Source organism: Streptomyces viridosporus T7A (assembly GCF_008704515.1).
Lineage (GTDB): Bacteria > Actinomycetota > Actinomycetes > Streptomycetales > Streptomycetaceae > Streptomyces > Streptomyces viridosporus.
Map to the genome: position 1 here is coordinate 978,218 of NZ_CP023700.1, position 227,442 is coordinate 1,205,659.

At 74.4% G+C, this 227,442-nt stretch carries 203 protein-coding genes and 4 pseudogenes (2 of these 207 only partly in view); 111 read left to right on the plus strand and 96 right to left on the minus strand.

Features of this window, described 5'->3' with window-relative positions; all coding sequences use genetic code 11:
- Positions 1-805 carry the 3' portion of a cytochrome P450 gene (locus CP969_RS04670; RefSeq protein ID WP_016827689.1) on the plus strand. The gene continues 461 nt to the left of window position 1, outside the view, so only the last 805 of its 1,266 coding nucleotides appear in the window; its start codon lies beyond the left edge, outside the window; the stop codon is at positions 803-805.
- Positions 802-1,599, plus strand: coding sequence for an enoyl-CoA hydratase/isomerase family protein (locus CP969_RS04675; RefSeq protein WP_004992247.1), 798 nt, complete (start codon positions 802-804; stop codon positions 1,597-1,599). Before CP969_RS04670 ends, CP969_RS04675 begins: the two co-directional genes overlap by 4 nt.
- Before the next feature lie 141 nt (positions 1,600-1,740).
- On the opposite strand, the gene CP969_RS04680 is transcribed toward CP969_RS04675, so the two are convergent.
- Genes CP969_RS04680 through CP969_RS04690 form a run of 3 tightly spaced genes read right to left on the minus strand, consistent with a single transcriptional unit; the run spans position 1,741 to position 4,379 of the window.
- Positions 1,741-2,004 (minus strand): DUF1990 family protein, encoded by a 264-nt coding sequence (locus tag CP969_RS04680; RefSeq protein WP_016827688.1) that lies wholly within the window; start codon positions 2,002-2,004, stop codon positions 1,741-1,743.
- Positions 2,001-3,209 carry a cysteine desulfurase-like protein gene (locus CP969_RS04685; RefSeq protein WP_016827687.1) on the minus strand — a complete coding sequence of 403 codons (1,209 nt, stop codon included), beginning with the start codon at positions 3,207-3,209 and terminating at the stop codon, positions 2,001-2,003. Before CP969_RS04685 ends, CP969_RS04680 begins: the two co-directional genes overlap by 4 nt.
- 54 nt (positions 3,210-3,263) lie before the next feature.
- Positions 3,264-4,379, minus strand: coding sequence for an AI-2E family transporter (locus tag CP969_RS04690; protein ID WP_016827686.1), 1,116 nt, complete (start codon positions 4,377-4,379; stop codon positions 3,264-3,266).
- Positions 4,380-4,587: 208 nt separating this feature from the next.
- Between CP969_RS04690 and lanKC the strand changes: the two genes are divergently transcribed.
- The 4 genes from lanKC (at position 4,588) to CP969_RS04710 (ending at position 11,182) form a co-directional block, all read left to right on the plus strand.
- Positions 4,588-7,239 (plus strand): class III lanthionine synthetase LanKC, encoded by a 2,652-nt coding sequence (gene lanKC / locus CP969_RS04695; RefSeq protein WP_016827685.1) that lies wholly within the window; start codon positions 4,588-4,590, stop codon positions 7,237-7,239.
- Positions 7,236-7,364: a mycelium formation morphogenetic lantipeptide SapB gene (gene ramS, locus CP969_RS04700; RefSeq protein ID WP_016827684.1), complete on the plus strand. Its 129-nt coding sequence runs from the start codon at positions 7,236-7,238 to the stop codon at positions 7,362-7,364. The genes lanKC and ramS overlap by 4 nt, the downstream gene beginning before the upstream one ends.
- Positions 7,365-7,520: 156 nt before the next feature.
- Positions 7,521-9,287 carry an ABC transporter ATP-binding protein gene (locus CP969_RS04705; protein ID WP_016827683.1) on the plus strand — a complete coding sequence of 589 codons (1,767 nt, stop codon included), beginning with the start codon at positions 7,521-7,523 and terminating at the stop codon, positions 9,285-9,287.
- Positions 9,284-11,182: an ATP-binding cassette domain-containing protein gene (locus CP969_RS04710; protein WP_016827682.1), complete on the plus strand. Its 1,899-nt coding sequence runs from the start codon at positions 9,284-9,286 to the stop codon at positions 11,180-11,182. The genes CP969_RS04705 and CP969_RS04710 overlap by 4 nt, the downstream gene beginning before the upstream one ends.
- 49 nt (positions 11,183-11,231) lie before the next feature.
- Here CP969_RS04710 and CP969_RS04715 read toward each other — a convergent pair whose 3' ends face one another.
- The gene (locus CP969_RS04715; RefSeq protein ID WP_026085422.1) at positions 11,232-11,828 is read right to left on the minus strand and encodes a response regulator transcription factor; all 597 of its coding nucleotides are present in this window, start codon (positions 11,826-11,828) and stop codon (positions 11,232-11,234) included.
- Positions 11,829-12,281: 453 nt separating this feature from the next.
- Positions 12,282-12,524, minus strand: a complete 243-nt coding sequence (locus CP969_RS04720; protein ID WP_004992224.1) for a hypothetical protein — start codon at positions 12,522-12,524, stop codon at positions 12,282-12,284.
- A gap of 605 nt (positions 12,525-13,129) precedes the next feature.
- Between CP969_RS04720 and CP969_RS04725 the strand changes: the two genes are divergently transcribed.
- Together CP969_RS04725 and CP969_RS04730 are read left to right on the plus strand one after the other, a co-directional pair.
- Positions 13,130-13,984, plus strand: coding sequence for an endonuclease/exonuclease/phosphatase family protein (locus CP969_RS04725; protein ID WP_451636899.1), 855 nt, complete (start codon positions 13,130-13,132; stop codon positions 13,982-13,984).
- Positions 13,985-14,203: 219 nt separating this feature from the next.
- Complete coding sequence (locus CP969_RS04730; protein ID WP_039831769.1) at positions 14,204-14,788, plus strand: GNAT family N-acetyltransferase; 585 nt, start codon at positions 14,204-14,206, stop codon at positions 14,786-14,788.
- Positions 14,789-14,881: 93 nt separating this feature from the next.
- Here CP969_RS04730 and CP969_RS04735 read toward each other — a convergent pair whose 3' ends face one another.
- Together CP969_RS04735 and CP969_RS04740 are read right to left on the minus strand one after the other, a co-directional pair.
- Complete coding sequence (locus CP969_RS04735; protein WP_004992215.1) at positions 14,882-15,190, minus strand: hypothetical protein; 309 nt, start codon at positions 15,188-15,190, stop codon at positions 14,882-14,884.
- A 19-nt stretch (positions 15,191-15,209) separates the two neighbouring features.
- Complete coding sequence (locus CP969_RS04740; RefSeq protein ID WP_004992214.1) at positions 15,210-15,623, minus strand: SRPBCC family protein; 414 nt, start codon at positions 15,621-15,623, stop codon at positions 15,210-15,212.
- A 385-nt stretch (positions 15,624-16,008) separates the two neighbouring features.
- Between CP969_RS04740 and CP969_RS04745 the strand changes: the two genes are divergently transcribed.
- The 13 genes and pseudogenes from CP969_RS04745 to CP969_RS04805 all read left to right on the plus strand — a co-directional run bounded on the left by CP969_RS04745 (position 16,009) and on the right by CP969_RS04805 (position 30,493).
- Positions 16,009-16,461 carry an SRPBCC family protein gene (locus CP969_RS04745; protein WP_016827677.1) on the plus strand — a complete coding sequence of 151 codons (453 nt, stop codon included), beginning with the start codon at positions 16,009-16,011 and terminating at the stop codon, positions 16,459-16,461.
- Positions 16,462-16,623: 162 nt separating this feature from the next.
- A complete protein-coding gene (locus tag CP969_RS04750; RefSeq protein WP_004992212.1) occupies positions 16,624-18,102 on the plus strand; it encodes a glutamate-cysteine ligase family protein in 1,479 nt (492 codons plus the stop codon).
- Positions 18,103-18,353: 251 nt separating this feature from the next.
- Positions 18,354-20,021, plus strand: coding sequence for a hydrogenase maturation protein (locus CP969_RS04755; RefSeq protein WP_016827676.1), 1,668 nt, complete (start codon positions 18,354-18,356; stop codon positions 20,019-20,021).
- A gap of 17 nt (positions 20,022-20,038) precedes the next feature.
- Positions 20,039-20,539 (plus strand): annotated as a pseudogene (locus CP969_RS34740) (hydrogenase maturation protease); the annotation flags it as partial.
- Between the two features lie 162 nt (positions 20,540-20,701).
- Positions 20,702-21,091, plus strand: coding sequence for a hydrogenase maturation nickel metallochaperone HypA/HybF (locus tag CP969_RS34745; protein WP_451636902.1), 390 nt, complete (start codon positions 20,702-20,704; stop codon positions 21,089-21,091).
- Positions 21,091-21,786, plus strand: coding sequence for a hydrogenase nickel incorporation protein HypB (hypB, locus tag CP969_RS04770; RefSeq protein ID WP_016827674.1), 696 nt, complete (start codon positions 21,091-21,093; stop codon positions 21,784-21,786). Before CP969_RS34745 ends, hypB begins: the two co-directional genes overlap by 1 nt.
- Positions 21,783-24,212: a carbamoyltransferase HypF gene (gene hypF, locus CP969_RS04775; RefSeq protein WP_051044451.1), complete on the plus strand. Its 2,430-nt coding sequence runs from the start codon at positions 21,783-21,785 to the stop codon at positions 24,210-24,212. Before hypB ends, hypF begins: the two co-directional genes overlap by 4 nt.
- 10 nt (positions 24,213-24,222) lie before the next feature.
- Positions 24,223-24,519, plus strand: coding sequence for a HypC/HybG/HupF family hydrogenase formation chaperone (locus CP969_RS04780; RefSeq protein WP_004992194.1), 297 nt, complete (start codon positions 24,223-24,225; stop codon positions 24,517-24,519).
- Positions 24,519-25,715, plus strand: coding sequence for a hydrogenase formation protein HypD (gene hypD / locus CP969_RS04785; protein WP_004992192.1), 1,197 nt, complete (start codon positions 24,519-24,521; stop codon positions 25,713-25,715). Before CP969_RS04780 ends, hypD begins: the two co-directional genes overlap by 1 nt.
- Positions 25,708-26,784 (plus strand): hydrogenase expression/formation protein HypE, encoded by a 1,077-nt coding sequence (gene hypE, locus CP969_RS04790; RefSeq protein WP_016827672.1) that lies wholly within the window; start codon positions 25,708-25,710, stop codon positions 26,782-26,784. The genes hypD and hypE overlap by 8 nt, the downstream gene beginning before the upstream one ends.
- Before the next feature lie 105 nt (positions 26,785-26,889).
- Positions 26,890-28,032: an amidinotransferase gene (locus tag CP969_RS04795; RefSeq protein ID WP_016827671.1), complete on the plus strand. Its 1,143-nt coding sequence runs from the start codon at positions 26,890-26,892 to the stop codon at positions 28,030-28,032.
- 377 nt (positions 28,033-28,409) lie between these two features.
- A complete protein-coding gene (ctaD, locus tag CP969_RS04800; RefSeq protein ID WP_026085421.1) occupies positions 28,410-30,122 on the plus strand; it encodes an aa3-type cytochrome oxidase subunit I in 1,713 nt (570 codons plus the stop codon).
- 71 nt (positions 30,123-30,193) lie between these two features.
- Entirely contained in the window at positions 30,194-30,493 is a 300-nt protein-coding gene (locus CP969_RS04805; protein ID WP_016827669.1) for a hypothetical protein, read from the plus strand.
- A gap of 21 nt (positions 30,494-30,514) precedes the next feature.
- On the opposite strand, the gene CP969_RS04810 is transcribed toward CP969_RS04805, so the two are convergent.
- Entirely contained in the window at positions 30,515-31,237 is a 723-nt protein-coding gene (locus CP969_RS04810; RefSeq protein WP_004992184.1) for an FAD binding domain-containing protein, read from the minus strand.
- 235 nt (positions 31,238-31,472) lie between these two features.
- Between CP969_RS04810 and CP969_RS04815 the strand changes: the two genes are divergently transcribed.
- Positions 31,473-32,210: a D-Ala-D-Ala carboxypeptidase family metallohydrolase gene (locus tag CP969_RS04815; RefSeq protein WP_004992180.1), complete on the plus strand. Its 738-nt coding sequence runs from the start codon at positions 31,473-31,475 to the stop codon at positions 32,208-32,210.
- Positions 32,211-32,365: 155 nt separating this feature from the next.
- Here CP969_RS04815 and CP969_RS04820 read toward each other — a convergent pair whose 3' ends face one another.
- The 4 genes from CP969_RS04820 to CP969_RS04835 form a co-directional block, all read right to left on the minus strand.
- Positions 32,366-32,896 (minus strand): tellurite resistance TerB family protein, encoded by a 531-nt coding sequence (locus CP969_RS04820; protein ID WP_016827667.1) that lies wholly within the window; start codon positions 32,894-32,896, stop codon positions 32,366-32,368.
- 374 nt (positions 32,897-33,270) lie between these two features.
- Entirely contained in the window at positions 33,271-33,684 is a 414-nt protein-coding gene (locus tag CP969_RS04825; RefSeq protein ID WP_016827666.1) for a hypothetical protein, read from the minus strand.
- A gap of 92 nt (positions 33,685-33,776) precedes the next feature.
- Positions 33,777-35,009: an RICIN domain-containing protein gene (locus CP969_RS04830; protein WP_016827665.1), complete on the minus strand. Its 1,233-nt coding sequence runs from the start codon at positions 35,007-35,009 to the stop codon at positions 33,777-33,779.
- A gap of 171 nt (positions 35,010-35,180) precedes the next feature.
- Positions 35,181-35,537, minus strand: coding sequence for a hypothetical protein (locus CP969_RS04835; RefSeq protein WP_016827664.1), 357 nt, complete (start codon positions 35,535-35,537; stop codon positions 35,181-35,183).
- Positions 35,538-35,851: 314 nt separating this feature from the next.
- Here CP969_RS04835 and CP969_RS04840 point away from each other — a divergent pair, with 314 nt between their 5' ends.
- Positions 35,852-36,274 (plus strand): DUF350 domain-containing protein, encoded by a 423-nt coding sequence (locus CP969_RS04840; protein WP_004992165.1) that lies wholly within the window; start codon positions 35,852-35,854, stop codon positions 36,272-36,274.
- Between the two features lie 41 nt (positions 36,275-36,315).
- On the opposite strand, the gene CP969_RS04845 is transcribed toward CP969_RS04840, so the two are convergent.
- The 7 genes and pseudogenes from CP969_RS04845 to CP969_RS04875 all read right to left on the minus strand — a co-directional run bounded on the left by CP969_RS04845 (position 36,316) and on the right by CP969_RS04875 (position 44,321).
- Entirely contained in the window at positions 36,316-36,900 is a 585-nt protein-coding gene (locus CP969_RS04845) for a hypothetical protein (protein WP_223887055.1), read from the minus strand.
- 152 nt (positions 36,901-37,052) lie between these two features.
- On the minus strand, positions 37,053-37,430 hold the full coding sequence (locus tag CP969_RS33730) for a cellulose binding domain-containing protein (RefSeq protein WP_216087561.1): 378 nt from the start codon (positions 37,428-37,430) through the stop codon (positions 37,053-37,055).
- Between the two features lie 557 nt (positions 37,431-37,987).
- Positions 37,988-38,512: a hypothetical protein gene (locus CP969_RS04855; RefSeq protein ID WP_016827660.1), complete on the minus strand. Its 525-nt coding sequence runs from the start codon at positions 38,510-38,512 to the stop codon at positions 37,988-37,990.
- 238 nt (positions 38,513-38,750) lie between these two features.
- Positions 38,751-40,973 (minus strand): catalase/peroxidase HPI, encoded by a 2,223-nt coding sequence (gene katG, locus CP969_RS04860; RefSeq protein ID WP_016827659.1) that lies wholly within the window; start codon positions 40,971-40,973, stop codon positions 38,751-38,753.
- Between the two features lie 39 nt (positions 40,974-41,012).
- Positions 41,013-41,443 (minus strand): annotated as a pseudogene (locus tag CP969_RS04865) (Fur family transcriptional regulator); the annotation flags it as partial.
- 348 nt (positions 41,444-41,791) lie between these two features.
- Positions 41,792-42,673, minus strand: coding sequence for a YegS/Rv2252/BmrU family lipid kinase (locus tag CP969_RS04870; protein ID WP_016827658.1), 882 nt, complete (start codon positions 42,671-42,673; stop codon positions 41,792-41,794).
- A gap of 58 nt (positions 42,674-42,731) precedes the next feature.
- Positions 42,732-44,321, minus strand: a complete 1,590-nt coding sequence (locus tag CP969_RS04875; RefSeq protein WP_016827657.1) for an FAD-binding oxidoreductase — start codon at positions 44,319-44,321, stop codon at positions 42,732-42,734.
- 88 nt (positions 44,322-44,409) lie between these two features.
- On the opposite strand from CP969_RS04875, the gene CP969_RS04880 reads away from it, so the two are divergent.
- Positions 44,410-45,009, plus strand: coding sequence for a TetR/AcrR family transcriptional regulator (locus CP969_RS04880; RefSeq protein ID WP_078495460.1), 600 nt, complete (start codon positions 44,410-44,412; stop codon positions 45,007-45,009).
- Complete coding sequence (locus tag CP969_RS04885; protein WP_016827655.1) at positions 45,006-46,589, plus strand: glycerol-3-phosphate dehydrogenase/oxidase; 1,584 nt, start codon at positions 45,006-45,008, stop codon at positions 46,587-46,589. Before CP969_RS04880 ends, CP969_RS04885 begins: the two co-directional genes overlap by 4 nt.
- A 71-nt stretch (positions 46,590-46,660) precedes the next feature.
- Here the strand turns inward: CP969_RS04885 and CP969_RS04890 are convergent, their stop codons facing one another.
- From CP969_RS04890 to CP969_RS04900, 3 genes are all read right to left on the minus strand, one after another.
- A complete protein-coding gene (locus CP969_RS04890; protein ID WP_016827654.1) occupies positions 46,661-48,712 on the minus strand; it encodes a galactose-binding domain-containing protein in 2,052 nt (683 codons plus the stop codon).
- Positions 48,713-48,981: 269 nt separating this feature from the next.
- A complete protein-coding gene (locus CP969_RS04895; protein ID WP_016827653.1) occupies positions 48,982-51,669 on the minus strand; it encodes an NPCBM/NEW2 domain-containing protein in 2,688 nt (895 codons plus the stop codon).
- A 137-nt stretch (positions 51,670-51,806) separates the two neighbouring features.
- Positions 51,807-52,157 (minus strand): hypothetical protein, encoded by a 351-nt coding sequence (locus CP969_RS04900; protein ID WP_016827652.1) that lies wholly within the window; start codon positions 52,155-52,157, stop codon positions 51,807-51,809.
- A gap of 105 nt (positions 52,158-52,262) precedes the next feature.
- Between CP969_RS04900 and CP969_RS04905 the strand changes: the two genes are divergently transcribed.
- The gene (locus CP969_RS04905) at positions 52,263-52,667 is read left to right on the plus strand and encodes an MASE1 domain-containing protein (protein ID WP_171817541.1); all 405 of its coding nucleotides are present in this window, start codon (positions 52,263-52,265) and stop codon (positions 52,665-52,667) included.
- 106 nt (positions 52,668-52,773) lie between these two features.
- Here CP969_RS04905 and CP969_RS04910 read toward each other — a convergent pair whose 3' ends face one another.
- Positions 52,774-53,613, minus strand: a complete 840-nt coding sequence (locus CP969_RS04910) for a L,D-transpeptidase family protein (RefSeq protein ID WP_026085417.1) — start codon at positions 53,611-53,613, stop codon at positions 52,774-52,776.
- Positions 53,614-53,784: 171 nt separating this feature from the next.
- Between CP969_RS04910 and CP969_RS04915 the strand changes: the two genes are divergently transcribed.
- Positions 53,785-54,579: a hypothetical protein gene (locus CP969_RS04915; RefSeq protein ID WP_016827649.1), complete on the plus strand. Its 795-nt coding sequence runs from the start codon at positions 53,785-53,787 to the stop codon at positions 54,577-54,579.
- A 170-nt stretch (positions 54,580-54,749) separates the two neighbouring features.
- Here the strand turns inward: CP969_RS04915 and CP969_RS04920 are convergent.
- From CP969_RS04920 to CP969_RS04940, 5 genes and pseudogenes are all read right to left on the minus strand, one after another.
- Positions 54,750-55,298, minus strand: a pseudogene (locus tag CP969_RS04920) (DUF2264 domain-containing protein); the annotation flags it as partial.
- A 132-nt stretch (positions 55,299-55,430) separates the two neighbouring features.
- Entirely contained in the window at positions 55,431-56,462 is a 1,032-nt protein-coding gene (locus tag CP969_RS04925) for a hydroxyacid dehydrogenase (RefSeq protein WP_016827648.1), read from the minus strand.
- A 211-nt stretch (positions 56,463-56,673) separates the two neighbouring features.
- On the minus strand, positions 56,674-57,489 hold the full coding sequence (locus CP969_RS04930; RefSeq protein WP_016827647.1) for a hypothetical protein: 816 nt from the start codon (positions 57,487-57,489) through the stop codon (positions 56,674-56,676).
- Positions 57,486-58,751: a glycosyltransferase family 4 protein gene (locus tag CP969_RS04935; protein ID WP_004992129.1), complete on the minus strand. Its 1,266-nt coding sequence runs from the start codon at positions 58,749-58,751 to the stop codon at positions 57,486-57,488. Before CP969_RS04935 ends, CP969_RS04930 begins: the two co-directional genes overlap by 4 nt.
- 64 nt (positions 58,752-58,815) lie before the next feature.
- Entirely contained in the window at positions 58,816-59,235 is a 420-nt protein-coding gene (locus tag CP969_RS04940) for a hypothetical protein (protein ID WP_016827646.1), read from the minus strand.
- Between the two features lie 831 nt (positions 59,236-60,066).
- On the opposite strand from CP969_RS04940, the gene CP969_RS04945 reads away from it, so the two are divergent.
- Positions 60,067-60,582 (plus strand): hypothetical protein, encoded by a 516-nt coding sequence (locus CP969_RS04945; RefSeq protein ID WP_004992126.1) that lies wholly within the window; start codon positions 60,067-60,069, stop codon positions 60,580-60,582.
- A gap of 61 nt (positions 60,583-60,643) precedes the next feature.
- Here CP969_RS04945 and pgm read toward each other — a convergent pair whose 3' ends face one another.
- The 8 genes from pgm to CP969_RS04985 all read right to left on the minus strand — a co-directional run bounded on the left by pgm (position 60,644) and on the right by CP969_RS04985 (position 69,159).
- Positions 60,644-62,284: a phosphoglucomutase (alpha-D-glucose-1,6-bisphosphate-dependent) gene (pgm, locus tag CP969_RS04950; protein ID WP_016827645.1), complete on the minus strand. Its 1,641-nt coding sequence runs from the start codon at positions 62,282-62,284 to the stop codon at positions 60,644-60,646.
- Positions 62,285-62,389: 105 nt separating this feature from the next.
- Positions 62,390-62,818, minus strand: a complete 429-nt coding sequence (locus CP969_RS04955) for a hypothetical protein (RefSeq protein ID WP_016827644.1) — start codon at positions 62,816-62,818, stop codon at positions 62,390-62,392.
- 57 nt (positions 62,819-62,875) lie between these two features.
- The gene (locus tag CP969_RS04960; RefSeq protein ID WP_039831762.1) at positions 62,876-63,724 is read right to left on the minus strand and encodes an STM4011 family radical SAM protein; all 849 of its coding nucleotides are present in this window, start codon (positions 63,722-63,724) and stop codon (positions 62,876-62,878) included.
- Positions 63,725-63,744: 20 nt separating this feature from the next.
- Positions 63,745-65,112 carry an STM4012 family radical SAM protein gene (locus tag CP969_RS04965; RefSeq protein WP_004992121.1) on the minus strand — a complete coding sequence of 456 codons (1,368 nt, stop codon included), beginning with the start codon at positions 65,110-65,112 and terminating at the stop codon, positions 63,745-63,747.
- Complete coding sequence (locus CP969_RS04970) at positions 65,109-65,930, minus strand: STM4013/SEN3800 family hydrolase (protein WP_016827642.1); 822 nt, start codon at positions 65,928-65,930, stop codon at positions 65,109-65,111. Before CP969_RS04970 ends, CP969_RS04965 begins: the two co-directional genes overlap by 4 nt.
- A 61-nt stretch (positions 65,931-65,991) precedes the next feature.
- The gene (locus CP969_RS04975) at positions 65,992-67,248 is read right to left on the minus strand and encodes an STM4014 family protein (RefSeq protein WP_016827641.1); all 1,257 of its coding nucleotides are present in this window, start codon (positions 67,246-67,248) and stop codon (positions 65,992-65,994) included.
- On the minus strand, positions 67,229-68,206 hold the full coding sequence (locus tag CP969_RS04980; protein ID WP_016827640.1) for an STM4015 family protein: 978 nt from the start codon (positions 68,204-68,206) through the stop codon (positions 67,229-67,231). The genes CP969_RS04975 and CP969_RS04980 overlap by 20 nt, the downstream gene beginning before the upstream one ends.
- Positions 68,203-69,159, minus strand: coding sequence for an STM4015 family protein (locus CP969_RS04985; protein ID WP_016827639.1), 957 nt, complete (start codon positions 69,157-69,159; stop codon positions 68,203-68,205). The genes CP969_RS04980 and CP969_RS04985 overlap by 4 nt, the downstream gene beginning before the upstream one ends.
- Before the next feature lie 224 nt (positions 69,160-69,383).
- Here CP969_RS04985 and CP969_RS04990 point away from each other — a divergent pair, with 224 nt between their 5' ends.
- The 8 genes from CP969_RS04990 (at position 69,384) to CP969_RS05020 (ending at position 75,736) form a co-directional block, all read left to right on the plus strand.
- On the plus strand, positions 69,384-69,710 hold the full coding sequence (locus CP969_RS04990; RefSeq protein ID WP_016827638.1) for a hypothetical protein: 327 nt from the start codon (positions 69,384-69,386) through the stop codon (positions 69,708-69,710).
- Positions 69,711-69,765: 55 nt separating this feature from the next.
- A complete protein-coding gene (locus tag CP969_RS04995; protein ID WP_016827637.1) occupies positions 69,766-70,833 on the plus strand; it encodes a DUF6745 domain-containing protein in 1,068 nt (355 codons plus the stop codon).
- Between the two features lie 94 nt (positions 70,834-70,927).
- Positions 70,928-71,077, plus strand: a complete 150-nt coding sequence (locus CP969_RS33160; protein ID WP_004992114.1) for a hypothetical protein — start codon at positions 70,928-70,930, stop codon at positions 71,075-71,077.
- 74 nt (positions 71,078-71,151) lie between these two features.
- A complete protein-coding gene (locus CP969_RS05000) occupies positions 71,152-71,574 on the plus strand; it encodes an ATP-binding protein (protein WP_026085413.1) in 423 nt (140 codons plus the stop codon).
- Positions 71,575-71,660: 86 nt separating this feature from the next.
- On the plus strand, positions 71,661-72,353 hold the full coding sequence (locus CP969_RS05005) for an adenosylcobinamide amidohydrolase (RefSeq protein WP_004992110.1): 693 nt from the start codon (positions 71,661-71,663) through the stop codon (positions 72,351-72,353).
- Positions 72,354-72,645: 292 nt separating this feature from the next.
- Positions 72,646-74,259 carry a PP2C family protein-serine/threonine phosphatase gene (locus CP969_RS05010; protein ID WP_016827635.1) on the plus strand — a complete coding sequence of 538 codons (1,614 nt, stop codon included), beginning with the start codon at positions 72,646-72,648 and terminating at the stop codon, positions 74,257-74,259.
- Positions 74,256-75,341: a cobalamin B12-binding domain-containing protein gene (locus tag CP969_RS05015; RefSeq protein ID WP_016827634.1), complete on the plus strand. Its 1,086-nt coding sequence runs from the start codon at positions 74,256-74,258 to the stop codon at positions 75,339-75,341. The genes CP969_RS05010 and CP969_RS05015 overlap by 4 nt, the downstream gene beginning before the upstream one ends.
- The gene (locus CP969_RS05020) at positions 75,338-75,736 is read left to right on the plus strand and encodes an STAS domain-containing protein (RefSeq protein ID WP_109539403.1); all 399 of its coding nucleotides are present in this window, start codon (positions 75,338-75,340) and stop codon (positions 75,734-75,736) included. The genes CP969_RS05015 and CP969_RS05020 overlap by 4 nt, the downstream gene beginning before the upstream one ends.
- Before the next feature lie 188 nt (positions 75,737-75,924).
- On the opposite strand, the gene CP969_RS05025 is transcribed toward CP969_RS05020, so the two are convergent.
- The 3 genes from CP969_RS05025 to CP969_RS05035 are packed head-to-tail and all read right to left on the minus strand — an operon-like array spanning position 75,925 to position 79,467.
- Positions 75,925-77,490 (minus strand): FAD-dependent oxidoreductase, encoded by a 1,566-nt coding sequence (locus tag CP969_RS05025; protein WP_150474893.1) that lies wholly within the window; start codon positions 77,488-77,490, stop codon positions 75,925-75,927.
- Positions 77,487-78,218, minus strand: a complete 732-nt coding sequence (locus CP969_RS05030) for a class I SAM-dependent methyltransferase (RefSeq protein ID WP_016827631.1) — start codon at positions 78,216-78,218, stop codon at positions 77,487-77,489. Before CP969_RS05030 ends, CP969_RS05025 begins: the two co-directional genes overlap by 4 nt.
- A 49-nt stretch (positions 78,219-78,267) precedes the next feature.
- Positions 78,268-79,467, minus strand: coding sequence for a lycopene cyclase family protein (locus CP969_RS05035; RefSeq protein ID WP_016827630.1), 1,200 nt, complete (start codon positions 79,465-79,467; stop codon positions 78,268-78,270).
- Positions 79,468-79,708: 241 nt separating this feature from the next.
- Between CP969_RS05035 and CP969_RS05040 the strand changes: the two genes are divergently transcribed.
- From CP969_RS05040 to CP969_RS05055, 4 genes are read left to right on the plus strand one after another with little or no spacing between them, the layout of a single operon-like run.
- Positions 79,709-81,100, plus strand: coding sequence for a polyprenyl synthetase family protein (locus CP969_RS05040; protein ID WP_016827629.1), 1,392 nt, complete (start codon positions 79,709-79,711; stop codon positions 81,098-81,100).
- On the plus strand, positions 81,097-82,626 hold the full coding sequence (locus CP969_RS05045) for a phytoene desaturase (protein ID WP_016827628.1): 1,530 nt from the start codon (positions 81,097-81,099) through the stop codon (positions 82,624-82,626). Before CP969_RS05040 ends, CP969_RS05045 begins: the two co-directional genes overlap by 4 nt.
- Positions 82,623-83,636, plus strand: a complete 1,014-nt coding sequence (locus CP969_RS05050) for a phytoene/squalene synthase family protein (RefSeq protein WP_016827627.1) — start codon at positions 82,623-82,625, stop codon at positions 83,634-83,636. The genes CP969_RS05045 and CP969_RS05050 overlap by 4 nt, the downstream gene beginning before the upstream one ends.
- Entirely contained in the window at positions 83,633-84,646 is a 1,014-nt protein-coding gene (locus CP969_RS05055) for a DUF5914 domain-containing protein (RefSeq protein ID WP_016827626.1), read from the plus strand. Before CP969_RS05050 ends, CP969_RS05055 begins: the two co-directional genes overlap by 4 nt.
- Before the next feature lie 32 nt (positions 84,647-84,678).
- Here the strand turns inward: CP969_RS05055 and CP969_RS05060 are convergent, their stop codons facing one another.
- From CP969_RS05060 to CP969_RS05095, 8 genes are all read right to left on the minus strand, one after another.
- Positions 84,679-85,560 carry an SDR family oxidoreductase gene (locus tag CP969_RS05060; RefSeq protein WP_026085411.1) on the minus strand — a complete coding sequence of 294 codons (882 nt, stop codon included), beginning with the start codon at positions 85,558-85,560 and terminating at the stop codon, positions 84,679-84,681.
- 18 nt (positions 85,561-85,578) lie between these two features.
- Entirely contained in the window at positions 85,579-86,073 is a 495-nt protein-coding gene (locus CP969_RS05065; protein WP_004992092.1) for a hypothetical protein, read from the minus strand.
- 101 nt (positions 86,074-86,174) lie between these two features.
- Positions 86,175-87,824 (minus strand): phytoene desaturase family protein, encoded by a 1,650-nt coding sequence (locus CP969_RS05070; protein ID WP_150474894.1) that lies wholly within the window; start codon positions 87,822-87,824, stop codon positions 86,175-86,177.
- Entirely contained in the window at positions 87,817-88,323 is a 507-nt protein-coding gene (locus CP969_RS05075) for an SRPBCC family protein (RefSeq protein ID WP_016827623.1), read from the minus strand. Before CP969_RS05075 ends, CP969_RS05070 begins: the two co-directional genes overlap by 8 nt.
- Positions 88,324-88,445: 122 nt before the next feature.
- On the minus strand, positions 88,446-89,318 hold the full coding sequence (locus CP969_RS05080) for an oxygenase MpaB family protein (RefSeq protein WP_016827622.1): 873 nt from the start codon (positions 89,316-89,318) through the stop codon (positions 88,446-88,448).
- 136 nt (positions 89,319-89,454) lie between these two features.
- Positions 89,455-89,721, minus strand: a complete 267-nt coding sequence (locus CP969_RS05085) for a hypothetical protein (protein WP_016827621.1) — start codon at positions 89,719-89,721, stop codon at positions 89,455-89,457.
- A 40-nt stretch (positions 89,722-89,761) separates the two neighbouring features.
- On the minus strand, positions 89,762-90,577 hold the full coding sequence (locus CP969_RS05090; protein WP_016827620.1) for a restriction endonuclease: 816 nt from the start codon (positions 90,575-90,577) through the stop codon (positions 89,762-89,764).
- 193 nt (positions 90,578-90,770) lie between these two features.
- The gene (locus CP969_RS05095; protein WP_016827619.1) at positions 90,771-90,944 is read right to left on the minus strand and encodes a CsbD family protein; all 174 of its coding nucleotides are present in this window, start codon (positions 90,942-90,944) and stop codon (positions 90,771-90,773) included.
- Positions 90,945-91,066: 122 nt separating this feature from the next.
- Here CP969_RS05095 and CP969_RS05100 point away from each other — a divergent pair, with 122 nt between their 5' ends.
- A complete protein-coding gene (locus tag CP969_RS05100) occupies positions 91,067-91,792 on the plus strand; it encodes a GAF and ANTAR domain-containing protein (RefSeq protein ID WP_016827618.1) in 726 nt (241 codons plus the stop codon).
- 66 nt (positions 91,793-91,858) lie between these two features.
- Here the strand turns inward: CP969_RS05100 and CP969_RS05105 are convergent, their stop codons facing one another.
- A complete protein-coding gene (locus tag CP969_RS05105; protein ID WP_171817513.1) occupies positions 91,859-92,434 on the minus strand; it encodes an AMIN-like domain-containing (lipo)protein in 576 nt (191 codons plus the stop codon).
- Positions 92,435-92,651: 217 nt separating this feature from the next.
- Here CP969_RS05105 and CP969_RS05110 point away from each other — a divergent pair, with 217 nt between their 5' ends.
- Complete coding sequence (locus tag CP969_RS05110; protein WP_223887056.1) at positions 92,652-95,222, plus strand: SpoIIE family protein phosphatase; 2,571 nt, start codon at positions 92,652-92,654, stop codon at positions 95,220-95,222.
- A gap of 42 nt (positions 95,223-95,264) precedes the next feature.
- Here the strand turns inward: CP969_RS05110 and CP969_RS05115 are convergent, their stop codons facing one another.
- Positions 95,265-97,436, minus strand: a complete 2,172-nt coding sequence (locus CP969_RS05115; protein WP_016827616.1) for a PP2C family protein-serine/threonine phosphatase — start codon at positions 97,434-97,436, stop codon at positions 95,265-95,267.
- 326 nt (positions 97,437-97,762) lie between these two features.
- Here CP969_RS05115 and CP969_RS05120 point away from each other — a divergent pair, with 326 nt between their 5' ends.
- Both CP969_RS05120 and CP969_RS05125 read left to right on the plus strand, forming a co-directional pair.
- A complete protein-coding gene (locus CP969_RS05120; protein ID WP_016827615.1) occupies positions 97,763-98,749 on the plus strand; it encodes an EamA family transporter in 987 nt (328 codons plus the stop codon).
- Between the two features lie 43 nt (positions 98,750-98,792).
- Positions 98,793-99,371, plus strand: a pseudogene (locus tag CP969_RS05125) (MMPL family transporter); the annotation flags it as partial.
- Between the two features lie 96 nt (positions 99,372-99,467).
- On the opposite strand, the gene CP969_RS05130 reads toward CP969_RS05125, so the two are convergent.
- The 3 genes from CP969_RS05130 to CP969_RS05140 all read right to left on the minus strand — a co-directional run bounded on the left by CP969_RS05130 (position 99,468) and on the right by CP969_RS05140 (position 103,274).
- Positions 99,468-101,453 carry a DUF1996 domain-containing protein gene (locus tag CP969_RS05130; protein ID WP_016827613.1) on the minus strand — a complete coding sequence of 662 codons (1,986 nt, stop codon included), beginning with the start codon at positions 101,451-101,453 and terminating at the stop codon, positions 99,468-99,470.
- Between the two features lie 281 nt (positions 101,454-101,734).
- Entirely contained in the window at positions 101,735-102,409 is a 675-nt protein-coding gene (locus CP969_RS05135) for a lytic polysaccharide monooxygenase auxiliary activity family 9 protein (protein ID WP_016827612.1), read from the minus strand.
- Positions 102,410-102,641: 232 nt separating this feature from the next.
- Positions 102,642-103,274, minus strand: a complete 633-nt coding sequence (locus CP969_RS05140) for a GNAT family N-acetyltransferase (protein ID WP_016827611.1) — start codon at positions 103,272-103,274, stop codon at positions 102,642-102,644.
- Between the two features lie 104 nt (positions 103,275-103,378).
- Between CP969_RS05140 and CP969_RS05145 the strand changes: the two genes are divergently transcribed.
- Positions 103,379-104,458 carry a YihY/virulence factor BrkB family protein gene (locus CP969_RS05145; protein WP_004992074.1) on the plus strand — a complete coding sequence of 360 codons (1,080 nt, stop codon included), beginning with the start codon at positions 103,379-103,381 and terminating at the stop codon, positions 104,456-104,458.
- A 16-nt stretch (positions 104,459-104,474) separates the two neighbouring features.
- On the opposite strand, the gene CP969_RS05150 is transcribed toward CP969_RS05145, so the two are convergent.
- Positions 104,475-104,927 carry a flavodoxin family protein gene (locus tag CP969_RS05150; protein WP_026085407.1) on the minus strand — a complete coding sequence of 151 codons (453 nt, stop codon included), beginning with the start codon at positions 104,925-104,927 and terminating at the stop codon, positions 104,475-104,477.
- Positions 104,928-105,000: 73 nt separating this feature from the next.
- Here CP969_RS05150 and CP969_RS05155 point away from each other — a divergent pair, with 73 nt between their 5' ends.
- The gene (locus CP969_RS05155; protein ID WP_004992072.1) at positions 105,001-105,699 is read left to right on the plus strand and encodes a class I SAM-dependent methyltransferase; all 699 of its coding nucleotides are present in this window, start codon (positions 105,001-105,003) and stop codon (positions 105,697-105,699) included.
- A gap of 105 nt (positions 105,700-105,804) precedes the next feature.
- Positions 105,805-106,254, plus strand: a complete 450-nt coding sequence (locus CP969_RS05160; RefSeq protein ID WP_016827608.1) for an SRPBCC family protein — start codon at positions 105,805-105,807, stop codon at positions 106,252-106,254.
- Positions 106,255-106,326: 72 nt separating this feature from the next.
- Here CP969_RS05160 and CP969_RS05165 read toward each other — a convergent pair whose 3' ends face one another.
- From CP969_RS05165 to CP969_RS05195, 7 genes are all read right to left on the minus strand, one after another.
- Positions 106,327-106,677, minus strand: coding sequence for an ArsR/SmtB family transcription factor (locus CP969_RS05165; RefSeq protein WP_004992071.1), 351 nt, complete (start codon positions 106,675-106,677; stop codon positions 106,327-106,329).
- Between the two features lie 147 nt (positions 106,678-106,824).
- Positions 106,825-107,241: an ATP-binding protein gene (locus CP969_RS05170; protein WP_016827606.1), complete on the minus strand. Its 417-nt coding sequence runs from the start codon at positions 107,239-107,241 to the stop codon at positions 106,825-106,827.
- A 79-nt stretch (positions 107,242-107,320) separates the two neighbouring features.
- Positions 107,321-109,033: a SulP family inorganic anion transporter gene (locus CP969_RS05175; RefSeq protein WP_016827604.1), complete on the minus strand. Its 1,713-nt coding sequence runs from the start codon at positions 109,031-109,033 to the stop codon at positions 107,321-107,323.
- Positions 109,034-109,263: 230 nt separating this feature from the next.
- Complete coding sequence (locus CP969_RS05180) at positions 109,264-109,872, minus strand: Rv1733c family protein (RefSeq protein ID WP_004992067.1); 609 nt, start codon at positions 109,870-109,872, stop codon at positions 109,264-109,266.
- Between the two features lie 179 nt (positions 109,873-110,051).
- On the minus strand, positions 110,052-111,134 hold the full coding sequence (locus CP969_RS05185; protein ID WP_016827602.1) for an alcohol dehydrogenase catalytic domain-containing protein: 1,083 nt from the start codon (positions 111,132-111,134) through the stop codon (positions 110,052-110,054).
- 474 nt (positions 111,135-111,608) lie between these two features.
- Complete coding sequence (locus CP969_RS05190) at positions 111,609-115,949, minus strand: cation-translocating P-type ATPase (RefSeq protein WP_150474896.1); 4,341 nt, start codon at positions 115,947-115,949, stop codon at positions 111,609-111,611.
- 24 nt (positions 115,950-115,973) lie between these two features.
- On the minus strand, positions 115,974-116,567 hold the full coding sequence (locus CP969_RS05195) for a hypothetical protein (protein ID WP_039831752.1): 594 nt from the start codon (positions 116,565-116,567) through the stop codon (positions 115,974-115,976).
- A 280-nt stretch (positions 116,568-116,847) separates the two neighbouring features.
- Here CP969_RS05195 and CP969_RS05200 point away from each other — a divergent pair, with 280 nt between their 5' ends.
- The 4 genes from CP969_RS05200 to CP969_RS05215 all read left to right on the plus strand — a co-directional run bounded on the left by CP969_RS05200 (position 116,848) and on the right by CP969_RS05215 (position 120,960).
- Positions 116,848-117,543 carry a nucleotidyltransferase family protein gene (locus CP969_RS05200; RefSeq protein ID WP_016827598.1) on the plus strand — a complete coding sequence of 232 codons (696 nt, stop codon included), beginning with the start codon at positions 116,848-116,850 and terminating at the stop codon, positions 117,541-117,543.
- A 22-nt stretch (positions 117,544-117,565) separates the two neighbouring features.
- The gene (locus CP969_RS05205) at positions 117,566-117,853 is read left to right on the plus strand and encodes a hypothetical protein (RefSeq protein ID WP_016827596.1); all 288 of its coding nucleotides are present in this window, start codon (positions 117,566-117,568) and stop codon (positions 117,851-117,853) included.
- Positions 117,850-118,617: a metallophosphoesterase family protein gene (locus CP969_RS05210; protein ID WP_016827594.1), complete on the plus strand. Its 768-nt coding sequence runs from the start codon at positions 117,850-117,852 to the stop codon at positions 118,615-118,617. Before CP969_RS05205 ends, CP969_RS05210 begins: the two co-directional genes overlap by 4 nt.
- 966 nt (positions 118,618-119,583) lie before the next feature.
- The gene (locus tag CP969_RS05215) at positions 119,584-120,960 is read left to right on the plus strand and encodes an alpha-lytic protease prodomain-containing protein (RefSeq protein ID WP_016827592.1); all 1,377 of its coding nucleotides are present in this window, start codon (positions 119,584-119,586) and stop codon (positions 120,958-120,960) included.
- A gap of 180 nt (positions 120,961-121,140) precedes the next feature.
- Here the strand turns inward: CP969_RS05215 and CP969_RS05220 are convergent, their stop codons facing one another.
- A complete protein-coding gene (locus CP969_RS05220; RefSeq protein ID WP_016827589.1) occupies positions 121,141-122,430 on the minus strand; it encodes a cytochrome P450 in 1,290 nt (429 codons plus the stop codon).
- 174 nt (positions 122,431-122,604) lie between these two features.
- On the opposite strand from CP969_RS05220, the gene CP969_RS05225 reads away from it, so the two are divergent.
- From CP969_RS05225 to rfaE2, 7 genes are all read left to right on the plus strand, one after another.
- Positions 122,605-123,129 (plus strand): hypothetical protein, encoded by a 525-nt coding sequence (locus CP969_RS05225; RefSeq protein ID WP_004992053.1) that lies wholly within the window; start codon positions 122,605-122,607, stop codon positions 123,127-123,129.
- 287 nt (positions 123,130-123,416) lie between these two features.
- Complete coding sequence (locus CP969_RS05230) at positions 123,417-124,379, plus strand: NAD-dependent epimerase/dehydratase family protein (protein ID WP_004992051.1); 963 nt, start codon at positions 123,417-123,419, stop codon at positions 124,377-124,379.
- 73 nt (positions 124,380-124,452) lie between these two features.
- Positions 124,453-126,117 carry a carbamoyltransferase family protein gene (locus CP969_RS05235; protein WP_016827587.1) on the plus strand — a complete coding sequence of 555 codons (1,665 nt, stop codon included), beginning with the start codon at positions 124,453-124,455 and terminating at the stop codon, positions 126,115-126,117.
- Positions 126,114-127,181: a glycosyltransferase gene (locus tag CP969_RS05240; RefSeq protein WP_150474897.1), complete on the plus strand. Its 1,068-nt coding sequence runs from the start codon at positions 126,114-126,116 to the stop codon at positions 127,179-127,181. The genes CP969_RS05235 and CP969_RS05240 overlap by 4 nt, the downstream gene beginning before the upstream one ends.
- Before the next feature lie 109 nt (positions 127,182-127,290).
- Positions 127,291-128,532, plus strand: coding sequence for a glycosyltransferase (locus CP969_RS05245; RefSeq protein WP_026085405.1), 1,242 nt, complete (start codon positions 127,291-127,293; stop codon positions 128,530-128,532).
- A 132-nt stretch (positions 128,533-128,664) separates the two neighbouring features.
- Positions 128,665-129,297 (plus strand): D-sedoheptulose-7-phosphate isomerase, encoded by a 633-nt coding sequence (locus tag CP969_RS05250; protein WP_016827584.1) that lies wholly within the window; start codon positions 128,665-128,667, stop codon positions 129,295-129,297.
- On the plus strand, positions 129,294-130,700 hold the full coding sequence (gene rfaE2 / locus CP969_RS05255; protein WP_109539431.1) for a D-glycero-beta-D-manno-heptose 1-phosphate adenylyltransferase: 1,407 nt from the start codon (positions 129,294-129,296) through the stop codon (positions 130,698-130,700). Before CP969_RS05250 ends, rfaE2 begins: the two co-directional genes overlap by 4 nt.
- A 191-nt stretch (positions 130,701-130,891) precedes the next feature.
- On the opposite strand, the gene CP969_RS05260 is transcribed toward rfaE2, so the two are convergent.
- From CP969_RS05260 to CP969_RS05275, 4 genes are all read right to left on the minus strand, one after another.
- The gene (locus tag CP969_RS05260; protein ID WP_016827582.1) at positions 130,892-132,133 is read right to left on the minus strand and encodes an MFS transporter; all 1,242 of its coding nucleotides are present in this window, start codon (positions 132,131-132,133) and stop codon (positions 130,892-130,894) included.
- A gap of 454 nt (positions 132,134-132,587) precedes the next feature.
- A complete protein-coding gene (locus CP969_RS05265; RefSeq protein WP_026085404.1) occupies positions 132,588-133,151 on the minus strand; it encodes a hemerythrin domain-containing protein in 564 nt (187 codons plus the stop codon).
- A 92-nt stretch (positions 133,152-133,243) separates the two neighbouring features.
- Positions 133,244-133,777 carry a DoxX family protein gene (locus CP969_RS05270; RefSeq protein ID WP_026085403.1) on the minus strand — a complete coding sequence of 178 codons (534 nt, stop codon included), beginning with the start codon at positions 133,775-133,777 and terminating at the stop codon, positions 133,244-133,246.
- A gap of 232 nt (positions 133,778-134,009) precedes the next feature.
- Positions 134,010-134,333, minus strand: coding sequence for a hypothetical protein (locus CP969_RS05275; RefSeq protein WP_004992045.1), 324 nt, complete (start codon positions 134,331-134,333; stop codon positions 134,010-134,012).
- Between the two features lie 155 nt (positions 134,334-134,488).
- Between CP969_RS05275 and CP969_RS05280 the strand changes: the two genes are divergently transcribed.
- A complete protein-coding gene (locus CP969_RS05280) occupies positions 134,489-135,376 on the plus strand; it encodes a fructosamine kinase family protein (RefSeq protein WP_016827579.1) in 888 nt (295 codons plus the stop codon).
- Between the two features lie 4 nt (positions 135,377-135,380).
- Here CP969_RS05280 and CP969_RS05285 read toward each other — a convergent pair whose 3' ends face one another.
- The 3 genes from CP969_RS05285 to CP969_RS05295 all read right to left on the minus strand — a co-directional run bounded on the left by CP969_RS05285 (position 135,381) and on the right by CP969_RS05295 (position 139,613).
- Positions 135,381-137,039: a catalase gene (locus tag CP969_RS05285; RefSeq protein ID WP_016827578.1), complete on the minus strand. Its 1,659-nt coding sequence runs from the start codon at positions 137,037-137,039 to the stop codon at positions 135,381-135,383.
- Between the two features lie 383 nt (positions 137,040-137,422).
- The gene (locus CP969_RS05290; RefSeq protein WP_004992038.1) at positions 137,423-137,659 is read right to left on the minus strand and encodes a hypothetical protein; all 237 of its coding nucleotides are present in this window, start codon (positions 137,657-137,659) and stop codon (positions 137,423-137,425) included.
- 445 nt (positions 137,660-138,104) lie between these two features.
- Positions 138,105-139,613, minus strand: coding sequence for a helix-turn-helix domain-containing protein (locus CP969_RS05295; RefSeq protein WP_016827577.1), 1,509 nt, complete (start codon positions 139,611-139,613; stop codon positions 138,105-138,107).
- Positions 139,614-139,784: 171 nt separating this feature from the next.
- On the opposite strand from CP969_RS05295, the gene CP969_RS05300 reads away from it, so the two are divergent.
- Positions 139,785-140,405, plus strand: a complete 621-nt coding sequence (locus tag CP969_RS05300) for an L-threonylcarbamoyladenylate synthase (protein ID WP_016827576.1) — start codon at positions 139,785-139,787, stop codon at positions 140,403-140,405.
- A gap of 97 nt (positions 140,406-140,502) precedes the next feature.
- Here the strand turns inward: CP969_RS05300 and CP969_RS05305 are convergent, their stop codons facing one another.
- Positions 140,503-141,477 carry a TauD/TfdA dioxygenase family protein gene (locus tag CP969_RS05305; protein WP_016827575.1) on the minus strand — a complete coding sequence of 325 codons (975 nt, stop codon included), beginning with the start codon at positions 141,475-141,477 and terminating at the stop codon, positions 140,503-140,505.
- A 204-nt stretch (positions 141,478-141,681) separates the two neighbouring features.
- Between CP969_RS05305 and CP969_RS05310 the strand changes: the two genes are divergently transcribed.
- Positions 141,682-142,512, plus strand: coding sequence for an aldo/keto reductase (locus CP969_RS05310; RefSeq protein WP_004992027.1), 831 nt, complete (start codon positions 141,682-141,684; stop codon positions 142,510-142,512).
- 21 nt (positions 142,513-142,533) lie between these two features.
- Here CP969_RS05310 and CP969_RS05315 read toward each other — a convergent pair whose 3' ends face one another.
- Together CP969_RS05315 and CP969_RS05320 are read right to left on the minus strand one after the other, a co-directional pair.
- The gene (locus CP969_RS05315; RefSeq protein ID WP_016827574.1) at positions 142,534-144,873 is read right to left on the minus strand and encodes a SpoIIE family protein phosphatase; all 2,340 of its coding nucleotides are present in this window, start codon (positions 144,871-144,873) and stop codon (positions 142,534-142,536) included.
- Positions 144,874-145,159: 286 nt separating this feature from the next.
- Positions 145,160-145,666 (minus strand): MarR family winged helix-turn-helix transcriptional regulator, encoded by a 507-nt coding sequence (locus tag CP969_RS05320; protein ID WP_016827573.1) that lies wholly within the window; start codon positions 145,664-145,666, stop codon positions 145,160-145,162.
- A gap of 305 nt (positions 145,667-145,971) precedes the next feature.
- On the opposite strand from CP969_RS05320, the gene CP969_RS05325 reads away from it, so the two are divergent.
- On the plus strand, positions 145,972-146,748 hold the full coding sequence (locus CP969_RS05325; RefSeq protein ID WP_016827571.1) for an NPP1 family protein: 777 nt from the start codon (positions 145,972-145,974) through the stop codon (positions 146,746-146,748).
- 201 nt (positions 146,749-146,949) lie between these two features.
- On the opposite strand, the gene CP969_RS05330 is transcribed toward CP969_RS05325, so the two are convergent.
- Positions 146,950-147,471 (minus strand): hypothetical protein, encoded by a 522-nt coding sequence (locus CP969_RS05330; protein ID WP_004992013.1) that lies wholly within the window; start codon positions 147,469-147,471, stop codon positions 146,950-146,952.
- A 507-nt stretch (positions 147,472-147,978) separates the two neighbouring features.
- On the opposite strand from CP969_RS05330, the gene CP969_RS05335 reads away from it, so the two are divergent.
- Complete coding sequence (locus tag CP969_RS05335; protein ID WP_004992012.1) at positions 147,979-148,770, plus strand: RNA polymerase sigma factor SigF; 792 nt, start codon at positions 147,979-147,981, stop codon at positions 148,768-148,770.
- A 26-nt stretch (positions 148,771-148,796) separates the two neighbouring features.
- Here CP969_RS05335 and CP969_RS05340 read toward each other — a convergent pair whose 3' ends face one another.
- Positions 148,797-149,117 carry an ANTAR domain-containing protein gene (locus CP969_RS05340; RefSeq protein WP_435532545.1) on the minus strand — a complete coding sequence of 107 codons (321 nt, stop codon included), beginning with the start codon at positions 149,115-149,117 and terminating at the stop codon, positions 148,797-148,799.
- Positions 149,118-149,368: 251 nt separating this feature from the next.
- Between CP969_RS05340 and CP969_RS05345 the strand changes: the two genes are divergently transcribed.
- Positions 149,369-150,172, plus strand: a complete 804-nt coding sequence (locus CP969_RS05345) for a VOC family protein (RefSeq protein WP_004992007.1) — start codon at positions 149,369-149,371, stop codon at positions 150,170-150,172.
- A 102-nt stretch (positions 150,173-150,274) separates the two neighbouring features.
- Here the strand turns inward: CP969_RS05345 and glgX are convergent, their stop codons facing one another.
- Together glgX and CP969_RS05355 are read right to left on the minus strand one after the other, a co-directional pair.
- Positions 150,275-152,488, minus strand: coding sequence for a glycogen debranching protein GlgX (gene glgX, locus CP969_RS05350; protein WP_078495457.1), 2,214 nt, complete (start codon positions 152,486-152,488; stop codon positions 150,275-150,277).
- Positions 152,485-152,997 carry a hypothetical protein gene (locus CP969_RS05355; protein ID WP_016827569.1) on the minus strand — a complete coding sequence of 171 codons (513 nt, stop codon included), beginning with the start codon at positions 152,995-152,997 and terminating at the stop codon, positions 152,485-152,487. The genes glgX and CP969_RS05355 overlap by 4 nt, the downstream gene beginning before the upstream one ends.
- A 342-nt stretch (positions 152,998-153,339) precedes the next feature.
- Here CP969_RS05355 and CP969_RS05360 point away from each other — a divergent pair, with 342 nt between their 5' ends.
- The 6 genes from CP969_RS05360 to CP969_RS05385 all read left to right on the plus strand — a co-directional run bounded on the left by CP969_RS05360 (position 153,340) and on the right by CP969_RS05385 (position 162,236).
- Positions 153,340-153,639 carry a DUF5133 domain-containing protein gene (locus CP969_RS05360; RefSeq protein ID WP_026085401.1) on the plus strand — a complete coding sequence of 100 codons (300 nt, stop codon included), beginning with the start codon at positions 153,340-153,342 and terminating at the stop codon, positions 153,637-153,639.
- Between the two features lie 73 nt (positions 153,640-153,712).
- Positions 153,713-155,710 (plus strand): alpha-1,4-glucan--maltose-1-phosphate maltosyltransferase, encoded by a 1,998-nt coding sequence (locus tag CP969_RS05365; protein ID WP_016827567.1) that lies wholly within the window; start codon positions 153,713-153,715, stop codon positions 155,708-155,710.
- On the plus strand, positions 155,707-157,425 hold the full coding sequence (gene treS, locus CP969_RS05370; RefSeq protein ID WP_016827566.1) for a maltose alpha-D-glucosyltransferase: 1,719 nt from the start codon (positions 155,707-155,709) through the stop codon (positions 157,423-157,425). The genes CP969_RS05365 and treS overlap by 4 nt, the downstream gene beginning before the upstream one ends.
- 28 nt (positions 157,426-157,453) lie before the next feature.
- Positions 157,454-158,812 (plus strand): maltokinase N-terminal cap-like domain-containing protein, encoded by a 1,359-nt coding sequence (locus CP969_RS05375; protein ID WP_016827565.1) that lies wholly within the window; start codon positions 157,454-157,456, stop codon positions 158,810-158,812.
- 4 nt (positions 158,813-158,816) lie between these two features.
- Positions 158,817-161,042 (plus strand): 1,4-alpha-glucan branching enzyme, encoded by a 2,226-nt coding sequence (gene glgB / locus CP969_RS05380; RefSeq protein WP_016827564.1) that lies wholly within the window; start codon positions 158,817-158,819, stop codon positions 161,040-161,042.
- Positions 161,043-161,147: 105 nt separating this feature from the next.
- Positions 161,148-162,236, plus strand: a complete 1,089-nt coding sequence (locus tag CP969_RS05385; RefSeq protein ID WP_016827563.1) for a glutamate--cysteine ligase 2 — start codon at positions 161,148-161,150, stop codon at positions 162,234-162,236.
- Between the two features lie 67 nt (positions 162,237-162,303).
- Here the strand turns inward: CP969_RS05385 and CP969_RS05390 are convergent, their stop codons facing one another.
- Entirely contained in the window at positions 162,304-162,537 is a 234-nt protein-coding gene (locus CP969_RS05390) for a DUF6480 family protein (RefSeq protein ID WP_026085400.1), read from the minus strand.
- Positions 162,538-162,690: 153 nt separating this feature from the next.
- Between CP969_RS05390 and CP969_RS05395 the strand changes: the two genes are divergently transcribed.
- A complete protein-coding gene (locus tag CP969_RS05395; RefSeq protein ID WP_016827561.1) occupies positions 162,691-164,601 on the plus strand; it encodes an AMP-dependent synthetase/ligase in 1,911 nt (636 codons plus the stop codon).
- A gap of 311 nt (positions 164,602-164,912) precedes the next feature.
- Complete coding sequence (locus tag CP969_RS05400) at positions 164,913-165,347, plus strand: ATP-binding protein (protein ID WP_004991989.1); 435 nt, start codon at positions 164,913-164,915, stop codon at positions 165,345-165,347.
- Between the two features lie 55 nt (positions 165,348-165,402).
- Here CP969_RS05400 and CP969_RS05405 read toward each other — a convergent pair whose 3' ends face one another.
- Complete coding sequence (locus CP969_RS05405) at positions 165,403-165,774, minus strand: PRC-barrel domain-containing protein (RefSeq protein WP_016827559.1); 372 nt, start codon at positions 165,772-165,774, stop codon at positions 165,403-165,405.
- Positions 165,775-166,254: 480 nt separating this feature from the next.
- On the opposite strand from CP969_RS05405, the gene CP969_RS05410 reads away from it, so the two are divergent.
- From CP969_RS05410 to CP969_RS05455, 10 genes are all read left to right on the plus strand, one after another.
- Positions 166,255-170,253, plus strand: coding sequence for a HAMP domain-containing protein (locus tag CP969_RS05410; protein WP_016827558.1), 3,999 nt, complete (start codon positions 166,255-166,257; stop codon positions 170,251-170,253).
- A 106-nt stretch (positions 170,254-170,359) separates the two neighbouring features.
- Positions 170,360-172,864: a SpoIIE family protein phosphatase gene (locus CP969_RS05415; RefSeq protein WP_004991985.1), complete on the plus strand. Its 2,505-nt coding sequence runs from the start codon at positions 170,360-170,362 to the stop codon at positions 172,862-172,864.
- A gap of 286 nt (positions 172,865-173,150) precedes the next feature.
- The gene (locus CP969_RS05420; RefSeq protein WP_004991984.1) at positions 173,151-173,546 is read left to right on the plus strand and encodes an STAS domain-containing protein; all 396 of its coding nucleotides are present in this window, start codon (positions 173,151-173,153) and stop codon (positions 173,544-173,546) included.
- A gap of 240 nt (positions 173,547-173,786) precedes the next feature.
- Positions 173,787-174,677 (plus strand): STAS domain-containing protein, encoded by an 891-nt coding sequence (locus tag CP969_RS05425; protein ID WP_016827557.1) that lies wholly within the window; start codon positions 173,787-173,789, stop codon positions 174,675-174,677.
- Positions 174,674-175,093: an STAS domain-containing protein gene (locus tag CP969_RS05430; protein WP_004991976.1), complete on the plus strand. Its 420-nt coding sequence runs from the start codon at positions 174,674-174,676 to the stop codon at positions 175,091-175,093. The genes CP969_RS05425 and CP969_RS05430 overlap by 4 nt, the downstream gene beginning before the upstream one ends.
- Entirely contained in the window at positions 175,093-175,533 is a 441-nt protein-coding gene (locus tag CP969_RS05435) for an anti-sigma regulatory factor (protein WP_016827556.1), read from the plus strand. The genes CP969_RS05430 and CP969_RS05435 overlap by 1 nt, the downstream gene beginning before the upstream one ends.
- Complete coding sequence (locus CP969_RS05440) at positions 175,533-176,591, plus strand: ATP-binding SpoIIE family protein phosphatase (protein WP_016827555.1); 1,059 nt, start codon at positions 175,533-175,535, stop codon at positions 176,589-176,591. The genes CP969_RS05435 and CP969_RS05440 overlap by 1 nt, the downstream gene beginning before the upstream one ends.
- Positions 176,588-178,321, plus strand: a complete 1,734-nt coding sequence (locus CP969_RS05445) for a PP2C family protein-serine/threonine phosphatase (RefSeq protein WP_016827554.1) — start codon at positions 176,588-176,590, stop codon at positions 178,319-178,321. Before CP969_RS05440 ends, CP969_RS05445 begins: the two co-directional genes overlap by 4 nt.
- 165 nt (positions 178,322-178,486) lie before the next feature.
- Positions 178,487-179,860, plus strand: coding sequence for an NAD(P)/FAD-dependent oxidoreductase (locus tag CP969_RS05450; RefSeq protein WP_016827553.1), 1,374 nt, complete (start codon positions 178,487-178,489; stop codon positions 179,858-179,860).
- Positions 179,861-179,938: 78 nt separating this feature from the next.
- Positions 179,939-182,176, plus strand: a complete 2,238-nt coding sequence (locus CP969_RS05455; protein WP_016827552.1) for an FUSC family protein — start codon at positions 179,939-179,941, stop codon at positions 182,174-182,176.
- A 40-nt stretch (positions 182,177-182,216) separates the two neighbouring features.
- On the opposite strand, the gene CP969_RS05460 is transcribed toward CP969_RS05455, so the two are convergent.
- The 5 genes from CP969_RS05460 to CP969_RS05480 form a co-directional block, all read right to left on the minus strand.
- Positions 182,217-182,645 (minus strand): hypothetical protein, encoded by a 429-nt coding sequence (locus tag CP969_RS05460; protein ID WP_004991967.1) that lies wholly within the window; start codon positions 182,643-182,645, stop codon positions 182,217-182,219.
- 61 nt (positions 182,646-182,706) lie between these two features.
- Positions 182,707-183,549, minus strand: a complete 843-nt coding sequence (locus CP969_RS05465; RefSeq protein ID WP_026085399.1) for a DUF1206 domain-containing protein — start codon at positions 183,547-183,549, stop codon at positions 182,707-182,709.
- Positions 183,550-183,706: 157 nt separating this feature from the next.
- A complete protein-coding gene (locus CP969_RS05470) occupies positions 183,707-184,000 on the minus strand; it encodes a DUF5133 domain-containing protein (protein WP_016827549.1) in 294 nt (97 codons plus the stop codon).
- Positions 184,001-184,114: 114 nt separating this feature from the next.
- Complete coding sequence (locus CP969_RS05475) at positions 184,115-184,978, minus strand: SigB/SigF/SigG family RNA polymerase sigma factor (protein ID WP_004991963.1); 864 nt, start codon at positions 184,976-184,978, stop codon at positions 184,115-184,117.
- Positions 184,979-185,205: 227 nt separating this feature from the next.
- Positions 185,206-185,649, minus strand: a complete 444-nt coding sequence (locus CP969_RS05480) for an ATP-binding protein (protein ID WP_004991962.1) — start codon at positions 185,647-185,649, stop codon at positions 185,206-185,208.
- Positions 185,650-185,905: 256 nt separating this feature from the next.
- Between CP969_RS05480 and CP969_RS05485 the strand changes: the two genes are divergently transcribed.
- The 3 genes from CP969_RS05485 (at position 185,906) to CP969_RS05495 (ending at position 188,491) form a co-directional block, all read left to right on the plus strand.
- Complete coding sequence (locus CP969_RS05485) at positions 185,906-186,127, plus strand: hypothetical protein (RefSeq protein ID WP_016827547.1); 222 nt, start codon at positions 185,906-185,908, stop codon at positions 186,125-186,127.
- A 70-nt stretch (positions 186,128-186,197) separates the two neighbouring features.
- Positions 186,198-187,682, plus strand: a complete 1,485-nt coding sequence (locus CP969_RS05490) for an aminotransferase class I/II-fold pyridoxal phosphate-dependent enzyme (protein ID WP_016827546.1) — start codon at positions 186,198-186,200, stop codon at positions 187,680-187,682.
- A gap of 353 nt (positions 187,683-188,035) precedes the next feature.
- Positions 188,036-188,491, plus strand: a complete 456-nt coding sequence (locus tag CP969_RS05495; protein WP_004991956.1) for a cyclic nucleotide-binding domain-containing protein — start codon at positions 188,036-188,038, stop codon at positions 188,489-188,491.
- A 40-nt stretch (positions 188,492-188,531) separates the two neighbouring features.
- On the opposite strand, the gene CP969_RS05500 is transcribed toward CP969_RS05495, so the two are convergent.
- Complete coding sequence (locus CP969_RS05500; protein WP_026085398.1) at positions 188,532-189,830, minus strand: MFS transporter; 1,299 nt, start codon at positions 189,828-189,830, stop codon at positions 188,532-188,534.
- 94 nt (positions 189,831-189,924) lie between these two features.
- Positions 189,925-190,542, minus strand: a complete 618-nt coding sequence (locus CP969_RS05505; RefSeq protein WP_004991953.1) for a LysE/ArgO family amino acid transporter — start codon at positions 190,540-190,542, stop codon at positions 189,925-189,927.
- A gap of 70 nt (positions 190,543-190,612) precedes the next feature.
- On the opposite strand from CP969_RS05505, the gene CP969_RS05510 reads away from it, so the two are divergent.
- On the plus strand, positions 190,613-191,509 hold the full coding sequence (locus tag CP969_RS05510; RefSeq protein WP_016827544.1) for a LysR family transcriptional regulator ArgP: 897 nt from the start codon (positions 190,613-190,615) through the stop codon (positions 191,507-191,509).
- Here the strand turns inward: CP969_RS05510 and CP969_RS05515 are convergent.
- Positions 191,506-192,267 (minus strand): TetR/AcrR family transcriptional regulator, encoded by a 762-nt coding sequence (locus CP969_RS05515; RefSeq protein ID WP_004991947.1) that lies wholly within the window; start codon positions 192,265-192,267, stop codon positions 191,506-191,508. The two genes, CP969_RS05510 and CP969_RS05515, sit on opposite strands and share 4 nt — an antisense overlap.
- Positions 192,268-192,453: 186 nt before the next feature.
- Here CP969_RS05515 and CP969_RS05520 point away from each other — a divergent pair, with 186 nt between their 5' ends.
- Positions 192,454-193,674: a saccharopine dehydrogenase family protein gene (locus tag CP969_RS05520; protein WP_026085396.1), complete on the plus strand. Its 1,221-nt coding sequence runs from the start codon at positions 192,454-192,456 to the stop codon at positions 193,672-193,674.
- A 105-nt stretch (positions 193,675-193,779) separates the two neighbouring features.
- Positions 193,780-194,031 (plus strand): WhiB family transcriptional regulator, encoded by a 252-nt coding sequence (locus CP969_RS05525; protein ID WP_004991940.1) that lies wholly within the window; start codon positions 193,780-193,782, stop codon positions 194,029-194,031.
- Positions 194,032-194,095: 64 nt separating this feature from the next.
- On the opposite strand, the gene CP969_RS05530 is transcribed toward CP969_RS05525, so the two are convergent.
- Positions 194,096-194,545 (minus strand): DUF6098 family protein, encoded by a 450-nt coding sequence (locus tag CP969_RS05530; protein WP_004991938.1) that lies wholly within the window; start codon positions 194,543-194,545, stop codon positions 194,096-194,098.
- A 132-nt stretch (positions 194,546-194,677) separates the two neighbouring features.
- On the opposite strand from CP969_RS05530, the gene CP969_RS05535 reads away from it, so the two are divergent.
- Positions 194,678-195,028: a DUF488 domain-containing protein gene (locus CP969_RS05535; RefSeq protein WP_004991937.1), complete on the plus strand. Its 351-nt coding sequence runs from the start codon at positions 194,678-194,680 to the stop codon at positions 195,026-195,028.
- Between the two features lie 22 nt (positions 195,029-195,050).
- Here the strand turns inward: CP969_RS05535 and CP969_RS05540 are convergent, their stop codons facing one another.
- Both CP969_RS05540 and CP969_RS05545 read right to left on the minus strand, forming a co-directional pair.
- Positions 195,051-196,724, minus strand: a complete 1,674-nt coding sequence (locus CP969_RS05540) for an FAD-binding dehydrogenase (RefSeq protein ID WP_004991933.1) — start codon at positions 196,722-196,724, stop codon at positions 195,051-195,053.
- Positions 196,725-196,741: 17 nt separating this feature from the next.
- Complete coding sequence (locus CP969_RS05545; protein WP_016827542.1) at positions 196,742-197,380, minus strand: TetR/AcrR family transcriptional regulator; 639 nt, start codon at positions 197,378-197,380, stop codon at positions 196,742-196,744.
- Positions 197,381-197,526: 146 nt separating this feature from the next.
- Between CP969_RS05545 and CP969_RS05550 the strand changes: the two genes are divergently transcribed.
- From CP969_RS05550 to CP969_RS05560, 3 genes are read left to right on the plus strand one after another with little or no spacing between them, the layout of a single operon-like run.
- A complete protein-coding gene (locus CP969_RS05550; protein WP_016827541.1) occupies positions 197,527-198,765 on the plus strand; it encodes an acyltransferase family protein in 1,239 nt (412 codons plus the stop codon).
- Between the two features lie 53 nt (positions 198,766-198,818).
- Positions 198,819-199,565 carry an MBL fold metallo-hydrolase gene (locus CP969_RS05555; protein WP_004991923.1) on the plus strand — a complete coding sequence of 249 codons (747 nt, stop codon included), beginning with the start codon at positions 198,819-198,821 and terminating at the stop codon, positions 199,563-199,565.
- A 41-nt stretch (positions 199,566-199,606) separates the two neighbouring features.
- A complete protein-coding gene (locus CP969_RS05560) occupies positions 199,607-200,866 on the plus strand; it encodes a DUF4032 domain-containing protein (protein ID WP_016827540.1) in 1,260 nt (419 codons plus the stop codon).
- A gap of 21 nt (positions 200,867-200,887) precedes the next feature.
- On the opposite strand, the gene CP969_RS05565 is transcribed toward CP969_RS05560, so the two are convergent.
- Positions 200,888-201,760, minus strand: a complete 873-nt coding sequence (locus CP969_RS05565; protein ID WP_004991918.1) for a universal stress protein — start codon at positions 201,758-201,760, stop codon at positions 200,888-200,890.
- 278 nt (positions 201,761-202,038) lie between these two features.
- Here CP969_RS05565 and CP969_RS05570 point away from each other — a divergent pair, with 278 nt between their 5' ends.
- The 10 genes from CP969_RS05570 (at position 202,039) to CP969_RS05615 (ending at position 214,191) form a co-directional block, all read left to right on the plus strand.
- On the plus strand, positions 202,039-203,715 hold the full coding sequence (locus tag CP969_RS05570) for an NAD(P)/FAD-dependent oxidoreductase (protein ID WP_004991917.1): 1,677 nt from the start codon (positions 202,039-202,041) through the stop codon (positions 203,713-203,715).
- Complete coding sequence (locus tag CP969_RS05575) at positions 203,712-205,175, plus strand: ATP-binding protein (protein WP_004991915.1); 1,464 nt, start codon at positions 203,712-203,714, stop codon at positions 205,173-205,175. Before CP969_RS05570 ends, CP969_RS05575 begins: the two co-directional genes overlap by 4 nt.
- Positions 205,172-205,525: a UBP-type zinc finger domain-containing protein gene (locus CP969_RS05580; RefSeq protein ID WP_004991913.1), complete on the plus strand. Its 354-nt coding sequence runs from the start codon at positions 205,172-205,174 to the stop codon at positions 205,523-205,525. Before CP969_RS05575 ends, CP969_RS05580 begins: the two co-directional genes overlap by 4 nt.
- Before the next feature lie 205 nt (positions 205,526-205,730).
- Entirely contained in the window at positions 205,731-207,077 is a 1,347-nt protein-coding gene (locus tag CP969_RS05585; protein WP_016827539.1) for a CAP domain-containing protein, read from the plus strand.
- Between the two features lie 409 nt (positions 207,078-207,486).
- A complete protein-coding gene (locus CP969_RS05590; RefSeq protein ID WP_004991900.1) occupies positions 207,487-208,539 on the plus strand; it encodes a tetratricopeptide repeat protein in 1,053 nt (350 codons plus the stop codon).
- The gene (locus tag CP969_RS05595; RefSeq protein WP_026085394.1) at positions 208,536-209,561 is read left to right on the plus strand and encodes a polyprenyl synthetase family protein; all 1,026 of its coding nucleotides are present in this window, start codon (positions 208,536-208,538) and stop codon (positions 209,559-209,561) included. Before CP969_RS05590 ends, CP969_RS05595 begins: the two co-directional genes overlap by 4 nt.
- 99 nt (positions 209,562-209,660) lie before the next feature.
- Positions 209,661-210,620, plus strand: coding sequence for a threonine/serine dehydratase (locus tag CP969_RS05600; protein WP_004991898.1), 960 nt, complete (start codon positions 209,661-209,663; stop codon positions 210,618-210,620).
- Between the two features lie 364 nt (positions 210,621-210,984).
- Positions 210,985-212,541 carry a serine/threonine-protein kinase gene (locus CP969_RS05605; RefSeq protein ID WP_016827537.1) on the plus strand — a complete coding sequence of 519 codons (1,557 nt, stop codon included), beginning with the start codon at positions 210,985-210,987 and terminating at the stop codon, positions 212,539-212,541.
- A 98-nt stretch (positions 212,542-212,639) separates the two neighbouring features.
- Positions 212,640-213,611 (plus strand): LLM class F420-dependent oxidoreductase, encoded by a 972-nt coding sequence (locus tag CP969_RS05610; protein WP_004991891.1) that lies wholly within the window; start codon positions 212,640-212,642, stop codon positions 213,609-213,611.
- A 154-nt stretch (positions 213,612-213,765) separates the two neighbouring features.
- On the plus strand, positions 213,766-214,191 hold the full coding sequence (locus CP969_RS05615) for an SsgA family sporulation/cell division regulator (RefSeq protein WP_004991889.1): 426 nt from the start codon (positions 213,766-213,768) through the stop codon (positions 214,189-214,191).
- A gap of 16 nt (positions 214,192-214,207) precedes the next feature.
- Here the strand turns inward: CP969_RS05615 and CP969_RS05620 are convergent, their stop codons facing one another.
- The gene (locus tag CP969_RS05620; RefSeq protein ID WP_004991887.1) at positions 214,208-214,705 is read right to left on the minus strand and encodes a DUF6328 family protein; all 498 of its coding nucleotides are present in this window, start codon (positions 214,703-214,705) and stop codon (positions 214,208-214,210) included.
- 159 nt (positions 214,706-214,864) lie between these two features.
- Between CP969_RS05620 and CP969_RS05625 the strand changes: the two genes are divergently transcribed.
- Positions 214,865-215,203, plus strand: a complete 339-nt coding sequence (locus tag CP969_RS05625; RefSeq protein ID WP_016827535.1) for a hypothetical protein — start codon at positions 214,865-214,867, stop codon at positions 215,201-215,203.
- A gap of 18 nt (positions 215,204-215,221) precedes the next feature.
- On the opposite strand, the gene CP969_RS05630 is transcribed toward CP969_RS05625, so the two are convergent.
- Together CP969_RS05630 and CP969_RS05635 are read right to left on the minus strand one after the other, a co-directional pair.
- Positions 215,222-216,205 carry an aldo/keto reductase gene (locus CP969_RS05630; protein ID WP_016827534.1) on the minus strand — a complete coding sequence of 328 codons (984 nt, stop codon included), beginning with the start codon at positions 216,203-216,205 and terminating at the stop codon, positions 215,222-215,224.
- A 134-nt stretch (positions 216,206-216,339) separates the two neighbouring features.
- Positions 216,340-217,047: a ribonuclease H family protein gene (locus tag CP969_RS05635; protein WP_004991881.1), complete on the minus strand. Its 708-nt coding sequence runs from the start codon at positions 217,045-217,047 to the stop codon at positions 216,340-216,342.
- Positions 217,048-217,298: 251 nt separating this feature from the next.
- Between CP969_RS05635 and CP969_RS05640 the strand changes: the two genes are divergently transcribed.
- Positions 217,299-218,219, plus strand: a complete 921-nt coding sequence (locus tag CP969_RS05640; RefSeq protein WP_004991878.1) for an SGNH/GDSL hydrolase family protein — start codon at positions 217,299-217,301, stop codon at positions 218,217-218,219.
- 43 nt (positions 218,220-218,262) lie between these two features.
- Positions 218,263-219,153 (plus strand): aminoglycoside phosphotransferase family protein, encoded by an 891-nt coding sequence (locus CP969_RS05645; RefSeq protein WP_026085393.1) that lies wholly within the window; start codon positions 218,263-218,265, stop codon positions 219,151-219,153.
- 59 nt (positions 219,154-219,212) lie between these two features.
- Here the strand turns inward: CP969_RS05645 and CP969_RS05650 are convergent, their stop codons facing one another.
- The gene (locus CP969_RS05650) at positions 219,213-219,695 is read right to left on the minus strand and encodes a VOC family protein (protein WP_004991876.1); all 483 of its coding nucleotides are present in this window, start codon (positions 219,693-219,695) and stop codon (positions 219,213-219,215) included.
- Between the two features lie 446 nt (positions 219,696-220,141).
- Here CP969_RS05650 and CP969_RS05655 point away from each other — a divergent pair, with 446 nt between their 5' ends.
- Both CP969_RS05655 and CP969_RS05660 read left to right on the plus strand, forming a co-directional pair.
- On the plus strand, positions 220,142-220,798 hold the full coding sequence (locus CP969_RS05655; RefSeq protein WP_004991875.1) for an ATP-dependent Clp protease proteolytic subunit: 657 nt from the start codon (positions 220,142-220,144) through the stop codon (positions 220,796-220,798).
- The gene (locus tag CP969_RS05660; RefSeq protein WP_016827530.1) at positions 220,795-221,400 is read left to right on the plus strand and encodes a ClpP family protease; all 606 of its coding nucleotides are present in this window, start codon (positions 220,795-220,797) and stop codon (positions 221,398-221,400) included. The genes CP969_RS05655 and CP969_RS05660 overlap by 4 nt, the downstream gene beginning before the upstream one ends.
- 21 nt (positions 221,401-221,421) lie before the next feature.
- On the opposite strand, the gene CP969_RS34420 is transcribed toward CP969_RS05660, so the two are convergent.
- On the minus strand, positions 221,422-221,895 hold the full coding sequence (locus CP969_RS34420; protein WP_026085392.1) for a helix-turn-helix domain-containing protein: 474 nt from the start codon (positions 221,893-221,895) through the stop codon (positions 221,422-221,424).
- A 294-nt stretch (positions 221,896-222,189) separates the two neighbouring features.
- Between CP969_RS34420 and CP969_RS05670 the strand changes: the two genes are divergently transcribed.
- Complete coding sequence (locus tag CP969_RS05670) at positions 222,190-223,077, plus strand: RNA polymerase sigma factor SigF (RefSeq protein WP_004991870.1); 888 nt, start codon at positions 222,190-222,192, stop codon at positions 223,075-223,077.
- A gap of 119 nt (positions 223,078-223,196) precedes the next feature.
- On the opposite strand, the gene CP969_RS05675 is transcribed toward CP969_RS05670, so the two are convergent.
- Positions 223,197-223,652: an ATP-binding protein gene (locus CP969_RS05675; RefSeq protein ID WP_026085391.1), complete on the minus strand. Its 456-nt coding sequence runs from the start codon at positions 223,650-223,652 to the stop codon at positions 223,197-223,199.
- 167 nt (positions 223,653-223,819) lie between these two features.
- On the opposite strand from CP969_RS05675, the gene CP969_RS05680 reads away from it, so the two are divergent.
- The 3 genes from CP969_RS05680 (at position 223,820) to CP969_RS05690 (ending at position 226,279) form a co-directional block, all read left to right on the plus strand.
- A complete protein-coding gene (locus CP969_RS05680) occupies positions 223,820-224,404 on the plus strand; it encodes a PRC-barrel domain-containing protein (RefSeq protein ID WP_016827527.1) in 585 nt (194 codons plus the stop codon).
- Positions 224,401-224,835 (plus strand): PRC-barrel domain-containing protein, encoded by a 435-nt coding sequence (locus CP969_RS05685; protein ID WP_016827526.1) that lies wholly within the window; start codon positions 224,401-224,403, stop codon positions 224,833-224,835. Before CP969_RS05680 ends, CP969_RS05685 begins: the two co-directional genes overlap by 4 nt.
- A gap of 178 nt (positions 224,836-225,013) precedes the next feature.
- Complete coding sequence (locus CP969_RS05690; RefSeq protein ID WP_016827525.1) at positions 225,014-226,279, plus strand: streptophobe family protein; 1,266 nt, start codon at positions 225,014-225,016, stop codon at positions 226,277-226,279.
- A 197-nt stretch (positions 226,280-226,476) separates the two neighbouring features.
- Here CP969_RS05690 and CP969_RS05695 read toward each other — a convergent pair whose 3' ends face one another.
- Positions 226,477-227,442, minus strand: the 3' end of a protein-coding gene (locus tag CP969_RS05695; RefSeq protein WP_004991858.1) for an ABC transporter ATP-binding protein/permease. The gene runs 1,350 nt beyond the window's last position; 966 of the gene's 2,316 nt are visible here — the last part of the coding sequence; the start codon falls outside the window, past its right edge; it ends in the stop codon at positions 226,477-226,479.

The following is a 227,442-nucleotide window of genomic DNA, read 5'->3' on the forward strand; positions in this document are numbered from 1 at the left end:
CGTCCACACCGTCGCCGAGCAGCTCCCCATGCACACCGTCGGCGACTGGCTCGGCATCGCTCCGGAGCACTTCGCGCACATCCTGGACTTCACCCACCGTCAGGTCTACGCACAGGAACTGCTGCCCACCAAGAGCGAACTCGCCGTGTCGGCCCAGGCCACACTGGAGATGCGGGCCTTCTTCACCGAGCTGATCGGGCAGCGGCGGGCACGCCCCGGCAACGATGTCCTCACCGGCTGGATCCACCACTGGGACGCCCGGTACCCCGACGACCGGGCGACCGCGGACCAGGTGATCTACGACCTGACGATGTTCATCACCATCGCCTCGCTGGAGACCACCGCGGTCCTGCTCGCCAACGCCGTGTGGTTCCTCACCCAGGAGCCCTCCCGCGCGGCCTGGCTGCGCCGGCACCCCGAGCACATCGACGACGCGATCGAGGAGACGCTGCGCTACGACCCGCCCGTGCACGTCAACTCCCGCATCGCCGCCGACGACACCGTCCTGGCGGGCGTGCCCATCGCGAAGGACACCACCGTCCACGTCCTGTACGGCTCGGCCGCCCACGACCCCCGCCGCAACGAGCAGCCCCACGTCTTCGACATCCGGCGCAACGGGAGCCATCTCACCTTCGGCGGGGGCGCCCACTACTGCCTGGGGGCGGCCCTCGCCCGGCTGGAGGCCCGTGAGCTGCTCGGCCAGGTGCTGGAACGATTCCCCACCCTGCGGCCCGTCGCACCCCCCGAGTACGACACCTCCCGTGTCGTCTTCCGCCGTATCGCCTCCCTGAAAGTCACGACATGAGCCCGCTCCTCGCCGAACTCCCCGTGGACCGAATACTCAAGACCCTGCGCACCCGCCGGCAGGGTCCCCTCCTCACCATCGAACTGAACGCCCCCGAACAGGGCAACGCCGTCAACGACGCCATGCTGGACGACCTCCTCACCGTCCTCGACGGGCAGGACCCCGCGGTACGGGTCGTCGTGCTGGCCGCCGCCGGCCGCGACTTCTGCCTCGGCGGTGACCGCGTCGAATTCTCCGAGCACCTCGCCCACGACCCCACCGGCAGCGGCATCCGGGCCTCCGGAGTCCGGGCCCAGCGCGTGTGCGACGCCCTCACCTCCAACCCCGCCGTCACCATCGCCCGCGTCCAGGGAAGGGCCATCGGCGCCGGCTTCGCCCTCGCCCTCGCCTGCGACCTGCGGGTGGGCGCCGACACCGCCACCTTCCGACTGCCCGAGCTCGCGCTCGGCCTGCCCACGGCCTGGGGCGGGCTCCTCCCCCGCCTCGTCAACGAGGTCGGTGCCGCCCGCGTACGCGAAATCGTCCTCACCGGGCGCCCCGTCCGCGCCCACGAGGCCCGCCACCTGTCGATCCTGCAGAACATCGTGGCCGAGGACGCTCTCGACGCCGCCGTCATGACCTGGGCCGAACCCCTCCTGCGCCGGTCGGCGGCGGCCCTGCGCGTCACCAAGACGCTGCTGCACTCCCTCACCGCGTCCACCCGCCTCGCCGACGTCTCGGCACTGGATCCCGAGCTGATGGCGGCGGTCGTCGCCGAGGTGCATCACACCGGCCGGTCCCGCCCGCCCGGCTGACCCGCGCCCGATGCGGCTCGGCCCGCGCCGGCGGACCGAGCCGCATCGGGACCCGGGGGTGCCCGGCCGGGACCGAGGCGGTGCCGGCGCCGCGGGGCCGGCGGCGCCGGCGGCGCCGGCGTGCGGCCGTGCCGTCCGGCCTCAGGCCGGCGCGCGCAGGTACCGCCTGCGGACGCAGCGCTGGGCCAGGAGGAGGAGGGGGAGGAGGAACCGCCACGGGGCCGCCGGAGCCGCCCGGGTCAGGGACCGCAGGGTCAGGTGGACCCGGCCGTCGTCGTCCCGGTGCACGACGAAGGCCTCCTCCCCGCTGACGGGGTGCCCGCGGCGGGTGCCGTAGGTCAGGCCGTCGAAGGGGCGGCCGGACGCCACGGGCGCCGCGTCCCCACCGCCTCCGTCGCCGCTCACTTCCGCCCCAGGAAGGCCGCCAGCCCTTCCAGGAGCCGTTCGACGTCCTCCGGGGCCGTGTAGGGGGCGAGGCCGACGCGCAGGCCGCCGGTGTCTCCCAGGCCGAGACGGCGGGAGGCCTCCAGCGCGTAGAAGCTGCCGGAGGGCGCGTGGACGCCGCGCCCCGCCAGGAACCGGTGGGCGTCCATGGTGTCGTGGCCCTCGAAGGTGAGCAGGAGGGTCGGGGTGCGCCGGGCCGCGCGGGAGTGGACGGTGACCTCCTCCAGGGCCGCCAGCCCCTTCTCGAGCCGGTCCCGGAGCATGTCCTCGTGCTCCCCGATCGCCTCGAACGCCGTGTCGAGGCGCTCACGGCGGCTGCCGTCCCGCCGCACCGCCAGACCGGCCAGGAAGTCGACGGCGGCGCGGGTGCCCGCCAGGAACTCGTAGGGCAGCGTGCCGAGTTCGAAGCGCTCGGGAACCTCGTCCGTGGAGGGCAGCAGCTTGTCCGGACGCAGGGTCTCCAGGAGTTCGGGGCGGGCGGCCAGGACCCCGTGGTGCGGTCCGAGGAACTTGTACGGGGAGCAGACGAAGAAGTCCGCGCCGAGCGCCCCGACGTCGACGCGGGCGTGCGCGGTGTGGTGGACGCCGTCGACGTAGAACAGCGCGCCGGCCTCGTGCACGACCCGCGCGATCTCGGCGACCGGGGGGATCGTGCCGATCAGGTTCGAGGCCGCGGTGACCGCCACCAGCCGGGTGCGCTCGCAGAGCACGGCCCGGATGTCGTCGACGGTCAGCTCTCCGGTGACCGGGTCGAAGTCCGCCCACCGGACGGTGGCGCCGGACCGCTCGGCCGCCTGCACCCAGGGCCGGATGTTGGCGTCGTGGTCCAGCCGCGTGACGACCACCTCGTCGCCGGGCGACCAGTCACGGGCCAGGGTGCGGGAGAAGTCGTAGGTGAGCTGGGTGGCGCTGCGCCCGAAGACGATGCCGGCCGGGTCGGCGCCCAGGAGGTCCGCCACGGCCCGGCGGGCTCCGGCGACGATGTCCTCCGCGTTGCGTTCGCCGGGCAGGAGCCCGCCGCGTATCGAGAGGGGGTGGGACAGCGCGGCGCTGATCGCCTCGATGACGGGCAGCGGCGTCTGGGTGCCGCCGGGGCCGTCGAAGTGCGCGGTGCCGGCGGCCAGCGCGGGAACCTGGGCGCGCAGGGCGGTGAGGTCGTACGTCACGGGAACTTCCTGTCGGGCCGGGGACGGGTGCGGAGTGCCGGAGGGGGCGGGCCGTTACGACGGGACGCCGACACCGGTGTCCGGGACACCGGCCCCCGGGTCCTGCGGCGGGTCGCTGAGCTGTTCGCGCACATAGTTCCAGATCACCGCGATCAGCCCGGCGACCGGTACGGCGAGGAAGCTGCCGGCGATGCCGGCCAGGCTTCCGCCCAGCGTCACCGCCAGCAGGACGACCGCCGCGTGCAGGCCGAGCCCCCTGCTCTGGATGATCGGCTGGAACACGTTGCCCTCGAGCTGCTGCACCACGATGATGACGGCCAGCACCAGCAGGGCGTTCGTCAGGCCGTTCGACACGAGCGCGATGAGCACCGCGACGAAGCCGGCGAACAGGGCGCCCACGATGGGCACGAACGCGGCCACGAAGGTCAGCACCGCGAGCGGGAGCACCAGGGGGACGTCCAGGAGCCACAGGCCCAGCCCGACGCCCACGGCGTCCAGCAGGCCGACGAGCGCCTGGGACCGTACGAACGCGCCGAGACTGTCCCAGCACCGCGCGGCCACGGTCGGGATGTCGGTGGCGAGCCGGCCGGGCAGCTGCCGGCCGAGCCACGGCAGGAAGCGCGGGCCGTCCTTGAGGAAGAAGAACATCAGGAAGAGCGCCAGCACCGCCGTGACCACACCGCTGAAGACGGTGCTCACCCCCGTGACGGCGGTGTTGGCGATGGATCCGGCGCTGTCCTGGATGCGGGCGGTGGCGGCGTCGAAGGCATGGGCGATCTGATCGTCGTCGATGTTCAGCGGCGGTCCGGCGGCCCATTCGCGCAGCCTCCGGATCCCTTCGACCACACCGTCGGCCAGTTCGCCGGACTGCGACGCCACCGGCACCGCGATCAGCGCCACGGTGCCCGCCGCCACCAGCAGGAACAGCACGGTCACGACGGACGCGGCGAGTGCCGGGGCCACCCCGCGCCGGCGCAGGAAGCGGGCCAGGGGCCAGGTGAGCGTGGTGAGGAGGAGCGCGACCACGAGCGGCCAGACCACCGGCCACATCCAGCCCACCACCCACAGGACCACCGCGGCCATCACCAGGACCAGCAGCAGTTCGCCGGAGAGGCGCGCCGAGGCCCGGAGCGCGGCGCGGGCCCTCCTCGAATTCAACGTCGCAGACATGGGGGCACTTTATGGGGCCCGGGCGTCGGGAGGGTTCCTGACCCCGTGTGCGCTCGGGCGGGTGCCGGGCAGCACGTCGGCGCGGCACGCCGTTTCCGCGAAGTTACCCGTGCGTTCCGCACATCGGAGTCATGACAGCGGTGACTGTCCGCGGCACCGCGCCGCGTGACAGCGTCTTCCCGTCACCCACAAGTGGGAAGGAGAGGGCGTGAACAAGGGCTATGCCGTGTACTGCGACGCGGACCCGTACTTCTACGACGCTCCGCACCGCACGGCTCCCCGCACCGGTGCGGGGCGGTCCCGGTACGCCGCGGCCTCTCTGCCCGTCCCGGCGGGATGGCAGCAGAACGAGAGCGGGGACTGGCTCGCCCTGCGGCCGGTGGACGCCGACCTCCCCGATCAGGGCTGGAAGATCCACATCTCCGCGTGCCTCGACAACGCCGAGTCCGTGCTGGAGCGCGTCCGCGCCCACTGCCTCGCCCACGGGACGGCCTTCAAGTTCGTCCCCAGCCGCTATCTGCTGCACCAGCGCAACGCCAAGTACGCCGACCGGGCCGGCAGCGGCAAGTTCATCACCGTGTACCCGGCGGACGAGGCGCACTTCGAACGCGTCGCGGGCGAGCTCTCGGACCTGCTGGCCGGGGAGCCCGGCCCCCACATCCTGAGCGACCTGAGGCTCGGTGACGGTCCCGTGCACGTCCGGTACGGCGGCTTCACCCGCCGCAACTGCTACGACGAGAGCGGTGAGCTGCGGCCCGCCGTGGCCCGCCCCGACGGGGTGCTGGTGCCCGACCTGCGCGGTCCCGTCTTCCGCATACCGGACTGGGTGACCCTGCCGGCCTTCCTGCGCCCGCACCTGGACGCCCGCGCCGCGGTGACCGTGACGGACCTGCCGTACACGATCGAGTCGGCCCTGCACTTCTCCAACGGCGGGGGCGTCTACCTCGCCCGCGACACCCGCACCGGCGCACAGGTGGTCCTCAAGGAGGCCCGTCCGCACGCCGGACTGGCCGCCGACGGCGCCGACGCGGTGACCCGGCTGCACCGCGAACGCCGGGCGCTGGAACGCCTGTCGGGCCTCGACTGCACACCCGAGGTGCTCGACCACCTGACCGTCGGGGACCACCACTTCCTCGTGCTGGAGCACATCGACGGCAAGCCGCTCAACACGTTCTTCGCGCGCCGTCACCCGCTCATCGAGGCCGACCCGGGCGAGGAGCGGCTGGCCGAGTACACCGACTGGGCCCTCGACGTCCACGCCCGGGTGGAACGGGCCGTCGCGGACGTCCACGCCCGGGGCGTGGTCTTCAACGACCTGCACCTGTTCAACATCATGGTCCGCGAGGACGGCAGCGTCGCGCTGCTGGACTTCGAGGCGGCGCACCACGTCGACGAGCCGGGCCGGCAGACCGTCGCCAACCCGGGGTTCGTCGCGCCGCCCGGGCGGCGGGGGGTCTCGGTGGACCGGTACGCGCTGGCCTGTCTGCGGCTGGCGCTGTTCCTCCCGCTCACCAGCCTGTTCGCGCTGGACCGGCGCAAGGCGAGACACCTCGCCGACCTGGTGGCGCGTCAGTTCCCGGTCGAACGCGGCTTCCTGGACGCGGCGGTCGAGGAGATCACGGACGGCGTCACGGACCCGCCCGCTGCGCCGCGGGACCCGGAGCCGGTCGTCCCCGTCGAGCCGGGCGACTGGCCCCGCAGCCGGGAGTCGATGGCCGCGGCGATCCGCGCGTCGGCGACACCGTCCCGCACGGACCGCCTCTTCCCCGGGGACATCGCGCAGTTCGCCACGGCGGGCGGCGGACTGGCGTTCGGCCACGGTGCGGCCGGCGTGCTGTACGCCCTGGCCGAGAGCGGGGCGGGACGCCACGAGGACGAGGAGCAGTGGCTGCTGGAGCGGACCAAGCAGCCGCCGTCGGGCATGCCGCTCGGCTTCCACGACGGACTCGCCGGGATCGCCTGGACCCTGGAGCACCTCGGTCACCGCGACCGTGCGCTCGACCTCGCCGAGCTGCTGCTCGACCAGTCCTTCGACCACCTCGCCGCGGACCTGCACAGCGGCACCGCCGGGCTGGGCCTGGTACTGGACTCACTGGCCGCCGCCACCGGCGACACCGCGCTCCGCTCGGCGGCCCTGCGCTGCGTCGATCTGACCGCGCGCTCCACGCCGGCCGCGGGCGAGGCCCCGGCCCGGCCGCCCCGCGCGGGGCTGCTGCACGGGGCGGCCGGACGCGCCCTGCTCTTCATCCGGCTGTACGAACGCACCGGGGACACGGCCCTGCTGGACCTCGCGGGTGCCGCGCTGCGCCAGGACCTCGCCCGCTGCGTCCGGGGAGCGGGCGGTGCCCTCCAGGTCGACGAGGGATGGCGCACCATGCCCTACCTGGGCGCGGGCAGCGTGGGCATCGGCATGGTGCTCGACGACTACCTGGCCCACCGCGACGACGAGGAGTTCGCCCGGGCCAGGGACGAGATCGTGGCGGCGGCCCAGGCCATGTTCTACGCCCAGCCGGGACTGTACCGGGGCGTGTCCGGGATGGTGCTCTTCCTCGGACGCACCGCGGCCACCGGGCCCGGTACGGGGCGTGAGGCCGTCCGGCGCCAACTCGACGCGCTGTCCTGGCACGCCATGTCCTACCGGGGCCGGCTCGCCTTCCCCGGTGAGCAGATGATGCGCCTGTCCATGGACCTCTCCACCGGGACGGCCGGATGCCTGCTGGCCGTCGCCTCCGTGTACGGCGACCCGCCCGCCGGGTTGCCGTTCCTCCCGCCGCCGCCCGAGGGGCGGCGGCCCCCAGAGCCGGTCCCATCCGGGGCCGTGAAAGAGAACCCGTTGCCGAACGAAGGGACGACGTCATGAACCTGTTCGACCTGCAGTCGCTGGAGACCCCCAAGGAAGAGGCCATGGGGGACGTCGAGACGGGCAGCCGCGCGAGCCTGCTGCTCTGCGGCGACAGCAGCCTGAGCGTCACGACCTGTAACTGACGCTCGAGCGGCCCACCGCGGTGACGTGGTGAACCGCTCCGCTCGGTAACGGCGCCCCGGGCTCACCGCCCGGGGCGCCGCTGCTGTGCGCCGGCCAGTACGCCGATGCCGGCCGGCGCCCCCGGGACCGTGGAACGGACGGAGGGAAGTCGGCTGGTGCGCACGACCAAGACCCGGCTGCGGCGGGCACGCGCGGCCCAGGACGGGGCCGGCCCGGAGCCGGGCCGCACACCCGCGGCGCTGGTGCTGCTGTGCTCGGTCGCGGCGGCAGCGACGGCGGTGGCCCAGCCCCTCGTCCTCGGCCACACCCTGGACCTGCTGCTGCGCGGCGGCGACCCGGGCCCCTGGCCGGCCCTGAGCGCCGCGCTGCTCGTCGGCGAGGTGCTGCTCGACAGCCTCACCGCGCTGTTCACCGGCCGCTGCAACGCCGGATGGACGGCGTCGATCCGGTCCCGTGCCTTCACCGGCCTGCTGCACGGCGTACCGGACCGTGCGCGGCCGTACTCCCCCGGCGACGTCGGGACACGCCTCACCCTCAACGCCGCCGACGCGGGAGGCGTCCCCGCGGCCCGGGCGGCGCTGGCGGCCTCGCTCGTCACTCCGGCCGGCGCACTCGTGGCGCTGGCCTTCGTCGACCTGTGGGTGGCGGCGTGCGTCCTGGCCGGGCTGCCCGCGCTGGCGCTGGTGCTGCGGGCGTTCGCACGCGACACCGGTGCGTCGGTGGCCGCCTACCAGCGGGTGCAGTCGCAGATCGCCTCCCGGTTGCTGGAGGCCATGGAGGGGGCGGCCACCATCGCCGCCGCCGGGACGGGCGCACGGGAACGGCGGCGCGTGCTGGCGCCCCTGGCGGAACTCGGCGCGCTGGGCGGGCGGATGTGGGTGCTGCACGGCCGGGCGCTGGCCAGGAGCGGTGTCCTCGTGCCGCTGCTGGTCCTGGCCGCCACGGCCGTCGGCGGCGTGCGCCTCGCGTCGGGCGCCCTGAGCGTCGGCGACCTGCTCGCCGTCTGCCGCTACGCCCAGCTGGCCGCCGGGGTCGGCGGCGCGGCGACACTGCTGGGCGCGGTCGTGCGGGGACGGCGGGCACGGGAGCGCACCCTGGCGCTGGAACGGCTGCCCGCCCTGGCGTACGGGACGTGCGACCTGCCCCCGGACGGCCCGGGCGACCTCGAACTGTGCGGGGTGCGGGTGCTGCGCGACGGCAGGGAGGTGCTGCGCGCGGACGGTGTGCGGGTGCCCGGCGGCAGTACCGCCGCCGTGGTCGGGCGCAGCGGGGCGGGCAAGTCCGTCCTGGCCGCCGTGGCCGGCCGGCTGATCGACCCCGACGAGGGCCATGTGCTGCTGGACGGCGTCCGCCTCGACCGGCTGGGCCGTGAGGCGCTGCGCACCGAGATCGCCTTCGCCTTCGAGCGTCCGGTCCTGGGCGGGGGCACCGTCGCCGAGGCCGTCGCCGCCGGACCGCGGCACGTGCCGCCCGAGCACGTGCGGCGGGCCGTCCGCGCCGCGGGCGCCGACGCCTTCGTACGCCGTCTGCCGCGCGGTTACGACACCCCGCTGCCGTCGGCTCCGCTCTCGGGCGGCGAGTACCAGCGCCTCGGACTGGCCCGGGCGTTCGCGCACGCGGGACGGCTCCTGGTCATGGACGACGCGACGTCCAGCCTGGACACCGCCACGGAGTACGAGGTGGACCGGGCACTGCGCCGCTCGGTGCGGCCCGGGACCCGCCTGGTCGTCGCGCACCGCCCGTCGGTCGCGGCGCGCGCGGACCGGGTGATCTGGCTGGAGGACGGGCGCGTACGGGCGGTCGCGCCGCACCACGAGCTGTGGCGGGAGCCCGATTACCGGGCACTGTTCGGCTCCGGTGGGGACGAGGACCCGGCGCCGCACCGGGACCGCGGGGCCCGGCCCGAGGGGGCGCGGTCATGACCGGCGCCGCGGGCAGCCGTACGCAGGAGAAGGACGCCGGGTCCGGGGCGCTGCGCCGGACCGTGCCGCCGGCCCGGCGCTTCCTCGCCCGCCGCAAGGGGGTGCTGGCGCGGCTCGCGCTCTGGTCGGTGGCCGAGGCGGGTCAGGCCTTCGTGGTGGGCCACGGTGTCGCCCGCGCCGTGGACCAGGGCTTCCTCGCCGGCGACACCCGCCGGGGGCTGGGGTGGCTCGCCGTCGCCGCGGTGGCCGTGCTGCTCGGCGCTCCGGTGATGCGGGGCGTGTTCGCCGAGCTGGCCGGGCTGACGGAACCGCTGCGCGACGGCCTCGTGCGGCGCGCGGTCGACCGGTCCCTGGCCGGGGCGCTGGCCCGGCCGGGCGGGACCGACCGGGCGGCGGTCTCCCGGCTGACGAACCAGGTCGAGATCGCCCGGGACAGCTTCGCCGGTCTCGTCCTCACCCTGCGCTCGTTCGTCTTCACCGCCGCCGGAGCCCTGCTGGGGCTGTTGTCGCTGCACCCGGACCTGCTCGTGGTGGTCCTGCCGCCGCTGCTGGCGGGCCTGGCCCTGTTCCTGGCGACGCTGCGGCCCATGGCCGCGGCTCAGCGGCGGGCCCTGGCGGCCGACGAGGCGCTGGGCGACCACGCGACCCGCGCACGAGCGGCGCTGCGCGACCTCACGGCCTGTGGAACCGGGCCCGAGACGGCGCGGCGCGGCGCGGAACTGGTCGCCGACGCCGCCGCGTCGGCCCGGGTCCTGGCCCGTTGGGCGGCGGTGCGCACGGCGGCGCTCGGTGTCGCGGGCCACCTGCCCGTCCTGATGCTGCTGGTGACCGTGCCGTGGCTGCGCGGCCGGGGCGTGACGGCGGGGGCGCTGCTGGGTGCCTTCACCTATCTCGCCCAGTCGCTGCTGCCCGCCGTGCACACGCTGATGACCGCGCTCGGTGCGGCCGGGTCCCGGCTGCTGGTCGTCGTGGACCGGATCACCGGCCCGGCACCGGCGGCGCCCGCGCCCCCGGCCGGGGGTCCCCCGGCGGCCGGCGCCGTCCCGCCGGCGGACCGCGGCACGTCCGCGGCCCCGGTCGCGGACCGCGGCTCCCCCTCCGCGGCCGAGGAGGTGCCGCGGTCCGTCCGTACCGCGCGCTCCGGCCCTCCCACGGCCCGCCGGCCGGGCGCCGCGGTGGAGTTCCGGGCGGTGACCCTGTCCTACGGCGTCCGTGCGGAGCCCGTCCTCGACTCCCTCGACCTGTGCGTCGCCCCGGGCGAGCACATCGCCGTCGTCGGGCCGAGCGGCATCGGGAAGTCCACGCTCACCCGCCTCGTCGCGGGCATGCTCGCGCCCAGCAGCGGCGAGGTGCGGGTGGCCGGCCGACCGGTCGCCGGGCGCACCGCTGCCGAGCTCGGTGCCCTGCGCACGCTGGTTCCCCAGGAGGCGTACGTCTTCGCCGGCACGGTGGGCGAGAACCTCACCTATCTGCGGCCGGACGCGTGCCGGGCCGACATCGACGCCACCGTCCGCGACCTCGCCCTCCGGCCGCTGGTCGAGCGCCTGGGCGGGCTGGACGCACCGCTGCGGCCGGACGAGCTGTCCCAGGGCGAGCGGCAGCTCGTCGCGCTGGCGCGCGCCCATCTGTCGGCCGCTCCCCTGCTGCTGCTCGACGAGGCGACCTGCCACCTGGACCCGGCGTCGGAGGCGCGGGCGGAGGAGGCCCTCGCGCGGCGGCCGGGGACGCTGCTGGTGGTGGCACACCGCCTGTCGTCCGCCGTCCGGGCGGACCGGGTCCTGGTGCTGGACGGTGTGCGGACGGTGTGCGGCACGCACCAGGAGGTGCTGGCCCGTTCCTCTCTCTACCGTGACCTGACGGGCCACTGGAACGGCGGCCGGCACCGCGAGCCGTGACCGCCGCCCGTCGCGCGGGGCGCGGCGCGTTTCCCGCGCCCCGCCCCGGTCAGGTCCAGCCGCCGCTCTGGACTATGCGGATCGCGTCCACCCGGTTGCGCGCCCCCACCTTCCGTATCGCCGTGGCCATGTAGTTGCGGACGGTGCCCCGCGACAGGTGCAGCCGAGCCGCTATCTCGGCCACCGGCGCCCCCTCGGCGGCCAGGGACAGGACGCTCAGCTCACGGGTGGTCAGGGGCATCCGGGCCCCCTTGAGCAGGGCCACGGTGAGCGTCTCGTCGAGGAACCGCTCGCCCTGGGCGACCGTGTGCACCGCTGTGATCAGCCGCTGGGCGGAGGCGTTCTTGTCGACGAGACCGAGCGCCCCGCCGTCGAAGGCCCGGTGGAGCACCCCCGGCCGTTCCGGGGTCGCCAGGACGACGAGCCGGTCTCCGCACAGCGCCCTGAAGGGCGCGCCCCACTCATCGCCCGCCCCCTCCAGACGGTCCCCGTCGACGACGCACACGTCCATCGGCCCCACCCGGTGGTCCGGTGCGTCGGTGCGGGGACACAGGGACGAGACCTCCAGTGCCTCGTCGGATCTGAGCAGTTGTACCAATGCCGAACGAAGGAGCCCCTCGTCGTGCACCACGAGCACCCGAACCATTCTCATCCCGCCCCTCTTTCACCGGCCGTTTCATCGGCCGGCCGAACGCCCTCCCCGAGCCAACGGGCCAAGTGCCCTCTTCCACGTCACGGGAACACGGCCCCTGCGGACGGGACAGACGCACCGGTACCAACAGGCCGTTTTCCACGCCCCGAACGAGCGGGAAAGCAGGGTGCGGCCGCACGGAAAAGGCGAAGACCCATGGGGTGGAAGGGCGGGGTCCGCTCATCGGCGACCGGACGGTGCGGGCACCCTGTCCCCCGGTCACCGGACAGATGCCTGGCCGGGGCCGCGCGCGCCCCGCCGCACGGGGCCGTCCGCGGTGCGGCGGGGCGCGTACGGGGGACGCTCCGTCCGGCCGGGATCCGGCCGGAAAGAGACGTCGTCCAATCTGGCGTGAAACGCACCGGCCCCTCTTGCGCGCCGGCGCTTCCCGCCTCGTCCGCGTACCGGTCAGTCGACCGCCGGGCCGGCCTTCTCGGTGCCGGACAGCCGGGCCAGGAACCGGTGGCAGCGGGCCGCACGCTCCGCGTCCTGTTCCATGACGGTCCGGAAGAAGTCGGCGATCTCCTCCTCGTTCGCGTTCTCCGCGTCACGTACGTACTGGCCGTAATCGTGGCCCGCCTTCAGCGAGTGGTACTGGACGGAGATGAGGTCGTACACCAGGTCGCTGAATCCCGTCTCACCCGTCGCCATGAGTCCTCCCGGGATGTGTGGGGAACGGATCGAGGACCGGGTATCCCTCCTTCGCGGGTGAAACCGGCGCGGTGACCGGGCGGGCGCGGGCGCGGGGAGGGCGGGACTCCCGGGGCGGACCGAGGTCGTGGGCGGCCTCGATGCCCGGGGAACGCCGTCGTGCGGCCCTCGGGGGCGCCGCCGCGGTACTCCGCACGACGCCCTCGCCCCGGTCCCCGGAGGAGGCCGCCCGCGAAGAGCGCCGGCCGGCCCTCCCGCCCCTTCCGCGTCCTCACGTCCTCGCGTGCTCACGTCCTCGCGTCCTCCACCGGTGGCTGCCCTCCCCGGGTCCGACCGGTCCGCGGCACGGTGGGGGCGGTCTCCGGGAAACCGATGCGCCCCCGGGCCCGTCCTGAAGGACGAGGTCGAGTGGACGGGAAACCATGGCGGGTCGGGTGGACAGCGGTACGGCGCCGGCGGTGCGGACGGCACCGCGCCGGTGGGCGGAGCGGTGGGCTCCGGGCGGGGGCGACACGAGGAAAACGCGGGGCCGGCCGGTCCGGACGCGGGGGCGGGTGATCGCCGCGCTCGCGGGGGTGACCGCCGGGCTCCTGGCCCTCCACCGGATGGTGCCCAACTCCGTGGGCCGCGCGGGCAGTCTGCTGGAGTCGTTCCTGCCGTGGCTGGGGCTCGTGGTCGTGGGGCTGCTCGGCACGGCGCTGCTGCGCCGTTCCGCGACGGCGCTGGTGGCCCTGCTCCTGCCGGTCGCGGCCTGGACGTACCTCTTCGGCGGGCTGCTGCTGCCCGGGTCCGGGCCGGGCGCGCGCGACCTGGTCGTGGTGCAGCACAACGTCAGCGACGAGAACCCCGACCCGGCGGGCACGGCCCGCGCCCTGGCCGCCGCCCGGCCCGATCTCATCGCGCTGCAGGAGCTGGTGCCCCGGGCCCTGCCGGTCTACGAGAGGACCCTCGCCGCGCACTACCCGTACCACGCGGTCCGGGGCACCGTCGGGCTCTGGTCGAGGTATCCGCTCGCCGATGCCCGGCCGCTGGACATCAGGCCCCGCGGGATCACCGGGTTCTGGGAGCGCGGGCTGCGCGCCGTGGTCCGCACGCCGCACGGCGACGTCGCGGCGTACGTCGCGCACCTGCCCTCGGTCCGCGTCGGGGCGGGCGGCCTCGCGTCCTCCCGGCGCGACGAGAGCGCCGGCCTGCTGGGCGAGGCCCTCGCCGCCGAGGACCTCGAGACCGTCATCCTGCTGGGAGACCTGAACGGCACCGTCGACGACCGCGGTCTGGCGCCCGTGACCTCACGGATGAACGTGGCCGAGCGGGGTTTCGCCTTCAGCTTCCCGGCCGCCTTCCCCCTGGCCCGGATCGACCAGGTCATGGCCCGCTCGGCGACCGTCGGCCGCATCCGCGCCCTGCCCGCCACCGGCAGCGACCATCTGCCGGTAACGGCGCGGATCGCGCTCGACTGACGAACCGGCTGACAGAGCGGCCCCGTTCGTCCGCTTCCGCGTGCGCACCCCGTCCGCCTCCGCGTGCGCGCCACGGCCCCGGCCGTCCGCGCGGCTCCCGCCCGCCGGGGCTTCACCGGTGGTGCCCCCGGGGAAGACCGGCCGGGACGGCGGTCGCCGCACGGTACGGGCGGTGAAAACACATTGCCGGTGTCCACCGGTTGCGAGAGCATCCGGTGCGTGGAAGAGCCTGCCGAGATCCTGCGCTGCGAGCGGGTGGAACTGCGCCGGTGGCGCGTGGATGACCTCGACGCCCTGGAACGCATGATCCGCGAGTCCCTGGAGCATCTCGTGCCGTGGATGCCCTGGGCCTCCGACCCGCCCGACCGGCAGCAGCTGGCCGATTTCCTCGCCCGGAACCAGGAGCAGTGGCAGACCGGGGAGGCCTACGCCTACGCCATCACCTCGGACGGGGCGATGGTCGGAAGCTGCGGGCTCTACCGCCGCGTCGGCGCGGGCGGACTCGACATCGGCTACTGGCTCCACCCCCACTGGACCGGACGGGGGCTGGCCACGGCGGCCGCGGCGGCTCTGGTCCGGCAGGGCTTCCGGCTGCCGGGCGTCGACCGCGTCGAGATCCGCCACGACGCCGCCAACCCGGCCAGCGCAGCCGTCGCCCGCCGCCTGGGGTTCGTGGAGGTCGGGCGCGCGCCGGTGTCCGCGGGGCCGATCGCGCCCGCGGAGGTGGGGATCGAGGTCGTCTGCCGGATGACCGCGGACCGGTGGAAGGCCGGGACGGCCGTGCGGACCCGCCGGGCGGGCTGAGCGGCGCGGGGCCGGTGCGACGTGGGCGGTCCCCACCGGCCCGTCCCGCGCGTCGCGCAGCCGGCGTCCACGACCGGCGTCCACGGCCCGTGTTCACGGCCGCGGATTGACGCGGTGCCACCGCGGACGCGCGTCACCGCCGCGGCGTCCGGCGACGGACGCGCAGCGCGGGCACTGGCGCCGGACCCGGTCCGCCGCGCCCCCGGACTCCGGGAAGGTGTCCGGCCAGGAGACGTGCGGGAACCGGATCAGCCGCGAACGGCTGAGGGACAGCCCGCAGACGGTCTGGTTCTGGCCCGGCTCCCAGGCGTGGACCTCACCGGCGGGCAGCCTGCGACGGCCCTCCTCCTCGTCGGTCCACTGCCCGGAGGCGGCCACCGCGTACTGTTTCGGGCGAGGCATGTCGTCGTCCCGGTCCGGGTCAGCCGGCCGCGTTGTCGACGCGCAGCCGCACCTGCTCCTCCAGTCGCCGGAGACTGGTGTCCAGGGCGTCGCGCACGACCTGCTCGCCCGGGTCGTGGCTGTCGTCGAAGAAGGACAGGTGCACCGTGACCTCGCTGGCCCCGCTGTCGATGCCGGCCACCTGGAGCCAGCCGGTGTAGTCGCCCTGGTCGCGCGTGCCCCATTCGAGCCGCATCTGGTCCCGCCGGGCCCGCAGCAGGGCGGCCGTGTCCTCGTCCGAGCGGTCCTCGTGCACGGTGACGGCGGGCAGGTCCTCGGCGTGCAGGTGCAGGGCTTCCGGAAGCCAGCTGCTCATCTGGTCGACGTTGGCCGCCTGGTCGAAGACCTGCTCCGGCGCGGCGGGCATCGTGCGTGAGTGTTCGTACTCGGTCATTGCGGTACCGCTCCTCGGTGCGGGGGTGGAACGGCGGGCGGGGTGGTCGGCGCCTTCGAGGGAACTCTGCGGATCGATCGGTCGACACCGGCCAGGGGAGCCTCCCGTCCCGGAAGGGCGCGGCGGACCCGCGCCGGGACGTCTCGGGTACCCAGGGCAGCGGGATGGATGGCCCCGAACGGGCCTCGGAAGGAAGATCTCCTCCGGACGGAAGACCGAGCGGGCCGGTCCTTCGGTACCGGTGCGGCGCGGCTCTCGGCCACCGCCCGGGCCGCGCTCGTCCCCGTGGGCCGGGCGGGGGGCCCGGCGACCGATGACTTCGCCGGCCCCCGCCCGTCTACAGACGCGACGGATCCCGACCGGGCACGAGGCGGAGGACAACGACATGAGCACCGAGCGGACCACCACGGGCAACGGCTTCTCCTACACGCTGACCAGGACGCTGGACGCCCCCGCGGGCACGGTGTGGCAGGCGTGGACCACCCCCGGGCACTACGCCCGGTGGGCCCACGCCGTCCCCGGCTCCGTCGAGATGGACGTACGGCCGGGCGGCGCGTGGAAGTCCACGATGCTCACCCCCGACGGCGGCCGGTTCCCGCTGACCGGCTCCTACCTCGAGGTCGACGAGAACCGTCTGCTGGTGCTCGGCATGGACGTCCCCGGCAAGCCCGAACCCACCACGATGAGCATGGAACTCGCCGAGGAGGGCGGTCGGCGGACGCGGATCGTGCTCCGCCAGACGTGCGACACGGCGCAGGAGCGCGACATGGCCGAGCAGGGCAGCACCATGCTCCTCGACGGCCTGGCCGCCTTCCTGGCCGAGGGCCCGACCGGCTGAGCCCTCCCGGGACACCGGCCGGCGAGCGCGTCGGGACCGGCCGGCGCGGGTGAGGTGCTGCGGCGCCTCACCCGCGCCGCCATCCCGCGTGGTCGGGTCCGCCCGGTGGTGCGACGCTGGGGTGGACAAGGTGTCCGAGGACCAAACCCGGGAGGGAGACCGATGGGACGGGACGTCCCGGCGCTCACCTTCACCCGCGAGGACCGCCGCCGCTACCGGATCAAAATGCAGGAGTGCCTCGAGGCGTTCGCCCAGATGCTGCGCGATTCACGGTTCGAGTCCGCGCGGCCCCAGGTGGGGCTCGAGATCGAACTGAACCTGGTCGACGAACGGGCCGAGCCCGCGATGCGCAACACCGACGCGCTCGAGGCGATCGCGGACCCGGCCTGGTCCACGGAGCTGGGCCGGTTCAACCTCGAGATCAACATTCCGCCGCGCCGTCTGACGGCGGGCGGACCCGACTCCTGGGAGTCCGAGATCCGCGACGCGCTGAACCACGCGGACCGGCGCGCCCGGTCGGTCGGCGCGCACCTGATCATGACGGGCATCCTCCCCACCCTGCGGCAGGAGGACGTCGGCGAGTCCGCGCTGTCGGAGAACCCCCGCTACCGGCTGCTCAACGACCAGGTCTTCGCGGCGCGCGGCGAGGACCTGCACATCGAGGTGGACGGCGTCGACCGGTTGCGGACCTACGCGGACACGATCACCCCGGAGGCCGCGTGCACCAGCACCCAGTTCCACCTCCAGGTGTCCCCGGAGCAGTTCGCCGACTACTGGAACGCGGCGCAGGCGATCGCCGGGGTCCAGGTCGCCCTGGCGGCCAACTCGCCCTTCCTGTTCGGCAAGGAGCTGTGGCACGAGACCCGGATCCCGCTGTTCGAACAGGCCACCGACACCCGTTCGCAGGAGATCAAGGTGCAGGGGGTACGGCCCCGGGTGTGGTTCGGGGAGCGCTGGATCACCAGTGTCTTCGACCTCTTCGAGGAGAACCTGCGCTACTTCCCTGCCTTGCTCCCCCTGTGCGACGACCAGGACCCCGCGGAGACCCTGAACCGGGGCGACGTCCCGGAACTGGGCGAACTCACCCTGCACAACGGCACGATCTACCGCTGGAACCGCCCGGTCTACGCCATCGCCCACGACAAACCCCATGTGCGGGTGGAGAACCGTGTGCTGCCGGCCGGCCCGACCGTCGCCGACACGCTCGCCAACGGCGCCTTCTACTACGGGCTCACCCGCGCCCTGGTGGAGGAGGACCGTCCCGTGTGGTCACGGATGTCCTTCTCGGCCGCCGAGGAGAACCTGCACACGGCGGCGCGGCACGGCATCGACGCCCGGCTGTACTGGCCCGACATGGGCGAGGTACCGGCGGCCGAGCTGGTCCTGCGGCGGCTGTTGCCGCTGGCGCACCGCGGGCTGGAGCGCTCCGGCATGGACGAGGCATGGCGGGAGCCGCTGCTCGGGATCATCGAACAGCGGTGCGTCACCGGCCGCAACGGGGCCGTGTGGCAGAAGGAGATGTTCCACCACATCGACGCCACCGCCCACTGCAGCCGTCACGAGGCCCTGCGGCGGATGACGCAGCAGTACATCGACTACATGCACCTCAACGCCCCGGTCCACACCTGGCCCGTGGACTGACCCGCAACGGTCTCCGCGCGCCGCTGCCGCCGGCGCGGGGCCGCGCCGGCGGACGGGACGCGCGCCCTCGGCGGCTTCGGCGCGCCCGTGGCCCCTCGGGCGCCGCCGTCCCCGCAGGCGGCCGGAACTATCACTCTCACGAGTGACGAGCGGGATTCGTGTCGACGTTCGCGGCTCGGTATGTCCGACCATCGCAGACAGCCGGGCCGCCCCTCGCCGACGGCCAGAGCACCTCCGGAAAGGCCGTCGCCATGCGCATCCTGCTCATCGCCAGCGCTTACAACAGCCTCACGCAGCGGGTGCACGCCGAGCTGCGCGACCACGGGCACACCGTCGCCGCCGAGGTGACGCCCGGGAGCGAGGACGTGGTCCGCGCCGTGGACCGGCACGCGCCCGACCTGGTCCTGGCGCCCATGCTGAAGACGGTCATCCCCCGCGAGGTGTGGACGGCCCGGACGTGTCTGATCGTGCACCCCGGGCCGGTCGGCGACCGGGGCCCGTCCTCCCTCGACTGGGCGATCCACGAGGACGCCGGTGACTGGGGGGTCACCGTCCTGCAGGCCGAGGAGGAGATGGACGCGGGGCCCGTGTGGGCCACGGCGGCCTTTCCGGTGCCACGGGTGGCCAAGAGCGACCTGTACCGCAACGAGCTGTCCGACGCGGCCCTCGACGCCGTGCTGACGGCCGTCGAGCGGTTCGCCTCCGGCAGCCACTCCCCCGTCGACCAGCGCGACCTGCCGGGCGCGCCCGGCGTCCGGAGCCGTCCCCCGATGCGCCAGGAGACGCGCCGTATCGCCTGGGCCGACGATCCGACCGGGACGGTGCTGCGCACCCTGCGCGCCGCCGACTCCCAGCCCGGTGTCAGGGACGAACTGCTCGGCGGGGAGTGGTTCCTGCACGGCGGCCACCCCGAGCACCGCCTGCGCGGACGTCCGGGCGAGCTGCTGGCGACCCGGGCGGGCGCGATCTGCCGGGCCACGACGGACGGCGCGGTGTGGATTCCGGAACTGCGGGCCCGGACCGGTCCCGGCGCCGTACGCGCCTGCAAGCTGCCCGCCGTGCTCGCCCTGGCCGGACGCCTGCCGGACCTGCCGGAGCTGCCCGCGCCCGTCCTGTGCCCCGACTCCGCCGCCACCTGGTCGGACATCCGGTACCGGGAGGAGGGCCCGGTGGGGGTGCTGTCCTTCTCCTTCCCCGGCGGCGCGATGTCCACCGACCACTGCCGGCGGCTGCTGGACGCCTACCGGGCGGCCTGTGAGCGGCCCACCGAGGTGCTGGTGCTCGGGGGCGCACGGGACTTCTTCTCCAACGGCATCCACCTCGGCGTCATCGAGGCGGCGCCCGACCCCGCCGTGGAGTCCTGGGCCAACATCAACGCCATGGACGACCTCGTCGAGGCCGTCCTGACCACCACCGACCGTCTCGTCGTCGGCGCGATCGGCGGGAACGCGGCGGCCGGCGGCGTCATGCTGGCGCTGGCCGCCGACGAGGTGTGGTGCCGCTCCGGCTCCGTGCTCAACCCGCACTACCGGCTCATGGGCCTGTACGGGTCCGAGTACTGGACGTACAGCCTGCCGCGTCGGGTGGGCGCCGCGACGGCACGGCGGCTCACCGAGGACGCGCTGCCGCTCAGCGGCGAACGGGCCCGGGACACCGGTCTGGTCGACCGGGTGATCGCGTGCGCTCCCGCGGACTTCACCGCCGAGGTCACCCGGCTGGCCCACCGCTGGGCCGGCTCCTCCGGGGCGCAGTCGCGCCTCGCCGCGAAGAAGGCCGAGTCCGAGCACCGGGAGGCCGTCACCCCGTTGGCCGCGGTACGGGAGCGGGAGCTCGCGCACATGCACAGGATCTTCTTCGACCCCGACGCGCCCTATCACGCGCTGCGCCGGGCCTTCGTGCGCAAGGAACGAACGTCGTGACCACCGAGGGGAGCCCCATGACCACCGGCGCGCCGCGCCCGCACACCCTGGTCGCCGGGGTCGGCAACATCTTCCTCGGCGACGACGGCTTCGGCGTCGAGGTGGCCCGCCGCCTGGCCGGGCAGCCGCTGCCGGAAGGCGTCGAGGTCGCCGACGTCGGCATCCGCGGCGTCCACCTGGCCTACCAGCTCCTCGACGGGTACGACACGCTCGTCGTCCTCGACGCGACGGCACGGGGAGGGGAGCCGGGCACGCTGTACCTGATCGACGCGGCGGAGCCCGCCGACGGGCGAGCGCCGGACGGCCTCGCCCTGGACGGTCACCGCATGTCGCCCGACGCGGTGCTCGCCCTGCTCGGCACCCTGTGCGCGGGCACCGGCGCCGTGCCGCCGCGGCGCACGTGGCTCGTGGGCTGCGAGCCCGGCACCGTCGAGGAGGGCGTCGGCCTCAGCCCGCGGGTGGCCGCCGCGGTGCCCGAGGCGGTGCGCATGGTCACCGACCTGGTCCGCGACGAGGCCGTCGTCCGACCGCGGACCGCCGCCGCGACCGCCCCGGACGGCGTGCACCGAACGAGCTATGCGTCCCCTCCCTCCCGGCGTGCCGGTCCGACCGCCGGCCCGGCCCCGCCTCTAATGGGCGCGAGAACCACCCCCGGCCAGGACGGAGCGGCGATGCACGAGATGTCCGTCGCCCTGTCGGTCGTGGACCACGTCGAGCAGGCGGTGCGGCCCGACGGCGCGCACGGGGTGCGCCGGGTCCACGTCGAGATCGGCGAACTCGCCGGAGTCGTTCCCGACGCACTCGCGTTCTGCTTCGAACTCGCCTGCTCCGGCACGGTCCTGGAGGGGGCCGAACTGGTCACCCGGTTCCTCCCCGGCCGGGCCTCCTGCGCACCGTGCGGGCGGACCTGGGACACGGGGATGCCGCCCGACATGACCTGCGCCGCCTGCCGCGGAGGGGCCACCGAACTGCTCTCGGGCCGCGAGCTGCGGATCACCGAGGTGCACTGGTCCGCGGAGCCCGCCGCGCCCGACCCCGGCCCGGCACCACACCCCGAGGAGAGCAGATGATGTGCCGCACAGTCGACCTCCGACAGGCCGTGCTCGCCAAGAACACGATGGCGGCACGCATCCTGCGCACCGAGCTGACGGCCCGGGGCACGACGGTCGTCAACCTCCTGTCGAGTCCCGGCAGCGGGAAGACGGCGCTGCTGGAGCGTGAACTGCTGCTGGCGCGGGAGCGCGGCGTCGCGACCGCGGCCCTCACCGCGGACCTCGCCACCGAGAACGACGCCGCCCGCCTGGCCCGTTCGGGCGTCCCCGTCAAACAGGTGCTCACCGACGGGCTGTGCCATCTGGAGGCGGACATGCTCGCCGGGCACCTGCACGACTGGCTGCCCGACGCCACCCGGCTGCTCTTCGTGGAGAACGTGGGCAACCTCGTGTGCCCGGCCTCCTACGACCTGGGCGAGTCCCTGCGGGTCGTCCTGGCGTCCGTCACGGAGGGCGAGGACAAGCCGCTGAAGTACCCCACCGCCTTCGGCCTGGCGCAGCTGGTGCTCGTCACCAAGTCCGACCTGGCCGGACCGGCCGCGTTCGACGAGGCCGCCTTCCGCTCCCACGTGGAGCGGGTCAACCCGGGCGTGGACGTGGTGCTCACCTCCGTACGGACCGGCGAGGGCGCCGGTGTGCTGGTGGACCGGGCGCTGGCGGTCGCCGAGGGGGAAGCAGTCCACACGCCGGTGATGGCGCGGGCCCGGGCGTGAGCACCGCTCCCGGCGTCCGTCCCGGGCCGGCCCGGGACGCCCCTCCCGTGCGGCGCGCCCGTGTCGTCGTACGGGGCGTGGTGCAGGGCGTGGGCTTCCGCCCCTACGTGTACGGGCTCGCGACGGACCTCCGGCTGGCGGGGCACGTGACCAACACCGGGGAGGGCGTGGTGGTGGAGGTCGAGGGGGCCCCTTCGGCCGTCGACCGGTTCTGCGCGCGTCTCGTGCCCGGCGCGCCGCCCCTCGCGAGGGTGGAGTCGGTGGAGACGGCGGAGGTGCCCGCGACGCGGGAGAGCGGCTTCGGCATCGTGGCGTCCCGAGCCGGCGGCCCGGTGCGCACGCTCGTTCCGCCGGACACCGCGACCTGCCGCGACTGCCTGGCCGAACTCGGTGACGCCACGGACCGGCGCCACGGCCACCCCTTCATCACGTGCACGCACTGCGGGCCGCGTTTCACCATCGTCACCGGTCTGCCGTACGACCGCGAGCACACCACGATGGCGGGTTTCCCCCTGTGCCCCGACTGCGCCCGCGAGTACCACGATCCGGGCGACCGCCGCTTCCACGCGCAGCCGGTCGCCTGCCCCTCCTGCGGTCCGCGCCTGCGGCTCGTCCCGGGCCCCGGCGCGGCCGGCGTGCCGCTGCCCGCCGACCCGATCGGTGCGGCGCGCTCGCTGCTCGCCGCGGGTGCCGTGCTCGCCGTCAAGGGCATCGGCGGCTACCACCTGGCCTGTGACGCCACCCTGCCGCGGGCGGTCGCCGCACTGCGGCGCCGCAAGGCCCGCGGGGACAAGCCGTTCGCGCTGATGGCCCGGGACGTCGGGGACGTCGAGCACCTGGTCCACCTCGGCCCGGCCGAAAGGGAACTGCTCACCGGGCGGGTGCGGCCCGTCGTCCTGCTGCGGCGGCGGGCCGGCGTCCGTCCGGTCCCCGGGGCGCCCCTTCCCGCCGACTCCGTCGCGCCGGGCAGCCCCGACCTCGGCGTCATGCTGCCGTACACCCCCGTGCACCACTTGCTGCTGGGGACGACGGAGCCGGACCCGGCGGCGCCCCGGCTGCTGGTGATGACGAGCGGCAACGTGTCCGGGGAGCCCATCGTCACGGACGACGACGACGCCCTGGAGCGGCTGGCCGGGCTGGCCGACGCGTGGCTGACGCACGACCGCCCCGTCCAGGTGCCGTGCGACGACTCCGTCGTCCGCGTCTGCGACGGCGAACCGCTGGTGCTGCGCCGCTCGCGCGGCTACGCGCCGCTGCCGGTCGCGCTGCCCGTGCCGGTGGTCCCGGCGCTCGCGGTCGGGGGCGACCTGAAGAACGTCTTCTGCCTCGGGCAGGGCGACCGGGCCTGGCTGTCCGCCCATGTCGGGGACATGGACGACCTGGCCACCCAGCAGGCGTTCGGCCGTGCCGAGCGGCACCTGGAGTCCGTGACCGGCGTGCGGCCGACGCTGCTGGCCGCCGACGCCCATCCCGGGTACCGGTCGGGGGCGTGGGCACGGCGGCACGCCGGCGGCCGCCCCGTGGTCCGGGTGCAGCACCATCACGCCCACATCGCCTCGGTACTGGCCGAGAACGGGGTCGCGGAGGGCACGCGCGTGATCGGGGTCGCCTTCGACGGCACCGGGCACGGGGACGACGGCGCCGTGTGGGGCGGGGAGTTCCTGCTCGCGGACTACGACGGGTTCCACCGGTTCGCGCACCTGGCCTACGTACCGCTGCCCGGCGGCGACGCGGCGGTGCGCCGGCCGTACCGCATGGCGCTGGCGCACCTGCATGCGGCGGGCATCGCCCCCGCCCCGGACCTGCCGTGCACCGCCGCCTGCCCGGAAGCCGAACTCCCCGTGCTGCGAGCCCAGTTGGCCCGAGGGCTGAACTGCGTGCCGACCTCCAGCATGGGCCGTCTCTTCGACGCGGTCTCGTCCCTGGCGGGGGTGTGCCACCGCGCGGGCTACGAGGCCCAGGCCGCCGTCGAGCTGGAAGCGGCGGCGGTGGCGGCCGGTGACGAGGCGGCGGATCCGCGCTACGCCTTCCGCCTGTCCGGCCGTCGGGGGCCGGGGGCCGGGCCGTCGACCGCCGACCCGGGGCCGCTGCTGACGGCGGTCGTCGAGGACGTGCGGGCGGGGGTCGCGGCGGCGGTGATCGCCGCCCGCTTCCACCGGGCCGTCGCCCGGCTGGTGCGGACGGTGTGCGTCGCGGCGCGCGAGGCGGCCGGCCTGCGGACGGTGGCCCTGACCGGCGGTGTGTTCTCCAACGTGCTGCTGGCCTCGGCCTGCGCCCGCGAGCTGCGGGCGGCCGGTTTCACCGTGCTGCGCCACCGGGACGTCCCGCCGAACGACGGCGGCCTCGCCCTCGGTCAGTTGGTCGTGGCGGCCCGGGCGGCAGCCGGGCCCGATGACGGGCGCGGGCCCCGCCCGCGCGACAAGTGAGGAGAACCGCATGTGTCTGGCGGTACCCGGCAAGGTGCTGGGCGTCGAGGAACGGGACGGCATCCGCATGGCCGCCGTCGATTTCGGCGGAGTGGTCAAGGAGGTGTGTCTGGAGTACCTGCCCGACCTGCAGGTCGGTGAGTACGCCATCGTCCACGTCGGCTTCGCCCTGCAGCGGCTGGACGAGGAGTCGGCCCGCCGGACCCTGGAGCTGTTCGAGGACCTCGGCATGCTGCAGGAGGAGTTCGGCGATCCGTGGGAACAGGCCGCGCAGGTCGGCGACGACCGCGGCCGGGAGGTGCGGTGATGAAGTACATCGACGAGTTCCAGGACCCCGAGCTGGCGGCGCGCCTGCTCGACGACATCAGGGCCTCGGTGACCAGGCCGTGGGCGCTCATGGAGGTGTGCGGCGGCCAGACCCACAGCATCATCCGGCACGGCATCGACCAGCTGCTGCCGGACGAGGTGGAGTTGATCCACGGGCCGGGCTGTCCGGTCTGTGTGACGCCGCTGGAGGTGATCGACAAGGCGCTGGCGATCGCCTCGCGGCCCGAGGTCGTCTTCTGCTCCTTCGGCGACATGCTGCGGGTTCCGGGCACGGGCCGCGACCTGTTCCAGGTCCGGGGGGAGGGTGGCGACGTCCGCGTGGTGTACTCCCCGCTCGACGCGCTGCGGATCGCGGAGGAGAACCCGGACCGGGAGGTCGTCTTCTTCGGCATCGGCTTCGAGACCACGGCGCCGCCCAACGCGATGACGGTGCACCAGGCCCGCAGGCGCGGCATCCGCAACTTCAGCCTGCTGGTCTCGCACGTCCGGGTCCCGCCCGCGATCGAGGCGATCATGCAGTCGCCGGACTGCCGCGTCCAGGGGTTCCTGGCCGCCGGACACGTGTGCAGCGTGATGGGCACGCAGGAGTACCCGGAGCTCGCCGAGCGGTTCCGGGTGCCCATCGTGGTGACCGGGTTCGAGCCGCTGGACATCCTGGAGGGCGTGCGGCGGACCGTACGGCAGTTGGAGAGGGGCGAGCACAGGGTCGACAACGCCTACCCGCGCGCGGTGCCGGCCGAGGGCAACCCCGCCGCGCGGGCCGTGCTGGACGACGTCTTCGAGGTCGCCGACCGCGCCTGGCGCGGCATCGGGGTCATCCCCGACAGCGGCTGGCGCCTGTCGGAGCGGTACCGGGACTACGACGCCGAGCACCGCTTCCGGGTGGAGGACATCGCCACGCTGGAGCCGGCCGAGTGCCGCAGCGGCGAGGTGCTGCAGGGGCTGCTGAAACCGCACGAGTGCGAGGCCTTCGGGACGGCGTGCACTCCGCGCACCCCGCTGGGGGCCACCATGGTGTCCAGTGAGGGCGCCTGCGCCGCGTACTACCTGTACCGGCGGCTGGACCTGCCGGCCCGGCCGGCGGGCGCCTCCCGTCCGGTACCGGTCGCCGCACCGGCGGCCGGCGCTCCGGCGGACGTGACCGGCGCGCACCGGAAGGACGGCTCCGTTGTCTGAGACCACCGGGCCCCCCGCCGCCCTGGACATGCTGTCCTGGTCCTGCCCGGCGCCCCTGCGTGACCGGCCGCGCGTGGTGATGGGCCACGGCGGCGGCGGCGTCCTGTCCGGCGAACTCCTCGAGCAGGTCGTCCTTCCGGCGCTCGGCGGGCCGGCTCCGGCCGCGCTGACCGACTCCGCCGTGGTCGAGCTCGACGGCGCGCGGCTCGCCTTCTCCACCGACTCCTTCGTGGTCCGGCCGCTGTTCTTCCCCGGCGGCAGCATCGGTGACCTCGCGGTCAACGGTACGGTCAACGACCTCGCGATGAGCGGGGCGCGTGCGGCGTACCTCTCGTGCGGCCTGATCCTGGAGGAGGGCGTCGAGATCGACACCGTCGCCCGGGTGGCCGAGGCGCTCGGCGCCGCGGCCCGTACCGCCGGGGTGCGGGTGGTGACGGGCGACACCAAGGTCGTGGAGGCGGGACACGGCGACGGCGTCTATGTCAACACGGCGGGCATCGGCGTGGTCCCCGCCGGGGTCGACCTGCGCCCGCAGCGGGTGGTTCCCGGCGATGCCGTCCTGGTCAGCGGCGCCATCGGCGTGCACGGCGTGGCCATCATGAGCGAGCGGGAGAACCTGCGGTTCGACGTCGAGGTCGAGAGCGACTGCGCGCCGCTCGGCGGGCTCGTCGAGGCGATGCTGTCGGCCGGCGCGGATCTGCACGTGCTGCGCGACCCGACCCGCGGGGGCCTTGCCGCCTCGCTCAACGAGATCGCCGCGGCCTCGGGCTGCGGGGTCGTCGTGCAGGAGCGCGCCGTCCCCGTCCCCCCGCCGGTGGCGAGCGCCTGCGCGATGCTGGGCCTGGACCCGATGTACGTGGCCAACGAGGGCAAACTCGTCGCCTTCGTGGCCCGTGAGCACGCCGACGCGGTTCTGGCCGCGATGCGGGCGCACCCGCTGGGCTCCGGGGCCGCGGTCATCGGCGAGGTGGTGGCGGACCACCCGGGCATGGTCGTCGCGCGGACCGGGCTCGGGGGCACGCGGGTGGTGGACATGCCGATGGGGGAACAACTCCCGCGCATCTGCTGACCCGGCGCCGGTGTCCCCCGCGGTCCGCCGTGCCGTCGGCCGTCCACGCGAGGAACGATTCGACCGTACTGATCCACTCACTTCTGTGATCGAAAGCGATTGGGTATGACACTTGCGCGAAGGCCCGGTGTCACGACGGCGGCCGAGACCGCCCGCTCCACGGAGACCGGTGCTTCTCCGGTCAATTCGCACAACGAGTGGGATCCGCTGGAGGAAGTCGTCGTCGGGCGCCTGGAGGGTGCGACGATTCCGTCGAACCACCCCGTGGTCACCTGCAACATTCCCCGGTGGGCGGCACACCTGCAGGGGCGCGCCGCCGGCCTGAGGTATCCGCGGGTTCTGGTCGAGCGGGCGCAGCGGGAACTCGATCGGTTCATCGCCCTCCTGGAGGCTCTCGACATCACGGTCAGGCGTCCCGACGTGGTCGACCACCGACAGCGCTTCGGCACCCCGGACTGGTCGTCACGCGGATTCTGCAACAGCTGTCCGCGGGACAGCATGCTCGTCGTCGGCGACGAGATCATCGAGACGCCGATGGCCTGGCCGTGCCGGTATTTCGAAACACACTCCTACCGCACGATCCTCAAGGACTACTTCCGGCGCGGCGCGCGCTGGACGGCGGCACCGAAACCGCAGCTCACCGACGACCTGTTCGATGCGGATTTCAGCGTGCCCGCGGCGGGTGAGCCCGTGCGCCGCATCCTCACCGAGTTCGAGCCGGTGTTCGACGCGGCGGATTTCGTGCGCGCCGGACGCGACCTGTTCGTCACGCGGAGCAACGTCACCAACGGCATGGGCATCGACTGGGTGCGCCGCCATCTCGGCCCCGGCTACCGCGTCCACGAGATCGAGAGCCGGTGCCGCACGCCGATGCACATCGACACGACGTTCGTCCCGCTCGCGCCCGGCAAGGTGCTGGTCAATCCCGAGTACGTCGACGTCGACCGCCTGCCCGACGTACTGGGTTCCTGGGACATCCTGATCGCCCCCGAGCCGGAGCCGACCGACAACCTCCTGCTCAAAGCCACCTCCCTGTGCGGCAAGTGGCTCAGCATGAACGTGCTCATGATCGACGAGAAACGGGTGATCGCGGAGCGGCACCACACCGGCATGCTGCGCGCGCTCGAGCGGTGGGGATTCGAACCGGTCCCGTGCGACCTGCTGCATTACGCGGCGTTCGGCGGCTCGTTCCACTGCGCGACACTCGACGTCCGACGCCGCGGCACGCTCGAATCCTATTTCGACTGACCGGCCGGCCGGGCCGATCGGGTCGGGACCGGCCGGCCGGCACGTACGACCTCTGAAGTCTCCGGAACCTCCAAAACGCCGCCGGGTGTCCCGGCACCGCCCGTCACACCACGAGAGCGAGCCCTTGACGGGCGGTCATACGGCAACGCCGGGCGGCAGCTTGCGATCGGCCGAGCCCCCTTCGGCCGATCGGGTGAAACATTCGACCGTCCGGCCGAAAGGCGGTCCGGACAAGGCGAGGGCCCCGGAGCGGCAGGGCTAGTTTCCGTGGGGTTGGTGACATGCCTCCCGGCCGCGGGCCCGGGGGCGCAGGGCGTTGGCAGCGGCTCGTCGGCCGTGTCGAACTGTTGGTTGAGCGCTGCGGATCGAGGAAATTGATGGCGACACACACCGAACCGGTGGCTCCCGTTCCGTCGGCTGAACGTCACACCAGGGGACAAGTGATCATCTCCTGGCTGACGACGACGGACCACAAGAAGATCGGGCACCTTTACCTGATCACGTCGTTCGCCTTCTTCCTGATCGGCGGAGTGCTGGCGATGGCGATCCGGGCGGAGCTGGCCCGCCCGGGTCTGCAGCTGCTGTCCAACGAGCAGTACAACCAGTCGTTCACCATGCACGGCGCGATCATGCTGCTGCTGTTCGCCACCCCGACGTTCGCCGGCTTCGCCAACGCGATCATGCCACTGCAGATCGGCGCCCCGGACGTCGCCTTCCCCCGGCTGAACATGCTCTCGTTCTGGCTGTTCGCCCTCGGTGGTCTGATCGTCATCTCCGCTTTCCTCACTCCCGAGGGCGCGGCCGACTACGGCTGGACGGCCTATCCGCCGCTGAGCGAGCAGACCCGTTCCCCCCAGCTCGGCGCCGACCTGTGGATCATGGGGTTGGCGCTCTCCGGCTTCGGCACCATCCTGGGCGCGGTCAACTTCATCACCACCATCATCTGCATGCGCGCCCCCGGCATGACGATGTTCCGCATGCCGATCTTCACCTGGAACATCATGCTCACCTCGGTGCTGGTCCTGCTCGCCTTCCCCGTCCTGGCCGCCGCCCTGCTCGTGCTGGAGGCCGACCGCCGCTTCGGCTCCCAGGTCTTCAACGCCGCGAACGGCGGACCCATCCTGTGGCAGCACCTGTTCTGGTTCTTCGGGCACCCCGAGGTCTACATCCTCGCCCTGCCCTTCTTCGGCGTCGTCACCGAGATCATCCCCGTCTTCTCCCGCAAGCCCATCTTCGGCTACATGGGGCTGGTCGGCGCCACCATCGCCATCACCGGCCTGTCCGTGACCGTATGGGCGCACCACATGTTCGCCACCGGTGCGGTGCTGCTGCCGTTCTTCTCCTTCATGAGCTTCCTGATCGCGGTCCCGACCGGCGTGAAGTTCTTCAACTGGATCGGCACCATGTGGAAGGGCTCGCTGTCCTTCGAGCCCCCGATGCTGTGGGCGATCGGCTTCCTGGTCACCTTCCTCTTCGGCGGCCTGACCGGCGTCATCCTGGCCTCGCCGCCCCTGGACTGGCACGTCCACGACAGCTACTTCGTCGTCGCCCACTTCCACTACGTGGTCTTCGGCACCGTGGTGTTCGCCATGTTCGGAGGATTCAGCTTCTGGTGGCCGAAGATGACGGGCACGATGCTCGACGAACGCCTGGAGAAGATCCACTTCTGGACGCTGTTCGTCGGCTTCCACACCACCTTCCTGGTGCAGCACTGGCTCGGCGCCGAGGGCATGCCGAGGCGCTACGCCGACTATCTGGCCGCCGACGGGTTCACCGCCCTCAACACCACCTCCTCCATCGGCGCGTTCCTGCTCGGCCTGTCCACGCTGCCCTTCCTGTACAACGTGTGGAAGACCGCGCAGAAGGGCGAGAAGGTCGAGGTAGACGACCCGTGGGGCTACGGGCGTTCCCTGGAGTGGGCCACCTCCTGCCCGCCGCCGCGCCACAACTTCGTCACGCTGCCCCGCATCCGCTCCGAGTCCCCCGCCTTCGACCTCCACCACCCCGCCCTGGCCCAGTTGGACGAGAGGGAGAACACCGGCAAACGCGACGTGGTCGACGCCGCCGGGCACGAGAGCGACAGATCGTGATCAGAGGTCGGGGTCCTCGTCCGGGGACCGGCCAGGTCTCGGCGCTCGTCGCGGAGGTGGAGGGTCACCTCATGGCGCAGGCCCACCTCGACGAGGCACGCCGCGAGGCCGAGGAGTTGTGCGCCGGGCTGCCGTGGCTGACGTCGGCCCAGGCCGAGGACCTCATGGACCGCTACATGCAACGGCGGCTCGACTTCACCCGCCGCATGCTGCGGAGCACGGTCGAGCGCGCCGCGCAGCTGCGGCAGGAGTACGAGGCCCGGTACGCCGTACTCCGGCGTGACCTGCTCAGGCGCCATGCCGTCTGCGCCTGCGCCCTCCTCCTGTGCGCCGGCGCACTGGGTTCCTTCACGGGTCTGCTCGTCCGCTGACCCCGTGCGGAGGCGGCGTCGTCAGGAGCCGGCGGTCCGGGACAGAACACCGGTCACCTCCCGGCGTACCGCGTCCCAGGCCGTCGGCGGGAGGATGCCGAGGTCCGTGTCCTCCAGAGCGCGCAGCACCTGCTCGGGCCCGGTACGGCAGGGCGCGGTCCCGCTGGTGACCTCGTAGCCGTCACGGACGGCGACATCGAGGTGGTGCCGTCCGTCGTTCCCGGCGTGGACGGCGGTGGCGACGACGAGCGGCGGCGGGCCGCCCGCCTCGCCGGCCTCCTTGGAGTAACCGCTCGTCACGGGGGCGTGCCAGTGCAGACCGAGCAGCAGGTGACGCTTCGACACCACTTCGGCCAGGTCGGTCTCGTAGGTTCCGTCCCGGTCCAGCACGGTCGCTCGCGCCTTCAGCACCAGGGCCGCGGGGAGCAGGCAGCGCAGCGTGCTGCCCACGATGTTGCCGCCGACCGTGGCCGTACGCCGCACGGCGCCGGTGCCCACGGTGGAGGCCGCACGACGCAGCACCTCCGGCAGGCGGTCGTCCATCCGGTGCAGCAGGACGGCCGCGCCCAGCGCCTCGCGTTCGATCACGTTGGCCTCCGGAAGACGGCGCAGGGACATCGCCTGCTCGGGGAAGCCGTCCCGCTGCCAGAGGGCCCACACGAGGGTGGCTCCGCCGACGGGCACCGCTCCCTCGGCCAGACACTGCTGTGCTTCGGGCAGGGAGATGGGCAGACGCAACAGCACGGCGGTCGACCTGCTTTCCTTGGCATCGGCGGCGGGACACGGCAGTCCGCGGGGTGCTCGAGGACACTGAATTGTCCGTACGGCCGCGGGGGCGCGTCCAGGGCTCACACATGCACCGCGTGCGCCCGTCGGAGTGCGCGGGACCTTGCGTCCGGCCGGTCGCGTGCTCCATGGTTGACGCGCGTCACATGACTCGTCACCCAGCTGAACCACACGTCCCGAAACCGGAGATCACATGTTCGGACGCGCTGTACGACTCATCCTCTCTATTGTCATGCTCATGTCTGCTGCAGTCGTGGGAACGGTCGCCACCGCGGGGACCGCGCACGCCGACGGCTGCTACACCTGGACCCGCACCCTGTCCCAGGGCGCTTCGGGCGCCGATGTCACCCAGCTCCAGATCCGGCTCGGGGGCTACCCGGGCTACGGCTCCGTGCTGGCCGTCGACGGCAGCTTCGGGCCGGCCACCGCGGCCGCCCTCAAGCGCTTCCAGTCGGCGTACGGCCTGACCGCGGACGGCGTGGCGGGCCCGAACACCTACAGCAAGCTGTACGCCCTCCAGGACGACGACTGCACGCCGATCCACTTCTCCTACAGTGAGCTGAACTCCTGCAACTCCACCTGGTCGGGCGGCGCGGTCAGCGCCTCGACCGCCAAGGCCAACGCGCTGCGGACGATGTGGAAGCTGGAGGCTCTGCGGCACGCGCTCGGCGACCAGCCCATCCGGGTCACCAGCGGCTTCCGCTCCCACGCCTGCAACGACGCCGTGGGCGGCGCGAGCGGCAGCCGTCATCTGTACGGCGACGCGGCCGACCTGGGTGCCGGACCGCACTCCCTGTGCACCCTGGCCAAGCAGGCCCGCTACCACGGCTTCCGCGGCATCCTCGGTCCGGGCTACCCGGGACACAACGATCACACCCACGTCGACCACCGCGGCAGCCAGTACTGGTCCGCGCCGACCTGCGGCGTCTGAGTCCGCGTCAGCCGTGCGGGGTTCCCCGGCCGGGTTCCGGGGGACCCCGCACGTCGTCATGCCGCGCCACGCCGGCGGCCGGTGCGCGGCCGTGACGAGTCCCGTCCGCCGGAACGGGTGCCTGCCGCCCTCGGCGGCAGGCACCCGTGCGCACGTCAGATACCGAATTCCGCCGGTGAGAGGCCGAGGGCCGCGCAGGCCTCGCGGACGGCGTACTGCTCGGAGGCCTCGAAACCGCCGTCGGCACCGGCGACGACGATGCCGGTCTGGACGACGGCCCGGGCCTCGACCGGCTTCTTCGCCGCCTTGGCGATGTCCTCCAGCGCCCGCGCCCTGCCCCGCTCGAAGTCGGCCGTGAGCCGGTCCACGTGCTCGTTGAACAGCTTGCGGAGCTGGTCCGGCGGGAAGTTCTGCAGCACCTCGTTGGTGGCGATCAGCTCCTCCACGCGCCGGCGCTCCGACGGCTCCACGCGTCCGTCCGCCGCGGCCACCAGCGCGCACATCGCCATGGCGGCGTCCCGGTAGGCGCCGCTCTTGAGCTCGGTCTTGGCCGAGGCGAGCTGCGACTTCAGCAGCCCGACCAGCTGAGCCCTGGAGCCGCCGGAGGACGAGCCGCGGCCACGCCCACCGCTCTGGGTCTGCTGGAGTGTCCTGGCCTGGTCCTTGAGTCGGTCCCACATCGCCACTGGTGCCACCTCGGCTTCTGTTGCTGTCCGTCCGGGCCCTGGGGGCCGGTCCCGGACCTTTGCGGTCCGTCCGATCAACGGACGCGACCGCGGGCCGGTTCCCGCACGGAAAGTTTTTCCACCACTCCGAGTGATCGGATCATTGGACGGAAAGTGCGGAATTCGGCACCGCGAAGACCGATATGAGAATCAGACATCCCGGAAAGATCCTCGAAGCCTACCGCCGCCATGACCGCTTGACCTGGTCTCATGACGGAACCGCTTCGACGCGTGGGCGCGCGCCGGGATGCCGCTGGACGGCTTCGGCTACTCCATGGTCCTCGCGACCGAGGGCGGTCCGGGTCCGCACGCCCGGGGAACGCGTCAGACGCCGGTCACCGGGGTACCGCCGTCCCGGCACGGTCGCGGGCCGTGCCGGCACCGGTGGCGCGGCGTTCGTACCGGAGCGCCACTCCCGTCGCGACGGCGCCGAGGCCCTCCCAGACCCCGACGCCGATGAACGCCTCCGGTGCCCTTCCGCCGATCACCGCGACCGTGAACACGGCGCACGTCAGCAGCCTGAAGGGCACCGTCCAGCGGAAGAAGGCCCGCCAGTCGGCGAGCGCCGCCAGTACGTAGTACACGCCCATGTTGAGTGCCGCCATGGACGACGCCGTCACGAAGGCCGACGTGTGGTCACCGCTCCCCCGCCCGCCGGGGACCGCGAGGCCGAGCATCGACAGCTGCGCGGCCGGCGAGACGAGACCCACCGCGCCGAGCACGGCGGCGAGCACGCCGAAGACGGCCATGGTCCAGCCCGAGGCTGAGCGGGGGTATCGCACGCGGTGATCGTAGCGAGGGCCCAGGTGACCGCAAGTCCCTTGACGGAAGCGGCCGTTGCTCAGCCCATCGTCCACTTCTGGTTCGCGCCGCCCGTGCAGGTCCAGATCTGCAGGCGGGTGGCGTTGGCCGAGCTGTTGCCGGTCACGTCCAGGCATTTGTCGGCCCGGGGGTTGACGATGTCACGCGCTCCGGTGACGGTCCACTTCTGGTTGGGCCCGCCGGTGCAGTCCCACAACTGGACGGGCGTGCCGTCCGCGGTGCCGTTGCCGGTGACGTCCAGGCACTTGCCGAGCGCCCGGAGCGTGCCGTCGGACCCGGCGGTCCACCGCTGGGCGGCGGTGCCGTTGCAGTCGTAGAGCTGTACGGGTGTGCCGTTGGCGGGATCGGCACCGGCGACGTCGACGCACTTGCCGGCCAGGCCCCGGATCGCGGTGCCCGGAGCCGTGTCGCCCGTGGTCACCGACACGTGGTCCACCACGAGTTGCTGGGGGAAGACGGTGGAGCCGTCCGGGTCTCCGGGCCAGTAGCCGCCCACCGCCAGGTTCAGGATCAGGAAGAACGGCTTGTTGAACACCCAGCTCCGGCCGCCCAGGTCGGCGGGGGTGCGCCGCTGGTAGACGTTGCCGTCCACGGACCAGGTGATCGCATCCGGTGCCCAGTCGACGGCGAAGGTGTGGAAGTCGTCCGCGAAGGCCCGGCCGCCCGGGAGCGAGTAGGCCGCGCCGATGCCGCCGGCACCGGAGTAGCCGGGGCCGTGGATCGTGCCGTGCACCGTGGACGGTTCGAAGCCGACGTTCTCCATGATGTCGATCTCGCCCGAGGCGGGCCAGTCGACCGGTGTGCCCAGCATCCAGAACGCGGGCCACATGCCCTGTCCGCGCGGGAGCCTCATCCGCGCCTCGACGTGCCCGTACTGTGCGGTGAACCGGCCGGCGGTGTTGAGCCGGGCCGAGGTGTACTGGCAGGTGCCGTACCAGCACTGGTAGGTGGCCGGGTTCTCCTTGCGGGCGGTGATCACCAGGTGGCCCCGGCCGTCCAGGGCGGCGTTCCTGTTGCCGGAGGTGTAGTACTGCCGCTCGTGGTTGTTGACGTTGTCTCCGGTCTCGACCTGCCACTTCGAGGAGTCGACCGCGGCGCCGGCGGGCCCGTCGAAGGTGTCGGAGAACGTCACGGCCGCCGCGGCGGTGGCGTCCGCCGGTTCCGCCTGCGCGGTGCCGACGGCGCCGGAGGCGACCAGCGCGGCGGACAGGGCGGCGACCAGCCATCTGCGGAGCGTGCGCGGAGAGGACATGGCTCTCCCTTCCGTACGGCGCGGCCCGTGGGCACGAGTGCGCCGACCGAGGTGTGGGGGGGGTGAGGTGTCGCCCCTTGATTTAAGGAGTGAGCTAAGGGGGCGTCAATACCCCGGTACGGACCAGGGATCCGCAGCACGCTTCTTCCCCCGGGTTCTCCGGGCGCTCGTTCAGGCCGTGCTGCCCCAGGAGGTCCGGTGCGCGCAGCCGGGGTCGTGTTCGGTCGCGCACGACGTCCACCAGCGTTCGCAGCACGCGGCCTCCACCTCCGCCCGGGCGAGCGCCGCGACCGCCGCGTCCCGCCACGCCGCCCGGCGGCCCTCCCGTTCCCGCAGGACGGCGACGGCGCGCCGTTCGTCGGCGATGACGGTTTCGCGGACGATCCCCATGACCGGGGCGAGGGCGGCGACGGCCATGGCGAGGGTGGTCCAGGCCGGGACGGCGCCCCAGGTCCGAACGGTGCAGAAGGAGAGCCAGAGGGCGACGGCGACGTAGAGGACGGTGAGCGTGCGGCTGCCTCTGCTCATGGCGGTTCTCCTTCTCGGTCCCGCGTGGATCGTGCCGACCGGTCTGCCGCCGCATCCCGTCGACTTCGCCTGGACTCCTGATGCCCTCGATGAACGCCGTCATGACTGCGAAGGACACCACACCGCCGGCGACCGCTCGATCCTGCGCTCCGGACCGCCGGACATCACCCGGAGAGCGGCGTTCGATCCCGCGGTGAGCGCTTCGGGGCCGGTGGTGACCGCGCCGGGTGGGAGACCGAACGGGTGCGCTACATTTTGCTCGCCCTCGACCGCGATCACTCACGATCCCTCACGCCACGGAGCCGGCCCCACCCATGAGCGACATCGTCAACGGACTCGGCCGCGCCACCGCCTACGGCGCACTCGGTCTGGTCCTGCTGGTCCTCGGCATCGTCCTGGTCGACGTCCTGACGCCCGGAAAGCTCGGCCGGCAGATCTGGGAGGAGCGCAACCGCAACGCCGCCGTGGTGCTCAGCTCCTCGCTGCTCGGCATCGGCGGGATCGTGTTCACGTCCATCTGGACGACGTACGAGGACTTCGGCAAGGGGCTGGTGTCGACCGCGGCGTTCGGGCTGCTGGGGCTGGTGATGATGGCCCTGGCGTTCCTGGTGGTGGACCTCGTCACGCCCGGGCGCCTGGGCGCGACACTGGTGGAGCCGGAGCCTCACCCCGCGGTCTGGGTGACGGCGTCCTGCAACCTCGCGGTGTCCGCCGTCGTCTCGGCGTCCATCGCCTGACGCCGGCCTCCTCGCCGCCCCGGCGGCGGTCCTTCCCGCGGTCAGCCCGAGACGACGTGGAGGAGTGCCGTGCCGTCCTCCCCGGTCGCCGCCCGGACGACCACGGCGCCGGTCTCGGCGCGGGGCGGCCGGGTGCCGACCGGGCCGCAGGAGGTGCCGGAGCCGTTGCCGCGCAGGACGGTGAGACAGCCCTGCCCGGGGCCGCCGACTCCGGCCCGGGAACGTCCGTTGCCCGACTTCACCGTGTACTCGATCCTGTTCGGGCCGACCCCGGTCACGGACAGCGTCACGCTGCCGGCCGGTCCCTCGAAGCGGAGGGTGACCGGTTCGGACACCGCGATCTCGCAGTTCCCGTCCGCGCAGGCACCGACGTCGTGCCCGTCCGCCGCCGGCACCGAGGGCTCGGCCCGGGCGACGTGACCGGCGGACGGAGGTTTCGGCGAGGGCGACGCGGAGCGCGACTGCGGCACGCGTCCGTCGCCGCCCCGAAACGTCCCGTCCTGCTCGTCCGGGCCGCCGCAGCCGAGCGCCGTCACGGCGGCCAGCAGCGTCAGGGCCGCCGCCGCTCCGGCCCGGCGACGGGTGCCTGCCCTTCGTGTCCTGTCCGTCGGCGTGGTCGCCGCCATGGTGCCCCCGTGCGTGGTCCGGTTCGCCGTTCGGCGGCCAGTCTTCCCCCGCGCCGCGGCGCCCACTCCGCCGCGGCGCGGGATTCACTCCCGGGGCCCGGGACGGCGCGGCAGGGCGGTACGTCCGGACGCCCCGCCGTGCCGGCGGCGGCTCAGGGGCTGCCGCACGTGAGCGTGTGCGGTGCCGTCGACGCGCTTGCGGTGACCGTGAAACCGAAGGTGGTCGCGGCGCCCGGTGCGAGAGTGCCGTTCCAGTCGGTGTTGCGCGCGGTGACGGCCCCGGTGGTCCCGGTGTTCCGGCCGTTCCAGGGGTTGCTGAGGGACTGGCCGGGCGCGAGTGTCATGCCGACGGTCCAGCCGCCGAGCGCGCCGGTGCCGTCGTTGCGCACGGAGACCTCGCCCCGGAAGCCGCCGGACCAGCTGCTGACGGTGCGGTAGGTGGCGGTGCAGGCGCCGCCCGGAGTGCCGGGGCCGCCTCCCGTGGCGCCCTGTCTGGCAGGACGGGAGGTGACTTCCCCTCGAGGCACCACGTTCCGCCCTGCTTCGGGGGCGGAAGTTTCGCTCGGCTTGCGATCGGAGTGAGTCCCTGTGAGTCCCTCATGGCGGCAAGGAGGGAATCCGGTCACCGCGCGGCCTTCGGTGCGGTCGCTCGTCGCTCCGTCACCCGGGGGACGCGGTCCGGCGGGAGAGATCCTCGTGGTCCTGCGCCGGTCCGACTCGGGGCGTCGCCCCGGTCCGGCCGGCGGCGAAGGCACGGTACCCGTCGGCACCGGTCGCGACCCTCATGAGGCGGAACCGCGAGGACGGGACGGCTCTCGGCCCCGGACACACCGGCGTCTCGGTGCCCGGACGCCGTCGGCCGCTCCCGCGCCGCGGACCGTGACCGTCGCCGAGCGGGAGCGCCGGGCCGGGGCGGCCTTCCCCGAACCGGGCGGCCACGCGGTCCCGGACGGACTCGGTCCGCTCCGGATCAGCCGGTCCGCCGATCAGGACGTCCACCGGGAGCCCAACGTCCGGATGCGGCACGGCCGGAAGGCGGTGCCGCGTCTTCGACGGGGGACGGGCGTCGTCGTACTGCCCGCCCGGGTCACGCCGCGTGCCTGCGCTCCCTCGCCACGCGTATCGACACGGGGGGCTGGACCCGGTCGGCCGGACTGACCCGGTACGTCGTCCGGTTGGGGTCCACGACGGGCTCCCCGAGCGCGATGCGTCCCGCCGCGTACAGTTCGTCGCACTCGGCGGTGGGCAGGGCGGCGTAGCAGCCTCCCATGCCGGTGGTGGAGTCGAGCGGGCGCCAGTAGCTGTACCTGCGGCGGCCGTTCGCGTACACGGTGACGTAGGTGGGGGTGCGGGGGTCGGAGACGATGCGCAGCACGTCGACGCGGTCGTTGCCGAGCGGCGCGCTCGACCGGGAGGGGGCCGTCCGGAGCGCGGTCGCCGGCTGCTCTCCGCGGGCCCGGCTCTTGAAGGGGCCGGGCGGGCTGACCGCCGTGGTGGTCCTCGCGCCGAGTCCGGTGGTGGCCGTGCCCGGCTCGACGGCCGTCCGGGGGCGTCGGCGGCGCGCGGTCGGGAGGACGACGAGGGCGTTTGCCTGGTCGACGGTGGAGAGCATCAGCAGTACCTTTCCGGAGCCGGGACTCGAGACCGTCTACCCAGCGAGGCGCCGGTGTTGATCTCTTTTTCCGATCATTGTGCTATCCCACACCGACAACGTCACGACGACACGGCCGAATAAGCCACCAGCGAAAGATCATTTTTTTCTCTTCTCCCGTGCTCAGGACGGGAGTTCGCGTCCGGGCCGACCCGTGGGGGCCGGCCCGGGCGCCGTGCGGAGCGGTCGGGCGCAGGGATCAGACGAGATCGAACCGGTCGAGGTTCATGACCTTGTCCCAGGCCTCGACGAAGTCGCGCACGAACTTCTCCTTCGCGTCGTCGCTCGCGTAGACCTCCGCGAGCGCGCGCAGTTCGGAGTTCGAGCCGAAGACGAGGTCGGCCCGGGTGCCGGTCCACTTCACCTCGCCCGTGGCCGCGTCACGGCCCTCGAAGACCGTCTGGTCCGCGGAGGTCGCCTTCCACGTCGTGCCCAGGTCGAGCAGGTTGACGAAGAAGTCGTTGGTCAGCACCCCGGGCGTCGAGGTGAGGACGCCGTGGGAGGACTGCCCGTGGTTGGCGCCCAGGACCCGCAGGCCGCCGACGAGGACCGTCATCTCGGGGGCGCTCAGGGTCAGCAGGTTCGCCCGGTCGAGCAGCAGGTACTCGGCCGGCAGCCGGTTGCCCTTGCCGAGGTAGTTGCGGAACCCGTCGGCGGTCGGCTCGAGCGCGGCGAAGGACTCGGCGTCCGTGTGCTCCTCGGTCGCGTCCACCCGGCCCGGGACGAACGGCACCTCGATGTCGTGGCCGGCGTCCCTGGCCGCCTTCTCCACGGCGGCGGAGCCGCCGAGCACGATCAGGTCGGCCAGGGACACCTTCCTCGCGCCGGAGTTCGCGTTGAACTCCTGCTGGATGCCCTCGAGGGTGCGCAGCACCTGCGCCAGCCGGTCGGGGTCGTTGGCCTCCCAGCCGCGCTGCGGCTCCAGGCGGATGCGCGCGCCGTTGGCACCGCCGCGCTTGTCGCTGCCGCGGAACGTCGAGGCCGACGCCCACGCGGTGCTCACGAGCTGCGCAACGGTCAGGCCCGAGTCGAGGAGCCTGGCCTTGAGGGCCGCGATGTCCGCGGCGTCGACGGTCTCGCCCTCGGCCTCGGGCAGCGGGTCCTGCCACAGCAGCGTCTCCTGCGGGACCTCCGGGCCGAGGTACAGCGACTTCGGGCCCATGTCACGGTGGGTCAGCTTGTACCAGGCGCGGGCGAAGGCGTCCGCGAACTCCTCCGGGTTCTCGTAGAACCGGCGGGAGATCGGCTCGTAGATCGGGTCGAAGCGCAGCGACAGGTCGGTGGTGAGCATCGTCGGGCGGTGCTTCCTCGACGGGTCGTACGCGTCCGGGATGATCTCCGGGGCGTCCTTGGCCACCCACTGCTGGGCGCCGGCCGGGCTCCGGGTGAGCTCGTACTCGTACTCGAAGAGGTTCTTGAAGAAGCCGTTGCCCCACTGGGTCGGCGTGGTGGTCCAGGTGACCTCCAGGCCGGACGTGATGGTGTCCGCGCCCTTGCCGGTGCCGTAGGAGTTCCTCCAGCCCAGGCCCTGCTCCTCGAGGGTGGCGGCCTCGGGGTCGGGGCCGACGTGGTCCGCCGGGCCGGCGCCGTGGGTCTTGCCGAAGGTGTGGCCGCCGGCGATCAGGGCGACGGTCTCCTCGTCGTTCATCGCCATCCGGCGGAACGTCTCACGGATGTCGCGGGCCGCGGCGATCGGGTCGGGGTTGCCGCCCGGGCCCTCGGGGTTGACGTAGATCAGCCCCATCTGGACCGCGCCGAGGGGGTTCTCCAGCTCGCGGTCGCCGGTGTAGCGCTCGTCGCCGAGCCAGGTGGACTCCGGGCCCCAGTACACGTCCTCCTCCGGCTCCCAGACGTCCTCGCGGCCACCGGCGAAGCCGAAGGTCTCGAAGCCCATCGACTCCAGGGCGACGTTTCCGGCGAGGATCAGCAGGTCGGCCCAGGACAGGCTCCGGCCGTACTTCTTCTTGACCGGCCACAGCAGCCGGCGGGCCTTGTCGAGGTTGGCGTTGTCGGGCCAGCTGTTGAGCGGGGCGAAGCGCTGCTGGCCGGCCCCGGCGCCGCCGCGGCCGTCGCTGATGCGGTAGGTGCCCGCGCTGTGCCACGCCATGCGGACCATGAAGGGGCCGTAGTGACCGAAGTCGGCCGGCCACCAGTCCTGCGAGGTCGTCAGCACCTCGGCTATGTCGCGTTTCACGGCCGGCAGGTCGAGGGCCTCGAACGCCTCGGCGTAGTCGAAGTCCTCACCGAGCGGATTGGCCACGGCCGGGTTCTTGGCGAGGATCTTCAGGTTGAGCCGTTCCGGCCACCACTGACGGTTCCCGCCGCCCTGGGTCGGATGGAGGGCGCGGCCGTGCGCGACCGGGCAGCCACCCGCCTCCTCCGCCTTGGGGTCGGTGACGATCGCGTCGTGGTTCTCGGTCATGGGGATCCTTCCGGGCTGAAGGTGTCGCGCAGTTCCGTCACTGCGGGCGGTGGAACAGGCGGGGCACAGGCCCCAGTGGATGACCTCGGCTCGTCGATCACGAAGCCGTGACCGTCGAACGCGGTCGGACAGGGCGCGTCGCCGAGCGCGCAGTCGGCGTCGGCGACGAGACCGCAGGACCGGCACACGAGGTGGTGGTGGTTGTCCCCGACCCGCCCCTCGTACCGGGCGGGGCTGCCGGCCGACTCGATCCGGCGCAGGAGTCCCGCCTTCGTCAGCGCGTGGAGGGCCTCGTACACCGCCTGCACCGAGACGTGGCCGATGCGCTCCCGCACCCCGCGGGCGATCGCCTCGGCTTCGAGGTGGTCGCCCCGGCGAACGGTGTCGAGCAGAGCGACGCGGGCGGCCGTCACACGCAGGCCGGCGCCGCGCAGCTCCTCGGCGGCGGTCGGGAGCCGGGACGCGGTCATGGGCAGAAACTAGCGTCCTGGACGTGAACAATTCCAGAGAACGAACCAGTCCAGTCTTGGGGCTTGTCCGGTAACGGCGGGTGACTCCCGAGTTGCGCACCGAGCCACGACGAGGTCGCCCCGGCGTCGCCGTGGACGAGCAGGCCGTCGTCCCGCAGACGTGCTCCCGGTGCGGGTCCGTGCTTCGTGCGGCATCCGTCATCCGTTAAGTGACGGTTCGTCACATGACGTTCCAGCGAGGTGGTTTCGGCGAGGGGGCGGTTGCGCGCAGCGGATCGGCCGGCGCGCTCCGGCCCCTCGGTGGTGCCGGCCTCCTCCGCCGCTCGGGCGGGCGGCCGCCGTCCCGCGTCAGCACAGCACGCGCAGTGCTCCGGGCAGGACCCTGGCCGTCACCGGGAGGACGGCCTCCACCTCGCCGTCGGTGCCGTAGGGGACGTCGCGGTCGGCCGCGATGCGGATCTCCCGGCCCCTCAGGACCCGCACCTCGGGCCGGTGCACGTGACCGCCCGTCCTGAGTTCGTTCATCAGGGTGAAGAACAGGCGCCGGGGGGCCTGACGGATCATCACCACGTCCAGCAGGCCGTCGTCCACCCGGGCGTCCGGCGCGATGAGCCGGCCGGACCCGTAGTAGCCGGAGTTGGCGGCGACCACCGTGTACCCGGCGTGCGGGTGCTCCTCGCCGTCGACGGTGACCCGGTAGTGGGCCGTCCGCCAGGCGGCGACGGCGCGCAGACCGCCCGCGTAGTAGGAGGCGGAGCCGCGCAGCACCCTGGCCCGGTTGGCGTGGCGGTTGGCGAGCGCGTCCACGCCGGCGTACACGCTGCCGAGCACGACGGTGCGGTCGTGCACGGCCGACTCGACCTCGATGGTGTCGACGGGCCGGGGGTCGCCGTGCAGCAGGGTCCGGGAGAGGGCGGCCGGGTCCGGGTCCAGCCCGAGCGCCCGGGCGAAGTCGTTGCCGCGGCCGGCCGGGACGAGCCCGAGCGTGGCACCGGTCCCGGACAGGGCGCCGCCGACGCACCCGGCGATGCCGTCCCCGCCGACGGCGAGGACCACCCGCCCCTGTTCCCCGGCGGTGCGGGCCACCTCCCGCGCGTGGTCCAGGCTGCGGCTGTACTCGGTCCGCAGGTCGGCCCCCGCCTCCCTCAGCAGCCGCGCGAGGGCGAGGAGGGCGGCGGCGCCGCCGGCTCCGCCCGCGCTGGGGTTGACGACGGCGGTGAACTGTCGCATCGGGTGCCTCCGGGCGCCGACGGGATGATGACGGAAGGGGGGTCTGCCGGGGTGCGGTTCAGTCGGCGGGCAGGAGCACGCCGGGGTTGAGCACGCCGTCCGGGTCCAGCCGCCGCTTCACCGCGCGCAGGGCGTCCACGCCCAGCGGGCCGGCCTCGCGGAGGTACCAGTCCCGGTGGTCGGTGCCGACGCCGTGGTGGTGGCTGATGGTGCCGCCCGCGGCGAGGATCGCCTCGTTGGCGGCGTGCTTGGCGCGCGTCCAGTGCGCCACGGCGTCCTCGCCCTGTGCCGAGACCACGGTGAAGTACAGCGAGGCGCCGTTCTCGTAGACGTGGGAGATGTGGCACATCACCAGGGGCGGGGTGCCGGCCTCGGTGAGCGTCCCGGTCAGGGCGTCGCGGACGGCGGCGTACAGCTCGGGGACACGGGACCAGAACGTCGCCGTCTCGAGCGTCTCCACCAGCGCCCCGGCGTCGAGGAGCGCGTCGCGCAGGTACGGCGCCGAGTAGCGGCCGCCGGCCCAGCGCCGCCCCGGCTCCTCGCCCAGGGGTGTTCCGCCGCACGCGCGCAGGACGGCCGCGGCGCGTTCCCCGCGGTGGGCGGTGTCCTCCTCGGTGCCCTCGTGGCCGACGACGGCCAGGCAGCCGGCCGAGGACTCCCGCGGGCCGGAGCCGATCGCGTCGGGCTGGGCGAGGCCGACCAGCGTCTCGGTCTCGTCGGACAGGCGCAGCACCGTCGGGCGCGGGCCGTCCTGGGCGAGCCGGCGCAGTGCGGTGGTCCCCTCCTCGAAGGAGTCGAAGCGCCAGCCCTCGTACACGCGGACGGGCGGGACGGGGCGGATCCGCACCGTCACCGCCGTGATGACGCCGAAGGCCCCTTCGGAGCCCAGGACCAACTGGCGCAGGTCGGGCCCGGCGGCCGAGCGCGGGGCGCGGCCGGTGTCCAGGGTGCCCCGCGGCGTGGCGAGGGTGAGGCCGAGCACCATCTCGTCGAAGCGGCCGTACCCGGCGGACGCCTGGCCGCTGGAGCGGGTGGCGGCGAAGCCCCCGATGGTGGCCCACTCGTAGGACTGGGGGAAGTGGCCGAGGGTGAAACCGTGTTCGGCGAGCAGCGCCTCGGCCCGCGGGGCGCGCAGGCCGGGTTGCAGGGTGGCGGTGCGGGAGACCGGGTCGAGGGCGAGCAGGCCGTCCATGCGCCGCAGGTCCAGGGCGACGAAGGGGCCGCGCCGCTCGGGGGCGAGTCCGCCGACGACGGAGGTGCCGCCGCCGAACGGCACCACGGCGAGGCCGTGTTCGGCGCAGGCGCCGAGGACGGCGAGCACCTCGTCGTGGCTGGCCGGGAGCACGACGGCCGCCGGGACGTCGGTGACGTCTCCCGCGCGGATGCGCAGCAGGTCGGGGGTGGACTTGCCGCGGGTGTGCCGGATCCGTGCCTCCGGATCGGTGCGCACGTGTTCCTCGCCGCCGACGGCGGCCACCAGGGCGCGACGGGCGGCCGGTTCCCCTTCCGGTTCGGGGACCGTGACGTCCTCCAGGGCGACCGGCCCGCTCCCGCGCGGCTCGACGCCGAGCAGATCGCGCAGCAGCCCGATCACCGTGTCGGGCAGCGGCGCCGCCTCGGCCGGGTCGCCCCAGCCGCTCCACAGCATGTCCCTGGCTTCCATGGACGTCGTCCTCCAGCGGTCGGAATGGGCGATGCCGTCGCCGACGGCCTCACGGGGCGTTACACTGTGACACATGACGCCTATTCGTCACAACCGTTCGGACAACGACGCGGTGCTCGACGCGGTCCGCGACTGCGTCCTGGCCGTCGGGGTCCGCCGCACCACGCTGACCGACGTGGCCCGCCGCGCGGGGGTCTCCCGGATGACGCTCTACCGGCGGTGGCCCGATGTGCGGTCCCTGGTCGGCGACCTGATGACCCGGGAGTGGATCGGGGTGGCCACCGCGGCCATGCCCGAGCGCCGGCCGGGCACGCCCCTGCGCGGCCCGCTCGTCGACGGGCTGGTGGCGGCGGTGCGCGCCCTCGGCGAGCACCCGCTCTTCCGCAAGATCCTCGAAGTCGACCCCGAACTGCTGCTCCCCTACGTGCTGGACCGGCGCGGCGCGAGCCAGGACACCCTCCTGCAGCTGCTGGCCGACGCCCTGCGCGAAGGACACGCGGACGGCTCGGTGCGCGTCGGGCACACCGAGCGGCAGGCGCGCGCCGTACTGCTGATCGCCCAGTCCTTCACCCTGTCCCTGCGGACCATGACCGACGAGGACGACCCCGACCTCACCACCGAGGCCTTCCTCGCGGAGCTGCGACACACCCTGGAGAGGACCCTCGCCCCGTGAACTCACCCAGCGGCCCGTCCCCGGGCTCCTCCCTGTCCGCCGCCCGGCGCGCCCGCGAGCTGACGGAGACCGTGGACGGTCCGGTCGTCGACGTCCTGGTCGTCGGGCTCGGCGCCACCGGCGCCGGGGCCGCGCTGGACGCCGCGTCACGCGGCCTGAGCGTGGCCGCCGTCGACGCCCACGACCTGGCCTTCGGCACCTCCCGCTTCAGCAGCAAGCTCGTCCACGGCGGGCTGCGCTACCTCGCCTCCGCCCAGCTCGACGTCGCCCACGAGAGCGCGGTGGAGCGCGGCGTGCTGATGGAGCGCACCGCGCCGCACCTGGTGCGCGCCCAGCCGTTCGTGCTGCCCCTGACCCCGATGGTCTCCCGCGGCCAGGCGGCGCTGGCCCGGGCCGGTCTCCGGGCCGGCGACGCCCTGCGCCTGGCCGCCCGCACCGCACGGGCCACCCTGCCGCCGCCGCGCCGGCTCTCCGCGGTGGAGACCCGCCACCTCGCCCCCGCCCTGCGGGGCGACGGCCTGCGCGGCGGACTGCTGTCCTGGGACGGCCGGCTCACCGACGACGCCCGCCTGGTGACCGCCCTCGCCCGCACGGCCGCCGCGCACGGCGCCCGGGTCCTGACCCGGACCCGGGCCCTGGAGCTGACCTCCGGAGGGGCCCGGGTCCGCGACGAACTCACCGGCGAGGAGGGCGCGATCCGCGCCCGCGCGGTCATCAACGCCTCCGGCGTCTGGGCGGGCGGCCTCGTCGACGGCATCCGCATCCGGCCCTCGCGCGGCACCCACCTCGTGCTGCGCCCCGACTGCCTCGGCCCCCTGCCGGCGGGCCTGCACATCCCGATCCCCGGGGAGAACAACCGCTTCGTGCTCGTCCTGCCCCAGGACGACGGCCGGGTCTACGTCGGGCTCACCGACGAGCCCGTGGACGGCGACGTCCCCGACGTCCCCGAGGCGCCCGAGTCGGACATCGGCTTCCTCCTCGACGTCCTCGGCTCCGTCCTGGACGTCCCGGTCCACCGCGACGCCGTCGTCGGGGCGTTCGCCGGACTGCGCCCGCTGCTGGACACGGCCGACGCTTCCGGAGCGGCGAACGCGACGAGGACCTCCGACATCTCGCGGCGGCACGCCGTGCTCACCTCGTCCGAGGGGGTCGTCACCGTCGTCGGCGGCAAGCTCACCACCTACCGGCGCATGGCCCAGGACGCCGTCGACACGGCCGTCCGCGTCCGCCGCCTGCCGGCCGGCCCGTCCGTCACCGCGTCCCTGCCGCTGGTGGGCGCCGCGGCGCCGCACGTCCTCAGCGCCCTGCCCGCACCGCGCCGCCTGGTGCGGCGCCACGGCACCGAGGCACCGGCCGTCCACGCACTCGGCGCGCGGGACGCCCGGCTCCGCGAGCCGGTCCTGCCCTCGTATCCCGTCACCGGCGCCGAACTGCTCTGGTCGCTGCGCCACGAGGGGGCGCTCGACGAGGACGACCTCCTCGACCGCCGTACCCGCATCGGGCTGGTGCCCGCCGACCGCGCGGCGGCCCTGGAGGCGGTGCGCGACCTGCTGGACGGCGCCGCGGCGCGGCGGAGCTGAACACCGCGGGTTGCGCGACGCCGCTGCCGCGGTGACCGGTTCCCGCCCTCCGGACGGGCCGGAACCGGGCGTCACCCGCGGTGAACGCCGACCTCGTGGAGCGAGTAGCCCCACTCGGTGCCCCGGTCCAGGAACCGGAGGCGCAACTGGCGGGCCGGTGCGGCGGTGAACCGGGCCGTGTCCAGGCCGCCGTCACCGGACGCCGTGGACCAGACGGTCCGCCAGTTCACGCCGTCGGTGGACAGTTCGACGCGGTACGCCCTCCCGTACGCGCGCTCCCAGTCGAGCGTGACGCGTCCGACCCGGTGGACGGCGCCGAGGTCGATCCGCAGCCACTGGTCGTCGCTCCAGTCACTGGCCCAGCGGGTGCCCCGGTCGCCGTCCACGGCGCGTCCGGGCGCGTAGCTCGTGAACGGGTTCCACTCCGTCGAGCCGGCCGTCGCCGACGCGCCCTCGGCGAGGTTGGCGTCGGCCCGGTGCCGCTCGGCGGCGCCCCAGGTGCCGAGGTAGGACTCGGCGCCCCGGAAGAGGTCGTCCACCACGTCCTGCCCGCCGACCCGCCGGATGTCCTCGATCCAGTCGGGGACGAGCCCGTAGTGCGCGGCTCCGTCGGTGTTCAGGTCCCAGGTGCGCTCGCCGGTGGTCTGCCGGTCGATGACGGAGCCGCCGTCGACGCTGCGGAAGGGGTAGGTGACGGGGTTCGGGGCGTCCGCGCCGCGCGGGGCCGGCCAGCCGCCGACGCCGTTCATGTCCGTGCCGTAGCCGTAGCCCACGCCGTACTCGTCGCGCAGCGCCTCGGTGCGCTCCGCCTCCGCGACGAAGTGCTCCGAGCCGTTCATGTACTGGGCGACGAAGCCGCCGAGGCCGTAGACCCGCTCGGTCCAGTCCAGGTCCATCCAGCTGTGCGAGGAGAGCACGCCGGGGTACGACTCGGCCTCGAAGAGGTCGAGGACCCGGCCGGTGGCCTTGACGCTCATGTGGTCGATCTCGAGCATCATGTTGCGTTCCATCATGCCGCGCACGGCGTACTCGCCGAGTGCGGTGAGCCCGCGGACGTTGCACCGGGCGTCCTCGTCGTACGAGGGGACCCGCACGCCCGCCGGGAGCCTCTTCTCCGCCTCCGGCGCGGAGGCCGGGCCGATCGGGTTGTCGTGCTGGGGGCCGGTGCACCGTTCCGTCCGCCAGAAGGTGCCGGTCGACAGGAACTGCCCGACGTTGATCGCGGTGCCGAGCGCGCCCTCGTCGAAGCGGACCCCGCACAGCGCGTTGTCGAACTTGTGGCACAGGAACATGCTGCGCACGCCCAGCGCGTACAACTCGTCCAGCCCGGCGTCGATGTCGTCCCTGTCGCACTGCGCGACGTCCAGGATCTGCTTGCACCCGAACGGTTCCGAGGTCTCGACGCCGAGGACGACCGCGAGTTTGCCCTGCTCGACGACCTCGCGGGCCTGTGCGCTGTCGGTGACGATCCGGAACCAGCCCTTGCCCGGCCCGCCGTACATCCCGTCGACGTAGGCCTGCATGTCGTAGGTCAGCTTCGCCTGCAGCCGGATGGACGTCATCTCGTCGCAGCCGCGGTCCTTGAAGAAGTACACCGAGCAGATCACCCCGTTGGTGACGAGGTCGTTGACCAGCACGCGCTGGCCACCGCGCCAGGCCCGCTCGATCCAGGCGTAGTAGTTCTGCTGGTGGGTCAGGGAGTCGTGCGCGGGCCAGTCCGCGAAGGTGGGCCAGCCGTCCGGATCGTGCCTGCCGTCACCGCCGTTGACGATGAAGTCGAAGACGGCCAGGGAGCCGTCGGGGTAGTGCTCGGGGCAGTCCTTGAGCGCGTCGGCAATCCCCTTCGCGGAGAACGGCTTGCCGCAGATGAGCCGGCCGCCGAACGCCTCGTTGGACATGATGTGGTTGTGCGCGTCGACGAACCCGCGCACCTCGCCGCCGTCACCGGTGCCCGTGAACGGCGCGCCGGTGACGCCGATCCGCGCGTCCGGGACCGGCCGCGCGGCCGGCTCCCACCAGTCGCCGTCGGCCGCCGAGCTGGGCGTGGGCCCGAGGGCCGCGGCCAGGACGACGAGGAGCAGCGACACGAGGGTGACGCGGCGCCGTCCGCGATACGTGGTCATTGCGCACGTCCCTCCACCGACGGGATTGTCATGGACCGTGCAAAGTATGAGCAGAGGATCGCTACTGGCGCGTAGGGCGTCAAGGGCCCGGAACACCCGGTTCGAACGGCTTCGGGGGGAACCGTCGCGTCACTGCCGGCGGGCGTGTGACCCGTGAGTGCTTCCTGGGGGCGGGCCCGCCCGCGTTCCGGCTCGGCGGCGGTGGTCGTGCCGGGCGGGCCCGCCGCCCCGGTGGCGGGCCCGCCCGTGTGCGTGCTTCCGCCGGGGCCCTACGTCAGCAGCCGCGCGTCCGCCCAGTCGGCGTGGTCGAAGTCGACGCCGTCTCCCCCGTCCGTGACCCGCAGGGTCAACCGCCGCACCCCGGTGACGTCGACCTCGAGGTGCCGGGCCGCGTCCGTGCCCCGGAGCACCTCCGTGGTCGCCACCGCCGCACCGTCCGCGAGGACCTCGAACACCACGCCGCCCCTGCCGCCGACCTCGTCGTCGACTCCCACGGTGGCCGCGAACCGCCGGTGGGTGCCGTCGAGTTCGACGACGACCTCTCCGACGGCATGCATGCCGAGCCCCTTGGCGTACTCGGTGCCGCGGATGCTCAACGGCCCTCCGTCGGCCGCGTCGCGCTCGCCGTTGGACAGGTCGCGTTCGACCGGCCCCCAGCCGTTGCTCTCGGCGGCGAACGGCAGGTTGCTGACGTAGTCGACACCCGGCGGTGAGACGAACACGCGGACGGTGCGCTCGACGCGGAGCACACCGGTCCCCGGCCGGTCCGGGGAGCGGTACTCCGCGGTCACCACCAGGTCGTGGTTGCCGTGCTCCGCGTCCCGCGGCACGCTCACCGCCCAGTCGCCCGTCAGGTCGTGCCCCGTGGGCAGTTCCTCGGCCCGGGGGTCGCCGCCCTGCACGGTCCAGCCCTCGGGGGCCCGCACCGACAGCGCGACGTCCGCGGCCGGCCCGAACTCCTCCACCCCGAACCGGCCGGTGACGTCGACGGACGCCCCGGCGTCGACCTCGGTCCTGGCCGGCCGCACGGTCAGTTCGGTCAGCGGCAGGCGCGCCACCGGCCGGTCGCAGGTGTCGCGGCCGGGCACCTCCCGGCAGACGAGTCCGGCGAAACCGCCGTGCGCGGCCACCGGGACGCTCAGGGTGTCGTGGCGGGTGACCACCCGCCGGTCGCGGACCAGGCCGTCGTCGCCGTCCCGTACGGTCTCCGCCAGCCACCGCCCGCCGCCGAGGAAGTCCAGGGGCACCTCCTGCGTCCCGGCCGGCCCGGAGCGGACGCCGCCGAGGAACCAGCGCTCCCCGTGCCGCCGGGCGAACGCCGCCCCCTCCCCGGGCCGCCCGGACAGCAGCCGCGACTCGTCCCACACGGTGGGCACCTGCTCCAGGAACCGCTCGAGCTCGGGACGGTCCCGGTAGGCGCGGATCGACCCGGCGAAGTTCTGGAAGCCGGATTCGTAGACCACGGACAGGGCGAGTTCGGCGGCGTCGGAGACGGTGCGGGTGCCGAACTGGAAGGCCATCGGGGTGTAGTCCATCGAGCCGACGACGTTGCGGGTGTACGGCAGGGTCGTCAGGCCGGTGGCCGGAACGTTTCCGTACTCGGCTCCGTAGACCGCCTCCAGCGTCATCACGTGCGGCCAGGTCCGCTGGATCCCCTTGGGGAGGGTCGCCCCGTGGAAGTTCACCAGCAGCTTCTCCCGGGCGGTGTCCCTCAGGATCTCGTCGTACCAGCGGAAGCGTTCCTGGGAGTCGGAGTCCATGAAGTCGATCTTGAGTCCGGCCGCGCCCCACTTCTTCACCCGGGGCAGGAACTCGGCGCGCTCCGCGGCCGTGTCCAGGTCGGTGTAGTGCACCCACAGCAGGACGCCCACGCCCCGCTCGCGGGCGTACTCGATCAGCCGGGGCATCCAGTCGGTGGTCTTCCAGCCGTCGTCGACCAGGGCGTACGGCCAGCCGTGCGCGGCGGCGTAGTCGACGAAGCGCTGCTGGACGGCGAGGCTGCGCTGGGCGTTGGCGAACCCGTCCAGCCAGGACCAGGCGACCTTGCCGGGCCGGATCCACGAGGTGTCCGCGATGCGGGAGGCCGGCGCGAGGTCGTCGACGAGGGTGGACTCCGTGACGGTGGCGAGGTCCCCGATGACGGCCGTCCGCCAGGGCGTGGCGAGCGGCCCGGTGGAGGTGACGGCGGGGTCGGCCAGCCGGACCGCGTAGTGTCCGCTGCCCTTCTCGTGGACGAGGCGGCTCGCGGCGTAGCGGCCGTCCACGTCCGACTCGGTGAGCAGGGCGTAGGTACCGCCCACCTGGAAGAGGGCCGGGTACGCGTAGGAGCCGTCGGCGGCGTCCGCCGCTCCGCTCGGTTCGTAGACGCGTTCGTAGTTGGGGGTGTAGGGCGCGAGCCAGGCGCGTGCGGAGTCCGGGAGCCGGAACGCGGACGCCTCGCGCTCGACGGTGACGTCGCCGCTGCCGGGCAGGACGTAGCGGTAGGCGATGCCGTCGTCGGAGACCCGGACCAGCAGGTCGAGCCGGGCGCCGCCCCGGCCCGTGAAGGAGAACCGGGTCTCGGTCATCCGGACGGTGCGGTGGAGCTGCTTGCCGGTGGTCATGGTGTACCGCTCGGCCACCTGCCGGGTGGTGCGGGACACCGGCCGCAGGCCGGAGGTGAGGTCGGCGTCGTCGGTGACGATGCCGACGGGAGCGGCCTCCAGCACCGTGGTGCCGCCCCTGCGGGCGGCGAGGGTCACGGTGCCGTCCGCGGCGTCGAGGCGGACGACCGCCGCGACACCGTCGTGCCGGCCGCCGGGTTGCCGTACGGTCCAGCCGTCCCCGTCCCGCGCGGCGGTGTGCGCCGCAACGGCGGGGGTGCCGAGGGCCAGCAGGGCGCCGAGGAGGAGGGTGAGGCAGGCGGGGAGGAGGGACTGGCGTGGTGTGTCCGGCGACGTGCGTGACGAGCTGAGCACCGAAGGCCTCCGTCCAAGAGGTGAGACATCGTTGTCACTCCTGGTTCCGTGACATCAATTCCCCTCAGCAGGTGCTTCAATCCCTTTTGTTACCAAGGCAGTTGGGCCACCGGATCGCGTGCGGCACGGGCGCCGGGCTACCGCTCCGCGTCGGTCTCGTAGTGCAGGGAGATGGAGCGCAGGACGTCGGCGGACGACACGTCGGTGCGGCCCTCGTCGTGGATCTCGGCGAGCTGCACGAAGGCGAAGGTCAGGGCGGAGGCGATCTGCACGATGGCGGGACCCAGCTTCTCGGTGACGATGACCGCCACCTCGCGGGCGCTCGCGTCGGCCGGCACCTGGATCTGCGGCAGCATCTCCTCCAGGAGCTTGGCGACCGCCCCGTTCCCCGTCACGTCGGCATCCGGGTCCTCCCGGAGTCGCCGCCGCATCTCGAGGGCCTCGGTGAGGATGCCGACGGCCCGCTGCATGATCTCGCGCTGCTCCATGCACACAGACTAGGCGGTGCCCGGCGGCCGGTCCGTGCGGACGACTGGCTCGACTGATCCTTTCCCGGCCGTCCTTCCTTCCCCGGACGCCGTGCTGATCGGTTCCTGCCATCGGCAGCGGCTCTCCTCGTGGCCACGGACGATCTGCCGGCGCACGCCTTCCGGACGGTGCGGCCGGCCCGGTGGGTGGGCGACGCCGTGGGCGTGCTGATCGTCACCCCGGTGCTGCTCCTGATCCGCCGCGCACACCCCGTGCTGCGCCGGTCGCGGTTGGCGGAGGCGGCGGGTCCGGCGGTCATCGAGGGCTGTGCCGTGCCGCCGGCCACCCACCACCCCATCGGTCTGCTGTTCCTCGTCCACTCGCTGCCGATCTGGGCGGCCCTGCGGTTCCAGCTCGCCGACAGCATGCTGTGCGCCCTGTTCGCCTCCGTCATGGCCACCGTCGCGGCGACCCGCCGCGCGTCACCCGCCGACGACGGGCCCGGGGGCCACGGGTGCGGGCGGCCGTGACCGGCGCACCGGCCCTGTCCCGGGGCCGGCGGCTCCTTCTCCGCCGGGCGCGCGGGGCGCGCTCCCCCAGGGGGTGGCCGGCGCAGGGGCGCCGCTCACGGTCGGGTCACCGGCGCAGTGAGGGGGCGTCACCCATGACGATCACCGGGTACAGATCGGGGTCGAGTGCGCGCAGGAGTTCCTCCATGTGCCGCTTCTCGAGACTCACGCACCCCTGGGTGGGGCCCTGGTGGTCGACGTGCAGCCAGATACCGCCGCCCTTGTCGGCGCCGAGCGGACGGGTCCGGTCCAGTGGGGAGGTGCCCGGCTCGCGGTTGTAGTCGATGGCGATGACGTAGTCGAAGGACCCGGCCAGCGGTTCGCCCTCGAAGCCCGTGCCGTCGACGGTGAAGCTGTCCGACTGGTCGTACGGCAGTGCGGTGCCGGGATCGGGCAGCAGTCCCCCGGCGTCGCTGAGGGTGAACACCCCGACGGGCGAGCGGAGGTCGCCCGCGTAGTGGTCGTCGGTCCAGCCCCTGAGGGCGTTGCGCGCGGGCCATGCCGGGCCCGCCTCCCACCCGGAGGCGGTGCGCCGGTACAGCACGGCCTCGGAGCGGTTGGTGTCCCTCCCCGGACCGGTGACGATGACGACCTGGCCGGTGTGCTCGGGGATCTGAGCCAGCGTCCGGGGGCCGAGGCCGGGGAGAGCGGCGGGCGCCGTCGTCTCCGTCACGGCACCGGTCCCGCCCGGCGCCGTGCTCACGGCGCCGGGCGGGCCGCCCGCCGGGGTTTCGCGCGCCGTGCCGTCGGCGGGCGCTCCGCATCCAGCGAGGGCCACCAGCACGGCGAGGAGGACGGCCGGTAGCGGCAGTCGGCCGCGCGTCCGGAGGAGGACGCCGGTCTGCCGGTCGCCCCGGGACGGAGCGCGGTGACGCGCGCGGGAGGGGCAGTCGATCATTGAGGCCATGCCTTCAGCGTGACTTCGACTTTCCCGGGCGCCACCGCCCGGGTCCTCATGAGCGGACCTTGGCGCCCGTCCGTGTGACGGACCGTACCCCGAGTGGAGCAAGGGCCCTTCGGGAGCCGGTACGGCCGTACCATGGCTGGCCATCGGGGAACCGAGAGAAGGGGCACCGCCATGTCCGAGAACACGACCACCGCCACGGACCTCACCTCGCAGTACACCGCTCAGGTGGCGAGCGACCTGGAACGCAACGTCAAGGAACAGGAAAACGTCGCCGCGGAGATCGCCGCGCTGCAGGAACGGCTGACCGTGCTTCGGCGCGACCACGCCGTTCTGGTGAACATGCAGCAGGCGCTGGGCATCGCACCGGTGCCCGTGGAGCCGGTCGCCGCGCCCGAGGAACCCGTCGCCGCACCCGCGGAGGGCGCGGTGTCCGGCGACGCGACCGTCCCGGCACCGCGGCGGAAGAGCCGCGCCGGGTCCGGGGCCGACCGGCCGAAGCGCGGGAAGACCCCGGCGGCGTCCGGCCGCGGCACGTCCGGGAAGCCGGCGCGTGCCTCGTCCGGGGCCAGGACGGACGGGGTCAAGACGAACGAGAGCAAGACCAACGGAGCCAAGACCAACGAGGCCAGGACCAACGAGAGCAAGACCAACGGAGCCAAGACCAACGAGAGCAAGACCAACGGAGCCAAGACCAACGGGACCAAGTCGAACGGGACCAAGCTGGTCGAGCTCGTCCGGCAGCACCTGGCCGAGCAGACCGAGCCCCGTTCGGCGGCGGAGATCGCCGCCTCGCTCGGCCGCGTCCATCCCGAGCGCGTCGTCAAGACGACGGTCGTCCGCAGCACCCTCGAGGGGCTCGTCGCCCGCAACCAGGCCCAGCGCACCAAGCAGGGCACGTCGGTCTTCTACACCACGCCCGACAACGCCGGGCAGTCCCCGAAGGGCGAGGAGGACAACCGGTCCTGACCCTGCCCCACGGCGGGCCGCGCGGCGGGAACAGCCGGTCCCGACCCGCTCGGGGCGCGGTGCCCCGTCCCACGCTCACCGCTCCCCGTGACGCACCTCCACCGGCTCGAAGGCGATCCGGGTGCGGGCCCCCGTGCCGGTCCAGACGACCTCGACCGTCCCCTCGCGCACCCGGACCTCGCGGAGGTGAGGGTCTCCTCCGGCCCGGTGGCCCAGCCGGTGTGGGTGAGACGGGTCCCCTCCGGCGCTCCCGTGACCCGGTGCACCCGCAGTTCGTACCGGCCGTACGCCACCGTGACGCCCTCCACCCGCAGCCCCGGGACCATCGGCGGGCCCTCGGCGAAGGCCGGCCGGTGCCAGGAGGCCGCCCAGTCCCAGCCGTCACCGTGTCCGGCGCCCAGGGGGTGGACGCGGCGGCGCACACTGCGCCGGCCGCCGATCTCCACCGACAGGTGGTTGTCCGGGACGTTCCCCGGTGCCGCGGGGCCGGTGCGGGTGGAGCAGGCCTGGCGTCCGTGGTGCGGGTCGTCCCCGACCACCGTCTCCCCCTCGTGCGGGCGGACGTGGTCGCTGCCGTGGTGGTGGAGCCGTACGACCCCGTCGGCCCGCGTGGCCTGGACGAGCAGTCCCGGCGCGGGCAGCGCCGGCACGCGGTCGGACTCCTCCACCCGGGCGGCCTCCTCGCGGGCCGTCCGGAAGGCGTCGTCGGCGGGAGCGAGCGGGGCTCAGCCGGGGGATCCGCCGCCGGGCGACCGTGAGGGGCCCGTCCGCCACGGCATCCCGGTGGGCGCGGGTCCAGCCGGTGCGAGGGCTCGTCCCGTGGTCCTCGACGGGCAGGTCGAACGGGATCCTCAAGCCAGGAAAGCCAGCCTTTCGCGTCGTACGGGGTGGAGGAAGCCGTCGCCGCGGGCCCAGCGTTCGATCTCACCGAGCGCGAGGTCCGCCAGGCGGCGCCACTCGTTGCCCTGGGAACCGGCGAGGTGCGGGGTGAGGAGGACGTTCCCGCACTGCCACAAGGGGTGGTCGGGCGGGAGGACTTCGGGGTCGGTGACGTCGAGGACGGCACGGATGCGGCCGGCGAGGGCGGCGTCGGTGAGCGCCTCCTGGTCGACGACCGCGCCGCGCGCCGTGTTGATGAGCACGGCGTCGGGGCGCATGGAGCCGATCAGCTCCCGGCCGACCAGTCCGCGCGTCTCGGGCAGCAGCGGGGTGTGCACGCTGACGGTGTCGGAGCGGCGGAACAGTTCCGGCAACTCCACGCGGGAGGCACCCAGTTCACGTGCGGCGTCGTCCGTCACCCAGGGGTCGTACAGCAGCACCTCGACGTCGTGCGGACGCAGCAGGTCGATGACCCGGCGGCCGATCAGGGACGCCGAGAGGATGCCGACGGTGCGGCGGTGGTTGCCGACGGAGCGCGGAGTGCGCAGCCAGTCCGGCCGGGTGCGGGAGACGCGGTAGTCGCGCGCGGCCTCCAGTACCCGCTTGCCGGTGAGCAGGATCATGGCGAGGGTGTACTCCGCGACCGGCAGGGCGTTGGCCGCGGCGGCGGACGACACCTCGACGCCGCGTTCCCAGCAGGCGTCGGTGACATGGCCGCGGACGCTGCCCGCGGTGTGCACGACGGCCCGCAGGCGTGGCGCGGCCCGCAGCACGTCCGCGTCCAGGGGCGGGCAGCCCCAGCCGGTGACGAGGAGGTCGGCGCCGGCGAGCAGCGTGCGCGCCCGCGGCGTGGTCAGGTCCTCCAGCGCCGGGTGGGGCGCGAGGTCGCACACCGCGGCGAGGCGTGCGAGCGACTCGCCGTCGAGGACGGCCGAGGCGACGTCCGGGGACATGGCCAGTACGGCGCGGGGGCGGAATCCGGGTCCGGGCGTGGGGTCGGTCATGGTGAGGGCGGAACTCCTTGTACGAGCGGTCACTTCACGGCGTCGGCGGTGGCCCGGCCCGGCGGCCGTCCGGGGCGGGGCGGTCGCGGCGCCGGTGCGCGCGACCGCGGGGCCGGACGGCACCGACGGCACGTACCGGATCCCGACGCCGGAGGAGCCGCGGGCCCACGAGCGGTCGGCCCGGCGGGCCCGCCGGGCCGGACCCCCGCTGTCAGCCGGTCCCGGTCACCTCCACGGCGAGGTCGTTGTCGACGGTGTAGTAGGGCCGTACGGCGGCCCCGCCGACGGTGACCCGTGGATACACGTACACCCCCTTGCGGTCCGCCACGTCGTCGAACAGGCGGCCGATCCTGACCGGCGGCGCGTCGGCGGCGGGCCGCAGGAAGGCGTCCCAGATCCGGGGACCGGCGGTCTCCCCCACCAGGTCCGCGCAGTGCACCGTGAAGGAGAAGGCACCCTCCCCCGCCGGGCGGATCCGGTAGACGCGCCCGGTCCCCCCGCCGCCGCGCGGCCGCAGCTCCACGGCGGCGTCCTCGGAGAGTTCGGCGCCGTGGAGGCGCGCGCGGACCGTCATCGTCCCGTCCGCGAGGTCGAGGGGACCGGCCTCCGCGTGGGCGGCGCGCCGCCAGGTGCGGAGGGCGAGGAAACCGTCCACGGTGGTGTACGGCACCCTGGCGGTCACCGGGGACGTCCGGCCGCGGGTGTCCCCGCCGACGAGCAGCCGCAGGTCCCGCAGACCGGGGCGCAGCCGCTCCCGGTCGGCGTCCGGTCCGCGCAGCAGGTACGCGTCCCAGCGACCCTCCGCGAGCACGGGCCGGGGTTCCAGTACGGCGCGGACGTGGCCGCGGTCGTCGCAGGGCTCGAGGTCGAGGGTGAGCGACGTCTCCTCGGGCCGGCCCTTCTTCGGCCGCAGCACCAGCAGCAGTTGGGGGCGGGTGGCCGTCGGCAGCCGCAGGCGGAAGGTGATCCGGCCGTCGGGGTCGGCGCAGCAGTCGGTGCGGAGTTCCGTGGTGCGTGCGGTGCTCATCGGCGCCTCCCGCGTACGGTGCGCAGCGCTCCGGAGGCCGCGGCGTGGGCGAGGTCGCGGGCGGCGTGGCCCTGTCCCAGGAGGGCGTGGCGCATCCCGCCCCGGCCGGGTGTGCCGCGTCGTCCGCCGCTTCTGGCCGCCACCGCCTCCTCCAGGAGGCGCTCCGCCTGCGCCACGACCGGCCCGGGGGCGAACCGGCGTGCGTGGTCGACGGCCGCTTCGCCCATGCGGCGGCGCAGTTCGTCGTCGCGCACCAGGTCCAGGAGGGCCGCGCCGAAGGCCCGGCTGTCCCCGACCGGCACCAGCCGGCCGTCCTCGCCGTCCCGGATGATCTCGCCGGGTCCGTAGGGGCAGTCGGTGCTCACGACGGGCAGTCCGCAGCGCATCGCCTCGACGATGGTCATGCCGAACGGCTCGAAGTTCGACGCGGCCGCGCCGATCGAGCCCTTGACCCACTCGGCTTCCATGGGAGTGGCCGCGCCCATGAGGAAGACGTTGTTCCACAGGCCGAGCGCCTCGATCCGCGCCCGCAGCCGGTCCTCCTCCTCGCCCTTGCCGTAGATGCGCAACTGCCAGTCGGGGCACTCGGCGACGACCTGTGCGAACGCCTCGATGATCAGGTCGTACCGCTTCACCGGGACCAGCCGGCCGGCCGCGATCACGACCTTGGCGCTGCCGTCCGCCGCGGGCAGGACGGGGTCGGGGACGCTGTTCGGCAGCGCCTCCACCCGGACGCCGGGCAGCCGCATCTTGCGCCGGTAGGCGCGGGCGTCCGCCTCGGTGACGGTGGTGAGCACGTCGAGGCGGCGGTAGGCGCGGCGCAGCGCGGTGCGCAGCGCGGGCGGATGGTTGTCGAGGGTGAGGTGTTCCTGGCCGACGCGCGCGACGCGCTGCGGGGCCTGGAGCGCGAGGTGCACGTTGAGGCCCGGGCGGGTGCCGACGACCACGTCGGCGTCCGTCCCCTCCAGGTACTCGGCGATCCGCAGGTCGGTCAGTTCGCTGTACTGGTGGTGGCGGTACTCGGCGGAGGGGAACACCCCGGCCGGTCTGCGGTGCAGTGGGTGGTCCTTCTCCCGCCGCAGGTCCACCAGCGCGCGCAGTCCCACATCGGGGTGCGGCGTGAGGTTGGGGTGCTCCCGGTGCCTCAGCACGGAGACGATCTCCACGTCGTGCCGTTCGGCCAGGGCGCCCGCCAGGTTGAACGTGGTGGTGATCGTGCCTCCGATCCCGTAGGCGTTGTGGATCAGAAAAGAGACCTTCATGGCGGTCCAGACCGCAAAAGGCGTTCAGGCGTTGTCCGTTGTTACCACTTTGTGGCCGTCGTGGTCATGGTCGTTCACCTGCCGTTCCCCGGCGCTGAATCCGCATGCCGGGGCGGCGGCGGTGCACCGTGAGGTAGGTCAGGCCCTCGGTGCCGGCCGCGAGACCGCGGGTGGAGCCGTGCGGGAGCCAGGCCAGGGCGCCGGCGGAGAGGGGACGGGAGCCGTCGGGGGCGGTCAGGGTGCCGTCACCGGCGAGCACGAGCAGGAGGACGTCGAGGTCGGGCTCGCGGTGGGTGTCGACCCGCTGTCCGGGCGGGATGCGGACGACGTTGGCGTCGAGTTGCCGGCCGGACTCGGCGAGCCGCCACAGGGCGCCGGCCGGCGCGTCGTCGAGGGCCGCCAGCGCAGCCGTGTCGCACAGGATCCGCGGAAGCGGGGCGTCCTCGCCGGGTGTGTCGGGGGCCTCGCTGCCGTCTGCCGTCATCCGGTCTCACCGTCCCGTGTGCCCGGCCGCACCGGTTGTCCGCGGCCGCCTTCCGCAGGGGAACCTAGCACGCCGTTCCGGGCGGGCCCGCGCACCGGTCCGTGCGGATCCGAGGGCTCCGCGGGACGTTTCCACCAGGGCTGGGGGCCGCGGTCGTCGAGGAAGTGACGGCGCGTCAGTCCGGGAAGTGCGCGGCGAGCGGAGCGAGCGGGGTGGGTCCGCCGGTCGGCGGGGGTGGCCGCGATCGGCCGGTCGGCCCTGCGCATCGCGGTGGACCGGGCGACCCGGGGCAGGTCGGCGTGGGGGCCTGCTCGGCCGCCCCGCGGGGGGGAGGGCAGCACCGGTATCCGTGACTGCGGCGGTGTCACCCGGTCCTCGACGGCGACCGCGCCGGGACCGCCCCCGGCAGCCGTGAGGTGGTCAGGACCGGCACGCGTCCTCTGCACTTCGCCGGGAGCCCGCGCCCGCCGGACGAGCGGACGCGGGCTCCCCTGCCCTGCCGTGCGCGGGCCGGTGCGGCCCCCGGACGTCTCGTCCGGGGCGCCGTTCCGCGGCAGCCGCTTCCCTGTGTGCCGCGGTGCTCGTGGGGCCACCGCTCGTGGTGCCACCAGAGTGACATGCGGGACCGGTGCGGTGGAGGCGAGTGCGGGCAACGCCCGCCACCCGTAGGGTTTCCGGGCGGAATCGAAGGGATCGGCCGTTTCGCGGCAGTGGGCGGTCCGGTCCCCTGTTCCGGCGTTTTTGCGCTGTGCAATGATCCTGACGGGGCCCTGGTGCGCGTGAGCCGTGACGTCGCCGGCCGGCTCCGGCACACGAGAGGAATGAACGGACGTGACCGCGCAGAGGCCGGACGACGGCGGAACGCCGAAGGACCAGGGCGGCGTGCCTTCCCTGCCCGAGGACGTCTGGCAGCGGTTCCTCACCGACAACGAGCACGCCATCCGGGCCTCCGCCCCCCGGGAGCCCTCCGCGCGGCAGCGGGCGTCGGCGCGGTGGCCGCAGCCGCCGCACACCGACGGGGGCACCCGGGAACATGACGACGCGGCGGACGCGGTCGGCGACCTGTGGCACCCGGACGATCCGTGGGAGGGCCCGTCCTGGCGGGACCTGGACGCCCGCGCCAGGCTGCGCCGCGTCGGCCGGGTGGCGGGCACGGCCGCCGCGATCGCCCTGGCCCTGGGCGCCTGGTCCCTGCTGTCCACCGGCGCGGGCGCACCGGCCGGGGGGCCCGGCGACACCGTGCTGCAGCAGTCGGAGAACGTCCCCGCGGAGCTGCCCACGGCGACGTCCCTGCCGGCCGGCCTGGTCTCCCCGTCCCCCTCCGCCCCCGTGGTCCGGTCCGGCTGACGCACCGCCGTCCGCGCCCGGACGGGCGCGGACGGGACCGGTCGGCGGGCGGGGCGGCGGCTCAGCCGCCCAGCGCCGCGAGGACCACGGCCTTGGCCTCCTCCTGCACCTGGCGGAGGTGGTCGGGCCCCCGGAACGACTCGGCGTAGATCTTGTAGACGTCCTCGGTGCCCGACGGGCGGGCGGCGAACCAGGCACTGTCCGTGGTCACCTTGATGCCCCCGATGGGGGCGCCGTTGCCGGGGGCCTCGGTGAGCACCCCGGTGACCGCCTCCCCGGCGAGGGTGTCCGCGGTGACCTGCGCCGGGGAGAGCTTCGCGAGGCGGGCCTTCTCCTCGCGGGTCGCCGGGGCGTCGATCCGCTCGTAGGCGGGCTCGCCGAAGCGGGCGGTGAGCGCGGCGTAGTGCTCGGAGGGGGTCTTCCCGGTGACCGCCGTGATCTCGGAGGCCAGCAGCGCGAGGATGATGCCGTCCTTGTCGGTGGTCCACACCGAGCCGTCCCGGCGCAGGAAGGAGGCACCGGCCGACTCCTCGCCGCCGAAGCCGAGGGAGCCGTCCACGAGCCCGTCCACGAACCACTTGAACCCGACGGGCACCTCGACCAGCTCGCGCTTCAGGTCGGCGGCGACCCGGTCGATCATCGCGGAGGACACCAGCGTCTTGCCGACCCCCGCCCCGGACGGCCACTGCTCGCGGTGCGCGTACAGGTAGCCGATGGCGGTGGCGAGGTAGTGGTTGGGGTTCATCAGGCCGGCGTCCGGGGTGACGATGCCGTGCCGGTCGGCGTCGGCGTCGTTGCCGGTGGCGATGTCGAAGCGGTCGCGCTGCCCGATGAGGGACGCCATGGCGTACGGGGACGAGCAGTCCATGCGGATCTTGCCGTCCCAGTCCAGGGTCATGAACCGCCAGGTGGGGTCGGTGAGCGGGTTGACCACCGTGAGGTCGATGCCGTGCTGTTCGGCGATCCGGCCCCAGTAGGCGACGGACGCCCCGCCCAGCGGGTCGGCGCCGATGCGGACGCCGGCCGCGCGGATGGCGTCCAGGTCCAGCACGTTCGGCAGGTCGGCGACATAGGCGCCGAGGAAGTCGTGGCGGCCGGTGCCGGGGGCGGCGAGGGCGCGGGCGTACGGCATGCGGCGGACGTCCCCGAGACCGCCCCGGATGATCTCGTTGGCACGGTCCTGGATCCAGCCGGTCGCCTCCGAGCCCGCGGGGCCGCCGCTCGGCGGGTTGTACTTGAAGCCGCCGTCGGCGGGCGGGTTGTGCGACGGGGTGACGACGACGCCGTCCGCGAGGCCCGTGGTGCGGCCCCGGTTGTGGGTGAGGATGGCGTGCGAGACCGCCGGGGTCGGGGTGTAGCCGTCGGCGCTGTCGATGAGCACCGTGACCCCGTTGGCCGCGAACACCTCCAGGGCGGTGACCCGGGCGGGCTCGGACAGCGCGTGGGTGTCGGCCCCGAGGAAGAGCGGGCCGTCCGTGCCCTGCCGGGACCGGTACTCGCAGATGGCCTGGCTGGTGGCGGCGATGTGGTCGTCGTTGAACGCGGCCGCCAGGGACGAGCCGCGGTGCCCCGACGTCCCGAACGCCACGCGCTGCGCCGGGTCCTCGGGATCGGGGTGCAGTGCGTAGTACGCCGTGACCAGACGAGCGACGTCGACGAGGTCCTCGGGGCCGGCCGGGCCGCCCGCTCGCTCGTGCTGCATGTGCCCACTCCTTGGCAGGTGTCGATTATCCGCTTGCGGACACATCTTTCCTCTTCCGGGCCACTCCGCGCGAGCGGGACCCGGCCCCACCCGTCCGCCCGGGCCTCAGATCCGTCCGCCGGTCATCCGGGTGAGGGGGCCGTGGGTGTAGCGCTCCGCGCGGCGGCCCACCGCGTAGGAGGCGGCGCTCAGCGCGGTCAGGCCGGCGCCGACACCGGCGGCGACGAGCTTGCGGTTCGCGATGACCGTCCAGGCGGTCTTGGCGGTGGCGGCGACCTGGCCCGAGGTGGCGACGACCGCGCGGCGGCCCGCCTCGACGCCCTTGGCCGCGCTCTGCACGGCGCCGTTCGCCACTTCGGCCGCGCGCCCGGCGCCCGACGCGGCCGCTGACGCCGTGTCACCCGCCTTGGCGGTGGCCTTGCCGGCCGCCCGCTCGGCGGGAGCGGTCGCCTTCTCCGTGGCCTGCCGGGCCTTGGACGCGGCGGCCCGGGTGGACGCGGTCTTCTGATTCGAGTTCTTGCTCTGTTCGCTCATGGACACCGACTTGCCGCTGACTTCCGCCGCAAACACACCCGGTCGCACGATCCGCGTCTATGCGGACGGGGCCGGTATCCGTTCCAGCACACCGCCCGCGAACACGTCGTACAGCGGCAGTGTCTCCAGGTGGACGTAGCCGATGTGGCAGTCGCAGGCGGTGAGCGGGCAGGGGCGCGGGCGCAGTGCCGCACGGTACGTGCCGTCGTAGAGGTTGCCGAGCTCCGCGCGGACGAAGTGGCAGCGGCGGACCGTGCCCTCTCCGTCGACCGAGATCACGGACTCCCCCGTGCGGCAGGGCGCGCCCGCGCTGGCGTGGGGGCGGCGGCTGTAGGGGAAGAGCGGGTCCAGCGCGGTCCACACGTCGGCCTCGGCGTCGTCGTAGGTGCGGCCCTCGGCGGCGTTGACCCACAGGTACACCTGGCCGGGCAGGTCGGCGCGCAGCCGCCGGGCCGCCTCGAGGTGCTCGGGCAGGCCGACGATGCCGACGCTGAAGCGGGCGCCGAGGCGGACCAGTTCGCGGCACTTGGCCAGGAAGCGGTCGTACGGGGTCTGGCCCGGGTGGTACGTGCACCACAGGGCGAGGGTGCCGAGGTCGGCGTCGGCGAGCCAGTCGGTGCGGCAGCTGAGGTTCGTCTGGATGGCGACGCGCCGGATGTGGGGCTGGTGGGACAGCCGCGTCAGGGTGTTCCGGTACCAGGAGCGGACCAGGCCCTCGCCCCAGGGGGTGAAGAGGAGGGAGAGCCGGTCGCCGGTCTGCCCGGTGGCCCAGTCGGCGAACCTCTCCAGGCAGGCGCGGTCCGCCCGCAGCTGCTCGCGGCTGTCGCGGCGCTTGGCGAAGGGGCAGTACGGGCAGTCGTAGTCGCACGAGGCCAGCGGGCCCCGGTAGAGGAGAGTCAGGTCCATCGGTTCCATCGGTGCGGTTCTCACTTCCGCTCGTAGGCGGCCATGGCGGCCCGTACGGCCGGGGAGAACAGCTCCGGGCCGACCGCGTCGGAGTGGGCCAGTCCCTCCGGGGTCAGCCGCAGGCGCGGACCGTCGTCCGCCAGCCAGCCTCGGTCGGCGAACCGGGACAGCTCGGCCGGGAAGTCCTCCCTCGGGGTGCGGCCGCCGAACCGTGCCCGGTAGTCGGCGACGTCGAGTCCCTCCGCCTGGAGCAGGGACTGCAGCAGGTGCCGGCGGCGGGCCTCGTCGGTGTCGATGCGACGGCCGTACTCGGCGCGGGCGAAGTCGGCGGCCGGGCGGGAGACGTAGTCGTCGACGATGCCGCGGATCTCGTGCATGCCGACGGCGTAGTCGAAGGAGTAGTGCAGGCCGGCCGTGTAGGAGCGGGCGCCGCAGCCGAGGCCGATCATGCCGTCGGTCTGGCAGGCGTAGTCGTCCGCGCCCTGCGGCGGCGCGTCCGCGCGGCGGAACATCCGCATGGACTGCTGCCGGTAACCGTGCGCGAGGAGGTGGTCGCGGCCCAGGCGGTACAGGCGCAGCCGCTGGTCGTCCCAGGCGGGGTCCGGGTCGCCGGCGCGGCGGCCGAGGCCGGTGAGGGGGCGTATGTAGAGGGGGTAGAGGTAGAGCTCCTCGGGCCGCCAGGCGAGGGCCGCGTCCAGGGAGCGCAGCCAGGTCCGCTCCGTCTGGCCGTCGATGCCGTAGATCAGGTCGATGTTGAGGACGGGGATCCGGGCGTCGCGGACGCGGCCGAGGGCCGCCTCGACGTCGGCACGGCGCTGCGGTCGTACGGCGGCGCGGGCCTCGGTGTCGTCGAAGCTCTGCACGCCCAGGCTGAGGCGGGTGGTGCCGCGCTCGGCCAGGACCTGGAGCCGGTCGGCGGTGGCGGTGGCGGGCGAGGCCTCCACCGACAGCGGGACCGCGCGCAGGTCGGCGCCCGCCCGGTGCTCCGCGATGTCGCACAGCCGCTCCAGTTCGGCGGCGGTGAGGAAGGTGGGGGTGCCGCCGCCGAAGGCCGCCGTGGCGAACCGCACCGGCTCCCTCTCCCCCAGCGCTTCCCGCACGGCGGTCGCCTGCCGTTCCAGGGCGTCCAGGTAGGCGCCGGTCAGGCCGTCGGGGGCGCCGATGCGGGTGAACAGGTTGCAGAAGCCGCAGCGGATCTCGCAGAACGGGATGTGCAGGTAGAGGGAGAGGGCGTCCTTGGGTTCGGCGGCCCACAGGGCGTCGAGGCGGGGCCGGTCGGGGAGTTCCCGGTAGGCGGTCTTGTGCGGGTAGGCGTAGACGTAGCTCTGGTACGGGCTCGTCGTGCCCGCGCCGTCGGCGCCGGGCCCGGGGCGGGTGGCGGTGGTCATCGGGCGGCCTCCGCGGGAGTGCGGTCCAGGAAGAAGTGGGCGTAGGGCACGGTCCACACGGACTCGTGGCCGATGCGGTGGCCGGTGTGGCCGTCCTCGCCGTAGGCGGTGCCGTGGTCGGAGCAGACAAGGGCGAAGCAGCGGCGCCTGCTGCTCGCGGCGGCGAACAGACGGTCGATGTGCCGGTCGACGTACTCCAGCGCGGCGGCGTGCGTCGCACGGCTGTCGCCGTCCTCGCGGGTCGCGCCGGGCCGGTGGAACCAGTTGGGCTGGTGCAGGGCGGCGACGTTGACGAAGAGGAACAGGCGCTGCTCGTCCGGAAGTTCGCGCACGACGTGTTCAGCGCGGGCCACCTGCGCCTCGAACGAGGTGGGCGAGGCGACGCCGAACTCCGGTTCCCAGTGGGACTCCTGGAAGAGGCCGGGCAGGACCGAGCCGAGCGGGCCCTGCTTGTTGAAGAAGCCGACCCCGCCGATGCACACCGTGCGGTAGCCCTCCTTCGCGAGACCGGAGACCAGGTCGGGGGTGTCGTAGACGAAGGTCCGCTCGGCCGTGGTCTCGCTGCCGGTGAAGCGGGCCGCGAACAGCCGCGGATGCGGGCCGGGCGCGGCGGGGGTCGGCAGGAAGCCGGCGAAGATCGCCTGGTGCGAGGCGTAGGTGAAGCTGCCCGGCGCGTGCCGCTCCTCCCAGCGTCCGCCGGGCAGGTGGCGGGCCAGGTTCGGGAGGCGTCCGGCGGCGGCGAGTTCGGCGGCGACGTCGTGGCGCAGGGTGTCCAGGGTGACGAGCAGGATGTCGTGGGTGCCGACGATCTCGTTCATGTCGGGGTGGTCCGGTGCGGCGCCTTGGTGCGGTTCGTGCGTCGGGGGCGCGGGCGTCGGTTCAGGCGCTGGCATGAGTGGGTCCCGTTCTGTGCTGGTGGTGCCGGTGATGCTGGTGGTGCCGGTGGTCGGAGCCGGCCGGGTGCGGAGCGGTGACGCGGCCGGCGCGGCGCAGGACCGCAGCGACCTGGGCCGCGTAGGTGTCGAGGCCCTCCGCCCCGCTGCCCGGCAGTCCCGTGAGGCGGGGCAGGAGGTCGCCGAAGGCGTTGACCTCGCCGATCGCGAACCTGCGCCAGCCGACGGCCGGGAGCAGGTCGACGCCCACGCACAGGGTGCGCGGGAAGCAGGCCGCCGCGCGCTCGCACACGGCGAGGACGTCCGTCCAGCGGGCGCCGGCCGCCTCGACGGCGTCGCGCGCCGCGTCGAGGTCGCCGCGGCGGCCGCCGAGATGGAGGTTGGTCAGCGGTGAGGCGCCGGTGCGCACGACCGCGTGGGTGGCGCGGCCGTCCACCACCACGACCCGCAGATCGGCGGCGCGGCCCCGCTGGGAGGCCTTGGGCAGCCAGCGCTCCAGGTGGAGGCCGTCCGGGGCGAGCGCGTCCACGATGGCGGCGATGTCCCGCTCCCGTTCGTAGCGGCGCACCTTGAGCGAGTTGAACAGCCGTCCGTCCGGGGCGAGTTCGACGGAGGTGGTGGCCCGGATGCGGCCGCCGCCCGACGACTCGACGGCGAGCACCCCGGAGGCCGAGGAGCCGTGCGCGAGCTTGACGAAGAGCCTCGGCATGCGGTGGTCGCGCATGACGGCGCGTACGTCGTCCCAGCCGGACGGCTGTACGGCGCCGGGCCCGGAGGTGGGTGAGCAGGGCACGGGCACGTCCGCCGCGGCGAGGGCGGCGTGGCAGCGCCGCTTGTCGAACAGGACGGCCAGTTCGTCCGCGTCGTCGAGGCGGACCCCGCCCCGCAGGCCGCGCAGCGCCCGCGTGAACCGCGCGTACCAGAGTGCCGAGCCCTCGACCCGGGTGGGATCCTGCGCGTCGCGCAGCAGTCGGTCGACCTCGGGGTTCTCGCCGGGTGAGTCGAGCCGGACGACCTCGTCGGCGGTGAACTCGGCTCCGCCCGAGCGCAGGACCTGCTCCCAGGGCACGACGCGCGGTGCGGGCAGTCCGGCCGCGCGGACGGCGTCGGCGAAGAGGGTCACCCTGCGGTTCTCCGGGTTGCCCACGACGGCGAAGCGCGGGGGCGGGCCCGCAGGGGCGGACGGCGGTGTGCGGTGGGGTGCCGGACCGGCCGGCTCCGGGTCATTCACCGACCGCGACATAGCGCCCCTCCGGCCGGTGGCGGCTGCGCCGGGCGGGTGCGAGGCCGAGGTCCGGGACATGCGGTCCCAGCGCCTCGCGCACGCGGTGGACCATCTCGTCGCTCATGAAGTGGTGCCCGAGGTCGAGCGACCCCAGATGGGTCAGCGGCTGCCCGGAGAGCAGCGCGGTCCCCCCTTCGTCGCTGAGGGTGCCCATGCTCAGGTCGAGGGACTCCAGACCCGCGACGACCGCCGCGGCGGCCACCGCCGCGGCGATCTCGTCCTGGATGTCGCTGTTGCGCAGGCCCAGGTGGCGCAGCTCGGGCGCGTCCCCCAGTGCGGCGAGGAGCGCGTGGACGTCATCGGCGGTGCAGTCCCCGCCGTACCAGCTGGTGCCCAGCCACAGCTCCAGGTGGCGCAGGGCGGGGAGGTCGCAGGCGGCCAGGGCGCGCACCGGTTCGGGGGCCAGGCCGCCGGACTCGACGCGCAGTGTCCGCAGCGCCTCGTGCCGCAACGGCTCGATCACCAGGTCCTCGGAGCCGCGCAGGCCGAGCTCCCGCAGGCCGGGCCAGGCGCGCAGCACCTGGCTGACGTCGCCCTGCTTGATCCAGGAGATCTCCGCCTCCTCGGACTCGACGTCCGCGAGGAACACCGCCCGCAGCTCCGGGAATCGGTGCGCCTCGGCCGTGAGCAGGTCGAGGACCGGACCGATCCCGTGCTCGTCCCACTCCTCCCACCAGGCGCCGATGACCAGGGCCACGACTTCGCCGGTGCGGACCCGGTCCAGGAACCGGCGCCACCGCTCCTCGAACGGAACCTCCCCTTCGGTCGTCAGCCGCCAGGCGACCGAGGCGGGAGCGGGGAGTTCCGGGCCGGGGCCGCTCCCTTCGCCGGTTTCGCCGGTTCCGTCGAAGAAGCGCACGGGCAGGCCGTGGAAGCGCGTCAGGTGAGAGGGGTGGTGGCCCACGCGGATGCTCACTCCCCCACGGCGACGTAACGGTGGACGGTGCCGTCCTCGTCCTCGTCCCGGTCGGCGTCGTCCTGGCCGAGGTCCACCTCGACGCCCGCGGGTTCCAGCGCCTCGCGGACGCGCTGCCGGAGGGCCTCGCTGAGGTAGTTGTGGTGCAGGTCCAGCTTCTTGAGGTGGGTCAGCGGCTGGCCGCCGAGGAGGGCGGTGGCGCCGTCGTCGCTCAGGGTGCCCATGGACAGGTCGAGCACGTCGAGCCGGGCGACCACCGGGGCCGACGCCACGGCGGCGGCGACCTCGTCCTGGATCTCGCTGTTGCGCAGGGCCAGGTGCCGCAGCCGGGGCAGCCGGTCCCCGGACAGGATCGGCGCCAGGTCGGCGACCTCGCTGTCGGCGCCGTACCAGGAGGTGCCGAGCCACAGGTCGAGGTGTTCCAGCGCGGGCAGTTCGCTGGCCCCGACGCCGCGGACGACGCTCACCGGGAGGCCGCCGGTCTCCACGGTCAGCCTGCGCAGCGCGTCGTGGCGCAGGGCGGGGAACTCCAGCCCCTGGCCCCCGCGCACGCCGAACTCCTCCAGGGCGGGGAAGCCGGCCAGCAGCGGTGTGACGTCGGTCTGGGTGATCCAGGAGATCTCGCACTCCTCGAACACGATGTCCCCGAGGAACAGCGACCGCAGGGCGGGCAGCCGGTCACGCGCGGCCACCAGCGCCTCGATGACGTCGGAGGGGGCGCAGTCGTACGTGTCCTCCCAGGCGCCGACGATCAGGGCGCGGACCCGCGTGGTGTCGACCGCGGCGCAAAAACGGGCGAAGACCTCCGTCCACGGCGGCTCGGCGCCGTAGCTCTCGACGGCGATCCGCCAGGCCACGGCGTCGGGGGCGGGCAGCTCCGTCGTCCCGCCGGACCCGGGGAAGGTGAAGGCGGGGAGGCCGTACAGCTCCTCGAGGTGGTCACCGATGGTCATGCGGGCTGCTCCTGTCGTGCGGTGACGGGTGAAGTGGGGTGGTGCGGGGGCGGAGCCGTCACGGAGCGCGAGGTGCGGGCCGTTCGGCGATGCGTGCAGCAGTTCTACCAACAGCGACTGACAACACCCGGCGACGGGTCCGGTGACGGTCCGTTGTCAGTGGTGGCTCGTACGGTCTGCGCATGGACTCCGGAGCACCGTGCGCCGGAGCGGAGGGGAGAGCCATGTACCGGCAGGGAGACGTGCTGATCGTGCCCGTCGCGGACGAGGCGGTGCCGTCCCACGTCCCGGACGCGCCCAAGGAGCCGCGCGACGCCCGGGGGCGGCTCGTGCTGGCCCTCGGGGAGGTCACCGGACATGCTCACGCGGTGGTCGGCCGGGGCGAACTCGTGCGGGAGCCGGGCCCCTTCGGGCCGTTCCTGCTGCACCTGCCGGACGGTGGCCGGGTGGTCCACGAGGAACACGCCGCGATCGCGCTGCCCCGGGGGTGGTACCGCGTGGTCCGGCAGCGGGAGTACGTCCCCGGTTCGGTGCGGCTGGTGGCCGACTGACGGGCGCGGCGAGCGGACGAGAGACGAAACCGAGCACAGGACAGGGACGTTGACGATGACGATCACGCAGGAGAGCGGTGCGGCGGCCGAGGCCGGCGGCTTCGAGGACGGGGCGGGCGCGGACCTGACGGGACGCTGGCGCGCGTGGGCCGCGGCCGCCGTGCCCGCCGACCGCGCCGCGGCGGAGGAGGGCGTCCGGGCGGCGTACCGCAGCGCCGGGCTGGCCGAGCCGGAGCGCGTGATCTGGGCCGGATCGCCGCGCGAGGGCGTGACGCTGGTACGACAGCGGACGGACTTCGGGGCGAGCGTGCGCGAGGCGGTGCGCACGGCCCCGTGGGCGGCCGAACGCCGCCGTCTGCACGAGGAGTTGGGAGCAACGGGCTGGTCCCGGCACTGGTCGCGGACCGGCGGGGCCCTGTGGGACGCCACCCAGGCGCTGGTCGACCGGATCCGCGCCGGGGTGCTCGACGACCTCGCCGCCGACGACCGGGACGCCCGTACCGGGATACGGCTGATCCTGCTGGACGCGCTGCTGGGGCAGCACGACGCGCCGTGGCTGGCCGCCCTGCACACCGACGGGTCCCCGCTCGAAGGGCCGGCCCAGGTCTGCCGCAGCGCCGGCTGGTGGTGGCCGTTCGAGAAGGTGGCGGTGGTGTGCGAACGCCCCGTCGCCCTGCACCGGGACGAGGCCGGCCGGCTCGACCACGGCGACGACCCCGCCCTGGAGTTCCCCGACGGCTTCGCCCTGTGCGCCTGGCGCGGCATGCCGGTGCCGCGCACCTTCCTGGAGGAGCTGCGCACCCTCACCCCGGAGCGGATCCGGACCGAGGAGAACGCCGAACTGCGGCGGGTGATGCTCGAGCACTACGGCTACGACCGCTACCTGGCCGACTCCGGGGCCCGGCCGGTGCACCGGGACGACACGGGCACGCTGTGGCGCATCGAACTGGACGACGACGAGCCGGTCGTCATGGTCGAGGTCCTCAACTCCACACCCGAGCCGGACGGCACCCACCGCACGTACTGGCTCCGCGTGCCGCCGCGCACGCGGACGGCCCGGGAGGGAGTGGCGTGGACGTTCGGTCTGGAGGCCGGGGCGTACGAGCCGTTGGAGCAGACGTGAGCGTCTTCCTGCGTCCGTGGGGCTGAGTCCGCCCGCAGGGGGTAATCGACAGACGTCGAGGAGGCGGGCGGACACCACGGAAAGGAGCCGCGCCATGCCGAGCATGATGGAGCGCATCAAGCAGTTCACGAGGAGCCCCCAGGGACGGCGCACGGCCGAGCAGGTGCGACGGGCCGCGGCCGACCCGCGGCGCCGGGCCCAGGCCCAGCGTCTGCTGGGAAGGCTCCGCGGCGGTCGCCGCTGACCCCTTCGTCTCCGTCTCCGCGCGGTCCGGCACGCACAGGCCCGGACCGCGCGGCCGTGACCGGGAAGGACACCATGAACGAATCGTCGGTCCGGGCGGTGGGCTGGGCGCGCTCCCTGCCGATGGACCACGGGGTGAAGGCGGCCCGGGACTGGGCGCGCGAGCACCTCGACGCGCTGGGCTGGACCGCCACCGCCCCCGAGACGGTGGACGCCGTGCTGCTGACCGTCTCGGAGCTGGTCACCAACGCGCACCTCCACGCGCACAGCGACGCACAGCTGATCATGGCCTTGGACCAGCACTGCCTGCACCTCGCCGTGCACGACGCCTCGGCCGTCCTGCCGACGCCCCGCGACCCCGGCACGGACGCCGTCGGCGGGCGCGGCATGCTGCTCGTCGACGCCCTGGCGGACACGTGGGAAGCCCACCCCTGCCCCCACGGCAAGACCATCGTGGCCTGTTTCCGGATACCCGGTGACGGTGATCCGGAGCACTGACCGGGCGGGCCCCTCGTCGGCGGGGCGGTCGCTTCGGCATACGATCGACCGGCCCCCGCCCGCGAGGAGTCAAGGAGTCCTGCCCGGTGACCGCCGTCATCCCGCCGCCCCGCACCGCCGGTGGTCTGCTGCGTCCGCGGCACCAGGACCGTGTGGAGGACGGCGAGCGGCTGCGCTCCCTGCTGTGGGTCGCCGGTCCGGGCTGGCGGATGATCAGCAGCGCGGTCCTGGGCGGGGGCGTCGGCGAGCGGGCCTGGGTGCTCAACGCCCAGGTCCCCCACGGCTACCGGCGCACGGACCCGGACCGGCACCTCGCCGGCCTCGCCGCCCGTGCGGGCGCCGAGGGGCCGGGCGTCGGGCTGATGACGGCCGCGGACGTCTCGTCGTACGGTCACGCGCGCGACGGCGGCGCCGAGGCCGTCGTCACCGCCGGTGTCGAGGTGCGCGGCTGGGCCGCCTCCTGGCCGGAGGGCGTCGAGGGTCCCGAGGCACCCGGCACGATCAACATCGTCGCGGCGGTTCCCGTGCCGCTGACCGACGCCGCGCTGGTCAACGCGGTGGCCACCGTCACCGAGGCGAAGGTGCAGGCCCTCCTCGACGCCGGATACGACTGCTCCGGGACCCCCACCGACGCGGTGTGCGTCGCCGCACGCGCCCCGGAGCCGGGTGTGTCCGCGCACCACTTCGCCGGGCCGCGGTCGCTGTGGGGCGCGCGGCTGGCCCGCGCCGTCCACAAAGCCGTGCGCGCCGCCACCGCGGCCCCGACGGCCGACGCGTGACCGCTCCCCCCGTCCGGACCGCTCCCGCCGCGACGGGGTCCTCCTCCCGCCCTTTTTCTCCGCGTCCGCCCAGGGCCACCGGGCCCGCACCTGCCCGGCCCGACGGTCCGGACACGGCACCCGCCCGGCACCCGGGCAGGTTGCTTCACGGCGACGAATACGGGACGGTTGCCCGAGTACACCTGTTCACCGATGCAGAGAGGTGGTGAGGTACGCGGCACGCGTGCCTCCGCTTGTGATTCCTTCCCACGACTCATCGGCCGACCCCTGTGAAGCCGACTCCGGCTCCGGTGTGACGTGGAGTGACGCCCCCTGTCCGGTTCTGGTCCTCGGGCCCGACGCGGCTCCCGTCGACGCCAATCACGCCGCCCGGTTGCTGCTCCCCGGCCTCTTCGCGGAAGGCCCGTCACCGGGGACGGTCCCCTCTTGGCTGGCCGCCGCCCACCACCGCGTCGGCGCCGGAGCGAACGGCACCCCGGCGACTTCCCCGACCGGGAGCATCGGTGACCGTCACTACCTGGCCCGCTCCACCCCGGCCAAGGGCGGGGGGACCGCGTGGTGGCTGTTCGACGACACCGACCGGGCCCGGGCACGGGCGGAGCTCCGCCGGGTCGAGGAACGGAGCGAGACGCTCGTCCAGGTGTCCAGCACGCTGCTGGCGTCGCTGAACATGCCGCGCTGCATCGAGGCCACCGCCCGTCTGGCGGCCGAGCACCTCGCCGAAGCCGCGGTCCTCATCACCCCGCCCCAGGGACGGCGCCACCCCCTCGCGTACGCCCGGCGCGGGGAGCCCGTCGTCCAGGAGGTGCGCCAGGTCGACCCGAGCAGCGTCCCGGGGCTGTCCGAGGCCCTGCAGGGCTTTCCCCCGGTGCCGGCGCGCTGGATCAACCCGGCCCTCATCCCCGACTGGCTGATCCCGGCCGGCTTCCCCGGACCGGTCGGCTCCGTGATCGTCACCCCGCTTCCCGGCCACGGTGTGCCCGCGGGCGCGCTGGTCCTGCTCCGGGCCGGCACCGAGCAGGCCTTCACCGCGGAGGAGGAGGGCTTCGCCCAGTTCTTCGCCGCCCGTGCGGGGGTGGCGCTGTCGGCGGCCCGCCTCTACGGCGAGCAGACGTCGATCACCGCCACGCTGATGCGCGAACTGCTGCCACCGGCCCTGGAAAGCGTGCACGGGGTGGAGTACGCGGGCCGCTACCGTCCGGCCAGGGACCACGAGCGGGTCGGCGGGGACTTCTACGACGTCCACCCCGGCGCGGGCCCCGACGAGGAGACCCTCGTCGTGCTGGGTGACGTGGCGGGCAAGGGCCTGGACGCGGCGGTCCTGACCGGAAAGATCCGCAACACGCTCCAGGCACTGCTGCCCCTGGCCACGGACCACGCGCGTGTCCTCGGTCTGCTGAACGGGGCCCTGCTCACCTCGCACCACACCCGCTTCGCCACGATGGTGCTGGCCTCCGTCCGGCGCCGGGACGACGCGGTCCACCTGCGGCTGACCAGTGCCGGACACCTGCCGCCGCTCGTCGTCCGCACCGACGGCACCGTCGAGGAGCTGCCCACGTACGGCACGCTGGTGGGCGCGCTGCCGGAGGTGAGCGTGCGGACGGCCGAGACGGTGCTCGCTGCGGGGGAGACCTGCCTGCTCTACACGGACGGCATCACCGAGGCCCGCGGCGGGCCGCTCGGCGACGAGCTGTTCGGCGAACGCCGCCTGCGGCAGGCCCTGCCGGAGTGCGCGGGCATGCCGGGCGAAGCGATCGTCGAGCACGTGCAGATGCTGGCCTCCCAGTGGCTGGGATCCGGCCGTCACGACGACATGGCCACGGTCGCCATCAGCGCGCCCCGGTCCGGTCCGCCGGCCGCGGACGGCGGACCGCGCGCGGACGCGCTCCCCGGGAGGAACAGGTGAGCGAGGACCTCGTACCCGCGGACGCGCTGCGCGAGGAGCTCTGGCAGGCGGTGATCGCGAACGACGAGTACGGCGCCGTCGACGTGCTCCGCGCGGGACTCGACGCCGGACGGGACAAGGAGAGCCTGCTGCTCGACGTGGTCGCGCGCGTGCAGGAGAAGGTCGGCACCGAGTGGGCCGCCGACCGGATCAGCGTCGCCCAGGAACACGCCGCCACCGCGATCAACGAGCGCGTGATCGCCGTTCTCGCGCACCGTTCGCCCGCGGAGCGGTCCGTCCTCCCCCGTCGCGGACGGGTGACGGTGAGCTGCGTCGACGGCGAATGGCACGCCTTCCCGGCCCGGCTCGTGGCCGAGGTGCTGCGGCTGCGGGGCTGGGACGTCGACTTCCTGGGCGCCCAGACCCCCACCGCGCACCTGGTCGCCCACCAGCACCGCACCGACTCCGACGCGGTCCTGCTGTCGGCGTCGCTTCCCACCCACCTCCCGAAGGCCCACGCGGCCATCACCGCCTGCCGGGCCGTCGGGGTGCCGGTCCTGGCCGGGGGCCGTGCCTTCGGCCCGGACGGCCGCTTCGCGCGCGCCCTGGGCGCCGACCGGTGGGCCGCCGACGCACGCGGCGCCGCCGCCGTGCTGGAGGCCGGTCTGCCGAGGCCGACGGCGGTCAGGCAGGTCGTCGACGATCTGCCGCACCTGGCCGACCAGGAGTACACGATGGTCGTCCAGTCCCGCGGCCGCCTGGTCAAGCAGGTGCTGAGCACGCTGGAGGACCGTTTCCCGGCCGCGCGCGCCTACAGCGACGCACAGCGGGAACGGACCGCCGAGGACATCGCCCACATCATCGAGTTCCTCGCCACCGCCCTGTACCTGGACGCCTCGGAGGTGTTCGGGGAGTTCCTGGTCTGGACCGCCGAGGTCCTGGAGGTGCGCGGAGTCCCGCGCACCTCCCTGACAGCCGGGCTCGGCATCCTGGCCGAGGAGCTGCACGACTTCCCCCGGGCCCGGCGTCTCATCGCCGGGGGCGGGGCGGCCTTCGGCGGTCGTCCGCTCCCCGCCGTTCCGGGCCCGGGCGCACCCGCATGAGCGGGCTCCCTCCCGTCCCGCTCCGGCCGGTCGTGGATCCCGGCTCCGCCGCGCTGCTCGTCCGCGTCTGCGGCGACCTCGACGACGCCGCCGGCTCCGAGCTGGTCGACGCCGTCCGCGCGCACCTCGCCCGGACGCCCCGGCCGCGCGACGTCCGGCTGGACTTCCGCGCGCTGACGGGCATCGACCCGCTGGGCCTGGCGGCGCTGCTGATGGTGCGCCGTCACACCAGCGCCGCCGGCGCCACCCTCCACCTGGACAACCGGCCGGCGGTCCTGGAGCGCATGCTGCACCACACCAACGTCCTCGAGCACCTCACGGCGGCCGTCGAAGCGGCCCCGGCGCGGACCGGGCCGGACGCCCGGGCGACCGGCGGGGCGGCCGGGCCGGACTGACCGGGGCCGCGGAAAACGCGGGCCGGCCGGACGGGGCGAGGGCCTCGACGGGCGCCGCGGGCACGGCCGCGCTTCCGGCCGACGTGCCGTTCGCCGCACGGCCGCCCTGGAGCCGCCGTGCGGCGGGGAGGTCCCGGCCCGCGGGAGCCCGCACCGGCGGGACCGTCCGGCGGCGGGCCGCCGCTCCGTCAGGCCGTTTGCCGCTCCCCCCAGCGGGCCAGGGCCCGCAGCGGCGCGCCCCGCCCCCCTCCGGGCACGGTCCACAGCGTCTGCCCGCGCACCCCCCAGCGCCGCAGCAGGGCGTTGGCGGCCAGGAACCCCGTCGTCGCCGCCCGCTCCATCAGGGCCACCGGCAGGTCGGAGCGCACCAGGTCGCCGGCCAGCACCAGGCCGGGATCGGGGGTGCGCACCGTGGGCCGGTCCCCGTACCCCCCGACGGGGAAGAGGGGGCAGTCGGACCGCCACTCGTGGCGGACGTCCACGACGGTCGCCGTCCGGGTCTCGGGGTAGACCCGGTACAGCTGCTCCAGCAGACGCTTCTGCTCGACCTCGCGGGAGGCGCGAGCGGGGACGGCGTACGCGTGGAGTTCGACGACGGATCCACCGGTGCGCCGGGCCCACCGGGCCGCCTCGTCCTCGTACCGCTCCAGCACGCTGATGTTGTCGAGCCCGCCGTACCCGCTGGTGCCCAGGAAGCCCGGCCGGTCGGGGGCGACGGGTCGGTCCAGCCACAGGCGGCTGACCAGGAACGGCGGGGCGTTGCGCAGCCGGGCGACGCGGTCCCGCCAGGGGGCGTCGCCCAGCCTGTCGGAACGGGCGACCAGGGAGCGCAGCCCCGCGGCGTCCAGGGCGAGCACCACGGTGTCGTGCCGCCGCTGTCCGTCGGCCGTGGCCACCTCGAAACCGCCGTCCGCGGTGCGGCCGACGTGCTCCACGGCGGTGGAGGTGCGGATCCCGGCGCCGTGCCGGACGAGGTAGGCGGCGAGCGGTTCCCACAGGGCGGCCGGGAACGGGGCGCGGGGCACGTCGAACAGCAGGCCCTCGGAGGACCCCAGGAAGTAGATGTGGAACATCAGCACCATCTCGGCCGCCGACAGCTGCCGCGGGTCGGCGAAGAAGCTGCGGGAGAAGACCTCGAAGGCCAGGTGGCGCGCGCGGGGCGGGAAGCGGACCGCGTCGAGGAAGTCGTGGGCGCTGACGCCGTCGAGGCGCTCGTACACCTCGGGGACCCGTACGTCGAGCAGCGGCAGGGCCGCGAGGGGGTCCATGCCGCGCAGGTCCCGCAGGCCGAACGACGGGCTGAGCGCGGCGAAGCCGAGCGCGCTCCACGGCGGGGTGCGCGGGACGCGGCGGAAGCCGTCCCGCAGGCCGCTGCTGTGCTGCAGGGGGTAGTCGGGCAGACCGGTCAGCCGTTCCAGGCCGGGGTCGGTGCGGCGCAGCAGACCCCGCAGGTTGTAGTACTGGCGGAAGAAGGCGTGGAAGCCCCGGCTCATGGTCACGGAGGTTCCGTCGCTCAGGACGACGGGCCATCCCCCGGCCCGTCCGCCGAGGTGGGCCTCGCGCTCGTACAGCGTCACGGCCACGCCGCGTTCGGCCAGTGCGGTGGCGGCGGCGAGCCCGGCGATGCCCCCGCCGACGACGGCGGTGGTGGGTCGGGGGCCCGTGACCCGCGGACCGCCCGGTGCGGGCGGCAGCAGCCGGGCGCGGCGGTCCCGGCCGCGGCGGGCGGCGACCGGACGGTGTGCGGGGGTCATCGGGCCTCCTCGTGCTCCGTGCGGGCGCGCCGCGCGACGAAGGTGTGGGCGATGCCCGTCTGCCAGCCCGGCAGGGGCAGGCAGCGGACGCGGTCGAACCCGGCCGCGCGCAGGCGCTGCGCGAAACGGCCGGCGGTGTCGAACTCCACGACGCTGCGCCACAGGTGGCGGTAGAGCTCGCCGTCCCCCAGCATGATGGCCGCCGGCTGGACGATGCCGCGGCACACCAGGGTCCACACCGCTCGGTCCGCGCGGCGCCCGCCGAGGGCGTACTCGTGCACACCGACCCGTCCGCCGGGGGCGAGCAGGGCGCGCACCGTGGCGAGCACGGCGTCGGGGTCGGAGACGTTGCGGAAGAGGTAGGCGGCGAACACCGCGTCGAACGGCCCCTGAACCCCCGCCTCGGCCAGTCCTTCCGCGGGCGCCCGGGTGAACGTCACGCCGTCCGGCCAGGTTTTGGCGGCGGCCCGCTCCAGCATGCCGGCGGAGGCGTCCACGGCGGTGATCCGCGCCCGGGGCAGCACGGCGGCCAGCGCGGCGGTCGAGGCGCCGGTGCCGCAGCCGAGGTCCAGCACGCGCAGGCCCCGGCCCCGGTCGGGCAGGCCGAGCCGGCGCACCGAGCGGCGCAGATGGGCGTGGTAGCCGAGGTTGGCGGCCACCAGGGCGTCGTAACTGCGGGCGGCGTGGTCGAACGCGGCGGCGAGGTCCGCGTCGCGCAGCAGGGTCATGCGGTCTCCCGGGGCAGAGGGGACGGGGCGGGGCGGGGTGGTCCCCGGGTCAGGGGTCCTGGTCGAACGGGCGGCGGGGCAGACGGGGCAGCTCCAGCGCCGAGCGGAGCATCGGGCCGACGGGGGTGCGCAGGCCGACGGCGAGGTCCTCGTGGAGCCGGGTGCGGCCGTCGAGGAAGAGCAGGAGGTCCCGCATGGGCACGCGGGCGAACAGGTGGGAGAAGAGCGCGGGACCGTCGGCCCGGCCGCTGTCCAGGGCACGCAGCAGGACGGCGTCCATGGCCCGGGAGCGGGCCGAGTGCGCGGGGGGCGGCACCGGGCGGCGGCCCCGGCGCAGGGCGGCGGCGACGGCACCCGTCTGCCGCTGGATCCCGGCGAAGGTGTAACCGGTCGAGGGACGGGTGGCTCCGCCCGCGGCACCGATGCGGAAGACCGACGCGCCGACCTGCCGGGGCATCGGGGCGTCCGTCATCGGGATGACACCCGTCTCGGTGGACAGCACCTGGAGTTCACCGAGACGGAGCACCTCCTCGGCGTACTGCCGCACCGCCGTCCCGTAGTCGCCCGCCGAGAGGGGGCGCGGGGAGAACTCCGTGTACTCCACCAGCGCCTCGCGGCGGCTCACGGGCAGGAGGTAGCCGAAGGACAGGCCCTCGGCGGGCTGGGGGGTGCGGAAGTCCATCAGTTCCGCGGTGCGGGGGTCGAAGACCGGGCGGGCGGTGCGGACGAACCAGCCGTGGAAGTGCTGCAGGAGCGTGGTGCGGGCGGCGGGCAGGCTGCCCGGGGGGCGGGAGTCGAAGACCCAGCGGGCGCGCAGGACGCCCGGCCGGCCGTCGGCGTCCCGGAGGTGGACGTGGGCTCCTCCGCGGACGTCCTCCACCGCCCCGACGGTCGCCTCCAGGCGCCGTACGGCCCTGCTCGCGGCCAGGTCGTGCGCGACCAGGTGCTCGAAGTCGTCGGACCGGATCATCTTGTAGCGCAGCGGGGCGATGTCCCCCTCGACCGCCGCGCCCGAGGGGGGACGCACCCTCAGGTGCCGCCAGGCCGTCGTGAGCGCGGCGTCGAAACGGCCCGCGCCGGCCTCCCAGAAGCACCACGTCCGGCGCGGCGGGCGCATCGGGCCGGGCGGGGCGTCCACCAGGACGACCGACGGCGTGCGCGTCCCCGGGACGGGCCGCGACAGGCGGTGGGCCAGGGACAGTCCGGCGGCTCCCGCCCCGACGATGGCCACCTCCGTCTCCAGCACCACGGCTCTCTCCTCCCGCTCCTCGGATCACACCCACCCGGTCAGCATTCCTGCCTGTGTGCCCGTTCGGATGCGGGTCACTCGGACGTGTGACGGACGGGGCCCGGTGAGGCGGCGGGGCACACGGGGAAGGCATGTGCCGGCTGCCGGCCCGGTTTTCCGGCCCGCCCCGCATCCACGTGCGGCGTGCGGGCGGAAGGACGGGGTGACGGAGCGATCTGTGGTCAGGACGAGAGGAACCGGGATGTGCCGTACACAGGCGAAGGACCACCCCGTGGAGGGACCGCTGCTCGTCGCGCGCCCGGTCCCCCGGTCGACGCCCGCCGGCCGGCGGCGGCCCGACGACGTGCCGGGTGAGGGGTCCGACGGGCCGGCGGAGACGGCGCAGGCCCTGCTGCCGGCGGGGACCGGCGACGCGCGCGCCGTGGACCGGGACGTGTCCGCCGCGGTCGGCCGCGTGCTCGACCACGTGCTGGCCGACCGGGTCGCCCGTGCGCGGGCCGTGGACCCGCTGTTCGGCGACGACCTGGCCGAACGGGTCGCGCGCTTCACCCGGACGGGTGGCAAGCGCGTCCGTCCGCGTTTCGTCTGGTGGGCGCTGCGCGCCTGCGGCGGCGGTGACGGCCCATCGGTCGCGGCGGCCCTGCGGATCGGTGCGGCGCTCGAGCTCCTGCAGACCTGTGCGCTCGTCCACGACGACGTGATGGACGGCTCGACGCTGCGCCGCGCGCGGCCCGCCCTCCATGTCGACGTCGCCGCCCAGTACGGCGGCGCGGCGCCGTCGGCACGTGCCGAGCGCCTCGGCGGCGCGGCGGCGATCCTCGCCGGGGACCTGGCGCTCGCCTGGGCGGACGACCTCCTGGCCGAGACCCCCCTCGCGCCCCGGAGCGCGCGGGCGGTGCGCCGTCTGTGGGCCGACATGCGCACGGAGATGGTGGCCGGCCAGTACCTGGACGTGCACGGGCAGGCCACCGGCTCGCGCTCCCTGCCGCGCGCGCTGCACGCCGCCTGCCTCAAGAGCGCCCTGTACTCCGTGGAACGGCCGATCGCGCTCGGCGCCGCCCTCGCGGACGCGGACGACGCCACGCGGGAGGCGCTGGGCTCGGCCGGCCGCTGCGCCGGTCTGGCCTTCCAGCTCCGCGACGACCTCGACGACGTGTTCGGCGATCCGCGGCACACCGGCAAACCGGCGGGCGGGGACATCCGCGAGGGGAAGCCGACGTATCTCGTCGCCCTCGCCCGTGCGCGGGCCGAGGCCGCCGGCGACCGCCGCGGCCTGGAGGTGCTGGACCGCTCGCTCGGCCGCGGCACGCTCACCCCGGCCGATCTGGAGGAGGTGCGGGAGGTCCTGACGCGCACCGGTGCCCGCAGCACGGTCGAGGGGAGGATCGGCCGCCTGGTGGCCCAGGGGCTGCGGCACGCCGACGGCGCCCTCCTCGATCCGGAGGGCGGTCGGCGGCTGCGGCGGCTGCTGGCCTCCGCGGCGGACGGGGCGGCGCCCCCGCGGGACGCCCGCCCCCACGACCCGCACGACCTCCATGATCCGCACGACCCGCACGACCCCCACGGCACGGAGCCGGACCCGGCCGTGCCCGTCCCGCCGCCCGCCGACGGGGCCGGGGAGGCCGGCCGATGACCCGCACCGTGCCGGGCCGCACCGATCACGTGGTCGTCGTGGGGGCCGGGCTGGCCGGGCTGTCGGCCGCCCTGCACCTGCTGGGCGCGGGCCGCCGCGTCACCGTCGTGGAACGGGACCCGCTGCCCGGAGGGCACGCGGGCCGCATGGAGCTGGACGGCTACCGGATCGACACCGGCCCCACCGTGCTGACCATGCCCGACCTGGCCGACGAGCCGTTCGCCGCCGTCGGCGACAGCCTGCGCGAGCGCGTGGACCTGATCCCGCTGCACCCGGCCTACCGGGCCCGTTTCGCCGACGGGAGCGCCCTCGACGTGCACACCGGTGCCGAGGCGATGGCCACCGAGGTCGAGCGCTTCGCCGGGGCCGCCGAGGCCGCGGGCTACCTGCGGCTGCGCGGCTGGCTGGAACGGCTCCACCGCGCCCAGATGCGCCGCTTCATCGACGCCAACTTCGACTCCCCCCTGGGCCTGCTGAACGCCGACCTCGCACGGCTGGCGGCGCTCGGCGGGTTCGGGCGGCTGGACGCGCGCATCGGACGGTTCCTGCGGGACGAGCGACTGCGCCGCGTCTTCTCCTTCCAGGCCCTCTACGCGGGCGTCCCGCCGGCCCGGGCCCTGGCCGCGTACGCCGTCATCGCCTACATGGACACCGTCGCCGGCGTGTACTTCCCGCGGGGCGGGATGCACGCGCTGCCGCGGGCCATGGCGGACGCCGCCGCCGACGCGGGCGCCGAACTGCGGTTCGACCACGAGGTGACCCGGCTGGAGCGCTCCGGCGGACGGATCACCGCCGTCGTCACCGACCGGGGCCGCGTCCCCTGCGACGCGGTCGTCCTCACCCCCGACCTGCCCGTCGCCTACCGGCTGCTCGGCCGCGCGCCACGGCGTCCGGTGCGGCTGCGGCACTCCCCGTCCGCGGTCGTGCTGCACCTGGGCACCGACCGGACCTGGCCGGACCTGGCGCACCACACCCTCTCCTTCGGCGCGGCCTGGCACGCCACCTTCGACGAGCTCACCCGCACCGGCCGGCTGATGAGCGACCCGTCGCTGCTCGTCACCCGGCCCACCGCCACCGACCCGTCCCTCGCCCCGCCGGGCCGCCATCTGCACTACGTCCTCGCCCCGTGCCCCAACACCGCCGTCGGGCCGGGCGCCGCCGAGTGGGCCGACCTCGCCCCCCGCTACCGGGACGGGCTGCTGCGCGAGCTCCAGCGGCGCGGCCTGGACGGCATCGCCTCCGCGATCGAGACGGAGTGCCTGGTCACCCCCGCCACCTGGCACGACCGGGGACACGCCGCCGGCACGCCGTTCTCGGCGGCCCACACCTTCGCCCAGACGGGTCCGTTCCGGCCCCGCAACCTGGTCCGCGGCACCGAGAACGCCGTCCTGGCCGGCTGCGGCACCACCCCCGGCGTCGGGGTGCCGACCGTGCTGCTGTCCGGGAAGCTGGCCGCGGCGCGGATCACCGGCGGGCCGAAACGCCCCCGTACCTCACCCACCCGTACCCAGGAGGCCCCCGTATGACCGCTCGGGAACTCGACGCGGCGGGCGTCACCGATCCGGTGCTGCGCGAGGCCTACGACCGGTGCCGCCGGCTCAACGCCCGGCACGGCAGGACGTACTTCCTCGCCACCCGGCTCCTGCCCGTCGAGCGCCGGCCGGCCGTGCACGCCCTGTACGGCTTCGCCCGCTGGGCCGACGACATCGTCGACGCGCTCGGCACCGGGGCCGGCGCCGCGCGCCGCGACGCCGAGCTGTCCGCGCTCCAGCGGGAACTGGACGAGGGCCTGCGGGACGGCGGCAGCGGCGAGCCGGTGGTGCGCGCCCTCGCCGACACGGCGCGCCGGTACGGCATCGACCCCGGCCACTTCGCCGACTTCATGGCCGCCATGCGCTCCGACCTGGTGGTCACCGACTACGCCACCTACGCGGACCTGCGCCGGTACATGCACGGTTCCGCGGCGGTGATCGGGCTGCAGATGCTGCCGGTCCTGGGCACGGTCGTGCCGCGCGAGGAGGCCGCGCCGCACGCGGCCGCCCTCGGGGTGGCCTTCCAGCTGACCAACTTCCTGCGCGACGTGGGCGAGGACCTGGACCGGGGACGCGTGTACCTGCCCGCGGACCTGCTCGCCGCGCACGGCGCCGGCCGGCCGCTGCTGCAGTGGAGCCGGGACACCGGGCGCCGCGACCGGCGGATCACCGCGGCGCTGAAGGAGTTCGAGGCGCTGACGCGGGGCGTGTACCGGGAGGCGGCGCCCGGACTCGGGATGCTCGACCCGGTCTCCCGCCCCTGCATCCGCACCGCGTTCGTGCTGTACGGCGGCATCCTGGACGCCGTGGCCCGGGACGGGTACGCGGTGGTCCACCGCCGTGCGGTGGTCCCCCGCCGGCGGCGTGCCGCGGTCGCCGCCGACGGGCTGGTCCGGGTGGTCGCCGCCCGGCTGCGCACCCGCGGCGCCGGGCGGCGCCCGGACGTCCCCCGGCTCGTCCCCTGCGACGGGCCGTACCTGCCGGTTCCCGAGGAGGTCGCGTGACCACCGGATCCACGGGCGGGCGCAGGCGCCTGCCCCTGTCCCTGCGCAGGCGCGCGGTGCCGTGGGAGCGGCAGCGCCCCACCTGGCGCGCGGCACGGCCCGCCGTGATCGCCGCGGCGCTGAAGCGGGCCCAGGCGCGCCCGTCGGGCAACTGGTACGTCGTGGGGGCCTCCCGCGCCCTGCGCGGCGACCGCCCGCTGGCGCGCACCGTGGCGGGGCAGGAGGTGGTGGTCTGGCGGGACGCCGGCGGCCGTGCGGTCGCCGGGCCCGGCGTCTGCCCCCACCTGGGGGCGCCCCTGCGGGACAGTCCCGTGCGCTGCGGCACCCTGGTGTGCCACTGGCACGGACTCGCCCTGGACGGCGGCTCCTTCGCGGGCTGGGAGCCGTTCCCGGCGCACGACGACGGCGTCCTGGTGTGGGTGCGGCTGGACGCGGTGGGCGGCGAGGCGCCGCTGGACGCTCCGGTCGTGCCGCGGCGCCCCGCTCCGGCGCGGGCCCTGTCGTCCGTGTACACCGGGGTGGGGACCTGCGAACCCGAGGACGTGGTGGCCAACCGCCTGGACCCCTGGCACGGGGCCTGGTTCCACCCCTACACGTTCGTCGACCTCACGGTGGTCGGTTCGCCGGGCGGTCCGGACACGGACGGGGACGCCTTCACCGTGGACGTGTCCTTCAAGGTCGCGGGACGGCTGGTGGTGCCGGTGCGGGCGGTGTTCACCGCGCCGGAACCGCGCACGGTCGTCATGCACATCACCGAGGGCGAGGGGGTGGGTTCCGTCGTCGAGACGCACGCCACTCCCCTGGGGCGGGACGACCGGGGGCGGCCTCGCACGGCGGTCGTCGAGGCGGTGGTGGCGGCCTCCGAGCGTCCGGGGTTCGCCGTCGCGCGGGGTGCGGCTCCGCTGCTGCGTCCGCTGGTACGGGCCGCGGCCGGACGGCTGTGGCGCGACGACCTGGCCTACGCCGAACGGCGCTGGGCGCTGCGCTCCACGGGGCGTTTCCCGGGCTGACCGGCGCGGGCGCCGCGGGCGCCCGTCCGCGGTCAGGCGTCCCCGCGGGCGGACGCCCGGTCGGCCTCCCCTCCGGCGCCCAGGGGCCCGGTGTACCGCAGGGGGTCCACGGCCTCCAGGCGGGGCAGCTCACGGCGGGCCACCCGCAGCACGACGGGCGGCAGCGCGGCCCGTCCCGCCTGCGCCAGGCGCAGCCACCGGGGCACGTACACGGCCGTGCTCCGGCGTTCCACGGCCGCTCCGAGCCGGGCGGCGACCTCGTCCACCGGGTACACACGCCGGGCCGGCGGCGGCATGTGGCCGCGCAGCTCCCGCAGGACCGGGTAGCGGTCCGCGTCGCGGATCATGTCGGTGTCGGTCCAGTTCAGGTAGCCGATGCCCACGGCCACGCCGTGGTGCGCGACTTCGGCGCGCAGGGAGTGGGCGAACGCCTCCACGCCCGCCTTGGAGGCGCAGTAGGCGCTCATCATCGGCGCGGCGCCGATCGAGGCCAGCGAGGCGACCTGGAGGTAGTAGCCCTTCGTCGCCAGCAGGTCCGGCAGGAAGGCGCGGGCCGTCGCCGCGCTGCCGGTCAGGTTGACGTCGATGACGCGCCGCCACTGGACGGGGTCGGAGGTGGCGAACGGGCCGCCCTCGGCGACCCCCGCGTTGGCCACGACGGCGCAGGGGGTGCCCAGACGGGTCCGGACCAGCTCGGCGGCCCGGGCCAGGGCGGCCTCGTCGGTGACGTCGACCTCGTGGGCGAGGGCCGCCGTGGGCAGGTCGTCCGCCACCGCCTCCAGGCGCTCCCGCTCGTGGCCGAGCAGCGCCAGCCGGGCGCCGCGCCGGGACAGGTCGCGGGCCAGGGCCGCTCCGACGCCGCGTGCGGCGCCGGTCACCACGACGGTGCGACGGCGAAGTGGGCTGTCCTTCATCGGCCGTTCCCTTCGGGGTCAGTCCCGGTCGGGGCGGTCGCGCTCCTCGGCGCGGGTCCCGGTCTCCGGGGCGGTCTCGGGGCGGGCGGTGTGGTCGGGGTGGCCGACGGTGCGGCGGGCCTCCTTCATCTCGGCCTCGTAGAGGTGGTCCCGGCCCTCGGCCAGTTCCTCGACGGCGGCCCGTTCGAGTTCCCTGAACGGCTGGTAGTACGTGGCGTCGTAGGCCTCGACGATCTGGAACGTCCAGTGGCCGGGGATCACGTTGCGGCCCAGCACCTGGGTGCGCACCGTCTCGGCCCAGTCCGGGTGCCCGGCCTTGTGCAGCAGTTCGACCGCCCGGTCCAGTTCCAGGTCGGCGGTGCCGGTGAGCTGGTGGAAGCTGTAGAGGTGGCCCCGGGCGCGCTCGGTGGTCTCCAGCGCCTTCGACAGCGATCCGAGTGCCTCCACCGTCTCGTCGCTGACGCCCTCGGGGCGCCGGTGGGCGTGGTCGGGGCCGTCGTCGTGTCGGGTCATCGTCTCGTCTCCGCCTGTGGTCGGTGGTGTGGTCCCGCACCCGTCGGCGGGTGCGTCCCGGCCGGTGGTCCGTGCGACGGCCGTCCGCCCCGGTGCGCCGGTCATCCGCCGCCGGTCCGGTCGGCCGGGCCCGGCGTCCTGCGGCCGGTGCGGTCGCGGCGGGCCAGCAGCCGCTGCGCCCGGACCACGCCCGGGGCCCGGTGCCGGCGCAGCGCGGCACGCGCGGCGTTGGCGCCCGGCGCGCCGTGGACGCCGCCGCCCGGGTGGGCGCCGGCGGAGGCCAGGTACAGGCCCTTCACGGGTGTCTCCGGGCGCCCGGTGCCGGGGGCCGGACGGAAGAACAGCTGCTGGTGGAGGGCCGCGGTGCCGCCGTTGATGGCGCCGCGGACCAGGTTCCGGTCGAGGGACTGGAGCGTCGGTGGGGCGAGGATGCGCCGGGCCCGGATCCGGGCCCGGAAACCGGGCGCGAAGCGTTCGACCTGACGCTCGACGCGGTCGGCCATGATCTCCTGCTCCTTGGCGTCCCAGGCTCCGGTGAGCCCCTCGTCGCCCGCGTCGCCGGCGACGTCGTGGGGCACGTGGGTGTAGGCCCACGCGGACTCGGTGCCCTCGGGAGAGCGGGTCGGGTCCGAGGTCGTCATCTGGCCGAACAGGGAGAAGGGGCGGTCGGGGATCCGGCCCATGGCCAGCTGGGCCGCGAAGCGGGTGAGCTCGTCGATGCCGTCCGCGAGGTGGACCGTGCCGGCGCCCGCGGCCTGCTCGCACTGCCAGGGCACCGGGCCGTCGAGCGCCCAGTCCACCTTGAAGGTGGCGAAGTCCCACTGGAAGCGCCGCAGGTCGGACAGCAACTGGGCGGGAAGGTGCCCGGGCTCGACGAGTTCGCCGTACAGGGCGGGCGCGGCCACGTCCGCGAGCACCGCGCGCCCGGCCGCGACCGTCTCCCCGCCGGCCGTGCGCACTCCCACGGCCCGGCCGTCGCGCACGACGACCCGGTCCACCCGCTGCCCGCAGCGCAGCTCGCCGCCGCGCGCCCTCAGCCGGCGCACCAGGGCATCGGTGAGGGCGCCGGAGCCGCCGGCCGGGACGGGGAAGCCGTAGGTCTGGCCGAGCATCGACATCAGCCAGCCGAAACCGCCGCTGCCCGCGGCCTCCGGTGCCAGGTCGGCGTGGAGCGCGTTGCCGGCCAGCAGCAGCCCGCCGCCCTCCCCCCGGAACTCCTCCTTCCCCAGGCGGCGCACGGGCAGCACCAGGGTGCGTGCCATGCGCAGTCCGCCCGTGCCGCGCAGCCGGACGGCCAGCCGGGCGGTGGAGCGGACCGGCGGGAACGGGGTGAACAGGGCGTCCAGGAGGTCCGGGCGCAGGCGCTGCCACACGTCGTGCAGCCGGCGCCAGGCGGCTCCGTCGCCCGGCGCGAAGGCCTCCAGGGAGTCGGCGGTGACGTCGACGCTGCGGTCGAGCACCGCGCACCTGCCGTCGCTCAGCGGGTGGGCGAGGACGTGCGGGGCGTGGCTCCAGCGCAGTCCGTGGTCCTCCAGGCCCAGCCCGGCGACGACCGGGGAGGCGGCGGCGAGCGGGTAGAAGGAGCTGCACAGGTCGCTGACGAAGCCGGGGTCGACGCCCCGGTCGTGGCGTACCGCGCCGCCGGGGTCGGGCTGTTCCTCCAGCACCTGAACGCTCCAGCCGGCGTCGGCCAGCAGGTTCGCCGCGACCAGCCCGTTGGGGCCGGCCCCGATCACCACGGCGTCAGGCACGGGCCCCTCCCCCACCGGGCGTCGGCGGCACGACCCGGCCCAGGGGGCGGCGCCGCTCCTCCTCCACGGCCTCGGCCTCGCAGAGCTTCGCCAGCCGGGCGAGCATGGCGCGGTGGCGGACCTGGAGCAGGGCCTCCACCGCCATGTTGTGCATCAGGCCGCCCACTCCCCGCAGGGGGTGCTCGTCCACGACCACCAGGCAGTGGTCGCCCCAGGGCTTGACCTCGATGGCGATGCGGGCCGAGCCGAGCGCACCGGCCTTGGCCTCGAGCTCCAGGTCCTTGCCCGTCTCGCAGCGCCGGACGACCGTCTCGTTGGTCAGGGACAGGGGGCCGAAGCGCACCTCGTACCGGATCGCCGAGCCGACCTGCGGCCACTGCCCCCGCACCGGCTCCGACGAGGAGGTGCCCACCACCCACTGCGCGTAGCGGCTGCCGTCCTCGAGGACGGACCAGACGGTCTGCGGGCTCGTTCTGATCAGATGGTTACGGACCGCCACTTAGTCCTCCCGTGTCCGACGGCGACTCCGGCACCCGGTGCCGGTCAGCTCTGAGTGCCCCTTGTGGGACGTGTCAAGCAGCGGCGGCGTCAGGAGGTGCGGGCGGCGGTGCGGGGCCGGTGTCACGCCGGGTCGCGGGGCGGGGTCAGGGCCCAGCGGATGGTCGCGGTGACGGCGGTGCCCAGCGGGCGGACGCACACGCCCTCGGCCGGGGGCACCCGGGGCAGCCACAGCGCGCGGGAGGCCCAGGTCGGCAGCAGGGACACGGCGTTGGCGGCGAGGACCCCGTACGGCAGCCGGGCGAGGAGCGGAACGGGCGGGTGGAACAGCAGGAAGCGGGCCGTGCCGCGCGCCTCGGGGGTCGCGCGCAGCTCGGCGCGGTAGGCGGTCAGCCGCTCGGCGAGTCCGGCGCGGTCGACCGGCGGGTCGGGCACGCCGAGCGCGGTGGCGACGCGCGCCATGTCGGCGACGTACCCGTCGCAGCCCTCGTCGTCCAGGGGGCGGGCGCCGTAGCGCTGGTGGGCGCGCAGGAAGCAGTCGACCTCCGCGACGTGCACCCAGCACAGCAGGCGGGGGTCGGCGGCCCGGTACTCCTCGCCGTCGGCGGTGGTGCCGCGCACCGTGTCGTGGACGGTCCGGACCCGGTCGACGGCCCGCTGGGCGTCCGCGGCGGTCCCGTAGGTGGTGACGGCCAGGAAGGCGCTGGTCCGCTGCAGGCGGCCCCAGGGGTCGCCGCGGAAGCCGGAGTGCCCGGCGACGGCGGCCATGGCCAGCGGGTGCAGCGACTGGAGCAGTAGGGCCGCCAGTCCGCCGGTGAACATCGAGGCGTCCCCGTGCACCCTCCTGATCGGCCGCTCCGGTCCGAACCAGCGCGGGCCGGGGGTGCCGTGGATGCGCGCGCGGTGGGCGGGGCCGTCCGGCCCGGCCACCCGGGAGAAGATCGCGTGGCCGATGCGGCCGCGCAGCGCCGATTCGCCTTCGGTCAGGAGTCCCATGGCCGCTCCGCCCTCCTCACGTCCGCGGCGACCGGGCGACGCGGCGCCCTCCGGCTGCCTCCGCCCGTCCCCTGTCCGGTACCCAGGGCGGGCGGTTCGTCCACGTCACGGCCGCCGGAGGCACGGTCCCGTGCGCTCAGGGGACGTCGCCCCGCCAGTCGAACACCCGGCCGTCCGTGCCGCGGGGCGCGTAGAGCGCGCGCCCGCCCGCGCCGTAGCGGCCTATCTCGGTGGGCAGGCCGATGCCGTGTCTCAGTTCCGTGTCGCTGCGGTCGGTGACGTCCAGCAGGAGGCCGTCCAGCGGCCCGCCCACCAGTTCCACGTACGCTCGCCCGTCGCGCGGCCCGGGGTCGTCGTGGTCCGCCCCGTAGACCCGGCCGCGCATGAACTCCAGTTCGTCCATGTCCGGCAGGATGGCATCCCCCACTGACAACCGGCCGGCCCTACGCGTCCGCCCCGCCGGTGCCCGCCGCCCAGGGCCGCCGTGCCGGGTCGGCGCTCCAGGCGAGCAGGCCGCCGCGGTCCACGCAGGTGATTCCGCACTGCTCGGCGTACTCCCGGGCCGGTGCGGTGAAGTCGCTGGTGGTGACGACGAGGGCGACGTCCGCCTCGTGGACGGTGAAGCAGGTGCCGCCGAACCGCTGCAGGTCCTGTGAACCGACCTTGTTGTCGTCGCCGTAGCGCTTGCACTGGATGACCAGGCGGTGGCCCCCGGGGGACAGCCCCACCACGTCGGCGCCCAGGTCACCGGCTCCGCCGACGACCCGCACGTCCGAGCAGCCGTCGCGCACGCACAGGGCCGCTATCGCCTCCTCGAACTCCTCGGGGCTCAGGGCGTCGTAGTCGGGGACACCGGGGACACCGGGGACGCCGGGCGCGTCGGCCGTGTGAAGGGCGCCCTCCCCGTACGGTCCGGTGGGGGCGGCCGGGGCGGACGGGGCTGGCGCGGGCGCGGGCGCGTCCAGGGCGTCGAGTGCCGTCGTCGTGGCCTGCTCCAGGGCCTCGCCGGCCCGGCGGGCGATCCTCGCCGCGGACAGCCGCCGTCGTCTGCGCCCGTGGGCCAGGACGGCCGCGACGGCCACGCACAGCAGGACGACGCCCCACACCGGGCGCCGCTGCACGACCCCGGCCAGCGCGCGCACCGCGAGGCCCGCGGCGATCAGGGCCGCGGCGATCAGGGCGAAGGACATGGCTGTCGCACGCAGGTCGAAGCGGCGCCCGCGGCTCAGCGGACGCGTACGGCGCTCGGACATGGTCACCGTGGTGGTTCCTCTCTGTGCGGTCGGCACGAAGCGCGTCCCGGGGTCGCGGGACCCCGGGACGCGCACTCACGCCGTCTGCCCGGGATCGGACCGTTCACCGGCGTGCCGCACACGGGGGCGGGGCCCCCGCTGCCGCGGGGGCCCCGCCCGGAGGGGACATCACTGGGGCATTGCCCGTGCGCACGAGCCGTCAGTGCCGGAAGACGTCCTTCGTCTTCTCCTTCGCCTGCCGCGCGTCGCCCTTGGACTGCTCGGCCCGGCCCTCGGCCTCGAGCCGCTCGTTCCCGAGCACGCGACCGGCCGCTTCCTTGGCCTTGCCCTTGGCCTGTTCCGTCTTCGCCTTGGCCTTCTGGTCCTCAGCCACTCTGTTCACTCCCGACGATGTCCGTGTGCGTTTCCCGTCGTCGTTCGAGTGGCCCGCGGCGCGCTTCGCAAACCTGCGGCACCGAGGGGTGCGGCCGGAACGGGCGTGCCAGGATGGGGAGGATGATCCGGACCGCGTCGATGGGAAGGCGGACGGTGGACTGGCGGAACTTCGCTCAGCAGATGGCCTCCCTGGCCCGTGATCTCCTGGCCGAGCAGACGCTCGACGCCACCCTGGAGCAGATCACGGGGTCGGCGGTGGAACTCGTCGAGGGCTGCGACGCCGCCGGGATCCTCGTCCTCAAGGGGAACCGGGTGAGTTCGCTGGCCCCCACCGATCAGCGCGTGATCGACAGCGACCGTCTCCAGGAGCGCCTGCAGGAGGGGCCCTGCTTCGAGGCGGCCCGGCCCGGCAACGACGAACGGGTCTTCCGCATCCCCGACCTCACCCGGCCCGCCGAACGCTGGCCGCGCTACGTGCCCCGCGCCCGGGAGCTGGGGATGGGCAGCATGATGGGGTTCCTGCTGTACACGCGGGAGGAGGAGCTGGGGGCCCTCAACATGTACGCGTACGAGCCCGGGGTGTTCACCGAGGACAGCGAGACGGCCGGGTGGCTGCTGGCGTCCCATGCGGCGGTCGCCTTCTCCAGCGCCCTGAACGACGCCCAGTTGCAGGAGGCCATCGCCACCCGGCACATGATCGGCGAGGCGATGGGCATCCTGATGGGGCGCCACCACATCACCGAGGACCAGGCCTTCGAGATCCTGCGCACCCAGTCCCAGCGCACGAACACCAAGCTGCGCGACGTGGCCCGCCGGGTCTGCGAGACCGGCAGCGCGGAGCGGTGAGCGCGCGGCCCGCCCGGACGGGCGCCCGCGCGAGGCGGGCGCCCCGGGCGTTTCCGGCGGGCGCGCTCAGCTCCCCTCGGTCCAGGAGTGGGCGACGTCGATCACGATGCGGTCCTGGAGTTCCAGGACCCGGAAGGGCAGGCGTGCGCGCACTCCGAGGCCGACCTGGGTCTCGCCCTCGAAGCTGCCGGCGAACCGGGCGTCCCTGAAGGTGCGGTACCCGGTGAGGTCCACGCCCGGCAGGGGGTGTCCGGCCCGCGCGGGGTAGGTGGGCTCACCGGTCTCGGGGGCGTAGGCGGGCGCGGCCACCCGCACCTCGAGCACGGCACCGCCGGCGACGGGAACGGGACGGCCCGATCCGTCCTGGTACAGGCGGTCGACGTACCGGACGGAGTAGCCGAGGCGGTCGGCGCCGGGCAGGTCCACGACCATCCGGTCGTGGCAGTCGTGGCGGCCGGTCCTGATGTCGCGCACCGGCGTGGCCGTGGCGTCGCCGTCGGTCTTGGCCTGGCTCCCCCAGCCGGTGGGGCACGCCGCGGCGCGGGTGGTCGCGGCCCGGGCGGCGGCGGCCGGGACCGCCGCCGTGCCCAGCATGGTGCCGACGAGCACGACTGCCGCACAGATCGTTCTGGTTCGCATCATTTCTGCCCCCTGGGCTCGCATCGCTCTGGTATCGGGTGAGACGACCGGGTTCGCCCGAAGGTTGCACTGTTCCCGGCGGGTCCTCGCGCGGCGGGGACGGCCGGGGCGGCGGCCGGCCGCGGGAGGCGGACGCATCCGCCGCGCCGGAGCGGCCCGCATGGCACATCCTGGTGGGAAGCAAATGATGTCCCGTGCGTCCGCACCGGGAGGACGCGAGATGGAAGAGTCAGCCGCCGTACCGCGCGGGAAGCGGCCGGCGGACGTGCTCGGCCGGGGCGCGCGAGGGGACCGGACCGGGGGCGTGGCACGGATCGAGGACGCGCTCGCGGGGCCCGTGGTGGCGGCGGTCGAGGACCTCGGGGGGTACGGCGGGCTGGTGTACCTGCGCTCGCGCGACCGGCGCTCGCTGGTGCTCTGCGTGGTGACCGGCGTCCCGCGGGCGCTGCTGACGTCCTGGTGGCGGGTGCCGGTGAGCGGCGCGATGCCGGTGGCGGAGGTGTACCGCGCGGAGGAGGGCCTGTGGCTGCCGGACGAGCGGGCGACGATGCTGCGCTTCCCGCAGTTCACCGCCGCGCTGCCGTACCCGTTCGCCTCGGCCTACTGCCCCGTGCGGGTCGGCGGTGAGCCCGTGGGCGTCCTGGCCGTGCTGCGTTCGGCCGCCCGGGAGCCGGTGGGCGAGCAGGCGGTGCGGGCCGTGCTGGGCGGCGCCGCGCGGGACATGGAGGAGCGCCTGACCGAATTCGCCCGCCGGGTGCCCGGCCGGACGGGCCCGGACGCCGTCGCGTACGGGATCGAGTACGACGACCAGCCGGTCAGCGTGCGGCTGCCCACACCGCCGGTCCAGGCCCTCAGGGTCGGCATGATCGAGTGGGACCTGGACGGCGACCGGTGGGCCGGGGACGACGACGCGCTGAGCCTGCTGGGCGTCGCCCCGGAGGACTTCGGCGGCACCACGGCGGAGGTCGAGTCCCGGGTGAGTCCGGACGACCTGCACGAACTGCGGGCGAGCCGCCGGGAGGCGGCGGCCACCGGACAGGTCAGGTCCCGGCACTTCAGGGTGCTGGACGAACCCGACGAGGACGGGCGGATCCGCTACCGGCCGATCGAGCTGTGGGGGCACGTCGTGCCATCGGAGGAAACCACCCGGCTGCTGGTGGGCGCCCTCGTGGACGTGGCCGGCGGGGTCACCGCGGCCGAGGCCGCCGAGCGGCTGCCCGACGGACTGTTCTCCCTGGACCAGGACGGCCGGATCGTCTACGCCAACCGCCGCTGCCAGGAACTGCTGAACTGCGAGCTGGAGCACCTGCTCGGCCACCACCCGTGGGACGCGCTGCCCTGGCTCCGCGACCCGGCCTACGAGGACCGCTACCGGGCGGCGATGCTGTCGCAGGAGCCGGTGTCGTACCTGGCGCACGCCCCGGACGGCGCCTGGCTGGGCTTCGTGCTCTATCCCGGTGTGCACGGACTGACCGGCCGCGTCTTCCGCACCAGCGCGCCCGTCGGCGCCCAGCCCGCGTCGCCGGGCCGGTACGCCGGGACCACCGTGGCCGCGCCGTCGGAGCCGGTCGCCACGGCCCGCGCGGGAGCCCTCTACCACGTCGTGCAGATGGCCAGTGCGCTCACCGAGGCCGTCACCGTCAGGGACGTGTGCCGGGCCGTCGCCGAACAGCTGCTGCCCGCGTTCGGCGCCCGGGAGATCGCCCTGTACACGGTCCGTGACAACCGGATGTACCTGCTGTGGGAGTCCGGCTACCCGGAGGGGTCCCTCGACGCGTTCGAAGGGGTGCCCCTCGACCGGGACCTGCCCGGTGTGCACGCCCTGACCACACGGCTTCCACTCTTCTTCGAGTCGCCCGAGGAGCTGGCCGACGCCTATCCCGGGATCCTCCTCGACCGGACGGGCGCCTGGGCGTTCCTGCCGCTGATCGCCTCCGGCCATCCGGTCGGCTCGTGCATCCTCGGCTGGAACGCGCCGCACCGGTTCACTCCCGAGGAGCGCAGCGCGCTGACCGCGCTGGGCGGACTGGCCGCCCAGGCGATGGAGCGGGCCCGCATGTACGACGCCGAGTCCACCGTCGCGCGCGGGCTGCAGGAGGCGCTGCTGCCGCACCGGCTGCCCGTCATCGAGGGGCTGCTCACCACCGGCCGCTACCTGCCCGGCACCCAGGGCATGGCCATCGGCGGCGACTGGTACGACGTGATCAGGACGGAGCGCGGTGTGGCGCTGGTGATCGGCGACGTCGAGGGGCACAGCGTCGGCGCCGCGGCCGTCATGGGACAGCTGCGCAGCGCGGTGCACGCCTTCGCCGCCAGCGGCCGGCCGCCGCAGGAGGTCATCGCCCACACCAACCGGCTGCTGGCCGAGCTGGAGGCGGAGGTCTTCGCCACCTGCTGCTACGTCGAGCTGGACCCGCGCACCGGCCGCGCCCTGGCGGCACGGGCGGGCCACCCCCCGCCACTGCTGCGCCACCCGGACGGCCGCGTCGAGACCCTGGACCTGGCCGGCGGTGTGCTGCTCGGGGTGTATCCCGACGCGGCCTATCCCGTCACGACGCTCACCCTGTCGCCCGGCAGCGTCCTCGCGCTGTACACCGACGGGCTCGTCGAGATGCCCGGCAGCGACATCGAGACGGGCATCCGGGCGGTCCGCCGGTGTCTGGCCCACAGCCGCACCGACTCGGTGGAGCAGCTCGCCGACCGGCTGGTCAGGACCGCCCGCCGGACCGAGGACCGGCCGGACGACGTGGCGCTGCTGCTCACCGCGTTCCGCGGGGAGGGCGGACGCTGACGGCGGTGCCGCGGACGGCCCCGCCCGTCGGCGCCCCGCCGGTCAGGTCCGGCGTCCGGCCCGGTCGGCCGTGGCCGGTGGTCGCCCTTCGACGGGCGCGCCCGTGGCGCGCAGCAGGAGGACGGTGACGTCGTCGGCGTACTGGGCGCCACGGCTCGCGGAGCCCAGCAGGCGGTCGACGAGGCGGTCCGGGGCCGGGTCGCCGCCGCCGGCCAGGCGGTCGGCGAGGCGCCGGGTGGTCCGGGTGACGTCGGTGCCGGGGGTCTCCACCAGGCCGTCGGTGTACAGGACGAGGACGGCGCCCGGGGGCAGCTCCACGGTGGTGACCGGATAGCGGGCGCGCAGGTCGATGCCGAGGAGCGGTCCCGGCTCGACGTCCAGCACCTCGGCCCGGCCGGGACCCTGACGCAGCAGCGGCGGCACGTGCCCCGCGCTGGCGAGGGTCACCCGACGGCGTGCCAGGTCGACGTGGGCGAGGAGGCAGGACGCCAGCAGTTCGGAGTCCAGGTCCGCCAGCAGGCGGTTGGTGCGGGCCAGGATCTCGTCCGGTGCCGCGCCGGCGGTCGCGTGCGCGTGGACGGCGGTGCGGAGCTGGCCGGTGAGCGCGGCCGCGGTGACGCTGTGTCCCTCCACGTCCCCGATGACGACGGCCGCGGACGTGTCGTCGAGGCGCAGGACGTCGTAGAAGTCGCCGCCGATGTCGAGGCCGTGTCCGGCGGGCAGGTAGCGCGCGGCGACGTCGAGGCCCGGCAGGGAGGGCAGGGCGCGGGGCAGCAGGGCCCGCTGCAGTTCGTGGACCAGACGGTGCTGGGCGTCGTACAGGCGGGCGCGGTCCAGGGCCTGGGCGATCAGGCCGGCCAGGGAGGTCAGGACGGCGCGCTCGTCGGCGGTGAAGGCGTGCGGCCGGTCGTACGCCAGGACGCAGCAGCCCACCGGCCGGCCCGAGACGACCAGGGGGAGGAAGGCCCAGGCCTCCTTGTCGCTCAGCAGGGGCGCCTGCGGGTAGCGGACGGCCATCTCGGCCCGGTCGGCGAAGAAGGCGGGGGTGGCGTCGGCCAGGACGGCGCCCGCGGGGGTGAGGTGCGTGTCCAGGGCCAGGGCGTCGAGCCGCTCCACGACCTCGGCGTCGTAGCCGTGATGACCGGTGATCTTCAGGCGTCCCGCGTCGGCGACGGACAGCACCAGGCCCTGGGCCCCGAAGGCGGGCAGGATCTGGTGCGCGGTCAGCTCGACGAGGTCCCGCACGGTCACCGTCTCGGTGAGCGCGGCGGCCAGGTGGACCAGCTGGTAGAGGCGTCCCGCGGGAGCCGGTGAGGGGCGCCGCACGGCGGGGGCCGGATCCTCGCCCATGGAGTGCTCCGCGCGGGGGGTGATCCGGACGCTGATGCCGCTGGTGTCGGGGTAGAGCTCGAAGACCAGCCACTGGTCCGGCGGGCGGCGGGCGAGGAAGGCCACCGGCGAGCGGCTGATCAGCGCCGTGCGGTAGTGGTCCTCGTGGACGGGGTCGTCCAGCCAGGGGAGGGACTCCCAGGGACGGGTGCCGAGAAGCCGTTCCGCACTGCGGCCGAGCAGCCGGGCGGCGGCGGCACTGAGGTGGGTGATCCGGCCCTCCAGGTCGAGGGACACGGCGCCCTCGGGCAGGCGTTCCAGGTAGTCGGAGGCGGCCAGGTTCCGCTGCGCGGGACGGGGCGCGGTGCCCGGCGGGACGAACCGCGGCCGGTCGGGCAGGGTCGGTGGCCGGTCGGCGTCGTCCAGGAGGCGCGCGAGGTGGCGGGCGCCGGTGGTGAGGGCGTGCCGTTCGCGGGTGGTCAACCGTCCCGGGCGGTCGGCGGGCCACATCAGGGTGAGGCCGCCCCAGCAGCGGCGCACCCCGGTGACCGGGATCGCGGCCAGCGCGAACGGGTAGGGCAGCACGGCGGCGGTCCGGGGGTACTGCCGGGCCAGCTCGTCCTGGCCGCCGATCCAGACGAGCCGGTCCTCGCGCAGGGCGTCGGCGACGGGCACCGGGCTGTCCGGGGGCAGACGCTGCCAGGGGGTGAAGAACTCCACCGGCAGGCCGCACAGCCACACCATGTGCAGCATGCCGGTGGCCTCCTCGCGCAGGTAGAGCCCGCCGGCCGAGGCGCCGGTGCTCCGCACGGTGTCGGCCAGGGACGCGCCCAGGGCCTCGTCCAGCGACGCGGCGCCCGGAAGTGGCTCGCTGATCCCGGACATGGTGTCCTCCGGTCCGGTGACGGGAGGGCTGCCCGCCCGCCAGAGGGACTGCGTACGCCCCTGGTGGAACAGCAGGGACGTACGCCGCTCCTACCCCGGACGCCGCGTCTGACGCACCGCGCGGGCACATCGTCCTCACGGCTTTCGCGCACCCCGGCGGCCTCCGCCGCGCGGCGGCGCGCGGCGGAGCCCCCGGCCGTCCTTCTCCGGTGCGCCCGCCCGTCCCCGGTGCGCCCGCCCGCGACGTCTTCCGCCCCGATTGGTCCTCTACGGCGGGGTGGAAGTGGTCCTCGAAGCGGACCGCCGCGCTCCCTAGCGTCGGTGCCATGAACGCCGCCACCACGCGCGGGGCCCTGCTCGCCGCGCTCGCCTGCGTCCTCGTCGGAGGATCCTTCACCGCCAACAGCGTCCTGGGCGACTACCCGTACGCGGGCGGCCAGTTCCTGCGCTACGGACTGGCCTGTCTGCTGCTCCTGCCCCTGGCCGGGAAGGGGGCGGTGGCCGCGCTGCGGTCACTCACGCCCCGGCTGTGGGGCCGCCTCGCGCTGCTCGCGGCGGTCGGCATGGTCGGGTTCAACCTGGCCGTCCTCGCCGCGGAACGGACCGCGGAACCGGCGGTGCCCGGCGTCTTCGTGGGCTGCGCGCCCGTGGTGGTCGCCGTCCTCGTCCCCCTGGCGGACGGCCGCCGGCCGCAACGGGCGGTCCTGTACGGGGCGTCGGCGGTGGCCGTCGGCGCGTTCACGGTGCAGGGCTGGGGGCGCACGGACGGAGCGGGCATCGCCTTCTCCGTGTGCGCGCTGGCCGGCGAGGTGGGATTCGCCGTGCTGGCCGTGCCGGTGCTGCGGCCCCTGGGGCCCCGTCTGCTGTCCGCCGCGGTGTGCGGGGTCGCCGCGGTCGAGTCGGCGGCGGCCGGGCTCCTGCTCGACGGGTCCGCCTGGCTGCGCCGGCCGGACACGGTCGAGACGGCGGCGCTGCTGTGGCAGGCGGTGGTGGTGACCGTCGTCGGGTTCGTGTGCTGGTACATGGGCATGCAGCGGATCGGCGCCGAGCGCGCCACCCTGTTCTCCGGCCTCATCCCGGTGGCGGCCGCCTGCACCGCGCCGCTCGTCGGCACCGGGTCCTACGGTCCGGCGCAGGCGGTGGGCAGTGCTCTGGTCGGCGCCGGGGTCGCCCTGGGGTCCGGTGTCCTCGGCACGCTCGCGCGCCCGCGCCTCACCCGCGCCCCGCGCGGGCCCCGGCGGCCGGCTCCCTGCGTGCCGGACCGGGGCGGCAGGGCGTCCGACGCCGTCGTCGACGACGCCCCGAGCCGGTGAGGCGCCCCCTGCGGGGGCGGAGGGAAAGCCGGGAGCGGGAGCGCTGCGCCGGCTGGGCGAGTGGTGCGCACGGCACTTCGCGGTCGTCGTGGGACGGCTCGTGGCCCTGGTGGCGTCACGGGCGGCGGGCCGCTCCGTCGGCGGAACCCACTCCGACGACTCCACGCTGCCCGACGCCCAGTCCCAGCAGGACATCGAGGTCTCCCGGAAACACGATCCGCGGACGGGCGGCCACAGCAGCCGGATCGTCCCGCACGACGGCCGGCGGCCACTGACCGCGCCGGACGCGCAGATGTCCGCCGCGGTCGCCGGCCTGGAGAAGCTGCCGCACGTGCTGTCGGCGCAGAACCCGCTGTCCGCCGCCGGCTCCTCCGGCGGCCGGTCGGGGCTGCGTGTCGGGCCCCTGTCCTCCGACGGGAGAACGGGCTGCATCACCGCCCGCTTCGACGTCCGGCCCCCGCCCCTCGACGACGACCACCTCGACGGAGTGGACGACGCGGTACGGCCGCTGCGGGAGGCGGGCGCACAGGTCGAGTACGGCGGGCCGCTCGGCGGACCGGCCCGGTCCGCCCCCGACGACCGGACCAGCGAGCTGATCGGCTTCGCCGGGGCCGTCGTGGTCCCCGGACCGTACTCCGCCGTGGCGGACGGGACGCGGGAAAGCGCGAGGCGGCAGGCCCCCTGAGGGGGCCTGCCGCCGTTCGGGTGGTGCTGAGGGTCAGGCCCCGCGCCGCACGCTCCGCAGGACGAAGAACCCGAAGATCACCAGCACTCCGCCGAGCGCGGCCGGCCAGAGCTGGGCTCCGGTCTCGGCCAGGCTGCCGGTCCCGGCCTGTGCCTCGGTCCTGTCCTCGGTCCCGAGCTCCGGGAGGCTGCCGGGCACTTCGGCGGCCTGAGCCGCCTGACCGGCGTCGTCCTTGCCGCCCTTGCCGCCGTCCTGGTTTCCGGCGCCGGCGTCCTTGCCGCCCTCGGCCGGGAGCGAGGCCTTGACGTCGGGCTGCTCGGGCCGGGCGGTGCCGCCGCCCGCGGGCTCCTCGGTGGCCGGGGTCTCGGCCGGGTTCTTCGACGGCTGCTCCTGTCCGCCGTCACCCCGGTCGCCGCCGTTGCCGGGCTCGTCCCCGCCGTTGCCCTGGTCGCCGTCGTTGCCCTGGTTCCCGTCGCCGCCCCGGCCCGGGTCGTCGGGCGTGGCCGTGGGCTCCTCCGGCCGCTGGGGCTGCTCGCCCTGCTCGCCGTCACCGTCGCCGCCGTCGCCACCGTTGCCGCCGCCACCGGCGCCGGAACCGCAGGTGCGGCCCTCGTTGATGCAGTCGACCATTTCGTTCATCAGGTCCTCGTCGAAGACGTTGATGAAGTCGCCGTGGTCCGTGATCGGCTTGTGCAGCTGCTCCGGGAAGGAGTCCACCGCGAACAGCGGTGTCGTCTTTCCACCGTCCTCGAGGCTCGGCGCGTCGACGTCGTAGACGATGCGCTGCACCAGTTGCGGCACGGGCTCGAAGCCGGCCGGGCAGTTGCCCTCGGCGTCCACGAACGCCATGTGGGTGCGGTGGTTGGCGCTGTCGGTGTTGCGTCCGTCCCAGCAGCTCTGGAAGTTGAACGTGCGCACCACGTCACTGCCCTGCGGGCACAACGGGTACTTGTCCTTCAGCTGCCGGTCCTCGAACCCGGTGCAGCTCCAGGAGGCGTTGGCGTTGGCCGGGCCGTTGACGAACGACTTGGCGTCGCCGGTGATGATGCGCAGCAGCCGGGGCATGGCGGTGACCTCGCCCTGCGGGTTGCCCACGAAGGTCAGCGTGACCTCCTTGGGCGTGACGATCTCACCGACGTTGCCCTCGATGCCGCCGCCCGGGGAGTCGGCGTCCTGCTCCCGGGTCCCGTTCTGCAGGCGCAGCACGGGCCAGTAGTACGAGGACCTGTCGCCCTGGTCCACGCAGCTCGTCTCCGCCTGCGCCAGTTCCTCGTCACTGGAGAAGGCGTTGGTGGCCTGGTTGCCGATGTAGTCGTGGAAGTGGTGGGCGCCGTTGGCGACACCCGGGGCGGCGATCACGTTGTCCGAGTTGAACAGGCCGTTCTCGTTGACACCGCATTCGCTGGTGAAGGTGCCGCGGGAGGCGTTCGCCGTCTGCTTCGGCGCGAAGACGTTGGGCTGGACGCTCTCGATGTCGACGTAGTCGCCGGCGACGGGCCCGTTGCCGGCCTGGCCGCCGTTGCCGCCGCCCTGGTCCTGGCCCTGCTGGTCCTGGCCCTGCTGGTCCTGGCCGTCGCCTCCGTCGCCCGCCTGCTCCCCCTCGTTGCCGTCGCCCTCCTGGCCGGCGTCCGGCCGAGCGGGGGCGTTACCGGACTCGCGCACGGCGCAGGCGGCGAGCTCCTCGAGGCCCTCGGGCCGGTCGCCCACCCGGTCGATGGCGGTCACGATGCGGGCAAGGGTCGCGGAACGCTTCTCCTCGAGCGGCCCGGCTATCGCGTTGTCCGCGAATCCCGGGTCCTTCCGGAGGGCTTCGGCCGACTCCCCGAGCCGCTTGTAGGCATCGGCGATCTGCGCGTCCAGCGCGGCGAGTTCCTTGTCGACCTCCGGCCGCGCCTCCTGCGGCACCGACGTCAACCGGGTGGCCACGTCCGGGCAGTCGATGGTGGCGCCCGAGAGGACCTGGGCGTCGCCCGGCCCGCCGTCCTCCGACGCGGACGCGTAGACGTTGGCCGCCATCATCCCGCCTCCGCCCAGGATCAGGGCGAAGGCTGCGAGCGTCGCGCGCTGTTTGGGGCGTCTGCGTGTGTTGCGTGCCAAGACGGTACTCCTACGCTTCTGTCGCGGGGGGTGGGCAGGGGATTCCCACGCCCCATACGCAGGGAGGCCGCCGTTCGTTCAACCACCGCGCGGATTCCTGGCGGATTTTCAGGAACCGGGGGCCGACCCGGACCGCCGTTCCCCGCCGAACGGCGCGCGTCCGGCGGGAACTTCGGGACGGGACCAGCTCGATGACCTGTGTTTCAGCGGAAGTTCACGTCACTGCACAGGAAGTACGTCTGGTCCATGTGCGAGGCCTGCCAGATCGTGTAGACGACGTGTCGGCCGCTGCGCCCGGAGGTGCTTACCGGAATCGAGTAGTTCTGGCTGGGGGCGTACGCGCCGGTGCGGGCCACCAGTTGCAGGTCGTTCCAGGTCAGCGGCTGGGTGGCGGGGTTGAATCCCTGCCGGGTGACGTAGACCAGGAAGTAGTCCGCGCCGTGGCCGGCCTGGTCGTGGAGCTTGACGGTGAAGTTGCTGCCCACGTCCGTGGTCTTCCAGGGACCCGCCGCGTCCATGGAGTTGTAGCGCCCGTTCTCGGTGCGCCCGCCGCTGCACAGCTGGCCGTCGGGGACGACGGCCCGGAAGTCGCCGCCGGAGCCGTCACGGTAGAGGCCGTTCCAGTTCCACATGGCGTTGGGGTCGTGCTGCCATGCCTGCCAGCACATGGGGTCCTGCTGGGCCATGGCCGGGTTCTGGAAGTCGCTTCCCCAGCGTTGCCAGCAACCGTAGTTGCGGGACGCCGGGTCGACCACCGAGCCGTGGGCGACGGCGGTGCCGCTCCAGGGGATCAGACAGAGCAGCGCCGCGGCGACGACGCTCAGGGCGAGCGTCAGCCGGGACCGGACGACCGATAAGGCATGAACATGCCAAGTCATGATGACCTTCTCTCCGATGTGGGGGGTGGGTGATCGGGTCACAGGAGATGTGGGAGCGCTCCCAGAACACAGGCTGCGCCTCCTGGGACGGAAGCGGCAACGCCCGTTCGCGCCACTGTCGCCCGTGCCGTGGCGTGTTCGATGCCTTCGACGACGACGCCCGCCCGCCGGAACCGACCGGGGCCGCCCCAGGGAGCCGACCGGGGCCGGCCGGGATCGCGGGACCGGCCCCTCAGAGCCGGTCGGCGTCCAGCGTCGTGCGCCCGAGGCAGACGACGGAATCGTCCAGCGGCGCGTCGATCTCGTGGAAGCCCATGCGGTCGTAGAAGATCCTGGCGGGCCGGTTGGCGGCCACCATGACGAGGTGGACGGACGGCACACCCCGGTCCCGCAGGGCCGTGAGGAAGGTCCGCATCAGCCGCCTGCCGTACCCGCGCCCCTGCCACTCGGGCAGCAGGTCGATGTGCAGGTGCGCCGGATAGGCGGCCAGCTCCGGGACGACCATCCGCTCGGGGTGGTGCAGCAGCCGGGCCATCGCCTCGTCCGGGGTGCCCGGCGTTCCGGACGGCTCGGGGTGGCGGTCGGCGACCAGGGGCAGCCATGCGGTCCGGAAGACCTCGGCGAACCGGGGGGTGTCGGCGGTGCCGAGGACGTAACCGACCGCCCGGCCCCGCCCGTCGTCCAGGACGAAGGCCAGCTCCGGTTCGAGGTGGACGTAGGGAGCCGCGAAGACGGCGGGGAGGATGCCGGGGTCACGGTAGTAGGGGCGACTGTCCCCGCCGTTGTGCGCGGTGCGGACGCAGATGTCGTCGAGAGCCGGCCGGTCGCCGGGGCGGTACGGGCGAATCGCGGGAGACACGGTCATGCCCCGGATCCTGCCCGACATGGGAGCGCTCCCACAACCCTTGCGGGGCGGCCCCCGGCCCGCGCCCGTGGCTTAACGCGCCGCTCCCTGGTTACCCGACGGCCATGAAGCTGCATATCCCGGGGCGGAACGGCCGGACCTCCGGCGCGTCCGCGAAGAACGAACCCGGTCCGGAGCCCCGGGCCGAGCGTGCGGCACAGGAGCCCGGACCGGGCGACGAGGTGGAGCGGGCGGCACCGGACACGCCGACCAAACTGCCGAAGGGGGCGTGGGGCGCGGCGCTGAAGGGCAGTCTGCGCGAGTTCAAGGACGACGAGCTGACCGACCGGGCCGCCGCGCTCACGTACTACGGCGTGCTGTCGCTCTTCCCGGCGCTGCTGGTCCTGGTGTCGCTGCTGGGCGTCGTCGGCAAGTCGGCCACGGACAACGTGCTGGAGAGCCTCCAGCAGCTCGCCCCCGGGGCGGTCCGCGACATCATCACCCGGGCGGTCGAACAGCTGGAGGGCAGCGCGGGCGTCGGCTCGATCGTGGCGGTCGTCGGTCTGGTCCTGGCCGTGTGGTCGGCCTCCGGTTATGTGGCGGCGTTCATCCGCTCGGCGAACGCGGTCTACGACATGCCCGAGGGGCGCCCGATCTGGAAGGTGCTGCCGGTGCGGGTCGGCATGACCGTGGTGCTGATGGTGCTGGCCGTGATCAGTTCGCTCATCGTGGTCTTCACCGGTGGGCTCGCCCGCCGGGCGGGCGACGCGCTCGGCCTGGGCGACACCGCGGTGACCGTGTGGTCCATCGCCAAGTGGCCGGTGCTGGTAGTCCTGGTGACGATCATGATCGCGCTGCTGTACTGGGCGGCCCCGAACACCAAGATCCGGGGGTTCCGCTGGATCACCCCGGGCAGCCTCCTGGCCCTGGTGATCTGGCTGATCGCCTCCGCCGGGTTCGCGTTCTACGTGGCCAACTTCGCCTCGTACAACAAGACGTACGGCACGATGGCCGGTGTCATCGTGTTCCTGGTCTGGCTGTGGATCACCAACCTGGCGATCCTGCTGGGACTGGAGTTCGACGCGGAGATCGCCCGGCAGCGGGCCATCGCCGGCGGGCATCCGCCCGAGGCCGAGCCGTACACCCGGCCGCGGGACACCCAGGCGTGGGACGAGCAGGACCGGCGCCGGATGGACGAGGCCTGAGGGCCCTCGCGCGTACTCATTCCATCAGGCCGGCGGCGAGCGTGGCGCCCAGTTCCCAGCACCGCTCGACGTCGGCCTTGTCCGGTGCGCCGGTGACCTCCACGGGGTCCGCGACGCGGCGCCAGCCGAGGCCCGTGGTGATGGCCTCGATGCCCCGCACCGCCCCGGTGACGTCGTTCCCGCCGTGCACGCAGAAGCCGAAGGGCCGGCCGCGGGTGGTGTCCAGGCACGGGTAGTAGATCTGGTCGAAGAAGTGCTTGAGCGCGCCCGACATGTAGCCGAGGTTGGCCGGGGTGCCGAGGAGGCAGCCGTCGGCCTCCAGGACGTCGGTGGCGGTGGCGGACAGGGCCGCCCGCCGCACCACCCGGACGCCCTCGATCTCCGGGGCCGTGGCACCGGAGAGGACCGCTTCGAACATCTCCTGGCAGTGGGGCGAGGGCGTGTGGTGGACGATCAGCAGAGTCGGCACCCCCCGACCCTGCCGTGCCGGTCCCCGTGCCCGCAAGCCGGGGGCCGCGTTCCGTTGTGACCGCGGGCCCGGGATGGCACGATGCCCCGCATCGGTACACGTGAGACGGGGGTGCGTCTTGGTCGACGAGGGTCGCAGGCCACCGGCAGCGGTGGTGTTCGATGCGCTGGGCAGCGAGTACGAGAAGGCGTTCGCCTCCTCGGCGGCCCACCGGGCGTCGCTGGAGTGGCTGCTGAAACGGCTGGAGCCCGGCAGCGAGGTGCTGGACGTGGGCTGCGGGACGGGGCGTCCCACGGCCGCCGTGCTCGCCGCGGCCGGTCACCGGGTGCTGGGGGTCGACGTGTCCCCGGTGATGGTGGGGATCGCCTCCCGGCAGGTGCCCGAGGCCGAGTTCCGGTGCGCCGACGTCCGCGGGATGCCGCTCGGGGACGAGACGTTCGACGCGGTCTGCGTGTACTTCGCGCTGCTCCAGATGTCCCGGGCGGAGCAGTCCGCGCTCGTTCGCCGGCTGGCCCGGGCGCTGCGGCCGGGCGGACTGCTCGTGCTGGCCACCGTGCCGCTGGACGTCGAGGACTTCGACGGTGCGTTCATGGGGCAGCCCGTGCGGGTCACCAGCTTCGCCGCCCAGGACGTCACCGCCATGGTGCGCGGGGCGGGGCTGGCGGTGCTGTCGGAGGAGAGCGTGATGTTCACCCCGTCCCACCCCGACGCCCGGCCGGAGCCCCAGCTCTTCCTGTACTGCCGCCGCGGGGGGACGGAGTCCGCCGGCTGACGCGGAGCGGGAGGGGCCGGCCGGTGTGCCGCGGTCACCATGATTGTTCCGCCGCGGAGGCGGTACCCGTGTCCCGTCCCCATCGGAAAGCGAGGTACCCGATCCATGTCGCAGGTAGAGGAATCGATCAAGGTCGACGTCCCCGTCCGCACCGCCTACAACCAGTGGACCCAGTTCGAGAGTTTCCCGGAGTTCATGGGCGGCGTCGAGCGCATCGAGCAGCGCACCGACACGCTCACCCACTGGGTGACGAAAATCGGGGGCGTGCGGCGGGAGTTCGACGCCCGGATCACCGAGCAGGTCCCGGACGAGCGCGTCGCCTGGACCACCGTGGACGGTGAGGCGAAGCAGGCAGGCGTCGTCACGTTCCACCGTCTCGGGGACACCTCCACCAAGGTGATGCTCCAGATGGACTTCGACCCCGAGGGGCTGGCCGAGAGCGTGGGCGACAAGCTCGGCTTCGTCAAGCGGCAGGCCGTCGGGGACCTGAAGCGGTTCAAGGAGTTCATCGAGCGACGGGGTCTGGAGTCGGGCTCCTGGCGGGGCGAGGTCTGACCCGCCCGGCTCCCGTGACGCACGCGCGGTCGTGGCCCCGGCCCTCCGGTCGGGGCCACGACCGCGCGTGCGTCACGACGGGGGCTTGCCCTCGCCCTGCGCGGCCCGGAGGTCGGCGAGCAGTTCCGCCTGGCCCGCGAGGACGCCGGACAGGATGGTGCGCGCCACCCGCAGCAGTTCCGCCACGTGCGGGCTGGTCAGCGAGTAGTACACGGTGGATCCCTCTTTGCGGGCGACCACCAGGTTCGCCCGCCGCAACACCGCCAGTTGCTGCGAGAGGTGCGCCGGCTCGATGCCGACCTCGGGCAGCATCTCCCCCACCGCGTGCTCGCGCTCGCTGAGCAGTTCCAGCACGCGGATGCGAGCGGGGTGCCCCAGGGTCTTGAAGAACTCCGCCTTCAACTGGTACAGCGGCGTGGTCATCGTGCCGTTCCCTTTCCGGCGCGGCCGTACGGCCCGGACTGCCGCCCCCCGGTCCCTCGCCTCACCTGTTCGTCGACGCCCGCCTCGACGGTTTCCGACATTAGCAACTTCGTACATCCGCGCCGTCCGGGGCCGTACCCGTCGGCGTCACAGCGGCAGTGTGATCCAGATGCTCTTCCCCCGGCCGTCGGCGTCGCCCCGGACCACCGCGGTGCCGCCCAGGCCGTGGGTCAGCTCGACGACGGTGGCCAGACCGCCCGCGCCGGCGGGTGCGTACAGCCGGGGCCGGTGGGGGTGGCGGTCGTGCACGGCGAACACCAGGCACTCGGGGCTCGCCGCGTAGACCACGGTCGTCTGCGGCGAGGCCTCGACGGCGTGCCGGACGCTGTTGGTCACCAGCTCGCTCAGGATGAGCAGGGCCGGGCCCACCGCGGGGTGGTGGGCGGCGATGCCCCACTCCGCCAGGGCCTGTTCGGCGGTCTCGCGGGCGAGGCGGACGGCGGCGGGCTCGGTGGGGAGGGTGAGCACGTGGCGGTACGGCAGCGTGTCCAGTCGGGGTGTCACGGGCGTCTCCCGGGCAGGGAGCGGCGCGGCGCGGTCCGTGGGACCGGCGGGCGGGGGCGGGCACAGGTGCGGGTGCGGGTCACGGTGCCTCCCGGGCGGGCGCCGGGGCCGTCGTCAGGACGCCGGTGCGTTCCAGGTGGTCACGGGCCGCGCCGATCGCCTCGGGGGTCGTGGCGTACTCCCGGCCCTCGTGCCGCAGCAGTTCCAGGGCACCGACGGAGTCCAGGACCCGGCGGTGGCCGGGGCGTATGCCGGAGACCATGACGACGACGCCCCGGCGTCGCAGTTTCGCCACCACGTCCTTGAGGACCAGGGCTCCGGTGGCGTCGACGACGCTCACGTGGGACATGCGCAGGATGACCACGCGCACGTCGGCGAGTTCGGTCAGTTCCAGCAGGAAGCGGTGGGCGGCGGCGAAGAACAGCGGGCCGTCGATGCGGTAGGCGACGATGTGCTCGGCCAGCAGCTCGTGCTCCTCCTCGGTGTGGTCGCCCCGGTCGAGCGGCACCGGGGCGAGCCGGGCCTGCCGGGCCACCGCCCGCAGGGCGAGGAGGCCCGCGACGGCCAGACCGATGATCACGGCCTGGACGAGGTCGAGCACGAGGGTGGCGACGGCGGTCAGGACGAGGATCAGCGCGTCGGAGCGGGTGGCGCGGGCCATCGCGCGCAGCGAGCCGGCCTCGACCATGCGGATCGCGGTGGCCAGCAGCACGCCCGCCAGCGCGGCGAGCGGAATCCTGGACACCAGCGGGGCGGCCGCGAAGACGATCACCGCGAGGACGGCGGCGTGCGCGAGCGAGGCCAGCTTGGAGGTGGCGCCGGAGCGGACGTTGACCGCGGTGCGGGCGATCGCCCCGGTCGCGGGAACGCCGCCGAACAGCGGGGCGGCGATGTTGGCCAGGCCCTGCCCGAACAGTTCGCGGTCCGGGTCGTGCCGCTGTCCGACGGTCATGCCGTCGGCGACGGAGGCGGACAGCAGCGACTCCAGCGCGGCCAGCGCCGCCACGGCCACGGCGGGCGCGAGCAGGCCGCCCAGGGCCCCGGCGTCGAGGAAGGCGAGCGAGGGGGCGGGCAGCCCAGCGGGCAGGTCGCCGATCGGCCGCACCCCGTCCGGGCCGGCGACCTGCACCACGACGGTGGCCGCGATCACCGCCAGGATCGAGAACGGGACGGTCGGCTTCCAGCGCGCCCCGAGCAGCATCACGGCGGCCACCGCGAGCGCCAGCGCCGGGGAGGCCCAGCCGGGGTCGCGGGCGAAGTCCTCCAGCGCCCGCCAGGCGACCACCAGGACCCGCTCCCCCTCGGGCACGGGCACGCCGAGGGCGTTGGGAACCTGCTGCAGTCCGATCACGCACGCGATGCCGAGCGTGAAGCCCTCCACCACCGGCGCCGGCACGTAGCGCATGCTCCCCCCGGCCCGCAGCAGCGCCAGCGCGACCAGGATCACGCCCGCCATCAACCCGACGGTGAGCACCCCCGAGGGCCCGTGGTCGGCGACGATGGGCACCAGCACCACCGTCATCGCCCCGGTCGGACCGGAGACCTGGAGGTGGGAGCCGCCGAACACCGCCGCCAGCGCCCCGGCGACCACGGCGGTGGCCAGCCCCGCCTCGGCGCCGAGTCCGGAGGAGACACCGAACCCGAGCGCGAGCGGCAGCGCGACGACGGCGACGGTCAGGCCGGCGAGCAGGTCCCGGCGCGGATCGCGCCGCGCCTGGGCCAGATCGGCACGGGTGGGCAGCAGCGACGTGATCCGGGACCGGATCCCGGCCGGTGACAGCGGTACGGACACAACCCCTCGACTTCCCGACGGCTCAGGGCGCCCGTCGCACGGGAGGCGCGGAGACGGGCGCACCCGTATGGCCTACGACGGGATGACGAGGCAAGCATGTAGTCACTTGCGAAATTTTGCAATTCCGCAGATAAAAAGATGCGGGGAGCCCGGCCCGGCGGACCGTCGGCGGGCGGCCGCGGTCGCGCCGTCGGCCCGTCAGCTCGCCGGTCGGTCAGCTCGCCGGTCGGTCAGCCCGTCATGCGCTTCCGCCAGGCCGGCTCGACCAGCCGCCACTCGGCCTCCCACTCCTCCAGGCGCCGCCGCTGCAGCCGGCTCCGGACGAACTGGGCGCCGAGCAGTCCCGCTCCCGCGGTGGCGGCACCGATCGTGACACCGGCCATGACGCTCTGGAACCGCGCCTCCGCGCCCTCGGGCGGCCGGGAGACGAGCCGGCCCTCGGGGTCCGTCCACACCGTGACCGCGGTGCCCGCCCGGTCACTCGGCTCGACCTCCGCCCGGCCCGTGCGGTGGGTGCCGTCCGGGGCGGTCCACCGCACCGGGGCCCACACGCCGCCGTCCCCGTTCTCGGAGTTCTCGGACACCGACGCGGGTGTCGTGTGGGCGGCGTCCTCGATCAGGACGGCCGCGACGGTACGGGTCCGGTCCCGGCGCTCGGCGAGCGCCCCGTCCACGGCTCCGGCCGCCGTCAGACCGGCGAACACCGCGGCCGACAGGGCGAGGACGAGAACGGCGAGCAGGACCCACGCCTCGATCAGATCGCTGCGGCGCCGCAGCGGGTTCCTCCGCCAGCGCCACAGCCGCACCCTGCGGACCTCCGCCCCGTGCGTCCTCGCCATGGGGCGTCACCTCCTCGTGCTCGCACCGGACGCCTCGGCGGGCCGGGAGCCGGCCGGTCCGCCGGGGCACGGTGCCCACCCCTCCAGGGTGGACCCTCTCCGCCCTCACCGGCAGGGGCCGAAGGGCCCCGTTCCGCGCGCGGCGCGGCCCCGGCCGGTGAGGGCCGGCCACAGCACCGTCAGGCCGTCGGGGGCGTCGGGTGCACGGGGACGACCTCGTGCTGCGGCACACCGAGGACGACCTTGAGCGCGCCGGTCTCGGCGGCGTTGCCGAAGACGTCGTAGGCCTCCTGCATGTGGTCGAGCGGGAACGTGTGGGTGACCAGGGGGCCGGTGGGCAGTCGGCCGGCGGCCGCCATCCGCAGCAGGGTGGGCGTCGAGTACGTGTCGACCAGCCCCGTGGTGATGGTGACGTTCTTGATCCACAGGTCCTCGAGGTGCAGCGTGGCGGGGCCGCCGTGCACCCCGACGTTGGCCAGGCGGCCGCCGGGCCGCACCATGCGGGTGCACATCTCGAAGGTCTCCGGGAGGCCCACCGCCTCGACGACCACGTCCGCGCCGAGTCCGCCGGTGAGGTCCGCGACCAGTTGCTCGGGGGCCTCGCTCGCGTAGGCCACGGCGTCGGCGCCGAACGTCTTGGCCGCCTCCAGCCGGGGTGCGGCCAGGTCCACGGCGATGACCCGCTCGGGGGCGAACAACCGGGCGGCGGCGATCGCGGCGAGCCCGACCGGCCCGGCGCCGACCACGACGACGGTGTCCCCGGGACGCACCCGCCCGTTGAGCACCCCCACCTCGTAGGCGGTGGGGAAGATGTCGGCCAGCAGCACGGCGTCCTCACTGGTGAGCGTGCCGGGCAGCGGATGCACCGAGAGGTCGGCGTACGGGACGCGGACGTACTCGGCCTGGGTCCCGTCGATCAGGTGACCGAGGATCCAGCCCCCGCCGTCCAGGCACTGGCCGTACATGCCCTCGCGGCAGTGACGGCACCGCCCGCAGGCGGAGATGCAGGAGACCAGTACCCGGTCCCCGGGACGTACGGTGCGGACGTCGCTCCCGGTCTCGACGATCTCGCCGACCGCCTCGTGCCCCAGGACGGTCCCCGGGCGGACCTCGGGGACGTCGCCCTTGAGGATGTGCAGGTCCGTTCCGCAGATGGTGACGGCGTCGACCCGCACGATCGCGTCGGTGGGCTCCTTGGCGGCCGGGTCGGGGACCTCCTCCCAGGCGGACTGCCCGGGGCCGTGGAAGACGTAACCCTTCATGCCGGTCCTCACCCCTTCTGCTCTGCGGCGGGCTCCGGCGCCGGGCGCGCCCGCGCCCGCCTGTGTCCGCGGAGCCCCGGGGGGTGCCGGGGCTGCCGCCCTGCCTCTTCCAGTCTGAGCGCAAAGGCCGCAATCCGCCGGTGACACGGGGCCCGGCGTCCGGGGCCCGTGCCCCGTCACCGCCCGGAACAGCCGGGTGAGCACGCCGTCGGGGCGGGCGGTGAGCTCCTGCCAGGTCCCCTCACGCGCGATGCGCCCGGGCCCGAGGACGGCGACGCGGTCGGCACGGCGGACGGCCGCCGGAGGGGCGGCGGCGAGGCGGCGGCGAGGCGGAGGGTCTCGGCGAGGGCGCCGAGGAGGAGCGGGGTGCCCCCAACGGCGCGTGCGGCGGGGGCCGGGTGGTGCCGCGCACCCGGTTCGCCGGCCCGCGGGGGCACCTCCGCGGGCCGGCGGCGGCCCGGCCGCGGCGCGTCGTCACGCCACCGGTCGCGCGATGCCGCTGTGCAGCAGGTGGCGGGCCTGCCGCACGGTGTCGCCGAGGTACAGGGCGAGGCGGGACGCCGCCCCGTACAGGTGCCGTACCGGCTGCAGGCGTTCCAGGCGCGGCGCGAGGGCCGACAGGGCGATCGCCAGGGCCACGCCGGACCAGGCGAGGGGCCCGAGCGGGGTGCAGCCGAAGAAGTGGCTGACGCCGGGGGTCTGCACGAGGGCGGCGAGCACCGCGGCGGAGCCCAGGGCCGTCACCCACACCAGGGGGCTGTGGCGGCGGCCGGAGAGGGTCTGCGCGAGCTGCGCGCCGACCACGCCGCACAGGGCCATGGTGGTGGAGCGGCGTTCGGTGCCGGGGGTGAGCCGGCCGATCAGGTACGCGGTGACCGCGCCGAGGCAGGTGGTCACGCCCCGGCGCCGGATGGCGCGCAGCAGGGGCGCGCCGAGGACGTCGAGGCCCATCGGGCCGCTCGCGGCGTGCGCCGCCGTCGAGGGGTCGTCGCTCGGGGTCACCGCCACCGCCATGGCCGGGAACATGTCGGTGAGCAGGTTGACCAGCAGGAGCTGACGGGTCGACAGCGGCGAGGAGCCCGCCAGCAGGGTGCCCAGCACGCTGAAGCCGACCTCGCCCGCGTTGCCGCCGATAAGGATGCTCACCGCGTCGGCGACGCTGCGCCACAGGGCGCGGCCCTCGGCGACGGCGTCCACCAGGACGGACAGGTCGCCGGTGGTGAGCACGATGTCGGCGGCGTTGCGGGCGGCGGCCGAGCCGCGGGCCTCGATGCCGACGCCGACGTCGGCGGCGCGGATGGCGGCGGCGTCGTTGGCGCCGTCACCGGCCATCGCCACCACCCGGCCCGCCTGCTGCAGGGCCTCCACGACGTGGAGCTTCTGCTCGGGCGCGACCCGGGCGACGACGGCGGCCCCGTGCAGGGCGCGGACCCGGTCGCGCCGGCCCATGGCGACCAGCTCGTCCCCGGTGACCACCTCGGTCTCCTCCGGCCAGCCCAGTTGCAGGGCGATGGCGCGGGCGGTCTCCGGGTGGTCGCCGGTGAGCATGACGGGCAGGATGCCGGAGCGGCGCAGCGCCGCGAGCAGCGCCTGCGAGGTGTCGCGCGGGACGTCGGCCAGGGCGATCAGGCCGGCGAACTCCAGGTCCGCGAGGTCGGCGTCGAGTTCGGCGGCGACGTCGGCCGTCCGGCACGGGCGCCGGGCGACGGCGAGGACGCGCAGCCCCTGCCCGGCGAGGGCGTGGGCCGTCGCGGTCGTGTCGTCGGGGAGGTCCCGGCAGGCGGGGAACACCGTTTCGGGGGCGCCCTTGACGACGAGGAGCCCGTCGGCGTCCGCACCGCCGTCCCGTCCGACCGCCGCCGCGTAGCCCCGGCTGGCCTCGAAGGGCCGTTCGCCGTCGGCGGTCCAGGCGTCGTCGGGCGGGGCGACGTCGAGGACCGCCTCGTCGGTGGCGTGCGCGACCCGGCGCCCCTCGCCCGTCTCCTCCTGCGGGCAGGCGCGCGCGGCCAGCCGCACGACCGGTACGGCCCGCTCGGCGTCCGGGGCGAGCACAGTGCCGTCCGCGGTGGCCACCCGGACCAGGCGGAGCCGGTTCTCGGTGAGGGTGCCGGTCTTGTCGAAGCAGACGGTGTCGACCCGGCCGAGCGCCTCCAGGGTGCGCGGGGTGCGGACCAGGACACCGCGCCGGGACAGCCGGCGTGCGGCCGCCATCTGGGCGACGGTCGCGACGAGCGGCAGCCCCTCGGGGACCGCGGCGACGGCCACGGCGACACCGCCGCTGACCGCCCGCCGGATCGGGCTGCCGCGCAGCAGGGACAGCCCGGCCACCAGCGCGCCGCCGGTGAGGGTCACCGGCAGGGCCTTGCGGGTCAGTTCCTGCAGTCGTGCCTGGACGCCGGCGGGCGGCGGGGTGCGGGCGGCCAGGGCGACGGCCCGGCCCGCCTCGGTGCGGTCGCCGGTGTCCACCACCAGCGCGACCGCCCGGCCGGCCACGACGGTGGTGCCCTCGAAGACCATGCAGGTCCGCTGGGCCACCGGCGCGCCGGGGGTGGACTCGAGGGCCTTGGTCACGGGCAGCGACTCACCGGTGAGCGCCGACTCGTCGACCTCCAGACCGTCCACCTCCAGCAGCCGCCCGTCCGCCGGTACGACGTCGCCGGCGCCGAGACCGATCCGGTCCCCCGGCTTCAGCCGGGCCGCGTCGACGGTGACCGTGTCCCGGGAGGTCTCCTGCCGGCGTGCCTTGGGCCGCTGCCGGGCGGCCAGCCGGGCCAGGGCGCGTTCCGCGCGCAGCCGCTGCAGACCGCCCGCCACCGCGTTGAGGTCCATGGCGCCGACGACGAGCAGCGCGTCGACGAGCGAGCCGAGCAGGGCCGAGGCGACCGCGCCGGTGGCCAGGACGGGCGTGAGGGGGTCGTCGAGTTCCCGGCGGACGGCGCCGGCCGCCTCCCAGGTCCAGCGGGCGGGGGCCGCCGCGGGCGTCCGGGCGAGCCGTGCCGCCCGCTGCCACGAGCGGTCGGCGAGCAGGGCGAGCCCGCGGGGTTCGGCGTCGGTGCGGAAGGTGCTGAGCAGCGCGTGGGCCTCGTGCGGTTCCAGGGCGTGCCAGGGCACGTGCAGCCGGGGTTCGGGCGGCGTGGCGGTGGCCACGCGCACGGCCGCGGTCACGCCGGCGAGCAGGGCGCCGGACGCCGCGGTGTTCACGGGGGCGTGCCGGGTGAGCCGCCGCCAGAGACGGCCGCCGGGGGTGCCGCCGCGGGCCACCATGAGCCCCGACAGGGCGGCGCCCGCCCGGGCCAGGGTCTGCGAGCGGCGGCCCACCCGGCGGGCCGCCGGGATGACGGTCAGCAGGCGCCACACGTCACCGAGCCCGTTCAGGGCGAGCACGTCGGCGCCCCAGGCGACGGCCGAGCGCGCGTCGGTGAGGGCGACGGCCACGTCGCCGGCGGCCAGCCCGTTCGCCGCGTCGCCGTCCTCGTCCGCGGCCACGCGGGCGACGCTCACCACGACGCGCCCGTCGTTCTGCAGGGCCCGGACGACGTCGGCGAACGGCAGGTCGGCCGGGGCGACCTCGTCGGCCAGGCGGGTGATGTCCTTCAGATCGGAACCGCCCGTGATCACCACGTGCAGTCCCGCCCTGCGGGCCGCGTCGAGCACGGCCTCGGCGTCGGGGTCGACCGGGTCCTCGAACACGGCGGACGCGCCGTCGGGGGCCGCGCCGTGCCGCGGGCGGCTGCGCAGGGCGTCGGCGTGCAGGACGAGGGAGTCGGCGATCTCCAGTTGTCGCAGCCGCTCCCTGTCGCGCACGAGGACGCCGGACCGGACGAGGTGGATGCCGAGGACCGCGTTGAAGGCGGCCGGGCCGTACCGCGCGGCCTTGGGCGAGCCGGCGAGGACGGCTTCGGCGGCCTCCCTCATGTCGTGGGTGACGAGGAGGGCGGCGGCGGCGCCGGCGACGCTGCCGGTGCCCGCGTGGGCCGCGTAGGCCTGGGCGGGCGTCACCCGCAACGGCGGGCGGGTGTCGGTGGGGGCAGGGATGCTGGTGCGCTGCTCGTGGCAGATGTCGTCGTGCAGGGCCTCGAAGGCGGCGGCCCTGGCCACCGTCTCGGCCAACTGGCCGGTGCGCAGCAGTCCGTCGAGCACCAGGGACGCCGGGGACTGTCCGGCGCCGTGCGCGGTGGCGTTGGCGGCGGCGAGGATCAGTTCCATGCCGCTGCGGCCGAACCGCCGGCGCAGCAGGGCGCGGAACCGGGGGTTCTCGCGCAGCAGGGTGACGGCGGCGGTGACCGTCTTGGGGCTGGCCGGCAGGCGCAGTGCCCGGCCGGCCAGGGCACCGGCCGCGCCGGCCGCGTCCAGCAGCAGCGAGGCGGCGGCGACCCGCACCTCGCGGGGGTCGCCGGGGTGGGCGGCCCCGCTCTCCTCCTCCGGGTCGGCGTCCTCGGTCAGTCCGAGGCGGGCGGCGAGCGCGACCGCCTGCTCGCTCACGCGGTCGCTCGCCGCGTCCGTCACCGCGGTCACCACCAGACGGGACAGCCCCTCGTCCCAGTACGCCGTCAGGACGTCCGGGTGGTCGAGCAGTTCGGCGGCGACCTTGCGGGCGAGCGGCCCGGCGGCTCCGCCGGGGTGCCGCAGGGCCAGGTGGACGCGGTGTCCGGCCCGCCAGTGCCGGTCGCCGCCCAGGGCGTTGCGGGCGACGTGCCGGACGCGGCGTGACGTGTCGTGGAGGGACGTCACGCCCTGCGCGGCGGAGCGGGCGGCGCCCGCGGCGACTCCCGCCACGGCCCCGGCGAGGGGGGCGACGTCGAAGTGGGTGGGCATCGAAGGCCGTCCCGTCGTCCCGGCTCAGCCGGTGTGCCGGTCGCCGTGCGGCTGCTGCCCGTGGTGCGTGGTGGCCTCGGCGACCTGCTTGAGCGCCGACGCCGTGGCGGTGTCGCCCACCCGGGCGGGTTGTTCGTGTGCGGGGGGCTCCGCCGGTTCGTTCCGGTGGTGGGTGGGGGTCAGCCGGTCACCGGGACCCCGGTCGGCGAGCGACTCGGAGCCGGGCTCCTCTGCGGGCCGGGCGGGAGGACCCTGGCGCCCCTCGGCGGTGACCGGTGTGCCGCCGGAGGGTTCCGTGCCCTCCGCGCCTCCCGTGTCCTCCGTGACCTTCGTGACCTCCGCGCTTTGCGCGCCCGGTCCGGGCCGCGGCTGGGTGAGCCAGGCGACGGCCGCGCCGGTCAGCGCCACCGGCCACTCCACGACACCGGCCACGCCGAGCACGCCGGCTCCCGTGTAGACGGCCATCCGGCGCCCGCGCGGGGACACGGCGCCGATCGTGTCCAGGGCGCTGCCGGCCACCCTGCCCACCTGCTCCGCGCCCGGCAGATGCCGCAGCCCCGAGGCGACGGCCCGCAACGGCTGCGGAAGATCCGGCGAACGAGACGTGTTCTGGTCCATGACGACCTCCACAGCACACTCTTCGGGGACTCTCTTCACATTCCCCCACTTTTGTCCCATATTCGGCCGTGACCCGTCCCGGTGCTTTTCTTGTGCGTCCCGAGGAGGTCCCGAGGGTCCCGAGGGGCTCCGAGCGGCTCCTGAGGGGAGCGGCGGCGGGCGCTCCGCACGCGGGTGCACCCCGTCCGTGTCGGAGCGGGCGCTCCGGGTACTCCATGCGGCACACAGGGACACCGGGTGGCGGCCGCACGGGCCCGCCCGGTCAGGGGAAGGAGTGATCATGACGGAGAACGGTGAGGACGCCACGCTCGTCCGGCGCCCAGGGGCCCCGGACCTCCGTCTGGCCACGGGCGCACCCGGGCAGGCGCCCCCCACCGTCGCGGCAGCACAGGGCGGGCGGCCCGGGGAGGAGGGCCCCGACGACCTGCCCCGCGACCGCAACCAGGCGATCCTGGAGGCGGCCAAGCAGGTCGGCGCGGTGCTGAAGCGCGGCGGCCACCGCTTCGCGCTGGCCGGCAGCGTCGCCGTCTACGCCCACGGCGGCAGCGGGAACCTCCAGCACGACGTCGACTTCTGCGTCCGCCCCGAGGACGCCGAACCCGTGGCCGCCACACTGCGCGAGGCCGGCCTGACGGTCTACGCCCCGCCCGAGGACTGGCTGATCAAGGCCACGTGCTTCGGGCAGGAGGTGGACATCATCTTCGAGCTGGCCCACCGGCCGGTCTCCGCACAGATGCTCGACCGGGCGGAGGAACTCCCGGTGGAGTCGGTGCGCATGCCGGTCCTGGCGCCCACCGATCTGCTGTGGAGCCTGCTGGCCGCCTTCTCTGAGCACCACTGCGACTTCGGCGCGGTGCTGCCCATCGCCCGCACCCTGCGCGAGAAGGTCGACTGGAAGCGGGTGCGGCGCGACTGCGGGGACGAGCCCATGCCCGCCGCCTTCTTCTTCCTCCTGGAACGCCTGAACGTCATCTGACACGTCCGCGGAAGGAACGCTCATGAACCCCCACGACGCCGGATCCGCAGGCGGCCCGCCACCGGCGCAGAGCCCGGAGTACCGCGTCGCCCACCTCCAGGACCGTCTCGCCTCCGGCGAACTCGGTGAGCTCGGCGTGCGGATCGAGATCCGCGGCGAGGCCGTGCTGGTCACCGGGACCGTCCCCTCGGCCCGGTGCCGCGAGGACGTCCTGGACACCGTGCGCGAGGAACTCACCGGGCTCGAGGTCCACTGCGACATCGTGGTCAGCGAGGCCTCGTCGCCCGATCACGCGGAGGAGCTGTCATGATCCGGATCGCCGCCGTCGGGGACATCCACATGGCACCCGAGACCCGGGGCCTGCTGCGCCCCGCGTTCGACACCCTGCCCGAGTGCGCCGACGTCCTGCTGCTGGCCGGGGACCTCACCCGGCACGGCACCCCCGAGGAGGCCCGCGTGGTGGCCGACGAGATCCGGGGCCTCGGCGTCCCGGTGGTCGCCGTGCTCGGCAACCACGACCACCACGACGACCGGCCGGACGAGGTCGCGGCCCTCCTGCGGGACGCCGGCGCCCAGGTCCTGGAGGGAGAGGGGACGGTCGTGGACGGCGGGGGCGCGCGGATCGGGGTGGCCGGCACCAAGGGGTTCGGCGGCGGGTTCGTCGGACGCAGCGCCGGGGAGTTCGGCGAGCCGGTGATGAAGGAGTTCGTCCGGCACTCGCGCCGGTGCGCCGACGGTCTGCGGACCTCCCTGGAACGGCTGGAGGAGGAGGGCTGCGACGTACGGATCGCCCTCACCCACTACTCCCCCGTGCCGGAGACCCTGGCCGGGGAACCGCTGGAGATCTATCCGTTCCTCGGCAGCTATCTGCTGGCCGAGGCGATCGACACGGCCGGCGCCGACCTCGCCGTGCACGGGCACGCGCACGCCGGCACGGAGCACGGCATGACCACCGGGGGCGTCAGGGTGCGCAACGTCGCCCAGCCGGTCATCGGCCGCGCCTTCCACGTCTACCACCTGCCGGTCCCGGAGCGCCTGCGCTCCGGCGCCGGAGCGCAGGCGACGACCGGCTGAGCCCGACCGCCCCACCCCGTCCCCCGTCCCCAGCGCCGCCGGTCCGCACCGGCGGCGCTTCCCGCCGTCCCGGCCCGGTCCGCGTACCGCCTCTCGTGTGAACATCCCGCGAGGCACGCCGACTTCATGCGCTTCGTCTGCTTAACATACAGATTCCGCGTCCCGTGGCCGATGTCGCCACCTCACCGCCCGGGACGCGGGCCACGCTCACCGGCCCGCGCCGTCGGCCGCCCTGGACCACCGCCCGGGCACGCCTTCACCCGTACGACGCCGAACTGCGCCTCACCGCACGGCGTCTGGCGCGCCGTCGGTTCCTGACCGTCCCCACGGCCGCCACCCTCCCTCACCCGGAGTACAGCCACAGCGTGCCCGTGGACGGGCCGCCCGGCCGTACCGCAGACCGCGCCGGGGCGCGCTCGCCCGGTTCGGCGTCCTCGACCCCCGCCGGTACCGCTCCGACCGGGCCTACGACGACGGACCGCACACCCCCGGGCCCGGGTCGGCCGGCACTCCCGGGCGCGCACCCTCACCGGGGACGCCCGGGAGCGCCGGCCGACCGACGGACGGGCCGCCGCCACGGCCCCGTGGAACGTGATGCCCCAGCAGGTGCGCTTCCCGCGGCGCGAGTTCGTCCCGGACACCGCGGTGAGGCCCCCACGGACGCCCGGGACGGCTACCGCGCCGGCCGGCTTCCGGATCGTCCCGGCCCTGACCGCCCCCGGCGCTCCCCTCTCCACGGCCGCCTCCTGCGTCACCGGGACCGGCTCGCCCGGGCCGCGGCCCGCCCGATGCCCCGGGACGTCTCCCGCCATGCCCCGATTACTGCACATGACGCCCCTTCACCCACCAAAGCGCGAAAGTTCACTGTTCGTCACATCACCCCCGACTCCGTGGGCAAGGCCTAGGGGATGCCGACGCCTCCCGCAGGCGCGCGGCGGCTTCACCCGAACGAAGGAGACGTAGCGAATGGCCCACAGACATGCCGGGGCGGCGCGCCGATCGGCCGTGACCGCGATCGGCGCCCTCGTCCTCGCCGGCCTCCCCTCCGCGGCCACGGCCGATCCCGCGCCGGGGGCGGGGGCCGCGCCGAGTGCCGCGCAGACCCTCGGTGCCGACCGGCCGTCGCCGCATCTGCTCGAAGCCCTCCGGCGCGACCTGGACCTGACGCCGGACCAGGCGTCCGAACGGCTGGTCAACGAGGCGGAGGCGGGCACCCGCGCGGGCCGGCTGCGCATTTCCCTGGGCGACCGGTTCGCCGGGGCCTGGGTGCGCGGCGACACCTCCCAGGAACTCACGGTCGCGACCACCGACACCGGGGACGTCCCGGCCATCGAGGCGCAGGGCGCGAAGGCCGCCGTCGTGCAGCGGACGCTGGCCGACCTCGAGGCAGCCAAGAGGAAGCTGGACGCGGCGGCCGACCGCGTCCAGACCCTCGACACGCCGGTGTGGTACGTCGACGTACCGAACAACCGGCTCGTGGTGCAGGCGACGAGCCGGGAGGCGGGGGCCTCCTTCGTCGAGGCCGCGGGGCTCGAGGACGAGAACGTCGGGATCCGCATGACGGCGGCCCGGCCGCGCCTGCTGCAGGACATCACCGGCGGTGACGCCTTCTACGTCAACGACTCCACGCGCTGCTCCGTCGGCTTCTCCGTCACCCGGGACGACCGGCCGGGCTTCGCCACCGCCGGCCACTGCGGCCGCCCCGGCGACACGACGACCGGGTACGACCGGACGGCGCAGGGCACCTTCCGGGCCTCCACGTTCCCCGGCAAGGACATGGCGTGGGTGGCCACCGGCGACCAGTGGACGGCCACCCCCGACGTCAAGGCGCAGGACGGTCAGGAGGTGCAGGTCACCGGCTCGGCGCAGGCGCTCGTCGGGGCGGCGGTGTGCCGTTCCGGCTCGACCACCGGATGGCGCTGCGGGACCATCGAGCAGCACGGCACGAGCGTCAGCTACCCGGAGGGCAGGGTCGACGGACTGACCCGGACGACGGTGTGCGCCGAGCCGGGCGACTCCGGCGGGCCGTACCTCGCGGGCTCCCAGGCCCAGGGCGTCACCTCCGGCGGCTCCGGTGACTGCACCGACGGCGGCACGACGTTCTACCAGCCGGTCAACCCGGTCCTCGCGGACTTCGGGCTCACGCTGACCACGACCGCCGCGCGGACGACGGCACCGGCCCCGCAGGACGGCACCGCGCGGGAGGAGTGGACCTCGGGCCGCGTCTACGAGACCGGGGCCACGGTGACCCGCGACGGCGTGCGCTACCGGTGCCTGCAGACCCACCAGGCCCAGGGCGCGTGGGCGCCCGCCGGCACACCGGCCCTGTGGCAGCGCCTGTGACCCCCTGACCGGGGCGGTCCCGCGGCGGCGGCCTCGTGCCGCGGCCGGCGCCGGCCCGTCGCCGGGCGGGACCGGATCCGGCGGGCGCTCCTCGGCGCGGCGGACGTACTGTTCCGCCCCCGGGCCGCGGCGGGGGTCCGGGGGCGCGGCACCGCGAGGAGCGTGCGGGCCGGGTCCCGCCTACCGGACCGCCTCGGCGCCACGGCCGACGCGGGCCTCGCTCCGGCCGGCCGGCGGACGCACGCCGGTCAGGAGGACTCCGCTGTGCGGGCGGGTCGGGACGCGGTTCAGCGGGATCGTGAGGTTCTGCTCCGGCACCGTGTACTCCAGCCGGGCCAGCCGCACCGCGAGCGCCTCCAGCACGCCGAGGGTGACGCCCTCACCGGGGCAGCGGTGTCCGGTGGCCGGGTCGCCCCCGCCCTGCGGGATCAACTCGTCGCGCTGGGCGGGCCGTTCGAGGAAGCGCTGCGGGCGGAAGGCGTACGGGTCGCCCCACAGCGACTCGTCGTGGTTCTGCCCGTACACGTCGAGCACCACCAGTCCTCCGGCGGGTATCCACTCCCCCCGCCACATCAGGTCCCGTGCGGCCAGACCGCCGAGGAACGGCGCGAACGGGTAGAAGCGGCGCACCTCGTGCGCGAACGCGGTGGTGAACGCCGGGTCACCGGCCGCCAGGGGCGCGCGGTGCTGCGGCCACCGGTGCAGGGCGTGCGCCGTGAAGGCGACGAACCAGGCGACGGCGGCCGTCGGGCGGACGACGTTGAGCAGTTCCACCGCGGCCTTCTTCTCGTCGAACGGCTCACCGTCCGCGTCGCGGTGCCGGCACACCAGGTCGAGCATCGAGTCCGCGGGGGCGGCGCCCTCGCCGGACCGCACGTCCCGCACCAGCCGGGCCAGCCGGTCCTCCTGGCGGGCGCGGGCGCGCCGGGCCCGCAGGTGGCGCGGTCCGGCGGTGGCGAAGCCGTCGACCATCGCGATCATGTCGCGGGCCACCGCCCCGGCGTCGGAGTCGTCCAGCGGGATCCCGGCCCAGCGGTGGGCGCCGAGGGTGAGCACCGTGCTCGCCTCGTCGAACAGCACGACGGAGCCGCGCCGGCTCCACTCCGGTACGGCCTCGTCCCAGGCCTCGGTCACCCGCTCGACCGTCCCGGCGACGCGGTCGGGGGTCAGGAGCGGCAGGAACAGGGCCTTGCGGGCGCGGTGGGCGTCGCCGTCGAGGGTGTGCACCGCCTCGTGGCCGAACAGGGTGGCGAGCACGGGCTCGGGTATCGCGCGGTGCCGGCGCACGTTGCGCTCGTCGTAGAAGAACCGCACCGCTTCCGGTCCGCGCAGCGCGAGGGCGGGACGGCCCAGGAGCCGGGTGCGCACCACGGGGCCGGTGCTGTCGCGCATCCGGTTGGGCAGCCAGGCGTAGCCCTCGGCCAGCAGCGGCAGGGTGCGGTCGATCAAGGGGCGGCTGAGTACGTCCATGGCCGCCGGGTGCCCCGCCGGGTCGCCCGGACACTCCGGGAGCGGGCGGTCCGCCCGAACGGGTGTGTCCGAGACCACGTGCCGAACGAGGCGCGGGTCACGTCGGGACGGGCGGACCGGGGACTACCGTTCTAGTTAGGTACCCCTTACCTCACTCATCGGGACGGTCCGGCAGTGCAAGCAGATCTCTCTCCGGTCATCGCGGCGACCGCGCAGTGGCTGACCCGTTCCTTCCCCTCCCCCGGCGGTGCGCTCGCCTCCGCCCTGTGCGAGGCGCAGGCACGGCAGGCCGTGACGGTCGCGGCGTGGCTCAGGTACCCGACGGCGATGGACGCGGCCCTGCTGGAGCTGGCCGGCCCGGGAGGCTCGGCGCGGCTCGACTGGGTCACCGGCGCCGACGCCGACGACGGCGTCGCGGCGGACGCCTGGCGCACCTGGGTCGACGAGGTCGTGGCCAGTTGGGCCGCCTGCCTGCTCACCGACCCGGAACTGGCCTCCCGCGCGGTGGCCGCGCTCGCCCGGGGCGGCGAGCACGCGGACGGTCTGCCGACCGAGTTCCGGCGGCTGCTCGACCCCGACGAGGCCGACCGGGGCGCGGCGGCCCTGCTGCGCCACCCGGACCTGCTCGCGCCCGTGGCCGGGCTCCACCACTGCGGCCTGCTCGACCGGCTCGACCCGGACCACACCCTCATCGCCTGAGCCCCGGGTCGCCCCGCCCGTGCCGGGCGGAATGCTCGCCCTTCGCCCACCGCGCACCGCGGATGCTCCGTCACACCGCCCCACCTGCGGAAACAACGGTCCGGCAGCCGTCGTCACGCTCCGTGATTCACCGGTTTGCAGTACACGACCGTGCCGTGACCCGGCCGTCGGCCCACGCTGCCCCCAGGGGTGCCCGACACCCCAGGGCCCGGCAGCCCGGCCCGGCTCGGTGCCGAAGGCACCCGGCCGGCCCGGTCTCCGACGCCTCCGACGGAGGGCTGAGCGACATGACCACTGCCATATCCCGGAACTGGGAGCACGCCGTCGTCACCGGCGGCGCCGGATTCGTCGGCTCCCACCTGTGCGCCGCCCTGCTGGACGCGGGCGCCGCCGTCACCTGCGTGGACGACTTCAGTACCGGTCGGCCGGAGAACGTCTCCCCGCTGCTCGAACGGCCCGGCTTCACTCTGGTGCGGGCCGACGTGGCCGAGGAGCTGCCGGTCCGGCGGCCGCCCGACCTCGTCCTGCACTTCGCCTCCCCCGCCTCCCCCGCCGACTACCTGCGGCTGCCGCTGCACACCATGGAGACGGGCAGCCTCGGCACCCGCAACGCCCTGCGGCTCGCCCGGTCCGCCGGGGCCCGCTTCGTCCTGGCCTCGACCTCGGAGGTCTACGGCGACCCCCAGCAGAACCCGCAGAACGAGCGCTACTGGGGCAACGTCAACCCGGTCGGCCCGCGCAGCGTCTACGACGAGGCCAAGCGCTTCGGCGAGGCGCTGACCACCGCCCACGCCGAGACCCACGGCACCGACACCTGCATCGTGCGGCTGTTCAACACCTACGGCCCGCGGATGCGCGGCCACGACGGCCGTGCCGTACCGACCTTCGTCCGGCAGGCGCTGGCCGGCGAGCCCCTCACCGTGACCGGGGACGGGCGGCAGACCCGGTCGCTGTGCTACGTCGACGACACGGTGGCCGGCGTCCTCGCGGCCGCCGCCCACGGGATGCGCGGCCCCGTCAACATCGGCAATCCCGGCGAGATCACCATGCTGGACCTGGCCCGCCTCGTCGTCCGGCTCGCCGGTTCCGAGTCGCGGATCCGCTTCGTCGAACGCCCGGTGGACGACCCGGCGGTGCGCTGTCCGGACATCACGCTGGCCCTGGACAAGCTCGGCTGGGAGCCGGAGGTGGACGCCGAGGAAGGACTGCGGCGCACCATCGCCTGGTTCCGTGCCGAGGCGGACCACTGACCGCGGCCGCTGCGAGCCGGCCCACGGGCACCGCGGCCGCACCGGCCGCCCCCTTCCGCGAAAGGCCCCGCCCATGCGCATCCTCGGAATCAACGCCCTCTTCCACGACCCCGCCGCCGCCCTGGTCGTCGACGGGCGGACCGTCGCCGCGGCGGAGGAGGAGCGGTTCTCCCGCCGCAAGCACGGCAAGCGACCGCTGCCGTTCTCCGCCTGGGAGCTGCCCGAGAAGGCCGCCGCCTGGTGCCTGAAGCGGGCCGGGCTGCGCCCGCAGGACCTCGACGCGGTCGCCTACTCCTTCGACCCGTCCCTCGCCCGGCCCGCCGACGCGATGGGCCTGGACGACCCGTGGGACCACCTGCGGCTCACCTACGCACGGGAGGCCCCCGGTTTCCTGCGGACCGCGCTGCCCGGTCTGGACCCCGGCCGCGTCCGCTTCGTGCCGCACCACACGGCGCACGCCGCCTCCGCCGCCTTCGCCGCGCCGGACGCCGAGGACTGCTCCGTCCTGGTGCTGGACGGCCGCGGCGAGCGCGCCTCCCACCTCGCCGCCCGCCGCGTGCGCGACCGGCTCGAGCCCCTGTACGCGCAGGACCTGCCGCACTCGCTCGGCCTGGTCTACGAGGAACTCACCGAGCACCTCGGCTTCCTGCGCTCCTGCGACGAGTTCAAGGTGATGGCCCTCGCCTCCCACGGCACCCCGCGCATGCTGCCCGAACTGCGCCGGTACGTGTATCCGACCGGTGACGGCGGCTTCCACGCCACCGGAGTGCCCTGGCGCGACCTGTGCGCGCCGCGCGGTCCGGACGAGCCGTGGACCCGGGACCACGCCGACGTCGCCGCCAGTGCGCAGGCCGTGCTGGAGGAGACCCTGCTGGACCTGGTGCGCTGGCTGCACGGCCGCACCCACGACCGGGTGCTCACCCTCGCCGGGGGCGTGGCCCTGAACTGCGTCGCCAACTCGCGCATCGCCCGCGAGGGCCCCTTCTCCCGGGTGTGGGTGCAGCCGGCCGCCGGTGACGCGGGCACCGCCCTGGGCGGCGCCCTGCTGCTGTCCGCCGGCGCCGGGGACGAGCCCGAGCCGATGACCGGCGCCGACCTCGGCCGGGACTGGTCCGACGCGGAGCTGGGAGCCTGGCTGAAGACGGCGGCCGTGCCGTTCGAGCGGCCGGCGGACATCGCCGCCACCGTGGCCCGGACGCTGGCGGACAACGGCATCGTCGCCTGGTTCCAGGGACGCAGCGAGTACGGCCCCCGGGCACTGGGCCACCGCTCCCTGCTGGCGCACCCCGGGCACGCGGGCAACCTGGAGCGGCTCAACGACGTCAAGGGCCGCGAGCAGTTCCGGCCGGTCGCGCCGATGGTGCTCGCCGACCGGGCCGCCGGGATCTTCGACGGTCCGCTGCCCAGCCCGTACATGCTGTTCGTGCACGACGTGGCCGACGCCTGGCGGGACCGCGTCCCCGCCGTGGTGCACGTCGACGGCACCGCCCGCATCCAGACGGTCGACCCCGCGCAGGAGCCGCTGGTGGCGCGGATGCTGAGCGAGTTCGAGCGGCTGACCGGGCTGCCCGTGGTCGTCAACACCAGCCTCAACACGGCGGGCCGGCCGATGGTGGACGACCCGCGCGACGCCCTGGAGTGCTTCGGCTCCTCCCCCGTCGACCTGCTGGCCATCGGCCCGTACGCGATCCGGCGCGGCGGCCTCTTCCGCACCGGCGACGGCGAGGGCCCGCGGTGACCGGGTCCGCCGCCCCGAGCGGGGAGTACGCGGTGGTGGTGCCGACGCCGGGGCGTCCCGGTCTCGGTGCGTGCCTGCGCGCGCTGGCCGGGTCCGACGGGCCGGGGCCGGTGCGGGTGGTGGTCGTCGACGACCGGTCCGACCCCTCCGGCGCGTCCCCGGCGGCCGCCGTCCCGCCGTCCCTGCGCTCGCGCACCGTCGTCGTTCCCGGCGGGGGGCGCGGGCCGGCCGCCGCGCGCAACGCCGGATGGCGGGCGGCCGGGGACGTGCCGTGGATCGTCTTCCTCGGCGACGACGTGGTCCCCGGCCCCACCTGGGCCGACGACCTCGCCCTCGACCTCGCCGGGGCGAGTGTCGCGACCGCCGGGATCGCCGCCCGGATCGAGGTGCCGCTGCCGCCGGACCGCCGGCCCACCGACGCGGAGCGCGGCGCCGCCGGTCTCGCCGGCGCCCGCTGGACCACCGCCGACCTGGTGTACCGCCGCCGGGTGCTGGAGGCCGTGGGCGGTTTCGACGAGCGGTTCCGGCGGGCGTTCCGGGCGGACGCCGACCTCGCCCTGCGGGTGCTCGACGCCGGGTGGACGCTGGCCGAGGGCCGCCGCACCACCACGCGTCCGGTGCGGCCGGCCGGACGCTGGGGCTCCGTCCGGCTCCAGGCGGGCATCGCCGACGACGTGCTGCTGACCCGGCTGCACGGACGCGGCTGGTGGCGCCGGGCCGAGGTCCCCCGGGGGCGTCTGCCGGCGCATCTGGCGGTGGCGTCGGCCGGTCTGGCGGCCGTGGGCTGCGCCCTGTCCGGCCGGCCGCGCGCCGCGGCGGCGTGCGCGGCCGGGTGGCTGGCGGGGACCGCCGAGTTCGCCCTCGCCCGGATCCTGCCGGGGCCGCGCACCCGGAACGAGATCGTCACCGTGGTGCTCACCAGTGCGCTCGTCCCGCCCGCCGCCGCCTGGCACTGGCTGCGCGGCCGGCTCGTCCACCGCGCCGCACCGCCCCACGCCGCGCGGCGGACCGGGGACCCGAGGTCCGCGCACCGCCCGGTGGCCGGGGAACGGCTGCGCTCATGACCCGCCCCGCCCCTCGCGAACGGCGCGCGGTCCGGCAGGCGGCCCTCGAACGGTACGGGCCCAAGCGGTTCCCGGCCGACCGGGAACGCCCGATCACGGAGGTGTGCTCATGACCCCGGTCCCCGATCCCCTCCCTCCCGGCGTGCTGTCCGTCGCGCTGGTCTCGGAGCACGCAAGCCCGCTCGCCGTGCTGGGCGGGGTGGACGCCGGCGGGCAGAACGTCCATGTCGCCGCCCTGGCCGGAGCGCTCGCCGACCGCGGCCACCGCGTCACCGTCCACACCCGCCGGGACGCACCGGACCTGCCCGACCGGGTGCCCCTGCGCGCGGGCGTCGAGGTGCACCACGTGTCCGCGGGACCGCCGGAACCGGTGCCCAAGGACCGGCTGCTGCCGTACATGGAGGACTTCGGGCACCACCTGGCCCGGGTGTGGCGGGCGCGTCCCCCGGACGTGGTGCACTCGCACTACTGGATGTCGGGTCTGGCCTCGCTGCGGGCGGCCCGGACGCTGGGGTTGCCGCTGCTGCACACGTACCACGCGCTGGGCACGGTGAAGCGGCGGCACCAGGGACGCGCCGACACCAGCCCGCCGGAGCGGATCGCCTGCGAGATCGAGGTGGGCCTCGGCTGCGACCGCGTCGTCGCCACCTGCCGGGACGAGGTCGCCGAGCTGGCCCGGATGGGCGTGCCGGCGGACCGGACCGTCGTCGTGCCGTGCGGCGTCGACACCGGCCGGTTCACGCCGCTGGGCCCGGCGGCGCCGCGCGGCCCGCACCGGTACCGGCTGCTGCAGCTGGGCCGGCTGGTGCCGCGCAAGGGCGCCGCGGTGTCGATCGCCGCGCTGGCCCGGCTGCCCGGCACCGAGCTGGTGGTGGCCGGCGGGCCGCCCCGGGACCTCCTCGACGACGACCCGGAGGTGCGCCGGCTGCGGGGCGTGGCACGGGACGCCGGGGTCGCCGACCGGGTCCGCTTCATCGGCGGGGTGGGCGGTGACCGGGTGCCGCCGCTGCTGCGCTCCGCCGACGTGGTGCTGTGCCCCGCCGACTACGAGCCCTTCGGCATCGTCCCGCTGGAGGCCATGGCCTGCGGCCGTCCGGTGGTGGCCAGCGCAGTCGGCGGACAGCTCGACACGGTCACCGACCCGGGCACCGGCCGGCTGGTGCCGCCCCTCGACCCCGGGGCGCTGGCCCGGGCCGTGGCCGGGCTGCTGGCCGACCCGGCGGCCCGCGCGGCGTGCGGGGCGGCCGGCCGCCGCCGGGTCCTCGGCCGCTACGACTGGGCGCGGATCGCCGCGGCCACCGAGGCGGCGTACTGCGAGGTGCTCGACACGCAACCCGCCGCGACCGGCTGACCCGCCGGCCGCCGACCCCGCCGGCCACCGATCCCGTCGGACCTCCGACGTCCGAAGCCCGAGAGCCCGAAAGCCCGAAAGGAGGTGCGGGTCCCGCCGCCGTCCTCGCCGAGGCGGTGTGCCCGAACAAGGATGACCGAACACCTTCACCCCGCGCTCGACGCCGCACATCTGCACTGCCGGTCGCTGGAGGAGGCCCTCGGCCGCTTCCGCCGGGACGCCCTGCCCCGGATCGCCGACTGGGGCGACCGCCTCGCCACCGTCCTCACCGGCGGCGGACGGCTGCTGGCCGCCGGCAACGGCGGCAGCGCCGCCCAGGCCCAGCACCTGACCGCCGAGCTGGTCGGACGCTACCGCCGGGAGCGGCACGCCTACTCGGCGCTCGCCCTGCACGCGGAGACCTCCAGCGTCACCGCCATCGGCAACGACTACGGCTTCGACCACGTCTACGCCCGCCAGGTGCTCGCCCACGGGCGGCCCGGCGACGTCCTGATGCTGCTGTCCACCTCGGGCCGCAGCGCCAACCTGGTCGCGGCGTCGGTGACGGCCCGGCGGGCCGGGCTGCACGTGTGGGCCCTCACCGGCCCCGGCCCGAACCCGCTGGCCGAGGCCGCCCACGAGGCGCTGTGCGTGGACGCCGCCACCGGCGCGACCGTCCAGGAGACGCACCTCGTCGCCGTGCACCTGCTCTGCGAGTGCTTCGACACCGTCGTGTCCACGCCCCTCGCGCGGCGCACGGCGGCCACCCCCGGGAGGACGTCATGACCGGGCCCGCGCCCCTCGCCGTGGTGGGCGACGTGCTGCTCGACGAGGACATCGAGGGGGTCGCCACCCGGCTGGCCCCGGACGCCCCCGCCCCGGTCGTCGACGTCACCGGCGACCGGCGGCACCCCGGCGGCGCCGGGCTGGCCGCCGTGCTCGCGGCCCGCGGCGGCCGGGACGTGGTCCTGGTGACCGCGCTCGGCGACGACCCGGCCAGCGAGACCGTGCGCCGGGGGCTGAGCGGCCGGGTCCGGCTGCTGGAGCTCCCGCTGCACGGCACCCTGCCGGTGAAGACCCGGGTGCTGGCGGGCGGGCGGCCCGTGGTGCGCATCGACCGGGGCGGCGGTGCGCCCGGTGAACCGGACGAGGCGGTGCGGGAGGTGCTGGCGAGCGCACGGGCCGTCCTCGTCGCGGACTACGGACGGCACACCGCCGGGGCCGTGCGCGCGCACCTGCGGGCCGTGGCCCGGCACACCCCCCTGGTGTGGGACCCGCACCCCAAGGGCGATCCGCCCGTGCCGGGGGCGCGCCTCGTCACCCCCAACGCGGCGGAGGCGCTGGCCCTGTGCCCCGGGGCCGGGGGGTCGTCGCTGGGCGCGTACGCCGAGCGGGGGGCCGAGCTGGCGGCGCGCTGGCGGGCCGCGGGCGTCGCCGTCACGCTCGGCGACCGCGGGGTGCTGCTGACCCGGCCCGGCGGGGGGACGCCGATGCTGATCCCGGCCCCCTTCCGGGCGGAGGGGGACCCGTGCGGCGCGGGCGACTGCTTCGCCGCGACGACGGTCGCGGCGCTCGCCGACGGCCTGCTTCCCGAGGAGGCGCTGCAACGGGCGGTCGCCGAGGCCGCCGCCTTCGTCTCGGCCGGCGGGGCGGGGAACCCGGAGCTGTGGCGGCCGCGAGCCGCCCCCGGTCCCGCGCAGGATCCGGCGGCCGACGCGTTCGAGCTGGCGGAGGCCGTCCGGGCCCGCGGCGGCACCGTGGTCGCCACCGGCGGCTGTTTCGACCTGGTGCACGCGGGCCACGTCGGCCTGCTGGAGAGCGCCCGGCGGATCGGCGACTGCCTGGTCGTGTGCCTCAACTCCGACGCCTCCGTCGCCCGCCGCAAGGGCCCGGGCCGCCCGCTCAACCCGGCGGTGGACCGGGCCAGGGTGCTGGCCGCGCTGGGCAGTGTGGACGCGGTCGTGGTCTTCGAGGAGGACACGCCCGAGGCGGTGCTGGCGCGACTGCGTCCCGACGTGTGGGTCAAGGGCGGGGACTACTCCGCGCAGGACCTGCCGGAGGCGGCGCTGCTGCGCACCTGGGGCGGCCAGGCGGTCGTCCTGCCCTACCTCGACGGACGCTCCACGACCCTCCTGGCCCGCAGGGCGGCGAAGGCCGCGACGGTGGCCCTGCGGGCCTCCGGCTCATGACCGGGCCGACGACCGCCCGCCCGGTGGCGGCCGGCCTCCCGAGGAGGCCTCCGGCCCGCGGCCGGACGGGAAGGGGGCCGGGGGGAGAGCCGGAGAGGCACGCGCCGGTCCCCGGGCTCCGGGAGACCGTCCGGGTCCTCGCCCCGTGAGCCGGGGCGGGGACCTCCGCGCGCCGGGTGGGACCGCTCGGGTCAGGCGGCCGTCTCCAGTGCGGCCCGGCCGGCCGTGTCGCCCTCCTCCGTCCGCAGCCTCACCGGCACGGTGGTCCGCCGGCCCCGCAGCAGGTGGCCCGCTCCGATCGCCCCGGCGATGATCAGTCCGCCGCCGATCAGGGCGCCGCGCGGCCCGGCCAGCTCCATGAGCAGGCCGAGGGCGGGCGGGCCGCCCAGGCTCCACACCGTGCCGACGCTCCCCCAGACACCCAGGACGCGTCCGCGCAGATGGGCGGGCGGGTCGGTCTGCAGGACGGCCGTTCCGGCGGTGTCGGAGACGGACTCGACGACGGCCATGGGCAGGACGAGCACCAGCAGCACGACCAGCGACGGCGACAACCCCGCCACCACCTGCAGCAGCCCGCCCGCCGCCGCGAGGGCGCCGACGAGCCGCACGGACGGCCTGCGCAGCCGCGCGCCGAGCACCGCGCCGACGATTCCGCCGACGGCGAGGACGGTGGACACGGTGCCGAACGCCCCGGCGCCGCCCGCGAGCGGCCCGGTGACCAGGACGGCGAGCGTGAGCCCGTAGTTGCGGCCGAAGACCGCGCTGATCCCGGTGACCCCGGCGAGGGCGAGCAGGCGGGGCCGGCGCGCGAAGAAGGCCAGCCCCTCCCGCACGGTCATGCCCTGCCGCGCACGCCCGCTCTCCTGGGCGACGCGCCGGGCCGCGCCCGGCGCCGGGCGCAGGAACGGGATGACCGCGGTCACGAAGAGGAAGGAGAACCCGTTGGCGAAGTACGCGGCGGAGGTGCCGAGGAGCCCGACCGTCACCCCGGCGAGCGCGGCGCCCGCGAGCCGGCCCGCGTTGAACACCAGCGCGCCCACTCCGATGGCGGAGGGCACGTCCTCGGCCGGGACGAGGTCGTTGCCCAGCAGGGCGCAGGCCGGGTTGTCGACGGTGGCGACGACGCCGGTGACGGCGGCCAGCACCATCAGGGACGTCATGTCGAGCCGGTCCAGCGCCACCAGGAGGGCCGTGGTGAACGCGAGGGCGGCGAGCAGTGCCTGGCTGACGGCGGCCGTCAGCTTCCGCGGCCACCGGTCGACCGCCGCGCCGCCCAGGACGCTCATGAGCAGGGCCGGCGCGGCCTGGACGGACATGGACAGGCCCGTCGCGGCGGCGGACCCGGTGATCTGCAGGACCAGCAGGTTCTGGACCGTGAGCTGCATCCAGGTGCCCGCGTTGGACACGAAGTTCGCGACGGACCACCAGCGCATGCTGCGGTGCCTCAGGGACCGCCAGGGCGAGCGCGACGCGGCCTCGGCGGCCGGTGCCGCGGGCGCCGGAGCAGGGGTGGACGGGGCAGGGGTGGGCGAGGAAGACACAGTGCGCTACTCGGAGACGAGTCGGAGGACTCTGCGGGAGGGTGCGGGGAGCGGAACGCCGGCTGCGCTGCGCGGCGGCTCCCGTCACCGGGACAGGGCGCGGACCATCGTGGCAGAAGGGACCGCCGAGTCGGTTCCGGACGCCCGGGCGCTCCTGTGGCGCGCACGCCCAAAGGTGGCTTCCTGCCGGGCACTTGGGGAGGCGAGTGGGGTTGATCACAGCAGCCGGACGCGGGGGCGCGGGCACGCACGGCGGAGGGGCCCGTCACCTGGGTGACGGGCCCCTCCGCCGGTGTCCCGGTATTCCTCTGTTCCCCTTCGCGTACCGGGCGCGTACCGTCGCGCGTCAGACGGACTTGCCGCGTCCGCTCAGCGCGTCACGGATCCGGTCGACCATGCCGGCTCCCGGTGCCAGCAGCTTGTTCGCCGGGGGCTTGTCCGGAGCGGCGGGGTGCGGCCGGGTCGGGGCCGTCTTCTTCGCCTGCCGGACCTTCTCGCCGAGCTGGTCGAGCGCGTCCGGGGGGCAGGAGGCGCGCAGCCTCGGGAACAGGTTCTGCTCCTCGTCCTCGACGTGCTCGCGGATCTCGCTCATCAGCATGCCGATGAGCCGGTCGAACTCGGCGTCGCCCGCGTCGCAGCCCTCCAGGTCCTTCATGATCTGCTCGGCCGTGGCGTGGTCCTCGAGTTCCTTGTCGGCCAGGGCGTCACCGTTCTCCACGTGCTCGCGCACGGCCGGGTAGAGGTACGCCTCCTCGGCGACCGAGTGCCGGATCAGTTCGATGGTGGCCTGGTCGGCGTAGAGCTTGCGGTCCTTGTGGCCGGGCGGGAGTTGTTCGATCTTCCCGAAGAGCTCCTCGACCTCCCGATGGTCGGTCACCAGCTCGTCGATGACGTTTCCGCCGTGTCCCATGTCCTTCACCTCCGGTTCGCGGTGGCGCCCGGCCGGGCCCACCCGGCCCCACGGGTCCCCCGCCTTCCGGAGGCCTAACGCGGTCGGGCGCGTCAGTGGGGCAGCGCGGCCCGGATCCGGCCGGCCGCCGCGGCGGGGCGGGCCCCGGCCCGGAAGGAGCGCTGGGCGAGGTGGGCTTCGCGGCGCAGACCGCGGGCGGCGTGCCGGCTCCGCCACAGCAGCGAGGGGGCGCCGCCGGTGTCGCCGGCGGCGATCAGCAGCCCGCCGAGCATCGCCAGGTTCTTGAGGAAGTGGATGCGCTGCTGGACCCGCTGTTCCGGGTCCTCCTCCTCCCAGAAGCGGTGCCCCGCGAGCGTCGTGGGCACGAGCGTGACGGCGAGCGCGAGCGCGGCGGAGCGGGGCATGCGTCCGGTGGCCAGCAGCAGCCCGGCCGCGACCTGGACGGCGCCGTTCAGGCGCACGGACTGCTCGGTGCTGTCCGGCAGCAGCGGGACGCGGTCGGCCACGGGCCGTACGACGGGCTCGGCGGCCGGGGCGACGTGCTGGGGGTGGCGGACGGATTCCAGCCCGCCCGCGACGAACATCGAGGCCAGCATCGGGCGGCCGACGACGCGCAACAGACTCATGACCTTCTCCTGGGGGGTGTCGGTGGTGGAGGGCGCCGGGTTCCCCTGCGGACGGGGACCATGCGGCGGGCCCCGCCCGGCGACGCGGCGGCCCGTGGTCCGGTGGCCCGTGCGAGCGGCGGGGCGGGCCCGTGCGGGCGGGTCCGCCCCGCCCTGCGCGGACTGCTCCGGCCGGCTCCGGACCACCACCGCGGACGGGCCGGCGCCCGCCACGAAGGCGGTGGCGGGCGCCTCACCAGAACCGGGTCGTGAGCGCGGGCCGGTGGACCGCCTGGACGGCGTCGCGCAGGCACAGGGCGACGGAGATGGTGGCGCGCAGGGCCGAGGGACGGACGGTCTGGGCGGTCTCGGTGGCCAGGACCAGCAGGCAGGCCGCCGCCTGTTCCACCACGGAGACCGGGAAGGTGTAGTCGTTGTCGGCGGCCGCGCGGAACGCCTTCAGCGGGATGCCCGCTCCGTCGACGGTGCGCCGGGCGGCCTGCTCCAGGTGCGGTACGGCCTGCTCGCACACGGAGGCGGGCAGGGTGAGGGTGCGCTGGAACGATGAACTCGTCATGCCGGAGTGCTCCCCCGGACCGGTCCCGTTCGATCGGCGGGCGGCGGGTTTTCACCGTCCCGCGTGACCGGACGGCGGCGGGTGTCGGGCGCGCGGGGCCCGTACCCTGTGGCCGTGTCCGTCCCGCCCGCGCGTGTGTGTGAGGAGTCCCGCCCATGACCTTCCGTGCCGGTTCGGCCGCCCGGGACGGCGACGGGCCGGGGGCCGTCGCGACGCGGTTCACCGGGCGGGCGGTCACCGGTGAGCGCGCGCTGTCCGGCTCGCTCACCGAGGTCGCCCTCGACGACGGCCGGGTGGTGATCGTCAAGCGTGCCGACGGCGCGGACGCGGCACGGGCCGAGGCGGCGGGGCTGCGCTGGCTGGCCGGGACGGGGACGGTGCGGGTGCCGGCCGTGCACGGTCACGACGCGCACCGGTTGGTCGTCGACCGGGTGGTCCGGGGGCGGCCCGAGCGGCAGGCGGCGGTCCGGTTCGGCCGCGCGCTGGCCCGGATGCACGCCGCCGGCGCGCCCGCGTTCGGGGCGCCGCCGCCGGGCGGACCGGTGGAGGCGTTCATCGGGCTCGCCCCGATGCGCAACGTCACCGGCGACGACTGGCCCCGCTGGTACGCCGAGCACCGGGTGCTGCCGTATCTGCGCACGGCGGTGGACCGGGGCGTCGTCCGTCCCGGGGAGGCGGGTGTCGTCGAGCGGGCCTGCGCGCGGCTGCCGGAGCTCGCCGGGCCCGCCGAGCCGCCCGCGCGGCTGCACGGCGACCTGTGGAACGGCAATGTGCTCTGGGGCGCCGACGGACACGTCCGGCTGATCGACCCGGCGGCGCACGGCGGGCACCGGGAGACCGACCTCGCGATGCTCCGGTTGTTCGGCTGCCCCCACCTGGACGCGGTGCTGGCCGGTTACCGGGAGACGGCGCCGCTCGCCGACGGGTGGGAGACACGCGTCGGCGTGCACCAGCTGTTCCCGCTGCTGGTGCACGCCGTGCTGTTCGGACGCGGCTACGCCGAGCAGGCGCTCGCCGCGGCGCGGTCGGCCCTGGCCGGGTGAGCGCTCAGCGGGTCACCACGTGCCGTTCGTCGGGCACGCAGTGGGTCATGGTGAGGCCCTCCACGTTGCGGGGCGGGTTGTCGCCGAGGTTGGCCAGCCGCTTGCGGTCCTCGTCCGTGAGGTCCTGGCTCGCCAGCGGCTCCAGGTGGGCGACGTCCTCCGGCATGATCCCGAGGCCCTCGCCGACCCGGCGGCCGAGGTCGTTCTCCACCAGCAGGAAGTGCCACACCATGCGTTCCTGCACCGGCCGGTCGCACTGGGAGAGCTGGTCGATGAAGTTCTTCACCAGGTCGTCGCGCTCCCAGTCCTCCATGAGCAGGTAGCGCTGGCCGGCCTGCAGGTAGTCGTTGGTGCGGGGGATGCGCTTGCGGGTGAGCCGGCCCCGGATCTCCGGGCCCTGGTCGTCGTGGGTCGGGTACTGGGCCTCCCGCAGGCCGCCGGTGATCGACGGCTCGTAGTTCACGTGCGGGTTCTCGCCGGCGCCGTCCTGGTGGTACGTCATCTGGCCGTCGCGCTGGTTGGTGCGCACCTCGGCGTTCTTGGCCTGGTTGACCGGCAGTTGGAGGTAGTTCGGACCGACGCGGTGGCGCTGGGTGTCGCTGTAGGAGAAGGTCCGGCCGACGAGCATCTTGTCGTCGGAGAAGTCCAGGCCGTCGACGAGGACGCCGGTGCCGAAGGAGATCTGCTCGTTCTCGGCGAAGAAGTTGTCCGGCATCCGGTTCAGCACCATCCGGCCCACCGGCTTCGGCGGGAAGTCCTGCTCGGGCCAGGTCTTGGTGTCGTCCAGCGGGTCGAAGTCCAGCTCCGGGTGGTCGTGGTCGTCCATCATCTGGACGAGCAGCTCCCACTCCGGGTACTCGCCGCGCTCCACCGCCTCGTACAGGTCCTTGGTGGCGTGGCCGAGCGATTCGGCCTGGACGTTCGCCGCGTCCTCGGCGGTCATGCTGCGCACGCCCTGCTTGGGCATCCAGTGGTACTTGACCAGCTTGGTGTCGCCCTCGGCGTTGACCCACTTGTAGGTGTTCACGCCGAAGCCCTGCATGTGACGGTAGTCCGCCGGGATGCCGCGCGGGCTGAACAGGTTGACCAGCATGTGCATGCACTCGGGCGTCTGCGACATGAAGTCGAAGATGCGGCGCGGCTGCTGCTCGAAGGTGACCGGGTCGGGCTTGAGGGCGTGGATGACGTCCGGGAACTTGATCGCGTCCCGGATGAAGAAGACGCCCAGGTTGTTGCCGACGAGGTCCCAGTTGCCGTCCTCGGTGTAGAACTTCACCGCGAAGCCGCGCGGGTCGCGGGCGGTCTCGGCGGAGTCCCGGCCGCCGATGACGGTGGAGAAGCGGACGGCCAGGTCGGTGCGCTTGCCCTGCTCCTGGAAGAGCTTGGCCCGGGTGTAGCGGGAGATGGGCTCGTCGCCCCACTTCCCGTACGCCTCGAAGTAGCCGTAGGCGGTGACGCCGCGGGCGTGCACCACGCGCTCGGGGATGCGTTCCCGGTCGAAGTGGCTGATCTTCTCCAGGAACTGGTAGTTCTCCAGCGTGGCCGGGCCGCGGGCGCCGACCGTCCGCTGGTTCTGGTTGTCGTAGACCGGATGGCCCTGCCGGTTGGTGAGTACCTTGCGGTCGTCGCCGGGAGCAGGGCCCTGGCTCGAAACGTCCGTCATGTCATGGGCTCCTTCGGCTGCTCATGGCCGGTCGGCGGGCGAACCGGGACATGATGGTTCCGCCCGCCGGCCGGTGGTGGCGGACGGCCCGGGTACCCGGCGCCGCGGCGTCACTCACACCACGGCGGTTTCTTTTCGAACGAGCCGGGCCGGGCGGCGCACGGGTCGTCGCGCACGTTCCGTCGCTGGTGTGCGTACGAGGGCCATGCTGCCGTGGATCTCCTCGGGCGGCGACTCGGGGCACGCGACCGCTCACGCAGGGTGACCGATCGGAACGGCGCGGCCCCCGTCAGGACGGGGGCCGGGACGTGCGGCGGGGCCGGGGCGGCGAAGGGCCCGGCCACCGTAGCGTCCACGGCGTCCGGGCCCGGGAAACCGCGCGCTCAGCCGCCGTCGAGGCGTGCGCGCAGAAGTCCCTTGCCCAGTTCGGCGCCCTTGCGGCTGTCCGCCTGGGCCTTGCGGAAGAGGTCGGCGACCTCGGTGTCCTTGGCACGCTCGGCGTCCTGGATGTAGCTCTCCAGGCGCAGCGCGTTGCTCAGGCACGCTTCCACGTACCAGATCAGGTTGTAGTCCTTGTCCTGCGTACCGGTCACGCCGCCGGTCTCCGTCTCACTGGCCATGAGGGCCTCCTGTCCGCGGTTTCGTCACGGGCCCGCCCGCACCGGTCCGCGAGGTCCGGGCGGCGGGCCTCCACAGCGCCGGTCGGGTACCCGTCCGCACCGGAGGTACACGGCGTCGACGAGCGGCCGTCACCGGGACGGCGGGGCGCGCACCGGCGCACCGGGCGGCGGCCGGTGACGGCGCGGGCCACCGGGAGGAAGGACCCACCGCCCCCGTCCGGGTCCCGCGGCGGCCGCGCGGCCGAGACACCGCGGGGGCGCCGACCGGTCCCCCGCTCCGGTCGTGCCCCCGCGTCGCCTCGAAACCTATGCGGACCGGGTCCGGCGTGTGTATCGCGCCCATGCCCACTGCGGCGGCCCGAGGACTCATCCGTGCACAACCGCGTCCGAAAGGCCCGGCTTCGTCCCGTGCGGGACGCGCGGACCGAAGGCGGGCACCGGCGGTTCAGCCGGGTGGGACCGTCCGGGGCGCGCCCGTGAGCACCGGCTGTTCCAGGCCGCCCACCGCCAGATGGGCCAGGACGACCTCGTACAGGTCGGTTCCGGACGCCAGGAGTTGGCGTTCGAGGACCGGCTCGGCGCTGCGCACGTGTTCGCGGACGGTCTGGGCGTGGACGCCCAGGGCCTGCGCGGCCCGCTCGGCGTTGCCTCCGGCCGCGATCCAGGTGCGCAGGGTGCGGCGCAGGTTCCGGGTGTCCCGGTCCAGCCGGCCCAGCAGGTCCTGCGCCCAGGCGCGCACGGCGGGGGCGGCCAGCAGGTCGGCGAGGTGCGGGGTGGCCGCACCGGGGTCCGTACCCGCCTGCCCGTCCAGGAGGTTGATCTGGGTGTGGAGGGCCAGGTGCACGACGGCACGGGCGGTCAGGTCGTCGAAGTCGGCGCCGAGCATGGTCTCCACGCGTTCCATGCGGGCGCGCACGGTGTTGCGGCTGACGCCGAGCACCTTGGCCGCGCTGACGGCGGTGAACTCCAGGCCGAGCCGGGTGGTGGCGAGGAGTTCGGCGCGGGTGTGGTGCGGCAGCGCGTCGAGCGGGCGCAGCAGCTGGGCCGTCCAACTGCGCAGCGCCCCCGGGTCGATCAGCCGCTCGGGGTGGGTGCGTTCGGCGTACACCGCCGTCTTGTCCGTCCGGAAGCGCGCCACCGCCAGCGCGCTGACGGCCTGTCCGTACGCGGTGGCGGTCCGGGCGAGGCTCTGCCGGGCGCTGCCGCCGAGGAAGGTGTCCGGATGCCGTCCGACCAGCGACCGCAGCTCACCGGCGGTGGCCTCGCGGGGGCTGACGACGATCACGTGTCCGTCCATGGCCGGGCACCGCACGACCAGGGCCTCCTCCTGCGTGGCGTTCAGGCACTCCTCCGCGAGCCGGTCGCGCCGGCCCGGGTCGGACTCGACGACGTAGACGCACGCCGTGTCGGCGTCGAGCAGGCCCGGCCAGAGTCCCGCGGCGACCCGGCGGGCCGCGACGGTGTCCTCGACCATCAGCAACTGCAGGATCGCCAGCCGCAGATCGGCGGTGGCCCGCCGGAGCCGGTGCCCGGCCGCGGTGGACTCGCGCGCGGTCAGCAGGAGTTCGATCACCTGGGCGGTGTGCGTGACGACGTCGGAGGCGCTCCGGTCGAAGGGGGCGTCGCGGGAGACGGCCAGGACACAGGTCCGCGAGGGGTGCCCGACCTTCACCAGGCGCAGGTGGCGCCCTTCCCCCTCCCAGGCCGCGGAGGCGATCCGGCCGAAGGTGATGTCGGCGACCGGGGCCTCGCCCAGCGGCAGCCGGGTGCCCGCGACGAGCGTGCCGGCGGCGTCCTGGAGGGACACCGCCGCCCGCACGGTGCCGGCCAGCCAGTCGACGACCCTGCGGACGTCCCGTCCGGCCGGCCGCAGGTGTTCGAGCAGTTCCTGCGCCCATGTCGAACGCTCGCCGGCCGACGCCTGAGTCCACCGGTCGCCGTCGTCGTCCGTCACCTCGGCCTTCCCCTCGTTCGTCCGCCGTCCCGGCCCAGGTCAGGGACGTTACCCCACCCGCGCCCGGGACCCGGCCCGGGCGGGCGTCCGCCCCGGGGCGACGGGACACGGCCCGGCGTGTGCGGTCCGGAGCCCGCGGCCCGCCCCTCCCGGACGGCATAAGCTCGGTGAATGGCGAAGTACTTCGACGTGCACCCCGACAACCCCCAGCCGCGCACCATCGCCCAGGTCGCCGACGGCATCCGCTCCGACGCCCTGATCGCGTACCCCACGGATTCGTGCTACGCGCTCGGCTGCCGTCTGGGCAGCCGCGACGGCATCGACCGGATCCGCACGATCCGCAAGCTGGACGACCGGCACCACTTCACCCTCGTGTGCCAGAACTTCGCGCAGCTCGGTCAGTTCGTACGGATCGACAACGACGTGTTCCGCGCGGTCAAGGCGTCGACGCCGGGCAGCTACACGTTCATCCTGCCGGCGACGAAGGAGGTGCCGCGCATGCTGCAGCACCCGAAGAAGAAGACGGTCGGCGTGCGCATCCCCGACCACGTCGTCACCCAGGCCCTGCTCGCGGAGCTCGGTGAGCCCCTGCTGTCCAGCACCCTGCTGCTGCCCGGCGAGGACGAGCCGATGACCCAGGGCTGGGAGATCAAGGACCGGCTCGACCACGTGGTGGACGTGGTGCTCGACTCCGGCGACTGCGGCACCGAGCCGACGACGGTGATCGACTTCTCGGGCGGCGAGGCGGAGATCGTGCGGCGCGGCGCCGGCGACGTCTCGCGGTTCGAGTAGCCGGCGGGCCGGCCCCGGGGACCGCGACGGCCGCGGCCCGTCCCCGTGCCGGGTGCGGCTCCGCTTCCGGCGCGGCGGCGGCTCACGGGGACGGCCGTCACCAGCGTCCCGGCGCGGTGCCGACGAGCGGCGTCGAGGGGCGGCTGTCGACTCCGACCGGCACGTCGCCGGCGAGCATCACCCGGTGCATGATCCGCGGGTGGTCGAGGTGGGCGGTGTCGCCCGGGGCCAGGTGGATGGTGGCCCGGTTGTCCCAGAACGCCACGCTGCCCGGCTCCCAGCGGAACCGCACGGTGTACTCGGGCCGGGTCGCCTGCTCCAGCAGCATCTGCAGGACGGCCGCGCTCTCCGGCCGGGACAGGCCGGTGATCTGCTCGACGTAGTAGCCGTTGACGTACAGCACCCGCTCGCCGGTCTCCGGGTGGACGCGCACCAGCGGGTGCTCGGAGGCGGTCTGACGGTCCAGCAGGTGGCGCACATAGGCGTCGTCGCCCGGCCGGGACTGGTAGCCCACCCCCAGGCGGTGCTCGGCGCGCAGTCGGTCGGCGAACTCCCGTACCGGGGCGGACAGTCCGGCGTAGGCCGCGGCCAGGTTCGACCAGGTGGTGTCGCCGCCGTAGGGCGGGACGGTCTCGGCGCGCAGGATCGTCGCGGCGGGCGGGTCGACGCGGGCGCCGTGGTCGCAGTGCCAGCCGCGCAGGAGGGTGTGGCGCCGGCGCCGCAGCCATTCGTCGTGCTCCATGCCGAACCGTCCGCCGAGCTCCAGCCGGTCGGCGGTCGTCTCGATCTCGGGGAAGTCCGGCGGGGAGGCCTTCCCGCGCCGGGGCAGCACGACCGGCTCACCGAACCGGCGCGCCAGCGCGACGTGCCCGGCGTGGTCGAGGCGCTGCCCGCGGAAGAACACCACCTTCCAGCGCAGCACCGCCGCCCTGATCGCGGCGACCACGGCCTCGTCGAGGTCGCCGGCGAGGTCGACGCCGGTGACCTCGGCGCCGATGTGCCCGGCGACCGGACGTACCTCCACCGCCGCGGCCCGCTCCGCGTCCGCCGCGCGGCCCCTGTCCGTCGTCATGCGTGTCCGCTCCGTCCGCTCCGCCGTCGTCCGCACGGCCCTCGTACGGACCGGCTCCCGGGACGATCGTGGCAGCGATACGGGCGCCTGGCGACAGGGCGTCGCCGGCCGGGGGCCGGTCCGTCCGCCCGCCCGTCCGGTTGATCGCCGCCCACCGCGTCCCCGAGGCTGGACACACGACACTGTCAACGGGAAGGCCCAGCCGTGATCAGCATCCCGACCCACACCCTCAACGACGGTACGACGCTCCCCGCGCTGGGCCTGGGCACCTGGCCGATGGACGACGCCGAGGCGGAGCGCGCGGTGGCCTCGGCCCTGGAGACGGGCTACCGCCTCGTCGACACGGCGGCCAACTACCGCAACGAGACCGGCGTCGGCCGTGCCGTGGCCCGCGCCGGCGTCCCGCGCGAGGAGGTCGTCGTGACGACGAAGCTCCCGGGCCGGCACCACGGTTACGAGGAGACCCTCGCCTCCTTCGAGGAGTCCCGCGCCCGGCTCGGCCTGGAGTACGTCGACCTCTACCTGATCCACTGGCCGCTCCCCCGGGTCGACCGGTACGTCGACTCCTGGAAGGCCATGATCAAGCTGCGCGACGACGGGCTGGTCCGGTCGATCGGCGTCTCCAACTTCACGCCCGCCCACATCGAGCGGCTGGAGGAGGAGACCGGGGTGCTGCCCTCGGTCAACCAGGTCGAGCTGCATCCCTTCTTCCCCCAGGAGGAACTGCGGGCCTACCACGCCGGCAAGGGCGTGCTCACCGAGAGCTGGAGCCCGCTCGGCCGGGGCTCGCGGCTCCTGGACGACCTGGCCGTCGCCGCCGTCGCACAGGCCCACGGGGTCACCCCGGCCCAGGCGGTGCTGCGCTGGCACGTCCAGCTCGGCGCGCTCCCCGTCCCCAAGTCGTCGGACCCCGAGCGGCAGCGCGCGAACCTCGACGTCTTCGGGTTCGAGCTGGACGCCGCCCAGATGCGGACCCTCACCGACCGCGCCCACCGGCGGATCGGCGGGGACCCGGAGGCGCACGAGGAGTTCTGACCCGCCCCCGGGCCCGGCGGCTCACCCGTCCGGCAGGGGCTGCTCCGCCCAGATCGTCTTGCCGCCGCCCGTCTGGCGGCTGCCCCAGCGCCGGGTGAGCTGGGCCACCAGCAGCAGGCCGCGGCCGCCCTCGTCGTAGGCGTGGGCCCGGCGCAGGTGCGGTGAGGTGGGGTTGGCGTCGGTGACCTCGCAGATCAGGGTGCGGTCGCGGATCAGCCGCAGCTGGACGGGGGGCGTGCCGTACCGGATGGCGTTGGTGACCAGTTCGCTGACGACCAGTTCGGTGACGAAGGCGATCTCGTCCAGTCCCCACGCCGCCAGCCGCTCGGTGGCCCACTGCCGGACGCGGGCCACCTCCTCGGGGTCCGAGGGCACCTCCCTCGTGGCGACCTGTTCCGCGCCGAGCGCCCGGGTGCGGGCCAGCAGCAGGGCCACGTCGTCGCCGGGCTCCTCCGGCAGGACGGCCTTCAACACGCTGTCGCACAGCGAGTCCAGCGAGTCGGCGGGCACCGTCAGGGCACGGCACAGCTCGTCGGCGGCCTGGTCGAGGTCGCGGTCGGGGCCCTCGATGAGGCCGTCGGTGTAGAGGGCGACGACGGAGCCCTCGGGCAGCTGGAGCTCCGTGGCCTCGAACGGCAGCCCGCCGATGCCGAGCGGGGGCCCCGCGCTCAGCGGGACGGGCCGGCACGTGCCGTCGGGCAGCAGGAGGGCGGGCGCGGGGTGCCCGGCGGCGGCCGCGGTCAGACGGCGCGAGACGGGGTCGTAGACGGCGTACAGGCAGGTGGCGCCGAGTTCGCCGATGTCGTCGCGGTCGCCGGAGGCGAGGTGGACGACGAGGTCGTCGAGGTGGATGAGGAGTTCGTCCGGCGGCAGGTCGACGTCGGCGAGGGTGCGCACGGCCGTGAACAGCCGGCCCATGGCCGCCGTGGAGGTGATGCCGTGGCCGACGACGTCGCCCACCACCAGGGCGACCCGGCTGCCGGCCAGCGGGATGACGTCGAACCAGTCGCCGCCGATGCCCGCCGCGGACGCGGAGGGCAGATAGCGGTGGGCGACCTCGACGGCCGCCTGGCCGGGCAGTCCCTTCGGCAGCAGGCTGTGCTGGAGCGTCAGCGCGGTGGTGCGCTCGCGGGCGAAGCGGTGGGCGTTGTCGACGCAGACGGCGGCGCGGCCGGCGAGTTCCTCGGCGAGAACGGCGTCGTCGGCGGAGTACGCGTCGGGATGAGCGGTGCGGACGGCGAGCGCGACGCCGAACGTCGTGCCGCGGGCGCGCAGCGGCACGGCCAGCAGCGAGGGGACACCGGCCGGGACCGGCCGGTCGTCCGCCGGGACCGGCCGGCCGCACTCGCCCGCCCACCGGTCGAAGTCCGGATCGCCCGCGCGTACCAGCACCGTCCTGCCCTCCCGCAGTGCCCGTGCGGGAGGGGAGGAGGGCGACCGGACGTCCGTCCGGCCGAGGGGCACGGCCGCCTCGGGGACGCCCCCGGTGGACGAGCGGTGCGCCACACGGCGCAGCAGGGCGCCGTCGGCCGGAAAGGCCGACGGGTCGTCGGTGTCGAGGACCCAGTCGAGCAGGTCGACGGCGGCGAAGTCGGCGAACCCGGGTGCCATGAGTGCCACGAGTTCCTCGGCCGTGCGGACCACGTCCAGGCTGGTGCCGAGGCGGGCGGCGGCCTCGTTCAGCAGCGCCAGCCGTTCGCGGGCCCGGCGCTGCTCGTTGCTGTCGAAGGCCGCCAGGGCGGTGCCGACCACCTCGCCGGAGGGGTCGCGGACGGGCCACATCTCGACGTTCCAGGCGTGCAGCCGGCTCCCGGAGGGGGCCCGGGTGAAGCTCTCGAGGTGCAGCGGCTCGCCCGTCCGGGCGACCCGGCGGAGATGGCGGTCGAAGCTGCGGCCGGGGTCGTTCTCCTCGACGGTGTCCAGATAGGCCCGGCCGAGCAGGTCCGCCTCGGTGCTGCCCGCCATCCGGCAGGCGATGTCGTTGATCCCCAGGTAGCGCTGCTCGGTGTCGAAGACGGACATCGCCAGGGACGCCTGCCGGAACACCTGCCCGGCCAGGGAGGTGTCCGTCGCACCGGGCCGCTCGACGGTGATCACGTGTCCGTCCGGCGCGCCCCGCGCGTCCAGCAGGGGGTGGACCGTCAGCCGGAGCGGCACGGGGTGGCCGTCGCGGTGGCGCAGCACGACGAGGCCCGACGGCAGGGGCGGGGCGGCGGACGGCACGTCCTCGGCGAGCAGTTCCCGCACGGCCCGCCCCACGGCCTCCTCGGCCGGGTGCCCGGTCAGCCGCCGGGCGCCCTCGCTCCACCCCGTCACGATGCCGCGGGCATCGACGACCACCGCGGCCGAGGCGTCTTCCATTCGTCCAGGATCGGCCCATCGTCACGCCCTCTCAACCGCGGCCGTGCGCCCCGGGCGGTATGCGGCCGGAGGGCCGGCGGCGCCGGGCCGTCGGCGGGTTCTCGGGGCGGGCGAGGGGCAGGGCGCGCGGCAGCGGGTCGGCGGTGGGCACGGCCGGGGAGCCGGACGCCCGGTGGGCGCGGTGGCGGGCAGTCCGACCGGGTGGAGTTCGAGGCGGCCGTGGGCCCGGTGGGCGTGCGCGGTCCCGGCGAGGGCGCCGGGGCGGACGCGCGGTGGGGTGCCGGTGTCAGGAGGGCCGGGCGGGCTCCGTCTCCTCGTCGGCGGAGTGGGCGAGGAAGTCGTCGACCATGCGGTGGAAGAGGGTGGCGAGCCGCCGCAGGTCCTCGGGCGACCAGTCGGCCAGCGCCACCTGCATGGCCCGGGCCCCGGCCTCGCGGATCCGGGCTATGGCCTCCCGGCCGGTCCCGGTGAGTTCGATGCGCTGGGCGCGGCGGTCGTCGGGGTCCGGGACACGGGTGACATGACCGGTCCTCTGCAGCTGCTGCACCGTACGGGTGACGTGCGAGGCCTCCACTCCCAGCCGGGCGGCCAGCTCCCCCGGCCGCATCGGCTCGACGTCGGCCATCTGCCGCAGCAGCGCGACGGCGGCGCGGTCCAGCGGCACACCCGCCAGGGCCATCAGCCGCTCGTGCTGCCGGGCGCGCGAGCCCAGATAAGTGATGCGGCTGAGCGCGCGCTCGATCTCGGCCACTTCCGCGGAGGCGGGCGGGTCGGGGAGCGGGGGTGTGGACATGCGCCCCACTTTACCATCTCATTGCCTAACTCAATCAATCGCGGGGCGCACCTCCCGGCCGGCGAGCGGGCGCCGGCCGGCCCGCGACGACCCGCTCCCCGGTGACGGCGGCACCGTGCCGCGCGGGCTTCCGGCCGCCGCGGTTGCGCACGAGTGCGGCGCACACCCCGGCCGCGTCGAGCGTCGGGCCCGTCTTCACCATCGGTGCACCTGTGGCCCCTTGGCACGGAAGTGCGCAGCCGGGATGCTGAACTCCCTTGCCCCCCACAGCCGTTGGGCTGCGCCCGGACCAGGAGGAGGACGCAGTGTCGTCGAGCACGTCCCGTACGCACCGCAGGAGATGGCTGGCCGGCCTCGTCGGTGCGGTCGCGCTGGTCATCGCCTTTCCCGCCACCGCCTTCGCCGCACCGCCGCCCGCCCTGCCGGCCTCCGCCGACGAGTTGGAGCGGACGTTCCAGCCCGCCTACGACTACGACACCGACGGCTGCTACCCCACACCGGCGATCGGTCCGGACGGCGCCGTCAACGGCGGCCTCAAGCCGACCGGCGCCCTCAACGGCAACTGCCGCGACGCCTCCGACCTGGACAACACCAACGGCTACGCGCGTTCCGCGTGCAACAACGGCTGGTGCGCCGTCGTCTACGCCCTGTACTTCGAGAAGGACCAGGCGCTGCCGGGCACCAGCCTCGGCGGGCACCGCCACGACTGGGAACACGTCGTGGTGTGGGTGCGGGACGGCACGGTGCAGTACGTCTCGACGTCCCAGCACGGTTCGTTCTCGATCCACGCGCGTTCGGCGGTCCATTTCGACGGGACGCACCCGAAGATCGTGTACCACAAGGACGGCATCGGCACGCACTGCTTCCGCCTCGCGGGGGCGGGGGACGAACCACCGGAGAACCACAGGGGCAGTTGGCAGTACCCGGCACTGGTCGGCTGGAACGGCTACCCGGCCGGGCTGCGGGACAAGCTCGCCTCCCATGACTTCGGCAGCGCCAACTTCGGCCTCAAGGACGGGAGTTTCGCCTCCCACCTCGCCGCGGCCAAGCCGGCGGGCATCCCGTTCGACCCGAACGCCTGACCTCCCTCCGCACCGCGGGGTACGCGCGTGAACCGTAAGGGCCAACTCCCCCCGCGGGCCCGGGACTTCACCCCGGCCGGCCAGATCCGGCCGAACGCGCGCACGGGGGCCGGCCGCCACGCTCGGCACGTCGGCCGCCGCGCCCCCTGCCGCGTCGGGGCGCCCGCGCGACCATCGACGGCGCCCCGCACCGACAGCAGCTCAGGCGGTGCCCTCCTCCGCCTGCTCCTGCAGGAAGGCGCTCACCTGGTGCGCGAGGCTGTCCCGGCACGCGCCCACGGGGGCCCCGGCCGCACCCTCGTGCGCACCGGCCCGGCCCGTCCACACCCGGCGGCCGGTCCACTCCTCGTCCACCCGCAACTGCACCTGGACGTCGACCTGGCTCAGGGCCGCCTCGGGGCCGGCCGCGTAGAGCACGGCGGTGGCGCGGCGCAGCGGATAGACGTCGAATCCCTCGATGAACTGCGAGTTGCGCCAGTCGACGAATGCGCTCTCCCCGTCGGGGCCGACCCGTACGTCGATCTGGCCGTCCTCGAGATGAATTCCGACGGCCCTGTCGCCGCGGTTCTCGACGGTCACACGGACGCTGAAATACGCGAGCCCCTCGGCGGCGTCGTCCCGTCCGCGCGGCGGCTCGCCCGCCTCCAGGCGGTGGACGCGGACCCGCAGACCGGCATGCTCGTCGTACTCCTGCCAGTCCCCGACCACGTTCGGCTCGTACACAGTCCACCTCTCGACTTCCGTGGCTGCTTCCTATCTGTGGGTTCAGGGCACTGTCAAATGAGCGGAATGCGCCGTGGTCAGGCGGTTCGCCCGCATCTGATCGACGATCAAGCGCTGCGCTGGGGGAATCCCGGGGAACCCCCCGGGCGGGCCGCCCCGCCCACCGCGACGGCGTGCCGCACATCACGTCCGGCGCCGTGATCACCGGCCGCGCCGCACAAGCGGCCCGCTGTGCCGCCGGACGGCGCGGCGCGGCCGCCCACGCCAACCACGGGGAATTCACGGCGTGAATTCCCCTGGTTCCGGAACGTGTACTCCGCGAAATACCGGCCCCTCGAATTCAAGAAACCGTTTCACAGGGGTAACGTACGGGAAAGGAAATCTCAGTGCTTCGGACCGGAGGCACGTCCGTGGGAACCGGCTCGCCGGCCCCGGACCTTTTCGTGGTCCGAGTGAGCGCTTCCCACGGTGTCCGTCCACCCGGCACCCGCTCAGGGAGGTGCGCACATGCGTACCGGCAATCCCACGAAGCCGCACCCCCACGACGACGCCCCCCACACGGCCGAGGCCTTCGCACGCCTGGCCCGGCTGCCCGAAGGGCCCGAGCGCAGGGCACTGCGCGACGACCTGGTCCAGGCCTGGCTGCCCATGGCCGAACGGATCGCCGTGCGTTTCCGGGGGCGCGGCGAGGCTCTGGAGGATCTGTACCAGGTGGCGGCCCTCGGCCTGGTCAAGGCCGTCGACCACTACGACCCGGTGCGCGGCAACGCCTTCGAGGCGTACGCCGTGCCGACCATCACCGGGGAGATCAAGCGCCACTTCCGTGACCACATGTGGACCCTGCACGTCCCGCGCCGCGTGCAGGACCTGCGCAACCGCGTGCGGCACGCGGCCAGGGAGCTGGCGCAGACCACCGTGGGGCGGGCCCCCACGGTCCCCGAGATCGCCGCGTACGCCCGGCTGACGGAGAGCGAGGTGCGCACCGGCATGGAGGCGCTGGAGTGCTTCTCCGCGCTGTCGCTGGAGGCGGAGATGCCCGGCACGGACGGCTACGCCCTCGGGGACTCGGTCGGCGGACCGGACCCGGCGTTCGACACGGTCGTCGACCGGGTGACGGTCCGGCCCTTCCTCGAGGCGCTCCCGGAGCGGGAGCGGCTCATCCTCTACCTGCGGTTCTTCCGGGGGATGACGCAGAGCACCATCGCCGAGCACCTCGGCATCTCGCAGATGCACGTCTCCCGGCTGCTCAGCAGCTGTTTCGCCCAGCTGCGCGAGGAACTGCTGACCGAGGCCGGCTGACCGCGGGCGCGGCGCCGCCGGGCGGATCAGCGTTCCGGCGGCGCACCCGGGACCTGGGTGGGGCAGGACCGGTCCAGCACGTCCTCCAGCGCCGCCCGCACCTCGGCGGGCATGACACCGGTGCGTCCCCAGGCGAGGATCATCTCGGCGATGCTGCGGAGCTTGATGTTCGTGTGCTGGGACACCTCCTTCAGCACCGTCCACCCCTGGTCGGGTGAGACCCGTCCGATCGCGACGATCATGCCGATCGCCTGATCGACCACCGCGTGCGAGACGACCGCGTCCTTCAGCTGCTGTACCTCTTCCTCCAGCTGGAGGATCCGGTCCGAACCCCCGTCCGTGGGCATGGTCACCTCCCGGTCCGGTGTGCCGCTCCCGTACTGCCTTCACATGGTGCTTGAGTGCCTTCACCCAGTGTCCGGCTCCTCCATCGTCGCCACTCGTGCCGCCCTGTGCCACCGGGGCGGGCCGCGGGCGGTCCGGGGCGCCGTTTCGGCACCCCCGCCGGGGTACTCGACAGGCGCCCGCACCGGGGCACGGCGGACACTGGGGGCATTCCGGTGGCTGCCGGGCCCGACGAGATCAGGACGCTACTGCCATGAACCACGACATGCCCTCCCCCGCCGGCGCGACGGACGTCTTCTCCACGCACTCCGTGTTCGGGGCGCCCTGCTGGGTGAGCCTGACCAGCCACGACGTGCAGACGACCGAGGAGTTCTACGGAGCCGTGCTCGGCTGGCAGTGGCGGCCGGTCCGCCTCGGCGACCGGTTCCGGATCGCCCTGGCCAACGGCGCGCCGGTGGCGGGCATCGCGGGGATCGCCGGCATGGGGCAGATGGCGGCGGCGTGGACGCCGTACTTCGCCGTGCGCAGCGCCGACGAGACCGTGGCACGGGTGCAGGAGCGCGGCGGCACCCTGGCGGTCGGCCCGATCTCCCTGCCTCCCGGGCGCGGGGCGCTGCTGGCCGACCGGGACGGGGCGACCTTCGGCATCTGGGAGGGCGAGCTGTTCACCGACTGGCCCACCTGGCGCCGCACACGACCGGCGTTCGTCAGGCTGCACACCCGTGACGCGTTCGACGCCGCCATCTTCTACGGCCAGGTCTTCGACTGGGCGTCCGACAAACCCGGATGCTGCGAGGTCCAGTACGAGGGCGACGAGGTGGTGCTGCGCAGCGAGGGGGACCTGGTGGCGCGCATCGAGTCGGGGGCGGTGGAGTCGGCTCCCGACCCCCGGATCCGGCCGCACTGGCAGGTCCACTTCTCCGTGCAGGACGTGGCCGCCTGCGCCCGTGCGGCCGAGCGGCACGGCGGCAGCGTGCTGTCCCTCACCGACGACGAGGCCGTTCTGCGCGACAACGAGGGCGCCCGGTTCACCGTGACCTCGCGCCGCGAGCGCTGATCCGGGCAGGCGACGACGGCGCGCCGCCCCGGGTTTCCCGGGGCGGCGCGCCGGATGCCGGTCCACCGGCGGCGGGCCGGCCGTGGGGCCTGCCGCGGCCTGTCACCGCCGTGCCGTACGGGACGACCGGCGGGACGGGCGGGATGGACGGGATGGACGGGATGGACGGGATGGGCGGGATGGGCGGGACGGGCGGGACAAGAGTGCCAGGCTGCGCGGGCCCACGGTGAGGACCGTGCCGGCCTTGTGCTCGGACTCGTCGGGGACGCCCTCCGGATCGGCCGTGTCGATCAGTGCCGTCCAGCGCTCACCGTAGGCGGCGCCCGGCAGACGGAAGTCGACCGCCTCCCAGTGGCTGTTGAGCAGCAGCAGGAAGGAGTCGTCGACCACGGGCCGGCCGCGCGGATCGGGCTCGGCGATGGCGTCGCCGTTGAGGAAGACGCCGACCGAGTGGGCGTCGGAGCGCTGCCAGTCGTCGTCGGTCATCTCCTCCGCGTTCGGCAGCAGCCACACCAGGTCGGGCAGCGGCTGCTCCGCGTGGCGCACGGTCTCGCCGCGGAAGAAGTGGCGCCGGCGCAGCACGGGGTGGGCGAGGCGCAGCGCGATGAGGCGCCGGGTGAAGTCCAGCAGCTCGCGCTGTTCGCCGGTCAGCCGCCAGTCGATCCAGGAGGTCTCGTTGTCCTGGCAGTAGGCGTTGTTGTTGCCGTGCTGGGTGCGGCCCAGCTCGTCGCCGTGGGAGAGCATCGGGATGCCCTGCGACAGCAGCAGCGTGGCGAGGAAGTTGCGCTGCTGGCGGGCGCGCAGCTCGAGCACGGCCGGGTCGTCGGTGTCGCCCTCCGCGCCGCAGTTCCAGGACCGGTTGGTGCTCTCGCCGTCCCGGTTGCCCTCGCCGTTGGCCTCGTTGTGCTTGTCGTTGTACGAGACGAGGTCGCGCAGCGTGAAGCCGTCGTGCGCGGTGACGAAGTTGACGCTGGCGCGCGGCCGGCGCCTGTGGTGCGCGTACAGGTCGGAGGAGCCGGTCAGCCGGAACGCGAACTCGGCGAGGGTGTGCTCCTCGCCGCGCCAGAAGTCCCGTACGGCGTCCCGGTACTTGCCGTTCCACTCCGACCACAGCGGCGGGAAGTTGCCCACCTGGTAGCCGCCCTCGCCCACGTCCCACGGCTCGGCGATCAGCTTGACGCGGCTGATCACCGGATCCTGCTGGATGAGGTCGAAGAACGCCGACAGCCGGTCCACCTCGTGGAACTGCCGGGCCAGGGTGGCCGCGAGGTCGAAGCGGAAGCCGTCGACGTGCATCTCGGTGACCCAGTACCGCAGCGAGTCCATGATCAGCTGGAGCACGTACGGGTGACGCATCAGCAGGCTGTTCCCGGTGCCGGTGGTGTCGTAGTAGTGCGACCAGTCGCCGTCCACCAGGCGGTAGTACGAGCCGTTGTCGATCCCCCGGAAGGAGAGCGTGGGGCCCTTCTCGTTGCCCTCGGCGGTGTGGTTGTAGACGACGTCCAGGATCACCTCGAGCCCGGCCGCGTGCAGGGTCCTCACCATCTCCTTGAACTCGGTGACCTGCTGCCCCCGGGTGCCGCGGGCGGCGTAGGCGTTGTGCGGGGCGAAGAAGCCGATGGTGTTGTAGCCCCAGTAGTTGGCCAGGCCGCGGCCCTGCAGCACGCCGTCCTGGACGAACTGGTGCACCGGCATCAGCTCCACCGCGGTGACGCCCAGCGAGGTCAGGTGCTCGACGACCGCGGGGTGCGCGAGTCCGGCGTAGGTGCCGCGGAGTTCCTCGGGGACGTCGGGATGGGTGCGGGTCAGGCCCTTGACGTGGGCCTCGTAGATCACGGTGTCGGCGTAGGCGCGGCCGGGCCGGACGTCGTCGCCCCAGTCGAAGGCCGGGTCGGTCACCACACCGAGCATGGTGTGCCCGGCGCTGTCGGCCGGGTCGGGGCCGTCGGGGTCGCGCTCGTGGAGCGAGGGGTGGTTGTCGATCTGCCCGTCCACCGCCGTGGCGTAGGGGTCGAGGAGCAGTTTCGCCGGGTTGCAGCGGTGGCCGGCCGCCGGGTCCCACGGTCCGTGCACCCGGTAGCCGTAGCGCTGCCCGGGGCCGACGCCGGGGAGGTAGCCGTGCCAGACGAAGCCGTCGGCCTCGGCGAGCCGGACCGTGTCGTGGTGGCCGTCGTCGTCCACCAGGACCAGGTCGACGCGTTCGGCGACCTCGCTGAACAGTGCGAAGTTGGTGCCCTCCCCGTCGAAGGCCGCACCCAGCGGATAGGGGCGCCCGCTCCACACGGGCGCCCCTATCCGGTTCCGCGACCGGGTCACCGGGCCTCCTCCAGCACGCCGCTCGGTGTGCGGGCCAGGCCGGTCAGCTGGGTGACGGGCATCTCCCGGGGCACGTCCAGGCCCTCGCTCTCGCGCGGGTCGGGGCCGGTCGGCACCAGCGGGACGCGTTCGCCGGCGCGGGCGCGCCGTGAGAACCAGATGACCTTGCTGCCGGTCTCGGTGGCGCAGCAACCCCATCCGTCGCTGCTCGCCGCGATGTGCTGCAGGCAGCCCCGCAGCTCCTGGTCGGGACGCAGGGCCCGGTCGTTGTCCCCGACGGCGGTGATGAGGTGCTGGCCGTTCCACCACATCTCGATCGACGTGTTCTTGTCGGTGGCGTGCTCGTCGATGGCCCGCAGCAGCATCTCGGTGCCGCGGCAGACGGGCTCCCGCAGGTTCTCGAGGTCCCAGAACCTGAGGTGGGCGGCCAGTATGCGGCTGACCTGTTCCACTTTCTCCGGACTGACTTCCACGTCGAGGTGGTAGTAGCAGGGCACTGCGGTCTTCATGGTCGTCGGCTCCTCACCGCGAAGCTCCCGTTCCTCCCGCCCCTGCGGGACGGGCCCCGAACACGGAACGTGAGCGGGAATCGCTTCTGAGTCACCATCAGCGTGAGGGGGTTGGTCCATTCGTGCAACACGAGCGCACGCCTGAGGCGGGTGCGACGACATCTGAGCGCTTCACGGCCACCATGACTGGTTGAAAATCCAACAAGACGGTGGGTCATCACCCGTGCACCATGTGTGAAGACCTCGATCGCCGTTACGGGTCCGTGCCGCTGCGCGCACGGCTGCCGCCCGACCACCGGGACAACGCGCCCTCCATCGAGCCACGGAAAGGTGAACGGCGCCATGCTGCTACCCGCCAAAGCCGAAGTCGCCCGGCAGTTGCGTCGCTACCGGGCCTGGGAACGCGTGATGCTCGCCGCTCCGGCCGACCGCACGGTGCGGGCCACCTTCGAGGACTCCGGTTACACCCTCTGCGTGCTGATGGGCAAGCGCTGCGCCCGGGAGGCGGCGGACGCCGCCGAACGGTACCTGCGCACCACCCCCGTCACCCATCCGCAGGAACAGCACGACGGGCCCTGCCCGACCGTCGCGGTCAGACGGGGCCCGCCGACGACGCAGCGGCGCTCCCCGGCGGGAAGGTAAGGGCCTTCCCGCCGCATTTGGTCCCCACGCCCGGGCGCCGGCCCGGCGTCGAGCACGGCGGAGGTGCAGATCCATGAAGACGACCCGGGCCGTCGGCCGTATCCCGGTGCGGGACGTCCGGCCGTCCGTCGACTGCGGCAGACGGCCGGCGAAGGCCGTCGTGGGCGAGACGTTCGAGGTCACGGCCACCGTGTTCCGCGAGGGGCACGACGCGGTGGCCGCCAATGTCGTCCTGAGGGACCCCGAGGGACGCCCGGGGCCGTTCACGCCGATGCGGGAGCTGGCTCCGGGCACGGACCGGTGGGGGGCGGAGGTCACCGCCGGTGCGCCCGGGCTGTGGACGTACACCGTGGAGGGCTGGGGCGACCCGATCACCACCTGGCGCAGGACCGCCACGATCAAGGTTCCGGCGGGCATCGACACCGGTCTGGTCCTGGAGGAGGGCGCCGACCTGTACGAGCGGGCGGCGGCCGGGGTGCCGCAGGACGACGGGCAGGCCGTGGTCCTCGCCGCGGCACGGACCCTGCGCGACGGCTCCCTGCCCTGCGCCACCCGGTTGGCGGCGGCGTTGACGCCGCAGGTGGCGGCGGTGCTGGCGCGGTACCCGCTGCGGGAGCTGGTGACCGGCAGCGCGCCGCTGCCGCTGCTGGTGGAGCGCGAGCGGGCGCTGTACGGGGCCTGGTACGAGTTCTTCCCCCGCTCGGAGGGCACGCCCGAGCAGCCGCACGGCACCTTCCGCACCGCGGCCCGCCGGCTGGAGGCGATCGCCGCGATGGGCTTCGACGTGGTCTACCTGCCGCCGATCCACCCGATCGGCACCACCTTCCGCAAGGGCCCCAACAACTCCCTCACCGCCGGCCCGGACGACGTCGGGGTGCCGTGGGCGATCGGCTCGCCGGAGGGCGGGCACGACGCGGTGCACCCGCGGCTGGGCACCGAGGAGGACTTCGCCTGGTTCGTGCGGCGGGCCGCCGGGCTGGGGCTGGAGGTGGCGCTGGACTTCGCGCTGCAGTGCTCGCCGGACCACCCCTGGGTGCACAAGCACCCGCAGTGGTTCCACCACCGGCCCGACGGCTCCATCGCGTACGCGGAGAACCCGCCGAAGAAGTACCAGGACATCTACCCGATCGCGTTCGACGCCGACCTGGACGGGCTGGTGGCCGAGACGGTGCGGCTGCTGCGGCACTGGATGGCGGCGGGGGTGCGGATCTTCCGGGTGGACAACCCGCACACCAAGCCGGTGGTGTTCTGGGAGCGGGTGCTCGGGGAGGTCAACCGCGCCGACCCCGACGTCGTCTTCCTGGCGGAGGCGTTCACCCGGCCGGCGATGATGCACACCCTGGCGCAGATCGGCTTCCAGCAGTCCTACACCTACTTCACCTGGCGCACCACCAAGCGGGAGCTGACCGAGTACCTCACCGAGCTGGCCGGGGAGGCCGCCTGCTACATGCGGCCCAACCTGTTCGCCAACACCCCCGACATCCTGCCCGCCTACCTGCAGCACGGCGGCCGGCCGGCCTTCGAGGTCCGCGCGGTGCTGGCCGCCACCCTCGCGCCCGCCTGGGGCATCTACAGCGGCTACGAGCTGTGCGAGAACACCCCGCTGCGCGAGGGCGGCGAGGAGTACCTCGACTCGGAGAAGTACCAGCTGCGGCCCCGCGACTGGGAGGCCGCCGAGCGCGAGGGCCGCACCATCGCCCCGCTGATCACCCGCCTCAACACCATCCGGCGGGCACACCCCGCGCTCCACCGCCTCAGAAACCTCCGCTTCCACGGGGCCGACAACGACGCCGTCATCGCGTACAGCAAGCGCAGCGGCGACGACGTCGTGCTCGTGGTGGCCAACCTCGACCCCCACCACACCCAGGAGGCCACGGTCTCGTTGGACATGCCGCAACTCGGCCTGGACTGGCACGAGTCGGTGCCGGTGCGCGACGAGCTCACCGGCGAGACCTATCACTGGGGCAGGACCGCCTACGTGCGGCTGGAACCGGGGCGGGCTCCCGCCCACGTCCTGCACGTCCAGCGACCGCCCGCCGCACAGCGAAACGGAGGGCCAGGAACGTCATGACCGTGAACGAGCCAGTGCCGGACACCTTCGAGGACACTCCCGCCCGGGACCGGGACCCGGAGTGGTTCAAACGCGCCGTCTTCTACGAGGTGCTCGTCCGCTCCTTCCAGGACAGCAACGGCGACGGCATCGGTGACCTGAAGGGGCTGACCGCCAAACTGGACTACCTGCAGTGGCTGGGCGTCGACTGCCTGTGGCTGCCGCCCTTCTTCAGGTCGCCGCTGCGCGACGGCGGCTACGACGTCTCCGACTACACCGCCGTGCTCCCCGACTTCGGCGACCTCGCCGACTTCGTGGAGTTCGTCGACTCCGCGCACCAGCGCGGCATGCGCGTGATCATCGACTTCGTCATGAACCACACCAGCGACCAGCACCCCTGGTTCCAGGCGTCCCGCACGGACCCCGACGGCCCCTACGGCGACTTCTACGTGTGGGCCGACGACGACAAGGGCTATCAGGACGCCCGGATCATCTTCGTCGACACCGAGGCCTCCAACTGGACCTACGACCCGGTCAGGGGCCAGTACTTTTTCCACCGCTTCTTCTCCCACCAGCCGGACCTCAACTACGAGAACCCGCGCGTGCAGGAGGAGATCCTGGCGGCCCTGCGCTTCTGGCTGGACCTGGGCATCGACGGCTTCCGGCTCGACGCGGTGCCGTATCTGTACGCGGCCGAGGGCACCAACTGCGAGAACCTCCCCGCCACCCACGCCTTCCTCAAACGGGTCCGCAAGGAGATCGACGCCCAGTACCCCGACACCGTCCTGCTGGCGGAGGCCAACCAGTGGCCCGAGGACGTCGTCGACTACTTCGGCGACTACGCCGCCGGCGGCGACGAATGCCACATGGCCTTCCACTTCCCGGTCATGCCCCGCATCTTCATGGCCGTGCGGCGCGAGTCGCGCTACCCGGTCTCGGAGATCCTGGCCAAGACCCCGGCCATCCCGGCCGGCTGCCAGTGGGGCATCTTCCTGCGCAACCACGACGAGCTGACCCTGGAGATGGTCACCGACGAGGAACGCGACTACATGTGGGCGGAGTACGCCAAGGACCCCCGCATGCGCGCCAACATCGGCATCCGCCGCCGCCTGGCCCCCCTGCTGGACAACGACCGCAACCAGATCGAGCTGTTCACCGCCCTGCTGCTGTCCCTGCCCGGCTCCCCGGTCATGTACTACGGCGACGAGATCGGCATGGGCGACAACATCTGGCTCGGCGACCGCGACGCGGTCCGCACCCCGATGCAGTGGACCCCCGACCGCAACGCCGGCTTCTCCTCCTCCGACCCCGGCCGGCTCTTCCTGCCCACCATCATGGACCCGGTCTACGGCTACCAGGTCACCAACGTCGAGGCCGCCATGGCCTCGCCGTCCTCGCTGCTGCACTGGACCCGCCGCATGATCGAGATCCGCAAGCAGAACGTGGCCTTCGGCCTGGGCTCCTACACCGAACTGCCCTCCTCCAACCCCGCCGTCCTCGCCTTCCTGCGCGAGCACGAGGACGACCTGGTGCTCTGCGTCAACAACTTCTCCCGCTTCGCCCAGCCCACCGAACTCGACCTCGGCGCCTTCCGGGGACGCCACCCGGTCGAGCTCTTCGGCGGGGTGCGCTTCCCGGCCATCGGCGAACTGCCGTACCTGCTGACCCTCGGGGGCCACGGCTTCTACTGGTTCCGGCTCACCCGAGTCGCATCCCGCACCGGCCGACGACTGTGAGCGTGCGCCGGCGAGAGGAGGCGTCACCATGACGAAGACCGCATTCCTGCTCCCGCGGAGCGCACCCGCCGAGCACATGGGGTCACTCACCGGACTGCTGCGCGAGTGGCTGCCGCGGCAACGCTGGTTCGCCGGCAAGGACCGGCCCGTCACCGACCTCTGGGTGCTGTCGATGACGGAACTGTTCCCGCGCTGCCTGCACATGCTGGTCCACGCCGACCACGGGGGCGTGCCGGCCCCCGGCGGCACGCCCCCGGCCGGCGACTGCTACCAGCTCCTCCTCGGCGTCCGGGAGACCCCCTCGCCGCGTCTCGGCCGGGCGCTCATCGGCCAGGTGCAGGACGGGCGGCTGGCAGGGCGGACGGTCTACGACGCCCTCCACGATCCGCGCACGACCCAACTGCTCCTGGAGCGGCTGCGCCGCCCCGGCACGTCGGGCCCGCTGCGCTTCGAGTGCGACGCGTCCCAGCCGGTGCCCGCCGGACTGGTGCCGCGGCTGCTGGACACCGAGCAGTCCAACTCCTCCCTGGTGTACGGCGACGAGTACATCCTGAAGGTCTTCCGGCGCATCCAGCCCGGCGTCAACCCGGACCTGGAGGTGCCGGGCGCGCTGGCCGCCCAGGGCTGCCACCGCGTCCCCGCCCCGGTGGCCTGGTTCTGCACCACGCACCCCTTCCAGGCGACGCTGGGTGTGCTCCAGCCCTATCTGCGCGACGCCTCCGACGGCTGGGCGCTGGCCCTCGACGCGCTCGCCGCCGGTGACGACTTCACCGTGCAGGCGTACGCGCTGGGCCGGGCCACGGCGGACGTGCACCTGGCGCTGGCCTCGGCCTTCCCATTGGGCGTGCCCGGGGAGAACGGCCGGACGGCCGCGGCGATGACCGAGCGGCTGACGGCCGCGGCGCACTGCGTCCCCGCGCTCCAGCCGTTCGTGCCGGGTCTGCGCTCCGCCTTCGCCGCGCTGACCACCTGCGATCCCGGGCCGCCCGCCCAGCGCATCCACGGCGACCTGCACCTGGGCCAGGTGCTGCGGGCCGGGCGCGAGTGGTTCGTCATCGACTTCGAGGGCGAGCCGTCCCGGCCGCTCTCCGAACGGCGCAGCGCCCACTCCCCGGTGCGGGACATCGCCGGGATGCTGCGCTCCTTCGACTACGCCGCCCGCCAGCGCCGTCCCTGGCGCCCGGAGTGGGCGCGGCGCTGCCGGGAGGCCTACTGCGCGGGCTACGCGGCCCGCGCCGGCTGGGACCCGCGCAAGAAGCACGGCCTGCTCCGCGCCTACGAGACGGACCGGGCCGTGTACGAGGTGCTGTACGAGGCCCGGCACCGACCCGACTGGCTGCCCGTACCCATGGCGGCAATCGAGCGCCTCGCCGTGAGAGGAGACTGAAGCCGTGGCCCTGCATGACACCCCGCTCCCCGAGCCGGCCGGGCCCGTCCCGTCCGCCCCCGCGGCCCCCCGGACCGCACCCGCCCTCGATCCGGCCGACCGGGGACGCCTGCTGGCCGGCGCCCACCACGATCCGCACGCGCTGCTCGGCGCCCATCCGGTGCCCGGCGGGATCGCCGTCCGGGCGCTGCGGCCCTTCGCGCGCGAGGTGGGCGTGGTCGTCGACGGCGTGCGCACCCCGCTCGTCTCGGAGGGCGACGGCCTGTTCTCCGGCGTCCTGCCGCTGGACGCGATCCCCGCGTACACCCTGGCGGTGGCCTACGGCGAGGACGAGGCCGTCGAGACGCACGACCCGTACCGGTTCCTGCCCGCGCTGGGCGAGCTCGACCTGCACCTGATCGGCGAGGGCCGGCACGAGGAGCTGTGGACGGCCCTCGGCGCGCACCCCATGACGCACCAGGGCGTGACCGGTACCCGCTTCACGGTGTGGGCGCCGAACGCGCGGGGCGTGCGGCTCGCCGCGGACTTCACCCACTGGGACGGCACGGCGTTCCCGATGCGGTCGCTGGGCTCCTCCGGGGTGTGGGAGCTGTTCCTGCCGGGCGTCGGCGAGGGCACCCGGTACAAGTTCGAGATCCACTCCCGGTACGGCCACCGGTTCCTCAAGGCCGACCCGATGGCCCGCCGCACGGAGGAGCCGCCGAACACGGCGTCGGTCGTCACCTCCTCGCACTACGAGTGGGGCGACGCGCAGTGGCTGGAGCGCCGGGCCGAGGTGCCCGTGCACCAGGCGCCGTTCTCGGTGTACGAGGTGCACCTGCCGTCCTGGCGCCCGGGGCTGTCGTACCGCGAGCTCGCCGAGGTGCTGCCCGCGTACGTCAAGGACCTGGGCTTCACGCACGTGGAGCTGATGCCGGTCGCCGAGCACCCCTTCGGTCCGTCCTGGGGCTACCAGGTCACCGGCTTCTACGCGCCGACCGCCCGGCTCGGCACCCCCGACGACTTCCGGTACCTGGTCGACGCGCTGCACCGGGCCGGCATCGGCGTGATCATGGACTGGGTGCCGGCGCACTTCCCGAAGGACGACTGGGCGCTGGCCGAGTTCGACGGGGACCCGCTGTACGAGCCCGGTGACTCCCGGCGCGCGGAGCACCCCGACTGGGGCACGTACACCTTCGACTTCGCCCGCACCGAGGTGCGCAACTTCCTCGTCGCCAACGCCGTGTACTGGTGCCAGGAGTTCCACATCGACGGTCTGCGCGTGGACGCGGTCGCTTCCATGCTCTACCTGGACTACTCGCGCGAGGACGGCCAGTGGGAGCCCAACGTGCACGGCGGCCGGGAGGACCTGGCGGCGGTGGCGTTCCTGCAGGAGATGAACGCGACCGTCTACCGGCGCTGCCCCGGCGTGGTGACCATCGCGGAGGAGTCCACGGCCTGGGGCGGGGTGACCCGCCCCACCGACACCGGCGGGCTCGGGTTCGGCCTGAAGTGGAACATGGGCTGGATGCACGACTCGCTGGAGTACGTCTCCCACGAGCCGGTCCACCGCAAGTACCACCACCACGAGATGACCTTCGCGATGGTGTACGCCTACAGCGAGAACTACGTGCTGCCCATCTCGCACGACGAGGTGGTGCACGGCAAGCAGGCGCTGGTGTCCAAGATGCCCGGCGACTGGTGGCAGCGGCGCGCGAACGTCCGTGCCTACCTCGGCTTCATGTGGGCCCACCCCGGTAAACAACTGCTGTTCATGGGGCAGGAGTTCGCCCAGGGGGCCGAGTGGTCCGAGAAACAGGGCCCGGAGTGGTGGCTGCTCGACGACGGGTACCACTCCGCGGGTGACCACCGCGGAGTGCGGGACCTGGTGCGCGACCTCAACGCGCGCTACCGGGCGACCCCGGCGCTGTGGCAGCGCGACACCGACCCGTCCGGCTTCCGCTGGGTCGCGGTGGACGCCGCCGACGACAACGTCTTCGCGTTCCTGCGGTACGACGCCGAGGGCCGGCCGCTGCTGGCGGTGTCGAACTTCTCCCCCGTGCTCCGGCACGACTACCGGCTCGGCGTCGGCGACGACGTGATCGCCTGGCAGGAGGTGCTGAACACCGATGCCGTCCGCTACGGCGGCGGGGACGTCGTGAACCCGGATCCGGTCAAGCCCGAGGACGGCTGCGTCCGGCTCACACTGCCCCCGCTCGCGACGGTGTGGCTGGTGCCGACCGCTCCGTGAGGCCCGACGGCGCCGCCAGGTGTCCGACGCCCCGAGCGGGGCATTCGGGGTCGTACGACCGAGGAGGTCTCGGCGTCGTCACGGCATCACGGAAAGGCGGCAGCAGTGCGCACCGTCGGAGTGGAGGAGGAGCTCCTCCTGGTCGATCCGGAGACGGGTGAACCGCGGGCGATGTCCGCGGCGGTGCTCGCCCGGGCCGAGCGGGACGGCGCGGAGCGGGACGTCTTCGAGAAGGAACTGCACGAGCAGATGCTGGAGTTCGCCACGCATCCGCAGTCCTCGATGGAGAGCCTGCACGCGGAGATCGTCCGCTGTCGCAAGGAGGCCGCCGGGCACGCCGGGGAGATCGGCTGCACGGTCGCCGCGCTCGCCACCTCGCCGCTGCCGGTCAGCCCCTCCGTCGGCGTCAACCGGCGGTACCAGTGGATGGAGGAGCAGTACGGCATCGCCACCCGGGAGCAGCTCGTCATGGGCTGCCACGTCCATGTGTCCGTCGAGTCCGACGAGGAGGGGGTCGGCGTCGTGGACCGGCTGCGGCCCTGGCTGCCGGTGCTGACGGCGCTCAGCGCGAACTCGCCGTTCTGGCAGGGCACGGACTCGGGGTACAGCAGCTACCGCAGCCGGGTCTGGCAGCGCTGGCCGTCGGCCGGCCCGACGGAGGTCTTCGGCTCGGCCGCGCGGTACCACCGGCGGGTCGCCGACATGGTGGCCACCGGCGCCATCCTGGACGAGGGGATGGTCTACTTCGACGCGCGGCTGTCCCAGCGGTACCCCACGGTGGAGATCCGGGTCTCCGACGTCTGTCTGCACGCGGAGACCGCGAGCCTGATCGCCACGCTCGCCCGCGGGCTCGTGGAGACCGCCGCACGCGAGTGGAAGGCCGGCCGGGAGCCTCTCGACCCCGGTGTCAGCCTGCTCCGGCTGGCCGCCTGGCAGGCGGCCCGGTCAGGACTGACGGGCGAGCTGCTGCACCCGGAGAGCATGCGCCGCATGTCCGCCGAGGCGGTCGTGCGGGCCCTGCTCGACCACGTCACCGAGGCGCTGGAGGAGCTCGGGGACCTCGAGCGGGCCCGGGAGGGCTGCGCCGGGCTGCTGCGCGGCGGCAACGGGGCGCGGGTGCAGCGCGAACTGCTGGAGCGCACCGGAAGCCTGCGGGACGTCGTCACGGAGTGCATACGGCACACCCAGACGTGAGGCACCCGCGGGCGGCCCGGTCCGGACAGGGTCCCGAGGACCCGCCGGCCGGGCCCCCGGCGGGTCCTCAGAGGATGAGCACGAGGGCGTAGGCGAGGAAGAAGGCCGCGACCAGCACCACGAGGATGAGGATCACGGTCATGGGGCCCTTGGCCCAGCCCCTGGCATGGCTCTCCGCCTGGTAGGGGCCGGCCTCGGGCATGCTGCTCTCCGCGGGCGGGGTCTCGCCCGGGGGGACGCCGCCGCCCGGTTCGAGACCGGTGGTGCGTTCCGGTTCGGGATCTGGATTGACGTAGCTCATGCCGTCCGGGTCCCCCGATACCGCCGAGATCATCAGTGTGGGAACAGTTGTCGTGATCCCGGCCCCCGGATGCTCCGGCTCGGCTACATTCAGGCACCGCCGATGACCGTGCCCGTCGGCCGAGTCACACCCCGTACACGTCAGGAGCAGTGCATGCGCGACCACGCTCTCGCTCCCCCCTCCGTCTCGCCCCTGACCGGCGGTCTCGCCGACAGCCTGTTCGAGACGGCGGCCCAGGACCCCACCTTGCCGATGCTCGCCCACCGCACGTCGCCGACCTCCTCCACCTGGGAGGAGATCACCGCCGTGGAGTTCCGCGACGCGGTCGTCGACCTGGCCAAGGGTCTGATCGCGTCGGGGATCTCCCCCGGCCGGCGGGTGGCGATCATGGCCCGCACCCGGTACGAGTGGACCCTCCTGTGCCACGCGTTGTGGACCGTGGGCGCCGAGGTCGTCCCGATCTATCCGACCTCCTCGCGCGACCAGGTGGAGTGGATCCTCAGGGACTCCGGCTGCGTGGCCGTGCTGGTCGAGGACGAGCAGGGCGTGATGACCGTCGGGTCCGTGTGCGCCTCGCTGCCGCTGCTGCGGCACGTCTGGCAGCTGGACGCGGGCGCGCTGGACCAGTTGGTGGCGCGCGGCGAGTACATTCCGCTGGCCACGGTCGACTCGATGCGCCGCATCGTGCTGCCGGACTCCACGGCCGCCATCGCCTACACCTCCGGCACCTCGGGCCGTGCCCTGGGCTGCGCCCTGAGCCACCGCAATCTGGCTTTTCCCTGCGACACCCTGCTGGCGGGCTGGGGGCACACGGCGGCACCGCCCGGGGAGCAGGGCGCCGTCCTCGCCTTCCTCCCCTTCTCCCATGTCTACGGCCTGATGATCCAGGGGCTGTGCGTGCGCGGCGGCCTGCTGATGGGACACGAACCCGACATCGGCGGGGAGGCCCTGGCCTCGGCCCTGCGCACCTTCCGGCCCACCTATCTGTACGCCGTCCCGTCGCTGCTGGAGAAGATCTACAAGAACTTCCTGCGCACGGCGCAGCAGTCGGGCCGCGGCGCCCTGTTCGAGCGGGCCGCCGACACGGCGCGGGACTTCGCCGCCGCGCTGGAGCGCCAGCGGCTGGGCCGCGGCCCCGGACCGGGCCTCGACCTGCGGCTGCAGCACGCCCTGTACGAGCGCACGGTCTACCGCAGGCTGCGGGAGGCGCTGGGCGGCCGGGTCCGCCGGGCCACCTCCGGCGGCTCGCCGCTCAACCGCGACCTCTCCCTCTTCTACGAGGGGATCGGCATCTACGTCCACGACGGCTACGGACTCACCGAGACCGGCGGCGGGGTGACGATGCAGCCGTTCGGCCGGGAGAAGTCCGGGACCGTCGGGCAGGCGCTGCCGGGCACCGGGATCCGGGTGGCAGACGACGGGGAGATCCTGGTGCGCGGGCCGTCGGTGTTCCAGGGGTACGTGGGCGACGAGAGCGCGACCCGGGCCGCGCTGCGCGGCGGCTGGCTGGCCACCGGCGACCTCGGCCGGCTGGACACCGAGGGCTACCTCACGATCACCGGCCGCAAGAAGGACGTCATCATCACCAGCAGCGGCAAGAGCGTGGCGCCGGCGGCGCTGGAACAGCGGCTGCGGATGCACCCGTTGGTCCACCAGGCCGTCGTGGTGGGCGACAACCGGCCCTGCGTGGGTGCCCTGATCACGCTGGACCCGGAGTTCCTGGTCCACTGGCGGGCGGCCCTGTCCCTGCCGGGCGACGCGCCCACCCGGGAGGCCCGGGAGGAGAACGCGCTGCGCGAGGAGGTCGCGCGGGCGGTCGCCGCGGCCAACAGCAGTGTGTCGCGCTCGGAATCGATCCGGGTCTTCCGGGTGCTGCCGGAACCCTTCGACGTGGCCAACGGCTTGCTCACGCCGTCGATGAAGCTGCGCCGGGACGAGATAGTGCGGCACTACGCGCTGGAGATCGACGCGATGTACCAGTCGCGGTCGCGGCCGCGGCCGCGGCGGACCGAGGTCCACGAGGAGGTGTCGGGCTGGGACGACTCGGACAACGTGTTCCGCTGACCGCCCGACGTGAAGGGGGGTGCCCGCCGGTGGACGACCGGCGGGCACCCCCCTTTCATGTGTTTCACGTGTTTCACGTGTCCCGCGTGCCCGGGGACCGGCGACGCGCGGCCGTACGACGCGCCCGTCCCGTTCTCTGCTCCGGGGCGCGGCGCCGCGCCCCGGCCCGGGCGGGGGCGCGGCTGCGGGTGACGTGTTTGTCACCGACCGCTCACGGGCATGCGGGCGCGTAGGCTCCGCCGGGGCGGGAACCCACAGACGGGAGACGGAAACGGACGACCGCCCCGCGACGTCGGGGCTTGGAAGGCAAGATGGCAACCGAGCCGCATTGGGACAGGACACTGGCTGCCGAGGAGATCACGAGCCGCGTCGCCAGCTTCCCCGGGGAGCTGCACGACGTCACGGACGCACGCCTGGTCGCGGAGGAGTTCCTCTTCGACCTGGCCCGCGTGTCGACGCCGTCGGCTCCGGAACACTGGGACGACATACTCCTGGTCGTCACGGAACTGGCCGCCAACGCGGTCCAGTACGCGCCGGGGCCCTTCCAGCTGCGCCTGCGCAGGACGTTCGACGGTGTGCACGTGGTGATGCGCGACACGAGCACCACCGAGCCGGCCCCGCGGCCCTTCCACCCGAACCGCGGCGGGGGCGGCATCGGCTGGCACCTGATCCACACGTTGTGCGATCAGGTCAGCGTCGTCAGCGACGACCGCGGCAAGGACATCCACGTCTTCCTGCCCTGGTGACCCCGTCGGCGACGCGCGCCACCACGGCCGCGCGCCGCCGCTCCCGGCCCGGCGCTCACCCCGTCGGGGTCTCGCGGGGCGGCAGACGGTGATAGTAATCACCGACCCTGCCGAGGTACTCGGGATCCATGGTCTCGCTGTCGGTCCGGAACCGGGGTGCGGCCTTCACCTCGGTCCTGCTGCACGACACCGTTATGCGGCGCTCCCCCGGGTCGATGTTCGCGACGACGCCGACCGGCACGAGGACGCTGCGGCCGAAGACCCAGACGCCGGTGTCGACGACGAGGTGCCGCATGCCGTGGTGGTCGGCCTGCCGGTCCACATGGCCGATGGTGCCGTCGTGCGCGACGACGGTGTACCCCGTCAGGTCCCGCCCCTGAACGCTGGTCAGGTCCGGCGCGTACGACCAGATGCTGTCGATGGGCACGCTGCTCCTTGCCTCCCCGATGAGAACGGCTCCCTGAGCGGGCGGCGGACCTCGCGGACCGCCGCCCGGCCTCACAGCAGCAAATACCCGTCAGGCGCGGGCGCATTCGGAGGGCGCGGACCCAAAACCGCACGCCGGCGCTCCCGCGCCACCGCTTCCCTCCCCCGGATCGGGCGCCTCCCGTGCGGCGGGCCGCCCCCTCCCCGCCGGGACCGGCCGGAACTCCCGGCCGAAACCGCCTTGGGTACCCCGGTTGAACCGGGGTATGCACGATTCCTGCGACTTTCACCGACCGGGTCCCGAGGTCGTTCGCCGCGCTTTGTTACCGGCCCGGAACCTGGGTTAGCCTGCGGCGTATTTCTCATCAAGCAGATCCGTGAACAGCGGAAACGCAGCACTTACGGGACGGGCCGGAGACGGCTCGGAGGGGTTTCGAGTTCTCGGTGCCGAGAGCTCCTGGGGAGCGGAACGAGGGTGCGCATGACCGGCAAGAACGCCGAGGGAACCGACGCGGTGCCCCGGGACCAGGAGCTGAAGCAGCTCCTGGCGGGGCTGACGGCCGTGAGGGACGGGGACTTCGGCACCCGGCTGCCGGACGACGCGGACGGCCTCATGGGGGACATCGCCAAGGTCTTCAACGGCATGGTGGACCAGCTCTCGGTGTTCACCTCCGAGGTGACGCGCGTCGCCCGCGAGGTCGGCACCGAAGGGGCCCTGGGCGGGCAGGCCGAGGTTCCCGGGGTCTCGGGCACCTGGGCCGACCTGACGGACTCGGTGAACGCCATGGCGGGCAACCTCACCGCGCAGGTCCGCAACGTCGCCCAGGTGACGACGGCCGTCGCCAAGGGCGACCTGTCGCAGAAGATCACCGTCGACGCCCGCGGCGAGATCCTCGAACTCAAGAACACCATCAACACGATGGTCGACCAGCTCTCCGCCTTCGCCGACGAGGTCACCCGCGTCGCCCGCGAGGTCGGCACCGAAGGACGCCTCGGCGGACAGGCCGACGTGCAGGGCGTGAAGGGGACCTGGCGCGACCTCACCGACTCGGTGAACTTCATGGCGGGCAATCTGACCGGCCAGGTCCGCAACATCGCGCTGGTGGCGACGGCCGTCGCCAAGGGCGACCTGTCGCAGAAGATCACCGTCGACGCCCGCGGTGAGATCCTCGAACTCAAGAACACCATCAACACGATGGTCGACCAGCTCTCCGCCTTCGCCGACGAGGTCACCCGCGTCGCCCGCGAGGTCGGCACCGAGGGACGCCTCGGCGGACAGGCCCAGGTGCGGGGCGTCTCGGGCACCTGGAAGGACCTCACCGACAACGTCAACGTGATGGCGTCCAACCTGACCGGTCAGGTCCGCTCCATCGCCCAGGTCGCCTCCGCCGTGGGCCGGGGCGACCTGTCGCAGCGGATCAGGGTCGAGGCCGCGGGCGAGGTCGCCGCGCTGGCCGACGTCATCAACACCATGGTCGACACGCTGTCCGCCTTCGCCGACGAGGTCACCCGCGTCGCCCGCGAGGTCGGCACCGAAGGACGCCTCGGCGGACAGGCGCGCGTGCCGAACGTCGCCGGCACCTGGAAGGACCTCACCGACAACGTCAATTCCATGGCCAACAACCTCACCGGTCAGGTGCGCAACATCGCGCTGGTGACGACCGCGGTGGCCCGGGGCGACCTGTCGAAGAAGATCGACGTCGACGCGCGCGGCGAGATCCTGGAGCTGAAGACGACCATCAACACGATGGTCGACCAGCTCTCCGCCTTCGCCGACGAGGTCACCCGCGTCGCCCGCGAGGTCGGCACCGAGGGACGCCTCGGCGGACAGGCCGAGGTGGAGGGGGTCTCGGGCACCTGGAAGCGGCTGACGGAGAACGTCAACGAACTGGCCGGGAACCTCACCCGGCAGGTGCGGGCGATCGCCGAGGTCGCGAGCGCCGTCGCCGAGGGCGATCTGACGCGTTCGATCACCGTGGAGGCCTCCGGTGAGGTCGCCGAGCTCAAGGACAACATCAACTCGATGGTGGAGTCCCTGCGCGAGACCACCCGGGCCAACCAGGAGCAGGACTGGCTCAAGAGCAACCTGGCCCGGATCTCCGGTCTGATGCAGGGACACCGCGACCTGCCCGTGGTCGCCGAACTGATCATGGACGAGCTGGTGCCGCTGGTGTCGGCCCAGTACGGCGCCTTCTACCTCGCGGAGGACGGCGACGGCGGCCCCGAGCTGCGGCTCGTCGGCTCCTACGGCTACCCCGACGACGACGCCCGGCCCACCCGGATCCCCTTCGGCCGCACCCTGGTCGGCCAGGCCGCCCGCAGCCGCCGCACCATCACGGTGGACGAGCTGCCGCCGGACTACGTGACCATCTCCTCCGGGCTCGGCCGGGTGGTGCCGACCGCGCTGGTGCTGCTGCCCATCGTGGTCGAGGGCCAGGTCCTCGGCGTCATCGAACTGGCGTCGGTGACCCCGTTCACCCAGATCCACCAGGACTTCCTGGCCCAGCTGATGGAGACCGTCGGCGTCAACGTCAGCACCATCGTGGCCAACGCCCGCACCGACGAGCTGCTGGTCGAGTCGCAGCGGCTGACCGCCGAACTCCAGCAGCGCTCGGCGGAGCTGCAGACGCAGCAGGAGGAACTCCAGCACTCCAACGCCGAGCTGGAGGAGAAGGCCGCGCTGCTGGCGACGCAGAACCGGGACATCGAGGCGAAGAACCTCCAGATCGAACAGGCCCGGCAGGAGCTCGAGGCACGGGCCCAGCAGCTGTCGCTGGCCTCGAAGTACAAGTCGGAGTTCCTGGCGAACATGAGCCACGAGCTGCGCACCCCGCTGAACAGCCTGCTGATCCTGGCCCAGTTGCTCGCCCAGAACCCCTCGCGCAACCTCAGCCCGAAGCAGGTCGAGTACGCGCAGATCATCCACTCCGCCGGTTCGGACCTGCTGCAGCTGATCAACGACATCCTCGACCTGTCCAAGGTCGAGGCCGGGAAGATGGACGTCAGCCCCGAGCTGGTGACGCTGCGCCAGCTCATCGAGTACGTCGAGGCCACCTTCCGGCCCATGACGATGCAGAAGAACCTGGACTTCACCGTGACGACGGCCCCGGGCGCGCCGGCCGACCTGCTCACCGACGACTCCCGGCTGCGGCAGGTGCTGCGCAACCTGCTGTCCAACGCGGTCAAGTTCACCGAGCGGGGCGGGGTGGAGCTGCGGATCGAGCCCGCGGCGGACGACGAGGTGCCCGGCTCCGTGGTGCGGGGCGGCTCCGTGGTGGCCTTCCGGGTGAAGGACACCGGCATCGGCATTCCGGAGCAGCACCTGGAGTCGATCTTCGGCGCCTTCCAGCAGGCCGACGGCACGACCAGCCGCAAGTACGGGGGCACGGGGCTCGGTCTGTCCATCACCCGGGAGATCGCGCACCTGCTCGGCGGAGCGGTCACGGTGGACAGCGTCGCGGGCCAGGGCAGCACGTTCACGCTGTTCCTGCCCGTGACCCGGCCGGACTTCGAGACGCTGCTGCGGCCCGCCGCGGACCGGGGCCCGGCCGCGGCCGCCCCGGACGCACCGTCCCGGCAGCGGCCGGCGATCGAGGCGGGGACCGGATCGGGCCGGCGCCCCCGGCGACTGCTCGTCGTGGAGGAGCGTCCCCGGGGCCTGCTGACCCTGGTCGCGGAGAGCGTCGTCCAGGACGTCACGCACGGCCGGGGCGACGGCACCTCGCGGCCCTCGGTCGACATCATCACCACCGTCGGCGCCCAGGAGGCCGCCGGGGCGCTGGCCGCCGAGCCGTGCCACTGCGTGGTGCTGGAGCTCGGCATGGCCGAGGAGGAGGTCACCCGCTTCCTGGAGGCGCTGCGGGGCGACTCCGCCCTGGCGAGCGTGCCGGTGCTGGTGCACAGCGGCCACCGGGCCGACGCGGCGGTGGAGGAGGCCCTGCGGGCCCGTACCGAGGGCACGGCGCTGGAGTTCCTGTCCAGCCTCGACGAGCTGCGCGAGCGCATCGCCCTGCACCTCTCCGCCGAGGAACCCGGCGACGTGCTGTCCCTGGTGCGCCCGGACGAGACGCAGCGGCCGGCTCCGCAGACCGTCGTGGACGGCTCGTTCTCCGGCCGCACGATCCTGGTCGTGGACGACGACGCGCGCAACCTCTTCGCGCTCAGCGGGATCCTGGAACTGCACGGGTTCCGGGTGCTGCACGCGGAGAACGGCCGCAAGGGCATCGACCAGCTCGTGAACAACCCGGACGTGGCACTCGTGCTGATGGACGTGATGATGCCCGAGCTGGACGGCTACGCCGCCACCGCCGAGATCCGCTCCATGCCGCGGTACGCCGAGCTGCCCATCATCGCGGTCACCGCGAAGGCGATGCCCGGGGACCGGGAGAAGAGCCTCGCCTCGGGGGCCAGCGACTACGTCACCAAGCCGGTCGACACCCAGGACCTGATCGCCTGCGTCCGGCGCTGGCTGCCCGCATGAGCCGCGCGCCGACCGCGTGCCGCGTCCCGCCCACCGGCGGGACGGGCACCCCACCGCGCCGCCCCTTCCGCGCCCCAGGGCCCCGCCGTCGAGGAGCATCCACACCGTGAGCATCAGCGAGCATCCGCGCGAGCAGCGGCGCGACGAGCAGCGGCGCGCACCCGGCCGCCCCGCGCACGCCGACGCGCCGGTGCCGGCGGCCGAGGACCCCTCCTTCCCCTCCGCCGATCCCGCCCCCTCCGCCGATCCCGTCCCGTCGGCCGGACCCGCCGGGGTGTCCGCCGACTCGCCCGTGGGCCGGCTCGCGGCCACCGTGGACCGCCTCAGCCGCGAGGTGCGCGCCGCGCAGGCCGAGGCCGAGGGGCGCGCCCTGATCGAACTCGCCAAGGGCATCCTCGTCGAACGCCTGGGGTGCGGCCCGTCGCAGGCCGCCCGCCAGCTCACCGAGCTGACCGAGCAGGCGGGGACGACCCCGCTGGAGTTCGCGGTCGAGGTCATCAACCAGGCCGCCCGGGACCGGATGTCCGAGGTGACGGACGCCTTCCTGGCCGCCACCCGGGCCGCCGACGACGCGCAGGCCGATGCGGCCGCCGTGCGGCTGCGCGCGGCCGAGAGCGGGGCGCTGGCGGCGGACGACACCCAGGCGGTCGCCGAGTCGCTGCTCGAGCAGGCGCTGCGCCCGCTCGGAGCGACGGCGGTGGCCATCTGGGCGGCGGGCGCCGACGGGTCGCTCACCCTGGCGGGCAGCGCCGGGTTCTCCCCGGCCGAGGCGGCGCGCTGGTGCTACGTCCCGCCGGACGTGGCGACGGTCGCCCGCCGCGGGCTCCTGGAACGCGACGGCCTGTGGATCACGTCGCTGGCCGACACGGGACTGCCCAGCGTCGGCCGGCACCACCATCCGGACGGGGGCAGGGCGGCCCTGCCCGCCGGTACCGGAGGGCGGGTGCACGGCGTGCTGGAGATCGTCTGGCCGACTCCCCTGCCCGAGCAGCCGCCGCAGATCGTCCGCCAGGTGGAGGCCCTGGCCGAGCTGTGCGCCCACACCCTGGAGACGTACACGGCGCCGAGCGGACCGCCCCACCGGCCGCGGATGCTGCCGGACGCCGCGGAGCTGATGGACCTGGCCGACGGGCTGCACGACCCGGCGCTGGTCCTCCTGCCGCACCTGGACGCCTCCGGGAACCTGCTGGACTTCCGCATCCAGCACGTCAACAGCCGTTTCCTGGACCCGGCGGGCCGACCGCGCGCCATGGTCAGCGGCGCCCTCCTCCTGGAGGCCTACCCGATGGCCGCCGGGGACGGCGAGCTGTTCCAGCGGATCGAGCGGGTGTACGCCACGGGGGAGCCGTTCCGGGCCAAGCGCATGAACCTGACCGCGCTGGTCGGCCAGGTGCCGCTGTCGGCGATCGCGGACATCAGCGTCAGCCGGCACGGCTCCGGCATCCTGTTCATCTGGCGCATCGAGGACGAGACGGCCCGGCTGGCGAGCCTGCTCCAGCACGCCCAGCGGCTCGGCCGGATCGGCGGTTTCGAGGAGAACCTGCTCACCGGGGAGATCACCTGGAACGGGCAGCTGTTCGACCTGTACGGGCGCCCGCAGACGAGTTCGCCCGTGCCGCTGGAGGACCTGCCCGCGCACGCCCACCCGGACGACGCCGTCGCCATCGGCCGGTTCCTGCGCACGCTGCTGCACCACCGGCGCCCCGCCTCGGCGGCCTTCCGGCTGCAGCGGCCGGACGGGGTGACCCGGCACATCCGGGTCGTCGCCGAACCGGTCCTGGACACCGACGACCGGCTGCTCACCGTCCGCGGCGCCTACCAGGACATCTCGGCGCAGCACTGGACGGAGGTGGCGCTGGCGGCCACCCGCGACCAGCTGGCGCACACCGAGCAGCACGCCAGCGAGCGCGACCGGCTGGCGCTGCAGCTGCAGCGCGCCATCATGCCGCCCACCCAGGCGCCGCTGCAGGTGCCCGATCTCGACGTGGCCGTCCGCTACCGGCCCGCGGAGGCGGAGCAGCTGGTGGGCGGCGACTGGTACGACGCCGTGGTGCTGCCGTCCCGGCTGGTGCTGCTGTGCGTGGGCGACGTCGCCGGTCACGGCATCGAGGCGGCGACCAGCATGGTCGTCCTGCGCAACGCGCTGCGCGGTCTCGCCGTCACCGGCGCGGGGCCCGGGCAGCTGCTGTCCTGGCTGAACATCGTGGCGCACCATCTGACCGGCGCGGTCACCGCCACCGCGGTCTGCGGTCTGTACGATCCGGCCTCGCGCACCCTGAGGTGGGCCAGGGCGGGCCATCTGCCGCCGGTGCTGGTGCGGGGCGACGAGGCCGCCCCCCTGCCGCTGGTCCGCGGGATGCTGCTCGGGGCCGTGCCCGAGGCGGTGTACGAGGAGGCGGAGGTCCAGCTGGCCGCGGAGGACAACCTGCTGATGTACACGGACGGGCTGATCGAGCGCCGGGACCGCTCCGTGGAGGAGTCCCTGACCCATCTGCTCACCACCGCCGCCAAGGCCCCGGGCACGCTCGACCAGCGGCTGGACCGGCTGCTCACGTACAGCAGGTCGGACACGGACGACGACACCTGCATCGTGGGCATCCGGGTCGGGTGAGACGGTGCGACCGGCACCGGCGGGCACGGACCGAGGCATGACGCGGCGATTCGGGGGTACGCGCGGCTGCGCGGTGAGAGTCGACCGACAGGCGTGGAGGTGCCGGGCGGGTGAGGGAGCACATGACGGGAACCGGCGGCGGGCTGCGCCGCCGGTTCCCGTCGGACAGGCCCCCTCGCAGGCCGGCGCCCGTGAGAGCGGGATCACCCCCGCGCGCCGGGACCGGCGTGCGTCGACGTCTCCCGCAGGGGTAACCAGCCCTGGCCGTCATTTGTTGGAGGTACTCGTGCCCATTGCCCAGAACCCTCTGTCCGTCGAGGTGACCCTTCCCCGGGAGGACGTGGCCCTGCTCACGGTGGAGGGGTACTTGGACGTCGACACCGCGACCGAGTTCCAGCATCACCTGGCGAACCAGCTCCATCACGGCCGGCGGCACTTCCTGCTCGACCTGTCCGCGGTCCCCTTCATGGACTCGTCCGGCATGAACATAATCCTCCGGGTCTACCAGGAGGCCCGCGAGCTGCCGGGCAGCGTCCACATCATCTCCCCCACGTCCGCGGTGCGCCGCATCCTGGACCTGACCGGTGTGAGCATCACGGTCCCGGTCTCCGGGAGCGTCGACGAGGCGCTGGAGCGTGTCGACCGGCTGCCCCAGGCCCCCGAGGAGGATCCCGGGAGCTGAGCGGCCCCGCCGAGGGCCGCCACGCACCCGTGCCGGGCCGGTGGGCGCGGTGCGGTCCCGGTCGGCCGCCCGCCACCGGCCGTCGCGTCGTCCGCGCGGGCACCGGCGGGGACGGCCACGGGGGCGGGACACCGTGTCGGGCGGGTCCGGGGCCTCGTTAGAGTGGTTGTCAGGCAGGTTCGATCGCTTTCTCGTCGCCTCGAACGGGCTCGACACGCAACAAGGATGAGGAGAACACAGGTGCCGGAGCACGAAGCGGGCGGAACGCCGACGCACGAGGTCAGGGACTTCCTGCGCCGCCGACGTGTGCAGATCGCCCAGCGATGGGCGGACGAGCCCCTGTTCCGCACGGTGTTCACCGTCTCGCGCGACGAGGCGGTGGAGGCGGGCAAGGCGGTCGTCGACGCGCTGGCCCGGGTCGCCGACTCACAGCGGGTCGAGGACCCGGACGCCGCGGGCTTCACGGAGGTGCGCGAGCAGCTGGCGCGGATGGGGGCGGCCCGCAGCCGCGCGGGACTGTCCACGACCCAGGTGTCGAGCGAGCTGGCCGCGCTGCTGCCGCCGACCGAGAACCTCCTGGTCGCCGATCTGGACCAGGCCTCGCCCGAACTGCTGCGGGAGTGCTCGGTCACGCTCGGCGTCCTCATGGGCACCCTGCGTCTGGTGGCCATGCAGGCGGCCCTGAACGAGGGGCAGGCCCTCATCGACCGGCAGCGCCTCCAGTTGCTGGAGGTGGCCACGCCGGTGATCAAGCTCTGGGACGGCATCGTGGCGGTCCCGCTGATCGGGACGCTCGACAGCGCCCGCAGCCAGGTGGTGATGGAGACGCTGCTGAACGCGGTCGTCGACCAGCACGCCCGGTTCGCGATCCTCGACATCACCGGGGTGCCGACCGTCGACTCGCTGGTGGCGCAGCACCTGATGAAGACGGTCGCCGCGGCCCGGCTGATGGGCGCGGAGTGCGTCGTGTCCGGTATCCGTCCGGCGATCGCGCAGACCATCGTGCACCTGGGACTGGACCTCGGCACCGTGAAGACCCGCGCTTCCCTCGCCGACGCGCTCGGGTACTGCCTGCACGAGCTGGGGGCGAACATCGTGAACGCGGTGCCCGACGGTGCGGGCCGCCGGTGAGCGAGGAGTTCTCCCGCACGGTCGCGGGACACGTGCCGGTCCTCAGACTCGGCGACATTCTGCTGGTCACCCTCCAGGGCGACCTGTACGACAGCGCGGCGCAGCAGCTCCAGCAGGACCTGTCCGAGACCATCGCCCACAGCCGGGTCACGGGAGTGGTCATCGACATCTCCGGGGTGGAGATGGTCGACTCCTTCCTGGGGCGCGTGCTGGCCGAGATCGCGGCCCAGACCGAGCTGCTGGCCGCGCGGACCGTGGTAGCCGGGATGCGGCCCGCGGTCGCCATCACCCTGGTGGAGCTGGGGCTGACGCTGCCGGGTCTGCGGACCGCGCTCACCACCGAGGTGGCGATGGAGCTTCTCGCGCAGCCCGTCGTGTCGTCCCGCTCCGGCGGCCGGCGCCAGGAGAGTCCGTGATGCACACTGCCGCGGGCGTCGAGGCCCGCCTGCCCATCCGGTCGGACATGGACCTGGTGTGGGTGCGCCAGCACGTGCGGCAGGCCGCCGCCCGGCTCGGCTTCGGCCTGGTGGACCAGACGAAGCTGGTGACCGCCGCCAGCGAGCTGGCGCGCAACACCCTGGTGCACGGCGGGGGCGGTCAGATGGAGGTGTCGCTGGTCACCGCCGACGGCGTCAGCGGGCTGCGGCTGGCCTTCAGCGACTCCGGACCGGGCATCCCCGACCTGGACCGCGCGCTCAGCGACGGCTACACCTCGGGCGACGGACTGGGGATGGGACTGGGCGGCGCGCGGCGCCTGGTGCACGACTTCGAGGTCGAGAGCGCTCCCGGAGCGGGCACCACGGTGCGGGTGACGTCCTGGGCGGGCCGGCCGCCGCGTCCGCGCGAGGAGGCGTGATGCCCCGCGTCTGGGACGTGCCGGTGCAGGACTCCACCCGGGTGCGCGACGTCCGGGTCGCGGCGGAGGAGGCGGCGGCCCTGGCCGGACTCGACGAGCGGCGCACCGCCGCCGTGTCGCTGGTGGCCACCGAGCTGGCCACCAACCTGCTCAAGCACGCGCAGGCCGGTGAGGTCCTCGTCGATGTCGTGGACCCGCCCGCCCTGCGGGAGGGCCGGGCGGAACGGGTCGTGCAGATCACCGCGCTCGACCACGGGCCGGGGATCGCCGACGTGGCCGGTGCGCTGCGGGACGGGTTCACCACGACGCGCTCGCTCGGCGCGGGCCTGGGCACCTGCCGGCGGCTCGCCGACGACTTCAACCTGCACAGCGTGCTCGGCCGGGGCACCGTGGCGGTGGCCCGCGTGGGCGCCGAGGCGCCGCACGGCGGCGACGCCCCGGAGGTGCCCGGTGCGCGGGCCGGTGGCGTCAACGTCCCGTTCGCCGGCGCGGACTTCTCGGGGGACGCCTGGGCCTGGGTCAGGTCCGGCGACCGTCTGACGCTGCTGCTGGCGGACGGGCTGGGCCACGGCAGCGAGGCCGCCCGCGCCTCGACCGCCGCGGCCGAGGCCCTGCGCCGCCGGCCCGGTCTGCCGCCCGCCGGGGCGCTGGAGGAGATCCACCGGGCACTGGCCGGCACCCGGGGCGCGGCCGTCGCCGTGGCCCAGCTGGACACCTGGGCCGGCCGGCTGCGCTTCGCGGGCATCGGCAACGTGGGGGCCCGGCTGCGCCAGGGCGACCGGTGGCGGTCGCTGCTGTCCCAGCCCGGCATCGTCGGCGCGCACCGGCCCCGTACCCTGCGCGAGGACGACGTCGCCTGGTCCGGGGAGAGCCTGCTGATCCTGCACACCGACGGCTTGCCCAGCCGCTGGGTCCCGTCCCCGGAGACCGGAGCGCCGTCGGCCGACCCGGCCGTGACGGCCGCCGTGACGATCCGGGACGCCGGCAGTTCCGCGCGCCCGGCGCGGGACGACATCGCCGTGACCGTGCTGGCCCCCACCCCGGCGGCCCGCCCATGACACGGACGTGGCAGATCGGCACCGTCACCGACGCGGCACGCGCCCGCATCGCCGTCGCGCGGCTGGCCGCGGAGTGCGGGGTGCCCACCGTCGAGCGCGCCCGGCTGGCCGCGGCGCTCAGCGGCCGGCTGCGCCAGTGCCTCACCAAGGGCGGCACCTGGGTGCTCACCCTGGACACGTCCGGTTCCGCGGCCGGGGAGGGGACGCTGCACCTCGCGCTGACGTCCTCGCCCGGTGCGGGGGCCGCCGACCGGGCGCCGTGGGCGGTGACCGTCCCCTGCCCCGAACCGGACCCGGCGTCCGACGGCGCCGAGCCGCGGGAGGACCCGGCCGACCTGTCCGAGGCCCTGCTGGGCGCCGACGAGGACACCGCCGGCGTGCTGGACAAGCTCGCCGAGCAGGAGAGACTGGTCGCCTTCCACCGGGAGGAGCTGCACCAGACCAACCAGGGCGTGCTGGCGTTGCACGCCGAACTGGACGCGGCGGGACGTGCGCAGCGGGAGGCGTTCGCCGCCGAGCGCCGGGCGCGCAACGAGGCGGAGGACGCACGGCGCAGACTGACGTTCCTGGCGGACGCGAGTCCGGTGCTGAACGCCTCGCTGAACCACGACGAGATCGTGCGGCGGCTGCCGGAGCTGCTGGTACCGCGGTACGCCCGCAGCGTCGACATGTGGCTGTTCGACGACGAGGACGATCCGCACCGGCCCACGCCCCACCCGGCCGCGGCGCCCCACCCGGCCGCGGCGGTCCGCGCGGCCCGCACCGGGCGGCCGCAGTACGCCGCCGACCACCCCGGCGGCCTGCCCGGCGTCGACGACCAGCCGCCGTCGGCCCTCGCTCCCGACCGGCCCCTGCTCTGCATCCCGCTGCTGACCCGCCGTGCGCCGCTGGGCGTGCTGACCCTGTCGCCGCCCGGTGAGCGCTGGGACCCGGACGACGCCGTGATGCTGATCGAGCTCACCCGGCGGGCCGGCATCGCCATCGACAACGCGCGCCGCTTCGAGCACAACCGGGACATCGCCGAGACGCTGCAGCGCGCCCTGCTCACGGACCTTCCGGCCCCGCCGGGGCTGAGTCTCGCCGCGCGCTATCTGCCGGCCACGCACGGGCTGAACATCGGCGGCGACTGGTACGACGCGTTCCGTCAGCGCGACGGCAGTCTGATCACCGTGGTCGGTGACGTGACCGGGCACGGGCTGCACGCGGCGGTGATGATGAGCCAGCTGCGCACCGCGCTGCGCGCCTACGCGGTCGACGGCGGCGGCCCCGGCCGGCTGCTGACCCGGCTGCACGAGTTCCTGCACCATCTGCAGCCCGACCTGTACGCCACCGCCGTCATCGCCCGCTTCCACCCGGACGAGCCCACGCTGACGTGGGCCGCCGCGGGTCATCCGCCGCCGGTGCTGCGGCTGCCCGACGGACGGGTGCGCACGCTGGACGCCAAACCGGGCGCGATGCTCGGCATCCCGCTGAAGCAGGAGATCGCCGACCACACCGAGCGGCTGGAGCCGGGGTCGACGCTCGCGCTCTACACCGACGGACTGGTCGAGCGGCGGGCCCGGGGCATCGATCCGGGCATCGAGCGGCTCGCGGCGGCCCTCGGTTCGTTCGGCCCCGCGGAGCTGGGCGCGGACCTGGAGGGCTCGGCGGACCGGATCCTCCACCCCCTGCTGAGCGACTCCGAGCGCGACGACGACGTCTGCCTGCTGCTGTGCCATCTGCACGGCTGAGTCCGGGGCGCCCGCCCGGGCACGGGTGACGGCCGGTCGCGACGCCGCTCCCGCCGCTTCCCCTTCCCGGTGCGGTCCCGCGTGTGTACGGGCATCGTGGTGCTGAAGAGGGGCACGCGAGAGGTGCGGGCGTTCGAGGCAGACCGCCTGGAGCCGTAGGAAGGGATGAACACCGTGACACGACCCAGGATCCTGGTGGTGGGCGCAGGCTTCGCCGGTGTGGAGTGCATGCGCCGGCTGGAGCGCATGCTCTCCCCCGACGAGGCCGACCTCACGCTGGTGACGCCGTTCTCCTACCAGCTCTACCTGCCGCTGCTCCCCCAGGTCGCCTCCGGGGTGCTGACGCCGCAGTCGATCGCCCTCTCCCTGCGCCGCAGCAAGAAGTACCGCACCCGGATCATCCCCGGCGGGGCCATCGGGGTGGACCTGAGGTCCAAGGTCTGCGTCATCCGCACCATCACCGACGAGATCGTCAACCAGCCCTACGACTACATCGTGCTGACCCCCGGCAGCGTCACCCGCACCTTCGACATCCCGGGGCTGACGGACCACGCCTTCGGGATGAAGACGCTGGCCGAGGCCGCCTACATCCGCGACCACGTCATCTCCCAGCTCGACCTCGCCGACGCCAGCCACGATCCGGCCGAGCGGGCCTCGCGGCTGCAGTTCGTGGTGGTCGGCGGCGGCTACGCGGGCACCGAGACCGCGGCCTGCCTGCAGCGGCTGACGCACGCCGCCGTCAAGCGCTACCCGCGGCTGGACCCCGGCCTGATCAAGTGGCACCTGATCGACATCGCCCCGAAGCTCATGCCCGAGCTGGGCGAGCGGCTCGGCCGCAGCGCGCAGGAGGTCCTGACCCGCCGCGGCATCGAGATCTCCCTGGGCGTGTCCATCGAGAAGGCCGGCCCCACGGAGGTCACCTTCACCGACGGCCGGGTGGTCCCCACCCGCACCCTGATCTGGACCGCCGGGGTCGTCGCCAGCCCGCTCATCGCCACGCTCGGCGCGGAAACCGTCAAGGGCCGGCTCGCGGTCACCTCGAACATGTGCCTGCCGGGCCACGACGGGGTGTTCGCGCTCGGCGACGCCGCCGCGGTGCCCGACGAGGCCAAGGGCGACGGGGCCGTGTGCCCGCCGACCGCGCAGCACGCCCTGCGGCAGGGCAGGCAGGTGGCCGACAACGTCATCGCGACGCTGCGCAACCAGCCGATGCGGCCCTACCACCACAAGGACCTCGGACTCGTGGTGGACCTCGGTGGCACCGACGCGGTCTCCAAGCCGCTCGGTCTGGAGCTGAAGGGCCTGCCCGCCCAGGCGGTGGCCCGCGGCTACCACTTCGCGGCGCTGCGCACCAACGTCGCCAAGACCCGGGTGATGACCAACTGGCTGCTGAACGCGGTCGCCGGCGACGATTTCGTCCGCACCGGCTTCCAGGCGCGCAAGCCGGCCAAGCTGCACGACTTCGAGTACACGGACGCGTACCTGACGCCGGATCAGGTCCGGGCGCACGTCGAGGAGGCGGGCCTGGCGGTGCGGTGACCCAGCCCTTCGGCGGCCGCTCGCGTCATGCGGTGCCGCATCCGGACCAACGCCTGTGACGGGAGAGAGTACGGCGGCGTGAAAGCGGCGGGACACTCGGTACGGACACGGCTGCAGGACCGCCTCGCGGCGTCCGACCCCGGCCTGCTGCGGCTGACCGCCGGGCTGCGCACGGTGGGTGCCGTCGCGCTGACCCTGGCCGTGCTCGCCGCGCTGGACTTCGAGGTCACCCGCCTGGTGGCGGGGGCCATGGGGGCGCTGGTCGCCACCTTCTCCATCCGGGAGAAGCAGCGCTCCGCACAGGCCGTCACGCTGGCCCTCGGGCTGCCCGTGGCGCTCGTGTCCGTGTCGCTGGGCGCGGTGCTCGGCGAGCGGGTCGTCATCGGTGACGCCTTCTTCGTCGTCCTCATCTTCTGCGCGGTCTACGGCCGCCGGTTCGGCGAGCGCGGCACCGCGCTCGGCCTGATCGGCTTCCAGCTCTACTTCGTCTCCCTGTTCATCGGTGCCTCCCCCGCGGAACTGCCCCTCCTGTGGGCGGTGCTGGCCGTCGCGTTCGCGTGCAGCGCCGTGGTGCGGTTCGCCGTCGTGCCCGTGACGCCCACCGGTCTGCTCGCGCGGCTGCGCCAGGCCTTCCGGGCCCGGCTGGCCCAGCTCGTCTCCGCGCACCTGGCGCTGCTCGACGCCGGTCCGGAGGAGGTGGACAAGGCGCTGGAGGACGTGCGCACGGGCACCGCCCGGCTGCACGAGACGGCTCTGATGATCCAGACGCGGCTGGAGGAGGGCACCCCGGACGAGTCGACGGCGCGGCTGGTGCAGCGCCGGATCGCGGACGCCGAGATCGCCGCCGAGCGGCTCGGCCTGCTGCTGCTGTCCGCCCGCAGCGCCGAACGGGCGGACACCCTCACCCTGCACCTGCCGGGCGCGCCCGCCCCGGAGGTCGGCCGGCTGCCCGGGCCGGAGGAGGCCACCGCCGTGCTGCGCCGGGACCTGCTCGCGCTCCGCACGCTCGTGCTGCGCACCGGGACGCCCGGGACGGGCGTGGCCCATGTGCGCAACCAGCTGCTCGCCTACCGGGACGAGGAGAACCTGCCGCCCGCCACGCCGGCCGTGCGGGACGTGTTCCGGGCCGTCGGCGAGGCCGCCCGCGCCGTCATGGGGCTGCGCCTCGCCCTGGACGGTCCGCAGGACGAGTCGGACGACACCCCGGCGACGGCCCGTTCCCGGGAGGAGCTGGACGCCGAGGACGCCGCCATCGACGTGGAGGAGGAGTCCGAGCGGGCCGATCGGCCGAGGGGGCTGCAACGGCCCACCACGCGCGCCGCCGTGCAGGTCTCCGTGGGCTCGACGCTGGCCATCGTCGGCGGCGAGCTGCTGTCCGCGGACCGCTGGTACTGGGCGGTGCTCACCTGCTGGATCGTGTTCATCAACACCGCCTCGACCGGCGAGATCCTGGTCAAGGGCTACCGGCGGCTGCTGGGCACGGTGTTCGGCGTCGCCGCCGGCATCGTGCTGGCCGGGGTGGTGGGCGGGCACACCTGGACGGCGTTCGCCCTGGTGCTGGTGCTGGTCTTCGCGATGTTCTACACGGCGCCGCTGTCCTACACGCTGATGTCGTTCTTCGTGACCGCGATGCTCGGGCTGCTCTACACCCTGCTGCACACCTACAGCTGGGAGGTGCTGGTCCTGCGCCTGGAGGAGACGGCGCTGGGGGCGGCCTGCGGGATCGTCGCGGCGGCGCTGGTCCTGCCGGTGCACACCGACCGGCGGACGAACGAACTGCTGGTCACCGCGTTGGAGCGGCTCGCCGAGGTCACCGAGGCCGCCGTCGGGCAGCTCAGCGGCGACCCCGCGGTCGACCTGCTGGACCGGGCGCGGGCCCTAGACCAGGCGCTGGGCGACCTGCGGGCCGCCACCCAGCCGCTGACCCATCCGGTCACCCCGCTGCGGGCCCGGCGCGCCACCGCCCGGTACGTCGTGGCGCTGCTGGAGACCTGCGCGTACCACGCGCGCTCGCTGGCGGCGACGGCCGAACTGCTGCCGACCCACCCCTCGATCGCGGCGGACCCCCGGCTGCGCACGGCCGCGGGGCGCACCGTGCGCAACATCGGGACGATCACGGCCCGCGTCACGGACGAGGACGCCACCGCGGTGGTCGAGACGGGGCCGAGCATCGCCTCGCTGCTGGACGCCTCCGACGGCGGTGCGCGCTACGGCCGGATCACCGGCCGGGTGCTGCGGCACCTGGAGCGGCTGGACGAGGCGGTGGTGGGCCTCGCCCGGCCGCTGGACGTGCCGGTGGTGGCACCGGAACGGTGACGGGCGACCCGCCGGTGGACCGGGGGCGCCCGGGAACCGCTCAGAAGTCGCTGGGCAGCCCGCTGGCCTCGGCGATGCCGCGCAGTTCCTCGTTCTGCCGGTGCCGGTCCCTGATGTAGTCGGCGATCTCGCCGAGGCGGGACGGGTCGGCGGCGGTGTCCGCGTCGGTGACCACCCGGACCGGCCCGGTCTCGTCGACCTCCAGCTCGACCACCTCGTTGTCCAGGCGGCCGGTGACGGCGGTGGCGATGACCAGGGCGGCCTCGTCGCGGATCTCCTGGGGGAGTTCGTCGTCCCCGCTCTCCAGCGCGAGGTCCAGGCCGGACAGCCGGTGCTCCTCGATCGCCTGGAGCACCGGCTCCACCACACGGAGCAGAAGCCGGTAGTCCTCGGTGTCCATCCGGACGCGCAGGAGGTCGAGGTAGACGTCCACGGGTCGGCCTTCCGGGGGAATCTCGGATTCGCTCATCCGCTACGTGTTCCCCGCATGCGGCCGGTCATACGGGGGCGGGCCGGTACGCGTGCTGCGGTCAGACCCGCCGCCAGCGGGCCAGGGCGAAGGAGAACACCCCGAACAGCACCAGTCCCGCGGAGACGCCGACCAGCAGCCACGGGCCGAGCGGGGTGTCGGCGAAGCTGCGGAGGGTGTCGTCCATGCCCTTGGCGCGGTCGGGCTCGTAGGTGACCGCCGCGCGGACGGCGAAGACGCCGGCCGCGGCGAACACCAGGCCGCGGGCCGCACCGCCGCCCACGCCGGTCACGTCGACCAGCCGGCGGGCACCGGCGCCCAGCTCGCCGAGCTTCAGTTGCCCGTGGTACTTGCGGCGGACCGCCTGCACACCGCCCCACACCCCGATGCCGACGACGACGGCTCCGGCCAGGCCCACCAGCCACTGCCCCGCGGGCAGCTCCATGACCCGGGCGGTGAGGTCCCGGGACCGGCGGTCGCTCGATCCGCTCCCGCTCCCGTTGCCGCGGTCCACGGCGAAGGCCAGCACCGAGGAGGCGACGAACGTGTAGAACACACAGCGCGCGGCCGCCAGCAGCCGCTTGCGCGCGCTGCGGCCGTTGCGGTCGGCGGAGCCGAAGAGCGCCTCGGTGAGCCGCCACAGGGCCATGCCGACGAGCCCGATGCCCAGCGCCCACAGCAGCGCCGCGCCGAACGGCTTGCCGGCGAGTTCGGCCACGGCGCCGCCGCTGTCCGCCTGCCGCTGTCCGTCGCCGAAGGCGATGCGCAACGCCAGTACACCGACCAGCAGGTAGATCACGCCCTGGGCGGTGAGTCCCGCCCTCGCGGCGCCCTCCCTGACCGAGCCGTTCGCCGCCCGCCGGGCCCCGGCCCGCCCCCTCCATGCCATCGCACGCGTATTCATCCGTCCTCCCGGGCTCCGGATGCCCCGGCTTCGTGCGCACACACGCGGCCGGGGCGGTGGTGCCGCCCGGACCTGCGGGCCGTACCGGCGGGGACACGCGGACGGCCGCCCCCACCCGTGGGGTGGGGGCGGCCGTCGACGCCGTCCCGGCGCGGGTCTACGCGGGAGCCGGTGCGCCCGCCGCGGTGGTGTCCCGCCGGTGCCGCTCGGGCGGCGGCACGAGCGCGCCCGGCCCGGCGGACGGGGCGGGCACCGGCGCCGGGGCTGCCGCCAGCCAGCGGTGCGCGGTCCTCAGGGCGTCCTCCACGTCACGGGTGCCGGTCGACACGCACAGGGTGTACGCCAGGTCGCTCAGGCGCGGGCCATCGGCGTCCGGCGCGGTCCCGGACCGGAGCCGGGCCTCGTACTCCTGGACGAGCCGGCGCAGCACGGTGGGGTGGGGCTTCAGCATGGTCTCGCTTTCTGGTCCGGGACGTTCTGGTCCAGGGCGCTCAGGCGGGCGCTCCGGTCCGGAGTGCTCTGGTACGGGGCGTTCTGGTCCGTGTTCTGGTCCGGCCGGGCGCGTTCACGCCGTCGCCGAGTGGCCGCCGGTGCCGCGGCGGCCCGTGCGCTGTCCCATCGCCTCGGCGCGCACCCGGGCGCAGCTGCGGCTGATGAGACGGGAGACGTGCATCTGGGAGATGCCCAGCCGGTCGGCGATGCGGCTCTGGGTCATGTCCTCGAAGAACCGCATGTAGAGGATGGCGCGCTCGCGCTCCGGCAGGCGGCGCAGGCCTTCCTTGGCGGATTCGCGGTCGATCACGATGTCGTAGGACGCGTCGGAGGCGCCGAGGGTGTCGGCGAGGCTGTAGCCGTCGTCGTCGGCCGACAGTTCGGCGTCCAGCGACAGGGTGCTGAAGCTCTCCAGCGCCTCCATGCCGGCGCCGACCTCCTCCTCGGTCAGCCCGGTGTGGGCCGCGATGTCGGCCACGGAGGGCTCGGGGCTGCCCGGGTTCTGGGTGAGTTCGCGCCGGGCCACCCGCACCTTGTTGCGCAGTTCCTGCACCCGGCGGGGCACGCGCAGGGCCCACATCCGGTCCCTGAAGTGCCGTTTGACCTCTCCGGTGATGGTGGGGACGGCGTAGCTCTCGAAGGCTCCGCGGCCCGGGTCGAACCGGTCGATGGCCTTGACCAGTCCCAGGGCGGCCACCTGGCGCAGGTCCTCGATGGACTCGCCCCGGTCGCGGAAGCGGCCGGCGATGCGGTGGGCCATGGGCAGCCACGCGGTGACGAGCTCGTCGCGCACGGCGTCCCGCTCGGGGCCGTCCTCCAGGGAGGCCAGTCGGGTGAAGAGATCAGTGGTGTCGGGGGCGTCGTCGTGCCGCCGGCGGGGCGGGGCGGCCGTCGTGCGGGGGGTTGCGGGGTGGGGGGTGGACGTGTCAATGAGCATGCGGTTCGCTCCCGAACGGTGGTTTCAGGGATCTACCGCGGGGCGGTCGCCGCCGGGACGCCTGGAGGGTCCGCAGCAGGCCATACCACTCCCGCTGGCGCGCCTCCGGTCCGAAGCACGAACTCCGATTGCCCTGGCCCCGGTGGAACAAACTCCGCTTCGTCGCACAATCCGCGGGGGCCCGGTCGGCGCCCGGAAGGGTTCGGGCTTCGGCGCGCGGGACGGCCTCAGAACAGGGGCACCACGGCGGTGATGCACTTGCCGCCCGCGGGGAGGTCGGACACCCGGACGTCGCGGGACAGCCGGCAGACGATGGGCCAGCCGTGGCCGCCGGGCCGACGGCGTCCCTGCGGGTCGGCCACCGGCAGGGGGGCGGGCAGTTCGTCGCTGCGGTCGCTCACCGACAGGCGCACGGCGGGACCGCTGACGTCGACCTGGAAGTCGGTGACGCCGCCCCCGTGCAGGATCGCGTTGGTGGTGAGCTCGGAGGCGACGAGCAGCGCGTCCGCGAGCGCGTGGCTGTCGCAGGGCGTGCGGGTGGCGCGGCAGCGCTCGGCCACGGCCCGTTCGACGGCTTCGCGCACCTCGGCGGGCCGGCGCGGGCAGGACGGTCCGGCCCGGCGCACACCGGGCGGCTCGAAAACGGATTCGGTCATGTGCTCCTCACACATCCTGTGGCTCCCTGGTCGGTGACGAGACAGGCTGAGGTGAAAGGCCGGCCGACGGACGCGGCAGCCGGATCGGCTGCCCGGCCTCCGGCGGGGCACGCGGGTGCTGCTGGTGCCCCGTCCGCGGTCGCGGGGGTGGTCCCCGTCCTCGGACACCGCGGGTCTCCTGTTTCGGCTCACCTGTCCAGATGCGGACAAACCTCCCGGCTGTTTCCCGGTTGCCTGCCATCCGGACGGCGCACGGGGGTACGCGGAGTGCATGACCGATGTGGTGGACTCCGACGAACTGCTGCGGCGCATCCAGCGGGCGCGGGCCTGCGCGGCGCAGGAGGAACGGGCGTGGCGGGCCAGGAGCGAGGAGGCCGGACGGACGGATCCGGGCATGGCGCGCGACGCCGAGGTGCGCAGGACGGCCTACGAGGTCGTGCTGCGGGTGCTGGACGAGATCCTGACGCCGGGCAGGCATCCGGCACGGGGCTGACCGGGCGGTCGCGCGGGGCGTGCCGGGGCCGGGCCGATTGCCGCGGGCCGGGCCGGGCACCCGAGGGAGCATGACTGTCGATCACAGCCGGGCACCGGTTCTGGAAGCTCTGGAGGACTATCACCGCAAGGGGCGGCTGGCGTTCACGCCGCCGGGGCACAAGCAGGCCCGTGGTGCCGATCCCGCGGTGCGCGCGGTGCTCGGGGACGCGGTGTTCCTGGGGGACGTACTGGCCTCGGGTGGTCTGGACGACCGGCTCACCCGGGGCCAGGTGCTGGAGCGGGCCCAGGAGCTGATGGCCGACGCGGTGCACGCGGACCACACCTTCTTCAGCACCTGCGGCAGTTCGCTGTCGGTCAAGGCGGCGATGCTGGCGGTCGCGGGTCCGCACGAGAAGCTGCTGATCGGGCGGGACGCCCACAAGTCGGTGGTGGCGGGGCTGATCCTGTCCGGGATCGAGCCCGTGTGGGTGGAACCGCGCTGGGACGCGGAGCGGCACCTCGCCCATCCGCCGTCGGCCGAGGACTTCGAGCGGGCCTTCGACGCCCACCCGGAGGCGCGCGGCGCGCTCGTCACCAGTCCGACGCCCTACGGCGCCTGCGCGGACCTGCGGTCGATCGCCGAGGTGTGCCACCGGCGTTCGCGTCCGCTGATCGTGGACGAGGCGTGGGGCGCGCACCTGCCCTTCCACCCCGACCTGCCGTCCTGGGCGATGGACGCGGGCGCCGACATCTGCGTGACCAGCATCCACAAGATGGGCAGCGGCCTGGAGCAGGGGTCCGTCTTCCATCTGCGGGGCGATCTGGTGACGCCGGCGCTGCTGGGGATCCGCGCGGACCTGCTGGACACCACCAGCCCGTCGGTGCTGATCCACGCGGGGCTGGACGGCTGGCGGCGGCAGATGGCGCTGCGCGGCAAGGAACTGCTGGGCGCCACGCTCGATCTCGCGGCCGAGGTCCGGGCCGCCGTCGAGGAGATCGACGGGATGCACGTCAACGACCGCGACGACTTCTGCGGCCCCGGTCTGGCGGACGACTTCGACCCGCTGCCCGGCATCATCGACGTCGACGGCCTCGGGATCACGGGGTACCGGGCGGCGGACTGGCTGCGCGAGCACCGAGGTGTCGACATGCACCTCGTCGACCACCGCCGCATCGGGGCGCAGATCACCCTGGGCGACGACCGGGAGACGGCCGGCGAACTGCTCTCGGCGCTGCGGGACCTGGCACGGGCCGCCCGGGATCTGCCCGAGGCGCCGCGGGTGGAGGTGCCGTCCCCCGGTGAGCTGCGGATGGAGCAGGCCCTGCTGCCGCGGGACGCGTTCTTCGGGCCCGCCGAGGACGTGCCGGTGAGCGAGGCCGCCGAACGGGTCGCGGCGGAGATGATCACGCCGTACCCGCCCGGGATCCCGGCCGTCCTGCCGGGCGAGCGGCTCACCGAACCGGTGCTGCGCTATCTGCGCACGGGGCTGGCCGGCGGCATGAACCTGCCGGACCCGACGGACCCCGAGCTGGAGACGTTCCGGGTCGTCGCCGAGGACGCCGCGAACGCCTAGCACACCGCGAGCACCGGGGCGCGGGACGGCAGCGGGGTGAAACGGGTCACCCGACCCGGTTCCCATGTCCCGGAACCCCGAAAATGGTTTATCGTTCACCCATACGTGGTGACGGAGTCGACGTCCGGTCCTCCGTGCGCCACCGCTTGCGGCCCTGGCTGGTTTCCCCCGTCCAGCCAGGGCTTCTTCATGCCCGGCGCGGTGGACGCGCGGTGCGGCCGGGGGCCGGCGGGACGGCCGGTCCCGGTCCGGCGGCGGAACCTTCGTCCGCCGAGGTGCCCCGTACGGCGTCGGCGGCTGAAATGGGCGTAGGGAAAGCACCGGAACCGATGCCCGGCGAGGAGCCCCGTCCCATGACCAAAGCGATCAAACTCCTGACCGTCCTGCCTCCCCCGCAGCGGCAGCGGCTGACGGCGCTCGCCCGGGAGGCGTCGTTCCCCGAGGACGCCCGGATCTTCGAGGCGGGAGGCACCGCCGACCGCTTCTGGGTCATCCGCTCCGGCGCGGTGTCCCTGGACCAGCAGGTGAACCACCTGCACCGGGTGACGGTGGCCGGCCTCGGCGTGGGCGACCTGCTGGGCTGGTCCTGGCTGTTCCCGCCCTACCGGTGGGACTTCGGCGCCGTGGCCTTCAGCCCGGTGCGCACCTACGAGTTCGACGCGGCGGCCGTGCTCCGGCTGTGCGAGGAGGATCCGCGGCTCGGGCTGACCCTGGTGCGCGGGATCGCCGAGATCCTCGCCCACCGGCTGGAGATGACCCGGGGTCAGCTGCTGGAGCAGTACACGATGCACCGGCGGAGCGCGCTGTAGGGCCCGCCCGGCACGGACCGCCGGGCGGGCCCGGGCCGCCTCACACCCGGTAGCGGCGCAGCGCCGGCATCGCGGCGGCCAGGGCGAGCATCACGACGACGACCAGGATCCCGCCGCCGGCCACGGCCGTCCGGGGGCCGAAGGCCGAGCCCGCGGTGCCGTGCAGGACGTCGGCGAGCCGGGGGCCGCCCGCCACGACGACGGTGAAGACGCCCTGCATCCGGCCGCGCATCTCGTCGGTCGCGGCGGACAGCAGGATCGCCCCGCGGAACACCATCGAGACCATGTCGGCGATCCCGGCGACGGCGAGGAAGGCCACCGCCAGCCACAGGTTGCCGCTCAGCCCGGACCCCGCGACGGCGGCGCCCCAGACCACCACCGACCCGATGACCATCCAGCCGTGCCGGCGGGCCCGGGAGTACGTGCCGGAGAGCAGCCCGCCGACCACCGCGCCGATGGGTATCGCGGCGAACAGCAGCCCCAGCGCGAAGCCCTCGCCGTACGGGGCGAAGGTCTCGGCGGCGAGCTGGGGGAACAGGGCGCGGGGCATGCCGAGGACCATGGCGACGATGTCGGCGAGGAAGGACAGCAGCAGCACCGCGTGCCCGGAGATGTACCGGAAGCCCTCCACGATCTCCCGGACGCCCGCGCGGCGCGCCACCCGCGCGGTGAGCGGCGGCAGGGCGGGCAGGCGGTACACGGCCCACACCGTGGCGCACAGGGCCAGGGCGTCGATGAGGTACAGCTCGGGCAGGCCGACGACGGGGATGAGCGCACCGGCGAGCAGCGGCCCGGCCACCTGGCCGGTCTGCATGACGGTGGAGCCGAGGGCGTTGGCGGCCGGCAGCTCGTCCTCGGGGACCAGGCGGGCGATGCTGGCGCTGCGCGCCGGTGCGTTCAGTCCCCAGAACGCCTGCTGCACCGCGAGCAGGACCATCAGCACGGCCACGGACTCGAGCCCGGCGACCGCCTGGACCCAGAACAGCAGCGAGGTGACGGCGATGCCGGTGTTGGTGATCAGCAGCAGCGTGCGGCGGTCCATGCTGTCGGCGATCGCCCCGCCCCACAGCGCGAAGACGATCAGCGGCAGCAGTCCGGCCAGGCTCGCGGTGCCGACCCAGGCGGAGGAGCCGGTGATGTCGTAGATCTGCTTGGGCACGGCGACCGCCGTGAGCTGGCTGCCGACCGCCGTGACGGCGGTGGACGCCCACAGCCGGCGGTAGGCCGGGCGGCGCAGGGGGCGGGTGTCCATCGCCCAGCGGCGCCATCCGCGGCGCGGGGGTGCCGGAGGTGCCGGGCCGTCCGCCCGGGGTCCACTGCTGCTCTCGCTGGTGTCCACGACCGTCCTGGTTGGTGCATACATCTTCTTGGCCGGGGTTCAGTGTCGCAGCAGCGGATCTTCCCGGATCCCCGGCCCCGGGACCCGGGCAGGCTCAGCTTCCGGCGAGGAGGGTGACCCCGAGGACGATCATGGTGGTGGCGACCAGGGCGTCCAGGACGCGCCAGGCGGCCGGCCGGGCCAGGAAGCGGCTCAGCAGGCGGGCGCCGAACCCGAGCGCGGCGAACCAGCAGACGCTGGCCAGCGCCGCGCCGAGGCCGAAGGTCCAGCGCAGCGGGCCGTGGTCGGCGGCGACCGAGCCCAGCAGGAACACCGTGTCGAGGTAGACGTGCGGGTTGAGCCAGGTCATCGCGAGGCAGGTGAGCACGGCCCGGCGGCGCGACCGCGCCGGTTCGCCCGCCGTCTCCAGTCCGGTACCGGCCGGCCGGACGACCCGGCGGGCGGCCAGGGCGCCGTAGCAGAGCAGGAACAGGCCGCCGATCCAGCCGACCGCCGTCAGCGCGCCGGGCCACGCCACGACCACCGCGCCGACCCCGCCGACCCCCAGGGCGATGAGCGCCGCGTCGGACAGCGCGCAGATGCCGACGACGGCGGGCACGGCGTCACGCCGGATGCCCTGGCGCAGGACGAAGGCGTTCTGGGCGCCGATGGCGACGATGAGGGAGAGGCCGGTGCCGAAGCCCGCGGCGGCGGTGGTCAGGGTGCTGGTCATGACGGGGACGCTACGGGCGGAACCCTTGTGCAGTACAGCTAATGATTCTTACGTAACCTTAGTCCTCGTGATGGCAGACCTTCCCCTGGACCAGGTGCGGACCCTGCTCGCCGTGGTGGACGAGGGGACGTTCGACGCGGCGGCCGCCGCGCTCCATGTGACGCCCTCGGCGGTCAGCCAGCGGGTGAAGGCGCTGGAGCAGCGCACGGGGCGGGTGCTGCTGCTGCGCACCAAACCGGTGCGGCCGACCGAGTCGGGCGAGGTGCTGGTGCGGCTGGCCCGCCAGGTGGCCCGGCTGGAGCGGGACGCCTACGCCGAGCTGGGGGTGAGCGGGGCCGGCGAGCCGACCCGGGTGTCGATCGCGGTGAACGCGGACTCGCTGGCGACCTGGTTCCTCGGGGCCCTGACCGACGTGCCGCCCGAGGCGCGGCTCTGCTTCGAACTGCGCCGGGAGGACGAGGCCCACACGGCGGCCCTGCTGCGGGAGGGGACGGTGATGGCCGCGGTGACCTCGTCGCCGGACCCGGTGCCGGGCTGCTCCGTGCGGCATCTGGGGCGGATGCGCTACCTCCCCGTGGCGCACCCGGAGTTCGCCGCACGGCATCTCGCCGGATCGCTGCGGGAGGTGCTGCCGCGGGCGCCCGTGGTGGTGTTCGACCGGCGGGACGACTTCCAGGACGGCTTCGTCCGCCGGCTCACGCGCGGACGCGCCAAGGCCGGCCCGTGGCGGCACTACGTCCCGACGTCCGAGGGTTTCGTCGAGTCCGTCGCCGCGGGCCTGGGCTGGGGCATGGTTCCGGAGGCCCAGGCCGGCCCGCTGCTGGGCACCGGCCGGCTCGTGGTCTTCGCCCCGGACCGCGCGGTCGACGCCTCCCTGTACTGGCAGCAGTGGAAGCTGGACTCCCCCGCCCTGGCGGCGGTGGCCGACGCGGTCGCGGCGGCGGCGTCGCGGGCCCTGCGGGACTAGGGGGTGCCGGGCGGGGCCGGGCGGGATCGGGGAGGAGAGGGGGGATCGGGGGTCTTCCCCGGGGACGCGAGCCGGGCCTCGGCGCTGTCCAGGAGCATCTCCAGCGCCGTCGGGTAGGCGCTGGTGACCATGCGGGTGGCCAGGAGCGGCGCCGCTTCGGCGATGCGGGGGTGGGTGGCGGCGGGGAGGCGGGCGTAGGTCGAGCGCCACATCTCCTCGTCGGCGCGCTGCGCGGCGCCGGGCAGGGCCAGGGACGCGGCGTCGAGGGCGGCGAAGGCCAGCGTGGTGTCGATGAAGGCGTGGTAGACGCGGACCGTCTCCGGCAGGGGGAAGCCCGCGGAGCGGAGCACGTCCAGCACCGCCTCGTCGGCGGCCAGTTCGTTCGCGCGGCCGGAGACCCGGTTCGCGGTGAGGACGGCCGCCTGCGGGTGGGACAGGTAGGCCGCGTGGATGCGCAGCCCTACGGCCCGCAGGTCGGCACGCCACCGCCCGGTCGGGCGCCAGCCGCGCAGCGCCCGGCCGATGAGCGCGTCGCCGAGGGCGAGGGTCAGCTCGTCCATGCCGCGGAAGTAGCGGTACAGGGTGCTCGGGTCGCAGTCCAGGGCGAGGCCCAGCCGGCGGGCGGTCAGCCCCGCGCCGCCGTGCTCGCGCAGCAGCCGCAGCGCGGTCTCGACGATCAGCGCCTCGGACAGGACCCGGCCGCTCTTCGTCGGCCTGCGGCGGCGCCGCCGCTCCTCCGGGACCACGCGTTTCGGCATCGCCGTCTCCTCCCGCCGGGCTCTTATGCCAACGCCATTGACCTTACGTCGGCGCACGGCGTTGTATCTCCGGCCAGGGACCCCGTCCCGTCTGCCGTCCACGAGGACGGACCTGACGGAACCGAGACGGACCTGAACGAATCGACACGAACCAAGACGAACCCGAGAAGAAAGGGAGTGCTCGTCATGCGCGTACTGCTCGTGGGAGCGGGCGGAGTGGGCACCGCGATCACCCGGATCGCGGCCCGGCGGCCGTTCTTCGACCGGATGGTCGTGGCCGACCACGACCCGGCCCGGGCCGAGGCGGCGGTCGCGGCCCTCGGCCCGGACGGCGCCCGCTTCCGCGCCGAGCGCGTGGACGCCGGCGACGAGGCGCAGGTGACGGCGCTGCTCGAGCGGCACGGCTGCGACGTCCTGCTCAACGCCACCGACCCCCGGTTCGTGATGCCGCTGTTCCGGGCCGCGCGCGGCGCCGGCGCCACCTATGTCGACATGGCGATGTCCCTGTCCCGGCCGCATCCCGAGCGGCCGTACGAGGAGTGCGGGGTGAAGCTCGGCGACGAGCAGTTCGCGCAGGCCGGGGAGTGGGCCGAGGCGGGCGCGCTGGCGCTGGTCGGCATGGGGGTGGAGCCCGGCCTGTCGGACGTCTTCGCCCGGTACGCCGCCGACGAACTCTTCGACACCATCGAGGAGATCGGTGTCCGCGACGGTGCGAACCTCACCGTGGACGGCTACGCCTTCGCGCCGTCCTTCAGTATCTGGACCACCATCGAGGAGTGCCTCAACCCGCCCGTGGTCTACGAGGCGGAGCGCGGCTGGTTCACCACCGAACCCTTCAGCGAGCCGGAGGTCTTCGACTTCCCCGAGGGCATCGGCCCGGTGGAGTGCGTGAACGTCGAGCACGAGGAGGTGCTGCTCGTCCCGCGCTGGGTCGACGCGCGCCGCGTCACCTTCAAGTACGGCCTGGGCCGGGAGTTCATCGACACCCTCAGGACGCTGCACCTGCTGGGTCTCGACCGCACCGCGCCGGTGACCGTCCCCGGGCCCGAGGGGCCGGTGGAGGTCTCCCCCAGGGACGTGGTCGCCGCCTGCCTGCCCGACCCGGCGGCGCTGGGCGACCGGATGCGCGGCAAGACCTGTGCGGGCACCTGGGTGCGGGGGGTGAAGGACGGGGCGCCGCGGGAGGTGTACCTGTACCACGTGGTCGACAACGAGTGGTCCATGGCGGAGTACGGCTGCCAGGCCGTGGTGTGGCAGACCGCCGTCAACCCGGTCGTGGCCCTCGAACTGCTCGCCACGGGCGCCTGGTCCGGCGCGGGCGTCCTCGGTCCGGAGGCGTTCCCCGCCGGGCCGTTCCTGGACCTGCTGACCGCCTACGGCTCCCCCTGGGGCATGCGCGAGCAGTGACGTGCCGCACCCGTTCCGCTGTTTCACCGTGTGCCGACAGGTCACCCGAAAAGGAGCAAGGCACCCCCAAGGGTGCGCATCCACTCCGATCGCAGGTGACTTTCGATGGAAAACTGGCGAAACCGCGCGGCCTGCAGGACCGAGGACCCGGACCTCTTCTTCCCGATCGGCACCTCCGGACCGGCCCTGCTGCAGACGGAGCAGGCCAAGGCGGTGTGCCGACGCTGTCCCGTCCGGGAGCAGTGCCTCCAGTGGGCGCTGGACACGGGGCAGTCCATCGGAGTGTGGGGCGGCACGAGCGAGACGGAGCGGCGTGCGCTCAAGCGGCGTATCACCGCACGGCGCTCTTCGGGTTGACCCCGCCTCCGGGCCTTCCCGCGGCCCCTCGGCATCGTCCGGGGCCGGCCGCGCGGGCTCTCCCTCAGCCGCCGGTCCGGCGCAGTGGCCCCCAGGGACCCTCCTGGCGGGCCACTTCCGTCTTCGCCTCGTCGATCACCGAGGGGTCGATCCAGCACACCGGGCGGACGTCCGTGACCAGCGGTTCGTTGTCGGGGCCGCGGCCGTTCTCCCGGCCCTCGAGCACCCAGGGCCGCACGCCGGGGCCCTTGTCCCGCGGCAGGTGCGCGTAGTCGTGCAGCCGTCGGGCCACCCACAGCCCCACCGGCCGGTCCTGCCACCACCGCTCCACGTCGAGCGGGTTCGCGGACAGGCCGGGCATGGACACGCCGGTGAGCTCGTCGGTGCTCGTCACGGCGGGCAGGTCGGTCGCCGGGCCGCGGGACCAGCGCACGTACAGTCCGCGGTCCCGCTCGACCAGAGCGGTGAGTTCGGCAAGGGTCCTGACGACCGGCATGCCGTCCGCTGTGCCCATCGGCGACCTCCCTCCACGACGCAGTACCCGCCCAGCAGAAACGGAATCGACTCTTCCGCCACGGGCGTCCGTCCGCGCGCCGCCGGGTACACCGCAGTACGCTCGCGAAACACCACCGGAAGGAGCCGAACCATGAGCGTGCGGGTGCGCCGAGTCCACGAACCGCCCGAACCGGACGACGGGGTCCGCGTCCTGGTCGACCGGCTGTGGCCGCGCGGTCTGACGAAGGAGGCGGCGCGGGTGGACGAGTGGCCCAAGGGGCTGACCCCATCGACCGAGCTGCGCCGCTGGTACCACGCGGGCGAGGGGACGTACGAGGAGTTCCGCGGGCGCTACGAGGCGGAGCTGGCCGCTCCCGAGGCCGCCGGACTCCTGGACCGGGTGCGCGAACTCGCCGGGAAGGGCCCCGTGACGCTGCTGACCGCGTCCAGGACGCCGGAACGCAGCCACGCCGAGGTGCTGGCCCGCCTCCTCGAGGACTGAGGGGCGGGCCGCACCGCGCGCCCTACGCCGTTTGCCCGGCCGCCGCCCGCCCCGCCGCGCGGCCCGAGAACAGGCAGCCGCCGAGGAAGGTGCCCTCGAGGGCGTTGTAACCGTGGACGCCGCCCCCGCCGAAGCCCGCGACCTCCCCGGCCGCGTACAGCCCCTGGACCGGCCGGCCGTCGGCACCGAGCGCACGGGAGTCGAGGTCGGTCTGGATGCCGCCGAGGGTCTTGCGGGTGAGGACGTGCAGCTTGACCCCGATCAGCGGGCCGGCCGCCGGGTCGAGGAGGCGGTGCGGGGTGGCGACCCGGCCGAGGCGGTCGCCGAGGTAGCGGCGGGCGTTGCGGATGCCCTGCACCTGGGCGTCCTTGCTGTACGCGTTGCCCATCTGGAGGTCCCGGGCCTCGATCTGGCGCCGGAGGCCGGCCGCGTCGAGCAGGGGCTCGTCGGTGAGCGCGTTCATCTTCTCCACCAGCTGCTCCAGGGTGGGGGCGGTCACGAAGTCCGCGCCGTTGCGCAGGAACGCGTCCACCGGTCCGGGGGCGCCCTTGCCCAGGACCCGTTCGCGCAGGAACCCGGCCCGGTCCTTGGCGGTGATGTCGGGGTTCTGCTCGGAGCCCGACAGGGCGAACTCCTTCTCGATGATCCTCTGGGTGAGGACGAACCAGGAGTGGTCGTACCGGGCGATGTCCTCGGTGGTGCGCAGGTGCTTCAGCGTGCCGAGGGTGTCGTAGCCGGGCAGGCAGGGCTCGGGCAGGCGGCGGCCGAGCGCGTCGAACCACATCGAGGACGGTCCGGGCAGGATGCGGATGCCGTGTCCGGGCCAGATCGGGTCCCAGTTGCGCAGGCCCTCGGTGTAGTGCCACATGCGGTCCCGGTTGACCAGCCGCACGCCCGCGCGGGCACTGATGTCGAGCATCCGCCCGTCGACGTAGGCCGGGACGCCCGTGACCATCTCGCGGGGCGGGGTGCCGAGCCGCTCGGGCCAGTGGCGGCGGACGAGGTCGTGGTCGGCGCCGATGCCGCCGCTGGTGACGATCACGGCCTGGGCGGTGAGCTCGAACGCGCCGATCTCCTCGCGGCTGGAGGCGACCCCGCGCGGCGCGTCGTCCTCGGCGAGCACCGTGCCGCGCACCCCGCGCGCGGCGCCCTCCTCGACGACCAGTTCGTCGACCCGGTGGCGGTGGTGGAAGGTGAGCAGTCCGTCGCGCGCGGCCTGCCGGGCGTACCGGACGAAGGGTTCGACGACCCCGGTCCCGGTGCCCCAGGCGATGTGGAAGCGGGGCACGGTGTTGCCGTGCCCGTCCGCGCGGAGGTCGCCGCGCTCGGCCCAGCCGACCGTGGGCAGGAACCTGATGCCGTGCCCGTCCAGCCAGGACCGCTTCTCCCCCGCCGCCCACTCGACGTAGGCCCGTGCCCAGCGCACCGCCCAGCTGTCCTCGTCGTCCAGCCGGTCGAAGCCCGCGCTGCCGCGCCAGTCGCTCCAGGCGAGCTCGAAGGAGTCCTTGATGCCCAGGCGCCGCTGCTCCGGGGAGCCGACGAGGAACAGCCCGCCGAAGGACCAGAAGGCCTGGCCCCCGAGGTTGGCGGCGTTCTCCTGGTCGACCAGGGCGACCCGGCGGCCCCTGCTGGTCAGTTCGTGGGCCGCGACCAGGCCCGCGAGGCCCGCTCCGACCACGATGACGTCGGCGTCCATGACGAGAAGTCCCTCCCTCATCCGCGCCCGTGCGCGGCCGGCTCGGTGCCGTCGGTGAGCAGCGCGGTCAGCAGTTGTCTCAGCCAGACGCGGGCGCCCGCGACGTCCCGGTCCAGCAGCAGTCGGGTGGTGACGCCGTCGTACGCGGCGACCACGGCGTGCGCGGCGCCGTCCGCGTCGCCCAGGACGGCGGGCAGTTCGGTGTGGCCGCGGGCCCGGGCCAGCCGGTCCGCGACGGCCCGCCGCAGCCGCGCCCGGTGCTCCAGCAGAGCGCGCGCCACCTCCGGGTCGCGGGCGGCGTGCACCAGGAAGTCCGTCTTGACCAGCAGCCAGTCGCGGTCGAGCAGCAGCACCTCGGCGACCCGGTCCACGGCGGCGGGCACGTCGAGGTCGGGTCCGCCCCGGGCGAGGGCTTCGGACACCTGCTCCGCGATCAGCTCGGCGCGCTCCGCGTACAGCGCGAAGAACAGCTCGTCCAGGCCGGAGAAGTTGGAGTAGAAGGCGCCCCGGGTGTAGCCGGCGGCCTCGCAGACCTGCTCGATCGAGACGTGCCCGAAGCCCTTGGCCGCGAACACGGAGAACGCCGCCCGGAGGAGGTTCGCGCGCGTGCGGGCGCGGCGCCCGGTCACGCGCCCGGCCGTGCCGTCCGCCCCCATGTCCGCCCCTCCGCCGTCCGTCCCCGCGTTCGATACGGGAACGTATCCGATGCACCGGTGCATCGAAAGCCCCCGGAGCGGTGGAAGCCTGTCCTCCTCCGCCCCGCTCCTCCACACTGGGCCGCACCTTCGGGCGGGGAGGGACGATGGGCGCGGACGCGGGGCGGCCGGCGGACGCCGGCCGGCGCGGGGAGCTGGACGTGCTGCGCGCCCTCGTCGTCCTCGGGCTGGTGTTCTTCCACTCCGCCCTGGTGTTCTCCCCGGACGACGACTTCTACGTCAAGGACCCGCGGACCACGGACGCCGTCACCGTCCTCGCCGGGTTCGGCGTGGTGTGGGCGATGCCCCTGCTCTTCCTGGTCGCCGGCCTCGGCGCCCGGCACTCGATCCGCCGCCGCGGGGCCCGGGGGTTCGCCCGGGAGCGCCTGCTGCGCCTGGGCGTCCCCCTGGTCTTCGCGACGCTCGCGCTGTGCCCCCTGCCCCAGTGGCTGCGGCTGCGCGCCGCCGATCCCGGGTACGACGAGCCGTACGGGCGGTTCTGGCCGCGCTTCTTGACCGTCCGCCCGGACCTCGCCGACTTCCCCTTCGTCCTGGAGGGGGACCACTTCGAGACCGGGCACCTGTGGTTCGTGGTGCTCCTGCTCACCTTCTGCCTGCTGCTCGCGCCGGTCGCCGCCCGGCTCGCGGCCGCCGCCGAGCGCGCCGCCCCCGCGCTGCGGCGCCGGCCGGGACTGCTCCTGCTGCCCGCGCTGCCGCTCGCCGCGGTCAACGCGCTGCTGGGCATGGAGGAGGGCTTCGCGGGCTGGAACCGCTGGGCGTATCTGCTGTTCTTCCTCCACGGGTTCGCCCTCGCCGACGACGAACGGGTCCGTGGGACGACGCGCCGCGCGGCCGTCCCGGTCGGTGTGCTCGGGCTGGTGCTGTTCGCCGGGACCGCGCCCGGATTCGTCGCGGGGGACGACCCGTTCACGGCCCGCTCCCCCTGGGCGCTGTGCACCCGGGCGCTGTTCGGGGCGGCCGGCTGGTGCTGGGTGGTCGCGATCCTCGGCCTGCTGGACCGGCCCGGGCGTCCTCGGGCGCGGGCGGAGCGGGGCGGCCGGGCCGCGGTGCTGCGGTATCTGACGCCCGCCGCACTGCCGTGGTACGTCCTGCACCAGCCGGTGGTGGTCGCCTTCGCGTACGGGGTGGTCGGGTGGCCGGCCCCGACGGCCGTCAAGTACGCGGTGATCGTGACCGCTTCGCTGGCGGTGATCCTCCTGGTGTACGAGTACGGGGTGCGCAGGAGTCCGGTGACGCGCTTCCTGTTCGGGATGCGGACCGGATCCCGGGCTCCGGCCGCCGGGACGCCGCCGAGGCCGGACCCGCGGCTTCCGCCGTCCTCCTGACCGATCTGCTTTGCTGGTGCCGGAGAACGGGACGGCGGGAGCGCGGGGCGGCCATGCGGGCGGATGTGCGGCACGTGGCGGACGGCACCTACCTGGTGCACGGCGCCCACACCAACTGGGTGATCCTCACGGAGGGGGACGCCGTCACACTGATCGACACCGGCTACCCCGGCGACCGCGAGCGGCTCCTCGACTCGCTGGCGCAGGTGGGCTTCTCCCCGGAGGCGGTGGCCGCCGTGCTGATCACCCACGCCCACACCGACCACCTGGGCTCCGCCGAACACCTGCGGGCCGCGTACGGCACGCCCGTCCACGCCCACGAGGCCGAAGTCCCGCACGCCCGGCGGGACTTCCTCCACCAGGTGAGCGTCGGGCGGGTCCTGCGCAACGGCTGGCGCCCGGGTGTGCTGCCCTGGGCGCTGCGCGCCCTGCGCTCCGGCGGGACGGCCGACGTGGCGGTCGCCGCGCCCGAGCCGTTCCCCCGCCCGGGCCCGCTCGACCTGCCCGGTCGGCCCGTCCCCGTGCCCACGCCCGGGCACACCGACGGGCACTGCGCCTTCCACCTCCCCCGCGTCGGGGTGGTGGTGTCGGGCGACGCCCTGGTCAGCGGTCATCCCACCTCGCGGATCGGGGGACCGCACCTGCTGCCGGACATGTTCCACCACGAGCGCGCCGCCGCCGTGGCCTCGCTGGACGTCCTGGCGGAACTGGAGGGCGATCTGCTGCTGCCCGGGCACGGGCCGCTGCACGAGGGACCGGTCCGGGACGCGGCCCGTCTGGCCCGCGAGCGCGCGCAATAGGGTTGGGTGAGGACCACCCGCGAGACGAGGACACCCCAGGCATGGCCCTGCAGATCAACGCGACCAACCCGGAGCACCCCGCGCTCCTGTTGGCGCTGCCGTGGCACCTGCCCCTGGAGGAGTGGCCGGAGGAATACCTGGTGCCGCTGCCGCGCGGCATCTCCCGGCACGTGGTGCGCTACGCCCGCGCCGGCGACGAGGTGATCGCGGTCAAGGAGCTCGCCCGGCGGCCCGCGCTGCGCGAGTACGAGCTGCTGCGCGACCTGGACCGGCTCGGCATCCCCGCGGTGGACCCGCTCGCCGTGGTCACCGGCCGCACCGACCTGGCCGGGCAGCCGCTGGAGAGCGTCCTGGTCACCCGGCACCTCGGCGGTTCGATGCCGTACCGGTCGATGTTCGAGACGACGCTGCGGCCGGCCACCGTGCACCGGCTGATGGACGCGCTCGCGGTGCTCCTGGTGCGGCTGCACCTCACCGGCTTCGCCTGGGGCGACTGCTCGCTGTCCAACACGCTGTTCCGGCGGGACGCGGGCGCCTACGCCGCCTACCTCGTGGACGCCGAGACCGGCGACCTGCACCCCGAACTGAGCGCCGGCCGGCGCGAGTACGACCTCGACCTCGCCCGCGTCAACATCAGCGGCGAGCTGTTGGACCTGGAGGCCTCCGGAGCGCTGCACCCGTCGGTCGACCCGGTCGACTTCGGCACCGGCATCTGCGCCCGCTACCGGGACCTGTGGACCGAGCTGACCCGCACCTCGGTCTACCCGGCGGGCAAGTACCACTACATCGAGCGCCGCATCCGCCGTCTGAACGAACTCGGTTTCGACGTGGCCGAGATGCAGATCGAGCGCGCCTCCAACGGCGACACGGTCACCTTCGTGCCCAAGGTCGTCGACGCCGGGCACCACCAGCGGCAGTTGCTGCGCCTGACCGGGCTGGACACCGAGGAGAACCAGGCCCGGCGGCTGCTGAACGACCTGGAGAGCTGGATGGCCACCCAGGACGACTACGCCCCCGCCGGCTCTCGGCCGAGCCCGGGCGGGAGGCACCCGCACGGCGCCCGCCCGGAGGTCCTGGCCCACCGCTGGGTGCGGGAGGTGTTCCGCCCCACCGTGCGGGCCGTCCCGCCGGAGCTGCGCGGTGCGACGGACCCGGCGGAGATCTACCACGAGCTCCTGGAGCACCGCTGGTACCTCTCCGAGCGGGCCCAGCACGACATCGGCATGGACACGGCGGTCGAGGACTACGTCAGGAACATCCTGCCGAGGACCCGGGACGCGCTGCGGCCCCCGGCCGGCTGAGCCGACCGGGACGGGGCCGGATCAGGCCTGCGGCACCACGGTCACCGGGCAGTCCGCGTGGTGCAGCACCCCGTGGGCCACCGAGCCGATCCGGGCGCCGACGGCCGTGCGGCGGTCGCGGCGGCCGACGACCATCAGCTGGGCCGTGCCCGCCACCGACAGCAGCACCTGGCCGGCGCTGCCCATCTCCACGTGCTCGACCACGTGCACGTCCGGGTAGCGCTCCCGCCACGGCGCGAGCGCCGCCGCGAGGGCCTTCTGCTCGAACGGCTCCAGTCCGCCGGCCTCGTCCAGGAGCTGCAGCGAGGCCGGGCTGTAGGCGAACATCGGCGGCAGGGTCCAGGCGCGCACGGCGCGGAGGGTGGCTCCGCGCCTGGCGGCGGCCTCGAAGGCGAAGCCGAGCGCGGCGGCGCTGTCCTCCGGGTCGCCGTGCTGGCCGACGACGACCTCGTGCCCGGCGACCTCGTTCGACGGCCGGTCCCCGGCCCGGACGAACACCACCGGCCGCCGGGCCTCCACGATCACCTGCTGGCCGACCGAGCCGACCAGGAAGCCCATGATCCGTCCGTGCCCGCGCGAACCGAGCACCAGCATCTCCGCGTCCGCCGCGACGCCGACCAGGGTCTCGACGGCGTCGCCCTCGAGGACGTCCGTCGTCACGGCGAGGTCCGGATGCCGCTCGGTGACGGTGCGGGCCGCCTCGCCGACCGCCTCGCGCACCCACCGCTCCTGCGTGGCGGCGTCCCCCGTGTCCACCGCGTCGTGCGCCTGGAACCGCCAGGCGTGCACCACCCGCAGCGGCAGTCCGCGGCGCACCGCCTCCCTCGCCGCCCAGGCCAGCGCGGCGAGGCTCTCCTCGGTTCCGTCGATCCCTGCGGTGATCGGGCGCGTCATGCGGTTCCTCCCGGTGTCGTGGTCACTGCGCGCGGTCCAGTCTTCCCTACGCCGCCGCCGCGACTCCCGCCCGGGAGCGGACGGTGGACGCGGCCGGCCCGGGGGCGACGGGCTCCGCGCGCCGCGCCCGGGCCCGGGGCCTGCTGAACCCACGCATACTTGGGCGAATCGACGCGATCGCACATACGATGGGCGGGGTCGGCGCGGCGACCGCGGTCGCACCCGGGGCACCGTGCCGGGCATCCGACCGCTCCACGACCGCTCCACGTGGGGGACGCATGGCACAGGTCGCCGACGCAGCGCGGACCGTCATCATGACCGTGGACGACGATCCGGGCGTCTCCCGCGCCGTGGCCCGGGACCTGCGGCGGCGCTACGGGGCGTCGTACCGGATCGTGCGCGCGGAGTCCGGTGCGTCCGCGCTCGAGGCGCTGCGTGAGCTGAAGCTGCGCGGGGACCTCGTCGCGGTGATCCTCGCCGACTACCGGATGCCGCGGATGAACGGCATCGAGTTCCTCGAGCAGGCCCTGGACGTGTACCCGGGGGCGCGGCGGGTGCTGCTGACCGCGTACGCGGACACCGACGCGGCGATCGACGCGATCAACGTCGTGGACCTCGACCACTACCTGCTCAAGCCCTGGGACCCCCCGGAGGAGAAGCTCTACCCGGTCCTGGACGACCTGCTGGAGGCGTGGCGGCGCAGCGACCGCCGGCCCGTGCCCAGCACCAAGGTGGTCGGCCACCGCTGGTCGGCGCGCTCCTCGGACGTGCGGGAATTCCTGGCCCGCAACCAGGTGCCCTACCGCTGGTACTCCTCCGACGGGCCGGAGGGCCGGCGGCTGCTGGCCGCCGCGGGCGGGGACGGGATGCGGCTGCCGGTGGTGATCACACCGGACGGGACGGCGCTGGTGGAGCCCGAGCCGGTGGAGCTCGCCGCGCACGTGGGGCTGGCGACGACACCGACGGCCGACTTCTACGACCTCGTGGTGATCGGCGGCGGGCCGGCCGGGCTGGGCGCGGCGGTCTACGGGGCCTCGGAGGGGCTGCGGACCGTGCTGGTGGAGCGGTCGGCGACCGGCGGGCAGGCCGGGCAGAGCTCGCGGATCGAGAACTACCTGGGCTTCCCCGACGGGGTGTCCGGAGCGCAGCTCACCGAGCGGGCGCGGCGGCAGGCGACCCGGTTCGGCGCCGAGATCCTCACCGCGCGCGAGGCCACGGGGCTGGAGATCAGCGGCGCCGCCCGCGTCGTACGGTTCTCCGACGGTTCGGCCGTCGCCGCGCACAGCGTGATCCTGGCGACCGGGGTGTCCTACCGGCAGCTGACGGCGCCCGGCTGCGACGACCTGACCGGGTGCGGCGTGTTCTACGGGTCGGCGCTGACGGAGGCGTCCGCCTGCCGGGGGCAGGACGTGTACATCGTCGGCGGCGCGAACTCCGCCGGCCAGGCGGCGATGTACCTGGCGCGGGGCGCCAAGTCGGTGACGCTGCTGGTGCGCGGACCCGACCTGACGGCGTCGATGTCGTACTACCTGATCCAGCAGATCGACGAGGCGCCGAACATCTCGGTGCGGGCCGGCACCGTCGTCGCGGCGGCGCACGGCGACGGGCACCTGGAGCGGCTGACCCTGCGCGACACGCGGACCGGGCGGACCGAACCGGTCGACGCGCAGTGGCTGTTCGTGTTCATCGGCGCGGCGCCACTGACCGACTGGCTGGACGGGACGGTGCTGCGCGACGAGCGCGGGTTCATCCTCGCGGGCCCCGACCTCACCGCCGACGGACGGCCGCCGGCGGGCTGGGAGCTGGACCGGCCGCCGTACCACCTGGAGACCAACGTCCCCGGCGTGTTCGTCGCGGGCGACGCGCGGGCGGAGTCCGCCAAACGGGTGGCGTCCGCCGTCGGAGAGGGAGCCATGGCCGTATTGCTCGTCCACCGGTACCTGGAGCAGTCGTGAGCGGGCGGTCGGCGCCCTGCGGCCCGCAGGAGATCGGTTCGCTGTTCCTGTTCGAGAAGCTCGCCCCGGAGCAGCTCGAGCGGCTGTGCCGCGAGGGCCGGGTGGAGCGGTTCGAGCCCGGCCCGGTGTACGCGCAGGGCGAACCGGCCGCGTGCTTCTACGTGATGCTGGAAGGCACCGTGGTGCTGTCCCGCAGGGTCGGCGGGGAGGACGTCGAGGTCAGCCGGACGTCCCAGCGCGGGGTGTACGCGGGGGCCATGCAGGCGTACCTCGGGGACCGGGTGCCGCAGGTCTACAACAACTCGATGCGCGTGACCGTGCCGACGCGGTTCTTCGTGCTGCCCGCGGACACGTTCGCCGACATCATGCAGGAGTGGTTCCCGATGGCGGTCCACCTCCTGGAGGGGCTGTTCCTCGGTTCGAAGAACACCCAGCGGGCCATCGGGCAGCGGGAACGGCTGCTGGCGCTCGGCTCGTTGTCGGCCGGGCTGACGCACGAGCTCAACAACCCGGCCGCGGCGGCCGTACGGGCGACCGCGACCCTGCGGGAGCGCGTGGCCAAGATGCGGCGCAAGCTGCGGGTGATCTCGGCGGGCACGTACGAGCCCGAGACGCTGGCGAACCTGATCGAGATCCAGGAGCGCACGGCGGAGCGGGTCGCCAAGGCGCCCTCGCTCAGCCCCCTGGAGGCGGCGGACCGCGAGGACGCCCTCTCCGACTGGCTCGACGACCACGGCATCGCCGAGGGCTGGCGGGCCGCCCCCGCCTTCGTGCAGGCCGGGCTGGACCTCGACTGGCTGGACCAGGTCGCCGCCGCCGTGGACGAGGAGCTCCTCCCCGGCGCGATCGGCTGGCTCAGCTACACGGTCGAGACCGAGCTGCTGATGGACGAGATCCAGGACTCCACGACCCGCATCTCCCACCTGGTCGACGCCGCCAAGCAGTACGCGCAGCTCGACCGCGCCCCCTATCAGATCGCCGACGTGCACGAACTCCTCGACAGCACCCTGCTGATGCTGTCGGGGAAGATCGGGCAGCGGATCGAGGTCGTCAAGGAGTACGACCGCACGCTGCCGAGGATCCCAGCGTACCCGGCCGAGCTCAACCAGGTGTGGACGAACCTGATCGACAACGCGGTCTCCGCCATCGACGGCGCGGAGCGCGACGGCGGCACCCTGACCGTGCGCACCGCGCGGGAGGGCGACCGGCTGCTGGTGGAGTTCCGCGACACCGGGACCGGGATCCCGCCGGAGATCCGCGACCGCGTCTTCGACCCCTTCTTCACCACCAAGCCGGTGGGCGAGGGCACCGGGCTCGGTCTGGACATCTCCTGGCGGATCGTGGTCGACAAGCACCGCGGCGTCCTGCGGTTCACCTCCGAGCCGGGCGACACCCGCTTCCAGGTGCTCCTTCCGCTCACCGCACCCTCCCCCGACGGCAGTCCCGAGGAGCAGTCATGACCAGTGACCACGCCATCGACCCGAGCGTCCCGCCGAGCGGCGCGGGATGCACCGACTGCGAAGCCGCCGGGGGCTGGTGGTTCCATCTGCGGCGCTGCGCGCAGTGCGGTCACGTCGGCTGCTGCGACAGCTCGCCGAGCCGGCACGCCACCGCGCACTACGAGACGACGGGGCATCCCGTGGTCCGCAGCTACGAGCCCGGCGAGGACTGGTTCTGGAACTACGCCACCGGTGAGCTGTACGCGTCCGGTCCCGAGCTGGCGCCTCCGGTCAGCCACCCGGCGGACCAGCCGACCCCGGGCCCGGCGGGAAGGGTCCCGGCGAACTGGGCCGAGGCCCTGCGGCGCTGAGGCCCGGCACGGAACACACCGCACCGCACGGCCTCCGGTCGCCCCGCCGACCGCTTCCGCACCGGGGGCCCCGTCGAGCCGCCGCCCCGTGGTCGCCCTCCCCGGGGGCGGGTCCCCGGCCGGACCGCGTCCGGGAACCCGCGCTCCCGGCCGGTCGTTCTCCGGACACCCCCACGGTCCGGAACGACGACAGCAGGGCGGTGCCATGAGCGAGTTGGTCCCCGGCGGCAATCTGCTCCTCCCGGGCGGTGCCCTGACCGTCCGGGTGCCCGGCCCCTTCGACGTGTCCGCGCTGATCACGGACGACGGCGGCACGGTCCGCGACGACGGCGACTTCGTGTTCTACAACCAGCCGTCCGCGCCGGGCGCCCGCCTGGCCGGGGACACGCTCACCGTCGACCCGCACGCGCTGCGCCCCGGCGCCACCCGGGTCACGGTGGCGGTCAGTCCCGCCGAGCCCGGCACGCCGCTGAGCGGCCTGCCCTCCCCCGTGCTCCAGGTCGCCGACTCCCGCGGACGCCCGCTGGCCCGGTTCTCACCGCCGCGCCCCGGGCAGGAGGAGGTCCTGCTCCTCGCGGAGATCTACCGGCGCGGCGAGGGGTGGAAGCTGCGCGCCCTGGGCCAGGGGTACGCCGACGGACTGGCCGGGCTGGCCCGGGACTTCGGCGTGGACGTCGCGGACGAGGAGTCCGCGTCCGCCGCTTCGGTGCCCGCCGCGGCCCCGGGGCCGGCCGTCCGCACCCGTCCGGCGGACCCGGGGCCCGGCTCCGCCCTCGACCCGGACGGCTTCCTCGCCCCGGTCAACTCCGCCCGGTCGAGGGTCGGTTCCCCTCCGGTCGCCCTCGACGCCCGGCTGGTGTCCGCGGCGCGGGCGCATGCCGCGGCCATGGCCGCGGGAGGGCGCCTCGGCATCGAGAGCCGGGACGGCGTCTCCGTCTACCAGCGCGTCATCGCCGCCGGATACCCGTACCTCACCGTCGGCGAGCATCTGGTCTCGGGGCCGCGCACCCCCGCCGAGTTCGTCTCCTACTGCCTGCGCAACGAGCCGCCCCGCCGCACCCTGCACGACCCCGCCTTCACCCACGTCGGCCTCGCCCACGCCGACGGGGGCCCGTCCGGCGACGTCTACTGGACGGCGCTGTGGGCCAGTCCGCTCACCCCGGAGGGCCTGGACCGGGCGGCCGCCGAGGTCGTCGGCCTCACCAACCGGGAGCGCGCCCGCGCCGGGCTGCCGTCCCTGTCCCCCGATCCCCTGCTGACGGCGGCCGCGCAGGCACACAGCACCGACATGGTGGCCCGCGACTTCTACTCCCACACCGCGCCCGACGGCAGCGGTCCCGGCGACCGGGCCGCGGCGGCGGGCTCGGCGCGACGGACGATCGGCGAGAACATCGCCTGCGGCCGGCGTTCGGCCGCCGAGGTCGTCAGGGGGTGGATGAACAGTCCCGGTCACCGCGCCAACATCCTCGGGCCGGACTTCACCCACATCGGCGTCGGCTTCGCCGGCGGCGGCCGGGCGGGCACCTACTGGACCCAGCTCTTCGGTACCTGACGGCACCTCACCGGACTTGTCGTTCCTCGACGGAGGCGGAGGAACGGGACACCGGGTGAGGATGCCCACGCGGGTCGCACGAGGCCGTGCAGCCGGCGCTGCGGGGCGGGGCCGTGTGGTCGTGCGCCCCGGCGGGGCGACACCCCGGAAGGCGCGGCAGCGCTGAGAGGCCCTCCCGGTCCCACGGCCCACCCGGGCGGGGGACCGCAGTGATCTGCGCCTCACGGGCAACCCGGCCGGCCCCGCCGACGTCTTGACCGACAGCGGACGGCGCCCCGACCCCCGGGCCGGGGCGCATGCCCGACCTTCTCCGCACGCCCTGTATACACACAATGCATACCTGCGGTGTATACACACGATGTATACACACAGGGCATACCAGGGCGTGCACCCGGACCGAAAGGCTTCGATGTACGGCAAGGCATTCGCCCCGGAATACCAGGGCCCCCTCACCACCCTGTCGGTGAACTCCTCCCTGACCGATGTACTGGCCGCCGGCACCGAGCAGTTGAGAGCGGCCGAGCGCGCGGGCAGGCCCGGCGAGGCGGCGCGCTCCGGGCTCGCGGTGGCCGAGGCGCACCGCCGGCTGGGGCGGGTCGAGGAGGCCGACCGGGCGTGGAAGGCGAGTTACCGCGCGGCCCGCGCGGCCGGGGACACGGCGGCGATGGCCTGGGCGCTGTGGAGCGGCGGCACCCTCGCCCGGCAGCGAGGCGCCTTCCCCCTGGCCCGCCGGCTGCTCCGGCTCGCGGCGGAACTCGGCGAGCACGGCGGGGACGTCGTCGTACGGGGCTACTCCCTCGCCGGACTGGCGGAGACCGGCCGGATCCAGGGCGACTACGAGGAGGTCGGCCGGCTGCACGAGCAGCTCCTGGCCGAGGCCAGGCGGCGCGGCGAGGCCCGGCACACCGTCTGGGCGCTGGAGGGCATCGCGCAGATGCACCGCAACACCGGCGCCCTCGACACCGCGTACGCCCTGTTCGAGGAGGCCGCGGACATCGCCGCCCGGGCCGAGGACCGACGCGGTCACGCCTGGGCGCTGCGCGGACTCGCCGACGTGGTCTCCGTGCGGGACGGCGACACCGAGCGCGCGCTCGGCCTGCTCTCCGAGGCGGAGGCGTCGTGCCGCGCCATGCAGCTCTCCGGCGCCCTGGCCTACAACCACAAGATGCGCGGCAACGTCCTGTACCGCGCCGGGCGTCACCCCGAGGCCCGTGCGTGGTACGAGCGGGCGCTGGAGGAGTTCCGCGCCATGGGCGAGCCGCGCGGAGAGGCGCTCTCCCGGCTGGGTCTGGCCAAGTCGCTGGCCCGCCTGGGCCGTGACCGCCACGAGACGGCCACCGAACTCGCCGACCTGGCACGGACGTTGGAGCGGATCGGGCTCAGGCACGCCCGGGACATGGTGGCGCGGGCCCAGGAGGAGCTCGGTGTGGGCGCCGACGCGGCGGCGGGGGCCGCCCGGTGACGGCGCCCGGTTCCACCGCACCGGTCCTCGCTCCCCGGGTCCTCGGCCGTTGCCGGGCGTTGGTGCGGCCCGCGCTGGCCGAGGCAGTGGAGCGGCTGCACCCCTGGGTCGGCGAGATGGCGGCGTACGCGTTCGGCTGGTGCGAGGTGGGCGGCGCCCCGGCCCCGGCCTCCGGCGGCAAGGGGGTACGGCAGGCGCTGGCCGTGCTCGGCGCCGAGGCGGCCGGCGCGCCCGAGCGGGCCGGGGTGGCCGCCGCGGTCGCCGTGGAGCTGGTGCACACCTTCTCCCTGCTGCACGACGACATCATGGACGGCGACGCGGCCAGGCGCCGCCGCCCGGCCGTGTGGAAGGCCTACGGCACCGGGCCCGCGGTCCTGGCGGGTGACGCCCTGTTCGCACTGGCCGTCGAGACGCTCGCCGCCCGGTCCGGTGGCCCCGCGGCCGTCCGGGCGCTGTCGGCCGCACTGGGCGATCTGGTGCGCGGGCAGGCGGACGACCTGCTGTTCGCCGCCCGGCCCTGGACGGGACCGGAGCAGGTGCGGCCGGACGAGTACCGGGCCATGGCCGAGCGCAAGACGGGGGCGCTGCTGGGATGCGCGGCGGCCCTGGGTTCCGTCCTCGGCGGTGCCGCCGCGGGGACGTCCGCGGCGCTCGACCGTGCGGGGCGGCACCTCGGGGTCGCCTTCCAGATCGTGGACGACGTCCTGGGCGTCTGGGGCGATCCGGCGGTCACGGGCAAACCCGTGCACGGTGATCTGCGCGAGCGGAAGAAGACGTTCCCGGTCCTGGTCGCGCTTCGGACGCCGGTGGCCCCGCGCCTCGCCGCGCTCCTGGAGTCGGGCACGGACCCCGCGGCGGCGGCCGCGCTGATCGAGGAGGCGGGCGGCCGGTCGGCGGCGCTCGCCGAGGCACGCCGCCACCTCACGGCCGCCGAGGCCGCGCTCACCGCCGTACCGCTGGAGGCCGGGGCGGCCGCCGACCTTCGGTCGCTGCTCGACTTCCTGGTCCGGCGGGACCTGTGATCCCGCGGCGGCCCGGCGCGCGGTGTTGACCCCGACCGCTCCCCGGGCGAGGGTTCGGTACGGCGCGGATCACGTCCCCCGCGCCGGAGAGGTGGAGCATTGATCGGGATCGCCGACATCGAGGCCGCGGCCGAGCGGATCGCCGGGCACGTGGTGCGGACCCCGACCGCAGCGAGCCCCGGGCTGTCGGCGCTGCTCGGGGTTCCGGTCACCGCGAAGCTGGAACTGCTGCAGCGCACCGGTTCGTTCAAGGCGCGGGGCGCGGCGGCGAAGCTGCTGTCGCTCGGCGAGGCCGAGCGGGCGGCCGGGGTCGTGGCGGTGAGCGGCGGCAACCACGGGATCGCCCTCGCCGCCATGGCCCGTGCCCTCGAGGTGAAGGCCACGGTGGTGATGCCGCGTTCGGCGCCCGCCCGGTCCGTGGAGCTCGTGGAGTCCTCCGGTGCGACGGTGCAGTTGACCGACGGCATGGAGAGCGCGTTCGCGCTGATGACGCGGCTCCGGCAGGAGGGGCTGACCCCGGTCCATCCCTTCGACGATCCCGTGGTGATCGCCGGACAGGGCACCGTGGGGCTGGAGTTCGCCGCGGACGCCGGCGACCTCACCGATGTGCTGGTGAGCATCGGGGGCGGCGGACTGATCGCCGGCGTGGCGGCGGCGCTGCGGGCGCTGCGGCCCGGGGTGCGGGTCTGGGGCGTGGAGACCGAGGGCGCGCAGGCGATGTCCGAGGCGCTGGCGGCGGGCGGCCCGGTGCCGGTCGCGCTGTCGTCGATCGTCTCCACGCTCAGCGCCCCGGCCGTGTCCCAGCTGACGTACGAGCACGTCTCGGAGTTGGTCACCGAGGTGCTGGTGGTGCCGGACCGGGAGGCGGTGCTCGGCTCGCTCGCTCTCGCGGACCACGCCAAGGTGTGGGCGGAGCCGGCCGCCGGCTGTCTGCTGCCCGCCGCGCGGCGGGTGCTGGAGCGGGTCGGCGAGGGGGCCCGGCTCGGGCTGGTGGTGTGCGGGGGCAACGTCACCACCGGCGACATGATCGCCTGGACGGAGCGCTTCGGGCTGCGCTGAGCGCCTCGGCCCGTGCCGTGGTCCCCGCCCGCCGGATTCCGGCCGGGCGGCGGTCCGCGCCCCCGCCGCGGGTCCTTCTCCCTTGACCGCCGGTCACCGGTGGAGGGGGCCGGGACATCCGCTTCCGTCGTGGCCCGGGACGGAACGCGGTCCGCGGGTCTCCCCGCCCACCGGCCGAGGTGAGGGGCGCCGCCGCCCGCAACGGCCGCCTCCCTCCGCACGGCCGTCCGCCTTTCCTCTTCTCTTGAACGGAGGACAGGAATCCGCGGCGGCCCCTTTTCCCGGGCCTTCCTTTGAACGGATCCCGTCCGGTCCCCCGTACCTCTGGGAAAGGGAGACCCGGCGGTTTCGAAGAGGGATGTCCATGGGCAGGGCGCACGTCTCCACACACCAGTCGGTCGGCGGGCGGTACCGGCTGGTCGAGATCACCCGTCGCGAGACCAACAGCGTCCGCTGGTACGCCGACGACCTGCGGACGGGCCGTCCGTGCCTGGTCACCCGGATCGGGCTGCCCGAGGAGCCGGACGGCGCCGCGCACCGTGCCCCGGCCCGCGTCCTGCGGACGACCGAGAGCGTGGCGCGGCTGTGCCCCGGCCGGATCGCCACCGTCGTCGACGCCCTCGACGAGGACGGCTCGCTGTGGACCGTCACCGCCTGGATCGACGGCACGCCGCTCGGCGAGGTCCTCGCCGAGCAGGGCACCCTCAACTACGTGCGGGCCGCCCGCATCGCGCTGGAACTGCTCGACGTGCTGGACGCCGCGCACGCCGAGGGCATCACGCACGGGGAGCTCAGCCCCGGCCAGGTGTTCGTGCGGGAGGGCGGACCCGTGGTCGTCACCGGGTACGGGCTGGCCGGCTCGACGACCGCGCCCCGGCTCACCGCCCCGTCGTACGCCGCTCCGGAGCAGGCCCGCGACGAGCGGGCCGGCCCGGCGGCGGACCTGTGGGCCCTGGGCGCGCTCCTCTACACGATGCTCGAGGGGCGTCCGCCGTTCCGTGACCGGGGCCGGCCCGAGGCCACGCTGAAGGGGGTGGACCGGCTGCCGCTGCGCACGCCGGTGCGGGCCGGTCCGCTCGCCCGGGTCGTCCAGGGGCTGCTGCGCAAGGACCCGCGGGAGCGGCTGACCCGGCAGGTGGTCCGCGAGGTGCTCACCCGCGTGCTCAGCGAGGACTCCGGGGCCGTCGCGGAGGCGGTGCCGAGCCCCCGGCTGCGCGGCGGGCCCGCCCTCGCCCTCCGGTGCGCCGACCGGAGGTGGAGCGGACGGACGACGGTCCTCGGTACCACCCTGGCCGTCGTCACCGTGACGGTGGCGGTGCTCGCCGCGACGCAGTCGCTGCCCGGCACCGGCTCCGCCGCCGACGCGCCGGCGGCCTCGGCGTCCGCGCCCGGTGACCGGGGGGCCTCCCGGCCGCCGGCCGCGCCCGCCCCCTCGCCCTCGGGCACGGCGGACCTCCCGCCCGGCTACCGGACCTACCGCGCGCCGGAGGGCTTCTCCCTCGCCCTGCCCGCGGGCTGGCAGCGGCTGGACACCTCGCGCGGCGCCGACCTGGCCTACCGCGTCACCTTCGGCGCGGAAGGGGATCCGCGCACGCTCGCCGTCACCTACAGCACGGGCGTGGGGTCCGACGCCGTGGCCGTGTGGCGGGACGACGTGGAGCCGCGTCTGGAGCGGTCCGGCGACTACGAGCGGATCGGCTCGATCCGCTCGACGACGTACCAGGGGCGGGAAGCCGCCGACATGGAGTGGTACGCCGAGGCCGGCGGCAGCCGGGTGCGCACCTTCGGCCGGGGATTCCTCCTGGGCGGCGGGCGCGGCTTCTCCCTGCGCTGGACGACACCGGACGCCGCCTGGGAGGACGGTGCGAGCCGGGAGGCGCTGCGGACCTTCCTGCGGACGTTCCGCCCGGCCGCGGGCTGAGCCGCGTGGCGAACCGGTGGCCGTGGTCGGTGGGGCTCGGCGTCCGGCAGCCGGGTGATCCACCGTTTTCCCGCCGCGCGACCGGGGACCCGGGCGACATGGTGCGAATCGGATACACGATGATGACCGAGCAGGCCGGGCCCCGTGAGCTGGTCGGCCACGTGGTGCGGGCCGAGGAGGCGGGCTTCGACTTCTCGGTGACCTCGGACCACTACTTCCCCTGGCTGCGCTCCCAGGGTCACTCGCCGTACGCGTGGAGCGTGCTGGGCGCCGCCGCCCAGGCCACCTCGCGGATTCCGCTGATGACGTACGTGACGTGCCCGACGTTCCGCTACCACCCGGCGGTGGTGGCGCAGAAGGCGGCGACGATGCAGCTGCTGTCCGAGGGCCGGTTCCGGCTGGGACTCGGCTCGGGCGAGAACCTCAACGAGCACGTGGTGGGCGGTGGCTGGCCGACCGTGGACGTGCGGCACGAGATGCTCGAGGAGGCGGTGGAGATCATCCGTGCCCTCTTCGAGGGCCGCCACGTCACTCACCACGGCACCCATTTCGACGTCGAGTCGGCCCGGCTGTGGGACCTGCCGGACCGGACGCCGCCGATCGGCGTCGCGGTCTCCGGGGAGCGGTCCTGCGCCCTCGCGGGCCGGCTCGCCGATCTGGTGATCGCCACGGAACCGAAGGAGGAGCTGCTCGACGCCTTCGACCGGCACGGCGGGGAGGGCAAACCGCGGGTGGGCCAGCTCCCGGTGTGCTACGACCCCGACCGGAACGCGGCCGTCGAGCGCGCCCACGACCAGTTCCGCTGGTTCGGCAGCGGCTGGAAGGTCAACTCCGAGCTGCCGCACCCGGACTCCTTCGACCTCGCGACCCAGTTCGTCCGGCCGGACGACGTCGCCGGGTCGATCCCGTGCGGCAGCGACCCGGAGGACTTCGTCGAGGCCGTCCGCCCCTACGTGGAGGCCGGCTTCACCGAGATCGCCCTGGTGCAGATCGGCGGCGAGTCGCAGCCGCAGTACCTGGACTGGTCGGAGAAGACGCTGCTGCCGGCGCTGCGGGAGGCCTTCGGCTGACGAGGACGCAGAGGACCGTGCAGAGGACCATGCGGAACCACCCCCTCCTGCGGCCGTGGGAGGGGGAGGCGGAGATTCACTCGGAGGGCTGAGCATTTTACGCGGACACGGGGTACTAGAGGGCTTCACGCCCGTACTTCCCGGAGGCCTTTTCGTGAACTCGTTCGTGCACAAGACCCTGGTGGTGGAGCTCCAGGCAGGCGTCACGGACCGCTTCGCCGTGCTCGCCCACCTGAGTTACGACCCCTCCGACCCGTTCGCCGTCACCGTCGTCTTCAGCCATGACGGCCGGGTCCTCGCCCGCTGGCAGTTGGACCGGGAGATGGTCACCGACGGTCTCACCCACCCGGTGGGGGTCGGGGACGTGCGGTTGCGCCCGGAGTCCCGGGGCGTGGGGCGGGAGCTGCGGATGGAGTTCCTCGGTGAGGCCCGTGCCGACGGCGGCCGGCACCGTGCGGTGGTGTTCGCCTGGGCCGAGACGATCGGCGACTTCCTGCACGAGACCCACCGGCTGGTCCCGCCGGGGCGCGAGGAGGTCCGCGTCGACGACTTCCTCGCGGACGTGCTCGCGGGGAGCTGAGCCGCGGGCGTACGGCTCAGCGTGTCGTGTGACGGTGCCGGGCCCACATGGGCAGGCCGAACCAGCACAGCAGGTACCAGCACACCACTCCGGCGACCAGGTAGGGGACGAAGCCGTCGTGCGTCGCCACGCGCAGGATCAGCAGCAGCGAGGCGCTGGTGGTGGCGAGCAGCAGCAACAGGCCGAGCAGGGTCAGCCGGGAGGCCCACCGCACCGCCTCGGGTTTGATGCGCCGCCCGGAGACGAGGCGGTGCAGCGTCACCGGGCCGATGAGCGCACCGGTGGCGCACGCGCCGAGCAGGACGGTGACGATGTAGATCTTCTGGTCGGTGCCGGACAGCTCCTCGTACTTCGGGGTGAACACGACGGTCAGCAGGAAACCGAAGAGGATCTGGACCCCCATCTGGGCGACGCGGACCTCCTGGATGAGCTCCTGCCACATCCGGTCCGCTCTCTCGTCCTCGGTCTCGTTGCGCCCCCGGCGCCTGCTCCGCCCCTGCTCCGCGTCCGGCACGGTGCACCTCCCTGGGTGAGTGACGTCCCCCTCCCGAGAGTTCCCCCTCCGGCGCCGTCCTCCTCCCGGTCGGGCCGCGGTTTGGGGGTGCGGCGCGCGGTTACACGGACCGCGACGCCGGCACGGCGCCGACACCGAGGCCAGGAGGTCGTGGCACGTATGTCCGATACCCAGCTCACCGTGACGCTCAGCGGCGGGGACCCCGACGACGCACGCACGGTCGTCCGGGCCCTGGAGGGGGCGTTCGGGACGCCGGACCAGTCGCCCTCCGGCGAGGAGGCCACGGTCCGTGTGGCGACGTTCACCGGGGAGGGGCGGCAGGAGGCCTCCCCCGCGGACGCCGGCCGCCTCTCGGCGCCGGTGAACGTCACCGTGCAGGGCACCCCGGAGGCGGTGCGGCGGGCGAGCGACACGCTCACGCGGGCCTTCTCGGCGCGCGACGAAGGCACCGCCTCCGGCGACCAGGAGCAGGAGAGGCAGCTGCTCCTGGAGCCGTGATCCCCCGCGGGCCCCGGGTCACCAGCGGGTCGCGACCTGGTCCTCGATGCGCCGCTCGTAGAGGTCGCGGATCGCCGCGAGCGTCGCGCCGGACAGCTCCGGCAGCCGGGCGGCGGCCGCGTTGGCGCGGGCCTGCTCGGGCGAGCGGGCACCGGGGATGACGGTGGTGACGCCGGGCTGCTGGATGATCCAGCGCAGCGCCAGCTGGGCCGGCGTGTACCCCTCGGGGGCGAGCGCGGCGAACTCCGCGGCGGCCTCGACACCCGTCGCGTAGTCGACGCCGGAGAAGGTCTCGCCCTGGTCGAAGGACTCGCCGTGCCGGTTGAAGGTGCGGTGGTCGTTCTCCGGGAAGACGGTGTCCTTGGTGTACTTGCCGGACAGCAGCCCGGAGGCGAGCGGGACCCGGGCGATGATGCCGACGCCGGCCTCGCGGGCGGCCGGGAGCACCTCGCGCAGCGGTTTCATCCGGAACGGGTTGAGGATGATCTGCACGCTCGCCACGTTCGGCCGGGCGATCGCGGCCAGCGCCTCGGCGCAGGTCTCCACGCTGACTCCGTAGGCGGCGACGCGCTCCTCCGCCACCAGTGTGTCGAGGGCGTCGAAGACCTCGTCGCGGGAGTAGACGGGGGTGGGCGGGCAGTGCAGCTGCACCAGGTCGATGCGGTCGACGCCGAGGTTGCGCCGCGAGCGGTCGTTCCAGGCGCGGAAGTTGTCCAGGACGTAGTTCTCGGGGATCTGCTCGACCCGGCGGCCCATCTTGGTGGCGACCAGCACGTGCAGGTCGGGCCGGCCGGCCAGGAACGTCGCGATGGTCTGCTCGCTGCGCCCGTCGCCGTACACGTCGGCGGTGTCGAAGAAGGTGACTCCGGATTCGGCCGCGGTCTCCAGGACCGCCAGGGCCTTCTTGTCGTCGACGTCGCCCCAGTCCGCTCCGAGTTGCCACGTGCCGAGACCGATCACGGAGGCGTGCTGACCCGACCTGTCGAATGTGCGCTCGTCCATGGGGTCAGTCTGTCATCCGCCACGGCGAGCGGCAGCGGCGCCCGCCACGTCGTCGACCTGCGCGGAATCCTGCGGCCGTGGCACGGCACGGCTCCGGCGGACCTGCCGGGCCGCACCGCGCCTTCGACGCCCGGTCAGGCGCTCACGGCGGTCCGGCACTCGGGGTGGCCCCAGCCCTTGTCGTTCTTGGCGATGGGTTCGCCGGCGGCGTAGGAGCGGCCGCACGGGCAGCGGCCGGGGAACTTCGCCTTGATGGTGCGGGACGACGAGCCGCCGCGCGGCCGGGACGCCTTGGCCGCACCGGACCCGCGCTTCGCGGCACCGGTGCGCGGGGTGTCCGGGGACGGCGGCGGTTCGGGCGAGCCCAGTTCGCTGCCGGCGTTCTGCTGGGTGGTGGCCGCCTGGCTAGCGGCGCGGTCGGCGAAGTCGTTGAGCCGGTCGCCGTCGACCTGGTGGGCCGGGACGTAGCGGAACTCCACCGAGCGGTCCTGCAGGAGGGCGTCGATGCGGACGACGAGTTCCTGGTTGGCGACCGGCTTGCCGGCCGCCGTGCGCCAGCCGTTGCGCTTCCAGCCGGGCAGCCAGGTGGTGACGGCCTTCATGGCGTACTGCGAGTCCATCCGGACCTCGAGCGGCACGGCCGGGTCGGTCGACGCCAGCAGCCGCTCCAGCGCCGTGAGTTCGGCGACGTTGTTGGTGGCCCTGCCGAGCGCCCCCGCCTCCCAGTGGACCGGGGTCTCGGAGGCGTCGGCCACCACCCAGGCCCAGCCGGCGGGCCCGGGATTTCCCTTGCAAGCCCCGTCGCACGCGGCCACAACACGTTCACGCATGCGCCCGATCATGCCATGGCCGGACGGGGTGCCCGTCCGGCCGGGGCGGCCGCACGGCCACGACGAGGGTGCTTTCCGGAGCAGGGGTCGGTCCTCCCCGCCGGCCACCACCGCCCCGCCCGCGCGCCGAGCGGCCCCGCACGGTCCGGGCCGGGGCCCGTGCGGCGGGAAGGGACACGATCCGTCTGAAGCGCGTCTTCCCGGCCGGCCCCGGTCGTGCTTGCCTGGGGAGCCGTTTCACAGGCCGGGGCGGGAGTCGTCGTATGCGCAGAGCGTGGATCGCGGGAGTGGTGCTGTCCGGCGTGCTGCTCGGCGCGTGCACGGACCCGTCGTCCGGACCGGGGGCCGAGCCGCCGCCGGCCCCGCCGAAGGCGTCGGCCACCACGCACCAGCGGCCCGTCGCCTCCCCGAGTGCCGCGCCCGGCAAACCGCCGGTGGTGCTGTACCTCGGGGACTCGCTGGCGATGGAGAGCCAGGAGGTCCTCGGCGGGCAACTGCGCACGGAGCTGCGCGCCCGCTACACGAGCGCGCCCTACTCGGGCACCACCCTCTGCGACTACCTGGAGGGGTCCGCCGAGCGGTCCCTCGTGCCGGCCCCGGACAAGGCGGCGGCGCTGGTGCGCTCGTCGAAGCCGGACTACGTGGTGCTGCAGTTCTGGGGCAACGCCTGGGACTACACGCCGTGCATGGACGGGATCGCGCACGGCACCTCGCGGGAGAGGTACTTCGAGCGGTACGCGGCCGACGCGCGACGGCTCACCGAGCAGATCGCCGCTGCCGGGGGGTCCCGGCGGCCCCGGATCGTCTGGGTGCTGCAGGGACCCGACCCGATCACCCCCGACCGGGTCCGCCGGGTCAACGCGCTCTACGAGGAGCGGGCCGCCGCCTCCGGCGACCTCGTCGCGGACGCGGGACGGACGGTGAGTCCGGCGGGAGCGCGGTACTCCTGGACGCAGTACCTTCCGTGCGACGCCCACGAGCGGGCCCACCCCGACTACTGCACCCAGCCCGGCCACGGCCGTACGGCCCTGCACCGGGACGACGACTACCTGCACTTCTGCCTGGCGCCCACCACGTCCGAACCGAAGCCCTGCCCGGTCCGCTCCCCCGGGATCCTGCGCATGGCACGGGAGATCACGCGCGTGATCGGGGAGCACGTCCGCACGGGCCGGCCGGCGGGGTGAAATCCGTTCGACACGGCGTGCGTCCGTTGCTGGGATGGGCGGCATGTGTGCCGTGAGGATGCATCCCGACGAGGTGGACGTCGACGCCGCGCTGGTCGGCCGGCTGGTCGCCGGCCGGTTCCCCCGGTGGGCCGGGCTGCCGGTGGAGCGGCTGCGGTCGTCGGGGACCGAGAACGCCATGTTCCGTCTCGGCCCGGACCTGGTGGTGCGGCTCCCCCGTCATCCCGGTGCCGTGGAGGGCGTGGCGCACGAGCAGCGGTGGCTGCCCCGTCTCGGCCCGCTCCTGCCGTTCGCCGCGCCCGAACCGCTCGGGCGGGGCGGGCCCGGTGAGGGCTTCCCGTGGCCCTGGTCGGTGTACCGCTGGCTGGAGGGCGCCAACCCGGTCGCGGGGGCGCTCGACGACCCCGTGTCGCTCGCCCGGGACCTGGCGGCGTTCGTCACCGCGCTGCGCGGCGTCGACGCGACGGACGGGCCTCCGTGCCACCGGGGCGTGCCCCTGGCGCACCGGGACGCTCCGACGCGCGAGGCGATCGCGCGGCTGGCGGGGCGGGTCGACACCGACGCGGTGACCGCGCTGTGGGAGGAGGCGCTGGGGGCCCCGGAGCACGCCGGTGCGCCGGTGTGGGCGCACGGTGATCTGTCGCCGGGGAACGTGCTGGTCGGCGGCGGACGGCTGACGGCGGTGATCGACTTCGGCAGCGTGGGGGTGGGCGACCCCGCGGTGGACCTGATCGTCGCCTGGAACCTGCTGCCCGCCGAGGCGCGCGGCGCCTTCCGCGCGGCGGTGGGCGCCGACGAGGCCCAGTGGGCACGCGGGCGGGGCTGGGCGCTGTCGATCGCGCTCATCGCGCTGCCGTACTACTGGGACACCAACCCGCCGCTCGCGGCGAACTCACGCCATGTGATCAAGGAGATCCTGGCCGAACGGGGATAGGGGCGGGGCCGGCCGTGCGCCGGCCGGGGCGGGACGGGGGCCCTGCCCCGCCCCGGCCGTCACTCGCCCGCGTACGCCTTCTCCAGCTCCGCGATGTCGAGCTTGCCCATCGACATCATGGCCTTCATCGCGCGGCCCGCCTTCTCCGTGTCCGGGTCGTTGATCATCTCGATGAGCCGTGCCGGGGTGACCTGCCAGGAGACGCCGAACCGGTCCTTGAGCCAGCCGCACGGGCCGTGCTCGCCGCCGCCCTCGACGAGCCTGTCCCAGTAGTGGTCGACCTCGGCCTGGTCGGCACAGTCGATCTGGAAGGAGACCGCCTCGTTGAACGTGAACTCGGGCCCGCCGTTCAGCGCGACGAACTTCTGGCCGTTAGCCGTGAACTCCACGGTCAGGACGGTGCCCGCGGGGCCGGGACCGGCCTCGGTGTGCCGGAGGATCCGGCCGATGCCCGAGTCCTCGAAGAGGGAGACGTAGAAGTTCGCGGCCTCCTCGGCCCGGCCGTCGAACCAGAGACACGTGGTGAATCCGCCGGTGGTCATGAGTACCTCCTGGGTGTGGAACGCGGTCGTCAGTGCCGACCCGTTCGCGCCGGAGAACTCATCGGCGGGCCGCGGAGCAGTTCGAAGGCGCCGCCCCGTGCCGCGCCGCGCGGCCCGCCGAGTCGTCGGCCGTGCCGACGGCGCTCGCCCTGTTCCCGGCCGAGTCGCGACTCCCGCCGCGGCACGGGGCGGAGCGCACGGAACCCCGTGCGCCGGACGGAGCCCGAGCGGAGCGGGCGCTTCGCGGTGGAGGAGCCGGACCTGCTGGTGGGCGAAGTGCGGGCGCTCTTCCGGGAGTCGGGGAGGAGGCAGGCCGGACGGGCGCTCTGCCCGCGGCGAATCTGCCACGGGCAGAGAAAGGCCCGCGGTCCCCCGCCGCCGGTCGAGAGTGGAGGCACGCGGCCGCACCGGCCGCGTGTCCGACGAGCGACCACCAGGAGCGTCCCATGTCTCCACTCACCGCCGGCCCACGGCCGGTCCCGCTGCCCCGGGCCGAGGAGGGCGACACCCCGCCGACCCGGTTCGACGACCTCCTCGCCGACCGGTTGCTGGCCCAGCGGATCGTGCTGCTGGGCACCCAGGTCGACGAGGTGTCCGCGAACCGGGTGTGCGCGCAGTTGCTGATCCTGTCCGCGGAGGACCCGCGCACCGACATCAGCCTGTACGTCAACAGTCCCGGCGGCTCCGTGCACGCGGGTCTGGCGATCTACGACACGATGCGGCTGATCCCGAACGACGTCTCGACGCTCGCCATGGGATTCGCGGCCAGCATGGGCCAGTTCCTGCTGAGCGTGGGCACGGCCGGCAAGCGGTACGCCCTGCCGAACGCGCGGATCATGATGCACCAGCCGTCGGCGGGGATCGGCGGCACCACCGCCGACATCGAGATCCAGGCGGAGAACCTGGAGTTCACCAAGCGGACCATCGAACGGATCACCGCCGAGCACACCGGGCAGTCCCCGGAGACCGTCTCCCGGGACGGCGACCGGGACCGCTGGTTCACGGCCGAGGAGGCCAGGGAGTACGGAATGGTGGACCGGGTGGTGGAGTCGCTCGCCGACGTCCGCCCGGCCGCGACCCGGCGCAGGATGGGGCTGCAGTGAGGGGGACGTACACGATTCCGAACGTCGTCGAGCGCACCGCGCAGGGCGAGCGGTCCTACGACGTCTTCAGCCGTCTGCTGTCCGAGCGGATCGTCTTCCTCGGAACGGAGATCGACGACGGGGTCGCCAATGTGGTCATCGCGCAGCTCCTCCACCTGGAGTCGGCGGCCCCGGAGAGCGAGATCGCGATCTACCTCAACTCCCCCGGCGGCTCGGTCACCTCGCTCATGGCGATCTACGACACGATGACCTTCGTGCAGGCGCCGGTCTCGACCTTCTGCATCGGGCAGGCGGCGTCCACGGCGGCCGTGCTGCTGGCCGGCGGGGATCCGGGGCGGCGGTTCGTGCTGGAGCACGCGCGGGTGCTGCTGGGCCAGCCGGCCACCGGCGGCGCGCGGGGCACGGTCTCCGACCTGTCGCTCCGGGCCCAGGAGATGGTGCGGATCCGCTCCCAGGTGGAGGAGGTGCTGTCCCGGCACACGCACCACGACGTGGCGACGCTGCGGACGGACATGGACCGCGACAAGGTGTTCACGGCGCAGGAGGCCGTGGCGTACGGCCTGGCCGACGAGGTGCTGACCCGGCGCCTCGCACGGGGGTGAGGCGCCGGGCCGCGCGGCGCGTCAGGCCGCCAGGCACAGCCCGTCGTACGAGGAGCCGGACCTGCCACGGACCGCGCCGGGGCGGCGGCCGGTGACGCGGACGAGTTCTCCGTGGGCCCGCGCGAGCAGGTCGCCGAGGCCGAGTCCGAGGGCCCGGGCGGCGGCCGCGAGGACCTCCGAGGAGGCCTCCTTGCGGCCCCGCTCCACCTCCGACAGGTACGGCACCGAGATCCGGGCCGCTTCGGCGACGTCCTTCAGGGTCCGCTCCTGGGCGAGCCGCTCCCCGCGCAGCACGTCGCCCACGAGGTCGCGCCACAACGGCTCCCCGGGAGCGGACGGCGCGGGAGCGGACGGCGCGGGAGCGGACGGCGCGGGGGCCGGGCCCGGCGGCGCTGCGGCGGCGGGGCGCACGGGCCCCGGGCGCGCGGTCGTCGGGCGCACGGTCACCGGACGCAGGGGAACGGTACGGGCGTGGTTCGGCGCTTGTCGGGTCACCTCTTCAGGTTAGGAATCCCGGTCCCCGGGGGAAGGGAGCGGCATTCCGCCCTGAGTGAAGGAGCCCCGCACGGCGTGTCCGGACACGGCCCGGGGCGCCCCGCGGTCTCCTCCCCCGTACCCTCGGACGTACGAGTGACGAGCGGCCTCCGGCCCGGCGGCCCCGGCACCGGTCGCCGGGTCCCGGAAACCGTTCGGAACATCGGAGGAATGGGTTCGCCCGACCCGGGTACCCGCAAGCCCGAGAGGGCCCAGGCACATGCATGTCAGCCGTGACGTCCGTGGGGAGAGGTAATGAAGACCGCCGTGATCCGGTCGCAGGCGCAGGTCGTCGATGAGCACACCGAGGCCGGGACCGGGGACGGAAGCCTGCCCGGAGTGGCGAACCCGCGAACCGTAGCTCCGCGCGACGCCCGGGAGCTGTCCCGTCAGTTCTTCCGCCGCCTGGCGGAGCTGGAGGAGGGCACGCACGAGTACCAGTACGCGCGCAACACCCTCATCGAGATGAACATGTCCCTGGTGCGGTTCGCCGCCGGGCGCTTCCGCGGTCGCGGCGACGACATGGACGACATCGTGCAGACCGGCATGATCGGCCTGATCAAGGCCATCGACCGGTTCGAACTGTCGCGCGAGGTCGAGTTCACCTCCTTCGCGCTGCCGTACATCGTCGGCGAGATCAAGCGCTTCTTCCGCGACACGACCTGGGCCGTGCACGTGCCGCGCCGGCTCCAGGAGCTGCGGGTCGAGCTGGCCAAGGCCCGCGAGGAACTCGCCAGCCGGCTGGACCGGGAGCCCACCGTCGCCGAGCTCGCCACGCTGATGAACATCACCGAGGACCAGGTCATCGAGGGGCAGATCGCCGCGAACGGGTACAACTCCTCGTCGCTGGACGCCGCCCTCACCGGTGACGGCCCGGAGAACGGGGAGGCCGTCCTCGCCGACTTCATCGGCGTGGAGGAGGAGGGGCTGCGGCTCGTCGAGGACTTCCACGCGCTCGCCCCGCTCATGGCCGAGCTCAGCGAACGCGACCGGCAGATCATCCACATGCGGTTCGTGGAGGAGGCCACCCAGGCGGAGATCGGCGAGCGTCTGGGCTGCTCGCAGATGCACGTGTCCCGTCTGATCAAGCGGATCATCGCCCGGCTGCGCGAGGGCATGCTGGGCGAGCTCGGCTGCGCCTGACCGACGGCGCGCGGACGCGGCCGCCTTCCCCCGCCGCACGCACGGGGAGGCGGCCGCGTCCGCGCGCCGTCGGCCTGTGCGGAGGGGCCCCGTGCGGAGGAGAGGTGGCCCCGCGGCCCTCAGCCGCCGTCGAGACTGAGGACCGCGCGCACGCGCTTGCCGACCGGGACCCGCTCCACGCTGATGTCCCGGGCCAGTGCCCGCACGATCTCCAGACCGTGCCGGCCGACGCGCTGGGGGTCACGGGGGAAGACCCGGGGCAGTGTGGCGCTGCTGTCGTAGACCGCCACCGTGAGCGAGGTGTCCGTTCCCTCCAGCTCCAGGATGTACGGCCCGTTGCTGTACCGGTCGGCGTTGGTGACCAGCTCGCTCACCACCAGCAGGGCCGCACCGTCGGTCCGCTCGTCGATCGTGGCGCACCACTCGGTCCTCAGCTGTTCCAGGAAGACCGCGGCGAAGGCCCGCGCCTCGGCGATGCATCCCGGCTCGCCGGTGAAGTGCGCCGCCCGCCGCAGCGGTTCCACGGGTACATCGAAACCAGTCGGTATCACTGCCCCGTCCAGGTGGTAGGTCATGCGTTTCTCTCTGGGAAGCCGGGTCGGCCGAATGTTCTGCACCAGTCCTGGTACCCCGAGTCCGGCAGTGCAGTCCCCCCGATCGGTGTTCGCCTCCACGGGGCGGGGAACCCGGGCCCCGCCGGGTCCGGCACGGGTGGACGCCGGCCCGGCGGGAAGGGCGAGCCATGAACGAGCTGATGGCGGTGAGGGGTCTGACGACCCTGCCCGTGGTGACGCTGGGCGGCGATGTCGTCGCCCACGTCAAGGACACCGTGTTCGACGCCTCGGCCACCCGGATCACGGGCTTCACCCTCACCGGCCGGACCCTGCTGTCGGGACCGGTGCCGCAGGACCTGCCCTGGCCGGCGGTGCACTGCCTGGGCCACCACGCGGTCATGGTCCGCGGGCGGGAGGCGCTGATCGACGTGCCGTTGTCGGTGGCGCGCCGGGACGCCCTGCGCGGGCGGCTGCTCGGGGCGCAGGTGGTGACCGACGCGGGCGACACGGTCGGCACGGTGCTCGACGTCCTCGTCGAGGGCGGCACCAGCGGCCGCCTCGTCGCCTTCCGGCTCGCCGCGCACCGGGAACTGGTGCACGGCTCCCGGCACCGCCGGCACCGGGTGTACGTGCCGCGGGGCGAGGCGCTGAGCGCCTCCGGCCGGACGCTGGTGGTCCCCGCGCACGCGACCGCCTACGTCACCGACGACCTGCCCGGCTTCACGGCCCGCGCCGGCGCCCGCCACGACCGCGGGAGGGGTGTACTGCCGTGATGCTGTTCTCCCGGGTGCACGGGCTGCCCGTCCTGACTCCGGGCGGCGCGGACCGCCTGGGGACCGTGCGGGCGCTGACGGTCGACGCCGCGTCGCGGACGGTCACGCACGTCCGGGTGCGGCGCGGACGGCTGCGCGGGGAGATCGTGCTCGCCCTGGGCGCCGTGGAAGCCGCCGGCCCGGACGGGCTGGTCGTGCGCCCGCCGGACGGCGGGCCGTCCGGGGCGCCGCCGCACCACGACCTGCTGGGGAGCAGGGTCCTCACCGAGTGCGGTGAGGAGCGCGGCACCGTGCTCGACGCGGCGTTCGACCCGGCCGACGGCCGGATCGAGGCGGTCCTCACGACGTTCGGCGAGGTGCCGGGCGACCGTCTGCTGGGGCTCGGCGACCACGCCCTGGTGGTACGGAGCGGCCGTGCGCACCACCTCTAGGGGGTGCTTGACGCCTCCCGCCGGTCCCCCGGCCCTCGCACATCGCGCCGGGCGCGGACGCCGCGCGCCGTCCGTCCCCCGTGGGTTCGTCGTGCGCTCCGGTCCGGCGCCGCCCGCAGGCCGACGCGGACGGACCTCCCGGCGGGCGGCGCCCGCCGCCCCTGCTTAGCGTGACACCGTGAGTTCACCCACCCTCTCCGACCGGGCGGTCGCCCGGCACGGCTGGGCGCAGGCCTTCGTCACGGTGCTCGGCGGACTGGTCGCCATGGGGGCGGTGGCCGCGCTCGGGCTGTGGGCGGCCGGCGCCGCGGACCTGCCGGACGGCTCCTTCCCCCCGGTGGTCGCGGCGATCATGATCATGTCCGTCGGAGGCACCGTGAAGCTCTCCGGGGACATCGGCGTGCTGGCCGGCACGGAGGGCGGCCTGACCGTCCTCCCGCTGTCCGTCACCCTCACCGGGGCGCTGGTCATCGGCTGGGGTTTCCTGCGCCCGCTGCGGCACCGGGCGGTCGCCGGGGCGTCCGAGCTGGCCGGGTGGGCCGCGAGGATCGCCGCCCTGTGGCTGCTCGCGCTGCTCGCGCTGGCGCTCGCCGCACGGCACACGTTCGAGATCTCCCTCGGGGACGGGCCGCTGGGCGATCTCGGTGACCTGTTCGGCATCACGCCCGAGGTGGGTTTCTCCACCGACGTCCCGCCGGCCGTCCTCATCGGCCTGGTCTGGCTGGCCGGGGTGCTGGTGCTGGCCCTGCTGGTGGCGCGCGGTGCCCCGTTGCCGGGCCGGCTGCTGCGGCTGCAGACGTCGGTGCGGCCAGCGGCGCACGCGACGGTGCAGTTGCTGCTCGCCTACGTCGTGATCGGCCTCGCCGTCGCGCTGGCCGTCGCCGCCACGCGCGGCCACCCGGCCGAGACGTTCGCCGTGATCCTGCTCGGACTGCCCAACGTGGCCTGGCCCGCGCTGACGATCGGGCTCGGCGCCACCTGGGACGGCAGGGTGGAGGGGCCCTTCGGGCTGCCCATGCCGCACGTGCTGGACGAGGTGCTGCGCACACCGGACGTCACCGCGCTGAACCTGGGCACCCTCGCCGAGCACGACGGCCGGGTGTGGTGGCTGGTGGTGGTCGACGCGGTCCTGCTGCTGGCCACGGCCTTCGTCATGGCGGCGCTGTCCCCGGCCCGGATCCGGCCCTGGCAGCACGCGGTGCACCTGGCGGTGGCCCTGGCGCTCGCGGTCCTGACGATCTGCCTCATGGCCCGGATCGACGCGCGGCTCGGCCTGTCCGTGCTCGGCATCGGCGATCTGGGCGAAGGGTTCTCCGGGCAGGTGCTGCTGAGACCCCGGCTGTGGAGCGCCCTGGGCCTGGCCCTGCTGTGGGGCCTGGTCACGGGGTTCGTGGGGGCGCTGCTGGAGCGGGAGGTGCGCCGGCGGGGCAGGACCGGCCGCTGACGACCGCCGACCGGGTGCGCTCCCGCGGACCGGACACCGGCCGTGCTCCCGCCGCCCGTGACGGAGCTGGAGGAAGCCACTCGTGACGGAGACGGAGGAAGCCGTCCGCCCCCGCCCGAAGCCCGTCCCGCCCCCGTCGAGGACGGGGGCGGGGACGACGTGCAGGGGCCGGAAGCAGGGGCTCGGCGGCCCCTGCTTCACTTCCGCATCACGGCCGGCTCGTGGCGCCGCAGCAGACGGGACACCAGCAGACCGAAGAGCAGCGACAGGGCGAGCAGCATGCCGACGGCGAGCAGCCACACGTCCGCCGTGTGCGCGAAGAGCGGGTCGTGGTCGCCGGGCGCGAACGCGGGCAGGTCGATGGTGGACGCCATCGCGGCGAACCCCCAGCGGGCGGGCACCAGCCAGGCCAGCTGCTCCAGCACCAGCACGTTCTCCAGCGGCAGCAGGGCACCGCAGAAGACGACCTGGACGATGGCGAGCAGCACCAGCAGCGGCATCGTCACCTCCTCCTTGCGCACCACCGCGGAGACCAGCAGCCCGAGCATCATCGCGTTGAAGGCGAGCAGCGCGACGGCGACGGTGATCTCGACAAGGGGCGGCATCAACACGCCTTCACCGCCAGGTACGTTCAGGTCCACGCCGAGCAGCGCGACGAGGGTCAGCACCACGGCCTGGAGCACGGTGACCGTGCCGAGCACGACCACCTTGGACATCAGGTACGCCGATCTGGACAGGCCCACGGCCCGTTCGCGCTGGTAGATCACCCGTTCCTTGACGAGTTCGCGCACCGCGTTGGCCGCGCCGGTGAGGACCGCGCCGACGCACAGGATGAGCAGGGCGTTCAGCGAGGACCTGCGGGTCAGTTCACTGCCCGCGAGGGCCCGCGCCATGGCGCCCATCACGAACGGCAGCGCGATCATGATGGCGAGGAAGGTGCGGTCCACGGCGAGCGCGGCGGTGTAGCGGCGGACCAGGGTGCGCAGCTGGGCGCCCCAGCCGCGGGGCTTGGGCGGGAGCCCCACGTCGACCGGCGCCTCGCGGGGCCGCTGGGGCTGGACGGCGGCCCCGACGACGTACCGCCGGTGGAAGGGCGAGTCGCGGTACTGCCCCGCCCAGTCCCGGTCCTTCTGCTGTTCGAACGCCTCGAAGGCCTCCGGCCA

Coding starts and splice junctions, on each gene's coding strand:
- CP969_RS05300 (WP_016827576.1), top strand. CDS start 139,785: ATGGCGAAGTACTTCGACGTGCACCCCGACAACCCCCAGCCGCGCACC.
- CP969_RS05670 (WP_004991870.1), top strand. CDS start 222,190: ATGAAGACCGCCGTGATCCGGTCGCAGGCGCAGGTCGTCGATGAGCAC.
- CP969_RS33160 (WP_004992114.1), top strand. CDS start 70,928: ATGCCGAGCATGATGGAGCGCATCAAGCAGTTCACGAGGAGCCCCCAG.
- CP969_RS05185 (WP_016827602.1), bottom strand. CDS start 111,134: ATGAAGGGTTACGTCTTCCACGGCCCCGGGCAGTCCGCCTGGGAGGAG.
- CP969_RS05440 (WP_016827555.1), top strand. CDS start 175,533: ATGCCCCGCGTCTGGGACGTGCCGGTGCAGGACTCCACCCGGGTGCGC.
- CP969_RS05535 (WP_004991937.1), top strand. CDS start 194,678: ATGAGCGTGCGGGTGCGCCGAGTCCACGAACCGCCCGAACCGGACGAC.
- CP969_RS05080 (WP_016827622.1), bottom strand. CDS start 89,318: ATGGGACTCCTGACCGAAGGCGAATCGGCGCTGCGCGGCCGCATCGGC.
- CP969_RS05375 (WP_016827565.1), top strand. CDS start 157,454: ATGACGAAGACCGCATTCCTGCTCCCGCGGAGCGCACCCGCCGAGCAC.
- CP969_RS05605 (WP_016827537.1), top strand. CDS start 210,985: ATGGGCAGGGCGCACGTCTCCACACACCAGTCGGTCGGCGGGCGGTAC.
- CP969_RS05450 (WP_016827553.1), top strand. CDS start 178,487: ATGAACACCGTGACACGACCCAGGATCCTGGTGGTGGGCGCAGGCTTC.
- CP969_RS05525 (WP_004991940.1), top strand. CDS start 193,780: ATGGAAAACTGGCGAAACCGCGCGGCCTGCAGGACCGAGGACCCGGAC.
- CP969_RS05145 (WP_004992074.1), top strand. CDS start 103,379: ATGAAGCTGCATATCCCGGGGCGGAACGGCCGGACCTCCGGCGCGTCC.
- CP969_RS05220 (WP_016827589.1), bottom strand. CDS start 122,430: ATGGACGTACTCAGCCGCCCCTTGATCGACCGCACCCTGCCGCTGCTG.
- pgm (WP_016827645.1), bottom strand. CDS start 62,284: ATGCAGCACGAGCGAGCGGGCGGCCCGGCCGGCCCCGAGGACCTCGTC.
- CP969_RS05045 (WP_016827628.1), top strand. CDS start 81,097: ATGACCCGCACCGTGCCGGGCCGCACCGATCACGTGGTCGTCGTGGGG.
- CP969_RS05550 (WP_016827541.1), top strand. CDS start 197,527: ATGGGCGCGGACGCGGGGCGGCCGGCGGACGCCGGCCGGCGCGGGGAG.
- CP969_RS04755 (WP_016827676.1), top strand. CDS start 18,354: ATGCGCATCCTGCTCATCGCCAGCGCTTACAACAGCCTCACGCAGCGG.
- CP969_RS05680 (WP_016827527.1), top strand. CDS start 223,820: ATGAACGAGCTGATGGCGGTGAGGGGTCTGACGACCCTGCCCGTGGTG.
- CP969_RS05565 (WP_004991918.1), bottom strand. CDS start 201,760: ATGACGCGCCCGATCACCGCAGGGATCGACGGAACCGAGGAGAGCCTC.
- CP969_RS04735 (WP_004992215.1), bottom strand. CDS start 15,190: ATGCCTCGCCCGAAACAGTACGCGGTGGCCGCCTCCGGGCAGTGGACC.
- CP969_RS05235 (WP_016827587.1), top strand. CDS start 124,453: ATGCGCATCCTCGGAATCAACGCCCTCTTCCACGACCCCGCCGCCGCC.
- CP969_RS05630 (WP_016827534.1), bottom strand. CDS start 216,205: ATGGACGAGCGCACATTCGACAGGTCGGGTCAGCACGCCTCCGTGATC.
- CP969_RS05205 (WP_016827596.1), top strand. CDS start 117,566: ATGAACCCCCACGACGCCGGATCCGCAGGCGGCCCGCCACCGGCGCAG.
- CP969_RS05050 (WP_016827627.1), top strand. CDS start 82,623: ATGACCGCTCGGGAACTCGACGCGGCGGGCGTCACCGATCCGGTGCTG.
- CP969_RS04830 (WP_016827665.1), bottom strand. CDS start 35,009: ATGTCCTCTCCGCGCACGCTCCGCAGATGGCTGGTCGCCGCCCTGTCC.
- CP969_RS04825 (WP_016827666.1), bottom strand. CDS start 33,684: ATGGCCGTCTTCGGCGTGCTCGCCGCCGTGCTCGGCGCGGTGGGTCTC.
- CP969_RS05390 (WP_026085400.1), bottom strand. CDS start 162,537: ATGAGCTACGTCAATCCAGATCCCGAACCGGAACGCACCACCGGTCTC.
- CP969_RS05340 (WP_435532545.1), bottom strand. CDS start 149,117: ATGCCCACGGACGGGGGTTCGGACCGGATCCTCCAGCTGGAGGAAGAG.
- CP969_RS05645 (WP_026085393.1), top strand. CDS start 218,263: ATGTGTGCCGTGAGGATGCATCCCGACGAGGTGGACGTCGACGCCGCG.
- CP969_RS04780 (WP_004992194.1), top strand. CDS start 24,223: ATGTGTCTGGCGGTACCCGGCAAGGTGCTGGGCGTCGAGGAACGGGAC.
- CP969_RS04720 (WP_004992224.1), bottom strand. CDS start 12,524: ATGGCGACGGGTGAGACGGGATTCAGCGACCTGGTGTACGACCTCATC.
- CP969_RS05480 (WP_004991962.1), bottom strand. CDS start 185,649: ATGTGTGAGGAGCACATGACCGAATCCGTTTTCGAGCCGCCCGGTGTG.
- CP969_RS05130 (WP_016827613.1), bottom strand. CDS start 101,453: ATGATGGCGGCCAACGTCTACGCGTCCGCGTCGGAGGACGGCGGGCCG.
- CP969_RS05165 (WP_004992071.1), bottom strand. CDS start 106,677: ATGACCACGCCGCTGTACCAGTTGAAGGCGGAGTTCTTCAAGACCCTG.
- CP969_RS04985 (WP_016827639.1), bottom strand. CDS start 69,159: ATGACCATCGGTGACCACCTCGAGGAGCTGTACGGCCTCCCCGCCTTC.
- CP969_RS05570 (WP_004991917.1), top strand. CDS start 202,039: ATGGCACAGGTCGCCGACGCAGCGCGGACCGTCATCATGACCGTGGAC.
- CP969_RS05655 (WP_004991875.1), top strand. CDS start 220,142: ATGTCTCCACTCACCGCCGGCCCACGGCCGGTCCCGCTGCCCCGGGCC.
- CP969_RS04715 (WP_026085422.1), bottom strand. CDS start 11,828: ATGGTTCGGGTGCTCGTGGTGCACGACGAGGGGCTCCTTCGTTCGGCA.
- CP969_RS05485 (WP_016827547.1), top strand. CDS start 185,906: ATGACCGATGTGGTGGACTCCGACGAACTGCTGCGGCGCATCCAGCGG.
- CP969_RS05560 (WP_016827540.1), top strand. CDS start 199,607: ATGGCCCTGCAGATCAACGCGACCAACCCGGAGCACCCCGCGCTCCTG.
- CP969_RS05635 (WP_004991881.1), bottom strand. CDS start 217,047: ATGATCGGGCGCATGCGTGAACGTGTTGTGGCCGCGTGCGACGGGGCT.
- CP969_RS05410 (WP_016827558.1), top strand. CDS start 166,255: ATGACCGGCAAGAACGCCGAGGGAACCGACGCGGTGCCCCGGGACCAG.
- CP969_RS05040 (WP_016827629.1), top strand. CDS start 79,709: ATGTGCCGTACACAGGCGAAGGACCACCCCGTGGAGGGACCGCTGCTC.
- CP969_RS05085 (WP_016827621.1), bottom strand. CDS start 89,721: ATGGACGAACTGGAGTTCATGCGCGGCCGGGTCTACGGGGCGGACCAC.
- ctaD (WP_026085421.1), top strand. CDS start 28,410: ATGGCGACACACACCGAACCGGTGGCTCCCGTTCCGTCGGCTGAACGT.
- CP969_RS05540 (WP_004991933.1), bottom strand. CDS start 196,724: ATGGACGCCGACGTCATCGTGGTCGGAGCGGGCCTCGCGGGCCTGGTC.
- CP969_RS05510 (WP_016827544.1), top strand. CDS start 190,613: ATGGCAGACCTTCCCCTGGACCAGGTGCGGACCCTGCTCGCCGTGGTG.
- CP969_RS04975 (WP_016827641.1), bottom strand. CDS start 67,248: ATGTCGCGGTCGGTGAATGACCCGGAGCCGGCCGGTCCGGCACCCCAC.
- CP969_RS04940 (WP_016827646.1), bottom strand. CDS start 59,235: ATGACGGCAGACGGCAGCGAGGCCCCCGACACACCCGGCGAGGACGCC.
- CP969_RS05305 (WP_016827575.1), bottom strand. CDS start 141,477: ATGACGACGGACAGGGGCCGCGCGGCGGACGCGGAGCGGGCCGCGGCG.
- CP969_RS05230 (WP_004992051.1), top strand. CDS start 123,417: ATGACCACTGCCATATCCCGGAACTGGGAGCACGCCGTCGTCACCGGC.
- CP969_RS05260 (WP_016827582.1), bottom strand. CDS start 132,133: ATGCGCTGGTGGTCCGTCGCGAACTTCGTGTCCAACGCGGGCACCTGG.
- CP969_RS04990 (WP_016827638.1), top strand. CDS start 69,384: ATGTACCGGCAGGGAGACGTGCTGATCGTGCCCGTCGCGGACGAGGCG.
- CP969_RS05275 (WP_004992045.1), bottom strand. CDS start 134,333: ATGACGAGTTCATCGTTCCAGCGCACCCTCACCCTGCCCGCCTCCGTG.
- CP969_RS05650 (WP_004991876.1), bottom strand. CDS start 219,695: ATGACCACCGGCGGATTCACCACGTGTCTCTGGTTCGACGGCCGGGCC.
- CP969_RS04740 (WP_004992214.1), bottom strand. CDS start 15,623: ATGACCGAGTACGAACACTCACGCACGATGCCCGCCGCGCCGGAGCAG.
- CP969_RS05025 (WP_150474893.1), bottom strand. CDS start 77,490: ATGACCCCCGCACACCGTCCGGTCGCCGCCCGCCGCGGCCGGGACCGC.
- CP969_RS05115 (WP_016827616.1), bottom strand. CDS start 97,436: ATGTCCGGGATCAGCGAGCCACTTCCGGGCGCCGCGTCGCTGGACGAG.
- CP969_RS04750 (WP_004992212.1), top strand. CDS start 16,624: ATGGGACGGGACGTCCCGGCGCTCACCTTCACCCGCGAGGACCGCCGC.
- CP969_RS05495 (WP_004991956.1), top strand. CDS start 188,036: ATGACCAAAGCGATCAAACTCCTGACCGTCCTGCCTCCCCCGCAGCGG.
- CP969_RS04955 (WP_016827644.1), bottom strand. CDS start 62,818: ATGAGCGAACAGAGCAAGAACTCGAATCAGAAGACCGCGTCCACCCGG.
- CP969_RS05110 (WP_223887056.1), top strand. CDS start 92,652: ATGGAAGAGTCAGCCGCCGTACCGCGCGGGAAGCGGCCGGCGGACGTG.
- CP969_RS05245 (WP_026085405.1), top strand. CDS start 127,291: ATGACCCCGGTCCCCGATCCCCTCCCTCCCGGCGTGCTGTCCGTCGCG.
- CP969_RS05065 (WP_004992092.1), bottom strand. CDS start 86,073: ATGACCCGACACGACGACGGCCCCGACCACGCCCACCGGCGCCCCGAG.
- CP969_RS05585 (WP_016827539.1), top strand. CDS start 205,731: ATGAGCGAGTTGGTCCCCGGCGGCAATCTGCTCCTCCCGGGCGGTGCC.
- CP969_RS04965 (WP_004992121.1), bottom strand. CDS start 65,112: ATGACCACCGCCACCCGCCCCGGGCCCGGCGCCGACGGCGCGGGCACG.
- CP969_RS04710 (WP_016827682.1), top strand. CDS start 9,284: ATGACCGGCGCCGCGGGCAGCCGTACGCAGGAGAAGGACGCCGGGTCC.
- CP969_RS04935 (WP_004992129.1), bottom strand. CDS start 58,751: ATGAAGGTCTCTTTTCTGATCCACAACGCCTACGGGATCGGAGGCACG.
- CP969_RS05200 (WP_016827598.1), top strand. CDS start 116,848: ATGACGGAGAACGGTGAGGACGCCACGCTCGTCCGGCGCCCAGGGGCC.
- hypB (WP_016827674.1), top strand. CDS start 21,091: ATGTGCCGCACAGTCGACCTCCGACAGGCCGTGCTCGCCAAGAACACG.
- CP969_RS05505 (WP_004991953.1), bottom strand. CDS start 190,542: ATGACCAGCACCCTGACCACCGCCGCCGCGGGCTTCGGCACCGGCCTC.
- CP969_RS04870 (WP_016827658.1), bottom strand. CDS start 42,673: ATGCGACAGTTCACCGCCGTCGTCAACCCCAGCGCGGGCGGAGCCGGC.
- CP969_RS05285 (WP_016827578.1), bottom strand. CDS start 137,039: ATGACGGACGTTTCGAGCCAGGGCCCTGCTCCCGGCGACGACCGCAAG.
- CP969_RS05395 (WP_016827561.1), top strand. CDS start 162,691: ATGCGCGACCACGCTCTCGCTCCCCCCTCCGTCTCGCCCCTGACCGGC.
- CP969_RS04930 (WP_016827647.1), bottom strand. CDS start 57,489: ATGAGCACCGCACGCACCACGGAACTCCGCACCGACTGCTGCGCCGAC.
- CP969_RS04855 (WP_016827660.1), bottom strand. CDS start 38,512: ATGCTCTCCACCGTCGACCAGGCAAACGCCCTCGTCGTCCTCCCGACC.
- CP969_RS05155 (WP_004992072.1), top strand. CDS start 105,001: ATGGCACGATGCCCCGCATCGGTACACGTGAGACGGGGGTGCGTCTTG.
- CP969_RS05105 (WP_171817513.1), bottom strand. CDS start 92,434: ATGATGCGAACCAGAACGATCTGTGCGGCAGTCGTGCTCGTCGGCACC.
- CP969_RS04690 (WP_016827686.1), bottom strand. CDS start 4,379: ATGTCTGCGACGTTGAATTCGAGGAGGGCCCGCGCCGCGCTCCGGGCC.
- CP969_RS05445 (WP_016827554.1), top strand. CDS start 176,588: ATGACACGGACGTGGCAGATCGGCACCGTCACCGACGCGGCACGCGCC.
- CP969_RS05460 (WP_004991967.1), bottom strand. CDS start 182,645: ATGAGCGAATCCGAGATTCCCCCGGAAGGCCGACCCGTGGACGTCTAC.
- CP969_RS05315 (WP_016827574.1), bottom strand. CDS start 144,873: ATGGAAGACGCCTCGGCCGCGGTGGTCGTCGATGCCCGCGGCATCGTG.
- CP969_RS05490 (WP_016827546.1), top strand. CDS start 186,198: ATGACTGTCGATCACAGCCGGGCACCGGTTCTGGAAGCTCTGGAGGAC.
- CP969_RS05135 (WP_016827612.1), bottom strand. CDS start 102,409: ATGACTTGGCATGTTCATGCCTTATCGGTCGTCCGGTCCCGGCTGACG.
- CP969_RS05610 (WP_004991891.1), top strand. CDS start 212,640: ATGGTGCGAATCGGATACACGATGATGACCGAGCAGGCCGGGCCCCGT.
- CP969_RS04995 (WP_016827637.1), top strand. CDS start 69,766: ATGACGATCACGCAGGAGAGCGGTGCGGCGGCCGAGGCCGGCGGCTTC.
- CP969_RS05215 (WP_016827592.1), top strand. CDS start 119,584: ATGGCCCACAGACATGCCGGGGCGGCGCGCCGATCGGCCGTGACCGCG.
- CP969_RS05640 (WP_004991878.1), top strand. CDS start 217,299: ATGCGCAGAGCGTGGATCGCGGGAGTGGTGCTGTCCGGCGTGCTGCTC.
- CP969_RS04745 (WP_016827677.1), top strand. CDS start 16,009: ATGAGCACCGAGCGGACCACCACGGGCAACGGCTTCTCCTACACGCTG.
- CP969_RS04805 (WP_016827669.1), top strand. CDS start 30,194: ATGGCGCAGGCCCACCTCGACGAGGCACGCCGCGAGGCCGAGGAGTTG.
- katG (WP_016827659.1), bottom strand. CDS start 40,973: ATGACCGAGAACCACGACGCGATCGTCACCGACCCCAAGGCGGAGGAG.
- CP969_RS05100 (WP_016827618.1), top strand. CDS start 91,067: ATGATCCGGACCGCGTCGATGGGAAGGCGGACGGTGGACTGGCGGAAC.
- CP969_RS05335 (WP_004992012.1), top strand. CDS start 147,979: ATGCGTACCGGCAATCCCACGAAGCCGCACCCCCACGACGACGCCCCC.
- CP969_RS05210 (WP_016827594.1), top strand. CDS start 117,850: ATGATCCGGATCGCCGCCGTCGGGGACATCCACATGGCACCCGAGACC.
- CP969_RS05520 (WP_026085396.1), top strand. CDS start 192,454: ATGCGCGTACTGCTCGTGGGAGCGGGCGGAGTGGGCACCGCGATCACC.
- CP969_RS34745 (WP_451636902.1), top strand. CDS start 20,702: ATGTCCGTCGCCCTGTCGGTCGTGGACCACGTCGAGCAGGCGGTGCGG.
- CP969_RS04900 (WP_016827652.1), bottom strand. CDS start 52,157: ATGGAGCAGCGCGAGATCATGCAGCGGGCCGTCGGCATCCTCACCGAG.
- CP969_RS05545 (WP_016827542.1), bottom strand. CDS start 197,380: ATGGGGGCGGACGGCACGGCCGGGCGCGTGACCGGGCGCCGCGCCCGC.
- CP969_RS05120 (WP_016827615.1), top strand. CDS start 97,763: ATGAACGCCGCCACCACGCGCGGGGCCCTGCTCGCCGCGCTCGCCTGC.
- CP969_RS04725 (WP_451636899.1), top strand. CDS start 13,130: ATGGTGCCCAACTCCGTGGGCCGCGCGGGCAGTCTGCTGGAGTCGTTC.
- hypD (WP_004992192.1), top strand. CDS start 24,519: ATGAAGTACATCGACGAGTTCCAGGACCCCGAGCTGGCGGCGCGCCTG.
- CP969_RS05020 (WP_109539403.1), top strand. CDS start 75,338: ATGAGCGGGCTCCCTCCCGTCCCGCTCCGGCCGGTCGTGGATCCCGGC.
- CP969_RS04815 (WP_004992180.1), top strand. CDS start 31,473: ATGTTCGGACGCGCTGTACGACTCATCCTCTCTATTGTCATGCTCATG.
- CP969_RS05360 (WP_026085401.1), top strand. CDS start 153,340: ATGCTGCTACCCGCCAAAGCCGAAGTCGCCCGGCAGTTGCGTCGCTAC.
- CP969_RS05465 (WP_026085399.1), bottom strand. CDS start 183,549: ATGAATACGCGTGCGATGGCATGGAGGGGGCGGGCCGGGGCCCGGCGG.
- CP969_RS04795 (WP_016827671.1), top strand. CDS start 26,890: ATGACACTTGCGCGAAGGCCCGGTGTCACGACGGCGGCCGAGACCGCC.
- ramS (WP_016827684.1), top strand. CDS start 7,236: ATGAACCTGTTCGACCTGCAGTCGCTGGAGACCCCCAAGGAAGAGGCC.
- CP969_RS04925 (WP_016827648.1), bottom strand. CDS start 56,462: ATGACCGACCCCACGCCCGGACCCGGATTCCGCCCCCGCGCCGTACTG.
- CP969_RS04960 (WP_039831762.1), bottom strand. CDS start 63,724: ATGGACCTGACTCTCCTCTACCGGGGCCCGCTGGCCTCGTGCGACTAC.
- CP969_RS04890 (WP_016827654.1), bottom strand. CDS start 48,712: ATGACCACGTATCGCGGACGGCGCCGCGTCACCCTCGTGTCGCTGCTC.
- CP969_RS05355 (WP_016827569.1), bottom strand. CDS start 152,997: ATGAAGACCGCAGTGCCCTGCTACTACCACCTCGACGTGGAAGTCAGT.
- CP969_RS04845 (WP_223887055.1), bottom strand. CDS start 36,900: ATGGCGGCGACCACGCCGACGGACAGGACACGAAGGGCAGGCACCCGT.
- CP969_RS05000 (WP_026085413.1), top strand. CDS start 71,152: ATGAACGAATCGTCGGTCCGGGCGGTGGGCTGGGCGCGCTCCCTGCCG.
- treS (WP_016827566.1), top strand. CDS start 155,707: ATGACCGTGAACGAGCCAGTGCCGGACACCTTCGAGGACACTCCCGCC.
- CP969_RS04910 (WP_026085417.1), bottom strand. CDS start 53,613: ATGGCCTCAATGATCGACTGCCCCTCCCGCGCGCGTCACCGCGCTCCG.
- CP969_RS05320 (WP_016827573.1), bottom strand. CDS start 145,666: ATGTCCACACCCCCGCTCCCCGACCCGCCCGCCTCCGCGGAAGTGGCC.
- CP969_RS05400 (WP_004991989.1), top strand. CDS start 164,913: ATGGCAACCGAGCCGCATTGGGACAGGACACTGGCTGCCGAGGAGATC.
- CP969_RS05190 (WP_150474896.1), bottom strand. CDS start 115,949: ATGCCCACCCACTTCGACGTCGCCCCCCTCGCCGGGGCCGTGGCGGGA.
- CP969_RS04880 (WP_078495460.1), top strand. CDS start 44,410: ATGACGCCTATTCGTCACAACCGTTCGGACAACGACGCGGTGCTCGAC.
- CP969_RS05250 (WP_016827584.1), top strand. CDS start 128,665: ATGACCGAACACCTTCACCCCGCGCTCGACGCCGCACATCTGCACTGC.
- CP969_RS05195 (WP_039831752.1), bottom strand. CDS start 116,567: ATGGACCAGAACACGTCTCGTTCGCCGGATCTTCCGCAGCCGTTGCGG.
- CP969_RS04915 (WP_016827649.1), top strand. CDS start 53,785: ATGTCCGAGAACACGACCACCGCCACGGACCTCACCTCGCAGTACACC.
- CP969_RS05290 (WP_004992038.1), bottom strand. CDS start 137,659: ATGGCCAGTGAGACGGAGACCGGCGGCGTGACCGGTACGCAGGACAAG.
- CP969_RS05625 (WP_016827535.1), top strand. CDS start 214,865: ATGTCCGATACCCAGCTCACCGTGACGCTCAGCGGCGGGGACCCCGAC.
- CP969_RS04875 (WP_016827657.1), bottom strand. CDS start 44,321: ATGCTGTGGAGCGGCTGGGGCGACCCGGCCGAGGCGGCGCCGCTGCCC.
- CP969_RS05590 (WP_004991900.1), top strand. CDS start 207,487: ATGTACGGCAAGGCATTCGCCCCGGAATACCAGGGCCCCCTCACCACC.
- CP969_RS05530 (WP_004991938.1), bottom strand. CDS start 194,545: ATGGGCACAGCGGACGGCATGCCGGTCGTCAGGACCCTTGCCGAACTC.
- CP969_RS04835 (WP_016827664.1), bottom strand. CDS start 35,537: ATGAGCAGAGGCAGCCGCACGCTCACCGTCCTCTACGTCGCCGTCGCC.
- CP969_RS05270 (WP_026085403.1), bottom strand. CDS start 133,777: ATGAGTCTGTTGCGCGTCGTCGGCCGCCCGATGCTGGCCTCGATGTTC.
- CP969_RS05365 (WP_016827567.1), top strand. CDS start 153,713: ATGAAGACGACCCGGGCCGTCGGCCGTATCCCGGTGCGGGACGTCCGG.
- CP969_RS05140 (WP_016827611.1), bottom strand. CDS start 103,274: ATGACCGTGTCTCCCGCGATTCGCCCGTACCGCCCCGGCGACCGGCCG.
- CP969_RS05675 (WP_026085391.1), bottom strand. CDS start 223,652: ATGACCTACCACCTGGACGGGGCAGTGATACCGACTGGTTTCGATGTA.
- CP969_RS05515 (WP_004991947.1), bottom strand. CDS start 192,267: ATGCCGAAACGCGTGGTCCCGGAGGAGCGGCGGCGCCGCCGCAGGCCG.
- CP969_RS04970 (WP_016827642.1), bottom strand. CDS start 65,930: ATGAACGAGATCGTCGGCACCCACGACATCCTGCTCGTCACCCTGGAC.
- CP969_RS05030 (WP_016827631.1), bottom strand. CDS start 78,218: ATGACCCTGCTGCGCGACGCGGACCTCGCCGCCGCGTTCGACCACGCC.
- CP969_RS05265 (WP_026085404.1), bottom strand. CDS start 133,151: ATGGGACACGGCGGAAACGTCATCGACGAGCTGGTGACCGACCATCGG.
- CP969_RS05180 (WP_004992067.1), bottom strand. CDS start 109,872: ATGGCGAGGACGCACGGGGCGGAGGTCCGCAGGGTGCGGCTGTGGCGC.
- CP969_RS05580 (WP_004991913.1), top strand. CDS start 205,172: ATGACCAGTGACCACGCCATCGACCCGAGCGTCCCGCCGAGCGGCGCG.
- CP969_RS05555 (WP_004991923.1), top strand. CDS start 198,819: ATGCGGGCGGATGTGCGGCACGTGGCGGACGGCACCTACCTGGTGCAC.
- CP969_RS05280 (WP_016827579.1), top strand. CDS start 134,489: ATGACCTTCCGTGCCGGTTCGGCCGCCCGGGACGGCGACGGGCCGGGG.
- rfaE2 (WP_109539431.1), top strand. CDS start 129,294: ATGACCGGGCCCGCGCCCCTCGCCGTGGTGGGCGACGTGCTGCTCGAC.
- CP969_RS04675 (WP_004992247.1), top strand. CDS start 802: ATGAGCCCGCTCCTCGCCGAACTCCCCGTGGACCGAATACTCAAGACC.
- CP969_RS05160 (WP_016827608.1), top strand. CDS start 105,805: ATGTCGCAGGTAGAGGAATCGATCAAGGTCGACGTCCCCGTCCGCACC.
- CP969_RS05475 (WP_004991963.1), bottom strand. CDS start 184,978: ATGCTCATTGACACGTCCACCCCCCACCCCGCAACCCCCCGCACGACG.
- CP969_RS05345 (WP_004992007.1), top strand. CDS start 149,369: ATGAACCACGACATGCCCTCCCCCGCCGGCGCGACGGACGTCTTCTCC.
- CP969_RS05060 (WP_026085411.1), bottom strand. CDS start 85,560: ATGAAGGACAGCCCACTTCGCCGTCGCACCGTCGTGGTGACCGGCGCC.
- CP969_RS05470 (WP_016827549.1), bottom strand. CDS start 184,000: ATGCTGAAGCCCCACCCCACCGTGCTGCGCCGGCTCGTCCAGGAGTAC.
- CP969_RS05435 (WP_016827556.1), top strand. CDS start 175,093: ATGCACACTGCCGCGGGCGTCGAGGCCCGCCTGCCCATCCGGTCGGAC.
- CP969_RS04840 (WP_004992165.1), top strand. CDS start 35,852: ATGAGCGACATCGTCAACGGACTCGGCCGCGCCACCGCCTACGGCGCA.